This is a genomic window from Micromonospora sp. A202, from assembly GCF_006715105.1.
Classification (GTDB): domain Bacteria; phylum Actinomycetota; class Actinomycetes; order Mycobacteriales; family Micromonosporaceae; genus Micromonospora; species Micromonospora zamorensis.
The window spans coordinates 4946891-5170891 of sequence record NZ_VFMP01000001.1; the positions used below are offsets into that span (position 1 = coordinate 4946891).

212 protein-coding genes, 3 tRNA genes, 1 other RNA gene, 6 pseudogenes and 1 riboswitch (2 of these 223 only partly in view) are annotated in these 224001 nt (G+C 71.1%); of the genes and pseudogenes, 92 read left to right on the top strand and 130 right to left on the bottom strand.

Translation table 11 applies throughout. From position 1 onward, the window contains the following. Nucleotides 1-770: the end of a 2-oxoglutarate dehydrogenase, E2 component, dihydrolipoamide succinyltransferase gene (sucB, locus tag FBZ33_RS22705; RefSeq protein ID WP_141910594.1), read on the top strand. Its footprint begins 1075 nt before the window's first position; the window shows 770 of its 1845 coding nt (coding positions 1076-1845); its start codon lies off the left edge, out of view; the stop codon is at nucleotides 768-770. Between the two features lie 62 nt (nucleotides 771-832). Here the strand turns inward: sucB and FBZ33_RS22710 are convergent, their stop codons facing one another. After that, nucleotides 833-1768 (bottom strand): SDR family NAD(P)-dependent oxidoreductase, encoded by a 936-nt coding sequence (locus FBZ33_RS22710; RefSeq protein WP_141910595.1) that lies wholly within the window; start codon nucleotides 1766-1768, stop codon nucleotides 833-835. Between the two features lie 155 nt (nucleotides 1769-1923). On the opposite strand from FBZ33_RS22710, the gene FBZ33_RS22715 reads away from it, so the two are divergent. Both FBZ33_RS22715 and FBZ33_RS22720 read left to right on the top strand, forming a co-directional pair. Then, nucleotides 1924-3261: a low temperature requirement protein A gene (locus tag FBZ33_RS22715; RefSeq protein WP_141910596.1), complete on the top strand. Its 1338-nt coding sequence runs from the start codon at nucleotides 1924-1926 to the stop codon at nucleotides 3259-3261. 92 nt (nucleotides 3262-3353) lie between these two features. Continuing rightward, nucleotides 3354-3842 (top strand): hemerythrin domain-containing protein, encoded by a 489-nt coding sequence (locus tag FBZ33_RS22720; RefSeq protein ID WP_255509017.1) that lies wholly within the window; start codon nucleotides 3354-3356, stop codon nucleotides 3840-3842. Here the strand turns inward: FBZ33_RS22720 and FBZ33_RS22725 are convergent. Further along, on the bottom strand, nucleotides 3832-4251 hold the full coding sequence (locus FBZ33_RS22725) for a MerR family transcriptional regulator (RefSeq protein ID WP_141910597.1): 420 nt from the start codon (nucleotides 4249-4251) through the stop codon (nucleotides 3832-3834). The two genes, FBZ33_RS22720 and FBZ33_RS22725, sit on opposite strands and share 11 nt — an antisense overlap. Before the next feature lie 54 nt (nucleotides 4252-4305). Here FBZ33_RS22725 and FBZ33_RS22730 point away from each other — a divergent pair, with 54 nt between their 5' ends. After that, the gene (locus FBZ33_RS22730) at nucleotides 4306-5304 is read left to right on the top strand and encodes an aldo/keto reductase (RefSeq protein ID WP_141910598.1); all 999 of its coding nucleotides are present in this window, start codon (nucleotides 4306-4308) and stop codon (nucleotides 5302-5304) included. Nucleotides 5305-5331: 27 nt separating this feature from the next. Here FBZ33_RS22730 and FBZ33_RS22735 read toward each other — a convergent pair whose 3' ends face one another. Then, nucleotides 5332-6183, bottom strand: a complete 852-nt coding sequence (locus FBZ33_RS22735; protein WP_141910599.1) for an NAD(P)H-binding protein — start codon at nucleotides 6181-6183, stop codon at nucleotides 5332-5334. A gap of 312 nt (nucleotides 6184-6495) precedes the next feature. Between FBZ33_RS22735 and FBZ33_RS22740 the strand changes: the two genes are divergently transcribed. Next, nucleotides 6496-7395, top strand: a complete 900-nt coding sequence (locus FBZ33_RS22740; RefSeq protein WP_141910600.1) for a TIGR01777 family oxidoreductase — start codon at nucleotides 6496-6498, stop codon at nucleotides 7393-7395. A gap of 126 nt (nucleotides 7396-7521) precedes the next feature. Here the strand turns inward: FBZ33_RS22740 and FBZ33_RS22745 are convergent, their stop codons facing one another. Continuing rightward, the gene (locus tag FBZ33_RS22745) at nucleotides 7522-8769 is read right to left on the bottom strand and encodes a PHB depolymerase family esterase (RefSeq protein ID WP_141910601.1); all 1248 of its coding nucleotides are present in this window, start codon (nucleotides 8767-8769) and stop codon (nucleotides 7522-7524) included. 218 nt (nucleotides 8770-8987) lie between these two features. Here FBZ33_RS22745 and FBZ33_RS22750 point away from each other — a divergent pair, with 218 nt between their 5' ends. From FBZ33_RS22750 to lipB, 3 genes are all read left to right on the top strand, one after another. After that, nucleotides 8988-10820 carry a DUF2079 domain-containing protein gene (locus tag FBZ33_RS22750; RefSeq protein WP_141910602.1) on the top strand — a complete coding sequence of 611 codons (1833 nt, stop codon included), beginning with the start codon at nucleotides 8988-8990 and terminating at the stop codon, nucleotides 10818-10820. A 56-nt stretch (nucleotides 10821-10876) separates the two neighbouring features. Beyond that, a complete protein-coding gene (locus tag FBZ33_RS22755) occupies nucleotides 10877-12115 on the top strand; it encodes a hypothetical protein (protein WP_141910603.1) in 1239 nt (412 codons plus the stop codon). 81 nt (nucleotides 12116-12196) lie between these two features. After that, entirely contained in the window at nucleotides 12197-12838 is a 642-nt protein-coding gene (gene lipB / locus FBZ33_RS22760) for a lipoyl(octanoyl) transferase LipB (RefSeq protein WP_088949487.1), read from the top strand. Between the two features lie 21 nt (nucleotides 12839-12859). Here lipB and aspS read toward each other — a convergent pair whose 3' ends face one another. Further along, nucleotides 12860-14146: an aspartate--tRNA(Asn) ligase gene (aspS, locus tag FBZ33_RS22765; protein WP_141910604.1), complete on the bottom strand. Its 1287-nt coding sequence runs from the start codon at nucleotides 14144-14146 to the stop codon at nucleotides 12860-12862. A gap of 455 nt (nucleotides 14147-14601) precedes the next feature. On the opposite strand from aspS, the gene lipA reads away from it, so the two are divergent. After that, complete coding sequence (gene lipA, locus FBZ33_RS22770) at nucleotides 14602-15597, top strand: lipoyl synthase (protein WP_099856184.1); 996 nt, start codon at nucleotides 14602-14604, stop codon at nucleotides 15595-15597. Nucleotides 15598-15650: 53 nt separating this feature from the next. Next, nucleotides 15651-17399 (top strand): hypothetical protein, encoded by a 1749-nt coding sequence (locus tag FBZ33_RS22775; protein ID WP_141910605.1) that lies wholly within the window; start codon nucleotides 15651-15653, stop codon nucleotides 17397-17399. A gap of 39 nt (nucleotides 17400-17438) precedes the next feature. On the opposite strand, the gene FBZ33_RS33645 is transcribed toward FBZ33_RS22775, so the two are convergent. Both FBZ33_RS33645 and FBZ33_RS32895 read right to left on the bottom strand, forming a co-directional pair. Further along, nucleotides 17439-20336 carry a helix-turn-helix transcriptional regulator gene (locus FBZ33_RS33645; protein ID WP_305069549.1) on the bottom strand — a complete coding sequence of 966 codons (2898 nt, stop codon included), beginning with the start codon at nucleotides 20334-20336 and terminating at the stop codon, nucleotides 17439-17441. A 125-nt stretch (nucleotides 20337-20461) separates the two neighbouring features. Continuing rightward, the gene (locus FBZ33_RS32895) at nucleotides 20462-20632 is read right to left on the bottom strand and encodes a hypothetical protein (protein ID WP_185755379.1); all 171 of its coding nucleotides are present in this window, start codon (nucleotides 20630-20632) and stop codon (nucleotides 20462-20464) included. Between the two features lie 207 nt (nucleotides 20633-20839). Here FBZ33_RS32895 and FBZ33_RS22785 point away from each other — a divergent pair, with 207 nt between their 5' ends. Next, on the top strand, nucleotides 20840-21526 hold the full coding sequence (locus tag FBZ33_RS22785) for a DUF4191 domain-containing protein (protein ID WP_088949492.1): 687 nt from the start codon (nucleotides 20840-20842) through the stop codon (nucleotides 21524-21526). Between the two features lie 69 nt (nucleotides 21527-21595). On the opposite strand, the gene FBZ33_RS22790 is transcribed toward FBZ33_RS22785, so the two are convergent. Continuing rightward, the gene (locus FBZ33_RS22790) at nucleotides 21596-21994 is read right to left on the bottom strand and encodes an RDD family protein (RefSeq protein ID WP_088949493.1); all 399 of its coding nucleotides are present in this window, start codon (nucleotides 21992-21994) and stop codon (nucleotides 21596-21598) included. 263 nt (nucleotides 21995-22257) lie between these two features. Here FBZ33_RS22790 and glnA (FBZ33_RS22795) point away from each other — a divergent pair, with 263 nt between their 5' ends. Continuing rightward, nucleotides 22258-23682: a type I glutamate--ammonia ligase gene (glnA, locus tag FBZ33_RS22795; RefSeq protein ID WP_088949494.1), complete on the top strand. Its 1425-nt coding sequence runs from the start codon at nucleotides 22258-22260 to the stop codon at nucleotides 23680-23682. A 489-nt stretch (nucleotides 23683-24171) separates the two neighbouring features. On the opposite strand, the gene mptB (FBZ33_RS32900) is transcribed toward glnA (FBZ33_RS22795), so the two are convergent. The 5 genes from mptB (FBZ33_RS32900) to FBZ33_RS22825 all read right to left on the bottom strand — a co-directional run bounded on the left by mptB (FBZ33_RS32900) (nucleotide 24172) and on the right by FBZ33_RS22825 (nucleotide 32683). Beyond that, nucleotides 24172-25761: a polyprenol phosphomannose-dependent alpha 1,6 mannosyltransferase MptB gene (gene mptB, locus FBZ33_RS32900; protein ID WP_255509152.1), complete on the bottom strand. Its 1590-nt coding sequence runs from the start codon at nucleotides 25759-25761 to the stop codon at nucleotides 24172-24174. Between the two features lie 71 nt (nucleotides 25762-25832). Next, nucleotides 25833-27233 carry a polyprenol phosphomannose-dependent alpha 1,6 mannosyltransferase MptB gene (gene mptB, locus FBZ33_RS22810; RefSeq protein WP_185755380.1) on the bottom strand — a complete coding sequence of 467 codons (1401 nt, stop codon included), beginning with the start codon at nucleotides 27231-27233 and terminating at the stop codon, nucleotides 25833-25835. A 47-nt stretch (nucleotides 27234-27280) separates the two neighbouring features. Beyond that, nucleotides 27281-28903, bottom strand: coding sequence for a hypothetical protein (locus FBZ33_RS22815; RefSeq protein WP_255509018.1), 1623 nt, complete (start codon nucleotides 28901-28903; stop codon nucleotides 27281-27283). Next, entirely contained in the window at nucleotides 28896-31916 is a 3021-nt protein-coding gene (locus FBZ33_RS22820; RefSeq protein WP_141910608.1) for a bifunctional [glutamine synthetase] adenylyltransferase/[glutamine synthetase]-adenylyl-L-tyrosine phosphorylase, read from the bottom strand. Before FBZ33_RS22820 ends, FBZ33_RS22815 begins: the two co-directional genes overlap by 8 nt. Then, the gene (locus FBZ33_RS22825) at nucleotides 31916-32683 is read right to left on the bottom strand and encodes a type 1 glutamine amidotransferase (protein WP_088949497.1); all 768 of its coding nucleotides are present in this window, start codon (nucleotides 32681-32683) and stop codon (nucleotides 31916-31918) included. The genes FBZ33_RS22820 and FBZ33_RS22825 overlap by 1 nt, the downstream gene beginning before the upstream one ends. Nucleotides 32684-32797: 114 nt before the next feature. Here FBZ33_RS22825 and FBZ33_RS22830 point away from each other — a divergent pair, with 114 nt between their 5' ends. Beyond that, complete coding sequence (locus tag FBZ33_RS22830; protein WP_141910609.1) at nucleotides 32798-33733, top strand: LD-carboxypeptidase; 936 nt, start codon at nucleotides 32798-32800, stop codon at nucleotides 33731-33733. A 159-nt stretch (nucleotides 33734-33892) separates the two neighbouring features. Here FBZ33_RS22830 and FBZ33_RS22835 read toward each other — a convergent pair whose 3' ends face one another. Further along, nucleotides 33893-34774 carry a virginiamycin B lyase gene (locus tag FBZ33_RS22835; protein ID WP_141910610.1) on the bottom strand — a complete coding sequence of 294 codons (882 nt, stop codon included), beginning with the start codon at nucleotides 34772-34774 and terminating at the stop codon, nucleotides 33893-33895. Between the two features lie 184 nt (nucleotides 34775-34958). Here FBZ33_RS22835 and FBZ33_RS22840 point away from each other — a divergent pair, with 184 nt between their 5' ends. Next, nucleotides 34959-35441: a hypothetical protein gene (locus tag FBZ33_RS22840; protein WP_141910611.1), complete on the top strand. Its 483-nt coding sequence runs from the start codon at nucleotides 34959-34961 to the stop codon at nucleotides 35439-35441. 211 nt (nucleotides 35442-35652) lie between these two features. On the opposite strand, the gene FBZ33_RS22845 is transcribed toward FBZ33_RS22840, so the two are convergent. The 4 genes from FBZ33_RS22845 to glnA (FBZ33_RS22860) all read right to left on the bottom strand — a co-directional run bounded on the left by FBZ33_RS22845 (nucleotide 35653) and on the right by glnA (FBZ33_RS22860) (nucleotide 38825). Continuing rightward, nucleotides 35653-36030: a VOC family protein gene (locus tag FBZ33_RS22845; RefSeq protein ID WP_141910612.1), complete on the bottom strand. Its 378-nt coding sequence runs from the start codon at nucleotides 36028-36030 to the stop codon at nucleotides 35653-35655. Nucleotides 36031-36155: 125 nt separating this feature from the next. Continuing rightward, nucleotides 36156-36848: a YafY family protein gene (locus FBZ33_RS22850; protein ID WP_088949502.1), complete on the bottom strand. Its 693-nt coding sequence runs from the start codon at nucleotides 36846-36848 to the stop codon at nucleotides 36156-36158. A gap of 113 nt (nucleotides 36849-36961) precedes the next feature. Continuing rightward, nucleotides 36962-37387 (bottom strand): DUF350 domain-containing protein, encoded by a 426-nt coding sequence (locus FBZ33_RS22855; protein WP_099856198.1) that lies wholly within the window; start codon nucleotides 37385-37387, stop codon nucleotides 36962-36964. Between the two features lie 88 nt (nucleotides 37388-37475). After that, on the bottom strand, nucleotides 37476-38825 hold the full coding sequence (glnA, locus tag FBZ33_RS22860) for a type I glutamate--ammonia ligase (protein ID WP_088949504.1): 1350 nt from the start codon (nucleotides 38823-38825) through the stop codon (nucleotides 37476-37478). A gap of 261 nt (nucleotides 38826-39086) precedes the next feature. On the opposite strand from glnA (FBZ33_RS22860), the gene FBZ33_RS22865 reads away from it, so the two are divergent. Together FBZ33_RS22865 and panB are read left to right on the top strand one after the other, a co-directional pair. Next, on the top strand, nucleotides 39087-40844 hold the full coding sequence (locus tag FBZ33_RS22865) for an NAD+ synthase (RefSeq protein ID WP_141910613.1): 1758 nt from the start codon (nucleotides 39087-39089) through the stop codon (nucleotides 40842-40844). A 192-nt stretch (nucleotides 40845-41036) separates the two neighbouring features. Then, entirely contained in the window at nucleotides 41037-41882 is an 846-nt protein-coding gene (panB, locus tag FBZ33_RS22870; protein WP_088949506.1) for a 3-methyl-2-oxobutanoate hydroxymethyltransferase, read from the top strand. A 108-nt stretch (nucleotides 41883-41990) separates the two neighbouring features. Here panB and npdG read toward each other — a convergent pair whose 3' ends face one another. The 4 genes from npdG to FBZ33_RS22890 form a co-directional block, all read right to left on the bottom strand. Next, entirely contained in the window at nucleotides 41991-42689 is a 699-nt protein-coding gene (gene npdG, locus FBZ33_RS22875; protein WP_088949507.1) for an NADPH-dependent F420 reductase, read from the bottom strand. Between the two features lie 79 nt (nucleotides 42690-42768). After that, nucleotides 42769-44199, bottom strand: coding sequence for an RNB domain-containing ribonuclease (locus tag FBZ33_RS22880; RefSeq protein ID WP_141910614.1), 1431 nt, complete (start codon nucleotides 44197-44199; stop codon nucleotides 42769-42771). Between the two features lie 87 nt (nucleotides 44200-44286). Next, nucleotides 44287-45126, bottom strand: coding sequence for a histone (locus FBZ33_RS33650; RefSeq protein WP_305069550.1), 840 nt, complete (start codon nucleotides 45124-45126; stop codon nucleotides 44287-44289). 82 nt (nucleotides 45127-45208) lie between these two features. Further along, on the bottom strand, nucleotides 45209-45412 hold the full coding sequence (locus tag FBZ33_RS22890; protein WP_088949509.1) for a hypothetical protein: 204 nt from the start codon (nucleotides 45410-45412) through the stop codon (nucleotides 45209-45211). Between the two features lie 174 nt (nucleotides 45413-45586). Here FBZ33_RS22890 and FBZ33_RS22895 point away from each other — a divergent pair, with 174 nt between their 5' ends. Beyond that, nucleotides 45587-46084, top strand: a complete 498-nt coding sequence (locus FBZ33_RS22895) for an NUDIX domain-containing protein (protein WP_099856209.1) — start codon at nucleotides 45587-45589, stop codon at nucleotides 46082-46084. 6 nt (nucleotides 46085-46090) lie between these two features. Here the strand turns inward: FBZ33_RS22895 and FBZ33_RS22900 are convergent, their stop codons facing one another. From FBZ33_RS22900 to FBZ33_RS22910, 3 genes are read right to left on the bottom strand one after another with little or no spacing between them, the layout of a single operon-like run. After that, nucleotides 46091-47053, bottom strand: a complete 963-nt coding sequence (locus tag FBZ33_RS22900) for a hypothetical protein (protein WP_255509020.1) — start codon at nucleotides 47051-47053, stop codon at nucleotides 46091-46093. Next, nucleotides 47047-47379, bottom strand: coding sequence for a PadR family transcriptional regulator (locus FBZ33_RS22905; RefSeq protein WP_141910615.1), 333 nt, complete (start codon nucleotides 47377-47379; stop codon nucleotides 47047-47049). Before FBZ33_RS22905 ends, FBZ33_RS22900 begins: the two co-directional genes overlap by 7 nt. A 20-nt stretch (nucleotides 47380-47399) precedes the next feature. After that, nucleotides 47400-48272: an AraC family transcriptional regulator gene (locus FBZ33_RS22910; protein ID WP_141910616.1), complete on the bottom strand. Its 873-nt coding sequence runs from the start codon at nucleotides 48270-48272 to the stop codon at nucleotides 47400-47402. A 143-nt stretch (nucleotides 48273-48415) separates the two neighbouring features. Between FBZ33_RS22910 and FBZ33_RS22915 the strand changes: the two genes are divergently transcribed. Continuing rightward, on the top strand, nucleotides 48416-49006 hold the full coding sequence (locus FBZ33_RS22915; protein ID WP_185755381.1) for a GrpB family protein: 591 nt from the start codon (nucleotides 48416-48418) through the stop codon (nucleotides 49004-49006). 45 nt (nucleotides 49007-49051) lie between these two features. Here the strand turns inward: FBZ33_RS22915 and FBZ33_RS22920 are convergent, their stop codons facing one another. After that, nucleotides 49052-49618, bottom strand: coding sequence for an N-acetyltransferase (locus FBZ33_RS22920; RefSeq protein ID WP_185755382.1), 567 nt, complete (start codon nucleotides 49616-49618; stop codon nucleotides 49052-49054). Nucleotides 49619-49683: 65 nt separating this feature from the next. On the opposite strand from FBZ33_RS22920, the gene FBZ33_RS22925 reads away from it, so the two are divergent. Continuing rightward, nucleotides 49684-50568, top strand: a complete 885-nt coding sequence (locus tag FBZ33_RS22925) for a transglutaminase domain-containing protein (RefSeq protein ID WP_141910619.1) — start codon at nucleotides 49684-49686, stop codon at nucleotides 50566-50568. On the opposite strand, the gene FBZ33_RS22930 is transcribed toward FBZ33_RS22925, so the two are convergent. The 3 genes from FBZ33_RS22930 to FBZ33_RS22940 all read right to left on the bottom strand — a co-directional run bounded on the left by FBZ33_RS22930 (nucleotide 50555) and on the right by FBZ33_RS22940 (nucleotide 53723). Continuing rightward, complete coding sequence (locus tag FBZ33_RS22930; protein ID WP_141910620.1) at nucleotides 50555-51496, bottom strand: redoxin family protein; 942 nt, start codon at nucleotides 51494-51496, stop codon at nucleotides 50555-50557. The two genes, FBZ33_RS22925 and FBZ33_RS22930, sit on opposite strands and share 14 nt — an antisense overlap. Next, nucleotides 51497-52720 (bottom strand): epoxide hydrolase family protein, encoded by a 1224-nt coding sequence (locus FBZ33_RS22935; RefSeq protein WP_141910621.1) that lies wholly within the window; start codon nucleotides 52718-52720, stop codon nucleotides 51497-51499. A gap of 166 nt (nucleotides 52721-52886) precedes the next feature. Next, nucleotides 52887-53723 (bottom strand): SDR family oxidoreductase, encoded by an 837-nt coding sequence (locus FBZ33_RS22940; protein WP_141910622.1) that lies wholly within the window; start codon nucleotides 53721-53723, stop codon nucleotides 52887-52889. Nucleotides 53724-53846: 123 nt separating this feature from the next. Here FBZ33_RS22940 and FBZ33_RS22945 point away from each other — a divergent pair, with 123 nt between their 5' ends. Further along, the gene (locus FBZ33_RS22945) at nucleotides 53847-54446 is read left to right on the top strand and encodes a TetR/AcrR family transcriptional regulator (RefSeq protein ID WP_141910623.1); all 600 of its coding nucleotides are present in this window, start codon (nucleotides 53847-53849) and stop codon (nucleotides 54444-54446) included. Between the two features lie 168 nt (nucleotides 54447-54614). Beyond that, on the top strand, nucleotides 54615-55523 hold the full coding sequence (locus FBZ33_RS22950) for an expansin EXLX1 family cellulose-binding protein (protein ID WP_141910624.1): 909 nt from the start codon (nucleotides 54615-54617) through the stop codon (nucleotides 55521-55523). Between the two features lie 620 nt (nucleotides 55524-56143). Here FBZ33_RS22950 and FBZ33_RS22960 read toward each other — a convergent pair. From FBZ33_RS22960 to FBZ33_RS22980, 5 genes are all read right to left on the bottom strand, one after another. Beyond that, complete coding sequence (locus tag FBZ33_RS22960) at nucleotides 56144-56386, bottom strand: hypothetical protein (RefSeq protein ID WP_141910626.1); 243 nt, start codon at nucleotides 56384-56386, stop codon at nucleotides 56144-56146. Between the two features lie 62 nt (nucleotides 56387-56448). Continuing rightward, nucleotides 56449-56958, bottom strand: coding sequence for a hypothetical protein (locus tag FBZ33_RS22965; RefSeq protein ID WP_141910627.1), 510 nt, complete (start codon nucleotides 56956-56958; stop codon nucleotides 56449-56451). Nucleotides 56959-57209: 251 nt separating this feature from the next. Further along, entirely contained in the window at nucleotides 57210-57659 is a 450-nt protein-coding gene (locus tag FBZ33_RS22970; protein ID WP_141910628.1) for a MerR family transcriptional regulator, read from the bottom strand. Then, nucleotides 57656-58012 carry a hypothetical protein gene (locus FBZ33_RS22975; protein ID WP_141910629.1) on the bottom strand — a complete coding sequence of 119 codons (357 nt, stop codon included), beginning with the start codon at nucleotides 58010-58012 and terminating at the stop codon, nucleotides 57656-57658. The genes FBZ33_RS22970 and FBZ33_RS22975 overlap by 4 nt, the downstream gene beginning before the upstream one ends. 220 nt (nucleotides 58013-58232) lie before the next feature. Next, nucleotides 58233-59108, bottom strand: a complete 876-nt coding sequence (locus tag FBZ33_RS22980; RefSeq protein ID WP_141910630.1) for an SDR family NAD(P)-dependent oxidoreductase — start codon at nucleotides 59106-59108, stop codon at nucleotides 58233-58235. 51 nt (nucleotides 59109-59159) lie between these two features. On the opposite strand from FBZ33_RS22980, the gene FBZ33_RS22985 reads away from it, so the two are divergent. From FBZ33_RS22985 to FBZ33_RS32905, 3 genes and pseudogenes are all read left to right on the top strand, one after another. Beyond that, nucleotides 59160-59807 carry a TetR/AcrR family transcriptional regulator gene (locus FBZ33_RS22985; protein WP_185755383.1) on the top strand — a complete coding sequence of 216 codons (648 nt, stop codon included), beginning with the start codon at nucleotides 59160-59162 and terminating at the stop codon, nucleotides 59805-59807. A gap of 893 nt (nucleotides 59808-60700) precedes the next feature. Further along, nucleotides 60701-60934: pseudogene (locus FBZ33_RS33790) on the top strand (glyoxalase superfamily protein); the annotation flags it as partial. A 63-nt stretch (nucleotides 60935-60997) separates the two neighbouring features. After that, nucleotides 60998-61309 carry a hypothetical protein gene (locus FBZ33_RS32905; protein ID WP_185755384.1) on the top strand — a complete coding sequence of 104 codons (312 nt, stop codon included), beginning with the start codon at nucleotides 60998-61000 and terminating at the stop codon, nucleotides 61307-61309. A gap of 126 nt (nucleotides 61310-61435) precedes the next feature. On the opposite strand, the gene FBZ33_RS23000 is transcribed toward FBZ33_RS32905, so the two are convergent. From FBZ33_RS23000 to FBZ33_RS33110, 3 genes are all read right to left on the bottom strand, one after another. After that, nucleotides 61436-63184, bottom strand: coding sequence for a hypothetical protein (locus FBZ33_RS23000; protein WP_141910632.1), 1749 nt, complete (start codon nucleotides 63182-63184; stop codon nucleotides 61436-61438). Between the two features lie 102 nt (nucleotides 63185-63286). Beyond that, nucleotides 63287-63631, bottom strand: coding sequence for a tyrosine-type recombinase/integrase (locus FBZ33_RS23005; protein WP_255509022.1), 345 nt, complete (start codon nucleotides 63629-63631; stop codon nucleotides 63287-63289). 12 nt (nucleotides 63632-63643) lie between these two features. After that, nucleotides 63644-63856 carry a hypothetical protein gene (locus tag FBZ33_RS33110; protein ID WP_221629503.1) on the bottom strand — a complete coding sequence of 71 codons (213 nt, stop codon included), beginning with the start codon at nucleotides 63854-63856 and terminating at the stop codon, nucleotides 63644-63646. Nucleotides 63857-63972: 116 nt separating this feature from the next. On the opposite strand from FBZ33_RS33110, the gene FBZ33_RS23010 reads away from it, so the two are divergent. Together FBZ33_RS23010 and FBZ33_RS23015 are read left to right on the top strand one after the other, a co-directional pair. After that, nucleotides 63973-64815, top strand: coding sequence for a GntR family transcriptional regulator (locus tag FBZ33_RS23010; RefSeq protein ID WP_141910633.1), 843 nt, complete (start codon nucleotides 63973-63975; stop codon nucleotides 64813-64815). After that, nucleotides 64812-65501: an HAD family hydrolase gene (locus FBZ33_RS23015; RefSeq protein ID WP_141910634.1), complete on the top strand. Its 690-nt coding sequence runs from the start codon at nucleotides 64812-64814 to the stop codon at nucleotides 65499-65501. The genes FBZ33_RS23010 and FBZ33_RS23015 overlap by 4 nt, the downstream gene beginning before the upstream one ends. Nucleotides 65502-65513: 12 nt before the next feature. On the opposite strand, the gene FBZ33_RS23020 is transcribed toward FBZ33_RS23015, so the two are convergent. Then, a complete protein-coding gene (locus FBZ33_RS23020; RefSeq protein ID WP_141910635.1) occupies nucleotides 65514-65765 on the bottom strand; it encodes a GntR family transcriptional regulator in 252 nt (83 codons plus the stop codon). Nucleotides 65766-66091: 326 nt separating this feature from the next. Between FBZ33_RS23020 and FBZ33_RS32910 the strand changes: the two genes are divergently transcribed. From FBZ33_RS32910 to FBZ33_RS23030, 3 genes are all read left to right on the top strand, one after another. After that, nucleotides 66092-66268 carry a hypothetical protein gene (locus FBZ33_RS32910; protein WP_185755550.1) on the top strand — a complete coding sequence of 59 codons (177 nt, stop codon included), beginning with the start codon at nucleotides 66092-66094 and terminating at the stop codon, nucleotides 66266-66268. Continuing rightward, nucleotides 66265-66531: a hypothetical protein gene (locus FBZ33_RS23025; protein ID WP_370453038.1), complete on the top strand. Its 267-nt coding sequence runs from the start codon at nucleotides 66265-66267 to the stop codon at nucleotides 66529-66531. Before FBZ33_RS32910 ends, FBZ33_RS23025 begins: the two co-directional genes overlap by 4 nt. 131 nt (nucleotides 66532-66662) lie before the next feature. Further along, entirely contained in the window at nucleotides 66663-67856 is a 1194-nt protein-coding gene (locus FBZ33_RS23030; protein ID WP_141910636.1) for a hypothetical protein, read from the top strand. Between the two features lie 187 nt (nucleotides 67857-68043). Here the strand turns inward: FBZ33_RS23030 and FBZ33_RS23035 are convergent, their stop codons facing one another. Next, entirely contained in the window at nucleotides 68044-69762 is a 1719-nt protein-coding gene (locus FBZ33_RS23035) for an IS481 family transposase (protein ID WP_255509023.1), read from the bottom strand. A gap of 29 nt (nucleotides 69763-69791) precedes the next feature. After that, nucleotides 69792-69869: pseudogene (locus FBZ33_RS33795) on the bottom strand (hypothetical protein); the annotation flags it as partial. A 287-nt stretch (nucleotides 69870-70156) separates the two neighbouring features. Here FBZ33_RS33795 and FBZ33_RS23040 point away from each other — a divergent pair. After that, a complete protein-coding gene (locus FBZ33_RS23040) occupies nucleotides 70157-70426 on the top strand; it encodes a hypothetical protein (protein ID WP_141910637.1) in 270 nt (89 codons plus the stop codon). Here the strand turns inward: FBZ33_RS23040 and FBZ33_RS23045 are convergent. The 4 genes from FBZ33_RS23045 to rnpB all read right to left on the bottom strand — a co-directional run bounded on the left by FBZ33_RS23045 (nucleotide 70404) and on the right by rnpB (nucleotide 75309). Further along, entirely contained in the window at nucleotides 70404-72182 is a 1779-nt protein-coding gene (locus FBZ33_RS23045) for an IS481 family transposase (protein WP_370453099.1), read from the bottom strand. The genes FBZ33_RS23040 and FBZ33_RS23045 overlap by 23 nt on opposite strands. Nucleotides 72183-72655: 473 nt before the next feature. Continuing rightward, nucleotides 72656-73168 (bottom strand): hypothetical protein, encoded by a 513-nt coding sequence (locus FBZ33_RS23050; RefSeq protein ID WP_141910639.1) that lies wholly within the window; start codon nucleotides 73166-73168, stop codon nucleotides 72656-72658. Further along, entirely contained in the window at nucleotides 73158-74141 is a 984-nt protein-coding gene (locus FBZ33_RS23055; RefSeq protein ID WP_141910640.1) for a hypothetical protein, read from the bottom strand. The genes FBZ33_RS23050 and FBZ33_RS23055 overlap by 11 nt, the downstream gene beginning before the upstream one ends. Nucleotides 74142-74893: 752 nt before the next feature. Continuing rightward, nucleotides 74894-75309, bottom strand: an RNA gene (gene rnpB / locus FBZ33_RS23060) — RNase P RNA component class A. Between the two features lie 130 nt (nucleotides 75310-75439). Here rnpB and FBZ33_RS23065 point away from each other — a divergent pair. Next, complete coding sequence (locus FBZ33_RS23065; RefSeq protein WP_099856260.1) at nucleotides 75440-76201, top strand: sulfite exporter TauE/SafE family protein; 762 nt, start codon at nucleotides 75440-75442, stop codon at nucleotides 76199-76201. A gap of 88 nt (nucleotides 76202-76289) precedes the next feature. Here FBZ33_RS23065 and FBZ33_RS23070 read toward each other — a convergent pair whose 3' ends face one another. Then, a complete protein-coding gene (locus FBZ33_RS23070; RefSeq protein WP_099856262.1) occupies nucleotides 76290-77513 on the bottom strand; it encodes an MFS transporter in 1224 nt (407 codons plus the stop codon). A 54-nt stretch (nucleotides 77514-77567) separates the two neighbouring features. Here FBZ33_RS23070 and FBZ33_RS23075 point away from each other — a divergent pair, with 54 nt between their 5' ends. After that, nucleotides 77568-78026: a MarR family winged helix-turn-helix transcriptional regulator gene (locus FBZ33_RS23075; protein WP_141910641.1), complete on the top strand. Its 459-nt coding sequence runs from the start codon at nucleotides 77568-77570 to the stop codon at nucleotides 78024-78026. 182 nt (nucleotides 78027-78208) lie between these two features. On the opposite strand, the gene mctP is transcribed toward FBZ33_RS23075, so the two are convergent. The 9 genes from mctP to FBZ33_RS23115 all read right to left on the bottom strand — a co-directional run bounded on the left by mctP (nucleotide 78209) and on the right by FBZ33_RS23115 (nucleotide 87727). Next, on the bottom strand, nucleotides 78209-79858 hold the full coding sequence (mctP, locus tag FBZ33_RS23080) for a monocarboxylate uptake permease MctP (RefSeq protein ID WP_088949529.1): 1650 nt from the start codon (nucleotides 79856-79858) through the stop codon (nucleotides 78209-78211). After that, nucleotides 79858-80100, bottom strand: a complete 243-nt coding sequence (locus FBZ33_RS23085) for a DUF3311 domain-containing protein (RefSeq protein ID WP_099856267.1) — start codon at nucleotides 80098-80100, stop codon at nucleotides 79858-79860. The genes mctP and FBZ33_RS23085 overlap by 1 nt, the downstream gene beginning before the upstream one ends. Nucleotides 80101-80341: 241 nt before the next feature. Further along, complete coding sequence (locus tag FBZ33_RS23090) at nucleotides 80342-82798, bottom strand: M14 family zinc carboxypeptidase (RefSeq protein ID WP_141910642.1); 2457 nt, start codon at nucleotides 82796-82798, stop codon at nucleotides 80342-80344. 106 nt (nucleotides 82799-82904) lie between these two features. Then, on the bottom strand, nucleotides 82905-83141 hold the full coding sequence (locus FBZ33_RS33800; RefSeq protein WP_370453039.1) for a putative leader peptide: 237 nt from the start codon (nucleotides 83139-83141) through the stop codon (nucleotides 82905-82907). After that, nucleotides 83075-84220 (bottom strand): bifunctional RNase H/acid phosphatase, encoded by a 1146-nt coding sequence (locus FBZ33_RS23095; RefSeq protein ID WP_141910643.1) that lies wholly within the window; start codon nucleotides 84218-84220, stop codon nucleotides 83075-83077. The genes FBZ33_RS33800 and FBZ33_RS23095 overlap by 67 nt, the downstream gene beginning before the upstream one ends. A 3-nt stretch (nucleotides 84221-84223) precedes the next feature. After that, entirely contained in the window at nucleotides 84224-84961 is a 738-nt protein-coding gene (locus FBZ33_RS23100; protein WP_099856270.1) for a zinc ribbon domain-containing protein, read from the bottom strand. Beyond that, nucleotides 84951-85823 (bottom strand): Nif3-like dinuclear metal center hexameric protein, encoded by an 873-nt coding sequence (locus tag FBZ33_RS23105; protein ID WP_141910644.1) that lies wholly within the window; start codon nucleotides 85821-85823, stop codon nucleotides 84951-84953. The genes FBZ33_RS23100 and FBZ33_RS23105 overlap by 11 nt, the downstream gene beginning before the upstream one ends. 82 nt (nucleotides 85824-85905) lie before the next feature. Beyond that, nucleotides 85906-86478, bottom strand: a complete 573-nt coding sequence (locus FBZ33_RS23110; RefSeq protein WP_141910645.1) for a flavoprotein — start codon at nucleotides 86476-86478, stop codon at nucleotides 85906-85908. 16 nt (nucleotides 86479-86494) lie between these two features. Continuing rightward, the gene (locus FBZ33_RS23115) at nucleotides 86495-87727 is read right to left on the bottom strand and encodes a helix-turn-helix domain-containing protein (RefSeq protein WP_141910646.1); all 1233 of its coding nucleotides are present in this window, start codon (nucleotides 87725-87727) and stop codon (nucleotides 86495-86497) included. Between the two features lie 248 nt (nucleotides 87728-87975). On the opposite strand from FBZ33_RS23115, the gene FBZ33_RS23120 reads away from it, so the two are divergent. Further along, the gene (locus FBZ33_RS23120; protein WP_141912889.1) at nucleotides 87976-88647 is read left to right on the top strand and encodes a bifunctional DNA primase/polymerase; all 672 of its coding nucleotides are present in this window, start codon (nucleotides 87976-87978) and stop codon (nucleotides 88645-88647) included. A 276-nt stretch (nucleotides 88648-88923) separates the two neighbouring features. On the opposite strand, the gene FBZ33_RS23125 is transcribed toward FBZ33_RS23120, so the two are convergent. The 5 genes from FBZ33_RS23125 to FBZ33_RS23145 are packed head-to-tail and all read right to left on the bottom strand — an operon-like array spanning nucleotide 88924 to nucleotide 95234. Continuing rightward, a complete protein-coding gene (locus FBZ33_RS23125; RefSeq protein ID WP_141912891.1) occupies nucleotides 88924-89649 on the bottom strand; it encodes an FAD:protein FMN transferase in 726 nt (241 codons plus the stop codon). Between the two features lie 49 nt (nucleotides 89650-89698). Next, entirely contained in the window at nucleotides 89699-90316 is a 618-nt protein-coding gene (locus tag FBZ33_RS23130) for an FMN-binding protein (RefSeq protein WP_141910647.1), read from the bottom strand. A gap of 12 nt (nucleotides 90317-90328) precedes the next feature. Continuing rightward, nucleotides 90329-91747, bottom strand: coding sequence for a ferric reductase-like transmembrane domain-containing protein (locus FBZ33_RS23135; protein WP_141910648.1), 1419 nt, complete (start codon nucleotides 91745-91747; stop codon nucleotides 90329-90331). Next, nucleotides 91744-93126, bottom strand: a complete 1383-nt coding sequence (locus FBZ33_RS23140) for a DUF1501 domain-containing protein (RefSeq protein ID WP_088949540.1) — start codon at nucleotides 93124-93126, stop codon at nucleotides 91744-91746. The genes FBZ33_RS23135 and FBZ33_RS23140 overlap by 4 nt, the downstream gene beginning before the upstream one ends. An 8-nt stretch (nucleotides 93127-93134) precedes the next feature. Further along, entirely contained in the window at nucleotides 93135-95234 is a 2100-nt protein-coding gene (locus FBZ33_RS23145) for a DUF1800 domain-containing protein (protein ID WP_141910649.1), read from the bottom strand. A 431-nt stretch (nucleotides 95235-95665) separates the two neighbouring features. On the opposite strand from FBZ33_RS23145, the gene FBZ33_RS23150 reads away from it, so the two are divergent. Next, nucleotides 95666-95923: a DUF3040 domain-containing protein gene (locus FBZ33_RS23150; protein ID WP_088949542.1), complete on the top strand. Its 258-nt coding sequence runs from the start codon at nucleotides 95666-95668 to the stop codon at nucleotides 95921-95923. A gap of 4 nt (nucleotides 95924-95927) precedes the next feature. Here the strand turns inward: FBZ33_RS23150 and FBZ33_RS23155 are convergent, their stop codons facing one another. The 4 genes and pseudogenes from FBZ33_RS23155 to FBZ33_RS23165 form a co-directional block, all read right to left on the bottom strand. After that, entirely contained in the window at nucleotides 95928-96836 is a 909-nt protein-coding gene (locus FBZ33_RS23155; RefSeq protein WP_185755385.1) for an SWIM zinc finger family protein, read from the bottom strand. A gap of 20 nt (nucleotides 96837-96856) precedes the next feature. Next, nucleotides 96857-99022: pseudogene (locus FBZ33_RS23160) on the bottom strand (DEAD/DEAH box helicase); the annotation flags it as partial. A 71-nt stretch (nucleotides 99023-99093) separates the two neighbouring features. Continuing rightward, a pseudogene (locus FBZ33_RS33805) lies at nucleotides 99094-100045 on the bottom strand (ATP-dependent helicase); the annotation flags it as partial. 113 nt (nucleotides 100046-100158) lie between these two features. After that, nucleotides 100159-100260: pseudogene (locus FBZ33_RS23165) on the bottom strand (DUF664 domain-containing protein); the annotation flags it as partial. A 166-nt stretch (nucleotides 100261-100426) separates the two neighbouring features. Here FBZ33_RS23165 and FBZ33_RS23170 point away from each other — a divergent pair. Then, nucleotides 100427-100633 carry a hypothetical protein gene (locus FBZ33_RS23170; protein ID WP_088949546.1) on the top strand — a complete coding sequence of 69 codons (207 nt, stop codon included), beginning with the start codon at nucleotides 100427-100429 and terminating at the stop codon, nucleotides 100631-100633. Between the two features lie 9 nt (nucleotides 100634-100642). On the opposite strand, the gene FBZ33_RS23175 is transcribed toward FBZ33_RS23170, so the two are convergent. Continuing rightward, entirely contained in the window at nucleotides 100643-101785 is a 1143-nt protein-coding gene (locus FBZ33_RS23175; protein ID WP_088949547.1) for a polysaccharide pyruvyl transferase family protein, read from the bottom strand. Between the two features lie 94 nt (nucleotides 101786-101879). Beyond that, the gene (locus FBZ33_RS23180) at nucleotides 101880-102338 is read right to left on the bottom strand and encodes an N-acetyltransferase (protein WP_185755386.1); all 459 of its coding nucleotides are present in this window, start codon (nucleotides 102336-102338) and stop codon (nucleotides 101880-101882) included. Nucleotides 102339-102570: 232 nt separating this feature from the next. Here FBZ33_RS23180 and FBZ33_RS23185 point away from each other — a divergent pair, with 232 nt between their 5' ends. Further along, complete coding sequence (locus tag FBZ33_RS23185; protein WP_141910653.1) at nucleotides 102571-103506, top strand: phosphotransferase; 936 nt, start codon at nucleotides 102571-102573, stop codon at nucleotides 103504-103506. A gap of 13 nt (nucleotides 103507-103519) precedes the next feature. Here FBZ33_RS23185 and FBZ33_RS23190 read toward each other — a convergent pair whose 3' ends face one another. Next, nucleotides 103520-104149: an HAD-IA family hydrolase gene (locus tag FBZ33_RS23190; RefSeq protein WP_141910654.1), complete on the bottom strand. Its 630-nt coding sequence runs from the start codon at nucleotides 104147-104149 to the stop codon at nucleotides 103520-103522. Between the two features lie 214 nt (nucleotides 104150-104363). Here FBZ33_RS23190 and FBZ33_RS23195 point away from each other — a divergent pair, with 214 nt between their 5' ends. Next, nucleotides 104364-104867: a SigE family RNA polymerase sigma factor gene (locus FBZ33_RS23195; protein WP_141910655.1), complete on the top strand. Its 504-nt coding sequence runs from the start codon at nucleotides 104364-104366 to the stop codon at nucleotides 104865-104867. Next, nucleotides 104864-106249: a hypothetical protein gene (locus FBZ33_RS23200; protein WP_141910656.1), complete on the top strand. Its 1386-nt coding sequence runs from the start codon at nucleotides 104864-104866 to the stop codon at nucleotides 106247-106249. Before FBZ33_RS23195 ends, FBZ33_RS23200 begins: the two co-directional genes overlap by 4 nt. Before the next feature lie 22 nt (nucleotides 106250-106271). Here the strand turns inward: FBZ33_RS23200 and FBZ33_RS32915 are convergent, their stop codons facing one another. From FBZ33_RS32915 to FBZ33_RS23235, 8 genes are all read right to left on the bottom strand, one after another. Then, a complete protein-coding gene (locus tag FBZ33_RS32915; RefSeq protein ID WP_185755387.1) occupies nucleotides 106272-106412 on the bottom strand; it encodes a hypothetical protein in 141 nt (46 codons plus the stop codon). 274 nt (nucleotides 106413-106686) lie between these two features. Continuing rightward, a tRNA-Val gene (locus FBZ33_RS23205) sits at nucleotides 106687-106758 on the bottom strand. A gap of 77 nt (nucleotides 106759-106835) precedes the next feature. Then, nucleotides 106836-107300 (bottom strand): peroxiredoxin, encoded by a 465-nt coding sequence (locus FBZ33_RS23210; protein ID WP_141910657.1) that lies wholly within the window; start codon nucleotides 107298-107300, stop codon nucleotides 106836-106838. 86 nt (nucleotides 107301-107386) lie between these two features. Continuing rightward, the gene (locus FBZ33_RS23215) at nucleotides 107387-107824 is read right to left on the bottom strand and encodes a DUF3052 domain-containing protein (RefSeq protein ID WP_007463483.1); all 438 of its coding nucleotides are present in this window, start codon (nucleotides 107822-107824) and stop codon (nucleotides 107387-107389) included. Nucleotides 107825-107936: 112 nt separating this feature from the next. Continuing rightward, a complete protein-coding gene (locus FBZ33_RS23220; RefSeq protein ID WP_141910658.1) occupies nucleotides 107937-110456 on the bottom strand; it encodes a thiamine pyrophosphate-dependent enzyme in 2520 nt (839 codons plus the stop codon). A 51-nt stretch (nucleotides 110457-110507) separates the two neighbouring features. Next, entirely contained in the window at nucleotides 110508-110912 is a 405-nt protein-coding gene (locus FBZ33_RS23225) for a MarR family winged helix-turn-helix transcriptional regulator (protein WP_141912892.1), read from the bottom strand. 212 nt (nucleotides 110913-111124) lie between these two features. After that, nucleotides 111125-111529, bottom strand: coding sequence for a secondary thiamine-phosphate synthase enzyme YjbQ (locus tag FBZ33_RS23230; protein ID WP_185755388.1), 405 nt, complete (start codon nucleotides 111527-111529; stop codon nucleotides 111125-111127). 23 nt (nucleotides 111530-111552) lie between these two features. Next, nucleotides 111553-111900, bottom strand: coding sequence for a hypothetical protein (locus FBZ33_RS23235; protein WP_141910659.1), 348 nt, complete (start codon nucleotides 111898-111900; stop codon nucleotides 111553-111555). A gap of 171 nt (nucleotides 111901-112071) precedes the next feature. On the opposite strand from FBZ33_RS23235, the gene aceE reads away from it, so the two are divergent. Beyond that, nucleotides 112072-114810 (top strand): pyruvate dehydrogenase (acetyl-transferring), homodimeric type, encoded by a 2739-nt coding sequence (aceE, locus tag FBZ33_RS23240; protein WP_088949557.1) that lies wholly within the window; start codon nucleotides 112072-112074, stop codon nucleotides 114808-114810. Between the two features lie 272 nt (nucleotides 114811-115082). Here aceE and FBZ33_RS23245 read toward each other — a convergent pair whose 3' ends face one another. Next, on the bottom strand, nucleotides 115083-115529 hold the full coding sequence (locus FBZ33_RS23245) for an SRPBCC domain-containing protein (protein WP_088949558.1): 447 nt from the start codon (nucleotides 115527-115529) through the stop codon (nucleotides 115083-115085). 187 nt (nucleotides 115530-115716) lie between these two features. On the opposite strand from FBZ33_RS23245, the gene FBZ33_RS23250 reads away from it, so the two are divergent. Genes FBZ33_RS23250 through gltX form a run of 3 tightly spaced genes read left to right on the top strand, consistent with a single transcriptional unit; the run spans nucleotide 115717 to nucleotide 119800 of the window. Then, nucleotides 115717-117066: a GH1 family beta-glucosidase gene (locus FBZ33_RS23250; protein WP_141910660.1), complete on the top strand. Its 1350-nt coding sequence runs from the start codon at nucleotides 115717-115719 to the stop codon at nucleotides 117064-117066. Then, nucleotides 117063-118340, top strand: coding sequence for an MFS transporter (locus FBZ33_RS23255; RefSeq protein WP_141910661.1), 1278 nt, complete (start codon nucleotides 117063-117065; stop codon nucleotides 118338-118340). The genes FBZ33_RS23250 and FBZ33_RS23255 overlap by 4 nt, the downstream gene beginning before the upstream one ends. Nucleotides 118341-118390: 50 nt before the next feature. Then, nucleotides 118391-119800: a glutamate--tRNA ligase gene (gltX, locus tag FBZ33_RS23260; RefSeq protein ID WP_141910662.1), complete on the top strand. Its 1410-nt coding sequence runs from the start codon at nucleotides 118391-118393 to the stop codon at nucleotides 119798-119800. A gap of 63 nt (nucleotides 119801-119863) precedes the next feature. Here gltX and FBZ33_RS23265 read toward each other — a convergent pair whose 3' ends face one another. After that, entirely contained in the window at nucleotides 119864-120487 is a 624-nt protein-coding gene (locus FBZ33_RS23265) for a copper resistance CopC family protein (RefSeq protein WP_255509025.1), read from the bottom strand. Nucleotides 120488-120727: 240 nt separating this feature from the next. Here FBZ33_RS23265 and FBZ33_RS23270 point away from each other — a divergent pair, with 240 nt between their 5' ends. Next, nucleotides 120728-121378 (top strand): hypothetical protein, encoded by a 651-nt coding sequence (locus FBZ33_RS23270; protein WP_141910664.1) that lies wholly within the window; start codon nucleotides 120728-120730, stop codon nucleotides 121376-121378. A gap of 18 nt (nucleotides 121379-121396) precedes the next feature. On the opposite strand, the gene FBZ33_RS23275 is transcribed toward FBZ33_RS23270, so the two are convergent. Both FBZ33_RS23275 and FBZ33_RS23280 read right to left on the bottom strand, forming a co-directional pair. Further along, a complete protein-coding gene (locus FBZ33_RS23275; RefSeq protein WP_088949564.1) occupies nucleotides 121397-121726 on the bottom strand; it encodes a hypothetical protein in 330 nt (109 codons plus the stop codon). Nucleotides 121727-121939: 213 nt separating this feature from the next. Continuing rightward, nucleotides 121940-122482, bottom strand: a complete 543-nt coding sequence (locus tag FBZ33_RS23280) for an orotate phosphoribosyltransferase (protein ID WP_141910665.1) — start codon at nucleotides 122480-122482, stop codon at nucleotides 121940-121942. Between the two features lie 119 nt (nucleotides 122483-122601). Here FBZ33_RS23280 and FBZ33_RS23285 point away from each other — a divergent pair, with 119 nt between their 5' ends. From FBZ33_RS23285 to fabF, 8 genes and pseudogenes are all read left to right on the top strand, one after another. After that, complete coding sequence (locus FBZ33_RS23285; protein ID WP_141910666.1) at nucleotides 122602-123807, top strand: sensor histidine kinase; 1206 nt, start codon at nucleotides 122602-122604, stop codon at nucleotides 123805-123807. Next, on the top strand, nucleotides 123804-124496 hold the full coding sequence (locus FBZ33_RS23290; protein WP_141910667.1) for a response regulator transcription factor: 693 nt from the start codon (nucleotides 123804-123806) through the stop codon (nucleotides 124494-124496). Before FBZ33_RS23285 ends, FBZ33_RS23290 begins: the two co-directional genes overlap by 4 nt. Before the next feature lie 96 nt (nucleotides 124497-124592). After that, on the top strand, nucleotides 124593-125444 hold the full coding sequence (locus FBZ33_RS23295) for a septum formation family protein (protein WP_185755389.1): 852 nt from the start codon (nucleotides 124593-124595) through the stop codon (nucleotides 125442-125444). Between the two features lie 11 nt (nucleotides 125445-125455). Continuing rightward, on the top strand, nucleotides 125456-126757 hold the full coding sequence (locus FBZ33_RS23300) for a CdaR family transcriptional regulator (protein WP_305069558.1): 1302 nt from the start codon (nucleotides 125456-125458) through the stop codon (nucleotides 126755-126757). A 78-nt stretch (nucleotides 126758-126835) separates the two neighbouring features. Continuing rightward, nucleotides 126836-127753, top strand: a pseudogene (locus tag FBZ33_RS23305) (ACP S-malonyltransferase); the annotation flags it as partial. Between the two features lie 5 nt (nucleotides 127754-127758). Next, nucleotides 127759-128703 carry a beta-ketoacyl-ACP synthase III gene (locus FBZ33_RS23310; protein ID WP_088949570.1) on the top strand — a complete coding sequence of 315 codons (945 nt, stop codon included), beginning with the start codon at nucleotides 127759-127761 and terminating at the stop codon, nucleotides 128701-128703. An 83-nt stretch (nucleotides 128704-128786) separates the two neighbouring features. After that, on the top strand, nucleotides 128787-129026 hold the full coding sequence (locus FBZ33_RS23315; RefSeq protein ID WP_030330276.1) for an acyl carrier protein: 240 nt from the start codon (nucleotides 128787-128789) through the stop codon (nucleotides 129024-129026). A gap of 2 nt (nucleotides 129027-129028) precedes the next feature. Then, nucleotides 129029-130255, top strand: a complete 1227-nt coding sequence (fabF, locus tag FBZ33_RS23320; RefSeq protein ID WP_088949571.1) for a beta-ketoacyl-ACP synthase II — start codon at nucleotides 129029-129031, stop codon at nucleotides 130253-130255. Nucleotides 130256-130303: 48 nt separating this feature from the next. Here the strand turns inward: fabF and FBZ33_RS23325 are convergent, their stop codons facing one another. The 3 genes from FBZ33_RS23325 to FBZ33_RS23335 all read right to left on the bottom strand — a co-directional run bounded on the left by FBZ33_RS23325 (nucleotide 130304) and on the right by FBZ33_RS23335 (nucleotide 132899). Next, entirely contained in the window at nucleotides 130304-130522 is a 219-nt protein-coding gene (locus FBZ33_RS23325) for a hypothetical protein (RefSeq protein WP_030488757.1), read from the bottom strand. A gap of 62 nt (nucleotides 130523-130584) precedes the next feature. Further along, entirely contained in the window at nucleotides 130585-132321 is a 1737-nt protein-coding gene (locus FBZ33_RS23330) for a glycoside hydrolase family 3 protein (RefSeq protein WP_141910670.1), read from the bottom strand. Nucleotides 132322-132407: 86 nt separating this feature from the next. Further along, nucleotides 132408-132899 carry a DUF3145 domain-containing protein gene (locus FBZ33_RS23335; protein ID WP_088949573.1) on the bottom strand — a complete coding sequence of 164 codons (492 nt, stop codon included), beginning with the start codon at nucleotides 132897-132899 and terminating at the stop codon, nucleotides 132408-132410. Nucleotides 132900-133207: 308 nt separating this feature from the next. On the opposite strand from FBZ33_RS23335, the gene FBZ33_RS23340 reads away from it, so the two are divergent. After that, entirely contained in the window at nucleotides 133208-133537 is a 330-nt protein-coding gene (locus FBZ33_RS23340) for a hypothetical protein (protein WP_099856326.1), read from the top strand. Nucleotides 133538-133644: 107 nt separating this feature from the next. On the opposite strand, the gene FBZ33_RS23345 is transcribed toward FBZ33_RS23340, so the two are convergent. Then, on the bottom strand, nucleotides 133645-134289 hold the full coding sequence (locus tag FBZ33_RS23345) for a carbonic anhydrase (RefSeq protein WP_255509026.1): 645 nt from the start codon (nucleotides 134287-134289) through the stop codon (nucleotides 133645-133647). A 148-nt stretch (nucleotides 134290-134437) separates the two neighbouring features. Here FBZ33_RS23345 and FBZ33_RS23350 point away from each other — a divergent pair, with 148 nt between their 5' ends. The 5 genes from FBZ33_RS23350 (at nucleotide 134438) to FBZ33_RS23370 (ending at nucleotide 140605) form a co-directional block, all read left to right on the top strand. Continuing rightward, on the top strand, nucleotides 134438-135376 hold the full coding sequence (locus tag FBZ33_RS23350; RefSeq protein ID WP_141910671.1) for an alpha/beta fold hydrolase: 939 nt from the start codon (nucleotides 134438-134440) through the stop codon (nucleotides 135374-135376). Between the two features lie 108 nt (nucleotides 135377-135484). Further along, nucleotides 135485-137599 (top strand): AAA family ATPase, encoded by a 2115-nt coding sequence (locus FBZ33_RS23355; RefSeq protein ID WP_141910672.1) that lies wholly within the window; start codon nucleotides 135485-135487, stop codon nucleotides 137597-137599. A gap of 107 nt (nucleotides 137600-137706) precedes the next feature. Then, a complete protein-coding gene (locus FBZ33_RS23360) occupies nucleotides 137707-138624 on the top strand; it encodes a cation diffusion facilitator family transporter (protein WP_141910673.1) in 918 nt (305 codons plus the stop codon). 113 nt (nucleotides 138625-138737) lie between these two features. After that, nucleotides 138738-138869: riboswitch (cyclic di-AMP (ydaO/yuaA leader) on the top strand. 5 nt (nucleotides 138870-138874) lie between these two features. Continuing rightward, complete coding sequence (locus tag FBZ33_RS23365) at nucleotides 138875-139939, top strand: coiled-coil domain-containing protein (RefSeq protein ID WP_370453040.1); 1065 nt, start codon at nucleotides 138875-138877, stop codon at nucleotides 139937-139939. A 165-nt stretch (nucleotides 139940-140104) separates the two neighbouring features. Continuing rightward, nucleotides 140105-140605, top strand: coding sequence for a hypothetical protein (locus FBZ33_RS23370; protein ID WP_141910674.1), 501 nt, complete (start codon nucleotides 140105-140107; stop codon nucleotides 140603-140605). A gap of 24 nt (nucleotides 140606-140629) precedes the next feature. Here the strand turns inward: FBZ33_RS23370 and FBZ33_RS23375 are convergent, their stop codons facing one another. Further along, nucleotides 140630-141097: an SRPBCC family protein gene (locus FBZ33_RS23375; protein ID WP_141910675.1), complete on the bottom strand. Its 468-nt coding sequence runs from the start codon at nucleotides 141095-141097 to the stop codon at nucleotides 140630-140632. 195 nt (nucleotides 141098-141292) lie between these two features. Here FBZ33_RS23375 and FBZ33_RS23380 point away from each other — a divergent pair, with 195 nt between their 5' ends. Both FBZ33_RS23380 and surE read left to right on the top strand, forming a co-directional pair. Further along, nucleotides 141293-142255 (top strand): PfkB family carbohydrate kinase, encoded by a 963-nt coding sequence (locus FBZ33_RS23380; RefSeq protein WP_141912897.1) that lies wholly within the window; start codon nucleotides 141293-141295, stop codon nucleotides 142253-142255. Further along, nucleotides 142252-143079, top strand: a complete 828-nt coding sequence (surE, locus tag FBZ33_RS23385) for a 5'/3'-nucleotidase SurE (protein WP_099856335.1) — start codon at nucleotides 142252-142254, stop codon at nucleotides 143077-143079. Before FBZ33_RS23380 ends, surE begins: the two co-directional genes overlap by 4 nt. Before the next feature lie 18 nt (nucleotides 143080-143097). Here the strand turns inward: surE and FBZ33_RS23390 are convergent, their stop codons facing one another. After that, a complete protein-coding gene (locus FBZ33_RS23390; protein WP_088949581.1) occupies nucleotides 143098-143460 on the bottom strand; it encodes an STAS domain-containing protein in 363 nt (120 codons plus the stop codon). A 387-nt stretch (nucleotides 143461-143847) separates the two neighbouring features. On the opposite strand from FBZ33_RS23390, the gene FBZ33_RS32920 reads away from it, so the two are divergent. The 5 genes from FBZ33_RS32920 (at nucleotide 143848) to FBZ33_RS23410 (ending at nucleotide 146962) form a co-directional block, all read left to right on the top strand. Further along, nucleotides 143848-143991 (top strand): hypothetical protein, encoded by a 144-nt coding sequence (locus FBZ33_RS32920; RefSeq protein ID WP_185755390.1) that lies wholly within the window; start codon nucleotides 143848-143850, stop codon nucleotides 143989-143991. A gap of 136 nt (nucleotides 143992-144127) precedes the next feature. Then, nucleotides 144128-144526: a hypothetical protein gene (locus tag FBZ33_RS23395; protein ID WP_088949582.1), complete on the top strand. Its 399-nt coding sequence runs from the start codon at nucleotides 144128-144130 to the stop codon at nucleotides 144524-144526. A 604-nt stretch (nucleotides 144527-145130) separates the two neighbouring features. After that, nucleotides 145131-145823, top strand: a complete 693-nt coding sequence (locus FBZ33_RS23400) for a BON domain-containing protein (protein WP_141910676.1) — start codon at nucleotides 145131-145133, stop codon at nucleotides 145821-145823. 96 nt (nucleotides 145824-145919) lie between these two features. Beyond that, entirely contained in the window at nucleotides 145920-146417 is a 498-nt protein-coding gene (locus FBZ33_RS23405; protein ID WP_141910677.1) for a redoxin domain-containing protein, read from the top strand. After that, nucleotides 146414-146962, top strand: coding sequence for a DsbA family protein (locus FBZ33_RS23410; RefSeq protein WP_088949584.1), 549 nt, complete (start codon nucleotides 146414-146416; stop codon nucleotides 146960-146962). The genes FBZ33_RS23405 and FBZ33_RS23410 overlap by 4 nt, the downstream gene beginning before the upstream one ends. Before the next feature lie 29 nt (nucleotides 146963-146991). Here the strand turns inward: FBZ33_RS23410 and FBZ33_RS23415 are convergent, their stop codons facing one another. Continuing rightward, entirely contained in the window at nucleotides 146992-149877 is a 2886-nt protein-coding gene (locus tag FBZ33_RS23415; protein WP_141910678.1) for a LuxR C-terminal-related transcriptional regulator, read from the bottom strand. A 145-nt stretch (nucleotides 149878-150022) separates the two neighbouring features. Between FBZ33_RS23415 and FBZ33_RS23420 the strand changes: the two genes are divergently transcribed. The 5 genes from FBZ33_RS23420 (at nucleotide 150023) to serS (ending at nucleotide 155328) form a co-directional block, all read left to right on the top strand. After that, nucleotides 150023-150463: a hypothetical protein gene (locus FBZ33_RS23420; RefSeq protein WP_141912899.1), complete on the top strand. Its 441-nt coding sequence runs from the start codon at nucleotides 150023-150025 to the stop codon at nucleotides 150461-150463. Further along, nucleotides 150460-151593, top strand: coding sequence for an alcohol dehydrogenase catalytic domain-containing protein (locus tag FBZ33_RS23425; RefSeq protein ID WP_141910679.1), 1134 nt, complete (start codon nucleotides 150460-150462; stop codon nucleotides 151591-151593). Before FBZ33_RS23420 ends, FBZ33_RS23425 begins: the two co-directional genes overlap by 4 nt. 49 nt (nucleotides 151594-151642) lie before the next feature. Beyond that, on the top strand, nucleotides 151643-152839 hold the full coding sequence (locus FBZ33_RS23430) for a trans-acting enoyl reductase family protein (protein WP_141910680.1): 1197 nt from the start codon (nucleotides 151643-151645) through the stop codon (nucleotides 152837-152839). A gap of 43 nt (nucleotides 152840-152882) precedes the next feature. After that, the gene (locus FBZ33_RS23435; protein ID WP_370453100.1) at nucleotides 152883-153947 is read left to right on the top strand and encodes a MerR family transcriptional regulator; all 1065 of its coding nucleotides are present in this window, start codon (nucleotides 152883-152885) and stop codon (nucleotides 153945-153947) included. 97 nt (nucleotides 153948-154044) lie between these two features. Beyond that, nucleotides 154045-155328 carry a serine--tRNA ligase gene (gene serS, locus FBZ33_RS23440; protein ID WP_141910682.1) on the top strand — a complete coding sequence of 428 codons (1284 nt, stop codon included), beginning with the start codon at nucleotides 154045-154047 and terminating at the stop codon, nucleotides 155326-155328. Here serS and FBZ33_RS23445 read toward each other — a convergent pair. The 4 genes from FBZ33_RS23445 to FBZ33_RS23460 all read right to left on the bottom strand — a co-directional run bounded on the left by FBZ33_RS23445 (nucleotide 155325) and on the right by FBZ33_RS23460 (nucleotide 159945). Beyond that, a complete protein-coding gene (locus FBZ33_RS23445) occupies nucleotides 155325-156188 on the bottom strand; it encodes a cytochrome c biogenesis CcdA family protein (RefSeq protein ID WP_141910683.1) in 864 nt (287 codons plus the stop codon). The two genes, serS and FBZ33_RS23445, sit on opposite strands and share 4 nt — an antisense overlap. Further along, the gene (locus FBZ33_RS23450; protein WP_255509027.1) at nucleotides 156185-156802 is read right to left on the bottom strand and encodes a redoxin domain-containing protein; all 618 of its coding nucleotides are present in this window, start codon (nucleotides 156800-156802) and stop codon (nucleotides 156185-156187) included. The genes FBZ33_RS23445 and FBZ33_RS23450 overlap by 4 nt, the downstream gene beginning before the upstream one ends. Before the next feature lie 69 nt (nucleotides 156803-156871). Next, nucleotides 156872-158335: an NADH-quinone oxidoreductase subunit NuoF family protein gene (locus tag FBZ33_RS23455; RefSeq protein WP_185755391.1), complete on the bottom strand. Its 1464-nt coding sequence runs from the start codon at nucleotides 158333-158335 to the stop codon at nucleotides 156872-156874. Further along, nucleotides 158335-159945: a ferric reductase-like transmembrane domain-containing protein gene (locus tag FBZ33_RS23460; RefSeq protein WP_255509028.1), complete on the bottom strand. Its 1611-nt coding sequence runs from the start codon at nucleotides 159943-159945 to the stop codon at nucleotides 158335-158337. The genes FBZ33_RS23455 and FBZ33_RS23460 overlap by 1 nt, the downstream gene beginning before the upstream one ends. 282 nt (nucleotides 159946-160227) lie before the next feature. Here FBZ33_RS23460 and FBZ33_RS23465 point away from each other — a divergent pair, with 282 nt between their 5' ends. Continuing rightward, nucleotides 160228-161673, top strand: coding sequence for an alpha-amylase family protein (locus tag FBZ33_RS23465; protein WP_141910685.1), 1446 nt, complete (start codon nucleotides 160228-160230; stop codon nucleotides 161671-161673). 85 nt (nucleotides 161674-161758) lie between these two features. After that, on the top strand, nucleotides 161759-162667 hold the full coding sequence (locus tag FBZ33_RS23470) for a L,D-transpeptidase (RefSeq protein WP_141910686.1): 909 nt from the start codon (nucleotides 161759-161761) through the stop codon (nucleotides 162665-162667). 25 nt (nucleotides 162668-162692) lie between these two features. Here the strand turns inward: FBZ33_RS23470 and FBZ33_RS23475 are convergent, their stop codons facing one another. The 4 genes from FBZ33_RS23475 to FBZ33_RS23490 are packed head-to-tail and all read right to left on the bottom strand — an operon-like array spanning nucleotide 162693 to nucleotide 166181. Further along, nucleotides 162693-163325: a response regulator gene (locus tag FBZ33_RS23475; RefSeq protein WP_185755392.1), complete on the bottom strand. Its 633-nt coding sequence runs from the start codon at nucleotides 163323-163325 to the stop codon at nucleotides 162693-162695. Next, nucleotides 163322-164452, bottom strand: coding sequence for a sensor histidine kinase (locus FBZ33_RS23480; protein ID WP_141910687.1), 1131 nt, complete (start codon nucleotides 164450-164452; stop codon nucleotides 163322-163324). Before FBZ33_RS23480 ends, FBZ33_RS23475 begins: the two co-directional genes overlap by 4 nt. Nucleotides 164453-164478: 26 nt before the next feature. After that, nucleotides 164479-165279 (bottom strand): ABC transporter permease, encoded by an 801-nt coding sequence (locus FBZ33_RS23485; protein ID WP_088949597.1) that lies wholly within the window; start codon nucleotides 165277-165279, stop codon nucleotides 164479-164481. After that, on the bottom strand, nucleotides 165276-166181 hold the full coding sequence (locus FBZ33_RS23490; RefSeq protein ID WP_141910688.1) for an ABC transporter ATP-binding protein: 906 nt from the start codon (nucleotides 166179-166181) through the stop codon (nucleotides 165276-165278). Before FBZ33_RS23490 ends, FBZ33_RS23485 begins: the two co-directional genes overlap by 4 nt. Nucleotides 166182-166384: 203 nt before the next feature. On the opposite strand from FBZ33_RS23490, the gene FBZ33_RS23495 reads away from it, so the two are divergent. Both FBZ33_RS23495 and FBZ33_RS23500 read left to right on the top strand, forming a co-directional pair. Beyond that, complete coding sequence (locus tag FBZ33_RS23495) at nucleotides 166385-167239, top strand: alpha/beta hydrolase (protein WP_141910689.1); 855 nt, start codon at nucleotides 166385-166387, stop codon at nucleotides 167237-167239. A gap of 149 nt (nucleotides 167240-167388) precedes the next feature. Further along, complete coding sequence (locus tag FBZ33_RS23500) at nucleotides 167389-168528, top strand: site-2 protease family protein (protein WP_141910690.1); 1140 nt, start codon at nucleotides 167389-167391, stop codon at nucleotides 168526-168528. Nucleotides 168529-168619: 91 nt separating this feature from the next. Here the strand turns inward: FBZ33_RS23500 and FBZ33_RS23505 are convergent, their stop codons facing one another. Next, nucleotides 168620-169897 carry an FAD-binding protein gene (locus FBZ33_RS23505; protein ID WP_141910691.1) on the bottom strand — a complete coding sequence of 426 codons (1278 nt, stop codon included), beginning with the start codon at nucleotides 169895-169897 and terminating at the stop codon, nucleotides 168620-168622. Next, complete coding sequence (locus FBZ33_RS23510; protein ID WP_141910692.1) at nucleotides 169894-170664, bottom strand: hypothetical protein; 771 nt, start codon at nucleotides 170662-170664, stop codon at nucleotides 169894-169896. The genes FBZ33_RS23505 and FBZ33_RS23510 overlap by 4 nt, the downstream gene beginning before the upstream one ends. 101 nt (nucleotides 170665-170765) lie before the next feature. On the opposite strand from FBZ33_RS23510, the gene FBZ33_RS23515 reads away from it, so the two are divergent. Further along, nucleotides 170766-171194 carry a hypothetical protein gene (locus tag FBZ33_RS23515; RefSeq protein ID WP_141910693.1) on the top strand — a complete coding sequence of 143 codons (429 nt, stop codon included), beginning with the start codon at nucleotides 170766-170768 and terminating at the stop codon, nucleotides 171192-171194. An 85-nt stretch (nucleotides 171195-171279) separates the two neighbouring features. Here FBZ33_RS23515 and FBZ33_RS23520 read toward each other — a convergent pair whose 3' ends face one another. Then, the gene (locus FBZ33_RS23520) at nucleotides 171280-172209 is read right to left on the bottom strand and encodes an LLM class F420-dependent oxidoreductase (protein WP_099856367.1); all 930 of its coding nucleotides are present in this window, start codon (nucleotides 172207-172209) and stop codon (nucleotides 171280-171282) included. 95 nt (nucleotides 172210-172304) lie between these two features. Between FBZ33_RS23520 and FBZ33_RS23525 the strand changes: the two genes are divergently transcribed. Together FBZ33_RS23525 and FBZ33_RS23530 are read left to right on the top strand one after the other, a co-directional pair. After that, the gene (locus tag FBZ33_RS23525; RefSeq protein ID WP_141910694.1) at nucleotides 172305-172619 is read left to right on the top strand and encodes a helix-turn-helix transcriptional regulator; all 315 of its coding nucleotides are present in this window, start codon (nucleotides 172305-172307) and stop codon (nucleotides 172617-172619) included. Continuing rightward, the gene (locus tag FBZ33_RS23530; protein ID WP_141910695.1) at nucleotides 172620-173150 is read left to right on the top strand and encodes an SRPBCC family protein; all 531 of its coding nucleotides are present in this window, start codon (nucleotides 172620-172622) and stop codon (nucleotides 173148-173150) included. A gap of 46 nt (nucleotides 173151-173196) precedes the next feature. Here FBZ33_RS23530 and FBZ33_RS23535 read toward each other — a convergent pair whose 3' ends face one another. Then, nucleotides 173197-174234: a hypothetical protein gene (locus FBZ33_RS23535; protein WP_141910696.1), complete on the bottom strand. Its 1038-nt coding sequence runs from the start codon at nucleotides 174232-174234 to the stop codon at nucleotides 173197-173199. After that, nucleotides 174234-174503 carry a hypothetical protein gene (locus tag FBZ33_RS23540; RefSeq protein WP_088949608.1) on the bottom strand — a complete coding sequence of 90 codons (270 nt, stop codon included), beginning with the start codon at nucleotides 174501-174503 and terminating at the stop codon, nucleotides 174234-174236. The genes FBZ33_RS23535 and FBZ33_RS23540 overlap by 1 nt, the downstream gene beginning before the upstream one ends. 664 nt (nucleotides 174504-175167) lie before the next feature. Between FBZ33_RS23540 and FBZ33_RS23545 the strand changes: the two genes are divergently transcribed. Next, a complete protein-coding gene (locus tag FBZ33_RS23545; protein ID WP_141910697.1) occupies nucleotides 175168-175647 on the top strand; it encodes a hypothetical protein in 480 nt (159 codons plus the stop codon). A gap of 76 nt (nucleotides 175648-175723) precedes the next feature. Next, the gene (locus tag FBZ33_RS23550; protein WP_141910698.1) at nucleotides 175724-176920 is read left to right on the top strand and encodes an MFS transporter; all 1197 of its coding nucleotides are present in this window, start codon (nucleotides 175724-175726) and stop codon (nucleotides 176918-176920) included. An 11-nt stretch (nucleotides 176921-176931) separates the two neighbouring features. On the opposite strand, the gene FBZ33_RS33510 is transcribed toward FBZ33_RS23550, so the two are convergent. Beyond that, entirely contained in the window at nucleotides 176932-178341 is a 1410-nt protein-coding gene (locus tag FBZ33_RS33510; RefSeq protein ID WP_141910699.1) for a helix-turn-helix domain-containing protein, read from the bottom strand. Between the two features lie 63 nt (nucleotides 178342-178404). Between FBZ33_RS33510 and FBZ33_RS23560 the strand changes: the two genes are divergently transcribed. From FBZ33_RS23560 to FBZ33_RS23570, 3 genes are all read left to right on the top strand, one after another. Next, complete coding sequence (locus tag FBZ33_RS23560; RefSeq protein WP_141910700.1) at nucleotides 178405-179238, top strand: SDR family NAD(P)-dependent oxidoreductase; 834 nt, start codon at nucleotides 178405-178407, stop codon at nucleotides 179236-179238. A 111-nt stretch (nucleotides 179239-179349) separates the two neighbouring features. Continuing rightward, a complete protein-coding gene (locus FBZ33_RS23565) occupies nucleotides 179350-180294 on the top strand; it encodes an RNA polymerase sigma-70 factor (RefSeq protein ID WP_099856400.1) in 945 nt (314 codons plus the stop codon). 82 nt (nucleotides 180295-180376) lie between these two features. Further along, nucleotides 180377-181564 (top strand): NAD(P)/FAD-dependent oxidoreductase, encoded by a 1188-nt coding sequence (locus FBZ33_RS23570; protein ID WP_141910701.1) that lies wholly within the window; start codon nucleotides 180377-180379, stop codon nucleotides 181562-181564. Between the two features lie 4 nt (nucleotides 181565-181568). On the opposite strand, the gene FBZ33_RS23575 is transcribed toward FBZ33_RS23570, so the two are convergent. Next, nucleotides 181569-182459 (bottom strand): NmrA/HSCARG family protein, encoded by an 891-nt coding sequence (locus FBZ33_RS23575; RefSeq protein ID WP_141910702.1) that lies wholly within the window; start codon nucleotides 182457-182459, stop codon nucleotides 181569-181571. 86 nt (nucleotides 182460-182545) lie between these two features. On the opposite strand from FBZ33_RS23575, the gene FBZ33_RS23580 reads away from it, so the two are divergent. Beyond that, on the top strand, nucleotides 182546-183085 hold the full coding sequence (locus FBZ33_RS23580) for a TetR/AcrR family transcriptional regulator (RefSeq protein WP_141910703.1): 540 nt from the start codon (nucleotides 182546-182548) through the stop codon (nucleotides 183083-183085). Between the two features lie 92 nt (nucleotides 183086-183177). On the opposite strand, the gene FBZ33_RS23585 is transcribed toward FBZ33_RS23580, so the two are convergent. Together FBZ33_RS23585 and FBZ33_RS23590 are read right to left on the bottom strand one after the other, a co-directional pair. Then, nucleotides 183178-184374: a serine hydrolase gene (locus FBZ33_RS23585; protein WP_141910704.1), complete on the bottom strand. Its 1197-nt coding sequence runs from the start codon at nucleotides 184372-184374 to the stop codon at nucleotides 183178-183180. Nucleotides 184375-184494: 120 nt separating this feature from the next. Then, entirely contained in the window at nucleotides 184495-185571 is a 1077-nt protein-coding gene (locus FBZ33_RS23590) for an aldo/keto reductase (protein WP_141910705.1), read from the bottom strand. A 91-nt stretch (nucleotides 185572-185662) separates the two neighbouring features. Between FBZ33_RS23590 and FBZ33_RS23595 the strand changes: the two genes are divergently transcribed. Beyond that, complete coding sequence (locus FBZ33_RS23595) at nucleotides 185663-186544, top strand: AraC family transcriptional regulator (protein WP_141910706.1); 882 nt, start codon at nucleotides 185663-185665, stop codon at nucleotides 186542-186544. A gap of 190 nt (nucleotides 186545-186734) precedes the next feature. On the opposite strand, the gene FBZ33_RS23600 is transcribed toward FBZ33_RS23595, so the two are convergent. The 3 genes from FBZ33_RS23600 to FBZ33_RS23610 form a co-directional block, all read right to left on the bottom strand. Continuing rightward, nucleotides 186735-187622, bottom strand: a complete 888-nt coding sequence (locus tag FBZ33_RS23600) for a hypothetical protein (protein ID WP_141910707.1) — start codon at nucleotides 187620-187622, stop codon at nucleotides 186735-186737. A 43-nt stretch (nucleotides 187623-187665) separates the two neighbouring features. Further along, entirely contained in the window at nucleotides 187666-188385 is a 720-nt protein-coding gene (locus tag FBZ33_RS23605; RefSeq protein WP_141910708.1) for a hypothetical protein, read from the bottom strand. Between the two features lie 92 nt (nucleotides 188386-188477). Continuing rightward, nucleotides 188478-191255, bottom strand: coding sequence for a BTAD domain-containing putative transcriptional regulator (locus tag FBZ33_RS23610; RefSeq protein WP_255509155.1), 2778 nt, complete (start codon nucleotides 191253-191255; stop codon nucleotides 188478-188480). Between the two features lie 124 nt (nucleotides 191256-191379). Between FBZ33_RS23610 and FBZ33_RS23615 the strand changes: the two genes are divergently transcribed. After that, on the top strand, nucleotides 191380-191811 hold the full coding sequence (locus FBZ33_RS23615) for a hypothetical protein (protein ID WP_141910710.1): 432 nt from the start codon (nucleotides 191380-191382) through the stop codon (nucleotides 191809-191811). A gap of 30 nt (nucleotides 191812-191841) precedes the next feature. Here FBZ33_RS23615 and FBZ33_RS33810 read toward each other — a convergent pair whose 3' ends face one another. After that, nucleotides 191842-192234 carry a type II toxin-antitoxin system YoeB family toxin gene (locus FBZ33_RS33810; protein ID WP_370453041.1) on the bottom strand — a complete coding sequence of 131 codons (393 nt, stop codon included), beginning with the start codon at nucleotides 192232-192234 and terminating at the stop codon, nucleotides 191842-191844. Between FBZ33_RS33810 and FBZ33_RS23625 the strand changes: the two genes are divergently transcribed. Beyond that, a complete protein-coding gene (locus tag FBZ33_RS23625; protein ID WP_141910711.1) occupies nucleotides 192200-193027 on the top strand; it encodes a M55 family metallopeptidase in 828 nt (275 codons plus the stop codon). The two genes, FBZ33_RS33810 and FBZ33_RS23625, sit on opposite strands and share 35 nt — an antisense overlap. 46 nt (nucleotides 193028-193073) lie before the next feature. Here the strand turns inward: FBZ33_RS23625 and FBZ33_RS23630 are convergent, their stop codons facing one another. Next, nucleotides 193074-193262, bottom strand: a complete 189-nt coding sequence (locus FBZ33_RS23630; protein ID WP_141910712.1) for a DUF397 domain-containing protein — start codon at nucleotides 193260-193262, stop codon at nucleotides 193074-193076. Then, nucleotides 193252-194115, bottom strand: coding sequence for a helix-turn-helix transcriptional regulator (locus tag FBZ33_RS23635; RefSeq protein ID WP_141910713.1), 864 nt, complete (start codon nucleotides 194113-194115; stop codon nucleotides 193252-193254). The genes FBZ33_RS23630 and FBZ33_RS23635 overlap by 11 nt, the downstream gene beginning before the upstream one ends. A gap of 182 nt (nucleotides 194116-194297) precedes the next feature. Here FBZ33_RS23635 and FBZ33_RS32930 point away from each other — a divergent pair, with 182 nt between their 5' ends. From FBZ33_RS32930 to FBZ33_RS23645, 3 genes are read left to right on the top strand one after another with little or no spacing between them, the layout of a single operon-like run. Beyond that, complete coding sequence (locus FBZ33_RS32930) at nucleotides 194298-194447, top strand: hypothetical protein (RefSeq protein WP_185755394.1); 150 nt, start codon at nucleotides 194298-194300, stop codon at nucleotides 194445-194447. Next, entirely contained in the window at nucleotides 194444-194833 is a 390-nt protein-coding gene (locus FBZ33_RS33815; protein ID WP_141910714.1) for a helix-turn-helix domain-containing protein, read from the top strand. Before FBZ33_RS32930 ends, FBZ33_RS33815 begins: the two co-directional genes overlap by 4 nt. Further along, complete coding sequence (locus FBZ33_RS23645; RefSeq protein WP_141910715.1) at nucleotides 194775-195083, top strand: hypothetical protein; 309 nt, start codon at nucleotides 194775-194777, stop codon at nucleotides 195081-195083. The genes FBZ33_RS33815 and FBZ33_RS23645 overlap by 59 nt, the downstream gene beginning before the upstream one ends. Before the next feature lie 55 nt (nucleotides 195084-195138). Here FBZ33_RS23645 and FBZ33_RS32935 read toward each other — a convergent pair whose 3' ends face one another. Continuing rightward, a complete protein-coding gene (locus tag FBZ33_RS32935; protein WP_185755395.1) occupies nucleotides 195139-195294 on the bottom strand; it encodes a hypothetical protein in 156 nt (51 codons plus the stop codon). A gap of 274 nt (nucleotides 195295-195568) precedes the next feature. Between FBZ33_RS32935 and FBZ33_RS23650 the strand changes: the two genes are divergently transcribed. The 3 genes from FBZ33_RS23650 (at nucleotide 195569) to FBZ33_RS33520 (ending at nucleotide 197139) form a co-directional block, all read left to right on the top strand. Further along, on the top strand, nucleotides 195569-195823 hold the full coding sequence (locus FBZ33_RS23650) for a type II toxin-antitoxin system Phd/YefM family antitoxin (protein WP_141910716.1): 255 nt from the start codon (nucleotides 195569-195571) through the stop codon (nucleotides 195821-195823). After that, nucleotides 195820-196194 carry a type II toxin-antitoxin system VapC family toxin gene (locus FBZ33_RS23655; RefSeq protein ID WP_141910717.1) on the top strand — a complete coding sequence of 125 codons (375 nt, stop codon included), beginning with the start codon at nucleotides 195820-195822 and terminating at the stop codon, nucleotides 196192-196194. The genes FBZ33_RS23650 and FBZ33_RS23655 overlap by 4 nt, the downstream gene beginning before the upstream one ends. Before the next feature lie 546 nt (nucleotides 196195-196740). Then, nucleotides 196741-197139, top strand: a complete 399-nt coding sequence (locus FBZ33_RS33520; RefSeq protein ID WP_255509031.1) for a tyrosine-type recombinase/integrase — start codon at nucleotides 196741-196743, stop codon at nucleotides 197137-197139. A 14-nt stretch (nucleotides 197140-197153) separates the two neighbouring features. Here FBZ33_RS33520 and FBZ33_RS23665 read toward each other — a convergent pair. The 4 genes from FBZ33_RS23665 to FBZ33_RS23680 all read right to left on the bottom strand — a co-directional run bounded on the left by FBZ33_RS23665 (nucleotide 197154) and on the right by FBZ33_RS23680 (nucleotide 201026). After that, nucleotides 197154-197230 (bottom strand) — tRNA-Ile (locus tag FBZ33_RS23665). 121 nt (nucleotides 197231-197351) lie between these two features. Continuing rightward, nucleotides 197352-198590: an NAD(P)/FAD-dependent oxidoreductase gene (locus tag FBZ33_RS23670; RefSeq protein ID WP_141910718.1), complete on the bottom strand. Its 1239-nt coding sequence runs from the start codon at nucleotides 198588-198590 to the stop codon at nucleotides 197352-197354. Then, nucleotides 198580-200697, bottom strand: a complete 2118-nt coding sequence (locus FBZ33_RS23675; RefSeq protein WP_141910719.1) for an MMPL family transporter — start codon at nucleotides 200695-200697, stop codon at nucleotides 198580-198582. The genes FBZ33_RS23670 and FBZ33_RS23675 overlap by 11 nt, the downstream gene beginning before the upstream one ends. A 256-nt stretch (nucleotides 200698-200953) precedes the next feature. Further along, nucleotides 200954-201026: transfer RNA gene (locus tag FBZ33_RS23680), tRNA-Asn, on the bottom strand. 295 nt (nucleotides 201027-201321) lie between these two features. Between FBZ33_RS23680 and FBZ33_RS23685 the strand changes: the two genes are divergently transcribed. Next, nucleotides 201322-201735 carry a hypothetical protein gene (locus FBZ33_RS23685; protein ID WP_141910720.1) on the top strand — a complete coding sequence of 138 codons (414 nt, stop codon included), beginning with the start codon at nucleotides 201322-201324 and terminating at the stop codon, nucleotides 201733-201735. Between the two features lie 64 nt (nucleotides 201736-201799). On the opposite strand, the gene FBZ33_RS23690 is transcribed toward FBZ33_RS23685, so the two are convergent. The 17 genes from FBZ33_RS23690 to FBZ33_RS23770 all read right to left on the bottom strand — a co-directional run. Beyond that, on the bottom strand, nucleotides 201800-202807 hold the full coding sequence (locus FBZ33_RS23690; RefSeq protein ID WP_088949630.1) for a sugar phosphate isomerase/epimerase: 1008 nt from the start codon (nucleotides 202805-202807) through the stop codon (nucleotides 201800-201802). A gap of 211 nt (nucleotides 202808-203018) precedes the next feature. Next, complete coding sequence (locus FBZ33_RS23695) at nucleotides 203019-203522, bottom strand: sensor histidine kinase (protein WP_185755396.1); 504 nt, start codon at nucleotides 203520-203522, stop codon at nucleotides 203019-203021. A 251-nt stretch (nucleotides 203523-203773) separates the two neighbouring features. Then, on the bottom strand, nucleotides 203774-205882 hold the full coding sequence (locus FBZ33_RS23700; RefSeq protein ID WP_141910722.1) for a ThuA domain-containing protein: 2109 nt from the start codon (nucleotides 205880-205882) through the stop codon (nucleotides 203774-203776). 75 nt (nucleotides 205883-205957) lie between these two features. Further along, nucleotides 205958-208816: a PQQ-dependent sugar dehydrogenase gene (locus FBZ33_RS23705; RefSeq protein ID WP_185755397.1), complete on the bottom strand. Its 2859-nt coding sequence runs from the start codon at nucleotides 208814-208816 to the stop codon at nucleotides 205958-205960. Between the two features lie 219 nt (nucleotides 208817-209035). Continuing rightward, on the bottom strand, nucleotides 209036-210103 hold the full coding sequence (locus tag FBZ33_RS23710) for a polyprenyl synthetase family protein (protein ID WP_141910723.1): 1068 nt from the start codon (nucleotides 210101-210103) through the stop codon (nucleotides 209036-209038). After that, a complete protein-coding gene (locus tag FBZ33_RS23715) occupies nucleotides 210100-211515 on the bottom strand; it encodes an alkaline phosphatase family protein (RefSeq protein ID WP_141910724.1) in 1416 nt (471 codons plus the stop codon). The genes FBZ33_RS23710 and FBZ33_RS23715 overlap by 4 nt, the downstream gene beginning before the upstream one ends. Further along, nucleotides 211512-212711 carry a metabolite traffic protein EboE gene (gene eboE, locus FBZ33_RS23720; protein ID WP_141910725.1) on the bottom strand — a complete coding sequence of 400 codons (1200 nt, stop codon included), beginning with the start codon at nucleotides 212709-212711 and terminating at the stop codon, nucleotides 211512-211514. The genes FBZ33_RS23715 and eboE overlap by 4 nt, the downstream gene beginning before the upstream one ends. Then, complete coding sequence (locus FBZ33_RS23725) at nucleotides 212711-213565, bottom strand: TatD family hydrolase (RefSeq protein WP_141910726.1); 855 nt, start codon at nucleotides 213563-213565, stop codon at nucleotides 212711-212713. The genes eboE and FBZ33_RS23725 overlap by 1 nt, the downstream gene beginning before the upstream one ends. Further along, nucleotides 213566-214174 (bottom strand): EboA domain-containing protein, encoded by a 609-nt coding sequence (locus FBZ33_RS23730; RefSeq protein WP_141910727.1) that lies wholly within the window; start codon nucleotides 214172-214174, stop codon nucleotides 213566-213568. It abuts the gene before it with no gap. A gap of 51 nt (nucleotides 214175-214225) precedes the next feature. Next, a complete protein-coding gene (locus tag FBZ33_RS23735) occupies nucleotides 214226-215194 on the bottom strand; it encodes a sugar phosphate isomerase/epimerase (protein WP_141910728.1) in 969 nt (322 codons plus the stop codon). Beyond that, nucleotides 215191-216045 carry an SCO3242 family prenyltransferase gene (locus FBZ33_RS23740; protein WP_141910729.1) on the bottom strand — a complete coding sequence of 285 codons (855 nt, stop codon included), beginning with the start codon at nucleotides 216043-216045 and terminating at the stop codon, nucleotides 215191-215193. The genes FBZ33_RS23735 and FBZ33_RS23740 overlap by 4 nt, the downstream gene beginning before the upstream one ends. Beyond that, nucleotides 216029-217195, bottom strand: coding sequence for an inositol-3-phosphate synthase (locus tag FBZ33_RS23745; RefSeq protein ID WP_141910730.1), 1167 nt, complete (start codon nucleotides 217193-217195; stop codon nucleotides 216029-216031). Before FBZ33_RS23745 ends, FBZ33_RS23740 begins: the two co-directional genes overlap by 17 nt. 624 nt (nucleotides 217196-217819) lie before the next feature. Next, nucleotides 217820-218995 (bottom strand): Gfo/Idh/MocA family protein, encoded by a 1176-nt coding sequence (locus FBZ33_RS23750; RefSeq protein WP_370453101.1) that lies wholly within the window; start codon nucleotides 218993-218995, stop codon nucleotides 217820-217822. Nucleotides 218996-219049: 54 nt separating this feature from the next. Beyond that, nucleotides 219050-220102 (bottom strand): substrate-binding domain-containing protein, encoded by a 1053-nt coding sequence (locus FBZ33_RS23755; RefSeq protein WP_141910731.1) that lies wholly within the window; start codon nucleotides 220100-220102, stop codon nucleotides 219050-219052. 98 nt (nucleotides 220103-220200) lie between these two features. Then, a complete protein-coding gene (locus tag FBZ33_RS23760; RefSeq protein ID WP_088949644.1) occupies nucleotides 220201-221328 on the bottom strand; it encodes an ABC transporter permease in 1128 nt (375 codons plus the stop codon). Continuing rightward, nucleotides 221325-222833, bottom strand: a complete 1509-nt coding sequence (locus tag FBZ33_RS23765; protein ID WP_185755517.1) for a sugar ABC transporter ATP-binding protein — start codon at nucleotides 222831-222833, stop codon at nucleotides 221325-221327. The genes FBZ33_RS23760 and FBZ33_RS23765 overlap by 4 nt, the downstream gene beginning before the upstream one ends. A gap of 193 nt (nucleotides 222834-223026) precedes the next feature. Further along, nucleotides 223027-224001, bottom strand: partial view of an ROK family protein gene (locus tag FBZ33_RS23770; protein ID WP_255509032.1) — the 3' portion only. It continues 222 nt past the right edge of the window; only the last 975 of its 1197 coding nucleotides appear in the window; its start codon lies off the right edge, out of view — the gene reads right to left on this strand; the stop codon is at nucleotides 223027-223029.

Consider the following 224001-nt stretch of genomic DNA (forward strand, 5'->3'; position numbering starts at 1 on the left):
CGGCGGCTGCGGCCAAGCCGGCCGCGAAGCCGCAGCCGAGCGGCAAGCGGGGCACCACCGAGAAGCTCCCCCGGATCCGCAAGGCCATCGCCAAGCGGCTGCACGAGTCGTTGCACGAGATGGCGCAGCTGACCACTGTGGTCGAGGTGGACGTCACCCGGATCGCCAAGCTGCGGGCGCAGGCGAAGGACTCCTTCGTGCAGCGGCACGGCGTGAAGCTGTCCTTCCTGCCGTTCTTCGCGCTCGCCGCCATCGAGGCGCTCCAGACGCACCCGATCGTCCAGGCCAGCATGGACCTGGAAGGTGGCACGATCACCTACCCGGCGGCCGAGCACCTGGGCATCGCCGTGGACACCGAGCGTGGTCTGCTGACGCCGGTCATCCACAACGCCGGCGACCTCAACCTCGGCGGCATCGCCAAGCGGGTCGCCGACCTGGCCGAGCGGACCCGGACCAACAAGATCAGCCCGGACGAGCTGGCCGGTGCGACCTTCACCCTGACCAACACGGGCAGCCGGGGCGCGCTCTTCGACACCCCGATCGTGCCGTCGCCGCAGTCGGCGATGCTCGGCACGGGTGCCGTGGTCAAGCGGCCGGTCGTGGTCAACGACCCGGAGCTGGGCGAGGTCGTCGCGGTCCGGTCGATGGTCTACCTGGCCATGTCCTACGACCACCGCCTGATCGACGGCGCCGACGCCGCTCGCTTCCTGACCACGGTCAAGGAGCGGCTGGAGGCCGGCAACTTCGAGTCGGAGCTGGGCCTGGCCTGATCTGCCCGCAACGCCGAGAGGGCGCCCCGGTCGTCGACCGGGGCGCCCTCTCGTGTGCGTCCTCAGGCCTTGAGCAGCGCGGTCGACACCTTCCAGAGCCGCTCGGCGGCCTCCGGGTCCAGCGCGTACGCGGCGACTCCCGTCCGCCCGCCGGGCTGGGCGGGGGCGGCCTCCTGGCAGTCCTCGAAGTAGCGCCCGCCCACACCGTCGAGCAGTGGCGACGTGGCGACCAGCACCGAGGTGGCGGCGCCCTGTTCGACGGTCTTCCAGGCCGCCGCGTTGCCCGCGCGCAGCCGGTCCAGTTCCTCCTCGCTGACGTAGCGCTGGAGGTTGGTCCGGATCGCGCCGGGCATCAGCGAGTTGGCCGTGATGCCGTCGTCGGCCCAGAGCCGGGACGCCTCGACGGCGAACAGCACGTTGGCCGTCTTGGACTGCCCGTACGCCTGCCACGGCTCGTACTCCCGCTGGTCGTACTGGATGTCCTCGAAGACCACCGGTGAGCGCAGGTGGGCGGCGGAGCTGACCGAGACGATCCTGGCCCCGTCGCCGGACGCGAGTGCCGGGCGCAGCCCGGTGGCGAGCGCGAAGTGGCCCAGGTGGTTCGTGGCGAACTGCATCTCCCAGCCCTGCGGGGTGCGGGACAGGGGCGCGGCCATGATGCCGGCGTTGTTGACCAGGATGTGCAGCGGTCCGTCCCAGTTGGCGACGAAGTCGGCGATCGAACCCTGGTCGGCGAGGTCGAGCGGGGCGACCAGGACGCGGTCGTTGCCGGTGGTGCCGGTGATGTCGTCGGCGGCCTTGTGGCCGGCGTCGGGGTTGCGGACGGCCAGGGTGACCTCCGCGCCGGCGCTGGCCAGGGCGCGGGCGGTTTCCACGCCGATGCCGGACGACCCGCCGGTGACGATCGCCCGCCGACGGACGAGGTCCACACCCCGGATCACGTCCATGGCCGTGGAGGTATGGGCGAACGAGGTGGTGATCGGGTTGTTCGTCGTCATTGATCCATCCTTGTCCAGGGTGGGTCGGACCGACCGGCCCGCTGCCGGAGGCGGTAGTCCCGGTGTTTTCCCGAGCCGGACCGGAGGTAACGCCGGACACCGTCGCCATCGCTGTTCAGGCCTCCGAGCAGGCCAGACGCTGCCAGAGTGGGATCGTGGGCGGCTACCGGCGGGGTGGACAGCTGGGACCGGCCGTCCCGATTGCTCCCGGTGCCCGCGTGGACAAGTTCGAGGTCTTCTTCGACCTGGTCTTCGTCTTCTCGTTCTTCATCATCACGCGGGCGACCGCCGCCAACATCTCCGGCCGGCAGCTGTTGCACGCCGCTCTGGTGCTCGCCGTGCTCTGGTGGATCTGGGTGGTGCACAGCCTGGTGGCCACCCGGGTCCGGCTCGGCGAGGGCTACGTCCCGGTGCTCATGGTGATCGCGATGGTCGCCCTGTTCGCGTTCGCGCTGGCGCTGCCGCAGGCCTTCAACGACCCGAAGGGGAGCGCCGCCGGCCCGATGCTGGTGGCCACCAGCTACGTCGTGGTCCGCGGCATCCACTGGATCCTCTATCAGCATGTGGTGCGGGACAGCCCGCAGGAGCGGCGGCAACTGCGGCGCTTCGCCCCGGAGCTGGCGGTGAGCATCGTGCTGCTGCTGGCCGCCGCGCTGATTCCGCCGCAGATCACCAACCCCGACCAGGCCGCCATGGTCCGCGACGGGCTGTGGATCACCGTGGTGGTGGTGCAGTACGCCACCGGCTTCATCGTCGGCACCTGGGGCTGGGGAGTGACCAGCGCCGAGCACTGGACGGAGCGCTACGACCTCATCCTGATCATCGCGCTGGGCGAGTCCATCATCTCCACCGGGGTGGGCGGCAATCTGCTCGGCAAGCCGGTGACCTGGCCGGCGGTGGCTGCCGCAGCGCTCGGCATCGTGGTCACCGCCGCCCTGTGGTGGGCGCACTTCGACTTCATCGGGCCGGCCACCCGGATCGCCCTGCACGCCGCGGAGGGTGCCCCCCGGGTGGCCATGGCCCGCGACGCGTACGCGTACCTCTACCTGCCGATGATCGCCGGGGTGATCCTCTTTTCCATCGGCAACGAGGAGGTTCTGCACAAGATCACTGACCCGGCCGGCGGGATCGCCGAGAAGGTCGAGGGACCGGCCGTGCCGATGCTCTTCGGCGGGTTGATCTGCTACTTCGCCGTCAACCTGTTGTTCCAGCTGCGCACTCTGCACACCGTCAGCTGGACCCGCGTCGGCGTCATCGTGGTGCTCACCGCGGCCCTCCCGGTCGGTCAGCACCTGCCGGCGCTGGGCGCGCTCACCCTCGCGACCGTGATCTGCGTGGCGCTGGTGGCCGTGGAGGTGATGGTGATGTCGGATTCCCGGCACGCGTTGCGCTCCGCCGTCTTCCAGGAGCGGACCAGCCACGAGGCCCACGAGGCCGCCTGGCGGGCGCGCTGGCACGACGTCCGGGAGACCGACGAGCCAACCACTCCATGATCGGTTCGGGATAGACTCCGGCGCAGCGTCGCGGTGTACCCGGCACAAAGGCCGCCGTGGGCATGGAGGCGCGGGGACAGCATGGGACAAACGTGCACCCGACCGGTTCACCGGCCGACCGGCTCGCCGCCGTCGGCAATCAAATGATCGAGATCCACCTCTGGCTCAGGGCGGAACTGACCCGTCTCCGGGCAAACCTCGACGCCCCGTCCCGCGACCTGCGGGCGCACTGCCTGACCTTCTGCGCCGCACTGGGCCGACACCACACGGGCGAGGACGCGGGCGCGTTCCGGCTGCTGGCCGAGCAGGTCCCCGAACTACGCCCGGTCATCGCGAACCTGATCACCGATCACGAGGTGGTATCGGGGATCCTGGAGCGGGTCGAGGCGCTGCTCGCCGGCGACACGGCGGTGCCCCTCGCCCAGGTGCGCGGCGAGCTGGACGGGTTAGCCGCCCTGCTGGAGTCGCACTTCCGTTACGAGGAGAAGCGGTTGGTCTCCGCGCTGAACGCGCTCACCGGCCGACCCGGGACGGCCGAGGAACTCCTCGGTCTGACCGTGCCTCCGCAGGTCACCGACTGACGGCCGGGACGGTCCGGTTGGCGGTGGGCCGCTCGGCCTCCGACGCCGGCCCGGGCAGCCGCTCGTAGAAGCGGATCTTCTCCCGCAGGTGCTCGTACTGGCGGCTCAGCAGGAGCATCTGCTCCTCGACCCGAACAGCGTGCTGTTTCAGCAGCTCCCGCCGCTCGTCGAGGGTGTGCTCGCCCTCGCGGGCGAGCTCGGCGAAGCGGCACATCTGGGCGATCGGCATCCCGGTGTCGCGCAGACAGCGGAACAGCACCAGCCAGCCGAGGTCGTCGTCGGTGAAGACCCGCTGACCGCCAGTCGTCCGGCCCACGTCTGCGAGCAGGCCGATCTTCTCGTAGTAGCGCAGGGTGTCGAGGCTGAAGCCGCTGCGGCGGGCAGCCTCCGCGGGTGCGTAACCGCTCATGTCGAGATCCTAGTGCTTGACCTGGAGCGCACTCCAGGTTGGACGCTGGTGACCATGACGACGACACGAACGCTGGGACGCAGCGGCATCGAGGTGAGCGCGATCGGGATGGGGTGCTGGGCGATCGGGGGCACGCTCTGGGGTGACGGTGGGCAGCCGTTCGGCTGGGGCGAGGTCGACGACGACGAGTCGATCCGCACCATCCACAGGGCAATCGAGCTTGGGGTGACCCTGTTCGACACGGCCAGCAACTACGGCGCCGGGCACAGCGAGCGGATCCTCGGCCGGGCCCTGGCCGGCCGGCGCGACAGCGCGGTGATCGCCACCAAGTTCGGCAACGTCAGTGAGGAGGCCACCCGGCGGGCGCTCGGCACCGACGCCAGCCCGGCCTTCGCGGTACGCAGCCTGGAGGACTCGCTGCGCCGCCTCGGCACCGACCACGTCGACCTCTACCAACTGCACCTCAACGACCTGCCGGTGCCCGCCGCACTCGATCTGGTCGACACCCTGGAGGCCCTGGTCGACCAGGGCAAGATCCGGGCGTACGGGTGGAGCACCGACAACCCCGCCTCGGCGGAGGCGTTCGCGGCGGCCGGCCCGCACTGCGCCGCCATCCAGCACGACGAGTCGGTGCTGCGCGACAACGCCGCGGTGCTGGCGGTCTGCGACAGTCACAACCTGGCCAGCCTCAACCGCGGGCCGCTGGCGATGGGGCTGCTCACCGGGTCGACCCGGGCCGTCGGGGCGGACGACGTGCGCGGACGGGCGCCGGAGTGGCTGGAGTGGTTCACCGACGGCCGGCCGACACCGCGCTGGGCGGCCCGGGTGGAGCAGGTCCGCGCGGCGCTCACCGCCGACGGGCGGACCCTCGCACAGGGCGCGCTGGGCTGGCTGCTGGCGCGCAGCCCGCGTACCGTGCCGATCCCCGGCCTGCGCACGGTGGCCCAGGCCGAGGAGAACCTGGCGACCCTGACGCTCGGCCCGCTGAGCGCCGAGACGTACGCCGAGGTGGAGCGACTGCTCGCCGACCTGCGCCCGGCCCACGCGGCCTGACCGCCGCGGCCCTCGCCCCGGGCGCCGTCACCGGAAGTCGTCCGCGTGCTCGGCGGCCCACTGCCGGAACGTGCGCCCGGGGCGTCCGGTTACCTGCTCCACGTCCGGGGCGACCCAGGCATTGCCGTCGGGACAGCGCCCCATCTCCAGGAACCACTCGATCACCTCGGTCGGGTAGTGGTCCTTCCAGTACTCGCGGGCCTGCTCCGGGGTCAGCTCGTCGAAGCGCACCGGACGGCCGATCGCCTCGCCGATCATCCGGACCGCGTCGCGGCGGCGAACCGGCTCCGGCCCGGTCGGCTGGTACACCCGGCCGGCGTGGCCGTCCTCGGTCAGCGCGGCCACGATGACCGCGGCGATGTCCGCCTCGTGGACCAGCGCACTGTTCCAGTCCCCGAACGGCGCGCGCACCACCCCCTCGGCGCGGATTCCTGCCGCCCACTCGCTGGTGTTCGCCATGAACTCGCCGGGAAAGACGTGCGTCCACTCCAGGCCCGAGTTCTCGACGGCCCGGTGCAGCGGCCGGTGGGGCGCCTCGATCGGGTCGTCGTCCGCCCGGCTCGGATCGTTGTGGCCGAGATGGGTGACCCGGCGGACGCCGGCCTGTCGGGCCAGCTCCAGGATCTCCGCACCGGTGGTCAGCGGCCCGTACCCGTCCATCGCGACCAGGTGCATCCGCGTCACGCCGCGCAGCGCCGCGACCAACGTGTGGGGCCTGGCGAAGTCACCCGCCACCACCTCCACCCGGTCGGGCAGCGCGGTGGCCGCCGGCGACGCGGGATCGCGGGTCAGTGCGCGTACGTCGTGGCCGGCGCTGACCAGTTGCCGGACCACGCTGCCTCCGACGGTCCCGGTCGCTCCGGTCACCAGGATCGGCATGGTTCCTCCTCAGGGGATCGCCCGACGGCGGGCACGGCGAGCCGACCCCGCCATCCGGGGGCGCTCTCGGATGACTCATGCTCAGCCAGATCGATGCCGGAAGCAATCGCGAACACCGCATTCATGTTTGCTCTGACCTGCGGAAACGCGCTGACCACCGAATGCGCGCGGCAGCCTTTTTCGGCCCCGGGACCATTCGTTGACCTGCGCTTTCACACCGCACGAGGGTTCCGCGGAAATTCGTTCACCGGAACGCCCCGCCACCGGCGGCCCCACGCATCTCCCGGTGGCGTTCTGGACGAAGATGGGGGTATGCGCATCCTTCTGGCCGGCGCGTCCGGCTTCCTCGGCACGCGGCTGGCCGACCGGCTCACGGCGGACGGGCACCAGATCACCCGGCTGGTCCGTCGGCCGCCGCGCGACCCGCAGGAGCGGCGGTGGGACCCCGCCGCCGGGCAGCTCGACCCGGCCGTGGTCGCCGAGGCGGACGCGGTGATCAACCTGGCTGGCGCGGGCGTCGGCGACAAGCGCTGGAACGACGACTACCGGCGGTTGATCCGGACCAGCCGGGTGGACAGCACCACCACACTGGCGACAACCATCGCCGGGCTTCCCGCCGCCGACCGACCACGGGTGTTGCTCAACTCCTCGGCCGTGGGGTGGTATGGCAACACCGGTGACCGGGCCGTCGAGGAGGACGCGCCGGCCGGCGAGGGTTTCCTGGCCGACGTCTGCCGGGTGTGGGAGGCCGCGACCCGGCCAGCCGAGGACGCCGGGGTACGCGTCATCCGGATGCGCACCGGCCTGCCACTGGACCGCGACGGCGGGCTGCTCAAGCCGCAGCTGTTGCCATTCAAGCTGGGCATCGCCGGCCGGCTGGGCAGCGGTCGGCAGTGGCTGCCGTGGATCTCGTTGGCCGACTGGCTGGGCGCGACTCTCTTCCTGCTGGACCACGACGAGGTCGCCGGCCCGGTCAACGTGGTGGGGCCGAATCCGGTGACGAACGCCGAGTTCACCCGCGAGCTGGCCCGACAGCTGCACCGTCCGGCGATCATCCCGATCCCCGCACTGGCGCTCAAGGTGGCCCTCGGCGGCTTCTCCCACGAGGCCCTGACCAGCACCCGCGTCCTCCCCGGCGTCCTGACGAGAGCCGCCTACCGCTACCAGCACCCCACCCTCCCCGAAGCCCTCCAAAAAGCCCTGACCGCCTGACCCGCGCCCCGCCCGACGCCCGACGCCCGACGCCGCCGCCCCAACGCGGTTGATCAAGAGGTTTGCGTCATCCGGGAGCCGGAATCTGACGCAAACCTCTTGATCAACAGGGCCTGGGGCGCGTGGTCAGCAGCCGATCACCCAGTAGTTGGGGGCGGTCTGCTTGAGGGCGCTGGTGTAGAAGGTGTTGTAGAGGCCCATCCGCTGGTTGGAGCCGTTCGCGTAGGCGTAGCCACCGGACTGGTATGCCCGACCGGCCACCACGTGCGCGTAGTTGCTGACGGTCACGCAGGTCGCCGGCGTGGTCGGGGTCGGCGTCGGAGTCGGAGTCGGGGTCGGCGTGGCCGTGGGGGTGGGGGTCGGCGTGGCCGTCGGGGTGGGGGTCGGGTTGGTGCCGCCGCCGTTCAGGCCGAAGAAGAGCGCGTCACGGTACGTCGAGCAGATGGTGTCCAGGAAGTACGCGCCGGCGGTGCCACACTGCTCCGCTGCGGAGCCCGGGTCGACCGGAGTGCCGTGGCCCACCCCGGAGACCCGGTAGAGGCGTACGTCGTCGTTGCCGTACACCTCCAGGCTGGTGTTGCCGGGCAGCGACGAGGTGCTGCTCGGGGTCTGCGAGACCCCCCGCACGTTGGTCCACTGGTCGCGGGACTCGGTGCTGTTGAGCGGGGTGACGGTGGTGTCCGAGGTGCCGTGCCAGATGGCCACCCGGGGCCGCGGGCCGGTGTAGCCGGAGTACGCGCCGCGGACCAGGTCGCCCCAGGCTGCCGGGGTCTTGTCCGCGCCCGGGTTCATGCAGCTGAACGCGTTGACCATGCTGGTGGCGCAGCGGTAGGGAATTCCCGCGATGATCGATCCGGCGGCGAAGACGTCCGGGTAGGTGGCGAGCATGACCGCGCTCATCGCCCCGCCCGCGGAGAGGCCGCTGACGAAGACCCGCGAGCCGTTCACCCCGAAGTTCGACTTGGCGTGGTCGACCATCTGCTTGATCGACAGCGCCTCGCCCTGACCGCGGGTGGTGTCGCCCGACTCGAAGAAGTTGAAGCAGGAGTTGGCGTTGTTGCCGGACGGCTGCTGGGCGACGATCAGCGAGAACTTCCACTGGTCGGCGTACTTCTGCCAACCGGAGTTGGCGAAGTAGCCGGACGCGTTCTGGGTGCACCCGTGCAGGAGGACGACCGCCGGGGAGTTGGCCGGCAGGTTGTCCGGCCGATAGGCGTACATGGAGAGGTTGCCCGGGTTGGAGCCGAACCCGGTGACCTGGGTGAGGGTGGCTGCCTGGGCGGGGGCGGCGATAGCGACCGCTCCGGCCAGGGCGAGGGCGAGCCCGGCGAGCCCGCCGATCAGGCGGGTGATGGTGGACGAGGAGCGGCGCACGGCGGCCTCCAGAGGGGGCGGACTGTGAACTGGGTCACGGTCGAATTGCCGTGACGTTACGACGATGTGTCGCCGCGATGACATAGGGCACGCTCACACATTCACGACGGACACTGTGTACGCCAGACCGTCGACGTGGCGGGCCGAATCCGTCCCCAACGGTCCTGTCCTTGCAGGTCTGACCGGCCCGTCCAGGTCCGGTTGGTAACGTCCGCTGCGTGCCGTCCTCCCCGTCGCTGGCCACCGGGCCCGCACCAGCGTCACCGCCGCGCGTCGTCCCGGACCGCCGGGCCGACCTGATCGTCGTGCTGGTGGCGCTCGCGCTCGCCGTCTGGGTGACCAGTGGGCTGTGGCGGGACCCGAACACCCGGACCATCACCGTCAACTCCAGCGACCAGGCGCTCTTCGAGTGGCTGCTGGCCTTCGGCGGGCACGCGGTCACCCACGGCGACAACCCGCTCTTCACGTACCTGATCAACGTCCCGGACGGCGTGAACCTCGCGGTCAACACCTCGATCACGGTGTACGCGGTGGTCTTCGCCCCCCTCACGTACCTGATCGGGCCACCGGCGACGTTCCTGGTGATCCTGACCCTGAACCTGCTCGCCACCGCGCTGGTCTGGTACTGGTTGCTCTCCCGGCACCTGGTCCGCAGCCAGCTGGCCGCCGGGATCGGCGCCCTGTTCATCGCCTACTCCCCCGGCATGGTCTCGCACGCCAACGCGCACCTGAACTGGACCGCTGGCTGGCTGGTGCCGTTGCTGATCTGGCGGCTGTTCGCGCTGCGCCGAGCCGGGCACTGGCTCCGCGACGGGGTGATCCTCGGCGTGCTGGTCGCGGTGGCCTTCTCGATCGCCGCCGAGGGGCTGTTCTTCACCGCGCTGGCGCTCGGGGTGTTCGTCGCCGTCTGGGCGCTGCACCCGGCCAACCGGGCCGAGGCGCGCGCCGCGCTGCCCAATTTCCTGCGGGGGCTCGGGGTGACCGCCGTGGTCGCCGGCGTGCTGCTGTCGTACCCGCTGTGGCTGCACTTCGCCGGGCCGCAACGGTTCCACGGCACCGGCTTCGACCCGGTGATCCACTCCGAGGACATCGCGGCGTTCGCCGCATTCCCGCGCCGCTCGCTGGCCGGCGAGGCAGGGCTGGGCACCTCGCTGGCACCGAACCCGACCGAGGAGAACTCCTTCTTCGGCATCCCGCTGCTGGTGCTCACGGTGATCTGCTTCGTCGCGCTCTGGCGGTGGGCCGACGCCGGCCGCCGGGCCACCCTCTGGGCACTGGGCGTCGTCGCGCTGATCTTCTCGGTGCTGTCCTTCGGCCCGGTCGCCAAGGTCGACGGGCGACGCACCGACCTCCCCATGCCGTTCGACCTGCTCGGGCAACTGCCGGTGGTGAACGCCGCGCTGCCCGCCCGGCTGGCGCTGGTGGTCGCGCCGGTGATCGGCTTACTGATGGCGTACGCCGTCGACCAGTTGCGCGCCGCGCCACCCCGGTACCGCCCCACGGAGCTGGCCTGGGTGCTCGGGTTCGCGGCGGCCCTGGTGCCGCTGCTGCCCACCCCGCTGCTGACCGACGAGCGGGAACCGATCCCGCGGTTCATCACCTCCGGCACCTGGCGCCAGTACGTCTCACCGGACGGAGTGCTCACCCCGGTGCCGCTTACCGTGGACATCTACCCCGACGGCCAGCGCTGGCAGGCGTACGCGTTGTCGCACCGGCAGGGCGAGTTCGAGATCCCGGGCGGGTTCTTCCTCGGCCCGGGCGGGCCGGACGGGCGCGGCCGGATCGGCCCGGTGCCGCGCACCCTGAGCGCGTTGATGGATCAGGCCGGCCGTACCGGGCTGGTGCCGATCGTGACCGACGGGACCATCCGGGAGGTCCAGTCGGACCTGCGGCACTGGCGGATCGAGACGGTGGTGCTCGCCGACCAGGTGCACGGCGCGAAGTTCGAGGTCGACGAGGAGGCGCTGCTGCGTACCGGCACCGCCCTGTTCGGCGAGCCGCAACGGGTCGACGACGTCTGGCTCTGGCGCATCCCGCCCGCCGACCGGTAGACCACGACGCGGCCAGCCGGGCATCACGACCGGCCTGCGTCGCGTCTAATGGGCCGATGAGATTGACCGGCGGGCGATTGCGGCGTGCTGCCGTGGTCGCGCTCGTGCTGGGGCTCGTCGCGCTCAACACATCAGCCGCAACGGCCGCCGGGAGCGCGGCAGGGGTGGTGCCGACCCGGGTGCACGATCCCTGGCTGTGGCAGGCCACCGTGGGGCAACGCCCGGCCGGTCCGGCCGCGCTGCTGTTCTTCACCGACCGCACCCGCTATTTCGAGTCGACAGGTGTGCTGGTCGACCGGGACGGCGCGTACCGGCTGATCCCGATCCGCATCGGCGAGGGGCACGGACTGCTCTCCCCGGATGGGCGGCACTACCTGCGGCCGGACTCCGGCGAGCTGCTGGACCTCACCACCGGACGGCAGCGCCGCACGATGAGCACCGGCGTCTACCCGATGGCCTGGTCTTCGGACGGGCAGCAGGTGCTGGGCACACGCAGCAACGATGACAGTGTGATCAGTTACGGACCGGACAACCAGCAGCTCAACGATCCGGAGAAGCCCGACGACCTGCTCGTCGTCGACCCGTTCCGGGGCACCGAGCGGACGCTCGACGTGGGCACTTTCGCCACGCACGCCGCAGCGGCCTGGTCACGCGGTGGCGACCTGGTGGCGGTCACCGGCTCGCCGGACGTGCCAGCCCAGCTCGCCGAGCGCCAGCGACTGGTGGTCGTGGACCCGGCCAGCGGCGGCACTCGTTGGCAGGTCGACCTCGGCGACCGGCGGATACTGGCCGGCCCCGCCGCCTGGCATCCCGACGGCCGGCGGCTCGCGCTGCTCGCCTTCGACGGCTGCGCCGGGCTCAGGTGCACGTCCGAGCAGGCGGCGCGCACCTGGCGGATCGAGTTCCTGGACACTGCCACCGGCCAAGCCGTCGGCCAGGCCCTGCCGGCCGGCACCTCGGTCAGCGGGATCATCGGCTGGCGCGGAGACGACCCGATCCTGCGGTATGTCAGCGAAACGGAGGCGGACACAGACCGGCAAGCCTTTCTCGCCGCGCTGTCGCCCGACGGCGGTCGCGAGGTGCTGGTGAGCACGCCGGTCGGGTCGACCGACCTGATGGTGCCGGGCGACCTGCTGACCCGGGCCGCGTTCGGTGGGCCAGAGCCCCGGCCGTCACCGTTCGCCGCCCCGCTCTGGGTCTACCTGGCGCTGGCCGTCCCACTGCTGCTCGCCGTCGCCCTCCTCACCCGCCGTCTGCGGCGCCGCCGCTCGGCCGCCCCGACACCCAGCGCCTGAGCCCGGCCGAGTCGCGGCAGGGGTGCCCGGTGAGGCGGCTCACCAGGGAAGATCGCTCGTTGCGGGACTAGGCTGGACGCCGTGACGACGACGACCCCCGGCCTGACGGCCGTCCGCGGCGGCCTGCTCGACTACCAGGCCGCCTGGGACGAGCAGCGACGCCTGCACGAGTCGGTGGTGGCTGGCGAGCGCGGCGACACCGTGCTGCTGCTGGAGCACCCGAGCGTCTACACCGCGGGCAAGCGCACCGAGCCGTGGGACCGGCCCATGGACGGCACTCCGGTCGTCGACGTGGACCGCGGTGGCAAGATCACCTGGCATGGGCCGGGGCAGCTCGTCGGTTACCCGATCCTGCGCCTGCCCGACCCGGTGGACGTGGTCGCCTACGTGCGCCGGACCGAAGAGCTGCTCATCGACGTGTGCGCCGAGTTCGGGCTGACCGCCGGCCGGGTCGAAGGTCGCAGCGGGGTCTGGGTGCCCGAGGATGACCGGGGGCCGGCCCGCAAGGTGGCGGCCATCGGCATCCGGGTGGCCCGGGGCGTCACCCTGCACGGCTTCTCGATCAACTGTGACTGCGACCTGACGTACTTCGACCGGATCGTGCCGTGCGGCATCCGCGACGCCGGCGTCACCTCGCTCACCGCCGAGCTGGGCCGCCCGATCAGCGTCGCCGACGTGCTGCCGGTGGTCGAGCGCCGGCTGTCCACCCTGACCGAGGTCTGAGCGCACAGCCGGCGCACGGCCCTACGGGGTCAGGCGGTGCAGGTCACGCGGGAACGCGGTGACCTCCCGGATGTTTGCCGCGCCGACCAGCCGGGCCACGAACCGTTCCAGGCCGATGGCGAAGCCACCGTGCGGCGGCATGCCGTGCCGGAACGCGTCCAGATAGCCGGCGTACGGCTCGACCGGCTCACCCCGGGCCGCCAACGCCGCCAGGTAGTCGGCGTGCCGGTGCAGCCGCTGCCCGCCGGTGACCAGCTCCAGACCACGGAAGAGCAGGTCAAAACCGTTCGAGTACGCGGGCCGCTCCGGGTCCGGGTGGGTGTAGAACGGTCGCTTCGCCATCGGGTAGCCGGTGACGAAGAGGAAGTCGGAGCCGTGTTCGCGGCGGGCCCACTCGCCCAGCGCCCGTTCGTGGGCCGGCGCGAGGTCCGGCTCGTCGGCGGGCGCGCCGGCGATCGTCAGCGCCTCGGTGAAGTGCACCTCCGGGATCTCCGTGGGCACCTCCGGGGGCGTGACGCCGAGCGTCGCCAGGGCGCCACCGGCCCGCTCCCCCACAGTGCCCAGCATCCCGGCCACCGTGTCGCGCAGCACCCGCATCACGTCGTGGTGGTCGGCGACGAAGCCCAGCTCCGCGTCGAGCGACGTGTACTGCGCGAGGTGCCGGACGGTGTCGTGCGGCTCGGCCCGGAAGACCGGCCCCACCTCGTAGACCCGTTCGAAGACGCCGACCATCAATTGCTTGTAGAACTGCGGCGACTGGGCCAGGTACGCGGGCCCACCGAACCAGTCCAGCGCGAACACGTTCGCCCCGCTCTCGGTGGAGGAGCTGACCACCTTCGGGGTGTGGATCTCCACGAAGTCCCGGGTGTCCAGGGCGGCCCGGAAGCCGGCCACCGCCGCCGCCGAGATCCGCAGCGCCGCCGACCGGGTGGGGTGCCGCAGCGCGGTGGGCGCGTTGTCGAGCTGGGTGGGCAGGCTCGCGGTCAGCGCCGGCCGGTACAGATCGAACGGTGGCGGCACGGCGGGCGGCCCCAGTGGACGTACCGTCGGGTCGGTCAGCTCGACCCCGGCGGGCGCCGTCTCGTTCGCGGTGACCGTCGCCGTGACCTCGACGACCGTCTCCTCGGGGAGTTTCTCCAGCTCGGCGCGGACGGTCGGGTCGGTGACGACCACCTGGGCGAGGCCGGTGGCGTCGCGCACGATCAGGAAGGCCACCGACTTGAGCAGGCGGCGGCGGTGCACCCAACCGGCGATCCGCACTGTCGTGCCGATCCGGGTGGGCAGGTGGTGGGACAGGGTTCGTTGCATGGCGGGCTGCTCCTCGGTCGATCGCCACGCCTTCGCCGCCCTGGGGGGAAGCGATGCGTCGCATCAGCCCCAGGGAGGTGTGGGCGAGCGGGAACCTCGCGGTGCCACCACACCTTCACCCCCGCCGAAGCGGGGGCCTCGTTCGTCGCCTGATGACCGGGGCCAGCCGGGCGGGCTCTACTGGGCACGGGTGACCCGCAACCGTTCTTCCCGCAGCTCGGGAGGGTCTTCGCACACCGGTGCCAGACCGCCTCTCAGCACCGGCGGCTCTCTGCACTGGCGGGTCGGCGCGCTACTCGGCTCCGTCGTCGCTGTTGGCGGTGACCGTAGCACCCGAATCCCTCTCGTGTGACGCACATTTTCGACACTCCGGTGTCCGGCGTCACAACGTTCGGGGCGTGACGCCGGTCGCCCGACGCACATAGACACCCGCCGTCCGGCGTAGGCTCGTTTTCGTGACGATCGAGCACTCCGCGCCGACGACCGGCCAGGCAGCGCGCACCGCAACGGCGGCCCCCGAGGGGCGGCGTCTGCTGCGCATCGAGGCGCGCAACGCCGAGACGCCGATCGAGCGCAAACCTCCATGGATCAAGGTCAAGGCCAAGATGGGCCCGGAGTACACCCAGCTGCGCGGGCTCGTCTCGCGCGAAGGGCTGCACACCGTCTGCCAGGAGGCCGGCTGCCCCAACATCTACGAGTGTTGGGAAGACCGGGAGGCCACCTTCCTCATCGGTGGCGACCAGTGCACCCGGCGCTGCGACTTCTGCCAGATCGACACCGGCAAGCCGGCCGAGTTCGACGCCGACGAGCCGCGTCGTGTCGCCGAGTCGGTGGTCTCGATGGGGCTGCGGTACGCCACCATCACCGGCGTCGCCCGTGACGACCTGCCCGACGGCGGCGCCTGGCTGTACGCCGAGACCGTCCGACAGATCCACGCCCTTCAGCCGGGTTGCGGCGTCGAGCTGCTGATCCCCGACTTCAACGCCGTTCCCGAGCAGTTGGCCGAGGTCTTCGGTTCCCGTCCGGAGGTGCTGGCCCACAACGTGGAGACCGTGCCGCGCATCTTCAAGCGCATCCGGCCGGCGTTCCGCTACGACCGCTCGCTGGACGTGATCCGGCAGGCCCGCGCCGACGGCCTGGTCACCAAGAGCAACCTCATCCTGGGCATGGGCGAGGAGCGGGCCGAGGTTTCGCAGGCGCTGCGCGACCTGCACGAGGCCGGCTGCGAGCTGATCACCATCACCCAGTACCTGCGGCCGACCCCCCGGCACCACCCGGTGACCCGGTGGGTCAAGCCGGAGGAGTTCGTGGAGCTGCGCGAGGAGGCCGAGGAGATCGGCTTCGCCGGGGTGATGAGCGGGCCGCTGGTGCGCTCGTCGTACCGGGCCGGCCGGCTCTACAAGCAGGCGCTCGACGCCCGCGCCGGGGTGGCCGTCACCACCGCCGGCTGATCCGCCGGCAGCGCCGCACGGGCCGTGCGGCGTCCGAATGCCATGATCGTGCGATGACCGCCGGCGTACGCGAACAGCCGCGCGGCGCGGACTCCCCGCGCCCGCGGCCCGGTACGCGCTTGCGCCTGGTCGGCTGGCTCACCGCGGTGGCCGTGCTCGCCGGAGTGGGTTACCGGCTCTGGCTGCTGGTCAACGCGGCGCCGCCGACGAACAGCGACGAGGCCACCATGGGGTTGGCCGCGCTGCACATCGCCCGAGGCGAGGGCTTCCCGGTCTGGTTCTACGGCCAGCAGTACATGGGCACGCTGGAGGCGTACCTGGCCGCGCCGGTGTTCGCCCTGGCTGGCGGGCCGTCACTGCTCGGCCTACGGCTGCCGACCCTGGCGCTGTACCTGCTGTTCCTGCTGCTGTCCTGGCGGCTGACGCTGCGGCTGACCGGGGACCGGTGGTTCGGGCTCCTGGTGGTGGCGTTGCTGGCGCTCGGCTCGGACCGGATCGTCAAGAACCAGCTCATTGCTGGCGGTGGCTACCCCGAGATGAACGCCGCCGGGGTGGCGCTGGCCGTCCTCGCCGTGGATCTGGCCGCCGGCCGATCGGGATGGCGGCTGGCGCGGTGGGCCGCGTGGGGGTTCCTGGCCGGCCTGATGCTCTGGGTCGACCCACTCGTGCTGCCGTACGTGGTGGCGACCGGGGCGGTGCTCGTCGGGTTCTGCCGCCGGGAGCTGTGGGGTGCCGCCGGGGCGCTGCTCGGGGCGGCCGCCGTGCTGGGGGCGGCCCCGCTGCTGCTGCACAGCCTGCTGAACGGGCGGAACCCGCTGCACGCGGTGCTCGCCGCCAGCGGCGCGAACGCCACCGCCGGCTGGGCGGACCGGCTGCACGGCGGCCTGCTGCTCGGCCCGTCGCTGGGCATGGGCTTCTGCGCTCCGGGGCGGTGCGACACCTGGCAACTCTGGTGGGCGCTCGCCCTGCCGCTGCTGCTGGCCCTCGGTGCCGTCACCGCCTGGCGGGCACTACGCCGACCGCCCACCGAAGCCGGCCCGACCTCGCCAGCCGATGCCGCCTCGCCGGCGGACCTTGCGCCGCCAGCCGGTCCTGCCCTGCCAGCCAGTCCTGCCTCGCTGGTCGATCCCGCTGATGCTGGTGACCCGGTGCTCGTTGCACCCCGGGTGGCGGCGGCGGTCCGGCTGGCACTCGTGCTGGCCGCCGTGGTCACCCTCGGGGCGTACACCGTGAGCAGTTCCGCCGGCCTCACCCCGGTGGAGAGTTCCCGCTACCTGTCCTGCCTGCTCATCTCCCTGCCGGCGCTGCTCTGGCCGGTGTGGACGGTGGCCCGGCGCGGCCCGCGCCCGTCGGCGACCGGCCGGCGCGGCCTCGGGCGGACGCTGGCCCGGCCGGTCGCCCTGGCGTTGCTCGCGGCCACGCTGGGCACCGCCGCCCAGGCCACCTGGCGGTCAGCGCAGACCGCGCCGGCCACCCGGGCCGCCGAGGCCCGGCACGCCGAGTTGGTCAGCACCCTGCGGCAGCTCGGCGTACGGCAGGTGCGCGCCGGCTACTGGACCTGCAACCGACTCACCTTCGCCTCCGCGGAGCAGGTGGTCTGCGCGGTCGTCGACGATGCGCTGCGTCCCGGGTTCGACCGCTACCCCACGTACCGGCGGGAGGTGGACAGGGCGGCGGCGCCAGCCTGGGTCGCAACGGTCGGCTCACCGCTGGCGAACGCGCTCGACGAGCGGCAGCGCGCCAACCCGGGCGACCTCGACCTGGTCACGATCGACGGCTGGCGGATCTACCTGCCGCGGTGACCTCGCCGGGTGAGCGTCAGTGCGACAACAGGGTGCGCGTCAGTGCGACGCCGCCGGCTCGGTGAGCAGGCCGAGGCGGTGCGCCACGGCGGCGGCCTCCACCCGGTTGGTCACGTCCAGCTTCGCGATGATCCGGGAAACGTGCACGCTGGCCGTCTTCGGGGAGATGAACAGCTGCTCGGCGATCCGGCTGTTGCTGTGCCCCTCGGCGACCAGTCGCAGCACCTCCCGCTCCCGCGCGGTGAGCAGATCGGCGCCGGCACCGCCCTGGCCCGTGGTACGCAGGCCGACCCGCCGCGCCAGCGTGGCAGCCGCCTCGACCAGCGGCACCGCACCCAGCCGTCGGCCGATCTCGGCGGCCTCGGTGACCGCCGCCGCCGTCTCGTCGCGCTCCCCAGCAGCGGCAGCCGACTCGGCGAGCGCCAGCAACCCGCGACCCAACGGGTACGGCTGCCCGTCGGCCCGCCACGCGTCGACCGCCTTCCGCCAGGCCGGCAGCGCCTGGTCGCCGACCGCGAGCAGGGCGGCGACCTGAGCGGCATGTGCCCGCGCCGCCGGGTGCCGGACCGGCAGGTCGGCGGCGAGCGCCGCCACCGCGACCGACAGGTCCCGGTCGCCCACCCGGGCGGCGGTACGCGCGACGGCGCTGAGCACCGGCCAACCCTCGCGGGGCAGTTGCGGCAGGCTCTCGTCGACCGCCGCGACCCGCGCCGCCCGGACCGCCTCCACCTTGTCGTCGGCGGCCAACGCTGCCTCGATCGCCAACTCGTGCAGGGGCAGCCGGTGGCTCGGCCACAGGTAGGGCCGGCCGAGGAAGGTGAGCGCCCGGTCGACCACTTCGTCGGCCGCCGGGTGGGCGCGGGCCAGCCGTAGCCCGGCACTCAGTTGGAGCCAGTGCAGGCCGGTGACGCCGGACAGGTCGATCCGCGCGGCCTCCGCGCACACCGCCTCGGCCTCGTCCCAGCGACCCAGCGCGATCAGCGCCTCGGCCCGGTTGGACAACAGGTACGCCCCGGTGGAGCGACTGATCCCCACCCGACGCGCCTCGGCGACGCCAGCCTCGGCAGCCTGCGCGGACTCGGCGTAGCGGCCCAACTCGCACAGCACGTCAGACTGGTACACCCGGGCGAGCACCAGCCCCGACGCGTCCCCGGACGCACGGACGACGGCCTCGGCCTGGGTCAGCTCGGCCAGCCCTCGCTCCAGGTCCCGCTCGCCGTGGCAGAGCAGGGCGATCCGCGCGTGCAGCAGGGCGACGTCCTCGCCGAACGCCTCGGCGTCAACGGCGGCCTCGGCGGCCACCCGGGCCGCCTGCTTGGGGTCGATCTTGACCAGGTGCGCGGCGATGTCGGCGAGCAGCCGGACCCGCTCCGCTCCCCGGGGGCCGCCAGCGGCCAGCCGGTACGCCTCATCCAGCTCCCGGCGCCCGTCACTCTTGCCGAGCAGGGCCATCAGCCGACCCCGCTGGTTGAGCAGGCGGGCGGCGCGCAGCGGTGCGGCGTCGGCGTCCACCTCGGCCAGGCCGGCCCGGGTCAGCGTGATGGCCCGGCTGAAGTCGCCGGCCGTGACCGACGCGGCCAGCGTCTGCTCCAGCAACGCCAGGTGGTCCATGCCGAGCAGGTCGGCGGCGTCGGGCACCAGCTCCCACAACTCCAGCGCCCGCTCCAGCAGTCGGCGCTGCTCGGCGTACGCGTACCGGTCGCCGGCGGCGACCGCTGCGGCCCGTGCCGCGACGAGGGCCCGCGGGTGGTCGTGCGCGGCGTACCAGTGGTGGGCGATCTCCGCTGGGGCCCGGCCGGCGGCGACCAGGTGCGGCTGGGCCTCGATGGCGGCGGCGAAGCGGGCGTGCAGCCGGGCGTGTTCGCCGGGCAGCAACTCGTCGTGCACGGCCTCGCGGACCAGCGCGTGCCGGAACTCGTAGTCACCGTCGCGGTCGGCCACCACCAGCTGGGCGGCGACGGCGACACGTAGCGCGTCCTCCAGCTCGGCCTCGGGCAGCCCGGCGACCTCGGCGAGCAGGTCGTGGGCGAAGCGGGTGCCGCCGGCAGCCGCGATGCGCAGCACCCGCTGGGTCGGCTCGGGGAGTCGGTCCACCCGGGCCAGCAGCAGGTCGCGCAGTGTCTCGGGGAGCGCGGCGCAGCCGAGCGGGGAGCCGGCGACGGCCAGCTCCTCGATGAAGAAGGGGTTGCCCTGGGTGCGGCCGTGGACATCGTCGACGGCCCGGGCGGGTGGCTCGGCGCCGAGCAGGTCGGCGAGGATCGCAGCGGTGCCGTCCCGATCCAGTCGGCCCAACTCCACCCGCTCCACGCCGCGGGCGCGGTCCAGTTCGGCGAGGAACGGGCGCAGCGGGTGCCCGCGCTGCAACTCGTCGGTGCGGTAGGTGCAGACCAGCAGCAGGCGACCCGGCCGCGCCGCCCGGACCAGGAAGCCGATCAGGTCCCGGGTGGAGCGGTCGGCCCAGTGCAGGTCCTCGATGAGCAGCACCAGCGGGCGGGCGTCGGCGAGTCGTTGGAACAGCTCGGCGACCAGGTCGAACAGGTAACCGCGCGGGGCGTCACTGAGCGGGACGGGACGAGGGCCGGCCAGCGCCGCGGACGCCCGTCCCAGCTCCGGCAGCAGCGGGGCGAACTCCGCCTCGTAGCCGGCGAAGACCTCGGGGCCGTCGGCGCGCAGCACCGCGCGCAGCGCGGCGGCGAACGGCGCGAACGGCAGGCCAGCCTCGCCCAGCTCCAGGCACTGGCCGACCAGCACCCGCGCCCCGCCGCCGGTGGCCCAGCCCCCGAACTCCTCCAGCAGCCGGGTCTTTCCCACGCCGGCCTCGCCACCGACCAGCACTGTGGTCGGCTCCCCCACCCGGGCGCGACCCAGGGCGTCGCGCAGCGCCGCGATCTCACGATGGCGGCCGACGAGGACGGAACTGGCGGCACGTACGGTCACAGGTTCGAGCATGCCATGACGGCCCCCGCCGACAGCCCCGCCGATCGGCCGGTGGCCGGGCGGCGGGGCTGGGTCGTGCCGGCCGGCCGGCACGGCGGGCGCCGTGGCAGCCGAGGCGGGCGCGGTCACCGGCGGGCGTCGCCGGTGCGGGCGGCGTGCCTGCGCCGACCCAGCCAATCGCGGCCGGCCGGACGCGGCAGCGACCGGGCGAGCCGGTCCGCGGCCGCCTCGGCGCGCAGCTCGGCGGTGTGCGTACGGTGCAGGGAGAGCAGGAAGTCTGCGTCGTTGCCGAACATGTCGGGCTCCTTCGTGGCGTCGTCGTCTTCTGCTGACGACTCTTCGCGCGAAGGCCCCACCCGGGCATGGGCACACCGCCTCATCTTCCCGGCCGGCACCCTCCTTACCCGTCCGTTCTGCGGCGGTGAGGAGACGTAAGGTACTCAGCTGCCCCGGCACCCGGACGCGGATCAACGGGGCAGGCGGCGACCACTAGACTCTGCGGCATGGCAAAGCCCCAGGAGAAGGTCTCGTTCGGCCAGCGGCTGAAGCAGATCGGGATGGTGTTCAAGTTCACCGCCAAGCAGGACCGGTGGTTCGCGCCGTTGGTCGCCGCCGCGGTGCTCATCCCGCTCGCCCTCACCGTGGTCGCGGTCATCCTCTGGAGCTGGATCTGGCTGCCGATCGGCATCCTGTTCGTCCTGCTCGCGGTGCTGATCGTGCTCAACCTCCGGTCCAACAAGGCGATGATGAACGCCGCCGAGGGCCAGCCCGGCGCGGCGGCGCAGATCATGGAGAACATGCGCGGCGACTGGCGGGTGACCCCGGCGGTCAGCTCGACCACCCAGATGGACATGGTCCACCTGGTGATCGGCCGCCCGGGCGTGATCCTGCTGGCCGAGGGCAACCCGCAGCGGGTGCGCGGCCTGCTCGGGCAGGAGAAGCGGCGGCTGTCCAAGGTGATCGGCTCCGCTCCCCTGCACGACTACGTGATCGGGCAGGAGGAGGGCGAGCTGCCGATCCGCAAGCTGCGGACGACGCTGCTGCGCCTGCCCCGCGCGCTCTCCGGCAAGGACGTCAACTCGCTGGACAAGCGACTCAAGGCGCTGACCGCCCGGCCCCAGATGCCCAAGGGCGCGATCCCGAAGAACATGCGGCCGCCGGGCGCCTTCCGCCAGTCGCGGGGCCGCTGACCCCTCTGGCGTACGCCTGAAAAGAGCCGGACCCGTGTGGGTCCGGCTCTTTCTCGTTGTTCGGCGGGCTCAGCCGCGCGGCGCGTCGACGATGACCGAGTCGGCGAGCCTGTCGTGCAGGCCGCGACGGTGCCCATCCATGATCAGCGCGGGGACGACGAGGGCCAGCAACAGGCCCCGGATCAGTCCTCGGAGCACCCCGATCCGACCGCCGTCGTGCCAGTTCACGCAGCGGATCTTCGTGACGTACATGCCCGGCGTCTGGGCGAACAGGCCGAGGAAGATGCCGTACACCAGGACCAGCACCAGCACCGGCGCCCAGCCGTCGCGTACCGGGTCGGCGAAGATGTTGGACACCAGCAGGCAGAGCACCCAGTCGATGATCAGCGCCCCGAAGCGGCGTCCGAGGGTCGGCGGGGTGAAGGTGGGGTCGGTGGCCGGCGCTGCCGGGACGTGCGGATTGGTCACAGCGATCAAGGGTATCCGCGTCGCGACGAGGGCTCGCCGAGTGCCGCCACCACTGTGTGCCGATTCAGGCCAAAGGCATCAGATGTCACTACACTGGCACAGTCGGTACGACGTTCGCGGCGGGCCGAAGGCGTGGACAGGAGCGCCGCTGACGCTCCGCGAGGGACGTAACACGGCAGAAACAACGGAGACACGGCCGGGCAACCCCCCGGCCATAGCGTCGCCAGAAGCCTAGCCACCCCGTGGACGTGCCAGGAGGATGTGTGTTCGCCAACCCCGAGGAACTGCTGCGATACCTCAAGAACGAGGACGTGAAGTTCGTCGACGTTCGTTTCTGTGACCTGCCCGGCGTGATGCAGCACTTCAACCTGCCGGTCGAGTCCGTCAACGACGATCTCTTCACCGACGGCCTCGCGTTCGACGGTTCGTCGATCCGCGGTTTCCAGGCGATCCACGAGTCGGACATGCTCCTGCTCCCGGATGTCGCCACCGCGTTCATCGACCCATTCCGCGCGCAGAAGACTCTCGCGCTGAACTTCTTCATCCACGACCCGTTCACCCGCGAGGCCTACAGCCGCGACCCGCGCAACGTGGCGAAGAAGGCCGAGGCGTACCTGGCGGCCAGCGGCATCGCCGACACCGCCTACTTCGGCGCCGAGGCGGAGTTCTACATCTTCGACTCGATCCGCCACGAGACCTCGGCGCACCAGTCGTTCTACTACATCGACTCGATCGAGGGCGCCTGGAACACCGGCCGCGAAGAGCCGGGCGGCAACCGTGGATACAAGACCGCGTACAAGGGCGGCTACTTCCCGGTGCCGCCGGTCGACCACTACGCCGACCTGCGCGACTCCATCGTGCGCCGCCTCGTCGACACCGGCTTCAACGTGGAGCGCTCGCACCACGAGGTGGGCACGGCCGGCCAGTCCGAGATCAACTACCGGTTCTCCACCCTGCTGCACGCCGGTGACCAGCTCCAGCTCTTCAAGTACATCGTGAAGAACGAGGCCTGGGCCAACGGCAAGACCGCGACGTTCATGCCCAAGCCGCTCTTCGGCGACAACGGCTCCGGCATGCACACCCACCAGAGCCTCTGGCTCAACGGTGAGCCGCTGTTCTACGACGAGACCGGCTACGCCGGCCTGTCCGACATGGCCCGCTGGTACATCGGTGGCCTGCTGCACCACGCGCCGTCGCTGCTGGCCTTCACCAACCCGACGATCAACTCGTACCGTCGTCTGGTGCCGGGCTTCGAGGCGCCAGTCAACCTGGTCTACTCGCAGCGCAACCGCTCCGCCTGCACCCGCATCCCGGTCACCGGCAGCAACCCGAAGGCCAAGCGCGTTGAGTTCCGCGTCCCGGACCCGTCGGCCAACGTCTACCTGGCCTTCTCCGCCATGATGATGGCCGGCCTCGACGGCATCAAGAGCAAGATCGAGCCGCCGACCCCGATCGACAAGGACCTCTACGACCTCCCGCCGGAGGAGTGGGGCGACGTCAAGCAGGTGCCGGGCTCGCTGTCGGCCGTGCTCGACTCGCTCGAGGCCGATCACGACTACCTGCTCGACGGCGGCGTCTTCACGCCCGACCTGATCTCCACCTGGGTCGACTGGAAGCGCGCCAACGAGGTCGACCCGGTGCGCCTGCGCCCGACCCCGCACGAGTTCGCCATGTACTACGACTGCTGAGCAGTCTGGGCACGACGACTGCTGAGCAGTCACCGCACCACCGGCCGGGCCGGCTCCGCGATCGCGGAGTCGGCCCGGCCCCGTTACACGCCCACCCCCGCGCCCCGCAGGCCCCGCGCCCCACAGGACCCGCGTCCCGCGCCCCGCAGGCCCCGCACCCCGCGCCCCACAGGCCGCGCGTCCCGCGCCCCGCGCCCCGCGCCCCGCGCCCCGCGCCCCGCGCCCCGCGCCCCGCGCCCCGCGCCCCGCGCCCCGCGCCCCGCGCAACTTCAGGGATGTTGCTGCCTCCCAGGCACCGTAGGCAGCACTTTCCCTGAAGTTGCGCGGATCTTGGACTGGGCCGGGACGGGGATCGTGCTCGATCATGGTTGTAGTGGCCACCAGGGCGGCTCGAAGCCCTTAAATCCATGATCGAGCACGATCTTGACCGCCCAGACACGTCGATCATGAGGTTGGCCGGGCGTTCCGTCCGAATTGTCCCCGCCAACCTCATGATCGACGGGTTGGACCCGGGCGGTGGGTGGTGCGCAGGACCAGTAGGACCACGGTCAGGAGCAGGGCGGTCATCGCCAGGGCGCCGGGGGCCTTGGTGAAGCGGGCCAGGTTGGTGCCGTCGGGCAGGGCCAGGAAGGCCGCCACCGCCACTGGCAGCACAAACCACGTCGTTCGGGCGGCGGTGAGTGCGAGCAGCGCCAACGGCCAGGTCGCGTACCAGGGGTGGAAGACCGGGGACAGGACTACGGTGGCGACCAGCGCCAGCGCCGCGCCGTGCAGCACGACCCGAGGGCACGCAACCTCGACCCGCGCCCCCTCGACCCACGCCCCGTCGACCCGCGCAACCTCGACCCGCGCCCCGTCGACCCGCGCGCCCTCGACCCGCGCCCCATCCACCCGCGCGCCCTCGACCCGCGCCCCATCCACCCGCGCGCCCTCGACCCGTGCCACCCGCCAGGCATCGCTGAAGCCGCGCAGCGCCCGCCAGGCCCGCCACCAGAGCACCACCAGCACCCCGGCCAGCAGCAGCAGGGCGACCGCCCGCAGCACCGGCACCGCCTGCGGGTCCCGGCCGACCAGCGCGCCGGCGTAGTCCACCACGAACCCGACGGCGGTGGGTGGCGACGTCCACTGCTCCGAGTCGCCGCTGTGGGTCAGCCCGCCCACCCAGCCGAACCCGAGCCCGGACACCGCCGAGGTGACCAGCACTGCGCCGAGCAGCCCAGCGGTCAGCCAGCCGCCGTCGCGCAGCAACGCCCGTACGGTGTGACGACCACGGACTGCGGCCAGTGCGGCGAACGGCACCACCACGACCGCGCTGGCCTTCACGGTCACCGCCAGCCCGAGCAGCGCCCCGGCCAGGAGCAGTGCCGGAGGCCAACCCGGTCGCCGGATCGCCACCAGCATCCCGCCGAGCAGCAGACCCAGCATCACGGCGTCGTTGTGCGCGCCGGCGATGAGGTGCACCCCGACCAGTGGGGCGGCCAACGCCAGCCACGCGGCCCGCCGGGTCGGCACCCCGGCTGCCCGTGCCAGGCCGGGCAGGCAGATCGCGGCCAGCACCAGCCCCGCCACGGCGATCACCCGCAGCAGCACCACAGTGCCGGTGAGCCCGCCGCCGAGCGTGACCGCCAGCGCCGCGAGCAGGACGAACACCGGCCCGTACGGTGCCGGAGTGTCCCGCCAGATCGGTGCAACCGTGTCCAGCCACGGGCAGCCGGCCGCCGCCACCCCCACCGCGTACGGGTCGACGCCGTGCGCGTACGTCCAGCCCTGGCAGGCGTACGAGTAGACGTCCCGGCTGCCCAGTGGTGGCGCGACGAGCAGCGGCAGCGCCCACAGCCCGGCCGTGACGTACGCCCACCGGGTCGACGGTGCGCCCCCGCGCAGCGACCACCACGCACCGACCAGCAGCGTGGTGCCGGCCAGCCAGCCGATCAGCGTCGCCGGGCCGTCCGGGGTTCGCCAGATCGATGCCGGTGTCGCGCCGAGCGGGGCGTCGGGCAGTGCCCCGCCGAGGTAGCCGGCCACGGTGAGCAGGACCGCGCCGGCCAGGCCCGCGTACCGGGCGAGGCGTGCCGACAGAGGACCAGGCGGCGACGGAACACGCGAGGGCGGAACAGGCGGGCCGGGAGCGGTCACCGGCGCACCTTCCCTCAGTCGGCGGCGACCGGCTGACGGGCCGCCCGAGCCGACCGTACCAACCGGACGACCACCACGATCACCAACAGCGTCATCAGCGGCGCCCCGACCGTCTTGGTGAACCGGGGCAGCCCGGTGCCGTCGGGCAGCACCAGGAACGACGCGACGAGGGCGACCACTGTGAACCAGCCGGTACGGCGGGCGGTGGCGGCCAGCACGAACAACGGCCACGTCCAGTACCAGGGGTGCACCACGGGAGAGAGCGCGACGGTGACGGCGAGCGCGAGGCCGGCGTAGTACAGGGGGTCGCGGGTGCGGGCCCGCCACCAGAGCCAGACGAGGAGGACGGCCAGGACCACCACGGCTATCCCGCGTGTCACCGGCAACGCGTCGATGTGAGCGCCGAACAGCGCGGCGATGTAACCGACGGTCTGACCGACGGCGGTCGGCGGGGACGTCCAGGCGACGGCGGCGCCGCCCTGGGACAGCCCGCCGACCCAGCCGAAGTCCAGCCCGCCGACGATTGTCACTCCCAGCACGGCGGCGACCGTGCCGCCGACCACCCAGCCGCCGTCGCGGATCAGCGTCCGGAGCCGGTACGGGCCGGCGGTGGCCGCCAGCGCGGCGAACGGGACCACCACCACGGCGGTGACCTTGATCGACACGGCGACTCCGAGGAGGAGCCCGCCGACCAGCAGCATGCCGCGTCGGCGCGGGTGTGCGGCCACCACGGCCAGCCCACCGACCAGCGCGGCGAGCATCAGTATGTCGTTGTGTGGGCCACCGATGAGGTGCGCGGCGACCAGCGGGGAGCCCAGCGCCAGCCAGACCGCCCGCTTGGCCGGCACCCCGGCCCGGCGCGCCAGCACCGGCAGCGCCCACGCGCTCAACACCACGCCGAGCAATGCCAGCGCCCGGAACAGCACGATGCTGGCGGTCAGCGAGCCGGCGACCTTGACCACCGCAGCCGCGACGAGCACGAAGAGCGGCCCGTACGGCGCGGGGGTGTCCCGCCAGATGTAGGAGACCGAGTCCAGCCAGGGGCAGGGGAGCGCGGAGACGCCCTGCTCGTACGGGCTGATGCCACCGGCGAAACTGGCGCCCTGACACGCGTACGCGTACACGTCGCGGCTGCCGAAGGGCGGTGCGATCAGCAGCGGCAGCAGCCACAGCCCCACGGTGAGCAGCGCCCAGCGAGTCGACGGGCCGCCGTCGCGCAGCGCCCACCACGCGTACGCCATCAGGCCGGTGCCGACCGCCCAGGCGGCCAGGATCAGCGGGCCGTTGGTGCCCTGCCAGATGCTGACCGGGGTGCTGCGCAGGGGGCCGCTGGGAAACGCGCCGCCGAGGAACGCGGACAGCGCGAGCAGCATCGAGCCGGCCAGGCCGGTCCAGCGCGCGAGGTGGGGAGGCACGCCCGACATGCTGCCAGCACGCCGGTGGGTGACCGACGGCAGGACCGTCAGCAGTGGTTGGCCGGTGCCAGGCTGCTGGAGATCGAGTAGTCGCCGGCCGCGCGTACCCGCACCTCGGTCCACCCGTCCGCGCCGGGTCGCAGGCAGCCGTCCGGGCCATCGAGCGACAGCCACCGTGACCACCGCACCTTGACCGGCACGTCGCCGGGCGTGGCCGTCAGCCGGACCGCGCCCCGGTCGGCGGTGACGAGCCGGCCGGGGGCCCCGACCAGCGGCGTCGGATCGACCACCTCGTACAGGCGCCAGGTCGGATCGCGCCAGACCTCCCGCAGGTACGGCAGGTCGCCGCGGATCAACGCGGCCTCGTCGCGGCCCCACCGATCGGCGGGAGCGTCCGGGGCGACCACCACGTAGGTGACCGCCTGGTCGCGGAGCCACTGCTCGTAGGTCTGGGCGCTCAGGGTGCCGTCGTAGAACAGCGCGTTGCGGTCGCTGTCGACCTGGCGCTCCCAGCCACGGGCCAGCGGCACGGTCGGTGGCAGGTACGCGGACTCCCAGTGGTCGCGCAGCGGCACCACCTCGACCCGCCCGACGGGCTGCCGTCGGTCGAGTTCCGCGACGAGCGGGCGGTAGAACGCCGGGGCGCTCTCGGCGGCGCCGGCCCGGGTGACGTCACTCAGCATCACCGGGGACTGCCACCAGACCGTCGCGGCGAGCAGCCCGGCAAGCCACGGGCCGGGCAGCGGCGCGTACCCGGCCAGCACGGGCAGCGCGAAGAGCAGCGGCAGGCGCAGCGCGTTGGAACCGATCGGGCTGGGCACGTAGTACGCGCCGACCAGGAGCAGCACGGTGAGCAGCGCGCCGACGCGCAGCACCCGGCGGCGACGCGGCAGCACGACCGCCACCAGCACCGCGAGCGCGACGTTGATCCGCATCGACTCGGCCGAGTACGGCTGGGTGCCCCCGTTGCCGAAGAGCAACGCGATCGGCGCCAGGGTGACGGCGGGCGCCACGGCCAGCACGAACCCCTCCGCCAGTGGCCGCTCCGAGCGCCACCCACCGGGCAATGCACGGCCGGGTCCGTCGCCTCGGCGCAGGGCGGCCAGCAGCAACGCCGCGCCGGCCAGACCGGTGAACAGGCCGGCGACCGGGCTAGCGGCCGTCGCCAGGGCGGCGCAACCGGCGGCGAGTGCCAGGCGAACCGGGCGTGGCGGGCGTTCCGCGCTGACCGCGCAGAGCGCCAGCAGCCCGAACGCCAGCCCGACGGCGAAGGTGACCCGACCGCTCGCCAGGTTGCCGACGAGGACCACGGCACCGAGGACGCCGGCCAGCAGCGGCCGGCGGGCCCGGCCCCGGACGAACAGCCAGCCCAGCGCCGCCGCGCCGAGCACGGCGGCGACGGCCCCCAGTGGACGCATTCCGATCAGCGCGCCCAACCTGGCCGTGAACAGGCTGTAGCCGTACTGGTTGACGCCGCCGTACCAGCCGAGGTCGATCGGCGCGGCACCGTACCGGTCGGCGAACTCGGCGCGGGCCACCTGGGCTGCGAGGTCCGTGCCCATCCGCGGCGCGAGCAGGAACGCGGCGGCGAGCACGACCGCGGCCCCGGTCGCCGCCGCCCAGATCACCTGCGGGGACCGCGTGGCCAGGCGGGTCGACGCGTCAGGCATTCAGGACCCGTTCCGTCGCGGCACGGGAGCGGCGGCCGACGCGCAGGTACTCGTCGAGGAACTCCCCCGGGTCGTCCCGCCCGAGGAGTCGGACCACGCCGGCCAACTCCACCCCGTGCCGGGGCAACTGGTCGCCGGCCCGGCCCCGGACCAGCATCAACGCGTTGCGGACCTGCGCGGCCAGGGACCAACCGGCGGCCATCTCCGCGGCGTCCGTCGGGTCGATCAGGCCGGCCCGCTCGGCGGCCGCGAGGGCATCGAGGGTACGCGTGCCGCGCAGCGACGGGACCCTGCCCGCGTGCCGGAGCTGGACGAGTTGCACGGCCCACTCCACGTCGGCCAGCCCGCCGCGCCCCAGCTTGGTGTGGGTGGCCGGGTCGGCGCCCCGGGGCAGCCGCTCGGTCTCCACCCGGGCCTTGATCCGCCGGATCTCGACGACCTGCTCGCGGGTCAGCCCCTCGGCCGGGTAACGCACCGGGTCGATCATGGCCTCGAACTCGGCCCCCAGCTCGGCGTCGCCGCAGACGAACCGGGCGCGCAGCAGGGCCTGCGCCTCCCACACCCGCGACCAGCGGGCGTAGTACGCCGCGTATGCGGCGAGGCTGCGGACCAGCGGGCCCTGCCGGCCCTCCGGGCGCAGGTCGGCGTCGACGCCCAGCGGCGGGTCGGGGGCGGGCACGCCGAGCAGTCGGCGCAGTTCCTCGGCAATCGCGTGGGCGGCGGCACTGGCGGCGCTCTCGCTGGACCCGGCGGGCGGGTCGTAGACGAAGAGCACGTCGGCGTCGGAGAGGTAGTTCGACTCGTACCCGCCGAGCCGTCCCATGCCGATCACCGCGAACCGCAGCCCTTCCGGGGCCGGCTGGCTGGCCTGGGCGGCGCGCAGCGCGGCGGCCAGCGTGGCGTCGGTGACGTCGGCGAGGGCCGTGCCGACCTGGGTGATGTCGGCCAGCCCCGGTGCCGGCCGGTTCGCGCCGTCCGGCCGGGTGGGTGTGGGTGCGAGCGCGCCCGCCCGGCAGAGCACGTCGGCGCAGGCCACCCGGACCAGCTCCCGGCGCCGCAGTGCGCGTACCGCGCGGGTGGCCTCGACCGGGTCGGCGTGCCGGGCCGCTGCGGCGAGGAACCCCTCCCGGAGCACCTCGGGGGAGCGGGGCGCCAGCTCGTTCTCCTCGGCCAGCAGCCGCAGTGCCTCCGGGTCGCGGGCGAGCAGGTCGGCGACGTACCGGGACAGGGCCAGGACCCGGGCCAGCCGACGGGCGACCGGGCCACCGTCGCGCAGCAGCCGCAGATACCAGGGGGTGCTGCCCAGCTTGTCGGAGACCTTCCGGTAGTTGAGCAGCCCCCGGTCCGGCTCCGGCGCGTCGGCGAATTCGCTGAGCAGCACCGGCAGCAGGGTGCGCTGGATGGCCGCCGTGCGGCTCACCCCGCCGGTGAGCGCCTGGAGGTGCCGCAGCGCCCCGGCCGGGTCGGCGAACCCGAGGATCTCCAGCCGGTGCCTGGCCGCCTCCGGGGTGAGGCGCAGCCCGTCGGCCGGCACCCGGGCCACCGACTCCAGCAGCGGCCGGTAGAGCAGCTTGGCGTGCAGCCGGCGTACCTCGGTGGCGTGGGTGACCCACTCGGCCCGGAAGCTCTCCACGGCGCTGCGCCCCGGCGCCGCCGTGAAACCCAGCGCGGCGGCGAGCCACCGCAGCGCGCCCGGCTCGGTGGGAACGGTGTGCGTACGACGCAGGGCCTGTAGTTGCAGCCGGTGCTCGACGCTGCGCAGGAAACGGTAGCCGCGCAGCAGCGCCTCGCCGTCGGCCCGGCCGACGTAGCCACCGGCGACCAGCGCGCGCAATGCCGGGATGGTGCCCGGGGCCCGCAGCGTCTCGTCCCCGCGACCGTGTACGAGTTGCAGCAACTGGACGGCGAACTCGATGTCGCGCAGCCCGCCGGGGCCGCGCTTGATCTCGCGCTCCAACTCCTTCGGCGGGATGTGGTCGATGATCCTGCGCCGCATGGCGCGGACGTCCTCGACCGCCTCGGGTCGCTCGGCCGCCCGCCAGACCAGCGGCGCGAGCTGGTCGATCCACTCCTGGGCCAGCGGGAGGTCCCCGGCGGCCGGGCGGGCCTTGAGCAGCGCCTGGAACTCCCAGGTGCGCGCCCACCGCTGGTAGTAGGCCAGGTGGCTGGCGAGGGTCCGCACCAACGGGCCCCGGTTGCCCTCGGGGCGCAGGGCGGCGTCCACCGGCCAGGCGACCAGCCCGCAGATGTGGATCAGCCGGGTCGCCACCAGGGTCGCGGCGGCCAGGTCGGCGTCCTCGGCGGCCACGAAGATGACGTCCACGTCGGAGACGTAGTTCAGCTCGCCGCCGCCGCACTTGCCCATCGCCACCACCGCGAGCCGAGGCCGCTCGGTGCCCTCCGCCAGTTCCGCGACGGCCACCTCGTAGGCGGCGGCCAACGTCGCGTCGGCCAACGCGGAGAGCGCGGCCATCGTCTGCTCCAGGCCGCGCCCGCCGGTCAGGTCGGCCGCCGCGATCCGCAGCAGCGCCAACCGGTACGCGGTCCGCAGCACCGCCACCGGGTTGCCACCGGCGGCCGGCTCCAACCGCCCCTCGGCGATCGGCGCGAGCCCGTCCGGGGCGGTCCGCAGCGCGGTGCAGTGGTCGGGATGGGCCACCAGGTGATCGCCGAGCGCGGACGAGGCACCCAGCACCGCGATCAGCCGCCGCCGCAGCCCCGGGTCGGCGTGCAGCTCCGCGAGCAGCGGCGATTCGGCGGCGCCGTTGGTCGTGCGACGTTCGGCCTCGACGATGCGGTGCAGTTGGCGCAGCGCCAGGTCCGGGTCGGCGGCCCGGGACATCGCGGCCAGCAGCTCACCGGCCGGCTCGTCGGCCGGCTCCTGCTCCTCCGGCCGCCACAGCCGCAGCCCGTCCGGGCCGAGCAGGTCGGCGGCACGGGCGCCGCCGTCGCCCTCGGCGGTGCCGAAGCCGTACCGGGCGAGCCGGCCCGTTGCCCTGGTCGGCCGGCTCATCAGTGCCCGAGCAGCGGCAGGCCACGCCGCATCGTGCTGTCGTCCAACTCACCGAGGGCCAGCGCGGCGAACCGGGCGGCGAACGGCTGCCAGACCTCCTCGATGTCGGGCAGCACCGAGGCGCAGGCCGCGACCACCAGCTCCGGGTCGTAGCCCAGCTCGGCGAGTTGGGCCGAGTCGGTGGCCCAGTCGGCGATCATCGCGGCGTCGCACTCAATGTGGAACTGCAGACCCCAGGCCCGGTCACCGAGCCGGAACGCCTGGTGCGGGTAGCGGGTGGACGCGGCCAGCAGGGTGGCACCCCGGGGCAGCTCGGTGATCTCGTCGGCGTGCCACTGGAGCACGTCCGGGATCAACGGCACGTACCGGAACAGCGGGTCGTTCTCGGCGGCGTCGCGCCGGCCGACCACGCCCGGGCCGATCTCCGGCCCCGATGGACTCCGCTCGACCAGGCCGGCATGCGCGGTGGCGAGCAGTTGCGCGCCCAGGCAGACGGCCAGGGTCGGCACCCGGTAGCGGACCGCCTTGCGCAGCAGGCCCTCCACCGCCGGAAACCACTGTGCGCCGGGCGAGCCGTCCGGCAGCGGGTACGCCTGCTGGTCGCCGCCGAGCACCACCAGCGCCGCGTACCCCTCCAGGTCGGCGGGGAGCTCGTCGCCGGCGTGCGGGCGAACCACCCACAGCTCCAGCCCAGCCTCGGTCAGCCACTCGCCCAGCCGGCGTGCGTCGTCGGTCGGGTCGTTCTCGATCACCAGCGCGGTTGCCACCCGTCGAGGCTAGCCGGTGCGCCGCGCGGCGCAGCGCCCCGCCACAGGCCCACGCTTCCGGTGGTGTCCCTCTGCGGCGGCCGGGACCCGGCGTGGTCGTTAGGCTCAGCGGTTGTGATCAGCGACGACACCGCAACCGTCCGCCCGCCCGTGCTGCTCCCGGGCGACGCGGTGCTGCTGGTGTCGCCGTCCGGCCCGACCTCGCCGGAGCGGGTGGCCCGGGGCATGGAGCTGCTCACCGGGTGGGGCCTGCGCCCGGTGCCGGCGCCGAACGCGTACGCCCGCCACGGCTACCTCGCCGGCACCGACGACCTACGGGCCGCCGACCTGAACGCGGCCTTCACCGACCCGGAGATCCGCGGGGTGATCTGCACCCGGGGCGGGTACGGCGTCCAGCGGGTCGTGGACGCCATCGACATGGCCGCCGTCCGCCGCGACCCGAAGGTGGTGGCCGGATTCTCGGACATCACCGCGTTGCAGTTCGCACTGTGGCGGGGTGCCCGGCTGGCCGGGGTGCACGGTCCGGGAGCGGCCTGGCGCGACGAGCGGACCCCGCTGCGCTCCGCCGAGTCCCTGCACGCGGCGCTCATGACGACCGAGCCGGTGTCGATCACCGCGGTGCCCACCGAGGAGACCTTCGGCGTACGCGTCCCGGGCCTCGCCACCGGCACCCTGCTCGGCGGCAACCTGTGCATGATCGCCGCCTCGATCGGCACACCGGACCTGCCCGACCTGACCGGGGCGGTGCTGTTGATCGAGGACGTGCAGGAGCCCCCGTACAAGGTCGACCGGATGCTCACCCAGCTGCGCCGGGCCGGCGCGCTGGACGGGCTGGCCGGGGTGGCGGTCGGGCAGTTCACCGACTGCGGTGACGGCTGGGACACCACGATCGTCGACGTGCTCACCGAACGCCTCGGCGACCTGGGCGTACCGGTCCTCGGCGGCCTCCCCATCGGCCACGGCCCCAACCAGCTGACCGTCCCGGTAGGCACCCAAGCGACCCTCAATGCCGAAAACGGCACCCTGACCGCATCCCCCGCAGTCCAGTAACGCACCCCCACCCCCCTGCCCTCCCCCTCCCCGCGCTCCCCCGCCCCTCCTCGCCCCGGTGATCAAGAGGTTTGCGTCAACTTCGGGCGGGATTCTGACGCAAACCTCTTGATCAACCAGGCGGGGCGGGGAGGGCGGGGCCGGGGTGGGGTCAGGGGGTCAGGGGGTCAGGTGGGCTACTGCTCCTATTTCCAGGGCTGCCCAGACACCCTGGGGGGTCAGGGTGATGCCATGGGGTTCGGCGTTGGGGGTGGGCAGGTCGTGGCCGTCGATCCGGCCCGTGCCGTCGATGTGGCCGATCCGGTTGGCACCCCACTCGGTGAACCAGGCGCCGCCGTCCGGGTCGGCCACGATCGCGTGTGGGCGGGCCGCCCGGTCCGGCAGCGGGAACTCGGTCATCTCGCCATCCGGGGTGATCCGGCCGAGCTGACCGGCGGCGATCTCCACGAACCAGATCGCGCCGTCACCGCCGAGGGTGATGCCTACCGGGCCGGCGTTCGCAGTGGGCACCGGATGCAGCGTCACCCGGCCGTCGAGGTCGATCCGGCCGATCGCGTTCGCCTGGTTGAGGGTGAACCAGAGCGCCTGGTCCGGGCCAGCGGTGATCATCGAGGCGAACCCGCCGGTCACCGGCAGCGGGAACACCTCGACGGTGCCGTCGGTGCCCACCCGGCCGATCGTGTCGGAGTTCATTCCGGCGTACCAGAGTGCGCCGTCGGGGCCGGCCGCGATGCCGCACGGCCCAGTGTCGGTTGGCAGGACGACCACGCGCTGCTCGCCGTCGACGCTGATCCGGCCGATCCGGTCATCCCCGGAGCGGGTGAACCAGAGGGCGCCGTCCGGGCCGGTGGTGATGATCAGCGGCCGGCCACCGGCCGGGTCCAACGGGTAGGTCCGGATCCCGCCGTCGGGGGCCAACCGGGCGATCGCACCGGCGTGGACCAGCGTCAGCCAGAGCGCGCCGTCCGGGCCGGCAGTGATGCCGTACGGGCCGGCGCCCGGCGCGGCGAGTGGGATCTCACGAATCTCGGCGGTCGTCACGAGGCGTGGTCCTTTCGTCGGGGTTTTCCCACCCTGATCGCAGGGACGTCGACGTTGCAACCGGTTTGTCCGGCCGCTGGTCGCAGATTGTCAGCCCGCTGACAGGTTCGCCATGGGCCGCGCCCAGACTTTCCGGTCACTGTCGGTGACGTCATCGCAGCATCAACGACGACCTGGAGGACTGATGTTCCGCACGATGTCGAAGAAGCACCTGCTGGCCAGCGTGGCCGCCGCCGGTGTGCTCGGCGTGGGGATCGCCGCCCCCACGATGGCGTTCGCCGCTGACGGCAGCACCCCGACGCCAAGCGCCAGCAGCAGTGAGCAGCCGCAGCAGCAGGACCGGCAGGGCGACAAGAAGGGCGAGCGGCAGAGCGAGTTCGCCGAGAAGCTCGCCACCGAGCTGGGCGTCCCCACCGACAAGGTGACCGCCGCGCTGGAGAAGCTGCGCGAGCAGCACAAGCCGGCCGACCGGCCGGAGCGCCCGTCCGCCGAGGACCGGCAGGCGGCGCTCAAGGAGCGGCTGGACCAGGCGGTCAAGGACGGCAAGCTCACCCAGGAGCAGGCCGACGCCATCACCAAGGCCGTCGAGGCCGGCGTCTTCCCCGGCCCCGGCGGCCACCGCGGTCCGGGCGGTCACGGCGGTCCCGCGGGCACGCCGGGCAAGTAACCCCGGCAGCCCTCTGGTCGAACCGGGCCCACCCCGGCTTGATCCACTCGGGTTTCGTGAAGTGGCGGTGTCCGGCGCACCCGGACACCGCCATTTCCTTGAGCCGGAGTTGATCATCACTGCCGAGCGCCAGGGAGGCCGGTACCCCAGCCCTCAGCCGCACCGGCACCCGACCCAAGGGGTCAGCCCCGAAGCGCCGGCCGGGAGCGCATCAGCCCTTGGCGGGCGGAGGGCTGAACACACCCAGGTGGTTTCCGGCCGGGTCGAGCAGGTGGGCGAGGGTGAGGCCGCTCGGTGCCGTACGGGCCGCCACCAGCACCTTGCCACCGGCCGCCTCCGCTCGCCGGCAGGTTTCCGACACGTCGGTGACCTCGGCGTAGAACACCGCGTAGTTCGGTGACGTCCCGTCGGTGGCCCGAATCGCCCCGCCGATCCCGGTGTCGCCACCAGCGCCGGTCACCCGGTAGGACCCGCCGCTGCCTGCGCCCTGCTCCTCAAAGGTCCAGCCGAACAGCTCTCCGTAGAAGCGCTCCGCCTCCTCCGGCCGGTCGGTGCCGATCTCGAACCAGGTGATGGGCGTCGTGGACATCTGCTGCCTCCAGAGTTTCCGTGCCGGCCGTTCGGCCGTCGTCTGGAGCAGTCTCTGGGTCGTCCGCGACACCGTCCTGTCGGTGTTTCCGGATCACCCAACGGAGACCCGCTCTCGAAAACCCGTCAGACCAGGCTCAATGAGCGGACCCGCTCGCGCGGAATGTCCAGGTCGGTCGGGCGCAGCTCGCGGGACACCACGTCGGGCAGCGCCTGGACGCTTTCGATCCGGTCGGTGCGGAAGCAGCGCAGCTCGTCGCGCAGTCGGCACCAGGCCAGCAGATACCAGTGTCGTGGGTTACCGAGGTAGCCCAGGGGCTCGACGTCACGGACCGAGCCGGCGCCGGCCCGGTCCGCGTACCTGATGCGCAGCACCCGCCGCGCGGCGACCGCGTCGGCGACGAGGGCCGGGACGGGCGTGGCCGGCCCGTCGCCGACCAGGTGCACGCGGCCGGCGAGGCGGTGCGCCTCGACGGCGTCGGCGGCTGGCAGCACCGCCATCAACTTGCGCAGCGCGGTGCCACCCGGCCCGGCGAACGGCGTGCCGGCGAGCCGGCGTAGCGCGACGGCCATCGCGACCGCCTCGGCCGCGGTCAGGTTGACCGGCGGCAGAGTGCGGGCGCGATCCACCACGTAACCGCCGGTGCGCCCGGGCTCGGCCCAGATCGGCACCCCGGCCTCCTGTAGCGCGCCGATGTCCCGTTCGATGGTGCGGCTGCTCACCTCGAAACGCGCGGCCAGCCAGCGGGCGCTGCGCGGCCTTGGCGACACCGCCCGCAGCTCCTCGACCAGCGCGTAGAGACGGTCCGTACGGTTCATGCCCGGCACGCTACGGCCCGGGTACGACGCCCGTCGGCGACCGCCCGCACTGCGACGCGGACGGCCGCCACAGCAAGACGCGGGCGGCCGCCACAGCGAAGCGGACAGCCGCCTCAGGCGATGCAGGCGCAGACGATCAGCGCGGCGCCGAAGTGGGTGGCGGCGCTGACCCAGGCCGCCGGGTGCGGCTCGTCCGAGCAGATGACCTCGCCGAGCTTGCCCGGGGTGAGCAGGTCGAGCACGAAGAAGGCCAACGCCATGATGGCCAGCCCGACGATGCCGAAGATCACCGTGGAGGCGAGCCCCCTGCCGAAGTCGCTGTAGCTGGTCAGGATCGCGGTGAACACGATCCCGGCGATGCCGAGCTGGTTGGCGGCCAGCAGCAACCCCGCGTTGGAGTTGCGCTGCACCCAGATCAGGTCGCGCAACCGACCGGGCGTGAGCAGGTCGACCAGCACGAAGCCAGCCGCCATGAGCCCCACGCCGACGATCCCGAACACGACGCTCTGCCAAGCACCGCTGAGCAGATCCTCCAGCACCGACTGCCTCCCGACTCTCCGCCCGGAGGGGGTACCGGCGCGGTGATCGAGACGATAGCGGCAGCGCGCAACCGCGTCAGCCCCGCGGTTACAGCGCCAGGTAGCGCTGCCGCTCGTACGGGGTGACCTCGCGCCGGTACTGCTCCCACTCGGCCCGCTTGTTGCGCAGGAAGAAGTCGAAGACGTGCTCGCCGAGCACCTCGGCGACCAGTTCGGAACCGGCCATCACGTCGATCGCCTCGGCGAGGTTCTCCGGCAGCGCCTCGTATCCCATGGCACGCCGCTCGGCGCTGGTCAGCGACCAGACGTCGTCCTCGGCGCCCGGCGGCAGCTCGTAGCCCTCCTCGATGCCCTTCAGGCCGGCGCCGAGCAGCACCGCGAAGGCCAGGTAGGGGTTGGCCGCCGAATCGGGTGAGCGGACCTCGACGCGGGCCGAGTTGGGCTTGCCGTACGCGGGAACCCGGACCAGCGCGGACCGGTTGAGGTGACCCCAGCAGACGTACGCGGGGCTCTCGGTGATCCGGTCCGGCAGGGCCTGCGGGAAGAGCCGCTTGTACGAGTTGACCCACTGGTTGGTGACTGCTGTGTATTCCCGGGCGTGCACCAGGAGGCCGGCGATGAACGACTTGGCCACCTTGGAGAGCTTCATCGGGTCACCGCTGTCGTGGAAGGCGTTGCGCTCCCCCTCGAACAGCGACAGGTGGGTGTGCATCCCGCTGCCCGGCTGGTCGGTGAACGGCTTCGGCATGAAGCTGGCCTGCACTCCGGTGGAGAGCGCCACCTCCTTGACGACGTGCCGGAAGGTCATGATGTTGTCGGCGGTGGTCAGCGCGTCGGCGTAGCGCAGGTCGATCTCCTGCTGGCCGGGCGCGACCTCGTGGTGGCTGAACTCCACTGAGATGCCGATGCGCTCCAGCGCCAGCACACCCTGGCGGCGGAAGTCGCGAGCCACGGCGTGCGTGGTGTGCTCGAAGTAGCCGCCGGTGTCGACCGGGGTGGGCACCGAGCCGTCCTGCGGGCCGTTCTCCAGGAGGAAGAACTCGATCTCGGGGTGGGTGTAGAAGGTGAAGCCCTTCTCGGCGGCCTTGGACAGCGCCCGGCGCAGCACGTGCCGGGGGTCGGCCCAGGACGGACCGCCGTCGGGCAGCAGGATGTCGCAGAACATCCGGGCGCTCTCGCCGCTGACCCCGCCCTCGAACGGGAAGACCTGGAAGGTGGTCGGGTCGGGCATGGCCACCATGTCCGATTCGAAGACCCGGGCGAAGCCCTCGATCGCCGAACCGTCGAAGCCGATGCCCTCCTCGAAGGCCGCCTCCAACTCCGCCGGCGCCACCGAGACGCTCTTGAGCGTGCCCAGCACGTCGGTGAACCACAGCCGGACGAACCGGATGTCCCGCTCTTCCAGCGTGCGGAGGACGAACTCCTGCTGACGGTCCACTTCCCCAACCCCTCGCGACGCTCTGCTGTCCGCCTTGGTCGGGCTGCGCGCCCGACCTGATCGCCCAGTCTTACCGGGCCTGGTTACGCAGACGTTACGCGAACTGCCGCCCGTCGTCCCCTCGCCTCCCGCTCGGCGGGCGGGGGCCCGGCCGTGGACGAGCCCGTGCCCGGCCGGACGGCGGGCGTCGTCGCCGCAGCGTGGCGGCCATCTCGTCGGAGGGTGGGGATTGTCCCGTTGGGGCTGGGGCAAGATGAGGACATGCCCACCCTGCGTCTCGCCCTGTCCCAGGTCAACCCGAGCGTCGGCGACCTCGCCGGAAACGCCGACCTGGTCCGCAGCTGGACTCGCCAGGCCGCCGATGCCGGTGCCCAGCTGGTGCTCTTCCCGGAAATGATGCTCACCGGTTACCCGGTCGAGGACCTGGTCTTCCGGCGCTCCTTCGTGGCCGCGTCCCGGGCAGCCGTGGAACGGCTCGCGGCCGACCTCGCCACGGACGGCCTCGGTGAGGTGCCGGTGGTGGTCGGCTACCTGGACGCCGACGGGCCGCCGCAGGTCAGCGGCGACGCCGAGCCGGGCCGGGGTGCCCGCAACGCCGCCGCGCTGCTGCACCGGGGGGTCGTCGCCGCCCGCTACTTCAAGCACCACCTGCCCAACTACGGGGTCTTCGACGAGGACCGCTACTTCCTCCCCGGCGACACGCTGACGGTGGTGCGGATCGGTGGCGTGGACGTCGCGCTGACCATCTGCGAGGACCTGTGGCAGGCCGGCGGCCCGTTCGCCGCCGCCCGGCAGGCCGGCGTCGGCCTCGTGGTCAACATCAACGGCTCGCCGTACGAGCTGAACAAGGACGACATCCGGCTGCCGCTGGTCCGCCGCCGGGCCGCCGAGGCGGGCGCCGCCATCGCGTACGTCAACATGATCGGCGGACAGGACGAGCTGGTCTTCGAGGGCGACTCGATGATCGTGACCGCCGGCGGTGAGCTGCTCACCCGCGCCCCGCAGTTCGTCGAGCACCTGCTCGTGCACGACATCGAGCTGCCGGCCGCCACCGCCACGACGACCACGGAGGCCGTCGCGGACGGCATGCGCATCGTGCACAGCACGCTGGACGGCATTCCGGCCGCGCCGACCGGCCCGGGCGCCACCGGCGGTCTGATCGAGCCGGTGGCCGACGAGGCCGAGGTGTGGCAGGCCCTGGTGTTGGGCCTGCGCGACTACGTCAACAAGAACCGGTTCCCGTCGGTGGTGCTCGGCCTCTCCGGCGGCATCGACTCGGCGGTGGTGGCCGCGTTGGCCGTCGACGCCCTCGGGCCGGACCGGGTGGTCGGGGTGTCGCTGCCCAGCCAGCACTCCTCCGAGCACTCCCGGGAGGACGCCGCCGACCTGGCCAAGCGCACCGGCCTGGACTACCGCGTCGAGCCGATCCAGCCGATGGTGGACGGCTTCCTGGCCAACCTGTCGCTGTCCGGTGTGGCCGTGGAGAACCTCCAGGCCCGGGTCCGTGGCGTGATCCTGATGGCGCTGTCGAACCAGGAGGGCCACCTGGTGCTGACCACCGGCAACAAGAGTGAGCTGGCGGTCGGCTACTCCACGCTGTACGGCGACTCGGTGGGCGGCTTCAACCCGGTCAAGGACGTCTGGAAGACCCTGATCTGGCGGCTCGCGAAGTGGCGCAACCGGGACGCGGCCCGGCGCGGCGAGACCGCCCCGATCCCGGAGAACTCGATCGGCAAGCCGCCGAGCGCCGAGTTGAGCCCGGGCCAACTGGACAGCGACAGCCTGCCCGACTACGACGTACTGGACCCGATCCTGATCGGCTACGTCGACGGCGACCTCGGCCGCGACGGGCTGGTCGAGTCGGGTCACGACCCGGCGATCGTGGACAAGGTGCTGCGGCTGGTGGATACCGCCGAGTACAAGCGGCGGCAGTCGGCGCCGGGCACGAAGATCTCCATGAAGGCGTTCGGTCGGGACCGCCGTCTGCCGATCACCAACCGGTGGCGCGAGCACGGCTGAGGCGTACCCCCGGGGATGTCGGGTCGGTGGCGGGACCCGGCGCCGCCTCGCGGGGGCCGCGCGGCGCGGACCTCGCGGTTTCGCTGTGGAGTGACATCTTGCACTGGGCCCTGCCGTCACCCCGTCTCACGGTGCGACGATCGCGACGGAACCCGGGGACCGCGCAGGCGGCCTCGAGGAAGGGAGACAGAGATGGTGGAGTCCACTCCGAACGAGGTGACCGCGCTGTACGGCGGCCCGGCCACCCGACGGGTCCGCACCCGGGACCTGATCGCCGCGAAGGAGCGCGGTGAGCGGTGGCCGATGCTGACGTCGTACGACCAGTACACGGCGTCGATCTTCGACCAGGCCGGTGTGCCGGTGCTGCTGGTCGGCGACTCGGCCGCGAACAACGTGTTCGGCTACGAGACGACTCTGCCGGTCACGGCCGACGAGTTGCTTCCGCTGGTGCGGGCCGTGGTGCGGGCGACCCGGCAGGCGCTAATCGTCGGTGACCTGCCGTTCGGCTCGTACGAGGAGGGGCCGGCGCAGGCGCTGCGCACCGCCGTCCGGTTCATGAAGGAGGGTGGCTGCCACGCGGTGAAGCTGGAGGGTGGCCGCCGCTGCGCCGAGCAGATCGCCGCGATCGTCGGCGCCGGCATTCCGGTGATGGCGCACATCGGTTTCACCCCGCAGAGCGAGCACACGCTGGGCGGCTACCGGGTGCAGGGCCGGGGCGACGCCGCCGACGAGGTGCTCGCCGACGCGCGGGCGGTCACGGAGGCGGGGGCGTTCGCTGTGGTGCTGGAGATGGTGCCCGGCGAGGTGGCCAAGCGGATCACCCACGAGCTGCCGATCCCGACGGTGGGCATCGGCGCCGGCCCGGACACCGACGCGCAGGTACTGGTCTGGCAGGACATGGCGGGGCTGCGGACCGGAAAGGCGCCCCGCTTCGTCAAGCGGTACGCGGACCTGGCCGGCGTGCTCACCGACGCCACCCGGCGTTTCGCCGACGAGGTCCGGGGCGGCGAGTTCCCGGCCGCCGAGCACACCTTCTAGGAATGCGCCCGGCGTGACCCACTCGGGTTTGCCGAAAACGCGGTGTCCCTGACCTCGGGACACCGCGTTTTCACGAAACCGGAGCGGATCACGCCGCCAGAGAACGACTCAGATGTCGGTGACGCGAATGCCCGCGTGCGCCTTGTAACGCTTGTTGATCGCGATCAGGTTCGCGGTGAACGCCTCGATCTGGTGGGCGTTTCGCAACCGCCCGGCGTAGATGCCGCGCATCCCCGGGATCCGGGCGGCGAGCGCGCCGACCACGTCGACCAGCTCGCGGTCCTCGGTGCAGATCAGCACGTCCAGGTCGATCCGGTCGACCTCCGGGTCGGCCAGCAGCGGGGCGCTGACGTGGTTGAACGCCGAGCAGACCCGGGAGTCGGGCAGCAACGCGGCGGCCTGCTGCACGGCGCTGCCCTCGGCGACGGTCAGCGCGTACGGGCCCTGCTTGTCGAAGCCGAGCGGGTTGACGCAGTCGACGACGATCTTGCCGGCGAGTGGCTCGGCCAGGGCGGCGACGGTGGCGGCGTGCCCGTCCCACGGCACCGCGATGATCACCACGTCGCTGCGTCGGGCCACCTCGTCGTTGGCCGCGCCCGTGACACTGCCGGTGGCCGGCACACCGGGCAGGGCGGCGATCTCGGCTGCGGACTCGGCGGCCCGCTCAGCGTTGCGGGAGCCGATCAACACCGTCTGCCCGGCCCGCGCGAACCGGTAGGCGAGACCTCGCCCCTGGTCGCCGGTGCCACCGATGATGCCGACCGTCAGCCCGGACACGTCGGGGAGCGTGCTCGCGTCGTATGCCATGGGGTCATCCTCGCAAACCGACCGGTCCAGCAGCAGCGCGGAGCCCTGTGACGATCCCCGCTGCCCCGCGCCCGCAGGGTCAGGCCAGCTCGAACAGGACCGTGCGGGCTGTCGGGTCCGCGGTGACCAGCCGGACGCGGACTCGTTCGCCGAGCGGCAGGTCGCCGAGGCATCGGCTGCGCACCGGCGGGGCGTCCAACGCGACAGTGCCGCCGGGCGGTCGGGTGCGGGCCCGACCGTTGGGCGGCGCGTCGACGTCCAGCACTGCCGCGTCGAAGGTCTCACCCACCCGGTGCTCCAGCAGCACCGCCTCGGCCAGCTCGACGGCGCCCCGGGTGGCCGTCGAGGCGATCCGGTCGGTGCTGGCCATCACCTCGGGCAACCGGGGCAGCGCGGCGCGAGCCCAGTCGGGCACCGGCTGGCCCGCGTGCAGGGCCAGGCAGACCTCCGTGGCGTACCGGTCGGCCAGACGCCGCAACGGCGCCGTGACGTGGGCGTACGTGGCTGCCACGCCACCATGCTCCGGTTGCTCCGGCACCGTCCCGTCGAAGGCGGTGTACGCGGCGCCGCGCATCAGCTCGGCCGCCTGGTCGATGAACGCGGCGGCGCGCGGCTGGGAGGCGTCCAGACCGGCGATCACCTGACCCGGCCCCATGTCGTCCGGCCAGTGCACGCCCAGCGGCGCGGCGGCGGCCCGCAGCCGCTGCACGGCCTCCGGTTTCGGCGCGGGCATCGTCCGCAGCAACCCGACCCGGCCGGCCAGCATGATGTCGGCGGCGGCCATCCCGGTCAGCAGGGAGATCTGGGCGTTGTGCTCCTCCATCGGCACCGGCGCGCGCAGCACCAGTTGCCAGCCGTCGCCGTCGGGCTCCAGATCCTGCTCAGGCAACGGCAGGTTGATGGCACCCCGGCGCAACCCGCGGGCCGTCAGCCGGTCGCCGATCTCGGGCAGCAGTGCGATCGGCTCGGGCAGCCGACCGGCGTCGGCTGCCGCCTGCACCCCGGTGTAGTCGAGTTTGGCCCGGCTGCGAACCAGGGCACGTTCCAGCTCCACGGCCACGGTGCCGCCGTCGGCGTCTAGGTCGATGGTCCAGACCACAGCGGCCCGGTCGTCGTCGGGCAGCAGGCTGGCCGCACCCTCGCTGAGCGTGTGTGGGTGCAGCGGCACGTTCCCGTCGGGCAGGTAGATGGTCTGCCCGCGCCGCCAGGTCTCCGCCTCCAGCGCGCCGCCCGGGGCGACGTGGGCGGCGACGTCGGCGATCGCGTACCGCACCCGGTAGCCGCCACCTGGACGGCGGGCGAGGTGCATCGCCTGGTCCAGGTCGCGGGAGGTGGCCGGGTCGACAGTGACGAACGGTACGTCGGTGCGGTCGACGGGCGGGCGCGGCGGCGCGCCGGCCGCCTCGTCGGCCTCACGTTGGGCGTCGGCCGGGAACTCCCCGGGCAGGCCGAGTTCGCGGCGCAGTGCGCCGAAGTCGATGCGGGGCGCGAGTACGCGTCGGATGACCACGGGTCAATCCTGACAGCGCCGCCGGTGATCCGCTTCCGGTGACCGGCCGAGATATCTCTTGCCGGGCGAGCCGGGGTCGACCGGCGCTCAGCCGGTCGCCTTCCGGGCAGCGCTGCGCGGGCTCCGGGGCGCGGTGGCCCGTGCGGCGGCAGGGCGGGCCGGTGACTTGCGGGCGGTCACCTTGCGGGCCGGGGCCTTGGCCGCGACGGTCTTCTTCGCCGGGGCCTTCTTGGCCGCCGCCTTGCGCGCGGTGGTCGACGAGGTGCCCGTCGCCTTCGCGGCCGGGGCCTTCTTCGCCGGAGCCTTGCGAGCACCGCCGCTGGGGCCGGTCGACGCGGTCTTCTTCGCCGGCGCCTTCTTGGCGGCCGTCTTCGTCGCCGCCGTCCTCTTCGCCGCTGTCTTCTTGGCGGCGGACGCCTTGGTCGCGGTCTTACGCGCCGGCGCCTTCGCCGCGGCGGTGGTCTTCTTCGCCGCCGAGGTGGTGGTCTTCTTCGCGGCGCCCACGGTCTTCTTCGCGGCGCTGGTGGTCTTCTTCGCCGTGCCCGTGGTCTTCTTCGCCGTGCCCGTCGTCTTCTTCGCGGCTGCGGTGGTCTTGCGCGTCGCGGACGCCGGGGCCTGCTTCGCCGCGACAGTTGTCGAGCGGGTGGTGGTCTTCTTCGCGGGGGCCTTCTTGGCCGTCGTGGTGGCCTTGGTCGTGGTCTTCTTCGCGGGAGCCTTCGTGGCCGCCGTGGTGGTCTTCTTCGCCGGGGCACGTCCCGCGCCGCCGGCGGCCTTCCTCGCCGGGGCCTTCGCCGCCTTCGCACCCGCCGTGGACTTGCGGACGGGGGTGGTCCGGCTCGCGGCCGTGTTGCGCTCCGCCGCGGCGGTCTTCTTCGCGGTGGTGCGTCGGGCGGCCGGGCGGGTGGTGGCCTGCTGTGCTTCGGCCATCGTGGTTCCCTCCTTGGGGACGTGCTCTCGCGTGCGTCCTCGCGGAGCACGAAATGCCTCGGCGCGGGCCGTCCCGCGCCGCCTACTTGTTCTCCCCGGCCCAACGAGCGTCCTCGGCATCCCACGCCTCGTTCCGCTCCTGCACGCGTTGCAGGGCGTTCTCCGCGTCGGCCGCCGAGTTGTACGGGCCGAGAACGTGCTTCGCCGGACACACGTCGGCGTCCGTCTCGACCCGGTGATGCCGGGTGCACCAGTAGAACTGCCCACCACGTTCGCTGTCGCTCATGGGAATCACTGTGCACCGCGAACCGTCAGGCCGCCACCGGATCGCACAAGTCGCCGACCCTCTCCACAGTAGATATGCGTGGGGCCCGTGGGGCCCGAACAGCGAAACGCGTGGGACTGGAGACCGAAAAGATGCGCAGGTCAGTCTCCCCGCGCAGCGGCCTATGATCGCCGGATGGGGACACCGGACTACATCGTGGGGATGCGCAAGCACGTCGGCCACGACCTGCTCTGGCTGCCCAGCGTCAGCGCGGTGGTCCGCAACGACGCCGGTGAGCTGCTGCTGGGCCAGCGTTCCGATGACGGGCGCTGGTCGGTGATCAGCGGGTTCGTCGAGCCGGGCGAACAGCCGGCCACCGCGCTGGTCCGTGAGGTGCGGGAGGAGACGGGCCTGGACGTCGCGCCGGTGCGGATGTCCAGCGCCGTGTCGCACCCGCACACGTACCCCAACGGGGACCAGTGCGAATACCTGAACCTGGGCTTCCTCTGCCGGGTGGTGGCCGGCACCGCCCGGGTCAACGACGACGAGTCGCTGGCCGTGCGGTGGTTCGGATTGGACCAGCTGCCCGAGCTGGACAAGCACGCCCTGCTGGTCATCGCCTACGCCCTGCGCGACAACCCGTCGGCCGGTTACCTGGAGCCGGGCGTGACGTGGGACGACGTGCCCGACTGAAGGGGTTCACGCCGGGGTGGACGCGAGCACGACCGGAGCGGTCGGCGCCGACCGCGCCGCCCTGATGGTGTACGCGAGCGCGTACGGCGTGCAGGCCAGGTAGAGCATGGGTTCCGTCGGCACCCGGTTGCTGATGATTCCAAAGATCTCCCATGGAATCGTGGGTCGGGGCAGGCCGATGTTCCAGTCTGTCCAGGCGGCGAGGAGCCACAGCGGCGCGGAGATCCGGTCGATGCTCTCCACCGGCGTCGGACCGATGACGGGGCCAGCGCGATAGCCCGCCGAGATGGCGTCGACAACGGCGAGAATCATCGCGAGGTCGGCGGCGGCGAGTGCGCCGAGGACGCCCACCCACCAGGCCGCGTGGAGGCGATGCCGAACGGCGAGGCTCGCCGCGGCCCAGAGGGCCAGCGTCAGACCGGCCAACCAGAGCAGCAGCCCGGGCAGGGTGGAAGCCAGGTCATCCGGGTAGAGGACGCACAGGAACACGACTGCGGCCACCCCGACGGGGAGCACCACCCCGAGCGCGATACGTAGCGGGCCGTCGAGTGCGGTGTGCCGGGCCCAGCGCGCGGCGAACACCGCCAGCAGCAGCGCCAACCCGACGGTGAACGCCGACCAGAGCGGCCTCTGCGCCCGCTCCGACCAGCTCTCGGCCAACACGCGCTCGATCGGGTACAGGGCGTACGCACTGACGAGCACGATCCCGACGCAGGCGATCGGGGACAGCAGCAACGCGGCCGCGGTGCGGCCGATCCGACCGCGCATCACTGTGCGGTCGATGATCGGGGCGCCGGCCCGGCTGACGGCCAGGCTCACCGCGAAGCCGAGCATCCTCGTCCGGTGACCGCTCTCGGCGAGCACGTGCAGCTCGGCGGCCCACTCGCGGCGCAGGTCGACGCGGACGTCGGCCGGCCAGCGGCGCGCGGCCATCTCCAGCAGCAGTTCGGCGGCCCGGCGGGTCACCACGCTGGCGCTCCGGTGGGCTCGGTGCCGCCCCACGAGGGACGAGCATCGGGGATCGCGGCGCGCAGATCGGCGAGCGCCTGGCGGGCCTGCGTCACCCCGACGGCGGTCAGCCGGTAGTAGCGACGGGCCGGCCGGCCGGCCGCGACGGGGTCGATCGCCTCCCAGTCGGCGGCCAGCCAGCCGGCCCCCTGCAACCGGTGCAGCACCGGGTACAGGGTGCCGCTGGGCAGGCCGGTCAATCGCATCAGGTCCAGCCCGTAGCGCTGCTCGTCGGGTTCGGCGAGCAGCGCCGCGAGCACCTTCGCGACCGGAATGGTCATCCGCATCCGACCACTGTATCGGAACTCTACATAGGGGTGGGTGCCCGTTCGACGGGAATCCACAGCTCGGCGTCCGCCTCGGTGCCGTCCGCGGACACCCGGACCCGGGAGATCTCAGGTCCAGGTCGGCTCCGGTACGGGTTGGACGGAAACCACTGGGTGAACACGTCACGCCACAGGTGCTGCACCGCCTGCGGGAACGCTCCGGAGGTGGTGAACACCGCCCACGTCCCCGCCTGCACCGGCAGCGCGTCCAGGTCCTCCGGTGGCACGGCACCGGTCACCACCCCGTGCCAGTAGTCCAGCTCGGTGCCCTCCTCCCGGCTGTCGGCGAGGTTGTCGCTGACGTTGACGATCCCGGCCGGCTCCTGATCGGAGAGCGCCTCGATCCGTGCGGTCGTCTCCTTGTCGATGCTCCGGATGAACGCGACGATCGCCGGGTTCATCCCCTCGTGCACCAGCGGGACCCGTGCCTTGCGCCCCACCAGCGCGAACACGTCCTTGCTGACGATTCGGTACTCCATGCTGCCGCTCCCTTCGACGGTGAGTCGGAAGGACATCCGGGGCTGGGCACGCAGCGCTGCCCCCGTACGCCGAGCCTCTCCGGGCCCCACGCCGTGCACGGCGTGGAACGCCCGGGCGAACGCCTCGGCGGACCCGTAGCCGTAGTGCACAGCGACGTCGAGCAGCGTCCGCTCCCCCGCGAGCACGTCCGCGCCGGCGACGGTGAGCCGACGCCGCCGGATGTACTCCGACAGCGGCATCCCGGCCAGTGCGGAGAACAGCCGCCGGAAGTGGTACTCCGACGTCAGCGCGATCCGCGCCAGGTCGGCCACCTCGATCTTCTGGTCGAGGTGACGCTCGATGTGAGCCATCGCCTCGTTGAGCCGATCCAGCACCCGGGCCTCCTTCCCTTTCGAACACTGACGCTAGATCGCGGGGTCGGTGGCCCACCCGATATCCGATGCCCGCATCGGTCGGGTGCGCCCGCACCGGTCGTCGTGTCGTAGCCTGGCGGACTTTGCTTCTCCAGGAGGTTGACGTGGCCGAGTATCCGCAGGACGTCGTGCAGCGCTTCCACGGCACCCCCGAACAGGTCGACGCCGGCCTGGTGGGCGACCCGCCGCGCACGTGGGGGTCCGTGGTCATCGAGGAGTACGACAGGGCCTGGGAGCAGCGGTTCACCGCAGTCCGGTCGTCGCTCACCGAGGCGTTGGGCGCTCTGATCATCGCGGTGGAACACGTCGGGTCCACGGCGGTGCCGGGGCTCGCTGCCAAACCCGTCATCGACATCGACCTGGTCATCGAGGACACCGCCGAGGAGTCCGGGTATCTCCCCGCCCTGGAACGGCTCGGTTACCGGCTCGTCCTGCGGGAGCCCTGGTGGCACGGGCACCGGATGCTGCTCAGCGCCGCCGAGGACGTCAACCTGCACGTCTGGCCGCAGGGTGCGCCCGAGCCGGTCCGGCACCGGCTGTTCCGCGACTGGCTGCGCTCGCATCCACACGACCGGGAGCTCTACGCCGCGACCAAACGACGCCTCGCGCAGGACACCGCGCACCGGCCCCGCGACTACAGCCTGGCGAAGAACGACGTCATCGACGAGATCTACGCGCGCATCTTCGCCGCCTGAGGCTGGTCAGCGATCCGGGGCCGAGCGCGCTGGCTCGGGTGGCTCTCAGCGCGGCGACTGCTGCATGACCCAGGTGGGCACGGGCTCCGACATTGAACCCACCACCTCCCAGCCGGCGCGGCGGTACAGCTCGACGTTGCCCGGTTTGCTGGTTTCCAGGATCGCCGGCAGCCCGTCGGCGGCGGCGCGCTCCAGCCCGGCCCGCATGACGGCGCGCCCCCAACCGCGTCCGGCGCTGTCGGGGTGGGTGCCCAGGACGCCGAGATACCAGAACGGGAACGCGGGCAGGGCTGCGTGCACGGCATCGTCGTAGCTCTGCACCCGAGCCTGCACGTCAGCGGGGTATCGAGCTGGCGTTGTGTGGCCGGCCGCCGGCTCGGCCGGTGGCTCCCAGATGGCGACCGATGCTCCCCCAGCGATCGTCCAGATCGACGACCGGTGCACCCGCTTGTCGAAGAGGTTCCCGAAGAAGGTGGCGGCGTACTCGGGATAGGTCTCATCGTCGGGGAACAGGTGCCGCAGCACGGGATCCTTGACGAACGCGGCGACCAGCGTGTCGACCACTGCTCGACGGTCCGCTGGGGTGGCGATGGTGATCTCGGGCGCTGTCACAGCAGTCGACACTATCCGGAGAAGCGCCTTGACCCTGACACCGTGGCGGACCGGAGACTGGCCCCATGGACCTCGATGACTACCGGAACCACTCTCCCTACAGCGACCCCGGTCGGCACGGCGGGCTTCTCGACGCCGTGGCGACCGACATCCCCACAGTGGCGGCGACGGCCCGCAACGTGATCGTCCACTACCGGGCCGGCGGCGTAGAGCTGCCCGACGATCGGCTGGACGAGGTGAACTGCCGCTGGGTGGACCGCATCCTGGACACGGACCAGTCCCGCTTTCCCCTGCCACTCACCGCTGAGCGCCCGGCCGTCGACCGGGTGGCCGGCTGCTGCCGGGACCACACGTTGCTCTCGGTGGCGGTGCTGCGCCAACACGGCATTCCCAGCCGCAGCCGAGTCGGGTTCGCCTCCTACTTCACGCCCGGCTGGCACCACGATCACGTGCTGCTGGAGTACTGGAACGGCGAACGATGGGTCTGGGCCGACCCGGAGATCGAACCGGCCGGCGACTGGCGGTTCGACGGCTACGACATCGACCCGACGGCAGGGCTCTTCGACTCGGCAGCACGGGTGTGGTCGGCGTACCGGGCCGGGGCGATCGACCCCGACGTCTACGGCGTGGCCCCGGAATCGCCGATCCGTGGTGCCTGGTTCATCCACGACTACGTCATCCAGGAGCTGGCTCACCGGCAGAAGGACGAGCTGTTGCTGTGGGACAGCTTCGGCGCGATGACCGACGACCTCACCGACGCCGACCTCACGCTCGCCGACGAGATCGCCGCCCTGCTGCTCGCCGCCGACGACGGCGACGAGGGCGCGGAGAAGGCGCTCGCCGACCGGTACGCGACGGACAGCCGCCTGCGTCCCGGCGCTCAGGTGCAGAGCTTTTCACCGGTCTCCAACACGGTGAGCACAGTCGATCTGCGCCTCAGCCGAACGTGAAGGCGTACGCCTGGGCGCCCGGCTCGCCGAACGTGATCTCCAGGGTCCGCTCCCGGACCGCGCCGGCCTGGCGGACGAGCTGGTAGAGGCGGCCGTCCTGGAGCACGCCTTTGCCGTCTTCGTCGACGTCGACGCCGTGTGAGGGGCCGGGAGCTTCGCCGTCGAGGAGCACCCGGAACGGGATCGACCGTCCCGCCTCGGGGGCCAGCACGAGATGCGCGTCGCGGCCGTGGAACCGGAAGGCGATGCTGCCGCCGGCCCGATCGGCCACGACGCTCTCCGACCCGATCGTCCACTCGCCCGCCAGTGCCCACTGGTTGAGGCCCAGGCTCGCCGGCAGCTCGTAGGCGCGGCGTTCGTCGAGTGCCGGGCCGTTCGGCGACGCGAAGTGTTCGCCACGACTGAATCCGAGGTACGTCTCGGGCGTCCGCAGTTCGCCCCAGTCGGCCTCCGCCTCCGGGCCAAGACCCTTCACGGGTACGGGGGCGCGCTCGATGCCGAGCAGTTGCTGGAGAACCCGCTCGGACTGCTCGTAGCGCCCCTCGCCGAAGTGCTCGTCGCGGATGACCCCGTCGGTGTCGACGAAGTACAGCGCCGGCCAGTACTGGTTGCCGAAGGCCCGCCAGATCGCGTAGTCGTTGTCGACCGCCACCGGATAGTCGATCGATCGCGCCGCGACCGCCCGCCGCACCCCGTCGACGTCGTGCTCGAACGAGAACTCCGGCGTGTGCACCCCGATGACGACCAGCCCGTCGTCGCGGTAGGCCTGCGACCAGGCACGCACGTACGGCTCCTGGCGCAGCCAGTTGATGCAGGTCAGCGTCCAGAAGTTCACCAGGACGACGCGCCCGCGCAGGTCGGCGGGGCCGAGTGGCTCGGAGTTGAGCCACTCGGCCGCCCCGTTCAGCGGGGGCAGATGCACGGCCATCTAGCGAAGCGGCCGGAAGGCGGCCCGCATCTCTTCCGAGAAGAGTTGCGGCTGTTCCCAGGCCGCGAAGTGCCCGCCCTTGTCCAGCTTGTTGTAGTGGATGAGATTGGGATACGCCTGCTCTGCCCAACTCTTGGGAGCCTGGTAGAGCTCGTCCGGGAACACGCTCACGGCAACCGGGATCGACACACCCTTGGCTGCGAAGAAGGAGAGCAGGTTCTCCGCATACAGACGAGCCGAGGAAACCCCGGTGTTCGTCAGCCAGTAGAGCGAGATGTTGTCGAGGAGGTCCTCCGGCGTGATGCCTCGGGGCTGCCCCGCGACGGACTCGGAAATCAGCTTCAGGCTGGCGGCGTCATGGTCGAGCATGTAGGTCGCCAGGGCGACGGGCGAGTCCGCCAGCCCGGTCAGTGTCTGCGCGCGTCCCATCTCAAGGGCGTAGCTGGAATGCTTCCAGAAGAAGTCTGCCTGCTCACAGGCGCGCCTCTCATCGTCCGAGAGATTGGACGGGAGTGACCCTAGAGGATTGTTCGCACCGGTGATACCGGACTGGAGCATTGCATCGATGTCGGGCGGATACACACCCGGCATGTTGGTGTGAATGCCGATCAGTTCCGGAGGCGCCTGCACGCCCATCAGTTCCGTGATGAGCGCCCCCCAGTCGCCGCCCTGCGCCACGAACCGCGTGTAGCCAAGGCGCCTCATCAACTCGATCCAGGCGTTTGCGATGTGCTGCGGGTCCCAGCCGGGCGTGCTCGGCTTGCCCGAGAAGCCGTAACCGGGCATCGACGGGATGACCAGATGGAAGGCGTCCGAGGCGCTCGCACCATGCGCGGTGGGGTTGGTGAGCGGGTCGATGATCTTCATCTGCTCGATCACCGAACCCGGCCACCCGTGCGTGACGATGAGCGGCAGGGCGTCCTCGTGCTTCGAACGGATGTGGAGGAAGTGGATGTCGAGACCGTCGATCTCGGTCATGAACTGCGGTAGGGCGTTCAGCCTCGCCTCGACCTTGCGCCAGTCGTAGTCTTTCTCCCAGAAACGCGCAAGGGCCTGCATCGTCGCAAGCTGCACGCCCTGCGACTGGTCCGGCACGGTTTCCTTTTCCGGCCAGCGTGTGGCGGCGATGCGCGCGCGCATCGCGTTCAGATCCTCCTCGGGGATTTCCACCTTGAACGGCCGAATTTCCGTGGTGCCGGGTCGCGTCATGGTCTTGACAGCCATGGGTGCTTCCTCTCCGTCTGAATTCGCGCCTCGCGAGGGGAATCATCAAATGAAGGTGGTGGCCACACGAGCAGTTGAGCGGTGTTTCCCACGCTGACCACGTTCAGGCACGGTCATGCGGGTCGGAATTGTGGCGAGACCACCGCGCGGGCAGTTTCCATGCTCATCAATGCGCATGTCCGGGATCCGCGACGGCATGCTCGGCGGCGCGGCTGACCTGCTCCCAGCCCGCCCAGGTGTCCATCCGCCGACGGGAGACGTCGAACGCCAGGTCGTACACCATGCTCCCGAGCAGGAGCCGCAGCGGCGGGTCGTCGCTGTCGACCAGGCGCAGCAACGCCTCGGCGGCCAGTCGGGGCTCGCTGTCGATCGAACCCTCCGCCCACTGTCGATCCAGTTCGGCGCGCAGCGGCGCGTACGGCTCCATCGGGCTGGTGGCGCTCAAACTGGTGTAAAGGTCGGTCCAGTAACCGCCCGGCTGCACGATGCTGAGCTTGACGTCGAAGGCCGCCGCCTCCATTGCCAACGCCTCACTCATGCCTTCCAGGGCGAATTTGCTCGCGCTGTACATGCCGGTGCTCGGAAAACCACCCAACGCGGCGATGCTGGACACCTGCACGATGTGGCCGGACCGTTGGGCGCGCAGATGCGGCAGCACCGCCTGACTGACCCACAGCGCGCCGAAGAGGTTGACCTCGAACTGGGCTCGCGCCTCCGCCTCGGTGAACTCTTCGACCATTCCCATGGAGAGGGTCCCGGCGTTGTTGACGACGATGTCGAGCCGTCCGAAGTGCTCGACGGCGGTGGCCACGGCGGCGAAGACCGCAGCCCGGTCGGTCACGTCGAGGGTCAGCGTCAGCAGCCGGTCACCGTGGCGCTCGTCGAAGTCGTCCCGGGCGATGGTCCGGGCGGCGGCGACCACCCGGTCCCCCCGGTCGAGCGCGGCGTCGGTGAAGGCGCGGCCCAGGCCGCGGCTGGCGCCGGTGATGAACCAGGTGCGCATGTCGGAACTCCATCCCCTTAGCGAGACGAGACGGTCCGTCTCGTCATGGAGGAGAGGTTAGGCCCCGCCACCCCGGCCGTCAAGACGAGACGGTTCGTCTCGTCGCTGATATCGTGGGGCCCCATGAGCCCCAACACGGCCCGCCGGAGAGAGACCTCCCGACGCGCCATCCTCACCGCGGCCTTCGACCTGCTCCAGGAGATCGGGTACGCGAAGGTCAGCATCGAGGGCATCGCCGCGCGGGCCGGCGTCGGCAAACAGACCATCTACCGCTGGTGGCCGTCCAAGGGCGCGGTCATCTTCGACGCGTTCCTCATGCTCAGCGAGGCCACCGAGGGCGGGCCGCCGACCCTGCCGGACACCGGCGACCTGGCCGCCGACCTGACCCTGGTGCTTCGCGCCACGGTCGAGGAGATGAACGATCCCCGGTACGAGCAACCGATGCGCGCCCTGGCCACCGAGATCGCGCTCGACCCCGAGCTGGCGGCGGCCTACGCCGAACGCCTGGACGGGCCGCTGAAGGACGCGAAACGGCAGCGCCTACGCAGCGCCCAGCAGGCCGGGCAACTCGCCGACGACATCGACCTCGACGTGGCGGTGGACCTGATCTGGGGACCGTTGTTCAGCCGATGGCTGCAACGCAGCGGACCGCTCACCGCCGAGTACGCCGACCTCGTCGTCACCACCGCCCTCGACGGGTTGCGCCCCCGCCGGCCGGCTTGATCCACTCGACTTCCGTGAAACCGGCCCATCCCCGGCCCCAGGAAACCCCGCTTTCCTTGAAGCCGAGTGGGCGCTCCCTGAACGGACTGCTATCCCACCGGTGCGACCAGTGACAGTTTGCTCGACGCTTTTGCGCTGCCGCAGCACGCTGCGGCAACATCAGGCGCCGTGACGGCACCAGGCTCGGCCCCCTTCAACGACACCCCGGTCGGCACACTCCGGTCGCGCCGGCGGGTCAGACACTGGTTGGCCGGCGCCGGGGTCACCGCCCTGGCCGCCGTACTCGGCATCACCCTCGCCGTACGCGGTGGTGCCACCCCGGCCTGCGCCGCGCCACCGACCGGAGACACCGTCCACAAAGCCAAGGCCAGCTTCTACGACGCCGGCCGCTCGGGCGGCAACTGCTCCTTCCCCGGCCCACCCGCGGACCGGCTCTACGTGGCCCTCGGCTCATCGGCGTACTCCGGGTCCGCGGCCTGCGGCAGCTACCTGGACGTGACCGGCCCGAAGGGCACCGTCCGCGTCATGGTCATGGACCAGTGCGGCGGGTGCGGATCCGGCAAGATCGACCTCTCCGATGAGGCGTACGCCGAGGTTGCCGACCAGGCGCAGGGCATCGCGCAGGTGACGTACCGGGCGGTGGTGAACCCGCCGCTCGACGGAGGCCTCACCTTCCGGATGAAGGGCGGCGCCTCGCGGTACTGGTTCGCGGTGCAGGTCGGCAACCACGGCAACCCACTCCGCTCGGTCGAGGCACAGGGGCCGGGCGGTGGCTTCCGCAAGGCGGCCCGCGAGAGCGACAACTACTGGACCGTCGAAGGCGGGATCGGCCCCGGGCCCTACAACATCAGGGTCACCGACCTGTACGGACGCCAGGCGACCGCCACCGCCATCCGGATGGTCACGAAGCAGGTCCAACGCAGCACGGCCACGCTCGCCTCCCCGCCCAGCAGTTCCCCGTCGGCTCCGCCGTTACCCAGCATCACGCCCTCGCCGACACCGTCCGAATCGGTCGCACCAACGGCGACCATCGAAGCGCTCGCCGGTGCCGCCCCGCTCAACGCCCCGCGCTGCTGACCACCCACCGACGGCGACTCGCCCCGCCGCTGGCGACTTGACCGCCTGAAGGCCCCCGTTACCTTGCCGCTCCTGGTCGGACCTGGTCAGAGGACACTCGATCTGGATGAAGGTGCAGCTCATGGGGGCCGTAGCAGTCCGCCATCAGCGTTGCCGCCTCGTCGCCACAGGCACAGACCTGGTTCGGGCCATTGTCGCCGATCAGGCCGCAGCATCCGGTCAGACGGAGGTTGTCCGGGTGTGGTTGAAGCGAGGGAGCGTCATCCGGGTTAACAACGACGGTGTTGCGGGGGCCAGCGGACTCGAAGTCGACGCCCTCAACGGTCAAGCCCACCTCCGGCATCGCTTGCGCAGAGCCATCCTGGTTTGTCGCTGGCACGAACGGGGCGCCGAAAGGCTCGGGGTCGATGGCGAACCACCCACGTGCCACTGTCGACGGCCCGGGGCCACGGTAGAGGTAGGGCGGACGAACCAACTCACCAGGCGAGAGCGTCAGGTCGGGCGTCAGCGCAAGGCCACACGAGGCGCACGTGAATACGGCCATGCGGGGAGTGTGCCAGGGCAACCCGTTCAGGTGGGGGCGGCACGAAGGGGTACGACCGCGTTCAGTTGACCTGCGGTCATCCATCCGGCCGTCGGTAGCCGCAGTCCAGGACGGTGCCTGACGCGCTGTCGACTACCTGCACCTCGTACGGGTCGCCTGCGTTTGCCCTGACGATCACATGATCAGCCATGACGCTGACCGAGAACTCCGGATCGACAGCGCCGCCGATCACCACGAAAGTCTCGTCCGGCTGCACCCAGAAGTCTTCGCCGAATGGTTCCACGAAGAGGCACACCAGCCCATCGCCAACATTCTTCACGGGGAGTCTGCGTCTCCCGTCCGGCCCTGACGCTCGGTAACGGCACTCGGATGAGCCGAAGATCATTGGCCGGCTGGCGGGCCCGGGACAGGAAACTCCACCTCGCTACGGATTTCCACGAACTCGTCGTCCGGGAGGCCCAGCCGCTTCTTCGGGCTGAGGAAGGTGACCATGCCGACGCTGATCCGATCGGCCCACGCACACATCGTGACGTAGTGCTGGTCGTTGCGTCCGCTGCCACAGCGGGCCACACCGCCCAGGAGGCCGGGGTCAACCGCTCGGACCTCACCCACTCGTGGGAACCACGAGAAGAGCTCGTCCAGCGTTGCTGCCTCGTCCCCCACCGTGCCGGAAGCCGCGCTGACCATCACCGCATAGTCGGCGTCGGTTGCACCGTTGTAGAGCTGTCCGGCTCTGTCCTTCGGCGCGTCCACCAGCCGACCGAGTTGCTCGACGTTGTCACCGACAGTGAGCAGCAGCGGCCGATGGAGGAATTGGGAGCGATTGCCCAGGCGCATCGGCAGCTCAAGGCGTGCGCGCACGTTGGACGGGCTCGCGGAGGGCTGGGCCACCGCAGAAGGTGAGGGCGGCGCCTGCCGGTCGGGCTGGGGCGAGCAGCCGAACGCCGCGCTCCCGACCACCAGCGCCAACATCCCCCGCGCAAACGTCTCTGCTCTGGCCTTCCGCATACGCGCGCTCCCCTGACGACCAATAGTCGGACGGGACGATACAACAGCTATCGGCTCAGTCCGCGATCGTGAGGAACGGGTGCGGGGCTAGCCAGGAGTGTCACGGCGGTTCTGATACCGATCTTGTCAGCGCTTCAGCAGGTGTCGGCACGGTCGTTCCTCTCCGCCAGTGCAGCAAAGGGCAGTGGGCAGCAGGAACTCTCGGCGCAGGCGGCCAGGTCATCACAACCAGCCGAGATGGCGTCTCGCAGGGTGTCACGGACGACGGCCAGGTCCGCCAGCCTGTGCTCGACCTCGGTGAGCTTCTCCCTGGCCCGCGCCTGGAGGCCATTGTCGGATCGGCCCCGGTGCTGGTGTCGTCCGGCGTCGAGCAGGTCGGCGACCTCGTTGAGGGTGAAGCCCAGGCGTTGCGCGGTCTTGATGACTCGCAGCAGGGTGACCGTCTCCGCCGGGTAGAGCCGGTGCCCGCCCGGCGACCGCTGAGGCGAGTCGAGCAGGCCCCGGCGCTCGTAGTAGCGCAGCGTCTGCTGGTTGACTCCTGCCGCGTCGGCCAGTTGACCGCTGCGCAGTCCCGACCCGGTCACCTCTGGTTCCGCAGAGACACGGCCCGCTCGGCGAGTGCGTCGAGCACGTCGACATGGGCCGCCGGCACCCGAACGTCCAGCAAGAGCGAGTCGGGGTCGGGTCGGGAAAGGCCGAAAGTGAAGAACGAGCAGCAGGACGACTCACGGGCCGTCAGGTCCCGCACCATCTCCTCGACCTGCGCACCACCATCGAGCCGCAACCGCAGGTGCTGCGCCGACACGCGGTCGAGGCCCCGCACCGCATCGGTGAAGAACTGGTCAAACTCGGCGAGCCGCAGCGGCTGTTCAGCCGTCGGAAGGGTGCAGGCGTCCGGCACCCAGGCGTCGTCCGTCGTGATGTGGCGATCACTCATATCGTCGACGGTAAGCCTGTACCCAGGTATCAGATGCAAGCCCGACGCCTGGCTGGGCTGGAATCCCCCGCCAGGCGTCGTGTGGTTACCAGGCTCGACCGGACCGGCGGGGCCGTCGGGCCAGGGACAACCACCCGAGGAACCGGGCGTGCATCGCCGGCAGGTTAGGACGCAGACCCAGACCGTGTACGTCGTCGATCGGAGCGGCTCGCGGAGTCCCTCATCGGCCGACGGCTCCCTTCGGGTAGTGGCGGCGCAGGTTGGCGGCGAGGACGCGGTCGAGCGTGCGGTCGGAGAGCATCGGGCCCAGGCGCATGATCAGGGCAGCATCCCGGCCGGCGGTGTAGCGGGTGCGCGGTCTACGCGTCGTCACAGCCCTCGCGATGACCCGGGCGGCGGCGTCGGCGGTCAGCCCTGAAGCAGTGCCCGAGGTCATCAACTTGTTGTTCGCCTGGACGAGGCTGCCGTAGCGCTCGTCCTGCTCCGGCGTCATTTGGGCAGCCAGGTGGTTCGCCGTCTCGACCCCGCGGGCCGCCATCTCCGTGCGGACGCCGCCGGGCTCGACCACCACCACCTGTACGCCAAGTGGAGCGACCTCCCGGCGGAGCGAGTCGCTGACCGCCTCCAGGGCGAACTTGGCGCCGGCGTACGCGCCGTATGTGGCCATGGCGAACTTGCCGCCCACCGAGCTGATGTTGATTACACGACCCTTGCTGCGTAGCAGCGCGGGCAGGAGCGCTTGAGTGACAGCGATGTGGCCGAACAGGTTGACTTCGAACGCCCGCCGCCACTCCGTCATCGGCAGGACTTCGACTGGGGCGTTCACCTGGACGCCGGCGTTGTTGACGAGCGCGTGCAGTGCACGCGGGTCATCGGCGACCCGCGCGGCGAGTGCCCCCACGTGCTCGGACTTGGTGATGTCGAGGATGACCGGCTCGATCCCTGTCGATCGGATGACGTCGGCGTCACTGTCGCGTCGCACGCCAGCCAGGACGTGAAATCCCTGGCGAGCCAGCTCGCGGGCGGCTGACGCGCCCACGCCCGTGGACGCTCCGGTTACGACGACCAGCTTTTGGATTTCAGATGACGTTGTCATCTTAGCTACCCTACTGTTTCAGATGACACTGTCAACCCTATGATGGGCGTCATGACCACCCGTGCGGAGTCCGCCGCCGCCACCCGTCGCGCTCTGCTCGACGCGGCCGCCGAACTCCTCGACCTCGGCGGCCCCGACGCGGTCACCTTGCGTGAGGTGGGCGCGCGGGCAGGCGTGACCCGGGGAGCGCCGTATCGGCACTTCACGGGCAAGGACAGCCTGCTGACCGTCGTCGCGGCCGAAAGCTGGGAACGGATCGGCGACCAGGTGCACGCCCTTCGGACCGACCCGGCCCTGCCTGCCTCCGAGAAGCTGCGCGGCGCTCTCCGCACCCTCATCGACGTCGGCCGGGAGCAGCCGCACCTGTACCAGGTGTTGTTCAGGCGGCGCGCAAACCTTCCTGGGCAACTCGGTGACGGGATGGATCGCATCCGGCGTCAGCTATGCGGGCCGGAAGGCGACCCGGCCGTGGCCGACCGCGCGGCCGAACGCTTCCAGGGCGAGTTCCTGAACATCGTCGCGGACCTCGTGGGAGAGCGAAACGCACGACGTCATGGCGCCCTGCTGCTGACCAGCGCCCACGGCATCGCGAGCATGGAGATCAGCGGCTACCTCGACACAGGCAAGTGGCACACCACCGCCGACGAACTCGTCGACACCCTCGTCCGCATGGTCACGGACGCCGGCGAAATGCCCTAGCAACGCCCCCGCCCCCTCGACGGCAGACGCCCCAAGCGGATCCGCGGCGAGCGACCCCCTTGTTGAGAGCCGGGTCCGCGAGTGTGATCCGACAACTGATGCGCGACACATCTCCGCCAGGTGATCTGCGACAGGCTCCCAGCAAGCTAAGGGCGGCAGGTTAGTCGCCGACGAAACGTCCCGTCATGTCGATGCGCATGCGTCCGATCGCCGTGCGAATGCAGCCGTTGTTGAAGATCCGGACATTCGCCTACGGCAGATCGCTTGCGCTGATGGGTCATGCTGAGGCAACCGGGGCAGCGGCCGATTGGAGTGGGACCATGACGATGTTCTGGCTCTGGACCGCAGCGGGCGGCGTAGCGCTGCTGCTTGCCGTTAAGTCGACCGTTTTCGTTGTGCGACGCCGCCGGGTGGCCCGCGCATCGTTGACCCGTGACCCCGTCATGCGGAACGCACAGCGAGCTATGGCCGAGATGCAAGACCAACGTCGGCGTTCCAAGAAGGGCACGATCCGGGGCAAAGGCGGCGGTGGGGACGCGAAGACAATGCATGACGCTGCATATGGCTCGGACACCTCCACCGGAGCCTAATCGGATCGACGCCACTCACGATCCGGCGCATCAATCTGCCGGGATCAGCTTGCTCAGGTGCCGCAGATCAGTTGGCGGAGGACCGTCGCACATCAGTCGACGGAGGACGCACCGGTCCGATGGCCGGCCGTTGCGATGCAGACGGAGGGCAGGTCCGATGACGGAGACCCTCTCATCGCAACTCGGTGCCAGACGGCCCGGATGACCGAACGCCTTGCGCCTGTCCTGCGGACCACGGACGCCAACGCCGCCGCGACCTGGTACTCCCGCCTCGGTTTCGTGAAGCAGTGAGAGCATCGGTTCGCCGCTGACTTGCCGCTCTACGTGTGCATCGCCCGCGGCAATGTTGAGATCCATCTGTCGGAGCACACCGGGGACGCGCGGCCAGACACCCTGTTGTATCTGTACGTCGACGCCATCGATGCGGCAGCGGCGGCCTGCGGCGTGTGTGCCGTCGGACAGAAGGACTGGGGACGTGAGTTAGAGGTGGTAGACCCTGACGGCAATCGGCTCCGCATCGGGGCACTCCAGCGGTGAGCCGAAGGTTGTCGATTCTGTTGCGGGCGCTGATCAGTAGGCTTGGTCTGGGATCCTGGCGGGATGGAGAGCGTGGATCCGGGCGGACCGCTGAGTGACGCGGAGGTCCGGGAGTTGACGCGGTTGCTAGCCCGGTTTGCGTCGCATGATCTGGACCAGTGGGAGAACTGGCTGATCGAGACCTCGTATGGTCCCGTGTTCATGTCGGTCAGCCGTAAGTTGCCGCCGGGCTGGCCGGAGGATGCGTTCACCAGGATCTGGCCGATGCCTGCGCATCTGGCCGAGGACTCGTCGCAGGAGTTGGACGGAGTGGCGGCAGGACGACCAGCAGCACCTGACGAAAAACCAGGTCAACCGCCATCTATTAGCGGCTGAGCTGGTTGGCGACGGACGAGTCGACCTGTACGCCGGATTATGAACGTGGAACGTGCCCTGAACAGGCGCTTCGTTCGCCAGGTACCCGCCTAGGGCGTCGCCAGGGCGTCCGGCGAGTGCCAGCAGTCAGTCGAAATCCGCGAAGAGATCATCTCCGTCGAAGATCCCTAGCACCTGCCTGTGACCAGTTCCCAAATTGGACCGCAACTTCTCACTACCACCGAAGCGAGCGATGTTGGAATCGGGAACCGTCACGACGATAGCCACACCAGCAGCCGGCCCAATCTCCGAGAGACGCTCGAACTTGCCGACCAGATGGGGCATCTGATCCACGACCAAATGCAGATCCTCCACCACTAGAAGGATTCCTGGAGTCTTTCGGGAGATGCCTTTGAAGACCCCGTTAACCCGCCGATCTTCCGCAATCGCCAGTGCCGCGCCAAGCATCAACAAAAGCTCGTGAGGGTTAACCGCAATCCAGTCAGCCAATATCCCCCAAACTCGCAGAATATTATGCCGATCAGTGACATCGGAAAGCCACGACACAAATAGGCCAGAGGCTGCAATACCCAGCACTGCAACTGAGAGGACATTGGTCTTTCCGGAACCCGTCGGACCCATGATCACGGCATGGCGAGGGTTGCCATCCTCATCCCAAACGTCCCAGTACACCTTACTTCCATCGAGGTCGAGTCCTACGGAGAATCGGCCCTCATCATGATCGAAGTCAGGATGATCGTAGCGAGCGTCAATTCCAGAAAGGAGACCGAACTCGGCCTCCCTCTCCTCGACAGTTTTGATCTCCCCAACCTCCTCCCCTAGTGAGACCTCGGGAGGCTTACGGACGGCCGGAGCGCGACGGCCGAATGAAAGTAGGGCCAGGTCTGCAACTTCACCGTCAGCCACGATCGCCTCAGCGTCTGTGAGCCGCAGGAGACTTGCGCGCCACTCGTTGATACGCTCCGCTCCAATTCCACGAAGTACCGGCCTTCTCGGCGCTGGCGGGGTGTCATGAAATATAAGATGACTTCTCGTTGCCAACTTCACTCGTCGAGAGAAAAGGCGAACGAGGCTGCCCTGACCAGTTAGGTGCACTCTGATCAGGCGGAATCCCGCATCCCGCATGATTCTCATCTCGGCCGTTGGCTCACCCGCCCGCCACTCATTTAGGACGCCATTGTAAGGCGGGTCGAAGTAAGCTATAAGACTATGCTCGACGAGCTTCACTGCAACTTTAGACGGACGACGATTAGGGCGATCCCAAAATACATTCTTCTTGTCTATGATACCAATTGGATTACCTCCTTCGGCATCATCAATGTGGTCGACATTCACTCGATCGCATCGCACAATCTCAAAGGCGGATACAAAAATATCCCAATCATCGCCAACGTGATCTTCGTAAATTCTCTGCAACTTTTCATGACGCCTTGTTCGAGCCCAAGCGTTTGACGAAGCGGCCTTCCCGTAAGCCATCCCGACATACATCACATCCTGATGAGAAAGCTCGTTTCCAGCCCTACTGCAAAGAGATCCAAGAGCCCACGAATCGCCATGCAGCAACGCTGCCCCCACGCGATACGAGAAGTACGATCCGTCTTGATAGGTCCGGAAGTCACACGCCTTCCGCAGATCCTTGCCGGCAATTTCGAGCGGGTAGGTTATCCATTCACCTTTACTGCCAACCTTACTAACCACCTCGAATTTAATTCTTTCCGGATGAAACCACACCGACCGCTCTTTAATTCGGACTTTCGGACGACGCGAGATGACATAGATATGCGACTCGGAAAGTGCCTCCGCCAAAGCATCCGAATCAAAGCGACGCTGAAATGTGTGGGCGAGGCCCAACTCGTACATCAAAGTCCCAGCCATACAGTCATGCTAATCAGCATCAAACCTGCAACGAAGATCAAGATCCGCCCTGCCGCCCGCGACTTATGTCTGCTTCCCGACAACGATCGACATCTCTTCCTGCTACCTGAGCAGGTCATCGATCGCGCGTCGGGTGCGTTCCTCACTGGCCGGCATCAGGTGCGTGTAGACCCGGAAGGTGAAGCCTGGGTCGGCATGCCCGAGGTACGACGCGAGCGCCTTGATACTCTCCCCCGCGTCGAGCAGCGACGAGGCGTAGAAATGGCGCAGCGCGTGCATCCCGGTGGCCCTGGTCGGCGTGATGCCGGCCGCCGCCACGGCGGGACGCCAACTCTTGTTGTCGAAGGTGCGCCGGTTGATTGCACTCCGGCGGGTGGTTGTGAAGAGCAGCGGCACCGTCACCCGCTCGTCGGCGGCCGGGTTCTCCCACGGCAGGGTGATGGTCACCGGGTCGCAGTCCTAGATGTGCTGCCGCAGCACCCGGCCGACGGAGTCGGGCAGCGGTATTCGGCGGTCACGGTCGTTCTTGGGCAGCCCGAAGACGAGTCGGGAGCGGACGAGCTTGACCTGACGGCAGACGTGTACCCAACCCGCGGCGAGGTCGATGTCGTCGGCACCGAGCCCCAGGATCTCCCCCTGGCGGAGTCCGCAGCCGGCGCCCAGGTCGGCCATCAAGCGGTACCGCTGGGCGAGGCCACTGCGGATCAAAGGTAGGCCGGCTTGGCTAGTCACGTCAATGCAGTCTGGAGAGCTTTCCTAGCCTGGCTAGTCAGCGGTAATCTCCGTGCATGAGTCTTGACCCCGACGACCCCCGCACCCCGTCACAACAGATCGCCGCCGCACTGCGCGCCGAGATCAAGACGGGCAAGTTCGCCCCCGGCGAGAAACTGCCCTCGCAACACGACCTCGTCGAACGCTTCAGCGTCGCCCGCGAGACGATCAAGGCAGCCCTGCGGAAGCTGCAAGAGGAGCGCCTGATCGTCACCCGCCAGGGCAGCGGCACCTTCGTCCGCGCCAACACCGAACGCCCCGTCGGACTACGCCCCCACGTCGAACGCGCCTTCGAGGCGCCCAACGTCACCATCGACTTCGCCGGCTTCTCCGGAGAGACGCTCTACAACGCGATCCAGGAGACGTTGGACAAGGTCCGCATCGGCCGGCTCACCCCCGAGTCGATCCGGCTACGGGTGCTGATCTCCGACATGACCGCACCGATGGCGATCCCCTGCCGCGCCGAGGACCAGGCCGACGACCCCGCCATTCGTGCCCGCGCCCGTCGGATCACCGACCGGTCCATCCACGCTGTCACCGACGCCGTCCAGGAACTAGCCGATCTGGGCTTGGTCAAGACCGCCACCGCCGAGGTACGCGTCCACAACGCCGCTCCCCTGTTCAAGCTGTTCATAATCAACGAACAGGAAGCCTTCTTCGGCTTCTACCCCGTGGTCGAGCACACCGTCTCCATCGAGGGCAAGCCGATGGCGATCTACGACGCGATGGGCAAGGACGCGATCCTCTTCCCGTTCACCCCCAGCGACGACGACAACTCCAACGACGCTCTCTACGTCGAGCAGGCCCGCGCCTGGTTCGACAGCATGTGGGGCACCATCTCCCGCGAGTACGCGTCGTGAGCCCCACCAACCTCGTCGAGGTCATCGGCCGCGCCCGCGTTGTCCTGCTCGACTTCGACGGCCCGGTGTGCAAGGTCTTCGCCCAGCACTCCGCATCCACCGTCGCCCACGAGCTGCGCCGGCTGCTCATCGACCAGGCCGTCACCCTGCCGCCGGACATCCTCGCCGAACGCGACCCGCTAGCTGTCCTACGCTTCACCGCCACGGTCGGCCGGCCCGCCGTCGTCCGCCTGGTCGACGAAGCGCTGTCCCGTGAGGAAATCACCGCCGCACGCACCGCCGAACCCACCCCGTACGGGCGTGAGGTCATCGTCGCCGCCCAGCAGACCGGCCGACGCGTCGCGGTGGTGTCAAACAACTCCGCTGCCTCAGTGCACACCTACCTGAACACGCGCCGACTGACGAGCTACGTGCACCCGGTCATCGGCCGTCCCATCGCCAACCCGGAGCGGATGAAGCCCGACCCGGCTTCAGTCCTGGACGCCATCCGGGAACTACGCGCCGAACCGGCCGCCTGTGTCCTAGTCGGAGACTCACTCAGCGACATCGAAGCCGCCCACGCCGCCGGGGTCGCCGCCATCGGATACGCCAACAAGCCCGGCAAACGCGAACGACTGGGCGCCGCAGACGTGGTCATCAACAGCATGGCCGACCTGGTGGCTGCCTTCGCCGTCAACGAGCTGTAGAGCAGGACGACGCTACGAACCGGTCCCGGTCACATCCTGGGCCCTGACGTAGGTACCGCGTTGAGGCATCGTCACGACCAATCCCCGCTCACGCAGTAGCGCCACCGCAGCGCGGACCGTGCCCCGACTGACCCCGAACTCCTGCCGGAGCTGAGTCTCACTCGGCAGGGTCTGACCAGACGCCAACTTGCCCGCCTCGATCCGTTTCGTCAGCAGGTCAGCGAGCTGCACATACAACGGCGTTGGCGACAACGGATTGACCACACCCCCAACTTAGAAACGGCCTATAAGCCCTGGTCGTACGGTACGTCCTGGACGTTCTGGACGTACGACCTACATCCGAGTTGGGGCGAGATCACGGAGGCCCTGATGTTCATCCGGCTCAGGAAATGGCTCGGACTGCCCACCCCGACACCTCAGCTCGATCGAACTGGACCAGCCACGGTCTACCCCGACCGAGCCGGAGCCGCACTGCCACCACGACAGGCACGCCAACCCGGCTGGAACGAACCCACCAGCCAGCACAGGAGCGTCGACCCGATGACGACCCTCGATGCCGGGTGGCGTTCGTCGGCAGACCGGAGGCCCCTGTGACCAACCGAGACGTACCCCTGCTCGTCCAGCAGGCCGCCCGCTGCCTCGACTACCACCGGCGCAACACGTGCTGGAGATGCACGGACACCGGCTTCTGCCCGATGGTTGTCATCGCACGCTCCCGCATCTGGGCGTGGCGCCGATACCGCGCGCTCAACGGACGATGGCTGTGACCCTGCCCAAGGCCGGGGATGTCGTGCATCTGACCCGAGCCGCAAGCGTCCAGTTCATCAACCCGATCATGTTTCGAGTCATCCGGGTACTCGACTGGGTCACCTACGACCACTGGGTATGGCTCGACGGCTACCAACTCGACCGCAAGGGAGACGCTGCCGTCCGCCGAACCGTCTTCGTGCAGAAGGACGGGTTGTCAATTAAGCGAATCGGCAGCACGGATAGCAATTCCCGTCACCCAAAAAACGAGCCTCCGCCATAACTCCGCCTTAACCGAGAACGTTGAAAGCCGCCGACTATGCGCCCGCATATGAGGCAATGCGCAAGAGTGTCAAGCCCTAGGAACCTATGTGGCACATATCCGACTCAAGGGTTCGCAAGATCCTGTCGGCAGTGTATACCACGACGGTGGAATGGTCCCGAATTGTGCTCGCCCTTTTGCTGCCCATCGGATTATGGCTGCTGACTTTAGCGTTACTTGCAGGTCAGATTCTATACCTTCTCTTCTTCGAGACGCGCATCGCATCCGGGATCATCGAGAGGAGGACCTCCGATCACCTGACTGCCACTTTGGGAATTGCAGTCCTATACTACTATGATATCTCAATATTCATACCCGTAATGACTGGCATTTACCCCAAGGGCGCTCAGATTGGCGCTCGCTACACATTCATCATTGTACTCGCCGGCATCAGTTTATTAAGCGCAGCCACCGCCTTTCACTACAGCATATCCCCCATTACCAAATTCAAAGGTCGAAGCCTGCTCGTCTTTCCGCCAGCCATATACGATAAGGACCCAATTTCCGTCAGAGGCGCATGGATCAAAATCTTCAACCTAATTGGATTAACGTCCATGGTTGTCGTCGCCATGATTCATGTTTGGGTCTACTTTATCGCTTGCATTCTCCCAAAGAGGGATCCCGCCCTAACCCTGCCATTCATAGCCGGACTCGGAGTTGTCGTCTTCCTTACTGGGCCTCTGCGCAACCTAATCCTCCGGTACCCATCCAGCCTTGTCGCGACATCCAAAATAAATCAAGTCGTCGCACAGAGTGCCAAGGCACCAGAGGTTCGCCGATCTTTGTCGCGCAGGAAGTCGGATCCGATCAGCTGGGCGAGAGGCGAACTGCTTCAGATCGCACGGATCCTGGAGCGGATGGCAAGGCAAGAAGATTCCCAATTTGGCGTTAACACCAACCACCCCGTTGCAGCGATTTACCGAGCTGTGGCAGACCACATCCGAATCTACTGCAATTCAGCTAAATCACTTGAGAGCTCCGTTCCCTCAAGCATGATCTTGACGCTTAAGGCGACCGAGGGCCTCATGATCACCGGGGATAGCGCATCGCGTAAACAGCTAATTAGGCGGCTTAACGTTTTTGAAGCTGACGGTACGCCGAGGGCCCTCGTCACTGCTCCCACGTCGGGAAGTGCAGCACGAACCGTTCGAACTGCTGCACGCTACGCCGATCTGAGCCTTGTGTGGCTACAAAGCAGATGGCAAGCAATAGCTATCGCGTTAGCCGTAGTCGCCTTCCTCCTAGGGCAACTGGATCTAAAGTCGCTTCTTGCGGTGGCTCAGTAACGCTGTCTAAGCCCAGCTCAGCTGACCACGTTGCACTCGGCGCCTCCGGCGAGCCAGCACACTTGCCCTACTCGACTGACGCGTAGCAGCTGATGTCGCCATGATCCTCACGAGACATGCGAGCCTCAGGAGCACGACAGCGGCGTGAATCCGTGAGTCCCAGGCATTTACTGAATCACGATATAGTTCAGCACTTTTCAAGACTTCCAACCACTTGTCTAGTCCCACCTGATGCTTGACACATCCGTCCCAGGTGTTGCTTGACGGTTGGTCTAGGTTTTGTTGCTGACCTTGCGGGGTCGGTGGGCTTGATGCTACGGACGGGTTGGTCGTTGGTGCGTTTGACGGTGCGGGGTCCTGAGTCGGTGTGGATGGTCAGGTCGGTGTCGGTGACCTCGATCGTGACGGTCTTGCTGGCGTGGGTCCGGCCGAGCGCGACTCTCTGCCCGACGACCATGACTACGCCGGAGTTCGACGCCCGGCGCTGAACGTGCACGGGTCCGGTTGCTGGTTGTGGTGGCGGGCCGGCTGGGCGGACACTCCGCAACCGGCTGATGTCAGCCGGGGTCAGCGGGTTTGGTCGGGTCCGCAGCAGCTGACGGGTGTCGAGGTCGAAGAAGCTCAGGGTCGCTGTGTCGATGCGGATCCCGACCCGGCGGCCGCCGAGGATTTCCGCGGCCAGGATCAGGTGCTGACCCAGCGACACGCTGCCGGTCCGATTCACGGTCCGGTCGACCTCGACCGCTTCACCCTGCTCGGCCGGCGGCAGCGGTGGCGGACCGGCCGGGCGGCCGTCCTGACGCAGCAGGGCAGCGAGGTCGGCGACCGATAGGTGCGAACGCACTGACTTGATCCGGGCGCCGGCGATCAGCAGGTGGATGACGTCGGTGTCGGCCCAGAACGTCACCGTGACTCCGGAGCGGACCGGGCCGAGCCAGAACTGTTTCCCGGCCACCTGCAGATTGCCTGACGGTGGAACGACCCGGTCGAACTCCACCGCTGACGGCGACCAGTGCTCCACCGGTTGCGGGGCGATGGCCGGCTTCGGCCAGGCCGGTGGTTCGACCGGTGTCGTCACCGAGGCGGGCAACTTGACCGGCACGACGCCGGGTTCGGCTGGTCGGAAGCGGCTGGCGGGAAACGCCATGTCGAGCGACTGATGCGGCCAGTCCGTCTTGTATTCGTGCCGGAACACCTCGATCGCCGCCTGAGCGGTGTCGATGTCTGGCCAGACCGGCACGTCATCGAGCAGTTCGCGTCGCAGGCTCTGGTGGAAACGTTCCACCTTGCCCGTGGTGGTTGGTGTCGCGGGCTGGGTGAGCCGGTGCGCGATGCCGTTCTCCCGGCAGATCCGGTCGAACATCATCTCACCGCCGTTGCCGAACCGGGCGGTGAATTGCTTGCCGTTGTCGGTCAGCACTTCCTCGGGCACCCCGAACCGCTGCAACGCCTCGGCGAACGCAAGGCAGACCGCACGGCCGGTGGCCCGGCGTACCACCGAGGCGATCACGCAATACCGGGAGTGGTCATCAATGCCGGTGACGACCTTGGCCTCCGAACCGTCGGGCAGGAAGATCCCGCCGACGATGTCCATCTGCCACAGCTCCATTGGTCGATCACGTTCCCAGCGCACGTAGTCGTTGCGGCCCCGACGGTGCTTGGACGGGGTCATCAGACCGTGACGAATCAAGATCCGATAGACCGTCATCCGCGACGGCACCGGCTCGGGACAGCCATGACGGCCCAGCTCGAACGCGATCCGCCGCGAGCCCCATTTCGGGTGGTGTCGGCGCAGCTCACACACCAACGCCTCCACCTCCGGCGACGCTTGATGAGCGCACCCGTCCGGGCGGTGAGACCGGTCCTGCAAGCCGACCAGGCCCCGTCGGCATAACGGCGCAGCCACCCATGCACGCTCTGCCGCGACACCCCGACCTTCTCGGCCACGTCCACGACCGGATCACCAGCCAGGACCGCCATCACGGCCTGATACCGCTGCTCCACGATCGACATCTCTACCAATGCCAATCCCGGCTCCCAGATCGAGTGCTACCGCAACAACACGCGATCAAGAAGCCAAACGGTGATCATGTCAAGCATCAGGTGGGACGCGAGTGTCAAGCATCAGCCGTGACGGGACAAGACCATCACCAGAATTGCTTGGTCCCGCATGATGGTTGACGGAACGGCGTCGGAGGACGCTTGACACCAGGCCATGATCGAATACTGGTCGTGTTCTGATTCGAAGCGATCGTAGAGGTTGCAGGCGCAGCCCTGTCCGCATGCGAGGATCTGTGGCCATGGGCCTAGCGGATGCTCTCGCTGAGTGGACGGACGTGGACGGCGCTCAGTACGAGTTGGGCCGAACGGTGGGCTTGTTTACGGATCGCACGTTTTTGCAGGTCAAGTGGGTGTTCTGGTCGAACAATCGGCTCGGTCAGGCGCTTTGCGACATGCTGCATGCGTTGGTGAAGGCTGGCGTACTGGAGTACCGCGACGAGCCCGACCACCAGTTCCGATGGAAAACGGCAGTACCGCTCGATGGCCTCACGGCTGAGCGTCCGTGGTGATCTGGTGTTTGGCCTTGGTGCGGTTCAGGTCGGTGGTGCTGCGCCGGGGCACGGCCTTGATCGGGGTGTCGGCGTCGTAGACGGTCACGGTGTGTTCGTCTAGGACGACGGTGACGAGCTTGCGGCCGTGCACAACGCCGACCTGGATGCGTTGCCCGGCGACTTGGATGCTTCCGGTGACCGATACGACCCGCTCGACCGCAGGCGTGGTGGCGGGTGGCGGGATCGGGGAGGCGGGTCGGGCGTCGCGGATGCGACCGCAAGCGGTGGGCGGGAGTGGGCAGCGCAGGGTGCGGCGCAGCTGCCCGGCGTCGTCGATGACGTGCAGGAGGATGCCGTCGAGGCGGATCCGGACGCGCTGGCCGGCAAGGGGCATGCCGACGCTGATCTGCCGGCCGGCGATGCTGATCCCGCCGCAGGGGTTGACGACCCGATCGACCTCGACGGCGGCGGTCTGCGGTTCGGGCTGCGGTAGTGGAGGCGGGCCGGCGGGGGTGCCGCCGTCGGCCAGGAGCCGGGCCAGGTCGCGTTGGGACAGCCTGGATGGGGTGGACTTGATGCGGGCGCCGTCGGCGGTCAACACGTGCAGCCGGTCGGTGTCGAGCCAGATCGTGACCGGAGTGCCGGCGAGGGCGGGGCCGAGCCACACCTGTTGCTGGGCGACGGTCAGGTTCCCCGACGGTGGCACGACCCGAACGAGCTGCACCGGCTCCGGACGGCCGGTGGACACGGTCACCGATCCGGTATCGGCCTCGACGGCCGGTGGCGTCCTCGGGGCCGGTGGCGCGGTGGGCAGTAGCCCGGACGGCAGGCGAAGCTTCGGCGCGTGCACCTCGACCTGGTTCCGACCGGGGGTCGGGCGGTGGAACCGGTCGGCGGGGAAGGCGTCGTCGATACCCTGGTGCGGCCGGTCATAGTTGTATTCGGCGACGAACCCGTCCACCGCGGCTTGGGCCTGCTCGATGGTGGAGAACAACGGTCCGTCCAGGCATTCGCCCTGCAGGCTCTGGTGGAACCGTTCTACCTTTCCGGTCGTCGTCGGGGAGCGGGGTTTGGTGTTGCGAGCCACAATGCCGTTCTCCCGGCAGATCCGCTCGAACAGCACCTCCCCAGGGCGGGGCGTGGTGAACCGGCCGGTGAACTGCTTGCCGTTGTCGGTCAGCACCTCACCCGGCATCCCGAAGCGGGTCAGGGCGGCGGCGAACGCGGCGCAGACGGCCCGGCCGGTGGCCCGGCGAACCACGGTGGCGATCACGCAGTAGCGGGAGTGGTCGTCCAGGCCGGTGACCACCTTCGCCTCGGTGCCGTCAGCGAGCAGCACCCCGCCGACGATGTCCATCTGCCACAGCTCCATCGGCTCCGGCCGTTCCCACCGCTGGTAGTCCTCCCGCCGGCGTTTACGCAGCACGGCCGGGACGAGGTTGTTACGACGCAGGATCCGATAGACCGTGGCCCGAGCCGGCGGTGGGGTGACACCGCGACGGCCTGCCTCGAACCGCAGTCGACGCGGACCCCACCGAGGATGATCACGGCGCAGCTCACACACCAATGCCTCCGTCGAGGCGTCAACCCGATGCGGGCAGACATGGGGCCGATGGGATCGATCCTCCAAACCCTTGATGCCCTCGGCGGCATACCGTCCCAGCCAGTTGTGGATCGTCTGCCGCGACACCCCATACCGGGCGGCGACCTCCGTCTTCGGCGTGCCGCCGAGGCATTCCATGACGGCGTGAAATCGCTGTTCCATGACGCTCAACTCCGCGAGTCCCACCCGGTCTCCTCCCGCCTGAGTTACAGACGCAACGAGGCAGGCCGACCAGGTGTCAAACATCAACCGAGGCCGCCGTGTCAACCATCAACCGGCGCAGGACAGCCGGCTGCCGGCGGAGTGGTTCAAAGTTTCTGTACGTCTTCAAGGCGGCCCTGAACGGGCCGCACGCGCCGCCGCCTGGGCGCGCGTCCGACGCTCCGCTACCGCTCCACGTCGGCCACGCAGAACGCCCGTCGGCTGGCGCGGAGAGCGGGAGGCCCGGGGCCGCCGCAGATGGTAGCGCCGATAGTGGTTAAGGCTCGTGGGCCGGCAGCCGGCTGCGGGGCGGGGGCCTGCCCGTGATGCTCGCGCCGCATCCCCACCCCGACCTCGTTGCTGGGCCTGCCAGGTGCGCACCTGGCCGCTCAGCGTCAAGACCAGATTGACAAGGTGAGGACAGAGCGCAGCATCTAAATCCGTTAAAGGCGAAATTGCTCGTATGCAGCTTGAGTGCGCTTAAGAGCCATTAGCATGATCATGAGAAGGTGGCAGATGCTAAATACGGTGATCGCGCTGATTGGTACACCCAGGGCATGATCCTTGAGAGTCGTGCTTACTCCCACGATAAGTACCGTGGTGGTAAAGAGTCCCACCAGCACAGCGTAAGCGACGTTACCTTGGAGCTGATCCACTAATTGCGCTGTCTTTCCGCTCTTCGAAATCCGGGGATCATCAGTGATCCGGAGCCCGAGCGTAAAGACGTGAACCAGCAGTCCGAATAGGAGTGCCGTGAAAATCGCGACACCTCCCAATAGCCCCTCTATGCCACGGAGGCGGAATTCTGCAAAAAATGCGGCAATGGCAAGAATCAGCGGAATTCCAAAAAGGCCGAGATAGTCGCCTAATCTTGGTCGCTGCTTTGGATCATTCTGGTCGACGAGCGTACTCAGCTGTTTCTTGATGATTGGTGCCACCGACCACTTAGCACTCACGGACGGCTCCCATCTTCACTGTAAGCTGGGCCTTCTGCCATTCGGCGGAGTCCCAATCCCCCGGGAGCTCAAGTGCAAGCTGCTTCGCTAGGACCGGGATAATGCTATGCATCTCGTTGTAGACGACAGAATCCTTCGCGCGTTCCTTTCCATCGTGATCAACTGCGTACACGAGCGCCGGCAAGTCCTCCCGACCTAGGATTACCTGGCGTTCCTGGTCGCCGTCACTGAGCGTTAGGCGCGTCTCGTCGCCATCGTGCACGTCAGCCAGGCCAAGAAGCTGATGCGCGTTAAGCTCACCGCCTAGCAAGCCATCCTTAACCTTATTTCCGAGACCCACAATCCCCCATCGAGGCTTTGCCTCGTAGACAATCTTACCAATAACTTCACGATTAACCCCATCGGCAGGGTCATGTGAAATGTTATAACGGACGACCTTCACGCTAGTAAGTTTGGCCCTTTCGCGGAAGATGCGCCACTGCTCATTGTCGATAAAACTTTCTGAGTGAAGGATGAGGTCGGAGAATTTTGCCCTGAACGCGGCCTGTAGTTGCCGAAGGAAGATGCTACCTACTCCACGGTTGCCGTAGCGCTCGGTCAAGAACACTGCGGTCTTCGACCGCGATAGACAAAGAATCATATTCCGAATTGGAACTGTGGCGGATTCGTCGGTCCCGTACGTATGAGTAGTTTCATGACTGCGAGTGTGCCGGATTCCACCCTCAAGACCGAACTTCCCGTATTCAGCGTTGAAGTGTATCCGGGCACCCAAGGGGTCGACTTCATCAATATAAAGGTAGTCTTCGGCCTTTTCTTCCCGCAGAGGCTCATTCTTCAGGTCCTGTAGAAGGCCGTGAACGAGCGACAAGAGGCTGGCCTTTGTGCCGCCGATGTCGTCGAGCGAAAGTCGCTCATTCGGGCGGTAGCGTGGCGATACGTGCAGGCCATAGGCGGCGAAGGCGTGCCTACTCATCGAGATCCTCGCGTCAGGGAACGTTGGGACGAATGTGTAGGGTATCCGGCCGGACACTGTCCGCGATATGACGTGTCGCTTGTATGACTAGGGCTTGCGCACGTTCACACCCAGGCCGCGAGGGCCTGGCGGAGGGGATTCCCCACGTCGCTTGGCGCTTTCATAAACCTCAATTGCTGCACCTCCGGTCAGAACTGGGTGAGTCATAAGATATCGGTCAAGCTCGTAGGTGCACACCCACCCGTAGAACGGCTTGTCCGTACGGCAACCTGCGCCGCACCGCTCGCACGGCCGGATCGCCGCGTCGGCGGCGCGGTGCCCTAACCCGGCCCACTAGCTTGCTTGTGTGCCCGAGATCTCTCCGCTCGCGCTGGCGTCGACGCTTCGTGGAAGCCATGTGGTCCCCTCCAAGTGGTAAGGCCGCATCAATGCTGGCAGATGGGTGTGACATCGCTGGGGAGGGAGCGGGGCTCTGCGGGTCGGTCCTGACCCAACCAAGCGAGGCCAAGCCGCCAGGCGGCAGCGACAGCAACGATCGAGAGGCGAGGACACGCTCGACGTCAAAGACGTGCGCAGACGAAGCCAGACGGAGCGCCCAGCACTTAGAAGCGAGGAGTCGACGGGGCCGTCCATGGGCCGTCCGGGCCGTCGCTGGGCCGTCAAGCGCCGACCAAAGTTGACCGTGGTCGACCGCGGCACCCAAAGAAGCAGCAGGTTAGCCGCCACATGAAGGCGGCTGAGCTGGTGGGCGACGGACGAGTCGACCTGTACGCCGGATTCTGTGCCCGGCGCGTACCCCGAAGGGTTTGCGCCGGCGGCGGCCATCCATCTCGGCCTGCCGTTGCCGGCAGGCTCCAGCGGCCTACCCGCAGACATCGGGCGGGCAGCCCTCAAGCGTCTGCGCCGGGTCGTCATCTTGCGGTGACGGCCCTTGCTTGGCCTTGCTCCGGGTGGGGTTTACCTAGCCACCCCGGTCACCCGGGGTGCTGGTGGGCTCTTACCCCACCGTTTCACCCTTACCGTCCCCGTTGGGGTCGGCGGTCTGTTTTCTGTGGCACTGTCCCGCGGGTCGCCCCGGGTTGCCGTTAACAACCACCCTGCCCTGTGGAGTCCGGACGTTCCTCGGCGGCGGGCCTGAGCCCGCCGACGCGACCGCCCGGTCGACTCGTCCGTCGCGCCCTCATCCTAACGACGTGCCAGCTCCCGGTATTGCCGCCCCACCTGGGCAAGATCGCGCAGCTCAAGGGCGGTGGTCCGGCGGATCCGGCCTACGAGGTGGGGGCTAGCCTCGTGGGGCTATGGATCTCTCCCACGCCGCGCTGCTGCTCGCCGCCGGTCTCGCCGCTGGCACGGTCAACGCGGTGGCCGGTGGTGGCTCCCTGATCACCTTCCCGGCGATGATCGCGGTCGGGTTGCCCCCGGTGCCGGCGAACGTCAGCAACTCGGTGGCGGTGTTCCCCGGCTACCTGGCCAGCGTGGCGGGTAGCCGGCAGGACCTGCCGCGTCCCCGCGCGTTGGCCACGCTGGTGCCCACCACGATCGTCGGCACGATCCTCGGGGCGCTGTTGCTGCTGGCCACTCCGGCCCGCGCGTTCGAGCTGGTCGTACCGTTTCTGGTCCTCGGCGCGACAGCGGTCCTGGCCTTCCAGGACCCGCTGCGCCGGCTGGTCGGTCACCCCCGGGACATGTCGCCCCGCCAGCGGACGGTCGCGGTGCAGACGATGGTCGGGCTCGGTGCGGTGTACGGCGGGTACTTCGGTGCGGCGCTCGGGGTGATGCTGGTCGCCGGCCTGGCCCTGGTGTTGGACGCGACCCTGGCGCGGGTGAGCGCTATCAAGAATCTGCTGTCCGCGGTGGTGGGGTTCACGACGCTGGTGGTGTTCGCCCTGTTCGGCCCGGTGAACTGGGCGGCCGTCGCGGTGGTCGCGCCGGCCACGTTGATCGGGGGGTACGCGGGTGCCCGACTGGTCCGCCGGCTGCCGCCGGTGCTGCTGAAGACGCTGATCGTGGTGTTCGGTACGACGATCGGCCTCTACCTGCTCTGGCGCGCGTTGAGCTGACGTCAGGAGCCGCGCAACTTCGGGGAAACTGCTGCCTCAGCGCGCGTCGAGACAGCAGTTTCCCCGAAAGTGCGGGCCTTGAAGCAGGTCAGCCTACCGGCTCCTCGGCGGCCTTCTCCGTGTCGGCGGCGGCTCGGTTCCAGCGGGACCAGAGCACACGCTCGCCGTAGCCGGCGGCCATCAGGTGCGCGAAGGCCAGGTAGACCAGCACACCGACGGCGAGCACCCCGAAGCCGACCCAGAACGGCAGCGACAGTGAGTGCTCGGCGAGCTTGCCGGAGATGATCGGCGCTGGCGCGGCGGCACCCCAACGGACCAGGTTGAAGGCGCCGGTGGCGACGCGCCGGTCGCTGGAGCCGAGGCCGAGCGCCAGGTCGGTGAGGTTGGCGTTGGCCAGGCCCATGCAGAGTCCGGCGAGCACCAGCACCACGAGCGCTTCGGCGGTGCTGCTGGAGGTGGCGAAGAGGACCATGCAGACCAGCAGCCCGGCGATGGCGACGCCGACGGTCTGCACGGCGCCGATCCGGTGGGCCAGCCGGTGGCCGATCACCATGATGCCGGCGGCCAGGCCGAGCCCCCAGCCGGTGAAGGCGAGCCCCAGCGGGATGACGTCCAGGCCGAGGAAGAGCGGCGTGTAGCCGAGCACCACGAAGAACACGAAGTTGTACGCGCCGGTCACCACGCAGAGGGCGATGAACGCCGGCCGGCGGTAGGTGGCGAAGATCTGGCCGACGCGTACCGGTGCCTGGCGGTTGGTGGGCTCGCGCAGCTTGCGGGAGGCCACGCCGAGGGCGAGGACCATGAAGACGCCGCAGACGAAGAACGGCAGCCGCCAGCTGATCTCACCGAGCAGGCCGCCGATCAGCGGGCCGACGGCGAAGCCCATGCCCAGGGCGGTCTCGAAGAGGCCGACCACCCATTCCCGGTCGACGGCCAGGTTGACCAGCACCACCATGGCGGTGGCGAAGAACATCGCGTTGCCCAGACCCCAGACGCCGCGCAGCACGGAGAGCTGCACGATGTTGTCGCTGAACGAGGCGAGGATCGCGGCGAGGCCGACCACGGAGACGCCGGTGATGAGCACCGGCTTGAAGCCGAAGCGGCCGCTGGCCAGGGTCGCCGGGATCATGCCCAGGGCCATGACCGCGATGTACGCGGTGAACAGCAGCTCGACCTGCCAGGCGGTGACGCCGATCGCCTCGCCGATGGCGGGCAGGATCGGGTCGACGACGGCGATGCCGGCGATGGCGAGGAAGGCCACCAGCGTGGTGGCGTAGATGGCACTGCGGTTCGGTTCGGAACGCCGATCCACTCCGACTCCTCAGATAGCTGTATGGTACAGGTACTTATCCTGTATCATACAGCTATGAGTGACGACGACGAGATCACCCTCGGCCGCATCGAGACCGAGGTTGCCCTGCTGATGCGCTTCGGCGAGGCGACCCGGCGGGCCACCGGCACCGCCGAGCACCGGGTGCTCGACCGGGCGGCGTACGTGATCCTGCGTCACCTGGACACCGCCGGCTCGCAGAACGTCTCCGCGCTCGCCGCCCGGCTCAACCTGGACGGCTCGACCGTCACCCGGCAGGTGTCCGCGCTGCAACGCGACGGCCTGATCGTGCGCGCCCCCGACCCGACGGACGGCCGCGGCACGGTCATCTCTCCCACCCCGGCCGGGCTCCAGCGAATGGCCGCCGTGCAGAACGCCCGCACCCGGCTCTACGGCGACATGCTGGCCGACTGGAGCGCCGAGGACCGCACCGCCCTGGCAACCCTGCTGGGCCGCCTCAACCAGGCCCTGGTCTCCCGCAGCCGCCCCCGTTGAGTGCCGAAACGCGCCTGAGCCGAACGCGCCTGAGCGGCGGGAAACGCCCCTGATTCGTTTACGACATCAGCTCCACAGCGTCCGAGCAACACCCGCAGCGCCCGGACGCCACCCCACCCGATCGCGGCGGAAAAGGTGCGCCCGGGCACCGACCACGTCGGCACCCGGGCGCATACCCGATCTCAGGCGACCGGCTCCCGGGCGGAGTCGGCGTCGCGGTCGGTGCCGGGGGTGACGCGGGGGTCGCCCTCGTCGGCGAAGTAGTCGTCCGGCTCGGTGCCGTCGACTCCCTCGTCCACCTTCGCGGCCCGCAGCGCCAGCGTCACCAGTGCCGCGACGGCCAGGTTGACCGCCACCGCCACGATGCCGACGTAGATCGTCCTGGTCGTGTCGAACCCGAACTCCGACAGCGGGAACGCCGAGCCACCGAAGTGCTTCCGGGTCGGGCTGGCCACCTGGTAGAGCATCCACATGCCCAACCCCATGCCGACCGCCCAGCCGACGATCAGGCCGGTGCGGTGGAACCAACGGGTGTAGAGACCCAGCGCCACCGCCGGCAGCGTCTGAAGGATGATCACGCCACCGATCAGCTGGAGGTCGATGGAGAACTGCGGGTCGAGGAAGACGATGCAGGCCACCGCACCGACCTTCACCACCAGCGAGGTGATTTTCGAGACGTTGGCCTCCTGGGCCGGGGAGGCGTCCCGCTTCAGGTACTCCTTGTAGATGTTGCGGGTGAACAGGTTCGCCGCCGCGATCGACATGATCGCCGCGGGCACCAGCGCCCCGATGCCGATCGCCGCGTACGCGACACCGGCGAACCAGTCCGGGAACTGCTGGTCGAACAGCAGCGGCACGACGGTGTTGCTGTCGACCGTGCCCTCCTTCGAGCCGGGCAACGGCTTCACCCCGGCCGCGATGGCCATGTAGCCGAGCAGCGCGATCAGCCCGAGCAGCAGGCTGTACGCCGGCAGCGCCGACATGTTCCGCTTGATCACGTCGCGGTTCCGGCTGGCCAGCACACCGGTGATGCTGTGCGGATAGAGGAAGAGCGCCAACGCCGAACCGAGCGCCAACGTCACGTACTGAAGCTGGTTGTTGCCGTTGAGCAGGATGCCGTCGTTCGGATTGGGCGAGGCGTCGAACTTCGCGTCCGCGGCGGCGAAGATGTCACCCCAGCCGCCCAGCTTGTAGGGCAGGTAGACGACCGCCACCAGGATCACGATGTAGATCAGGCTGTCCTTGACGAACGCGATCAGCGCCGGCGCGCGCAGCCCCGACTGGTAGGTGTACGCGGCCAGGATGGCGAACGCGATGATGATCGGCAGATGCCGGGCCAGCGCGTTGTCGCCGGTGACCCCCATCGTCTTGAGCACCGCCTCGATGCCGACCAGCTGCAACGCGATGTACGGCATGGTGGCGACGATTCCGGTGATCGCGATCAGCAGCGCCAGCACCGGCGAGTCGAACCGGTTGCGGACGAAGTCGGCCGGCGTGACGAACCCGTGCCGGTGCGACACCGACCAGAGCCGGACCAGCACCAGGAAGACCAGCGGGTAGATGACGATGGTGTACGGAACTGCGAAGAACCCGGCCGCTCCGGCACCGAACATCAGCGCCGGCACCGCCACGAACGTGTACGCCGTGTAGAGGTCACCGCCGACGAGGAACCAGGTGATCCAGCCGCCGAAGCTGCGACCGCCCAACCCCCACTCGTCCAGGTGCGCCATGTCCTTCGGTGCCCGCCAGCGCGCGGCCACGAAGCCCATCACGCTCACCAGCAGGAAGAGGAACGAGAAGACGATGATCTCGGTGAGATGGTCACGCCACATCAGCGGTCACCCCGCTTCTTCGTCATCTGATAGACCAGCGTCGTGGTGCTGACGCCCAGCAGGATGAACGCCAGTTGCAGCCAGTAGAAGCGTGGGAAGCCGAAGACCCGGGGCGAGTCGCCATTGAAGAAGACCGGGATCAGCGGCACCACGATGGGAATGAAGAGCAACCAGTTCCAGGGACTGTGGTCCTTCGCCCTGGTTGGCGCCGCGGTCGGCGCCTCCGGTTCCGGTGCAGCCATCTGACACACCTCCGGGGAGTCGTGGCTCTCGATGTAACGGCCGGAGGCTACGACTCTGTGACGGCGGTCACCCGACCCGCCCGGAAGGTGCTGCGCCGAACGGCCGACCGGCTGCGCCGAACGGCGGCCCGGGTGATCTGACGGATGAGCGGGTGCACCTGGCCGACGACGGCGTGGGGCCCGGGTGCCGACGGCACCCGGGCCCCACACATCTGTCGATCGTCGGCTCACCCGGTCGGGGTCACCGCTGTGCCGCCCAGAGCACGGCCCGGCCGAGCTGCGACTGCAAACCCTTCGGGTGCAGGCGGAACGTCGGGTCGGTGCCGAACAGCACCACGCCGTTTCCGGCAGCGGAGACGCCCCGCACGATGCTGGCCTGGTTGGCCGCCGCCACCTGCCCGTTGGCGCCCTCGGTGGCCCACCAGCCAGAGAGCAGCGGGTCGGCTGCGTACGACTGCTCGACCTCGACGCCCGCGCCCAGGTCGGTGAACCAGACGGGTTGGCTGATGAACGCGTGCGGGATGGCGGAGGTGGTGACCGGTCCCCCGTTGTTGACGATGTTGGCCACCCCACTCGCCAGGCTCGGCGCCGCGGTGGCGGTCACGGTCAGCAGCCCTGCGGCGTTGCTGAGGGACGCCCCGGCGGTGCCCAGGCCGACCACGCCGCCGCCCCGGGCCAGGAACCGGTCCAGGGCCGCCCGGTTCTCGGCGGTCAGGGTCGCCAGGTTGACGTTGTTGGCGACCAGCAGCACGTCGACGTCGTCGGTCAGCGTGCCGACCAGCGTCGCTGCGGTCAGCTCCCGCCCCTCGAAACCGAGGTCGGCGAGGGTGTCCCGCTCCTCGACCGTACCGAGATAGCCGACCACGACCCGGTCCAGCGGGGTTCCCTGCCAACGGGCCGGCGCGCGTTCGAAGCTGACCGCGTGGGCGCGAACCTCGGCAGCGGCCAGCTTCCGGTTGGTTGGGGTGCCGGGGACGACCACCGACCCGTCCGCGAGCCGGTGAACCTCGACGCCCTTCGCGAGCAGCGAGTTCACGGCCAGCAGGTCCGCCGCGTCGCGCAGGTCCAGGCGCAGGTCGGACCGACCAGCGGGCAGAGTGCCCTTGGCCCGCCCGTCGTAGGTCCGCTCCAGGCGTACCCGGGGCAGGTTGTCCCACACGGTGTCCACAGTGGCGCCCCAGGTGAGCCCCTGGCTCCAGGCCGCCGGGCCCGCGTACAGGTCGTTCACCCGGTCGGTGATGTCGGCACCCGGTTCGAGCAGGGAGTTGACCAGGCCGCGCTTGGGTTGGTGCAGGTCGACGACGTACGAGCCGGCCTGGTAGCGGTTGCCGCCAGCGGTGAAGTCCGTCTTCGCCCGCCACACCCGGCCACCGCTGTCGATCAGCAGGTCGACCAGGCGGGCCGCGGCCGGCTCGGAGCGCTGCCCGGCGCCGCTCGGGATGACGTACGCCCGGGGGAAGGTGGTGTTGTAGTTGTCCTCCGGACCCCAGCCCGGCACATAACCGTCGGGGATGTCGCGCAGCGGCTCACCGGCCAGGCCCCGCCGGTAGACCTCGGCCTGGTCGTGCAGCACCTCGGCCCGGTGGTCCTGGATGTAGCGCAGCGAGGTGCGGATGGCCACCTCGTGCACGTCGGTGTTGATACCGGAGCGACGGACCCGTTCGGCGGGGGTGAGCGTGCTGCCGCGCGGGTTCAGCGGGGCTTCGATCGTGTACGGGATGCTGCTCTGCAACATGGCGAAGGACGGCACGTAGATCGGTGGGAAGTCGTCCCAGACGCCCGGTTCGTCGTCGCGGAAGGGGATCCGGGCCCGCTGGGTCTCGGCGTACCCGAGACCGCGCAGGTCCTCCTCGATCGCCAACGCGTTGGGCAGGCCGTGCTTGATGTACAGGTCGTACTCGTTGTTGACGTTGTGCGGCGGGGTGCTGGGGTGCAGCAGGGTCGGGTTGACGTACCCGTGCAGGTCCAGCGTGATGATCGGCTTGGTGTCGATGATCAGGTCACGGATGAGGTTGGTCTCGGGCTGCGCGACGATGGTCAGGTCGCGGTTGAGGTCGTAGCCGGCCGAGTTGGCCCGGGTGCCGGCAACCCGACCGTCCGGGTTCGACGTGATGTTGAAGACCAGCCGGTTGCGCCGCAGCAGGTCGGCGACCTCCGGGCTGCGGTCGGTGGCGAACTCCTCGATGACCCGCAGCGCCGCGTCGGTGCCCTCCCACTCGTTGCCGTGGATGTTGGCGTTGACGAAGAGCGGGGTCTTGTAGCCGGCGAGCAGCCTGCGGTCCCGCTGCGCCCGGGAGGGTTCGTCCTCGATGAGCCGTTTCCAGGTCTCCTGCTGCCGCGCCTCGGCGCGACTCTCCGGCGCGGTCACGGTGACCGCGTACAGGTCGTAACCGCCAGCGGACTTCCCCGCGACCCGGGCGGAGACCCGGTCGCTGGCCCGCTGGAGCGCGTTCAGCTTCGGTGCGATCTCGTCGTACGGAATCACACCGATCGGAATGGAAGCGTCGGCCGGGTTGTCCGGCCAGACCGGGAGGGTGCTCTGCCGGGGATAGCCCCGGACGTCGGAGAGGTCGACGGGGACCGACGGCACCGTGGGCAGCGCGCTGGCGGACACCGGCCCGGTCAGGGCAATCGTCGCGAGCAGCGCGGTGCTCACCGCGGTCGCGGTGAGGCGGGCGAGAGGTCTTGCGGACAGCATGACGGATCTCCTGTCGGAGGGTACGCGCAGGCGAACGCGCCGCCGGGCCGGAGACCAGCGGGGATGGGAAACGCCTGCAGCGTGCGAGGGAGGGAGGAACCCGGCGTCAGAGGGAGCGTCGACAGGCCGCGCTGGCGACGCGCAGGAGGTCGATGTGACCCCGCTTCGTCAGATGAACGCTTCGCAGGAACCGATCTTGAAGCGGGGTCCATCCACTGTCAACAGGTTCCCCACAGGTTCGGGCCCTCGACCCGAAACCCTCCCGACAGATGGGAACTAATCGATCTTCGCGAGGTGGGCGGTGTCGTTGACCGTACGGACGGCGACGCCGCCGTCGGGCCACATGTCGAGCACCGAGATGCCGGCCGCGTCCAGGAAGAGCCGGTGCAGGAACCCGTCGCCGGCGGCGAGCGCGTCGCGCAGCATCAGCTTGATCGGCGAGACGTGCGAGACGACCACCACGGTCTCCCCGGGGTACGCGGTGAGCAGCCCGGTGACGACGCGGTGCGCGCGTTCGGCGACGTGGGTGAACGACTCCCCGCCCGGCGGGGCGATCCGGGGTGAGGCGAGCCAGGCGTCCATCTCCCCCGGCCACCGCTCGCGGACCTCGGTGAAGGTGCGACCCTCCCACTGGCCGAAGTCGCACTCGATCAGGTCGTCCTCGGTGCGCACCGGCACGTCGCCGCCGAGCGCTTCGGCGATCGACGCCGCGGTGGCCGTACACCGGGACAGCGGTGAGCTGAGCACGGCCCCGACGGACGGGGCCAGCTCGGCCACCCGGGCGCCGGTGGCGCGCACCTGGGCGCGGCCCTTCTCGGAGAGCGGCACGTCGCCGCGGCCGGAGTAGCGCCGCTGCTCGGTGTACTCGGTCTCGCCGTGCCGGACCAGGATGAGCCGGGTGGCCGTGAAGCTCGGCCGGGGCTCCCAGGACGCCGGCGCTGTGGCCGGGTCACTGCCGGTCGCGGGCGTCGCCGGCGGTTGGCCCGTCTTCGGGGCCGACGGGGGTCGGCCGGCGGCGGCGTCCATGGCGGCGTTGGCGAGCGCGTCGGCATGCCGGTTCTGCTCTCGGGGGATCCAGGCGAACCGGACCGCGGCGAAGCGGCCCACCAGCCCGGCCGCCTTGGCGGCGAGGGGTCGCAGGCCGGGGTGCTTGATCTGCCACCGGCCGCACATCTGCTCGACCACCAGCTTGGAGTCCATCCGGACGTCCACCTCGGCGGCGCCCAGCTCGGCAGCGGCGGTCAGCCCGGCGATCAGCCCCTGGTACTCGGCGACGTTGTTGGTCGCCGTGCCGAGCGACTCGGAGCGCTCGGCGAGCACCTCGCCGGTCTCCGCGTCACGCACCACCGCGCCGTAGCCGGCGGGGCCGGGATTGCCCCGGGACCCGCCGTCGGCCTCGACGCTGACCACCCGCGGTGCCACGACCTACAGACCCGACTCGTTGGTGCGGACCATGATCCGCCGGCAGTCCTCGCAGCGGACCACGTCGTCCGGAGCGGCCTTGCGGATCCGGGCCAGGTCGGCACCGGAGAGATCCAACCGGCACCCGCCGCAGCGACCCGCGGTGAGCAGGGCGGCACCCAGCCCGGTGTCCGCGCGGATCTTGTCGTAGAGGTTGACCAGGTCGCTCGGGAGGTCAGCGGCGAGTGGCTGACGGGCCCCGCGCTTGAACTCCTCCTCCTTCGCGATCTCGGCCATCGCCTCGTCGCGGCGCTGCTCGGTGGCGGCCCGCTTGTCGCGGGTGTCGGCCAGCCGCTGCTCCACGCCGTCCAGTACGCCCTGCGCGGTTTCCCGCTGCTCCATCAGCTCCAGCTCGGCGTCCTCCAGGTCACCCTGGCGCCGGTTCAGCGAGACCAGCTCGTGCTGGAGGGCCTCAAGCTCCCGGGCCGGACCGGTGCCGGCGGCCAGCCGGTTCTCGTCCTTCTCCTTACGGACCCGGACCTGCTCGACGTCCTTCTCCAACCGGGCGATGTCCCGGTCGAGGTCGTCGACCGCCACCTGGGCGCGGACCCGCTCGTCCTCCAGCGACGACAACTCCCGGGCCAGCGACTCCAGCTCGGCCCGCTCGGGCAGCGTCCGCCGGCGGTGGGCGAGCTGGGCGAGGTTGGTGTCGATCGCCTGGAGGTCGAGCAGGCGGCGCTGCACCTGAGGGTCAGCCTTCACGGTCGGGCTCCTTGTCGTCCACAACGGGTGCGGCGGCGTGCACGGTCCACGGGTCGGTGTCCAGGTCGGACACCAGCGTCTCGACGCCCAGCGCCTCCCGGAGGAGGGCGGCCAGGTCGTCCAGCCACGGTCGTTCGGTCGCCCAGTGGGCGGCGTCGATCAGGGCGGGACCATCGGCGGCGAGGTGCTCGCCGGCCGGGTGGTGCCGCAGGTCGGCGGTGAGGAAGGCGTCCACCCCGGCGGCGGTCGCGGCGCCGAGGAAGCTGTCCCCCGACCCGCCGCTGACGGCGAGGGTACGAACCATACGCCCGGGATCCCCCGCGGCGCGAACTCCCCAGGACGTGACGGGAAGCACGGCGGCGGCGTGCCGGGTCAGCTCGGCGAGGTTCATCGGGTGGGGCAGCTCGCCGATCCGCCCGAAGCCCCGATCGTCGCCGTGGGCGGGCGAGCCGGGCGCGGACCGCAGCAGCGGGCGCAGCCCGGTCAGCCCGAACCGGGCAGCGAGGGCGTCCGAGACGCCCGGGGAGGCGACGTCGGCGTTGGTATGCGCCGCGTACAGCGCCACCCCGGCCCGGATCAGCTGGTGGATGATCCGCCCCTTGAAGGTCGTCGGGGCGACCGACGAGACCCCGCGCAGCAGCAGGGGGTGATGCGCGATGATCATGTCGGCGTCGGCGGCCAGCGCCTCGGCGACCGTCTCGGGCACCACGTCGACGACGCAGAGCACCCGGCGCACCGGGGCGGACGGCTCACCGAGCACCAGGCCCACCCGGTCCCACTCTTCGGCCCAGACCGGCGGAAAGCGCCGTTCCAGCTCGGCCACGACGTCGGTCACCGTCGGCGCGGATCCGCTTGTGCTCACGGCGGCCCAGCTTACCGGCGCGGGGACCGTGGGGCGGCGACGCCCGGCCCGGCCGCGCCGAGTGGGAGCCCTGCCGGGAGCGCTAGGCGGCGGTCACCGAGACGGCGCGCAGCGCGGCCAGCGGCTTCGTCCACGGGAAGGCGGGCAGGTGCTGCTCCCCAGTTCCCGGCGGGTGCAGGGCGATCACGTGATCACCGAAGAGCACCGTGACACCCCACTCGGCCAGCCGGGCCACCCCGGCCCGAAATGCCGGGTGGGAGGCCATCGCCGCATTGGTGTAGGGCACCGCCACGATGGGGACGCCCTTGCCCTGCGCCTCGATCAGCAGCCCGAGCGCGAGGGTGTCGGTGATCCCGGCCGCCCACTTGTTGACCGTGTTGACGGTGGCCGGGCAGACGATCATGGCGTCGGCGGGCGGCAGCACGTCCGGGTCACCGGGATTCTTGTAGTGCGTCCGCACCGGGTGGCCGGTCTGCCGAACCAGTGCCGACTGGTCGACGAACTTCGCGCCGTCCGGCGTGGTGACCACGCAGACGTCCCAACCATCCTGCTGGGCAAGGTCGACCAGACGGCCGACGTGCCGTGCCAACGGCGAACCGCAGGCGATGACGTAGAGCACCTCGCGGTGCCCGCTGGTGCACGGTGGGCCGGCCATCAAGCCGGCTCCGCGCTCATACCCCTACTCCCATGTGCTCAGCCAACTCCGCTACCGGAGAAGGCGGCGCACCACGTGTGCGACGCAGGATGTCCGACATCACCTCGTGCGCGATCGGACGGCAACGGATCTCGGACGGAGCGAGTCGATCACCGAGCAGCAGCATCTCGCCGGCGTTCGCCACGTCGCCGATCTGGGCGTACCCGCGGGCGATGTCGAGCAGGTGGTGGGCGCGACGTTCGGGCAGCAGCGCGTTGAAGGAGGGCTCGGCGATGCGCAGCTGGTGCACCTCCACGGCCCGACCGCCGTCGCCCAGCTCCACAGCGGCGGCGGCCCGGTGCAGCTCGACATTCGTCGGGCCGAACGACGTCCAGTAGTGGTTGTGGTCGCCGCCGAGCAGGATGGCGGCCTCCTGCGCGCAGTTGATCAGGTCGTCGACGCTGGCCGTGTCACCGATGCGGGAGGCGGCCATCGCACCCTGGAGCAGCAGCATCCCGTAGACGGACAGCCGGGCCGGGGAGACCTCGTTGCTGCCGCCCGGTGCCAGCCGGTTGGCGATCTGGACGTTCAACTCCAGCGCGGGACGAGCCCGGCCCATCGCGACCAGGGCGGCGCACACGCGGGTGGTGGCGATCCCTGCCAGCAGCGGGTCGTTGGCCCGCTGGGCCACCGCCATCGACCGGTCGGCGGCCAGCCAGGCCAGCTCACACTCGCCGAGCTTGCGCAGCACCGACGAGGCGATCTGGTAGACCTGCCCGAGCAGGTGGGCCGCCTCGGGGGCCCGCTCACCGCCGTACGCGGCGTCGGCCGCCTGTGCGTCGCGCAGCAGCTTGGGCAGCGCCCGGGTGAGCATCCCGTAGCGGCCGTACTGGTAGGTGAGCCACGCGTGGTTGACGGCCTTGCGCATGTCGTCCAGCGGCGGCGGGCAGGAGGGCGCCGCGTCGAAGTAGGCGCTCATCGAGTCGTAGCGTTCCAGCGCCGCCCGGATCTCCTGCACCTCAATCTGGTCGATGCAGTTCAGCGCGTCGGTGCGCCGCTCCGGGTCCTTGCCCATGAGCAGTTGGACGTCCACCTGGAGGATGTCGGCGATCTCGTACAGGACGGAGAACTTGTCCAGTCGACGGACGCCGCGTTCGACCTTGTCCACCCAGCTCTTGGACTTGCCGAGCCGGTCGGCGAAGACCTGCTGCGACATCTTGCGTCGCCCCCGCCAGTACGCCACTCGCCGTCCTATGGGTAGCTCGTCCATCTGCCCATCCTCCCCTGCCGCCCAGGACCCATTGAGTCGAGGCGATGTCCGCGGGTGCGGCGACTGTCGTTCACTTTCAGGTTTTCGCTGGTCGCACACGATGTACGTCAGCCGTACAGCCAGTCCTCGTACTTTTCGTGCAAGTTGCACGAGCCGTTCGTCAACCTCAACGATCGTGGGTTACGGCAGTGACGGTGCTCGACATGCGACCTGGCGACCGCCGGGCCAGAAGAGGGGAGATGGCACACATGTGGGGAAATGTCGCACCGCGCGTGGCCGAACTGTCGCCGCTGGAACGGGTCCGGCTGCGCCGGGTCGCCATGCGGTACGCCGCACACGGCTGGGAGGTGACCCCGGGTGCCTGCCTGGCCCGCAGTCGCTTCGTCTGCGGCCGGGCCGGCTGTCCCACAGTGGGCTGCCACCCCGCCCTGGAGAACTGGGAGCTGGCCGCCAGCGCCGACCCGGCCCGGGTGGCGACCTGGTGGCGCAGCCGCCCGCACGGGGTGCTGCTGCCCACCGGCCGGGCCTTCGACGTGCTGGAGGTGCCCGCCCACCTCGGCCGGCACGTGCTCGACGCGGTGCAGATCCACCCCGCCGGCACCGGCGTACGCGGGCCGGTGCTGGTCACTCCCACCGGGCGGTGGATGTTCCTGGTCCGCCCCGGCGACCCGCTCCGACCGGAGCTGGAGCACTGCTTCCACGTGGTCCGGCACGGCCCCGGCTCGTGGATCCCCGCGCCGCCGACCCGGCTGCCCGAGGGCGCTGTGCGCTGGGCGGTCGCCCCCGAGCAGGCCCGCTGGCAACTCCCGGATTCGTACCTCGTGCAGAACACGTTGATCGGGGCGCTGCGTGCCACCGGGGTGACGCTCACCCCCGACCTGCTCCCCGGTCACCTGCCCCTGCCCCGACGAGGCATGTGAAACAGGCCGGGTCGACGATTCCATCCGGTGCCCGACAGCGTCGCCGGAGCGCCGGTCCTCGTTGACAGGGGGACGGCGCGAACGCGCGCCACGAACGGGGGAACGATGTCCACGGACGACAGAGCCTCTCATCCCGGCGGCACCGAGCCGCCCCGGCGCAACCACCCACGACACCGCTGGGCCGGCACCCGACCGTCCGGATCGCGCCCCGGCCGCCCACGCCCCACCGGGTCCCGCCCGGCCGGCACCCACCGCCCGGTCCGCTAGGGCCCGCGTCTAGTCGGTCAGCGGGATGGCGGCGGAGTAGTACTGGCGGCCGTCGTCGGTGACGACGGCGTGGGTGTGGTCGTCGTCCAGACGGTCCAGCCAGCCCAGACCGGTGGTCCCCATGGCCAGGGCAGCGGTGGCGTACGCGTCGGCCACCCCCAGGTCGGTGCCGACCACTGTCACCGAGCGCAACCCGCTGGCCGGCGCGCCCCGACGCGGGTCCAGCACGTGCCGGCCCCTCTCGTAGACGCCGGACGTGGCCACGGCCAGGTCGGTCCCGGTGAGCACCAGGCAGGTCGACATCGCGTCCCACGGGTGCCGGATGCCGATCCGCCAGGGCTCCCCCGACGGCGAGAGACCGCGTACGCGCACGTCACCGCCGGCGTTCACGCAGTGGTTCCCGGCACCGGCGGCGAGCAGGCGATCCGAGGCGACCTGGGCCGCCCAGCCCTTGACGAAGCCGGACGGGTCGAGCCGCCCAGTGGCGTACGCGTCGAAGAACCCGTCGGTGGCGCCCCACAGGTCGGCGCAGGCCTCCAGCACGAACCGCAGATCCGCGGACGCCTCGGAGAGCAGCACCTCACCCCGGTCGAAGCGGCACACCTCGCTGTCCGGCTTGTAGGTGCTGAACCGGGCGTCCACCTCACGCATCCAGGCGAAGACCTGGTCCGCCAGCTCGCGGAGGGTCGCCGGTGGCAGGTCGTCGGCGAGATCCAGGGTGATCGCCGTACCCATGATCTGTTCGACCCGGCACAGCCCGGGTCGGGTCAGCGCGGCCGGCACGTCAGAATGCCTGCTCGATGGCGGACCGCAGGGACTGCTTGTAGGCGTTGCTGGTCTCGGTGGCGCCGGAGACGGTGTTGAGGTTGGCGCTCTGCTTCTGCACCACCTCGCCGCCGGTGCCGTCGTAGCGGTTGCTGACGTCGCCGCTGTGGATGTCGGACTCACCCCCGGTGGGCAGCGACAGTGCGACGGCCTCGACGATCCGGTTACCGGAGACCACGATCTGCACCTGCACGTACCCGTAGTTCTCGCTGCCGTCCTTCGCGTCGAAGCCGGCGCCGGTGACCCGGCGGGTGGTCGACTGGGGCGCCTTGGTGGTGGTCCGCGGAGCGCTGGGGGCCTTCGTCGTCTTGGTGGCAGACGGGCGGGCGGTGGTCTTGCCGGGTTTGGGCGACGTCGACGGCCCCGCGCTGGCTGATGACGTCGGCGCTACGCCCGCCGGGTCGGCACCCGGTGCGTCCGGGGCGGCGCTCGGATCGGTGCCTGGCCCGGCGGGGTTGACCGGCTGGGCGGTCGGCAGGTTCTGGGCGACCGGGGTGGCGCTCGTCGAGCCCTTGAACACCACCAGCGCGGTGGTGCTGGCGGCCAGACCGGTGATCGCGAGGAACGCGCGACGCATGGGATGCCTCTCCTACAACTCGAACGTGGCCAGGTGGATCTGCCGTCGGGGCACGCCGGCTCGGCGCAGTGCGCGCACCGACTGTTCCACCAGCCCGGGTGGCCCGCACAGGTAGACGTCGCGCCGGGCCACGTCGGGCACCAGCTGACGCAACCCGTCCGGGCTCATCAACTGACGGGGGCCGGGGTCGTCGCGGGAGCCGATGACGTACCAGACGGAGGTATCGCGCTCCTGGGCCAGCCAGTCCAGCTCACGGCTGAGCAGCACGTCCGCCGGGGTACTCGCGCGGTAGATCAGGGCCGCACCCGGGGGCAACTCCTCCAGCATCGCCCGGATGGGGGTGATACCGCTGCCGCCGGCGATCAGCAGGGCCCGTTCGCGGACCCGGTGCGCGGCGGTGAAGGTGCCCGACGGACCTTCGGCCCAGACCCGGGTGCCCGGCTCCAGGTCGCGCAGGTCGGCGGTGTGGGTGCCGACCACCTTGACGGTGACCCGCAGCCAGCGGCCGTTGGTGGCGGCCGAGACGGAGAACGGGTGCGACTGCCACCAGCAGCCCCGGGTGAGGAACCGCCACCGGAAGTGCTGGCCGCCGAGCATCGCCAGCCGGCCGAGCCGCTCCCCGGTGAGGTAGACGGAAATGGTGTCCGGGCTCTCGGCGACCACGTCGGCGACCCGCAGCTTGTAGCGCAGGTTGAACGCCAGCGGCGCGATCACGCGACCCCAGAGCAGGGCGGCGACCACCAGCAGGTAGAGCGCGATCCAGCCGGTGCGCACCGGGCCGGGCCGGTACAGCTGCGCGCCGTGGGTGAACTGGTGGCCGAAGCCGAGCAGCAGCACCAGATAGCTGGACAGGTGCAGCAGGTGCCACATCTCGTAGGGCAACGCCCGCCGGATCGCCCGGATGCTGCTGAACCCGACCAGCATCATGATGCCGGCGGCGACGAACGCCGAGACCATGTCCTCGTACTCGCCGAGCAACGTGCCGACCTCGGCGAAGACCGACTGCTTACGCAGGTCGGCGTAGCCGACGAGGATCAGCGACACGTGCGCCAGCACGGTGACCAGCAGGGTGGCACCGATGTCCCGGTGCCAGCGGGCCGTCTGCTCGCCGCCGATCCACCGTTCCAGCACCGGCAGTCGGCTCATCATCAGCACCTGCACCAGCAGCAGGTAACCGGCGATCAGACCGGAGATCCGACCCGCCGCCGTGACGGTCGCCGCGGTGGTCTTCAACGAGCCGGCGGACGTGCCCAGCCACCACGGCAGCACGCTGGCGACCAGGCCGACCAGGAGCAGCACGCCCAGCAGCCGCCGGCCGCCGGGTCCGCGCCGGTCCGGGATCTGCGGGGGTACGGGCGCAGCCGACCGGCCGCCGTGCCGGGACGAGGTCCCGGTACGACGGCCGGCGGCGTGGGTGTGCGGGTACGTCACGCGTACAGCTTCATCGGGGCGTACTTCTGGCGGGGGAAGACCTTCTCGACCTCCGCGTTCGTGAGCCCGAACCGGCCCTGAGCCACAGCGCCGTAGACGTTGAACATGTTGTTGTACTCCGGCACGTCACCGGAATCCAGCTTGTCCAGGCCGTTCCAGGTGCCGAGCAGCGAGCCGGCCAGCTTCTTGCCGGAGAGCACTGTGACAACCCCGCCGTGCCCGTGGTCGGTGCCGCCGGTGTTGGAGCCGACCCGACGGCCGAACTCGCTGGACACCATGATCGTCACGTCGGCGGCCTGCGGGCCGAGGTCGGTGAAGAACGCGGCCATGGCACTGGCCAGGTCGTTCAACCGGCGGTGCAGTTGGCCGCCCGCACTGGTGCCCTGGTTCTCGTGGGTGTCGTAGCCACCCATGCCGACGGTGGCGACCCGGACGTTGGCGCCGCCCTTGATCAGCTGGGCGAGCTGCTTGAACGCGTTGCCGACGCCCTCGTACGTGACGCCCTCGACGGGCTGGTACGGCTTGGCGGCGAGCTTCTGGGCGGTGGCCAGCGCGCCCATGCCCTCCTGCACGGCTTCCTCGACCGGGTGGTTGATCCCGGTGAACAGCCCCTTGATGGCCTTCTCGGTGGCGGCCCGGAACCGCTCGTCACCGTTGAGCCGCAACGATCCGATGCTGTTCAGCGAGATCGCGCCGTTGTTGCCGACCAGCGAGCGGGGCAGGGTGCTGCCGATGCCGACGCTGCGGAACGCGGTGCCCTTGCCCAGGTTGTCGACCAGACCGTCCAGCCAACCGCGACCGCCGGTCTCGTTGGGCAGCCCGCCCAGGTTGCAGGCGTCCGCGGCCTGGAAGTGGCTGCGCGACAGCCGCTCGTCCGAGACCGCCGGGATGAAGCCCAACTGGCCGGCGCCGAGCCACTTCTCCAACGGCTTGAACGCGCTGGTCAGCTTGAAGCCGCGGCCCAGGGCCAGCGAATCGTTGCCGAGCAGCAGGTCGGGGCGGGCCTTGGCGAGCACCGGGTCGTTGTCCGGTGCGATCAGGCTCAGCCCGTCCAGCCCGCCGTAGAGGAAGACGTGGATCAGGGTGCCCGTCTTGGTCGCCGCGAACGACGCCGATGTGGTGACGAACTGGGCGGTGGCCAGGGCGGTGGCGGTGGCCGCGGCACCGGCGACGAAGGTACGCCGGGTGACGCCACGACCGTCCTGCTGGGCCTCCTCCAGGTTCTCCAGCGTGCGGTAGCGGTCGAGCTCCGCGGCGTTCTCGGCGGCGACGATGTCCGCCTCCGCGCGCAGCAACGCCTCGGCCGGGTTGTCGGCCAGCCGGCGCACGTCGGGGCATTCGGGGTGCAGGGGGAAAGAGTTGTACACAGTCTTCTCCATCGGGTGCCTCACCGGAGGTGGTGCTGGGGGGAAGCGAGGATCGCCCGCGCGACGGCGGTGATGGCCCCGTTGAACGTGGCGTCGACCTTGGCGGTCGCCGGCACGCCGGCCACGCCGAGGATCAGATTCTTTTCCCGCGTGCTCAGCTTCTGACCCACCAGCCGCTGGGAGAGCGCGTCCACGTACGCCCCGGCGGTGGCCGGCGGCTTGGCGACCAGCTTCTCCGGCGCCGTGTACGTGAAGGTGGTGCGGTAGCCGGCGAGGACCTCGCCCGCCTCGTTCCAGCCGTTGACCATGGTGCCGGCCGACGTCCAGGCGACGTAGACGTCCGGGTAGCCGTCCGGGGTGGGATGACCCATCGGGTAGTGACCCAGCTCGCGCAGCTTGTCGTGGATCTGCCGCAGGCCGCGGGCGTACGGGGTGCGCTTGCTGTCACCGTTGTTGTGCTTCGGCGACGCGTCCGGCGAGACGCCCAGGGTGCGGTACGTGGCGACCAGGTACTCCATCGGCCGGCGCACCTTCTGGCCCACGCCGGCCCAGAACTCGGAGGAGCAGAACATCGCCATCAGCACGGGCTTGATCAGGCCGTTGTTGGTGATGTAGATCTTGGCCAGCCGGTCCACCAGGGACTTCGGCGGGGTGTCCGAGACGAAGCGGGTCGCCAGGCTCTGCGCGACGTACTTCGCGGTCGACGGGTGCAGCGCGATGTACGTGATGTACGCGTCGATCGCCGCGTCGGCCTTCTTCGGGTCCGTCGAGTTGTTCGCGTGGGTGAAGCCGAGGATCTTCACCTTGCCGACGTAGTGCTGCTCGGGCTTGAAGACGTACTTGCCGTCCTTGTCGATGCCGCGGCCGGTCTGGAGCATGGCCGCCTGGCGCACGTCCGGCTCCTTGTAGCCGCCGTCGACGCCCACGGAGTAGAGCTCGAGGTTCTCCCGGGCGAGGTTCTCGTTGATCGCGTCCTTGCGGGAGTCCTTCTGGTTCAGGTAGATCAGCAGCGCGGGGTGCTTGTTCGCGGCGACCAGCATCTCCGGGTAGCTGCCCAGCGCGTGCTTGCGCACCACGTCCTGGTCGAACGAGTTGCGGTACACCTCGCCACCGTCGAAGTCGGCGGCGACGTGCAGGAAGTCGTTCCAGAAGTCGACCATCACCTCGAACAGCTGGCGCTTCGACCAGATCTGCCGGGCGATGGTGGCGTCGATCATCTCCCGTTCCGGCTGGGCGCCCTGCTCGTTGAGCTGGTCCCGCTGGGCGCGCAACTGCTGCACGTTGAGCTTCTGGGTCGGCAGCTCGGCGAGCTTCAGCTCGGCCTTGCTCGGCGCGATCTTCTCCGGGTCCATCTGGGTGCGGATCCAGGCGTCGATGCCCTGGTTCTTGATGTCGGCGATCACCGCGGGCGTCGGCCCGAAGGTGGTCCGCCGGGCCAGGTGCAGGATCGGGTCCTTGGCCAGCACCGTCTTCACTGTCACCTGGGTCGCCGCGGCGGCGGCGGCCGGCCCGGAGAAGCTCCGTCCACCGGCCGGCGCGTTCTTCTTCAGCGCCTCGCCGGCCCGGGAGCCCATGTAGCTTTCGTTCTGCTCGGTGTAGGTACGCACCGTGCTGGGCTGCTGGCCACTGGGCCGCGCCGCGGTGCCGTCGGTCACCGTGCTGCCGGTGGCGTCACCGGCCGCCGCCTCGTCACCGAAGAGGCCGCGGATCTGCGGGGTCATGGCGAGCGCCGCGCCACCGGCGACGACGGCGGCGGTGCCGCCGAGAGCCACCATGGCCTTGCGCCGGCCGACCTTGCGGCCCGGCTCGTCGTCATCGTCCAGGGTGGGCAGTCCGCTGCCGGCGGGCCGCGCCGGGGCCGGGCGTCCGAGCCCTTCCGGGCCGACCCACTGCGGCCCGCGCGGGGCGGGGGCGGGGTGCCCGGCGGGCGGGTAAGCCTCGCCGTACTGCTCGCGCGGGTCGGCCTGCGCCGGGTAGCCGCCCTGGTAGGGGTGGGGCGAGTCGTACCCGTAGGGCGCGGGCGTGTTGGGGTCGCCGTAACCGTCCGCGTTGTGGTGCTGGCGTCCGTCCCAACCGCGGTCGTCCCGCGGTCGACGTGGTGGCACATTCTGGTCGGCCATGTACCAATCCCGATTTCTGATGAGCGCCGGAAGCTGCGACCGGACAGGTGCGGCAGGTGCGGCGACTGTTGCCTGAGGGGGTTGCTACGGCAAGGTAACCAAGGCCCCATGTGCCTTCAAGGTGGGCCGATCACCCCCGTGAGGGCACTTAAGACAGCGCTCAGTACGACGTCGGCGACCAATGTCTGACCGGGCACCGGCGCGGACCTCCCCAGCAGGGCGTACGCGCGGCAGCCGGGCACGGAACGGACCACACGGCAGTACGCGACACTTTCCGCGCCGTTCGCCACCACAGACAAACTTAAGGTTCAGATAAGCCGTACATGAGGTGCCCTCACGTGGAGGAAAAGTAGCAGCGGCGGTCGAGCGTGAGCCGCCACCGCAGCGGGTATGCCGCCGAACCGCTGAACGCGTGAGGGGAAGGCAGCGCCATGCTCAGCAAAGAGGATCAGCGCAGGTTCGACCAGATCACCCGTCAGCTCCGGGAGAGTGACCCGGCCTTCTTCGCCCGGCTGGACCACCGGGTCCGGGCCCGCAGGGGCCGCTATCTGATGTTGTTGACCATCGTGCTGTGGGCGTCGCTGCCGGCGATCGCCGTGTTCGCCGGTCGGATGACCGGTGCGATCTGCGCGGTGGTGCTCGTGGTCAACGCCGCGATCATGTGGCGGTTCCGCCGCCGCTGGACGTGACGGCTCACCGCTCGCCCGGGCCGAACGCCCGGTACGCGCGGCGTAGCCGTTCGAGCAGTCCCGGCCCGCCGATGGCCGGGGCTGGCGCCCCGAGCTGGCGTAGCAGCAGGTCGGGACCGGTCGCCAGTCGCGGCGGCCGATCGGGCAACGGCACCGGCGGCAGCCAGAACCGGTCTGCCGCATCCGGTAGCGGCGTCGTCGACAGCCCGGCGAGCGCGCGGGCCGCGCCGACCGGGGCCGGGACGTCCACTGTCGACTGGTCGGTGTCCGGTTCGGACACCGCGAGGACCGGCTGGGGCTGTGGGACGGCGCCGGTGGCCTGCACCCGACGGGCGCGCAGCTCGGCGAGCAGCTCGGCGCGGGACCGTCCGCGCCAGTGCAGCAGCTCGAACGGGTCCGCGTCGAAGGCCTCGGCCAGCAGGTAGAACGTCGCCGCGAGGTGCTTGCACGGCACCGCGAAGTCGGGGCAGTTGCACCGCTGGGTCAGCTCGTCCACGGCGGCCGGGAAGAGCGGCGCGCCGGCGGCGACGAACAGCTCCTCCAGCTCGTCGGGGAGGTCCCCGGCGAGCAGCCGGGCGCTGAAGAACGCCTGCCCGGCCAACTCCTCCTCGATCCGGGACCAGAGCGCCGCCGGGAACGGCCGCAGCGCGATGGACACCTGGTACGGCTGCGGCCGGGAGCCCTGCACCACCGCGCTGACCAGCCCGGGTGTGATGTCGAGCGAGAGCACCTGACCGGCCCGCGCGTACGAACGGCCGCGGGTCAACCGGGTGCCGAGCGCGAACGACTCCAGCACCTCCAGGAAACGCCGGGACCACCAGGACCGGCCGATCGCGCCCCGGGCGCTGCGCGCCCGCAGACCCCCGTCGACCTTGCGAGGGCGGCCGTAGTCGGCGAACCGGTCGGTGCTCACGCCAGAGCTTCCCTCGCTCACTACTCCACCACCGCCCCGGCCTCCAGGGCGAACAGCTCGCGCAACTGGCCGGTGGACAGCTCGGTGATCCACTGCTCCCCGGTGCCCACCACCCGCTGGGCGAGGGCACGCTTGTCGGCGATCATCGCGGCGACCTTCTCCTCCACAGTGCCGGCGCAGACGAACTTGCGGACCTGCACCCGTCGGCGCTGCCCGATCCGGAACGCCCGGTCGGTGGCCTGGTCCTCCACCGCCGGGTTCCACCACCGGTCCACGTGCACCACGTGGTTGGCGGCGGTCAGGGTGAGCCCGGTGCCACCGGCCTTGAGGGAGAGGACGAACAGCGGTGGACCGTCCGCCGACTGGAAGCGCTGCACCATGGCGTCCCGCTCCGCCTTACCGAGGCCGCCGTGCAGGAACAGCACCTCCCGGCCGAAGCGCGCCGACAGGTGACCGCGCAGCATCGCCCCGAACTCGGCGTACTGCGTGAACAGCAACGCCCGCTCCCCCGCCGCCAGCACCTCCTCCACGATCTCGGTCAGCCGGGAAAGCTTGCCGGAGCGGCCCTCCAGCGCCGAACCGTCGCGGAGCAACTGCGCCGGGTGGTTGCAGACCTGCTTGAGCCGGGTCATGGTGGCCAGCACCAGGCCACGTCGCTCGATGCCGTCGCTGGTCTCGATCCGGGTGAGCATGTCGTCGACCACCACCCGGTACAGGGCGGCCTGCTCGGCGGTGAGGTTGCAGAGAACCTCCATCTCCAGCTTCTCCGGCAGGTCCGAGATGATCGACGAGTCGGTCTTGAGTCGGCGCAACACGAACGGGCCGGTGATCCGGCGCAGCCGCTCGGCGGCCTCGGCGTCGCCGTGCCGCTCGATCGGCTCGGCGAACCGCTTGCGGAACGTCGCCGCCGGCCCGAGCAGCCCCGGGTTGGCGAACTGCATGATCGACCACAGGTCGGCGAGCCGGTTCTCCACCGGCGTACCGGTCACCGCCACCCGCTGCCGGGCCGGCAGCGCGCGGACCGCCTCGGCCTGCCGGGTCGACGCGTTCTTGATGGCCTGCGCCTCGTCCACCACCACCCGGTGCCAGTCGATGCCGGCCAGGTCGACGGCGTCGCGGGCCGCCACCGAGTAGGTGGTGAGAACCAGGTCCGCGCCGTGCGCTGCCGCGGTGAACTCCGCCCCCCGCGCCCGCTCCGCCCCATGGTGTACGTGCACACGCAGCGTCGGCGTGAACCGTGCCGCCTCCCGCTGCCAGTTGCCGACCAGCGACATCGGACAGACCAGCAGGGTCGGGCCGGCCTCCGGCGGGTCCCCGGCGAGCAACGCGAGCAGTTGGACGGTCTTGCCCAGCCCCATGTCGTCGGCGAGCACACCACCCAGCCCGAGCGAGCGCAGGAAGGCCAGCCACGCCAACCCACGCTGCTGGTACGGCCGCAGCGTTCCCACGAAGCTCGGCGGCGGATCCAACGGGGTGAGCCGGCGCTCGACCGCACCGGCGAGCAGGTCGCCGAGCGCCCCGTCGGCGCTCACCTCCAGCACCGGTAGCGCCCCGGTGGCCTCGCCGTCGGCCAGCCCGAGGCGGAGCAGGTCGGCGACGGTCAACTCACCCGCGGAACGGAGCAGGCGCAGACCGGCGGCGAGCCGCCCCGGGTCCAGCTCCACCCACCGGCCGCGCAGCCGCACCAGCGGGGTCTTCAACTCGGCCAGCGTCGCCAACTCGTCGGCGGACAGCGGATGGTCACCGAGGGCGACCTCCCAGCGGTAGTCGACCAGGGCGTCCAGACCGACGCCGGCTTCGGTGCCACCCACAGTGCCGGGCGCGGTGCGACTGCGGGCACGCAACCGGGCGCCGAGCCGCGCCGACGGGCGCTGCCACCAGGACGGCAGCAGCACCCCGAAACCGGCCGCGTGCAGCACCGGAGCGCCCTCGCTGAGGAACCGGTGCGCCCCCTCGACGTCGAGGTCCATCGCCTCCGGGGCGGCGGTCCGCAGCGCGGCGTCCAGATCCGGCCAGAGCCGGCTGGCCCGGCCCAGCTCGGCGAGCAGCGTCTCCTGCGGGCTGGTCGTCCGGCCGGCCAGGCCGCCGAGCGTCTGCGGTGCCCGCCAGACCTGCCCGGCGTCGACGTGCAGGCCGGGTTCGTCGGCGGCCTGCAACCCGAACTCCAACCGCCAGCGCCCGCCGCCGGTCGGCTCGACCGACGCCGGGACGACGTCGGTCGGCGCCGGGCGGGTGGCCAGGATCGGTTCGGTGACCTCGTCGGGGGCCGGTTCCACCAGCCGGAAACTGGCTCGCACCGGGCCGCCCGCGGCGTCGCGCTGCCAGTTGTCCAGCTCGTCGCGCAGGGTGGCCAACGCGGTCGGGTCGACGGTGAAGTCGCGCCGGGGGCCGGCGAGCGCGGCCAACCACGCCGGTGCCGGGCCACCCGGCCGCAGCCCACGCGCCAGGGTGGTGGTCGCCAGAGCGGCCCGCGCGGCGGCGTCGGTCAGCGCGTCCAGCGCATCCGCGACCACGTCGGCAGCGGTCAGCTCACCATCACCCGGGCCGGTGGTCCCGGTGGTGGTGACGGCTCGGGCGGCTGGTGGCAGGGCCAGCGCCAGCGAACGGGCCCATGCGGCGTCGGTGCCGGTCAGCAGGGGACGCCAGACCGCCAGCGCCGGCACCTGCGCCCCGGCTTCCAACGGCGTTTCGGCGGCCGACCGCGTTTCGGCGGCTGACGGTGTGCTCGGCTTCGTCGTGCGGACGCCGGGGAGGACACGGCCACGGGTCACCAGGTCGGCGGCGAAGTCGGCCAGCTCGGCGAGGTGACGCAGGGTGGCCCCGGACACCGCCGGGAGTTCGTCCAGGGCGCGCAGGAGCGGCAGCGCGTCGTCCGGGGCGTACACCAGCACGGGGACCCGCCACCCGGCCAGGGTGAGCCGGCCGCGGGTCGGGGGTGCGACGGCGGTCCGGATCAGCTCGGGTGAGTCCGTCGGCGCGCCGGCCCGGGTGGGCAGGGTGAGCAGCGCGGTGTCCGGGCGGGCGGGCTCGGCGGCGTCGGCGAGGACGGCGACCAGGTCGGTGTGCCCGGCGGCAAAGGGGTGCGGGCGTTCCCGGGGTGACCGACCGGAACGGGTCGGTGCGGAAGGCACGGCGCTGTCCTCGGCCCAGACGGCGAGACCGCCGGTTGGGCTGTCGCCGGGCAGCCACAGCCCGTGGATGACCAGCACCTGCTCCCCCTCGTCGCCGCCCGCGCCCAGGATAGGCGGCCCCCTGCGGGTCCGGCGCATCCCACCCAGGGCTCACCGCGTCGCCGTCAAAGGCCGCCCGGGGTGATCGAAGATCAGATCGCGCCGGACTCGCCGTCGGTCAGCTCGCGCAGGATGTCGGCGTGACCCGCGTGCCGGGCCGTCTCCTCGATCATGTGCACCAGCACCCAGCGCAGCCGAGGAACGAGTCCAGGACGGCGCGTTCGTCGGCGGTGCGGGCGAGCACCGGACCGAGCGTCGGATCGATCGTCTGCTCCATCCACCGACCCTAGTGACGAAGCGGGCCTCCCCGCTGCCCCGCTATCCGCTGCGGGCGGGCGGCACTACGGGCAGGATGGGCGCATGGCTTCATCCGTGCAGATCCTTCTCGTCGGCGGCACGGCGGACGGGCAGACCATCACCGTCGAACTGGACAGCAACGGCCGTCCGCCGCTGACCCACCACCACATCGGCTCGGGTGGGCTGGCCGACGCGCAGATCTACGAGTTGGAGACAGCCCGGGAAGAGGCCCGCGAGTGGCGCTACCGGTGGACCGGCCCGGCGGTGTGACAGCCCAGGTCAGACCCGGGTGAGGGCCTGACTGCGCAGGCTCTCCAACACGCCACGGGTGACCTCCGAGGTGCCCCGCGCCTGCTCGCACACCTCCGCCACCCGGCGGGCGGTGGCCTCGGCACGTTGCTCCCGCTCGTCCCACAATCGGTCGACCTCGGCCAGCAGCGGCCCCTCGACCTCCCGCTCGACACCGCGCAGGGCCGGCACGCCGAGTCGCTGGGCCAGGTCGAAGACCTTGCCGGCGTACGGCAGGGGCAGGAACGGTGTGCCGACCATCGCCGCGAAGATCAGGAAGTGCAGGCGCATGCCGACGGCCAGGTCGAAGTGGCGCATCAGCCCGAGCACCTGCTGCGGCGAATAGGTGCCGTGCAGGATCCGGCCCCGCTCGGCGGCGACCATGTGGGACAGGACGCCGTGGGCGTGCCGGATGTCGTCGCGTTCCATCGGCACGAACAGCACGTACGCGTCGATCCGGTGCACCAGGAAGTCACCGATCTGGGCCAGCAGCCGGTGGTAGCCGTCCACGTCCAGCCGTTCGGCGGCCCGCCCCGGCTCCCGCACGCTGATCCCGACCAGGCGCTTGCCGACCGGCACACCCTCCTCGGCCAGCAGGTGCGCCGGGAACTCCTCCGGTTGCAACAGGAAGGCCGGGTCCGCGGTGACCGTGATCGGGTTGAGCAGGCCAGCCTCCTCCAGCACCATCCGGGACTCCTGGTCACGAACGGTCACCTGAGTCGCGCCGGAGAGCGTCTCCCGGACCATGCCGGTGTCCACCCCGTCGCTGAGCGGCCCGACCCCCACCGCGTACGTGATCAGCGGCAGGCCCCGCTCCTGGGCGACCCGGACCACCCGCAGGTAACGGCGAGCCTCCCGGTCGTAGAGGATGCCACCGCCGCCCAGGATGAGCAGGTCGAGCTGGGCCAGGACCAGGGCGGAGTCGGTGCGGCTGACGCCCTCCCAGGGCACCGCCTCGACGTCCGGATGGGCGGCCCGGGTGTGCTCCGGGTTACGGGAGAAAACGATGATCCGGGCATTCGGTTCCTGCGTACGCAGATCGGTGAGCAGGCCGGTGAGGATCGCCTCATCGCCGAGGTTTCGCCCACCGTACGAGCCCAGCACACCGATGGTCAGTCCGGCACCGTGCGTCATCCGTCGCTCCTCCCCAGGTGCGGTCCGCGCCGGTTTCCCGCTGGGCAGGTGAACAGTCCTGCTCAGGGGACCGTCCTGGGCCTCGCTTCCGACCTCAGCCCGCCGGGTCGATCCGCTTCGCCATCTGCTGTGAGGTGACCTCGAAGCCCAGACTGCGGTAGAGCCCGATCGCCACGGTGTTCGTCCCGAACACGTTCAGACCCAGCTCGGGCACCTTGAGCTGGGCGAGTTCGACCTCGATGAGCTGGATCATCCGGCGTGCGTACCCGTGTCCCCGGTGCTCCTCGTGCACCTCGATGTTGTGGATCCACGCCTGGTCCGGGGCGGCGGCCGTCGGCAGTGTCACCCAGATCCAACCGACCTCGGTGTCACCGACCCGGCCCATCCGCAGCAGGGCCCCCTCGGTGGCCGCGCCCGCCGGCAGCGACTCCCGGATCTGACTGCTCGACCGATCAAGGGCCGCCTCCGGGGTCATCCCCCGGTGCGCCACCAGGTCATCGGCGTACCCCTGCTCCAGCGACACCAGCAGCCGGGCCAGCTCCTGCGCAGTCATCGGCGTCAACGTCAATTCCACAGTCGCTCCGCTTCGTCGTTGCCAGCGGGTAGTGCAGCAGAACCCGCCCGGACACGCCACCGGGTTGCCCACGGCGGGACGGCCAGGCGTGCGCGACCCGGCCATGATGACGAGCTCACGTCAGCGACGGCCACCTCGACAATCCGGAAGGGGTGGCCACCGGAGGGGAAATGGGTTGTCCGGCGGCGTGGACGGGGCGCACGGTGAGTAGGTGACGCAGCAGACCACCAACCGGATCGGCTGGACGGACCTGCCCGAGCGGGTCCGGACGTCGGTGCAGGAGATCATCGGCGATCGGGTGGTCGAGGCGGTGTCCCAACCGGGCGGCTACTCGCCGGGCACCGCGGACCGGGTCCGCACCGCGACCGGTCGGCGGGCGTTCGTCAAGGCGATCATCCCGGTGCAGAACCCGGACAGCCCCGGGATGCACCGGGCGGAGGCCCGTACGGCCGCCGCCCTGCCGGCCTCGGCACCGACGCCCCGGCTGTTGGGCTGCCACGACGACGGCGAGTGGGTGGCGCTGGTCTTCTCCGACGTGGACGGTCGACACCCGGCCACCCCGTGGCGGGCCGACGAGCTGACCCGCGTCCTGAAGGCCCTGGAGGTGATGGCCGCCGTGCTCACCCCGAGCCCGGTGACGCACGTGCCGACCGCCGCCGACCGGCTGGCCGGGGACTTCGCCGGGTGGCACCGGATCGCCGCCGACCCACCGGCTGTGCTGGACCCGTGGGCCCGGGAGCACCTGGACCAGCTGCGCGCCGCCGCCGACCACGGCATCGCCGCGCTGACCGGTGACACGCTCTGCCACGTGGACGTACGGGCCGACAACCTGCTGCTCGACGCGACCGGCACGGTCACCGTCGTCGACTGGCCGTGGGCCTGCCGGGGGCCTGCCTGGCTGGACACCGCGCTGCTGCTGGTCAACGTCCGGCTGCACGGCGGGCACGACACCGAGTCCCTGCTGCGCCGGCTGCCCATCACCGCCGAGGTCGACCCGATGACGCTCACCGGCGTATACGCCGGGTTGGCCGGGTTCTTCGCCGACGGCGCTCGTCGTCCGCCACCGCAGGGCATCCCCACCGTCCGCGCGTTTCAGCAGGCCCAGGCCGACGCCCTGCTCCCGTGGCTGGCCACCCGCCTCCGGTGACCCGGCGGGCGGGTCAGGGCGCCGTCGGCGTCGACTGCAGGTGGCGTGCCAGTTGCGCCAGGTCGGCAAGGCGCAGATCGCCGTCGAGGCCCTTCAGCGCGGCGGTCATCGCACCGGCCGCCCGCCCGGCCCGCAGCCCCACCTCGGCGTCCTCGACCACCAGGCACCGCGCCACGGGCACGCCCAGCAGAGCGGCGGCCCGCAGATAGCCCTCCGGGTCCGGCTTGCCCACCCGCACGTCCTCCACGGTGACCAGCACCGGCGCGACGATGCCGGCAGCACCGAGCCGAGCCTCGGCCAGTCGCGCGTCCGCGCTGGTCACCACCGCCCAGGGCAACCCCAAACGGGCCAGCGCGCTCAGCAGGTCGTGCGCCCCGACGGTGGCCGTCACGTCGGACAGGTCGTCGTACTGCAACGCGAGCTGCCGGGCCGCAGCCGCGGCGACCGCGCTGTCGTCGAGCGCGGGCAGCAGCCGGCGGATGGTCCGGTCGGCGGGGCTGCCGTGCGCGATCGCCAGCGCCGCAGCGGGGTCGACGGTGTATTCGACGGCCCACCGCTCCCAGGCCCGCTCGACGGCGGCGTCGGAGTCGACCAAAGTGCCATCCATGTCGAACAGCACCGCGCCAATGCCTGCCAGTGTCACGCCCACGCTCCCCCTGATGCTCGTCAGACGACATTAGCCGCCCGCTCCCCCGCCCCAAGATCCGCGCAACTTCGGGGATCCTGCTGCCTCACCGACTGCTGAGGCAGCAACAACACTGAAGTTGCGCGAATCTTGGCGGGTGGTGTCCTCAGCTCGGCAGGGGGCCTCAACCATCCGCCGCACGGGAGGCGTTCTTCTCACCGAGGGGGTGGACATGACCGAGACGTTCCACGAGTTCGTGGTGCAGCGTTCGCCGGCCCTGTCCCGGACCGCCTACCTCCTCACCGGTGACCATCAACTCGCCGAAGACCTCGTGCAGACCGCCCTGGCGCGCACCTACCGCCACTGGCGACGCATCCGCGACGGCGATCCCGAGGCATACGTCCGCCGGGTGATGTACCACCAACAGGTCTCCTGGTGGCGACGCCGACGCGTCGCCGAACGCCTCGAAGCCGAACCCACCGAACGGGCCGGCGGCGACCACACCGACACCACCGCCCTACGACTGACCCTCACCGCCGCGCTGCGCCACCTCACCCCCCGCCAACGGGCCGTCATCGTGCTGCGCTACTACGAGGACCGCACCGAAGCGCAGGTCGCCGACCTGCTCGGCTGCTCTCTCGGCACCGTCAAACGCCACGCCCACGACGCACTGCGCCGACTCCGAGCGGTCGCTCCCCACCTGCTGGACGCCGCCGCGGAGAGGAGCACCCGATGACCGCCCGGCTCCGCGACGCACTGCGTGTCACCGCCGAGGACGTGCCCACCTACCCGGTGTACGAGCGCGCTCTCGCCACCGCCCGCCGCGACCGTCTGCGCCGCGTGGGCGTCGGCGCCGCAGCGTTGTTGCTGCTCGCGTTGGCCGGCGTCGTGGTGCCGCTGACGCGTACCCCCGGCCTCGACCCGGCCGCCGCCGCGAACGCCGCGCTGCCCGACCACATCGCCCTGCCGCCGATCGGCACGCTGCATGTCACCGACCGTCCCCGGCTCGGTCCGGCGTCGGTCATCTTCGACGGGCCGGCGCCGCGTCTGCACGGTTGGAACGACGTGAACGTGGTCGGCGTGGTCGACGCGGACTCCGACCGCTACCGGATCATGCGGATGGGCGGGGAGTCACTGGCGGGCGTGTCGGTCCACCTCTCCCCCGACGGCCGGTACGTGGCCCGGCCGGACGGGGTCCAGGACGATCCGGGCGTCGAGGTCATCGACCTGATCACCGGCCGGACCCAGCGACTCACGTCGCCCGTCGACCGCAGTGTCTGGAGCACACCTGTCGGCTGGTCCGCTGACGGCGGGTCGCTGGTGGTCAGTGACGACGTGCCGGTCGCGTTCGAAGGGGCCACGTACACCACCGTGCTGAGTGCGGTGACCCTCGGCGGGGAGCGTTGGACCAGGCTGGCCGCCGGCGCCCAGGAGGCCCGCTTCGGCTCGACTGTCGCCGCCGCCCCGGGTCGGCTCGCCTACCAGTACGGCCGCACCGTCGCGGTGACCGATCTGGCTGGCCGCGAGCTCTCCTCGTTCGCCCTGCCCGACGAGACATGGCTGGCCGGCAAGGGCGCATGGCGTCCGGACGGCACGAACCTGACGCTGGCTGTCCGCCGGGCGGACAGCGAGTGGACCCTGCGCCAGGTCGACCCCGCCAGCGGCCAGGACGTCGGTCCACTACGCCTGCCCGCTGTGTCCGGGGTCGTCGCCATCCGGCTGCTCGGCTGGGCGCCGGACGGGTCGGCGCTGGTGGCGGCCTATCAGCCGGACCCCCTCGCCCCCGACCTGCCGCTCGAGGAGCAGACGGCCCCGCCCACGAGCGACCAGCGCGTGCGCACCGTACGGGTGCTGGCGCTCACGCCCGGAGCCACCGCACCGCGAACCGTGTTGACCGCGCCGGACCAGGTCATTGCCGTCGACGTCGCCGACCAGGTGATCCGCAGCGGACGCGTCCGCGACGCGCAGCCGCCGGGCGGAGTGGGTGGTCGGTTCTGGCTCTGGACGGGTCTCGTCACCATGCTGATCACGGTCGGAGTTTTATACGTGAGCCGCCAACGGATCGCGCTGTGGCGCGACGATCGACGCATCAGGCGAGCGCGCCGGGCTGGTGGGTGAAGAACGGCAGCAGCACGCGGCGTCACCCGTCCCGATCCAGCACCGGGCGAACGGCATCGACGAACGAGATCCGGCGATTCGTGCGTGCCTCGATCGCGACCAGCCAGCGCTCCCGATGGCGCTCACGCAAAGGCGCCGTCGCGCCGCCCGGCTCCTCGCCCAACCGACGCTGGTCGGCGTGCTCCGCATCGATGCTGGTCAGGGCAGCGAACGGCCAACGTGGACAGTGAGGTGATCAGCGCGACGGCGACGGTGTCCTGCACCCGCCCATCATGGCGGCGCGCGCAGTGGGCGTCGTCACCCGGGCGCGGGTCGACTCCGGGTCAGCACGCGGTCGATGGTTGGCAGTCGGGCAGTTCGACACGCCGAGCGCCGCGCTGCTGAGCTGCCAGGGATCACTCGCGGGCACGTACTGCTGCCGTTTTCATGATGAGGGGTGGGCGCGGCAGGTTTCGAACCTGCGACCCCCCGCTTGTAAGGCGGGTGCTCTCCCACTGAGCTACGCGCCCGGATCGCCCGTGCGGCGGGCCGGTGGTGGGCAAGCTTACCTTGCCCGCCACCGGTCCGGGCGCACGGCGTACCCCGGTCAGACGGTCGCTGCGGCGATGGCCTTGCGCCAGCCCTGCTGGTCGCGGGCCTCGCCCGGGCCGTTCATCTCGGCGAAGCGAACCACGCCGGCCTTGTCGATGACGAAGGTGCCCCGGTTGGCGAACCCGGCGACGTCGTTGAAGACCCCGTATGCCTGGGCGACACCGCCGTGCGGCCAGAAGTCGGCCAGCATGGGGAACTGGTAGCCCTCGCGGTCAGCCCAGATTTTGTGGCTGTAGGCCGAGTCGACGCTGACGGTCAGCACCTGGACGTCGTCGTTCACGTACTCGTCGAGGTTGTCCCGTATGTCGGACAGCTCACCCTGGCAGGTGCCGGTGAAGGCGAGCGGGTAGAAGACCAGCAGGACGACGCGCCTGCCCCGGAAGCCCGAGAGCCGGACCTCCTGGTTGTTCTGGTCCTTCAGCACGAAGTCCGGTGCCTCGGCACCAACCTCGATGGGCATGCGAACTCTCCTCGGGTCGGGTCACGAAAACGGCACCGGCTTGCCACCCGGCGGTGCGGACCGCCGGGTGCGCGAAGCGGCACGGGCTACTTCTTGGCCTTTGCCCCTCGGCGCAGCACCAGACGTGCGCCGCTCCAGTCCCGGCCGGCGTTGACGGTCGAGGTCTGCTGAAGGCCAGCGGTGGGTGCGGACTCCGCGACCTCACTCGGCTCGACGTGCCCGTCACGCCCCGCCTTCGGGGTGAGGAGCCACACGACCCCGTTGTCGGCCAGCGGGCCGAGGGCATCGACGAGAAGCTCGAAAAGGTCACCGTCGCCGTCGCGGTACCAAACCAGCACGGCGTCGACCACCTCGTCGGTGTCCTCGTCGACCAGATCTCCACAGCGGTCGGTCAGGGCGTCTCGGAGATCCTGGTCGACGTCGTCGTCGTACCCCATCTCCATGACGACCATCCCCGGTTCGATTCCGAACCGGTCCGCCAGGCTGCGTACCCCGTCGGCGGCCTGACCAGCGGTCGCGCTCACTGTCGCGTGCCTCCTCATCTCGTCCCTGCTCGCGGCGTCGGTGCGACGCCGTCAGGCAAAGTCCACACAGTTGTGCGTCCGCGCGCAAGTGGCGCACCGGGTGGAACGGAATTTACCGTGCCAGCAGCGTACGGGCACCGTCGGTAATGGCTTCCGCGGAGACCAGTACGTGACGTGCTGCCGGACCTAATGGTACAAACGAGTCAACTGCCGCTACTCGTCGCGCGGCACCGACATATCCGGCGTCGACCAGCGCGGCGATCACTCCCTCGCCGACCCCGCCGGAGCGGCGTGTCTCGTCCACCACCAGCACCCGACCGGTCGCCGAGGACTCCCGGATGATGTCGGCCACCGGCAGGGGGGCCAACCAGCGCAGGTCCACCACCCGGGTGCCGACCCCCTCCTCGGCGAGGACGGCCGCTGCCCGCAGCGACATCCGCACCCCGTTACCGAAGGTGATGATGGTCAGGTCGTCCGCCGAACCGACCCGGTAGACCCGGGCCCGCCCGATCGGCACGTGCCCGGCCACCCACGCCCCCGGCTCCGGGTATCCGGCCAGCCACTCGCCGTCGCCATCGGCGTAGAGATCGCGGGTGTGGTAGAGCGCGATCGGCTCCAGGAACACGCAGACACTGCCGTCCACCGCCGCGCTGGCCAGGCAGGTCCGCAGCATGGGCGCGGCGTCGTCCGGCCGCGCCGGCACCGCGACCACCAGACCAGGCACATCCCGGAGTACGGCCACCGAGTTGTCGTTGTGGAAGTGCCCGCCGAACCCCTCCTGGTACGCCAGCCCGGCCACCCGCACCACCATCGGGTTGCGGAACGCCCCCTGGGAGAAGAACCGCATGGTGGCTGCCTCACCGCGCAGCTGGTCTTCGGCGTTGTGCAGGTACGCCAGGTACTGGATCTCCGGCACCGGCAGCATCCCGGCCAGCCCCGCGCCGAGGCCCAACCCCAGCACCGACGTCTCGTCCAACAGGGTGTCGAAGACCCGGGCCGCCCCGAAACGGTCGCGCAGCCCCTTCGTCACCCCGTACACGCCGCCCTTGGCAGCCACGTCCTCACCGAAGATCGCCATCTGCGGGTGGTCGAGCATCCCGTCGGCGAGCGCCGCGTTGATGCTCTGCGCCAGGGTCATCGGCCCGCTCAGCTCCGGCGGCTTGCCACCGAACGCCTCCGCCCGGGCACCCGCGCCCGGGCCGCTGGCCCGCGCCGCGGCGTCGGCCACCGCCCGCGCCACCCGCACTGGGCGGCGGGGCGCCAACGCCGACACCACGTCGGCCGCGGAGGCAAGCTTCGGCTCGCCCAGCACCTCCTCGGCCAGCCGGCGTACCTGCCAGCCGGTCTCGTCGTACCGGGCCAGCAGCTCCTCGCCGGTCGCCACACCGGCGTCGACGAGCAGCCGCGCGGTGGCGGCCACCGGGTCCCGGTCCAGGTCCTCGGCCAGCTCGGCCGGGCTGCGGTACGCCGACTCGGCGTCCGCCCCGGCGTGCCCCATCAGCCGTACGGTGCGCAGGTGCAGCACGGCCGGCCGCCGGGTACGGCGCACCCAGGCCGCGGCCTCCGCCGCCACCGCGTACGTCTGCACCGGGTCGGCCCCGTCCGCGCTGAAGTAGCGGATGCCCGGCTTGGCCCGCAGGGTCGCCTCGACCCAGCCCTCCGGTGAACGGACGCTGATGCCCAGCCCGTTGTCCTCGCAGACGAAGAGCACCGGGATGCGCAGCTTGCCGTGGTCGTACCACCCGGCGGTGTTGAAGGCGGCGGTGGCGCTGGCGTGGTTGACCGAGGCGTCGCCGAACGAGCAGACCACGATCGCGTCCGGTGGCCAGGGCGCGTGCGCGGCGCCCGCGCCGCTGCCGACCCGTGCCCCCGCCCCGGTACGCCGCCCGGCGCTGTCCAGCCGGCGCAGCCGTTCCACGGCCAGTCCCATGCCGACCGCGCGCGGCAGGTGCGAGGCGATGGTGGAGGTGGTCGGCACGATGGCCAGGTCGGCTCGGCCGAACACCTTGTGCCGACCGCCGGCGATCGGCTCCTGGCTGGAGGCGACCATGCCGCGCAGCACGTCCCGGGCCGCGTCCGCGTACGTCGCGAACCCGCCGGTGGGCGGCTCGGTCCCGGACGGCTCGGACGGCTCGGACTGGTCGGCTGCCTTGGGCTCGGCGGCGGGCCCCGGGTCCACGACGGGCTGCGGATCCACGGCGGGTTGCGTGCCGGTGCCTGGTTGCGTGCCGGCGGGTCGTTGCGTGTCGGCGGCCGGCTGTGCCTGGTCCGCCGGCGTCGCCTCGGCGGCGGCCTGCGCGGCGCGCTGGCAGTAGAACGCGCCGGAGCGGTAGTGCAGCAGCGCCGGGTCGGTGGGACGTAGCGCGGCGGCGACCGCGGCGTTGGCCTCGTGCCCGGCCGAGCCGATCGTGTAGAAGCCCTCCCCGAAGCTGCGCAGCCAGCGGCCGGCCAGGTCGAGCTGCCGGCTGGTCACCTGTGCGTCGAACAGGTCCAGCACCTGCGCGCCGGTCAGTGGGGCGTCGTCGGTGACCGGGTCAGCGGGATCACGCCGTTGCTGCGCGGCGGGCAGCGCCGCCAGCGTCTCCCGGAATCGGTCGTCGAGGTCTTGCGGGGTGGTCACGTCGGACAGCATTACCGACGGGAGGCCGCCTCGCCCAGTGGGACACGGCTGGGGCGGGTCGGCTCACTCCGGCCCGCAGGGCTCCGGGCAGCCACCGTCGGACACCTTCCACACCAGGTCACGAAGGGTGCTCAGCTCCTGGTCGGTCAGCCCCGACAGGAGTCGGGAGTCAGACATCACCTCGGTCACCCGGTCCCGTTCGACGCGCCCCTTCTCGGTCACCACCAACGTCTTCTGCCGCCGGTCCGCCGGGTCGGTGCGGCGCTCGACCAACCCGGCCTGCTCCAGCTTGTCGACCAGCACCGTCACGTTCGACCGGTCGCAGCCCAGTTGGCCGGCGAGGTCACGGGCGGGCAGCGGGTGGTCCGGGTCCAGTTCACGCAACGCCCGGGCCGCGGCCGGGGTGAGTCCCAACTCGGCGAACGCGGAGCCCTGCCGGTGCCGCAGGGCGTCACTCACGTGGGCCATCCGGCGTAGCACATCGGCGGCGAGACCGGCCCGATCCACCGGCCCACCTGCTGCGGAACCCACCTCCTGCGTCACGGCCACATCGTACGCACGGGGCCGGTCACCGAGGCCGCCGACCGAAGCCTCTAGATCCGCGCACCATCGCGCGTTGAGGCAGCACTTTCAGGGAAGTTGCGCGGATCTTGAGGGCGTGACGGCGGCGCGAGGCGCGGTCAGCCGGGGAGGAAGGAGAAGCGGACCTGGCGGGTGGGGTTGTCACCGTTGGTGTCGACCAGGCAGACGGACTGCCAGGTGCCGAGGGCCAGCCGGCCGCCGAGCACCGGCAGTGTGGCGTACGGCGGAATGAACGCCGGCAGCACGTGGTCCCGGCCGTGGCCGGGCGAGCCGTGCCGGTGCCGCCAGCGGTCGTCGGTGGGCAGCAGCGCGTCGATGGCGGTCAGCAGGTCGTCGTCGGAGCCGGAGCCCGTCTCGATGATCGCGAGGCCGGCGGTGGCGTGTGGCACGAAGACGTGCAGCAGGCCGTCACCCTCACTGGAGACGAACTGCTGGGCCTCTGCGGTGATGTCGTGGACGCTCGGGCGGGACCCGGTCCGGACGGTGATGACGTCGCTGCGCATACGTCGCATTCTGCCCGAGCGGGTCAGGACCCGCCGCCACCACCACCGGAGTCCCCACCACCCCCACCGCCGGAGTCGCCACCGCCGCCGGACCAGTCCCAGCCGCCCGGGTCGCTCCCGTAGTAGGTCGCCGGGATACCTGTGTCCGCGTGCCTGCGGCGCTGGCCGGGCACGGGCCGCGCCCTCCGGTCAGCAGGTGCCCGCAGGCCGCCGCGCAACCGGGCCGCGCCGAAGACGGCTGCGGCCAGGCCGAGGGCGATGATCGGGAGCACGGCGGGATCACCCGACAGGAGCACCCAGGTCGCTGGGATCGCCACGAGCACCCCGACCGCCAGGAGTGCACCGCCGACAACTACTCGTCGCCCGTTCATGTCACCACGGTAGAAAACTGGAACAAGGGCCGAAAGCTCGTCGTCGCGCTAAGTTACCGACGGGTACCTGTGTTGAGCGTCGCGTCAGGGGCCCCTAGACGTGACGACAGGTGCCACCAGGGGGCAGGATGGCGCTAGAGACCTATCCCACACACAACCGAGGGAACGCCTGTGGCTACGGAACGCAAGCGCCCGGTGATCAGCGACGGCCTACCGAGCCAGCTTCCGGACATCGACCCTGACGAGACAAGCGAATGGGTCGAGTCGCTTGACGGTGTCATCGACGAACGCGGCGCCAAACGCGCCCGCTACGTCATGCTGCGCCTGCTGGAGCGGGCCCGTGAGCGCCAGGTCGGGGTTCCGCCCCTGACCACCACCGACTACATCAACACCATCCCGTCGGAACGCGAACCGTGGTTCCCGGGTGACGAGCACGTCGAGCGGCGGATCCGGGCGTACGTCCGGTGGAACGCCGCGATGCTGGTGCACCGGGCGCAGCGCCCGGAGATCGGCGTCGGCGGGCACATCTCGACCTTCGCCAGCTCGGCTTCGCTCTACGAGGTGGGCTTCAACCACTTCTTCCGGGGCAAGAACCACCCGGGCGGCGGCGACCACATCTTCTACCAGGGCCACGCCTCCCCCGGCATGTACGCGCGGGCGTTCCTGGAAGGGCGGCTCAGCGAGCACCAGCTCGACGGGTTCCGCCAGGAGTTGTCGCACCCCGGCGGCGGGCTGCCGTCGTACCCGCACCCGCGGCTGATGCCGGACTTCTGGGAGTTCCCCACCGTCTCGATGGGTCTCGGCGGTCTGAACGCGATCTACCAGGCCCGGTTCAACCGGTACCTGCAGCACCGCGGCATCAAGGACACCTCGCAGCAGCACGTGTGGGCGTTCCTGGGCGACGGTGAGATGGACGAGCCGGAGACGCTGGGCGCCATCGGCGTGGCCGCCCGCGAGGAGCTGGACAACCTCACCTTCGTGATCAACTGCAACCTCCAGCGGCTGGACGGCCCGGTCCGGGGCAACGGCAAGGTCATGCAGGAGCTGGAATCGTTCTTCCGGGGTGCCGGCTGGAACGTGATCAAGGTCGTCTGGGGCCGCGAGTGGGACCCGCTGCTCGCAGCGGACACCGACGGCGCGCTGGTCAACCTCATGAACACCACGACCGACGGCGACTACCAGACCTACAAGGCGGAGTCGGGCGCGTACGTGCGGGAGCACTTCTTCGGGCGCGACGCGCGGACCCGCAAGATGGTCGACCCGCTCAGCGACGACGAGATCTGGAACCTCAAGCGGGGTGGGCACGACTACCGCAAGCTCTACGCGGCCTACAAGGCAGCCACCGAGCACACCGGTCAGCCCACCGTCATCCTGGCCAAGACGATCAAGGGTTGGACGCTCGGCTCGCACTTCGAGGGCCGCAACGCGACCCACCAGATGAAGAAGCTGACGCTGGAGGACCTGAAGACCTTCCGCGACCGGCTCTACCTGGACATCCCGGACAAGGCGCTGGAGGACAACCCCTACCTGCCGCCGTACTACAACCCGGGTGAGAAGTCCGAGGAGATCCAGTACCTCAAGGAGCGTCGCGAGCAGCTCGGCGGCTACCTGCCGTCCCGGCGGACCAGCACCAAGCGGCTGACCATCCCCGGTCCGGAGCGGTTCGCCGACGTCAAGCGCGGCTCGGGCAAGCAGAAGGTGGCCACCACGATGGCCTTCGTCCGCCTGCTCAAGGACATCATGAAGGACAAGGAGTTCGGCAAGCGCTGGGTGCCGATCATCCCGGACGAGGCCCGCACCTTCGGTCTCGACTCGATCTTCCCCACCGCGAAGATCTACTCGCCGCACGGTCAGCGCTACACCTCGGTCGACCGGGAGCTGTTCCTGTCGTACAAGGAGTCGACGACCGGGCAGATCCTGCACGAGGGGATCAACGAGGCCGGCTCGGTGGCCTCGTTCACCGCGGCCGGTTCGGCGTACGCCACGCACGACGAGCCGATGATCCCGATGTACATCTTCTACTCGATGTTCGGGTTCCAGCGGACCGCCGACGGGCTGTGGGCGGCGGCCGACCAGATGGCCCGGGGCTTCCTGCTCGGCGCCACCGCCGGTCGCACCACGCTCAACGGTGAGGGCCTCCAGCACGAGGACGGCCACTCGATGCTGATCGCCGCCACCAACCCGGCGGTGGTCGCGTACGACCCGGCGTTCTCGTTCGAGATCGCGCACATCATGGAGCACGGCCTGCACCGGATGTACGGGGACGCGCAGGAGAACGTCTTCTACTACCTGACGGTCTACAACGAGCCGATCCTTCAGCCGGCCGAGCCGGCCGGGGTGGACGTGGAGGGCCTACTCAAGGGCATCTACCGCTACTCCCCCGCACCGGAGGTCGACGGCCCGAAGGCCAACGTGCTCGCCTCGGGCACCGGCATGCAGTGGGCGCTCAAGGCCCAGCAGTTGCTCGCCCAGGACTGGGGGGTGGCCGCCGACGTCTGGTCCGTGACCTCCTGGACGGAGCTGCGCCGCGACGCGGTGGAGACCGAGGAATACAACCTCCTCAACCCGGGCGCCGAGGCGAAGGTTCCGTACATCCAGCAGAAGCTGGCCGACGCTGACGGGCCGAAGGTCGCGGTCAGCGACTGGATGCGTGCGGTGCCGGATCTGATCGCCCGCTGGGTGCCCGGCGACTACACGTCGCTCGGCACCGACGGCTTCGGCATGTCGGACACCCGGCACGCGCTGCGTCGGCACTTCCACGTCGACGCGGAGTCGATCGTGGTGGCCACGCTGCGGCAGCTTGCCCGCAGCGGCGCGGTGGCGGCCACCGTGCCGGCCGAGGCCGCCAAGAAGTACGCGATCGACGACGTCAACGCCGCCCCGGTCGGCGAGACCGGCGGCGACAGCTGATCCAGCACGACCGAAGGAAGGGCCCGGCGCGCAAGCGCCGGGCCCTTCCTTGGGTACGACCCACCCCCACTCGGGTCGATCATGGAGTTGTGGTGGGGGACGAAGCTGTCAAGTCACCTCGCAACGGGCACCACAACTCCATGATCGTCCGCAGCGGACGGCCCAGCGGAGGGCCCAGCGGGGTTCGGAGCCGGTAGCGGCGGCGGTCCGGGGTCCCTGGCGGGGATCCGGACCACCGCCGTCGCGGGTGACGCCGGGAGGATGTGCGCTCGTCAGCCGACGGCGGCCAGGTCGGTGAGCCGGGCCAGCGAGTCCTCCAGGTCGGCGCCGACCCGACGTAGTCCGAGGCGCAGCAGGGCCGCCTTGACCGGACCGGCCGGCCAGCGGACGACGATGAGCCGCACGACGGTCCCGCCCTCCTCCTCGTCGGTGGTGAGCTGGACGTAGATCTCGGTGCGCGCCTCCGCACGAGCACCGGCACCCTTGGCCCGTTCCCGCCAGCCGATCAGCGTCGGCTCCTGGTAGGCGATCACCTCGGCCTCATGCGCCGAGCCGCGCCCCGCCTGGACCAGTTGTCGCCTGCCGAAGCCCTCTCCCGAGAGCACTTCGGCCGCGCGGACACCCGCCAACCAGGCCGGCAACTGCTCGGCCCGCTGGACAACATCCCAGACCACTTCAATCGGCGCCGCCACGTGCGCACTGCGTTCAACGAGGATCATTTCCGTCTTCCTCCGGTGAGGACATCCCACGATATCGGCACTCTATGCGTTAAATCGGACTTACCTGGACGGGTTCGGAAAAAGACACGCCGATCAACCATTGCGGATTGCGCCAAGCCGGCCTATGGCGCATTCATCGAGAGCGCCCTAAAGTCCCGAGCACGTTTCACGTTGACCGGGAGGGCGCATGTCGACCGCACCGATGCCCCAGTTCCCCACCGGCTTCCGTTGGGGTGTCTCCACATCGGCCCATCAGATCGAGGGCGCCACAGCGGTCGACGGGCGTGGTCCGTCCATCTGGGACACGTTCGCGCGCTCCCCCGGCCGGATCGGCGACGGCAGCACCGGCGAGGTGGCCTGCGACCACTACCACCGGCACACCGAGGACGTCGCGTTGCTGGCCGGGCTGGGCGTTTCCGCGTACCGGTTCTCGATCGCCTGGCCCCGGGTGCAGCCCACCGGCACCGGCCCGGCCAACCCGGCCGGCCTGGACTTCTACGACCGGCTGGTCGACGAGCTGCTGGCCGCCGGCGTCGACCCCGTGGCGACCCTCTACCACTGGGACCTGCCCCAACCCCTGGAAGACGCCGGCGGCTGGCTGCACCGCGACACCGCCGCCCGGTTCGCCGAGTACGCCGACCTGACCGCCGCCCGGCTCGGCGACCGGGTCCGGCTCTGGATCACCCTGAACGAACCATTCATCCACATGAGCCTCGGGTACGGCATGGGAGTGCACGCACCCGGTCGGATGATGCTCTTCGACGCCTTTCCGGTCGCCCACCACCAACTGCTCGGGCACGGGCTCGCGGTCGCCGCGCTGCGGGCCCGCACCACCAGCCCGGTGGCGATCGCCAACAACTACTCGCCCGTGCGGGTGCTCGGCGACAGCGACGCCGACCGGGCCGCCGGGGCCGCCTACGAGGCGCTGCACAACCGGCTCTTCACCGACCCGCTGCTCGGTCGCGGCTACCCGGAGCTGCCCGGCTTCGACCCGGGCGTCATCCACCCCGGCGACCTCGACACGATCGCCGCGCCGATCGACGTGCTCGGGGTCAACTACTACAACCCCACCGGCGTACGGGCCGCCGACGAGGGTTCACCGCTCCCGTTCGACCTGGTGCCGCTGGACGGCTACCCGCGTACCGCCTTCGACTGGCCGGTGGCCCCCGACGGGCTGCACGAGCTGCTCGGCTGGCTGCACGACACCTACGGCGACGCGCTGCCACCCATCGAGATCACCGAGAGCGGCTGCGCGTACGACGACGCGCCGGACGCCGACGGGCAGGTGGCCGACCCGGAGCGGATCGCGTACCTCGACGGGCACCTGCGCGCCGTCCGGGCCGCCATCGACGACGGAGTCGACGTGCGTGGGTACTTCGTCTGGTCGCTGCTGGACAACTGGGAGTGGGCCGAGGGGTTCACCAAGCGCTTCGGCCTGGTGCACGTCGACTACGCCAGCCAGAGGCGTACGCCGAAGTCGTCGTACACCTGGCTGCGGGACGTGATCGCGGCCTCCCGGCCGGGGTCGGCGCGGTGACCACCCTCGACCCGACGCCGGCGTCGCTGCCGGCGGCGCTCGCCGAGCCGACCGTGCCGGTGCGACGCGGCTGGATCGGGTTGATCTTCGCCGCCAACCTCGGCGTCTGGATGGCGTTCTTCACGCCCATCCAGGTGCTGCTGCCTCAGCAGATCGAGCAGATCGCACCCGGCGACAAGGAGAACATGCTGGCCGTGGTCACCGGCCTCGGTGCCCTGGCCGCGGTGCTCGCCAACCCCCTCGCCGGCGCGCTCTCCGACCGCACCTGCCTGCGGGTGGCCGGCCGCGAGTTCGGTCGCCGGCACGTCTGGACGGCGGGCGGGGCCCTGCTGGGCGCGGCGGCCCTGGTGCTGTTGGCCCAGCAGCGGACCATCCTCGGGGTCGCGCTCGGCTGGGTGGCCGCGCAGGTCTGCTTCAACGCGATGCTGGCCAGCCTCAGCGCCGCCGTCCCGGACCGGGTCCCGGTGACCCAGCGCGGTGGCGTCTCGGGCTGGGTGGGCATCCCGCAGGCGCTCGGGCTGGTGCTCGGCGCGGTGCTGGTGACCGCAGTGGTCACCGGCAACGCCGCCGGCTATCTGGCCATCGCCGTGGCGATCCTGCTGCTGTCGCTGCCGTTCGCGCTGTTCACCCCCGACGAGCCGCTGCCACGTACGCACCGGCCCGTGGTGCGCACCAGGGCGCTGCTGGCCTCGATGTGGATCAGCCCGCGTCAGCACCCGGACTTCGCCTGGGCCTGGATCACCCGGTTCCTGGTGCAGCTCGGCAACGCCCTGGGCACCCTCTACCTGCTGTACTTCCTCACCGACGGGGTGGGCCACCCCGATCCTGAGGGTGGGCTGCTGGTGCTGATCCTGCTCTACACGCTCGGCATGATGCTGACCGCTGTGGTCGCCGGACGGCTGTCGGACCGTTCCGGACGCCGGAAGATCTACGTCATCGCGTCCGGGGTGATCATGGCGGTGGCGGCGCTGCTGCTGGCGGTGGCGCCGGTCTGGCCGATGGCGATCGTCGCCGCGCTGCTGCTCGGCGCCGGCTACGGCGTCTACCTCGCCGTGGACGCCGCGTTGATCACGCAGGTGCTGCCCCGGGCGACCGACCGGGCCAAGGACCTGGGCGTCATCAACATCGCGAACTCCGCGCCGCAGGTGCTCGGCCCTGCCCTCTCCGCCCCGCTCGTCGTGTACCTGGGTGGCTATCCCACGCTCTACGCCGTCACCGCCGTGGTCACCCTGATCGGCAGCGCGCTGGTCGTCAAGATCCGCTCGGTTCCCTGAGTCGAGGCCCCTGGCGGAATGCGCTCGACCGTCGCCGTAGGCTGGGGGACGTGACAGTACGTGTGCGCTTCGCCCCCTCCCCGACCGGCATGTTCCACGTCGGCGGCGCCCGCTCGGCGCTGCAGAACTGGATCTACGCCAAGCAGCAGGGCGGGGTGTTCGTGCTGCGTATCGAGGACACCGACGCGGCGCGCAACAAGCCCGAGTGGACCGAGGGGATCCTCTCCGCGCTGGACTGGATCGGCATCTCGCGGGGCAGCTACGAGGGCCCGCACTTCCAGTCGGAGAACGCCGGCGAGCACCGGGCCGCCGCCGCCCGGCTCTACGAGTCGGGTCGCGCCTACTACTGCGACTGCACCCGCGAGGACGTGCAGGCCCGCACCGGCTCGCAGTACCAGGGCTACGACGGCTACCACCGCGACCGTGGCCTCGGCCCGGGCCCGGGGCACGCGCTGCGCTTCCGCACGCCGGACGAGGGCGCGACAGTGGTCGTCGACCTGATCCGCGGTGAGCCCACCTTCGAGAACAAGCTCATCGAGGACTTCGTCATCGCCCGGGGCGACGGCTCGCCGGTCTTCCTGCTGGCCAACGTCGTGGACGACATGACCATGGGGATCACCCACGTGATCCGGGCCGAGGAGCACCTGCCCAACACCCCCAAGCAGCAGCTGCTCTGGGACGCCCTCGGGGTCAAGCCGCCGATCTGGGCCCACGTGCCGGTGGTGGTCAACGAGAAGCGGCAGAAGCTCTCCAAGCGCCGGGACAAGGTCGCCCTGGAGGCGTACCGCGAGGAGGGCTACCTCCCCGGCGCCATGCGCAACTACCTGATGCTGCTCGGCTGGGCGCCGTCGGGCGACCGGGAGATCGTTCCCTGGTCGGTCATCGAGGAGGAGTTCCGGCTCGAAGAGGTCAACCCCTCCCCCGCGTTCTTCGACGAGAAGAAGCTCCGCGCGTTCAACGGCGATTACATTCGCGCGCTGCCGGTGGACGAGTTCATCGACGCCTGCCAGCCGTGGCTGACCGGCACCGGCACCATCGCGCCGCCGCCGTGGCAGCCCGAGGAGTTCGACGCCGACGCGTTCGCCGCAGTCGCCCCGCTGGCCCAGACCCGGATCACGGTGCTCAGCGAGATCGTGCCGAACGTCGACTTCCTCTTCCTGGCCTCGCCACTGATCGACGAGGCCGCGTGGGCCAAGACGATGAAGGACGGCTCCGCCGAGCTGCTCGACGAAGCCGTCGCGGCGTTCGAGGCGCTGGAGTCCTGGGATGCCGAGTCGCTGAAGTCGACGCTGGAGGCGGTCGGCGCCGAGCGTGGCCTCAAGCTCGGCAAGACGCAGGCGCCGGTACGCGTCGCGGTCACCGGCCGCACAGTGGGCCTGCCGCTGTTCGAGTCGCTGGAGGTGCTCGGTCGTGAGCGCGCCCTGACCCGGATGCGCGCCGCCCGGCTCCGACTGGTCTGACCTCCGAGCTCCGGCGTCGTCTCCGCCGCCGGTCGCCAGCCAATCGGGCTGGTGCCCGGCCGCTCAGCGGCGTCGGGCTCGGAGCCACCGCTGCAACCCGACGACGAGCGCGCCCACCAGCAGGGCCGCCGCGATCGTCCACAGCCAGCCGCGCATCTGGCTGCTCTCCTGCGCGGCCGGCACCGGGCTGCCCGCCGCGGTCGCACCGGCCGTCGCGGTGACGGCCGGGGCCGCCGACGACGCCCCGCCGGCGGTCGAACCCGCCGCAGCGGTCGGGGCGGAGCCGCCAGCGGTCGCCGGCGAAGCGGACGGGTCAGCAGCGGTGCCGGTCGTGAGGGTGAACCGCACCTCGCCCTTCACCGGGTGTCCGTCCGAGGACGCGAGCTGGTAACCGACGATGTAGAGCCCGGCCGCCGCCGGCTTGAACGGCACCCGCACCCGGCTGCCGTCGAAGGCCGGCGGGCCGCCAGAGGCCACATTGTCCGGCCCGGTTATTGTGATCTTCGTCGTAGCCGGTGCCGGCTTGGCCAAGAACCGCAGCTCGATCTGGGCGGGTGCCGTCGCCACCCGGGCACCGTCGCGCGGGTCGCTTCCGGTCAGCGAGTTGTGCGCGGCGGCTGGCGTTGCCGGTGCCAGGAACGACACACCGAACGCCACGCCGAGCACCACTGGCACGACCCGTGCCATACGTGTAACCCTGCCCCCCATGAACCCCTCCGTAAGGGTACGATCCGCCCGCTGATCTAACCGCTCCTCATTAGTCGAGCAGAGATCGCAGATAGTTCCAAATACTGTTCCACAAGCTGCAACTCATCGACGTTTTCCGGAGTCTGTAAGGGTGAGCCCGACCATCTGGTCGGTGCCGCATCGGCAGACCGATCCAGACGTCACAACGATGCCATCCATCGAACGGGGCGAGGAGGCGGGATGGTCCGTCACATGAGGTGGTTGGCAACCGCGCTGGCGGGCGCGCTGGCCACGGCGTTGCTGTCACTCGGCACTGGCGGCCCGGCCTCGGCGGCGCCGAAGCCGCCACCCGCCGGAGTGGACATCGCCGGCGAGGGCCTCTCCGCGCCGCTGCGGTTGCGCGCCGACACCCAGCCCACCCACGTGGGCGCGGTCATCGACCAGGTCAACTTCCTGGCCCACATCGGCATGCCGAAGGGCCCGAAGCCGGCCGACCTCGGTCCGAAGTACACGGTCGTGGTGCTCGCCGGCGAGACGCCGAAGCAGACCTACGATCTCTATCCCAAGGCGGTCGGCGGCCCCCGCGTCTACCGGCCGGCGAAGCAGCCGGACGGCCGCAGGATCAGCGCCGGTTGGTTCCTGGGTCGGCTCAGCATGTCCGAGACCCTGCGCACCGCCGGCGTCCCGCTGGAGCGGCAGTTCGACACGGTCAGCGGCGGCGTGGGCGGCGGCGAACGGGCGCTCCCGGAGAACACGCTCGACCCCGCGAAGGACCTTGACAAGGCGCTCGGCGACCTGCAACGCCTGCTGCTGCTCAACGTCGGGGTGATGCTCACGATCACGGTCGGCCTCGCCGGGATCGCCCTGCTGATCCGTCGCCGCACCCGCTGAGCTACCCCCGCCCGGTGGTCAGCACCAGCGGCGCGGTGGGCGTTGCCGGCGGGTGGCCCGCGGCCGAGGTCGGACCGGGCCGTGCCGATGCGCCCCGGCCCAGCCGGGAAGTTCGCTGAGGCAACCAGCGGGAACGTCCGAGTCGGGTTCGGCGAGGATGTTGGGCTCCCCGGAGCGCTGGCGCGGCAGGGCGGCATCGTCGTCGGCCCGACCGGCGAGCGGCTCCACCGGGTGCGACGGCGCGCCGCCGACCGGCCGGCGGTGCTTGCCAGCCGCCTGCGGGTCGTGGTGCCCCGGTCGGCAGGGCTCGCCCTGGGCGCAGCCGTGCTCGGCCTCCCCGTGCGCCATCCCCGGTCTCCTCACACTCGTCACAACCTCGGGTGCTCCCCCCGACGTGCCCTGTCACCGTACTGGCCGGGACCGGCGGGCCGCGCGCCGCGTACCCCGGGGTCAGGACCGGGCGGTTCATCCGGACGACGGGGAGCGCGGGACCCGGTTACGCAGTTCACAGCTTCTTTTCGTGCCGTTCACCCTGGGAGCGCGGCCGGGGCGGCGCGGTGCTCAGCGGGTGCGGTGAGCCTCCAGGTCGGCGCGGGTGAAGAGCGCTCGCAACGCCACGCCGTGGCCGGCGAGCGCCTGCGCTCCACCCTCGGCCCGGTCGATGACGCAGAGGGCGTGCTCCACCCGGGCGCCCAGGTCGCGCAGTTGTCCGGTGGAGATGACCACCTGGCCGCCGGAGGTGACCACGTCCTCGACCACCAGCACCCGTCGACCGACCAGCTCCGCCCCCTCGGCCAGCCGGGCCGTCCCGTACGGCTTGGCGCTCTTGCGGACGAAGGCGCAGGGCAGCCCGGTGTGCCGGCCGAGCGTGGTCACCACCGGAATGCCGCCCATCTCCAAACCAGCCAGCACCTCGGTGTCCGTCGGGACCAGGAGCGCCAGCTGGGAGGCCACCCGGTCCAGCAGACGGGGGTCGGCCTCGAAGCGGTACTTGTCGAAGTACTCGTCGGCGGTCCGCCCGGAGCGGAGCACGAACGTGCCGGTCAGCCGGCAGGTGGTGTCGATCTCACGAGCCAGCGCGGCCAGGGTTCCCACATCGGTCATGATGATCATTATCGCGTCGGCGGCTCGGGGTCCGCGTACCCCTTTCGGCGCATGTCGGCGCCGTCGGGCTCCTCCTGCCGACGGTGTCCGAGGGTCGGCGGCTGTGGTGGGATCGGGGCATGCGTCCGCCACCGTGGCTTGGCTCCGGCACCCTGGCCCGCGACGTCGCGCTCGCCGGCGCGTCGCTCGTCGGCGGCCTCGTGCTGTACGCCCTGGGATGGCAACCGCAGGTCCGCCCGAACACGGGCGTACCGTCGGTGCTGTTCCTGCCGCCGCTGCTGACGATGTGCGTGGCCGTGGGCCTGCGCCGGGTCGCCCCCCGCGCCAGCCTGGCCGTAGGCACCGGGGCGCTGGTCGTGGACACCGCGCTCGGCAACTCGCTCGGGACGATCCTGATCTACACCCAGGTGCTCTACGACGCCTGCGTGTACGGCCCGCCCCGCCTGTGGCGATGGTTGCTGCGGGTGACCATCGCGCTGAGCCTGATCGGTGCGGTCCTCGGCGTCCTCCTCCTCGGCCATTGGCGCGGGGTCACCGTCGGGGTGCTGGTGGTGCTCGCCGGGTTGTTGCCGGTCCTGACCGGGATCAGCGTGCGGCAGTACCGCGACCAGGCCGCCGCCGAGCGGGCGCGGGCCGAGCAGACCGCCCGGCTGGTCGAGATGGACCGCCGGCAGGCGGTCAGCGCCGAGCGCGCCCGAATGGCCCGGGAGCTGCACGACGTCGTCGCCAACCACCTCAGCGCGGTGGCCATCCACGCCACCGCCGTGCTGTCCGTACCCGGGCTGGACCGCGGCCAGGTCGAGTCGGCGTTGCGGGTGATCCGGGAGAGCAGCGTGCAGGGGCTCGCGGAGATGCGTCAGATGATCGAGGTGTTGCGCGAGCCGGGGACCACCGGTGTGCCGGCCCCGGTGGGAGACGACCCGGCCGTGCCGGAGATGGTCAGCGCGCGGCTGGCCGAGGCGGACGGATTGGTCGAGCGGATCCGCGCCGCCGGCCTGGCGGTCCGGGTCCGCACCGACGGCACGCCGGGGCCGCTGCCGGTGGCGGTGGACCTGGCCGCGTACCGGATCGTGCAGGAGTCGCTGACCAACGCGCTCAAGCACGGCACGGGTGAGGCCGACCTGACGATCGCGTACGGCTCGGCGGAGGTGGTGCTGACGGTGGAGAACCCGGTGCGCCGGAACGCGATCGGTCTGCCCGGCGCCGGGGCCGGGCTGATCGGGATGCGGGAGCGGACCACACTGCTGGCCGGTCGACTCACCGCCGGGCCGCAGGACGGTCGCTGGCTGGTCCGGGCCGCCCTGCCCACCGGGGAGGGCGGGTGACCGGGCCGTCGGGAGACGCGGGCGCGGCAACGGTACGGGTGGTGCTCGCCGACGATCAGCCAGCGGTACGGGCGGGGCTGGCCCTGATCCTGGGTGGCTCACCGGGCATCGAGGTGGTCGGCGAGGCGGCCGACGGCGACGAGGCGGTGCGGTTGTGTCGGGAGTCGCGCCCGGACGTGGCGGTACTGGACGTCCGCATGCCCGGCCGGGACGGGATCTCCGCGACCCGGGCCATCGTCGCCGACGGGCTCGCCGACGTGCTGGTGCTCACCACCTTCGACCTCGACGAGTACGTCTTCGGCGCATTGCGTGCCGGCGCGGCCGGGTTCCTGCTGAAGGACACCGATGCTGACGGCCTGGTGACCGCGGTGCGTACGGTGGCGCGCGGCGACGGCTTCATCGCCCCCGCGGTGACCCGCCGGTTGATCACCGCTTTCGCGGCCACCACGCCGGGCGCGTCCGCCGCCACCCGGGCCGCGCTGGGCACCCTCACCCCGCGCGAGCGGGACGTGCTGGCCTGCCTCGGCCTGGGCCTGTCCAACCAGCAGATCGCCGCTCGGCTGGTGCTGGCCGAGAGCACCACCAAGACACATGTGAGCCGGATCCTCGCGAAGCTGGATCTGCGTAGCCGGGTGCAGGCCGCGATCCTGGCCCAGGAGCTGGGGCTGACCGCTCCCCCACAATCGTGAACCGGGTCCGGTCCACTCCGGACGGTGCTGGATCGCTTGCCTGCCGTACGCTGCGCGCCACCGGCGTCGATGCCGGCCGCTCAGAACGGAGCACACGTGCGACGGTGGTGGGGACCGACGGTCCTGCTGGTGCTGATCATGGGAACGGGTGGTTGTGACGCCATCCTCGCCGAAGACTCAGCCTCGTTCTTCGCACCCGAGGCAGGGGTGTGTCACGCCACCGCCTCCGACGAGCGCAGCCCTGAGGCGTACACGCCGATCCCCTGCTCGTCGAAGCACGAGACGGAGACCTTCCTGGTCGGCCGGTTCGGCGGCGCGGACGCCGCCGCGGAGGCGCCACCGGTGGCCGACAGCGAGGGTCGTGGGCGGGTGTACAAGTCGTGCGACGCCGAGGCCGACCTCTTCCTGGGTGGCGAATGGCGCGAGTCACGGCTGGCGATGCGGGTGCTGATCCCGTCGGCGGCGCGCTGGGGGGCGGGTGAACGGTGGTACCGCTGCGACCTGCTGGAGATGCATGCGGCGGACCGGTGGTTCCCGAACCCCCGGGCAAACAGCCTGAGCGGCGCCCTGACCGGTGACTCGCCGCTGCGGCTGAGCTGCTTTACCGAGCCGGAGGAGACCTCCCAGGGCCTTGTCAATCTGCCGCCAGCCTCCTGCACCGGGCCGCACGCCACCGAGTTCGCCGGCATCTGGCGGGCCGGGCCGGACGTCGAGGAGTTGACCGACGAGATCGTGGACGCGGGGTGCCTGTCGACCATCGCCGGTCATGTCGGATTGCCGGAGGGGACTCTGGGGCAACGTTTCGAGCCGTTGGCGCTCGTGCCCGAGGGCGAGCCTGAGTGGCAGGCGGGCACTCTCAGCGTGTGGTGTTTCCTCCACAGCCCTCAGCGGGTGCTCAACGCGTCGGTCAAGGGTGCCGGCCGCACCGTCCTAGCGGCGGCCCGCTGACCGGTGCCGACGTGGATGGCCTGCTCACCACGTGTCAGGCTAGTGCGGTGAGTACGCCGGGCGGTGGAGACCTGTCGGCCACGCTGCGCCGGATCGAACGTTCGGCGGGGGCGTTGGCCACCTCCAGCGTGGCCCGGATGGACGACACGCTGCCGTGGTTCCGGACCCTGCCGGCCGACCAGCGCTCCTGGGTGATGCTGGTGGCGCAGGCGGGCGCCCGGTCGCTGGTGCAGTGGCTGCGTGACGGCGGCGGCACGGCGGACAGCACCCAGGAGGTCTCGGACGAGGTCTTCGCCGCCGCCCCGCAGGCGCTGGCCCGGTCGATCACCCTCCAGCAGACCGTGGCGTTGATCAAGGTGACCATCGACGTGGTCGAGGAGCAGGTGTCGCACCTGGCTGCCGAGGGTGAGGAGCAGCAGCTCCGCGAGGCGGTGCTGCGCTTCTCCCGGGAGATCGCGTTCGCCGCTGCCCGGGTGTACGCGCGGGCGGCCGAGTCGCGCGGCGCGTGGGACGCCCGGTTGCAGGCTCTGCTGGTCGACGCGCTGCTGCGCGGTGACTCGCCGGACGTGCTGGCCAGTCGGGCCGCCGCGCTCGGCTGGGCGGACGCGCCGCCGGTGGCGGTCGCGGTCGGTCGGTCGCCCGGCGGCGAGGTGTCTGCGGTGCTGCACGTGGTCTACCGGCAGGCCCGCCGGATCGGGGTGGAGGTCATCGGCGGGGTGCACGGCGACCGGCTGGTGATCGTGCTGGGTGGCGCACCTGACCCGTTGACGGCGACCGCCAAGTTGTTGAGCGCGTTCGGGGACGGCCCGGTCGTGGTGGGTCCGGCCGTGCCGAGCCTGGACGAGGCGACCGAGTCGGCGCGGGCGGCGTTGTCCGGTTTCCGGGCGGCACCGGCATGGCCCAGCGCCCCCCGGCCGGTGCCGGCCGCGGACCTGTTGCCGGAGCGGGCCCTCGCGGGCGATGCGGAGGCCCGTCGGCGGCTGCGGCACGACGTGTACGCGACGCTGGTACGCGCCGGTGGCGAGCTGCTGGCGACCTTGGACGCGTTCCTGGCCGCCGGCGGCACACTGGAGAGCGCCGCGCGGGCGCTGTTCGTCCATCCGAACACCGTGCGTTACCGGTTGCGCCGGATCGCCGAGGTGACCGGCTTCTCGCCGCTGTCACCGCGGGACGCTTTCGCTCTCCAGGTCGCGCTGACAGTGGGTCGGTTGGATCCGGTCGCACCGCTCATCTCGCCTGTCCCGACTCAGACAATGACCCCGGCCACCCGGAAAACCACCCAAAACGAGGATGATCCCCGCCGATCTTTGTAGGAAACCTCCAAAGGCGCTAGTGCGGTTTGGTCGAAGGCGGCACAGCGTTACCCGCGCGTATCCGGGAGAGTCATAGGCGTGCTCGCCGTACTTAGTCCCGGCCAGGGTTCCCAGAAACCCGGCTTCCTGACCCCCTGGCTCGACCTGACCGGCACCGAGGCGCGTCTGCGCGAGTGGTCGGCGTTGGCCGGGGTCGACCTGATGCATCTGGGCACCACCGCCGACGCCGACGAGATCAAGGACACCGCCCGCACCCAGCCCCTGCTGGTCGCCGCGGCGTTGCTCGCCGGCGAGCACCTGCCGCTGGACGACGTGACGCTCACCGCCGGGCACAGCATCGGCGAGCTGGGCGCTGCCGCCCTGGCCGGCGTGCTGTCAGCCGAAACGGCGATCACCCTCGCTGGCGTCCGCGGCCGGGAGATGGCGGCCGCGTGCGCGCTGGAGCCGACCGGCATGGCCGCGGTGCTCGGCGGCGACCCCGACGAGGTGCTCGCCGCGATCGAGGCGCACGGGCTCTACCCGGGCAACCGCAACGGCGCCGGGCAGATCGTCGCCGCCGGCTCGCTGGACGGGCTCGACAAACTCGCCGCCGAGCCGCCCGCCCGGGCCCGGATCATCCGGCTCAAGGTGGCCGGAGCGTTCCACACCCCGTACATGGCCCCGGCCGAGACCGCGCTCGCCGCGGTCGCCGCCGAGATCACCCCCGCCGACCCGGTCCGCCTCCTGCTGTCGAACCTCGACGGCACCACTGTCGACACCGGCGCGGACATGGTGCAACGCCTCGTGCGCCAGGTGACCGCACCGGTGCGCTGGGATCTGTGCATGCGTACGCTGGCTGGCCTCGGTGTCACCGGCGTGATCGAGCTACCACCGGCCGGCACCCTCGCCGGGCTGGTCAAACGGGACCTCAAGGGCGACGGAGCCCCGGAGATCGTCACCCTGAACACCCCGGACGACCTGCCGGCCGCACGGGACCTGATCGCCCGCACCGGAGGTCGCTCATGACTGGCAGTCGCATCGTCTCGATGGGGCACTACCAGCCCTCCCGGGTGGTGACCAACGACGACATCGCCCAGCTCGTCGACACCAACGACGAGTGGATCCGCGACCGGGTCGGCATCGTCAGCCGGCGGATCGCCGACAGTGAGACGGTGGCCGACATGGCTGCCGCCGCCGCCGGCAAGGCGCTGGCCAACTCGGGCCTGACCGCTGCCGACATCGACCTGGTCGTCGTCGCCACCTGCACCTCCATCGACCGCAGCCCCAACGTGGCCTGCCGGGTCGCCGCCAAGCTGGGCATCACCGCGCCGGGCGCGTTCGACGTCAACACCGCCTGCTCGGGCTTCGCGTACGCGTTGGGCACCGTCGACCACGCCATCCGGGCCGGCGCGTCGCGCAACGCGCTCGTCATCGGCGCCGAGAAGCTCTCCGACTTCACCGACTGGACCGACCGCTCCACCTGCATCATCTTCGCGGACGGCGCCGGCGCCGCGGTGGTCAGCGCCACCGCCGACGACGAGCCGGCCGGGATCGGGCCGGTGGTCTGGGGTTCGGCGCCGGAGAAGAGCGACGCGGTCCGCATCGAGGGCTGGCGCCCGTACGTCCAGCAGGAGGGGCAGGCGGTCTTCCGCTGGGCCACCACCGCGATCGCGCCACTCGCGCTGCAGGCCTGCGAGCGGGCCGGGGTCGATCCGTCGGAGCTGGCCGCGTTCGTGCCGCACCAGGCCAACGCCCGGATCATCGACGGCATCGCCAAGCGGCTCAACATCCCCAACGCGATCATCGCGAAGGACATCGTCGAGTCCGGCAACACCTCCGCCGCGAGCGTGCCGCTGGCCCTGTCCAAGCTGGTCGAGCGCCGGGAGGTGCCCTCGGGCGCACCGGTGCTGCTGTTCGGCTTCGGCGGTGGTCTGACCTACGCCGGTCAGGTCATCCGCTGCCCCTGATGACCCCCTCGGCGCGTACGCGTCCAGGAGCGGCGGTCGGCGACGCCGTCCGCCGGAAACCCCGATGAAAGGAACCAACCGTAATGACCCGTGACGAGATCACCACCGGCCTCGCCGAGATCCTCGAAGAGGTTGCCGGGGTGAACCCGGACGACGTGGCCGAGGGGAAGTCCTTCACCGACGACCTCGACGTCGACTCGCTCTCCATGGTGGAGGTCGTTGTCGCCGCCGAGGAGAAGTTCGGCGTCAAGATCCCGGACAACGAGGTGCAGAACCTCAAGACCGTCGGTGACGCCGTCAGCTACATCGCGGCGCAGTCCTGATCATGAGTCGTCCCGACGTCGTCGTCACCGGGCTCGGCGCGACGACCCCGCTTGGCGGGGACGTCGCGTCGACCTGGGACGCCATGCTCGCCGGCCGCTCCGGGGTGAGTGCCCTCACCCAGGAGTGGGCCGCGCAACTGCCGGTCCGGATCGCCGCCCAGCTGGCCGTGGAGCCGTCCGAGGTGCTGGACCGGGTCCGGCTGCGCCGACTGGACCGTTCCGAGGCGATCGCCATCATCGCGGCGCAGCAGGCCTGGGCGGACGCCGGCCTCGCCGGCTCCGACCTCGACGGGGAGCGGCTGGCCGTCAGCGTCGGCTCCGGCATCGGTGGCGCCACCACCCTGCTCGCCCAGGACGACATCCTGGAAGCCTCCGGGCCACGGCGGGTCTCCCCGCACACCATCCCGATGCTGATGCCGAACGGTCCGGCCGCCTGGGTCGGGCTGGAGCTGGGCGCCAAGGCCGGCGTGCACTCGGTGGCCAGCGCCTGCGCCACCGGCGCCGAGGCCATCGCCCTCGGGCTGGACATCATCCGCGCCGGTCGTGCCGACGTGGTGGTGGCCGGCGGCACCGAGGCGGTCATCCACCCGCTGCCGATCGCCGGCTTCAGCTCGATGCGGGCCATGTCGACCCGCAACGACGACCCCGAGCGCGCCTCCCGCCCGTGGGACCGGGGCCGGGACGGCTTCGTCCTCGGCGAGGGCGCCGGCATCGTGGTGCTGGAGCGGGCCGAGCACGCGGCGGCCCGGGGCGCCCGGGTGTACGCACGCCTCGCCGGTGCCGGCATCACCTCCGACGCGTACGACATCGTGCAGCCGCACGCCGAGGGTGAGGGCGCCATCCGGGCCATCGCCAAGGCGATCGCGGACGCGGACGTGGCGAAGCGGGACATCGTGCACGTCAACGCGCACGCCACCTCGACCCCGGTCGGGGACATGCTGGAGATCAGCGGGCTGCACAAGGCGCTCGGCGACCACCCGGTGCTGTCCGCGACGAAGTCGATGACGGGTCACCTGCTCGGTGCGGCCGGAGCGCTGGAGTCGATCGCCACCATCCTGGCGATCCGCGACAGTGTCGTCCCTCCGACCATCAACCTCGACGACCCGGAGCCAGGCCTCACCCTGGATGTCGCCGCGCACAAGGCCCGCCACATGGAGATCCCGGCCGCGTTGAACAACGCGTTCGGCTTCGGCGGCCACAACGTGGCGCTCGTCTTCGCCCGGCCCTGAGGTCCCGCAGAAGGGCCCCTCCTCGTCGAGGAGGGGCCCTTCTGTCGTTCAGCCCCGGTTGCGGGGGTGCTGTTTCGCGGTGCGCTCGTTGCCGTGGCGATAGTTGCCGGTCCAGCGGGCCATCACCAACTGCGGGTCGTCGTCGACCTCGGCGAGGAACTCCGCGGCCCGAGCGCCGCGCAGCGTGCCGGCGACCCGTCCGTGGTGTGTGATCACCACAGTGCCGTCCGCCCGTTGCACGTGCCGGAATCCTTCTGCCGCTCCCATGCCTGGAAGGTTGTCAGGCCGACCGAACCGAGGCGACCCGATTTTCGGCCCGTGAACGGCGGTCAGCTACTGGCGCAGGTCGTCGCCGGCAGGCCCGGCACGGTCACCGGGGACCGCCCGCCCGGCCGGGCCTTGCCGGCCAGCACGGCGGCCAGCCCGGTCATGGACGCCCGGCTGGAGGAGTACGTGGCCAGCAGCGTCGGCGACTTCGCGCCGCTCAGCACGTACGGGGTGTCCATCGCGACAGTGACCGCCGCGTCGGCGCGCAGGTCGTTGGCGCCGTCGCCGTAGCCCACCAGGTGCACGATCGTGCCGCCGCTGGGCTTGACCTGCACCCCGGCGGCGGTCAGTGCGGCGGTGAGCACCGCCCGGGTGCCGTCGCGGCCACCGGAGGAGGTGACGGTGACCGGCCCGCGTACGGCACCGCCGCAGGTGCCGCGCAGCACGGTGACGGCGGCGGTGGCCAGCGCGTCGGCCGCCGCGCGGTGGGCCGGGGCGTTGAGCGTGGACATCTGCCCGGCCGGGGTCTCCGCGAGCCGGAACTTCATGGTCAGCACCCGGGTGACCGCCTCGACGAGCCGGGCGCGTGGCAGTGAACCGCCGCGCAGCGCGGCGAGCAGCCCGTCGTACGCCTGGCCGACGTTCGGGGTCATCAGGATGAGGTCGTTTCCGGCGTTCAGCGCGCGGACGGCCGCCTCACCGGGAGCCCAGCGCTTCGCGGGCGGCATGTTCATCCCGTCGGTGATCACCACGCCCTTGAAACCGAGCTGACCCCGCAGGACGTCGGTGAGCAGCTTGTGCGAGAACGTCGCCGGGGTCCCCGGGTCGATCGCGCGGGCGTCCAGGTGACCGGACATGACCGCCATCGCCCCGGCGTCCATCCCGGCGGTGAACGGCGGCCACGCGCCGCTCCGCAACGCCTCGGCGGACTGGGTTAGCACCGGCAGGTCCTGGTGGGAGTCGTCGGCGCTGTGGCCGTGCCCCGGGAAGTGCTTCAGGGTGGCCGCGACCCCGGCCGCCTGGAGGCCACGGACGGCGCCGCCCACCTGCACCGCGGCCTGCTTCGGGTCCGAGCCGTACGACCGGGAGCCGATCACGGTGCTGCGGGTGGCCAGCACGTCGGCCACCGGGGCGAAGTCGACGTTGATCCCCATCGCCGCCAGCTCGGCGCCGGCGGCCTGCCAGGCCGCCTCGGTCAGCTTCGGGTCGCCGGCCGCGCCCGCCGCGAGGGCGCTGGGCAGCACGGTGACGCCGTCGGTCACGCGGGTGACGACGCCGTATTCCTGGTCGGTGCCGATCAGCAGCGGCGCGGGGCCGGCGGCGAGCCGACCGGCGGCGGTACGCAGCCCGCTGGTGAGCTCGTGCACCTGCTTCGGGTTGTCGACGTTCGTGGTCTCCTGGTTGCCCTTGGTCGGGTCGTCGGCGCTGAAGCCGACCAGGATCAGGCCACCCAGCCGATATTTGCTGATCATGTCGGCGGGGGTGTCGACCCCAGCGAGGGCCTGGTTGCCGGCGGCCGAGCCGGCCGAGACCTTGGTCGCGGAGTCGCCGTAGGCGTACGGCATCAGCACCTGACCGACCAGGTCCTCGTCGGACAGCGTGGCGACCAGCGCGGCGGCCCGGGCGGCCGGGTCGGTGGCCGGCGACGCGGCGGCGGCGCTCGGGGCGGCGGATGTGCCGGCCGGGCTGGGTGTCGGCGCGGGGCGCTCGGGGTCGCTTGAGCAGCCGGAGACGAGCAGGGCGGTCAGGGCGGCGACTGCGACGGTGGCGCGCCACGGGCGATTCGACACGCCGCCCATCCCACCAGCTTCCCCCTTATCGGGGCAACTTGACCTTACCGGTCGCACCACCCCGGGGGCGTACGGCCAGCGGATCGACCGTCGGGTCAGCCGACCCGGGTGAGCAAGGTCACCGGGGCGCCGTCGCCGGCGTACCGGTAGGGCTCCAGGTCGGCGTCCCAAGCGGTGCCGAGCGCCTTGTCGAGGGCGTGCGCCAGCGCCTCCGGGGCCCGCGAGGAGACCATCAGCGCCCGTAGCCGGTCCTCGCCGAGCTGGATGTCGCCGGCCACGCCGACGGTGGCCCGGAACAGGCCACGAGCCGGCACGTACATGAAGCGTTCACCGTCGACGCCGGCGCTCGGCTCCTCGGTGACCTCGAAACGGATCATGGGCCACTGCCGTAGGGCAGCAGCCAGCTCGGCGCCCGTTCCCGGACGACCGGTCCACCCGCACTCGGCCCGGCGTGCGCCGGGGTCGACGGGCTGAGCCGTCCACTGCAGGTTGACCGGCGCGGCTAGGACGCGCGCGATCGCCCACTCGACGTGTGAGCACACGGCGAGCGGGGTCGAGTGGACGTATACGACGCCACGCGTTGGCACGGTGACCTCCCGGAGAGCGAGGTGCGTCTTCCCCTACGACCTCGTCCACCCAGGTGGTTCCTGCAACACATGATTACTCCTGTGACGGGTGGTGCGCCAGGGAATCGGAAAAATCGCCGGGTGGAATAGCCGGACGGGTGGTCGCCGTTGCCTCTCAGGACACCGCGACAACCAGCGTGATGTCGTGGTCATGTACAGTTCCACCGGCGGCTTATGCCGCGTTACACCTACGCGAGCCGAGTCAAGTGCGGCCCGCACACAGCCCCCGGACGTCCAGTCCTCCCGTACGTCTTGCAAGGAGTACCTCCGTGGCGAGCAACACCTCTAAGACCGCGCGCGCGTCCGTCCGGGCCGGCCAGGCTGGCCAGGGTGGCGCCCTCAGCGTGCTGGGCGAGTTCAAGTACCTCATCCCGCTCAACGGCGGCAAGCACGCCTACGTGCGGAACCTGACCAACGGCAAGACCGCGCACCTGCGTACGGACTCCGACGCCTTCGTCGAGGAGATCCGCGTGCTGGCCGCCGCCGGTCACGCCACCAAGATCCGGGCGGAGATCAACAACCTGGCTGCCACCCACCCGGGTGACGGCTGGGAGGCCACCGAGAAGCGCCTGGTCGCGGCCGGCGTCTTCGAGGGCTGAGCTCTCCCCCACCGCAACACGTAAAGCGCCCGCCGGGAGTCCCGGCGGGCGCTTTCGCGTGTCCGGCGTGAGATCGAAAAGGCCACGTCGAGCGCGTCGGGGCGGGCTCAGCCCGGATCGAGCAGAGCGACCTCACCGGTGGCCAGGTCGTAGAGGCCACCGACCACGGCCACCCTTCCGGCGGCGATTGGCCCGGCCAGCAGGTAATCAGCGCGCAGCGTGCCCACCGTTCGCCGGACATGCCGGCGGATCGCCAGCGGATGCACCGCCGGGTCGTCGATCCCCACCTCGGTCACCGCCGGGGCGATCTCGTCCACCAGGTGCGCCAGCGACCCCCCGGGACGTTGCCCGCTGCGCAGCGCGTCCACCGCCGCGCCCACCGCGCCGCACCGCTCGTGGCCGAGAACCATCACCAGCGGTACGCCGAGCTGGCCGACCACGTACTCGATCGAGCCGCACACCGCGCGGTCGAGGACATGCCCACCGGTACGGATCACGCAGATCGCGCCGAAGGTCTGGTCGAAGATCGCCTCCAGCGGCACCCGGGAGTCGATGCAGCCGAGCACCACCGCGTACGGCTGCTGATCGCCGGAGGCGGCCGCGGCGGCGGTGACGTCGTGTCCGTGGATCGGCTCGCCGCTGACGAACCGCCGGTTGCCGGAGAGCAGGTCGGCCAGCGCGGCGCGGGGCGTACCCCCGGCCTGCCGTCCCTGCCCCGCCGCCCCGCCCATGGACGCCCCCGACGACCCCATGCCGTACAGCTTGGTCCCCCGCCGACGACCACGGGCGCGGTCGGGAATGTTAGCCCCGGCGCGATTGACGTGGTCTGATGGCGGGTAGCCCGTGTTACCGCCGGGTATCCCCGGTGCTGGTGATGCTGGGCGGCCCTGGGAGGCGGCGATGCCGGAGCGGTTCGAGGTGGGTCTGCCGGACGGTGTGCGGCTCAACGTCGAGGTCACGGGGCCGACGGACGCCCCGGTGACCGCCATCCTGCTGCACGGTTGGACGCTGGACGGGCGCGCCTGGCACCGACAGGTCGATGCGCTCACCGCGGCGCCGCTCGGCGGGGCGGTGCGGGTGGTCACCTACGACGCGCGGGGGCACGGCCGCTCCAGCTGCATGGCGCTGCCCACGGCCACAGTGGCCCAACTGGGTGACGACCTGGCCGCGGTCATCGACGCGGTGGCGCCTCCCGGGCCGGTGCTCCTGGTCGGGCACTCGATGGGCGGCATGACGATCATGGAGTACGCCCACCGCCACCCCACGCACTTCGCCGCCCGTACGGCCGGGCTGGTCTTCGTCTCGACCACCGCCGAGGGGCACACGCACACCGTCTACGGGCTCTCGCCGCGGATCGCCCGGTTGATCCGGCTCGCCGAGACGACCGGAGCCGGAGTGCTCGCCCGGTGCGGGTCGTGGCGAGCGCCCCGGGCCTTGCTGAACGCGCTGCAACCGAGCATCCGGTGGATGCTCTTCGGCGACCGCTGCGAGCCCTCCGACATCCGCCTGGTGACCTCCGCGGTGGCTCGTGCCTCGCTGCGCTCGATCGGCGGGTTCCGCGCCTCCATCGGCACCCAGCACCGACTGGACACCCTCGCCGCGTTGGCCCACCTGCCGGCCGCCGCCCTGGTCGGCGACCGGGACCGGCTGACCCCACCGCCCTGTGCCGAGTCGATCGCGGCGGCGCTGCCGGCCACCGAGCTGACCGTCTGCCCGGGTGCCGGGCACATGCTGATGATGGAGCGCCCGGACGAGGTCAACGCCGCCCTCACCGGCGTACTGCGCCGGGTGCTCGCCGCACCGCAGCGCGGGGTGACGCCCGCCGGGACGGGCGCCTGAGCGCGTTCCCGCACCTCGGGCGCGGCGGGCCGGGCCGGGGGCCGTACCCTTCTGCGGTTGGCTTGCGCGGTTTCCGACGCCTGCCGGCGACCTTCGAAGGAGCGTGCGTTGACCGACCAGACCGGCCTGGAGCAGGAGATCGCCGTCGAGCAACGCCACCTCGACAGGGTGTACGCCCGACTCGCCGAACTACGGCAGTCGGCGGTCCGCGCCGAGCGTGACGGCTACCGGATGGCTCGGGTGGGCACGCACGGGGCGCTGGTCGAGCGCGACGCGATGGTCTTCCACGCGGCGCAGCGGCGACACACCCTGGACGCCGAGCACGAGGGGCTGGTCTTCGGCCGGCTGGACCTGCGCGACAGTCAGGTGCTGCACGTCGGGCGCCTCGGCATCCGCGACGAGGACGCCCGCACGCTGGTCGTCGACTGGCGGGCGCCGGCCGCCGCCGCCTTCTACCAGGCCACCCCGGCGCAGCCGCTGGACGTGGTGCGCCGCCGCACGATCCAGTCCCGCGCCGAGCGGGTCACCCGCATCGAGGACGACCTGCTCGACCCGAACGCCGCGCCGGAGGGCATGACGGTCGTCGGTGACGGCGCGCTGCTGGCCACCCTGTCCAAGGCCACCGGCCGGGGCATGCGGGACATCGTGGCGACCATTCAGCGGGAACAGGACGAGGCGATCCGCTCCCCCGGCTCCGGGGTCACGATCGTCGCGGGCGGCCCCGGCACCGGTAAGACCGCTGTCGCCCTGCACCGGGCCGCCTTCCTGCTCTACTCCGACCGCAGCCGGTACGCGGGCGGCGGCATCCTGGTGGTCGGCCCGTCGTCGGTCTTCGTGGAGTACATCGGCTCGGTGCTGCCGTCGCTGGGCGAGGACACCGCGACCCTGCACTCGCTGGGCACCCTGTTCCCGGGCATGAGCGCCACTCGCACCGACCCGCCCGAGGTGGCGGCGGTGAAGGGCTCGCTGCGGATGCGTCGGGTGCTGGAGCGGGCTGCCCGCGACGCGGTGCCGGGCGGCCCGGGTGAGCTGCGTCTGCTCTACCGGGGCACGCTGCTGCGGCTGGACCGGACGGCACTGGACCGGATCCGGGACCGCGCGCTGCAACGGGGTGCCCGCCGCAACGAGGTGCGCCGGGCCGGCTTCGACGGGGTGTTCGCAGCGCTCTGGGCGCAGGCCCGTGAGGTGGGCATTCGACTGCCGGACCAGCGGACCTTCGAGGCGGAGATCGCCGAGCGGTCGGAGTTCCGGGAGTTCCTCAAGGCGTGGTGGCCCCGGCTGCACCCTCGACACGTTCTGGGCTGGCTGGCGCAGCCGGACCGGCTGCGCCGGTATGCCGGGGGGATCCTCTCCTCGGCGGAGATCCGGCTGCTCAGCGCCGCATACCGGCACCTGGACACGACCGGGCTGACCATCGCCGACATCGCGCTGCTGGACGAGTTGGACTCCCTGCTCGGCAAGCCGGCGCAGTCGGCCAAGGCCCGGCGCGACCCGTTCCAGCTGGCTGGCGGCGTACGCGAGTTGAGCACCCTCGGCGAGCGGCAACGGGCCGCCCGCGCGGCGGCCCGCGAGCGCCCGGAGGACTACCGGGACTACGCGCACGTGGTCGTGGACGAGGCGCAGGACGTCTCACCGATGCAGTGGCGGATGGTCGGTCGACGTGGCCGTCTGGCCTCCTGGACGGTGGTCGGCGACCCCGCCCAGACCGCGTGGACCGGCGACCCCGACGAGCTGGACCGGGCCCGGGACCAGGCGCTGGGTCGGCGCAAGCGGCACGATTTCACGCTCACCACCAACTACCGCAACTCCTCGGAGATCTTCGCGGTGGCGGCGGCGGAGATCCGCCGGCTCTACCCTGACCTGCCGCTGCCGACCGCGGTCCGCTCCACCGGGGTCGACCCGGTCGAGCTGGTGGTGCCCTCGACCGGGTTGGAGACCGCGACAGTGGAGGCGGCCGCCGGCCTGCTGGCCGAGGTGGAGGGCACCGTCGGCGTGATCACGCCGGTCCCCCGCCGCGACGAGGTCGCCGGCTGGGTCGCCGCACTCGGCGCGCCGAGGCTCCAGGTGGTCACCAGCCTGGAGGCCAAGGGCATGGAGTACGACGGTGTCGTGCTGGTCGCCCCGAGCGAGATCCGGGCGGATCCGGGTGCCGGGGTGCGCACCCTGTACGTGGCGCTCTCCCGGGCCACGCAGCGCCTCACCACCATCGACCCGACCGGCTGATCGGTGCTGGCGAGCCGCCAGCGAGAGTCGCCGCCCCTACACTTGCATACATAGCGATGTGAACATACATTTGACCGGGTCCCGGCTGGCGGCGGAGGGTGGTTCTCGTGGGCGCAGGTCATGACCACCACCACGGGTCCGTCGCCAATGCCGCACACCAGCACCGGGGCCGCCTCTGGGCGGCATTCGGGCTGCTCGCCACCCTGATGGTGGTCGAGGCGGTGGCCGCCCTGCACACCGGCTCGCTCGCACTGCTCTCCGACGCCGGGCACATGTTCACCGACGTGCTCGGCATCGGGATGGCGCTCGCCGCGATCACCGCGACCCGGCGGGCCACCGGAGACCCGCAGCGCACCTTCGGGCTCTACCGACTCGAGGTGCTCGCCGCGCTGGCCAACGCCGTCCTGCTCTCCGGCGTCGCGATCTACGTGGTGATCGAGGCGATCCGCCGCTTCGGCGACCCGCACGAGGTCATCGCCGGCCCGATGCTCGCGGTGGCCGTGCTCGGCCTGCTCGCCAACATCGCCGCCTTCGCCCTGCTCCGCGCCGGAGCCCGGGAGAGCCTCAACCTTCAGGGTGCGTACCTGGAGGTGCTCGGCGACCTGCTCGGGTCGGTCGGCGTGATCGGCGCCGCACTGCTCATCACCGTCACCGACTGGTGGTGGGCCGACCCGCTGGTCGCCGTCGCCATCGGCGTGTTCATCCTCCCGCGCACCTGGCGGTTGGCACGGGCCGCCGTCCGCATCCTGGTGCAGGCCGCCCCGGAGCACCTCCAGGTGACCGCCGTGCACGACCGGCTGGCCGCGGTCCCCGGTGTGGTCGAGGTGCACGACCTGCACGTCTGGACGCTCACCTCCGGCATGGACGTGGCCTCCGCACACCTGACGATGGCACCCGGGGCGGAGGTCGGCGCGGTGCTCACCGCCGCGCGTACGGCCCTGCACGACGACTTCCGGATCGAGCACGCGACGTTGCAGATCGAGCCGGGCGCCGCCTCCGGAGCGTGTGGCTCGATCGAGTGGTGACAGCAGCTTCTCGTGACGACGCAGGCACCGTCCGTCACATACGCTGCAGCCACCCCACCGGCACCGGTAGGCTCGGTCCCGGCCTCCACCAGGCGGCGCCCTCCCGGCGCCGGTGGTGGTCGCCGCCTAATCGCCCGCGAGGGCGAACCGGGGAACCACGTACCTGGGGTGCATCCGCGTCAGCGGTAGGGATCTTCCGTCCCGAACCCGTCAGCTAACCCGGTCGGCGGCTGACGGAAGGACATGCACAGTGGCACCAGCACGACCACCCGCCGCCCGACTGGCGGCCCTGATCGTCGCGATGTTCGCCCTCGGCGTCGCGCTCCCGGCCGGCACCGCCTCGGCCGCTCCCCCGAGCGGCCTGCGGGCCGCCGCCCCCGACTCCGACGAGGAGGGTGGCACCCCCGCGCTGCGAGCCCAACTCGAGGCGGCCAGCAAGGGCTACCTGGACGCGAAGCGCGCCCTGGACGCCTCGGTGCAGCGGCAGCAGCAGCTCACCACCCAACTGAAGACCATCGAGGTCGAGCTCAACCAGCGCAGCGGCAAGGTCGGAGAGATCGCCGGCGTCGCGTACCGCACCGGCCGGCTCAGCGCGATGTCGGCGCTGCTCAACAGCGACAGCCCGGAAGGCTTCATGGACCGGGCAGCCGCACTGGACGCGGTGGCCGCCAACGAGGACCGGGTGCTGCGCGACCTGCTCAGCAGCAAGGACCAGGCCAACCGCACCCAGGTCGCCCTGAACGGTGAGATCAACGAGCAGCGCAAGCAGGTCGCGGTGATGGCCAAGCGCAAGGAGCAGGCCGAACGGGCCCTGACGGTGGCCACCACCCCCAAGCCGCAACCCGCCGCCGACACCGACTCCAACCGGGGCACCTCCGCCGCCAACGCGAAGGCCGCGCCGCGCAACTCCGACGGCTCCTGGCCGTCGGAGACGTGCAGCGTCAACGACCCCACGCCGGCCAGCGGCTGCATCACCCCGCGCACCCTGCACGCCCTCAACCAGGCCAAGGCGGCCGGCTTCACCCGGTACGTCTCCTGCCACCGCCCCAGCGGCTCCGGCGAACACCCGAAGGGCCGGGCCTGCGACTTCGCGGCCCAGACGGGCGGCTTCGGCGGCGACGCCACCGGCGGCGACAAGACCTACGGCAGCAACCTCGCGGCGTACTTCATCCGCAACGCCGACCGGCTCGCCGTGCTGTACGTGATCTGGTACAGGCAGATCTGGCTGCCCAGCAGCGGATGGAAGTCCTACAGCGGGGCGGGTGGCGACCCGTCCAGCGACCACACCAACCACGTGCACCTGTCGGTCTACTGATCCGGCCGTTCCCCAAAGTGTGTGATGCCTGTGAGTCATCAAGATGACTCACAGGCATCACGTTCGTCCGGGCAGCGCTGTCCGACCGGGCTACGTCGCCGGGCGTACCCCTGATGTCGTCGCTCGTCGGACGACCCGGCGGCGGCCGGCGGGCAGCATCGCGGTATGCCTCGGATCCCACCCAGCGCCCGCAAGGGGCTGCTCACCCTGCACCTGGTCACCTCGCTGGGCTGGCTCGGCGCCGACCTGGTGCTGCTCACCCTCGGCATCGCCGTGCAGCGTGGCGCCGACCCTGCGGTGCTCTACCCGGTCGGCGCGCTGGTCGGCACCGTCCTGTTCGCGCCGCTGAGCGTCCTGGTCTGGCTCATCGGTGTCGCCACCTCGCTGCTCACCCCGTGGGGCCTGCTGCGCTACCGGTGGGTGGTGGTCAAGCTGGTGCTCACCACGGTGATGGTCGGGCTGGTGCTGTTCCTGCTCACCCCGAATCTGCGGCACGCCGGAGCGGTGGGCGCCGCCCTGCCCACACGGGACCGTGCCGACCTGGTGATCGCCCCCGCGGTGTCGACCAGCCTGATGATCATTGCGACGGTGCTGTCCACGTACAAGCCGTGGGGACGGCGTCCCGCCGCCCGGCCCGCCCTGGCGGGCCGCGCCCGCAACCGGTGACCCCACTGCCGTCCCGCGCTCGGGTCAGGCTGGGGGCGGCGGGTCGCCGGTGCGGTCGAGGGCAGCGCCGAGGCGGGTGGCCAGGGCGAGGTGGGCGGCCCGGGCCTGACGGAACGCGTACCGGAACAGCGGGGTCGGCGCGGTCAGGGTGATGTCGACGTCGATCCGGGTCAGGCCGTCCGGCTCGGGGCGCAGCCGGGTTTGGTTACGCACCGTGGTGGCGGGCCACTGGCGGGCCACCATGACGATCTCGTCGTCCTCGCTGATCAGGACGTCCGCGTGGTAGGTGGTCCGGAAGCGCAGCGGGCCGGCAGCCAGCCGGTCGTTGATCGTGTAGCTGGCCTGCGCACCGGGTCGGGGCGGCAGTCGGCGGACCCGGACGATCAACGGGTGCAGCTCACCCTGCCGGGTCAGGTCGCTGAGCAGCGCCGCCGCCTCGGCCGGCGAACACCGGGCCTGCACGGTGTAGCTGAAGGTATCGCTGCTGAGCACACCGTCTCCCGCCGTCGATGGTCGCACGATCGTCCCGTACCGATGTCTGGCTGGCAATGTCCGAGGGCCGGCCCGGGCCGGCCCGATGACACGCCCAGTCACCGTTTGGCGCATTAGGGTCGTTCAGTGAGGAATCACCCGACCGTGCTGGAGGCGGACATCATGAACGGCGACGATCCGGTGAGCGGGCACGTGATGGTCTTCGCGCCCACTCCACAGCTGACGGTGACCGTCGACCAGCCGAACGACCACCCCGAGCTGCACCTGCACCCCGGCGGGCAGGGCGTCTGGCAGGCACGGATGGTGATGTCGCTCGGTGTCGAGGTGGTGCTCTGCGCCGCCCTCGGCGGCGAGATCGGCCAGGTGCTGGAGCCGCTGCTGGTCAGTGAGGGCGTGGACCTCAAGGCGGTGGCCCGTGATTCCGGCAGCGGCGGGTACGTGCACGACCGCCGGGACGGCTCCCGGCAGGAGATCGCCGACGTGCCCGGTCAGCCGTTGAGCCGACACGAACTCGACGAGCTGTACAACCTGGCCCTCGGCGAGGGCCTGTCGGCCGCGGTGAGCATCCTCAGCGGGCCGAACGAGCCGTGGCTCGTGCCTGCCGACCTGTACCGACGCTTCGCCGCCGACCTCAGCGCCAACGGCGGTCGAGTGGTGGTCGACCTCTCCGGCGATCACCTCGGCTCGGCGCTGGAGGGCGGCGTCTTCTTCCTCAAGGTGAGCCACGAGGAGCTGATCCGCGACGGCCGCGCCCGCACCGACGACATCGTGGAACTGACCCGGGCCATGTACGAGCTGCACGCGGCCGGCGCCGAGACGGTGGTGGTGAGCCGGGCCGACCAGCCGGCGCTCGCGCTCATCGACGGGGAGCTGTTCGAGGTCGAGATGCCCCGGTTGGAAGCCGCCGACCCGCGCGGCGCGGGCGACTCGATGACCGCCGGGGTGGCAGCCGTCGTGGCTGGCGGCGGGGACATCCGGACCGCCATCCGGACCGGGGCCGCGGCCGGCGCGCTGAACGTCACCCGGCACGGCCTGGGCACCGGACGACTGGACTCGATCACCGGCCTGGTGGACCGGGTCCGACTGGTGCCGGCGGACAGCCGACAGCAGGAGCGGACCACCCCGGACGAGCTGGCCGACCGGGTGGTCGACCGATGACCCTGCGGGTGTTGATCACGAATGACGACGGGATCGCCGCGCCGGGCATCCAGGCACTGGCCTGGGCTGCCCGCCAGCGGGGCCTGGACGTGGTGGTCGCCGCACCGCTGGAGGAGGCGAGCGGCACCAGCGCCGCGATGAGCGCCATGGAACGGGACGGACGTGTCGTCGTGAACGACCACCCGCTGCCCGACCTGGAGGGCGTGCCAGCGTACGGGGTTGGCGGCTCACCCGGCTTCATCACGCTGATCGCCCTGCACGGCGCGTTCGGCCCGCCGCCATCGGTGGTGCTCTCCGGCATCAACCGTGGTGCCAACGCCGGCCGGGCCGTGCTGCACTCAGGGACGGTGGGGGCGGCGTTCACCGCCGCCACGAACGGGTGCCGGGCGATGGCGGTCTCCCTGGATGTGCTCTCCGCGGGCGAGGCGACGGCGGCGAGCGGTGGCGCGGCGGTGGACGCGGCCGCCCGGGTACGCGACGCCGAGCGGCACTGGAGCACCGCGGCGCGGGTCGCCCTGGACCTGCTCCCCCGGTTGACGTCCGCACCGATGGAGAGCGTGCTCAACGTGAACGCCCCGGACCTGCCGCACGGACGACTGCGCGGGGTGCGGCGAGGCACGCTGGCCAGCTTCGGTCAGGTGCAGATGACGGTGGCCGAATCCGGCCACGGCTTCGTCCGCACCTCACTGGAGGAGCCGGGGCAGGCCGCCCAGCCGGGCACCGACGTGGCGTTGCTGGCCGCCGGGTATGCGTCGGTGACGGCCATCCGGGCGGTCACCGAAGCAACCGACATCGACCTGACCGGGCTGGACGAGCAGCCCTGACCGGAATGCCCGGTGCGCTCAGGCGCCGGGCAGCACTTCGGGGGTGGCGGCACCGGCGAAGTAGGGCTCCGGGGCGCCGAACAGGCCGAGCAGACCGGTCACCCAGAGCTGTCGGTGCACGAACCGGCTCGGCTGCGTGACCACCAGCTTGACGTCGCTGACCTCGGCCGTCTGGAAGCCGGCGACCATGGCGCTGATGCCGACGGAGTCGATGAAGGTGACCAGCCTCATGTTCAGCTCGATGCGGAGTGGGCGGCCCTTGGCCAGCACCTCCGCGATCGCCTCGCGCACCTCGTACGCGGTGTCCACGTCGATCTCGCCCCGCGGGGCGATCTCCACCACACCACCGGACAGAACCGACTTCACGATCGACAGGCTCACGCGAGCACCTCCACCCGCCCGTCCCCCGGGCGCCTCATCAGTACGCGGGCCGCGACCGAGAGTATTCCTCCGACGGCCTCGGTCGCCACCCCTCGGGATGAGTAATTCGCGGATCCGGACCCACAAAGCCGCCCATATCCGTACTTTTCAGTATCTGATTACTCAACACTTTTCGTTATCTGACCCTCGGCGATCAGTCGGGACCGACGCGCCGCGGACAAGGGTAGCCGCCCGGACCCGACAGGCCCGACAACCGGACCACCACCTACGCCCGCCCCGTGTGCCACCGGCGTGTCGCCCGCGAACGCCCGCCCTGATCGGCACCCGTGGTTGCCGACGCGCCCTAGCATCGGGCCGGGACACCCACCGTGACGGAGAGGACCTTCGATGATCAAGCGACTTGCGGGGCTGGCTGGCGTCGGCGTCTTGCTCGCCCTCGTACTGGCCTGCGGTTTCGGCGGTGGAGGCGACGATGACGACGACGATGACGACGACTTCGCCCGGGGCGTCGCCGTGACAGTGGTGCGCTGAGTTCCTCCGAGCCAGGGCCGGCCGGGTTTGCGCTCGGGCGGCCCTGGGCACTGCGGGGTAGGCGAACCGTGACGCGCTGAACAGACGCCGAAGTCCGAAGTGGCCGGCGGCTTCGGCACCCGAGGAGGTAACCACGATGTTCGGAACCAACCTGCTGGACCGCCGCAGCAAGCCGGAGCGGATCGCGGACCAGGCCTGGGAGCACCTGCTCTCGGCCGTGAGCTCCGCCGGAGACAGTGTGCGGGACACCGCCCGGTCGGCCCGTCGCAACAGCGGCGACCTTGCCGATGGCGCGGGCGACCTGGTGGGCTCCGCCGCCGAGGAGGCACGTCGGCGTGCCTCTCTGGCCTTCGACGCGCTCGCCGGCCGCCAGCCGGCACTACCCTGGACGCTGCTGATCGGTGCCGCGCTCGTGGGCGCGGCGGTCGGCTGGGCCGTCGGGTCCGCCGCGCGGGCCGCCGGCAGCCACGACGACCGTGCCGTCGACGACGTGGAGTTCGTCGACGTCGACCGCCCCAACTCCCCCGCGGTCTGATCAACCGCTCTCCCCGCACCACCAGGGCCCCACTCGACCACTGTCGAGCGGGGCCCAAGCCATCACCCCACCCCCCACCCCATTGCGTCGATCATGGAGTTGTGGTGGCGGACAAAGGTGGCGAGAAGCAGCACTTCGCCCACCACAAGTCCATGATCGACGCCGATGGGCGGGCGGGGGCCGGTCCGCCGGGTGCCGGACCCCTCAGGCCGCCGGCGGACCGGTGCTCGGGTGGTGGGCGCATGGGGGCTGCTGGGTGGGTGCTGTTCCTCTCGGGCGGAGCCCCGGGGGACGGGGTCGACCGGACGGGAACGCCGTGCCCGGGGGACGGGCACAGCGACGGGGACGGGAAGAGCTGCCCTGGCTCCACCACCCGACGCGAACGGCTCCCGCAATCGAGGAACGCCACTACCGTAACTGAAGGTGGCTCGCTTTGGAAGCGCTCCCATGGCGGAAATCCGGCCGTCCCGGAACAGCGCGGCCGGGCCGTCACCCCTTCCGGGCGAGGATGGTTCACCCGGAGCAGCGGCAGGATCGGACGACGGCGGACCTCCCGGCCGCGACCGCCGCCCGGTCCGCCGACAAAGCACGGGAGGAGGGGCAGATGGCCATCGCGGAGATCAGCCGAACCGACCAGGACATCCAGTCCGCCGTACTCGACGAGCTGACCTGGGAACCGCGGGTGCAGCCGCACGAGATCGGCGTGATCGTCGCCGAGGGCGTCGTCACGCTGACCGGACGAGTGGACAGCTACGCCAAGAAGTGGGCCGCCGAGCGAGCCACGCACCGGGTCGCCCGGGTCCGAGCGGTCGCCAACGACGTGGCCGTGCAACTGGACAGCGGCTACGGCTCCGAGCGCGCCGATCCCGACCTGGCCGCCGCCGCGAGCCACGCGCTGGAATGGGACGCCTTCGTGCCCATCGAGAAGCTCCAGGTCACCGTCTCGGCCGGCTGGGTCACGCTGCACGGCGACGTCGAGTGGGAGTACCAGCGCCGGGCCTCCGAACGGGCGGTCAGCCGGCTGACCGGCGTACGCGGGGTGAGCAACGGCATCACCGTCCGTCCGGCCACCCCACCCGACGGCCGGGACCTGGCCGAGCGGATCGTCGACGCCCTCGCCCGGGCCGGCGCGACCGAGGCCGAACGGATCAGCGTCCGGGTGCACGGCGACACGGCGGTGCTCGCCGGTCTGGTCCACTCGATGCCCGAGCGGGCCGAGGTGGAGCAGCTGGCCTGGTCCGCGCCGGGCATCCGCGAGGTGCAGAACCACATCGCGGTCGCCCCGGGGCTGCGCTGAACGGACGCGGGCGCCCGCTCACCGGGCGCTGAACGGGCGTGGAACCACCCGGGGTGGGTGAGTCCGTCTCACCCACCCCGGGAGCAGGCTGGAGGCATGAGTGATCCGAACGGGCTGATCCAACCGGGCCGCCCCGCGCCCGGTTTCACCCTCCCGGCCACCCCGGACGGGGCCCTCGTCGGCCCTGAGCAGTTCCGAGGCCGGCCGGTCGTGCTCGCCTTCTACCCCGCTGACTGGAGCCCGGTCTGCGGTGACCAGATGTCCCTCTACCAGTCGGCGGCGCCTGTCTTCGCCCAGTACCGGGCAGCGGTGCTCGGCATCTCAGTGGACAGCATCTGGTCGCACCGGGCGTTCGCCGAGAGCCGGGGCATCGAGTTCCCGCTGCTGGCCGACTTCGAACCCAAGGGCGAGGTGGCCCGCCGCTACGGCTCGTACATGTCGAACGGTGAGGCGGCCCGCGCGCTCGTGGTGCTGGACCCGGTGGGGACGGTGACCTGGAGCTACCTCTCCCCGCCCGACGTCAACCCGGGCGCGGACGGCATCTTCGACGCGCTGGACCAACTCGCCGCCGATCGGAAGGTGATGGCCGGATGACCACGCCACTTCAGGTCACCGCCCGGCTTCGGGATCCGGTGACGACCGATGACCACATCCGGGGCCCGGCCGACGCGTCGGTGACCATCGTCGAGTACGGCGACTTCCAGTGCCAGTTCTGCGGTGCCGCGTACCCGAACCTGCACGAGTTGCTGCGGCAGAGGGCCGACACCGTGCGGTTGGTCTACCGGTACTTCCCGATCGCCAACATGCACCCGTACGCGGAACGCGCCGCCGAGACGGCCGAGGCCGCCGGGGTCCGGGGCCGATTCTGGGAGATGCACGACTGGCTCTACGAGCACCAGGACCAACTCGACCCGGTGCACCTCTCGCTCGGTGTCGAGCAGGTCGGGTTGCCGCCGGACGAGTTGAACGCCGAGGTGGAGGGCCGCAGTCACGCGGACCGGGTGCGTCGGGACTTCGTCGGCGGCATCCGCAGCGGGGTGAACGGCACCCCCACGCTGTTCGTCAACGGCGTTCGGCACGACGGTGGTTACGACCTGCCCGACCTGCTGGCGGCAGTCGACGCCGCCGGCAACGCCTGACCGCCGACAACGCCTGACCGCCGACCCGCTCAGATCAGCCGCAACTCGCGCGCCCGCCGGACCGCCTCGCGCCGGCGGGTCGCGTCGAGTTTGCGGTAGATGTTGCGGACGTGGGTCTTCACCGTGTTGACCGACAGCGACAGTTCGCTGGCGATCTCCACGTTGGACAGGATGCTCTGCAGGTAGCGCAGGATGGTCAGCTCCCGCTCGGTGAGCGGCTCGTCGAGCGTGTCCCTCGGCTCGACGGCGGGCCGAGCGGTGCTCCTGCCGGCTCCCCGCACCAGGTCGCTGACCAGCGCGAAGTGCGCGGTGCCGGCGTCCAGGTGGGCGGCCAGCAGGTCCCGCACGGGTGGTTCGGCGCGGGTGAAGACCCGTCGACAGCCCTGCGGCCCGGCCAGGTCCAGCACCTGCTCCAGGATCCGGCCCGCCCGCCGCCCGTCGCCGGCCCGCTCGGCCAGCAGGGCGTCCAGCAGCCCCGCGTCGAGGCGTACCGGCAGGGGCCAGGAGGTGGCCGCTGGCGACTGCCAGCCCGGCAGGGCGCGCCCTGCGGCAGCGGCGTCACCGGCCAGCAGCTCCACCTTCGCCGCCGCGACCGCGAGGACGGGTTCGCTCGCGCCGACCAACAGGTCGCGCGCGGCGTCCAGGTCACCCCGCTCGGCGCGCAGTTCGGCCTCGGCGGCCCGCAGCAGGCCGGCCAGCTCGGTCGCGGACGGCCGGTCGGCCAGCGCCTCCCGGGCCCGGACGAGCAGTCGTTGCCCGGCTGCCGGGTCGCCGGAGTCGCGGTGCAGCTTTGCCCGGCACAGCGCGGCCACCGTCGCCGCTACCGGTTCGTCGGCAGCGGCGGCCGGCCAGTCGTCACCCGCATCCGTCTCGAGGCCGGCGATCCAGCCGCCGACGATGCCGAGGGCCGGGCCGGCGAGAGCGAGGTTGGCGGCAGCCTCCTCGGGCTGGTCGCGGAGCTGCGCCACCAGGGCCAACGCCAGGTACGAGTAGGCGCAGTCGAGCCGACAGGACCAGCCCCGACAGGGTGGCATGCCCAGCGCGTCCCGAGCCGCCTGCTCGGCCGCCCGCAGCTCGCCCCGCACCGCGAGCAGCAGCGCGGCACGGCTGGCGCCGACCAACTCGGTACGCGGACGGCCGGCCTCGCGCGCCGCCGCCCGGGCCCGGACGAACCGGGGGGCCGGGAGTGCGCCGTCGGCCAACTCGACCAGCCCGAGGGCGGTGCCGGTGAACGCTCTCAGGTCCGCGTCGTCGGTCGCGCCTCCCCCACCGGTCGTCGGGGCGGAGCTGGCCGCTCCGCTCGGCGCGGAGTCCGGCATTCGGGTCGGCGTGGCGCCCGCCGGGCGGGTCCGCAGCAGTCGGGCGGCGGCGGCCCGGACCTCCGCCGGGTCGCCGGAAAGGCGTGCCACGCTCACTTCCAGCGCGGTGACCAGGCGTAGGAACCGGTCCCGCCGCGGCACGGGCAGGCCAGCGGCATGGTCGGCGGCCGAGCGCAGGTGGCTGCTGGCGGCCGGCAGATCACCGGCGTACGCGCGCTCGGCGGCGCAGGCCAACGCCACCTCCGGGTCGGCCCGGATCACCTCCGCCGGCGGGGTCATGGGGGCGGGGGCGTGCACCGGGTCCCGGTCGTACCGGGTCAGTTCCGGCCAGTGCGCGACGAACAGGTCACCGGCCAGGTCCCACCGGCCGGCGGCCAGCGCGTGCCGCAGACCGTCGGCCGGCCGCCCGTCCTCGGCGTACCAGTCGGCGGCCCGTCCGTGCAGGTCATGGAGTTCGTCGGGGGGCAACCGGGCCAGGTCGGCGCGGAGCAGGTCGGCGAGCAGGGGCTCGCAGCGGTACCAGGGTGGGCGGGTGTCCTCGCGGTGCAGCAGGCCACCGGTCCCGGCCAGGGCGGCCAGCGCCGGCCCGGCGTCGGCGCGGCCAGTCAGCGCCTCGGCCAGGTCGGCGCAGACGGTGTCGACGATGGCAGTACGGCGCAGCAGGTCCTCCTCGGCCGGGTCGAGTGCGGGGAGCACCTCCTCGTGCAGGTAGCCGGCGATCTCCGGCTGGTCACCGCCGAACTGCCCCACCCAGCGCTCCGGGTCGGGCTGCCCGCGCACCGCCAGCGCGGCGATGCGCAGCGCGGCCGGCCAGCCGCCGGTCCGGTCGCGCAGCTGGTGCACGGCGGCTGCCGGTAGCGCGGCGGCGTGCGCGGTGAGCAGGTCGGCCACCTCGTCGTCGGTGAACGCCAGCTCGTCCGGGCCGATCTCGGTCAGCTCGCCGGCGAGGCGTAGCCGGTGCAGGGGCAGGTGCAACCCGGCCCGCGCGCCGATCACCAGGCGCAGCCGCTGCTCGGCATGTCGCAGCAAAAACTCCAGGCCGGTCAGCGCCGCTGGGTCGGCGACCCGGTGCAGGTCGTCCAGGACCAGCAGCACCGGCCGATCCGCGGCGGCGAGCGTGGCGGCCAGCACCTCCAGCTGCTCCGGGCGCGGCGGCCGGTCCGGCAGCGGGCCGTCCTCCGCCGACCCGGTCGCCGACCGCAGCGCCGCCGCGAGGTACGCCCAGAGCCGGTCGCCGTCGTCGCCCACCTCCACAGACAGCCACGCCGGGACCGGGCGGGCCTCGGGCGGCACCGACAGGTCGCCGGAGTCGGGCACGACCGCTCCCGGCTCCACGTCGGGCGCAGCACCGCCCAGCCGTACCCAGGAGGCGAGCAGCGTGGTCTTGCCCCAGCCGGCGGGAGCGGCGATCAGGGTGACCGGCCCGGCACTGCCCTCGTCCAACCGGCGCAGCAGTCGGGGCCGGGCCACCACCGGCTCCGGCGGCACGGCCGGAGTCAGCCGGGACGCCAGCAGCGGAGACTCCGCCGGACGCCCCGGTGCCGTATCGACCTGTCGTGCGGTTTCGACCCGTACGCGATTCCGCTGTTCCGGCACCCAGCCCCACCCCCACCACGCGCTCCGCCCCCGGTCGGCGAGCGGTTACCCGGCGGGGGCCGGTTCACCCCTTCCGGGCGAGCACGCTTCACCCGGCCGGGACCGACGATCGGGGGACGTGGACCGCGAGGACGGGTGGGGACGAATGGGACGGCTGGTGCGGGCGGGACCCGCCCTCGGCACCGCGGCGCTGACCGGGGCGGCGCGGTTGCTGCGCGTACCCCGGCGGCGCGGCCGGACCGGCGCGGACGGCGACCCTGGCCCGCCGGTCCGGTGGCAGGTGGTGACTGTCGACCGGCCTCCGGAGCAGGTGCTCCCCGATGGTCGCTGGCCCGAACCGCTGCGCCGCCTGGGCGGCGCGGTCGAGGTGCGGGTGCGGCCGGCGCCCGGCGACCGGGGCACGGAGCTGGCGGCCCGGCCGCTGCCCGGCGGCACCCCGCCCCCCGGGCTGGCCGCGCACCTGGTCGGTGACGACCCGGGCCTGCTGGTGCGCCGCACCCTGCGCCAGGTCAAGCAACGGGTGGAGGCCGGCGAGGTGCTGCGTGCGGACCGGTCGCCGCTGGACCGCCGCGAGGTGCACGGGTGAGGGCGCTGTGCTGGGTCGCCGCCGACGAGGTGGCGGTACGCGAGGTGAGCGACCCGGAGCTGCGCAACGAGCGTGACGTGATCGTCCGGGTTCGTCGGAGCACCACCTGCGGCGGTGACCTGCCGCTGCTGGCCGGGCGGGATCCGCTGCTGCGGGCCGGTGACGTGCTCGGGGCCGAGTTCCTGGGCGAGGTGGTCGAGGTCGGGCCCGCCGTCCGCCGGCACCGTACCGGCGACCGGGTGGTCGTCGGCGCGAGTGTCGCCTGCGGCGGCTGCTGGTACTGCCGTCAGGGCCTGCACTCCTGCTGCGACAACAGCAGCGTCGACCTGGCGAGTGCCGACCCCGACCAGGGACGGGACGCCGGCGGTTTCGGCCGGCCCAGGGCGGCGGGCGGCTTCGCTGGCGGTCACGCCGAGTACGTGCGGGTGCCGTACGCCGACGTGGGCGCGTTTCCGGTGCCGGACGCTGTCGACGACGACCGGGCGTTGTTCGCCGCCGACGCGGCACCGGCCGGCTGGTCGGCGGCTGAGCTGGGTGCGGTGCGCCCCGGCGACGTGGTGGCGATCTGGGGCGCCGGAGCGGTGGGCCAGTTGACCGCCTGGGCGGCGGTGCGGCGCGGTGCCGCCCAGGTTTTGGTGGTGGACCGCTACGAGGAGCGGTTGCGGATGGCGGAGCGGCACTGTGGCGCGGAGCCGCTGGACTATCGCCACACCGACGTCGCGGCGGAGCTGCGTGACCGCAGCGGCGGACGCGGGGCGGACGTATGCGTGGTGGCGGTCGGCTGGTCGGCGGCCGGTCGCTTCGGTGGCCGCACCGCCGACCACCCGGACGCCCTGCGGGAGGCCGTGTACGCCTGCCGCAAGGGCGGTGTGGTGGTGGTGCTCGGCGAGGTGGCCGGTTTCGTCGACGCGTTTCCGCTGGGCACGGTGACCGACCGGCGGCTCACGCTGCGCGGGGCCCGGCGGCCGGACCTGCGGGACGTGCCGATGCTGCTGGACCGGATGGCCCGCGACGAGCTGCGCACCGAGCAGTTGGCCACCCACCGGCTGCCGCTGGAGCAGGGCCCGCAGGGGTACGCGCTGTTCCGGGACCGGGCCGACGGATGCGTACGGGCCGTGTTCACCCCGTGACGGCCTTTCGTGATCTGCCATCGGGTACCGCGAATGGCAGACTCTGGGGATGGCTGGGGAGCGAACGTACGACGTGGTGCTGTTCGGGGCGACCGGGTTCACCGGGGGCCTGACCGCTGAATACCTGGCCCGGCACGCGCCGCCGGGGCTGCGCTGGGCGCTGGCCGGGCGCGACCCGGGCCGCCTCGCCGCCGTCCGGGACCGGCTGGCCGCGATCGACCCGACGTTGACCGACCTGCCGCTGCTCACCGCCGACGTGACCGACGCGGCCTCGCTGCGCGCCGTCGCGGAGAGCGCCCGGGTGGTGGCCAGCACTGTCGGCCCGTACGTCCACCACGGCGAGCCGCTGGTCGCCGCCTGCGCCAGGGCTGGCACCGACTATCTGGACATCACCGGTGAGCCGGAGTTCGTCGACCTGATGTATGTGCGCCACCACGCCGAGGCGGCCCGCACCGGCGCGCGGCTGGTGCACGCCTGCGGGTTCGACTCCATCCCGCACGACCTGGGCGTCTGGTTCACCGTCAAGCAACTCCCGGCCGACGTGCCGATCACCGTGGACGGTTACGTGCGCGCCGGTGGCCGGTTCTCCGCCGGCACCTACCATTCGGCGCTCACCGCGTTCTCCCGTACGGGGCAGGCCAGCCAGGCCGCCCGGGACCGCCGGGCGGTCGAGCCGCGCCCCACCGACCGTCGGGTGCGGGCGGTGCCCGGCCGGCTGGGCCGCTCGGCGGAGCTGGGCATCTGGACCGTGCCGCTGCCGACCATCGACCCGCAGGTGGTCCGCCGCTCGGCGGCGGCCCGCCCGGAGTACGGCCCGGACTTCCGTTACCGGCACTTCGCGGCCGTGAAGCGGCTGCCCACAGTGCTGGCTGGCGCGGTCGGGCTCGGAGCGGTGGTCGGGCTGGTGAAGCTGCCGCCCAGCCGACGGTGGCTGCTCGGCCGGCTCGCGTCCGGGCAGGGGCCCACCGCCGAGCAACGGGCGGCTTCCTGGTTCCGGGTCCGGTTCGTGGGCACCGGCGGCGGGCAGCGGGTGGTCACCGAGGTGGCTGGCGGCGACCCCGGTTACGACGAGACGGCGAAGATGCTCGGCGAGTCGGCGCTGTGCCTGGCGCTCGACGAGCTGCCGCCGACTGCCGGTCAGGTCACCCCGGTCACCGCGATGGGTGACGCGCTGCTCGACCGGCTCGTCCGGGCCGGGCTCAGCTTCCGGGTGCTCAAGCAGGACACGGCGGAGCACTCGGCTTGACCCTCGACCGGGTCGAGGGGGCAGGATGCCCGGCGTGAGCGACCTGCACAGCATCGGTGAGCTGGCGAGGGCCAGTGGCCTGACCGTCAGCGCCCTGCGTTTCTACGACTCGGCGGGGGTGCTGGAACCGGCCCTGGTCGACCCGGTGACCGGCTACCGCTGGTACACCGACGAGCAGATCGCCCCGGCCCGGCTGGTGGCCGGGCTGCGCCGGATCGGCATGCCGGTGCCGGAGATCGCCGCCGCGGTCCGCGCCGAGCCGGCGGCGGTGCACCGGTTGCTCGACACGCACCTGCGCCGGTTGGTCGACGGGCTGGCCGACGCCCGTCGGGAGGTGACCCGGCTCCGGGCGCTGGTCGACCCGGCCCAGCCGAGCACCACCACGCTGCTGCTCTCCCCCGCCGACCTGGCCGCCGCGCTCGACGCGGTGCGCTTCGCCGTCGGCGCGGACCCGGAGATGCCGATGCTCTGCGGCGTGCTGCTCGACGTGGAGCCCGACGGTGTCCGGCTCGTCGCCACCGACCGGTACCGGCTCGCGTTGGCCCGCTCCCAGGCCGACGTCGACGGTCCGCCGGTGCGGGTGTTCGTCCCCGTGTCCCTCGTCGACCAGCTCCGGCCGCTGCTCGACGCCGCCGACGCCTGGCCGGTGTCGTTGACAGTGGCGGGCGCGGACCTGCGGGTGCTGGTGGCCGACCGGACGCTGACCGGCACCGCCCTGCCGTACGACTTCCCGGACTACCGCCGGTTGCTGCGCAAGGCCGTCGGCGAGCGGCCCACCGCGCGCCGGATCACTGTCGACGTGGCCACGCTGCGCGCCGCGTTGGCCGACCCGGCGGCCCCCACCGTCGCCCGCGACGACGACGGCACGGCCCGGGAGGTCACCGTGCTCGGCGTCGACGACCAGGGCGGTCTTCGGCTGCTCCCCGCCGCCGACCTGGACAGCGAAGCGCTGCGGGTCGGGGTGGACGGTCGCTACCTGCTGGACGCGTTGAACGCGGCCGGCGCGCCGCAACTGGTGCTGGAGCTGGACGGGCCGATCTCCCCGCTGGCCCTACGCCGACCGGACGACGCGGACACCTACTCGGTGCTGATGCCGATCCGGCTCTGAGCCGGCGGCCAGCAATCCCCGTCCCGCGAGGAAAAGCCCGCGACGGTAACATCTGGTGGTTCACCTGTGAACCCCGGACGGAGGCGTACAGAGCAGCATGCTCGACATGGAGTTGATCCGGAAGGATCGCGAGGCGGTGGCGACCGCGCTGGCGAAGCGTCTGGATCCCGCCGAGGTCACCAGTGCCCTGGACGAGATTCAGCGGCTCGACCAGGAACGACGCGCCCTGATCACGGAGATCGACGCCGAGCGGCAACGCCGCAAGGCGGAGGCCCGGGCGTACGCGCAGGCCAAGCGCGCCGGCGAGGAGCCGCAGGCCGCCGCGCCGGAGGCCGAGCGTAAGCAGCTCGCCGAGCTGGAGTCCCAGCTGGACGAGGTGCAGGCCCGGCTGCGCGACGCGATGAGTGAGCTGCCCAACCTGCCCAGCGACGACGTCGTGGCCGGCGGCAAGGAAGCCAACCGGGTCGTGAAGACCTTCGGCGAGCCGCCGGTGATCGAGAAGGTCCGCGACCACGTCGAGCTGAGCCGCGCGCTGGGCCTGGTCGACTACGAGCGCGGGGTCAAGCTCGGTGGGTCCGGTTTCTGGATCTACACCGGCGTCGGTGCCCGGCTGGAGTGGGCGCTGCTCAACTACTTCGTCGACCAGCACATCAAGGCCGGTTACGAGTTCCTGCTCCCGCCGCACCTCCTGCTGGACTCGGCCGGCTTCGCCGCCGGCCAGTTCCCCAAGTTCTACGACGACGTCTACCACCTGGACTCGGCGTCCGCCCCGCGCGGGCAGTTCCTGCTGCCCACGTCGGAGACGGCGATCCTCGGTGCGTACCAGGACGAGATCCTGGAGACCCCGAAGCTGCCGCTGAAGGCCTTCGCGTACACGCCGTGCTACCGGCGGGAGTCGGCCGGCTCGCACTCCGACGAGCGCGGCACGGTGCGCGGGCACCAGTTCAACAAGGTGGAGATCTTCCAGTTCACGCTGCCGGAGCAGGCCGACGCCGCTCTGGAGGAGATGCTCGCGCACGCCGAGAGCCTGGTCGAGGGGCTGGGTCTGCACTACCAGCGCACCCTGCTCTCGGCCGGCGACGCCAGCGCCTCGATGAAGAAGACCCTCGACATCGAGGTGTGGATGCCGAGCACCGGCAAGTACAAGGAGGTGTCGTCGGTTTCCTGGGCCGGCGACTACCAGGCCCGTCGGGCGGCCATCCGCTACCGGGAGCCGGGCGGCAAGCAGACGCGCTTCGTGCACACCCTCAACGGCTCGGCGCTGGCCACGAGCCGGCTCTTCCCGGCCATCCTGGAGCAGAACCAGCAGGCCGACGGCTCGGTGCTGATCCCGAAGGTCCTCCAGGACCGCCTGGGCACCGACCGTCTGACCCCGCGCTAGCCGGTCCGTTCGACGGGGGCCGGGTCCGCCCCGCGCCCCCGTCGACGCATCCAGGCGCCCAGCGCGGCGAGCAGGACGAGAGCGGCCAGCAGCACTGGTGGGCCGACGGCGTCGAGCGCGTCGGCCAGGGCGTGCTGCACCTCCGACGCCACCCGGATCACCGGGTCCCGCAGGGCGTCGCGGCGGCCGGCCGCCAGCCGTAGCTCGTACCAGCCGTACCAGGCGACGTAACCACCGGCGAGCAGCAGCATCAGGCCACTGAGCCGGGGCACGAGCGCGCCGGCGACGCGCAGCCGCGCCACCAGGCCGTCGCGGACCAGCGCCACGCCGAGCGCGGCGACCGCGACGACCAGACCCATCCCGAGGGCGTACGCGCCGAAGAGCGCCACCCCCTGGCCGGTCGAGCCGGCCTGGAGGCTGGTCACCACGATGGCCAGGAACGGCGCGATGGCGCAGCCGAGCGAAGCGAGGGCGTACGCCGCACCGAACAGGACCATCGACGGCCAGGAACGGGTCAGCCGGGGCGCTCGGGTCGTCCAGCCCGGGGTGGGCAGTCGCCGGCCGGCGAGCAGCCAGCAGCCCGCCACCGCCAGCAGCACGCCGAGCGTCACTGTCAGCCAGGGCAGCCGGGGTCGCAGCCAGCCGGCCAGTGGTGCGAGCGCCAGCCCGAACGCGCCGAAGACCAGCACGTACCCCACTGTCAGCCCGGCCGCCGCGGTGAGCGCGCGGCCGACCGCGCCGCGGGCGTCCGACGCACCGGCGACCAACAGCGAGAGGTACGCGGGCAGCAACGCGAAGCCGCACGGGTTGACCGCGCCGAGCATGCCGGCGGTCAGCGCGAGCAGCAGTGCGGCGGTCACGCCCCGGCCAGGGCGGCGACGCGGGCGGTGAGCGCCTCACCGTCGAGGAAGCCCTGGTGGACCACTGTGCCCTTCCGGTCGATGATCACGAAGATGCTCTGTTCGGTCACCTTGAACCGCTTCCAGAGCGCGCCCTTGCGGTCCTCGATCTGCGGCGTCCCGGCGAGGTCGAACTCGGTGACGAACTCCTTCATGGCGCGTTGCTCGCCCAGCCCGGCGACGCCGATGATCGGCACGGTGTCCCGGTATCGGGGCGCGACCTCGGCGACCGTCCAGGCCTGGCTGGCGCAGGTTGCGCACCACGGCGCCCAGAACCACAGGACCACCGGCTTGCCGGCGAGCTGCGCGGCGTCGAACGCGGCGCCGGTGAGGGTGGTGCCGGTGAAGCGCAGGATGTCCGGGACCTGCGCCGGGGCTGCGGGTGGCGCGCCGGCCGGCGTAGCGGTCGGTGTGGTCGCCGTACCGGTCGAGGCCGGGGCCGATCCAGCGACGGCGGGCCCACCCGGCGCGGTGCCGGTGCAGGCAGCAGCGCCGGACAGGGCCACGACGAGCGTCCCGGCGGTGGCGGCGCGGCGTAGATGCCCGGCCGCCGTCCATGCCATGCCACTGGGCATCCGCTTCTCCGTTCCGGTCGGGAAGGGACCCTTCCCGACGCTCATCAAGCGTTGACTGGGTGCCCTTCCCTACTCGGCCTTGGCGAGGCGCAGAGCCAGCTCCGGGCACACCTTGACGGCCTTCAGCGCGCCCTCCCGCAGCCAGGTCGGCACGGGGGTGGGCGGGAAGGCGGGGTATCCGTTCGCGTCGAGCCGGATGAAGTCCGGTACGACGTGCGCGCAGAGGCCGTGCCCGTCGCAACGCGACCAGTCCAGGGTGAGCTTCTGCGGGTTCTCGTCGGGTGCGCCCGGCAGCCCCATCACGCCCTTGACCCGCCGCCCACAGCCGTCGCCGGTGCTGTGCAGCCGCAGGTCCTCGGCGAAGACCTCGATCGCGGAGAGCGCGAACCGGGCGGTGCCGTCCGGGTGGCTGCACGCGCCCCGGCCCTTCACCTCGCCGGCGGCGGCTCGCACCACGTCCGCCGGTTGGCTGCCGGCCACGGCCAGGTCCACGGCGCGGGCCAGGTCCGGCAGGCCCATCTTGCACGGCCCGCACTGGCCGGCGGACTCCCCGGCCAGGTAGCGCACCACCTGGGCGGCCTCACCGAGCGGGCAGGTGTCGACGCCGAGCGGGATGATGATGCCCGCCCCGAGGGTGCCGCCTACCGCGGCCAGGCCCTTGCGGGAGACCTCGGCCGTGTCCGCCGCCTCCGGGGTGATCCACTTGCCGTGGTAGCCGCCCATCAGGATGCCCTGGATTTCCGGCACCTCGCACAGGTCGAGGACGTCGCGCAGCGGCATACCGGCGGTGCACTCGACCACTGCCGGCCGGCCCGCCGCGCCGGTCACGGTGAGCAGCACGGTGCCCGGCTCGTCGTCGGTGCCGAGGGCCGCGTACTCGTACGGGCCGAGTCGGGCGCCGACGGCGAGTTGGGCGTACGTCTCGGCGTTGGAGAGCAGGGTGGGCAGGCCGCTGACCCCGGAGTCGCTGGAGCGCTTCTTGGTGCCGGGCGGGATGTGGGGCAGCCCGTTGATCCCGTTGACCAGTGCGCCACCCTCACCGGAGATGAACCGGTGCGGCACTGTGACGATCGTCGTCTGCACCGGCATCCGGCGCTCTTCGAGCGCATCCATCAGCGAGTCCCGGCCGACCCCGTCGTCCGCCACGCCGATCACGATCTCGTCGGCGTCCAGCGCGTACGCGGCCAGCGCCGCCCCGTCGAGGATCAGGTGCGGCGCGCGGGTCAGCAGCACCTTGTCCTTCCAGCTGGCCGGCTCCCCCTCGGTGGCGTTGACCACCACCACGGCGGCGAGGTCCTGCCGCTCGCAGGACTCCAGCACCGCGCGCAGTTTGCGGGCGAACGGAAAACCCGCTCCGCCCTTGCCCTTGAGCTGCATGCCCTCGGCAAGCCGGAGCAGCTGCGCCGGCTCCATCGGGCCGATCGGTCCGTGCACCTCCTCGTGCGCGAGCAGGTCGAGTCGGCCGTACTCGGCGAAGCCGGCGGTGAGCCGGGGCTCGCCCACGCAGGCGACCGGTGGAACGGCGGTACGCATCACTTCGCCTCACCTCGCAGCCCGGCCCAGTACGCCCCGTCCACCGCGTCGGCGCTGGCCTTGCGGCGCTTGGCGGACCGGCCCTCGCCGGCCGTCCGGCGCGCGCGCCGGGAGGCCAGGTCGACCAGGGTCGGGGTGTCGTCGACCGGCGGCGGTACCTCGTCCGGTACGTACCGGGCCGGCGGGCGCCAGTAGTCCGGCTCGTCCGCCAGGTCCTCGTCAGCGCTGTGCCAGCCGCTGTCACTGCGCGGCGTCGCGGAGATCGGGCTGCTGGAGATCGGGCCGGCGGAGATCGGCTCGGCGGCCTGCCACCGGCGCGGGCTGTCCCACGGCTCCTCGGGCTCGACCGTCGGCGGGGCCGAGTACCGGCTGCCGTCGTCCTCGCTGCGGGACCGGCGGCTGGACCGTTCGACGACCGGGTCCTCGGCGCGTCGCCGACCGGTCGGAACGTCCTCGTCCCGGGTACGCGAGCCGCGACGCCGGGCCACCGGCGCCAGCTCTTCCTCGTCGCGCCGGCGGGTGTCGGTCTCCTCGACGCCGCGGCGGGTCGACCGGCGGGTCGTGGGCTCCACCTCGTCGCGCCGGGCGCGGGAGAGTTCGGTGTCGCGGCGGGCCGCCGGCTCCTCCTCCCGTCGACGTCGGCTCGGCCGGGTCGGCTCGACGAGGGAACCGGGCTCGGGCACCACGGGGACGGTGAACCGTTCGGGGTCACGTCGCGCGGCCGGCGCGGCCCAGGTGGCGGTGGTGGTCTCCGCCCAGGCGGGACGCTTGTCGGCGGCCTTGCTGCGCCGACCCAACCCGGCCAGCAGCGATCGGGCGGTCTTCGCCTCCTCGGCCCGGCCCACCATCACCGCGTTGCGCACCGCGGCCTGGTGCTGTTCGCGGCTGCGCCGACCGATAGTGACCGAGAACCGGACCAGCAGGGCAAGCACCACCAGCAAAATGCAGCCGAGGTAGCTGAACATCACCCAGGGCGCTGCGGCCCGACCGGCGTTGAGGCCGTGAAAGACAGCGAACGGCCAGGCCAGGTACGCGGTGGAGTGCAGCGTGCGCCACAGCCACTTCGGACCGACGCCCGCGAAGCGGGCCCGGATGATCCCGGTCCAGATCACGCTGACCATGAGCAGGGCGGCCACCGTGCCGAGCCCGACGTAGAGCCCTCTGCCGCCGACGAACGGCACCATGGCGTCGGTCGCCGCCGCCCGGCCCGTGGCGATCTTGGTGAGGACGTGGAAGCCGAGCCCGGCCACGCCCAGCACACCGGTGGCCCGGTGCGCCGACTGCATCAGCACCCGGTGCGAGATGCGCAGCACCAAGCGGTCGGTGGCGAGCAGACCGAGCATCACGGTGAGGCTCAACGCCACCAGGGAGATCACCCCGGCGAAGAACTCGGTGAAGAAGAAGCCGTAGGCGTACGCCTTCTGGCCGGCGCCGGTCAGCATGACCGCAGCCCAGAGCGCGGCGAGCACCGACGCGATCAGCATGGCTGTCGCCGACCGCGACCGGGTCCGTACCCCCCGACTGCTGGCGCTGGTCCGGACGGTCGCCGCCTTCTTGTCCTGCTGTGCCCGGGCCATCTGCTCCTCGATCGTCTCGCGGCGGCGTACCACCGGCCGACCCCTGCTCCCCCATCCAGTACGGACGGTGGGGGCGCGCGGATCACCCGCTGCCAAAAATTTCTGGGGCGGGATCGAACCAACTGCCGCCGACGTGCGTTGCGCACGCTCACACGCGCGGGTCGTTGCAGTGACGATCGTCCATGCATTGACAGTCGCTGCAACAGGCTTGTAATCTTTCGGAAATTTTCAGTCTGGGTTGCAAGATTCCGACAACCCAGCGTTTCCCGCCGCGCCACCACCCCCACCCCGCCCTGCGTTCGTCAGGAGTCCTCGATGCACCGACGTCGACGCGGCTCGGCGATCCTCGCCCTCGGCCTGGTCGCCAGCCTGCTTCTTCCCGCCACCGCGCCGGCATCACCGGCCGTCGCCGCCCCGTCCGGCTCCAAGAAGGTCATCGTCCAGCTCTTCGAGTGGAACTGGCCCTCGGTGGCCAGCGAGTGCCAGAGCACGCTCGGCCCGAAGGGCTACGGCTACGTGCAGGTCTCGCCCCCACAGGAACACGTACGGGGCAACCAGTGGTGGCTGGCGTACCAGCCGGTCAGCTACCGGATCGAGTCCCGCAAGGGCACCCGGGCCCAGTTCCAGTCGATGGTGAACACCTGCCACGCGGCCGGGGTCAAGGTGCTCGTCGACGCGGTGATCAACCACATGTCCGGTCAGGACAACGGGGGCACCGGCTGGGCCGGCTCGTCCTTCTCGCACTACGACTACCCGGGCATCTACCAGACCCAGGACTTCCACCACTGCGGTCGCAACGGCGGCGACGACATCACCAACTACAACGACCGGTACGAGGTGCAGAACTGCGAGCTGGTCAACCTGTCGGACCTCAAGACCGAGTCGGACTACGTGCGCACGAAGATCGCCTCGTACCTCAACGACCTGCTCTCCCTCGGTGTGGACGGATTCCGACTGGACGCCAGCAAGCACATGCCGGCCGCCGACATCGCCGCGATCAGGGGCAAGCTCTCCCGCTCGGCGTACATCGTGCAGGAGGTCATCTACGGTGCCGGCGAGCCGGTCCAGCCGACCGAGTACACCGGCAACGGTGACGTGCACGAGTTCCGCTACGGCAAGGACCTGGCCCGGGTGTTCCGCTCGGAGCGGTTGGCGTACCTGCGCAACTTCGGCGAGGGCTGGGGGCACCTGCCCACCGGAAAGGCCTCGGTGTTCGTCGACAACCACGACACCCAGCGCGACTCGGGTGGGGTGCTGACCTACAAGGATCGGGGCATCTACTCCCTGGCGAACGCGTTCATGCTGGCCTGGCCGTACGGCTCGCCGACCGTGATGTCCAGCTACACCTTCAGCAACCGGGACGCCGGCCCACCCTCGAACGGCGCCAACAAGACGCTCAACGCCACCTGCTACTCGGGCTGGGAGTGTGAGCACCGCTGGCCGGTGATCGCCAACATGGTGGGCTTCCGCAACGCCACCGAGGGCGCCAGCGTGGCCAACTGGTACGACAACGGCAACAACCACATCGCGTTCAGCCGCAGCGGCAAGGGCTTCATCACCGTCAACGACGAGGACTCCGCTGTGAACGGCCGCTCCTACTCCACCGGGCTGCCCGCCGGTCGGTACTGCGACGTCATCCACGGCACGTACGCGGGCGGCACGTGCAGCGGACCGGTGATCACGGTGGACGGTAGCGGCTGGTTCGCGGCCAACGTGCCGGCACACGACGCCGTGGCGATCCACATCGGCGCACGGGTCTGACGCACCGCCGGGAAGAGCCCCTGTTATCGCATTTTGTCTGGCAAGGGGCTCTTCCTGGCGAACCTGCGTCCTATACAGTCATTTGGTGGAGTTTGCCGGAAAGTCCCCGTACCGCCGCCGTGGCGTCTGGGTGGCCGCCGCCATCGCCGTGCCCGTGCTGCTGGTGAGCGCGCTGCTGATCGGCCAGGCCCTCACCCCGAGCCCGACGGCCCCCGAGAAGGTCGTCGCGGCGGCCGACCCGACGCCGAGCAGTGTCGAGCAGAACGCCGAGGAGCTGATCCCCCCGGCCGCGCCCGCCCCGGCCGGGCTACCGGTGGTCGACTACGACCCCGCCCCCAGAGGGTTCCCCGCCGACCCGGCCACCATGGACACCACACCGCTGACCGAGGGCGCGCACCCGACCACGCGGATCGCCGCGTACGACGCTCCCGGCGGTCGTCCGCGAGCGTTCCTCGAACCGACGATCCGCGGCGTCGAGCTGACCATGCCGATCGCCGAGCGGCACGCCGGCTGGACGGCAGTGCTGCTGCCCTCGGCCAACCGGCGGCTCGCCTGGCTGCCCCCCGGCGGGTTCGACACCGTGCCACTGCGCGACCAGATCGTGGTGGAACGCAAGGTCCACCGTCTCACCTGGTACCGGGCCGGCAAGGCGGTGCGCTCCTGGGAGGTCAGCCTCGGCCAGTCGGGGCAGGAGACTCCCCTCGGGCGCACCTTCGTCCTGGGTCGCACCCCACCGCCGGAGTCGGTCTACGGCGGGGTGGACATCTACGCCCTCGGTTCGGTGCCCGACGACCCGGAGTCGGTGCCGGCCGGGCTGCGCGGCGCGCACATCGGGGTGCACACCTGGCACAACGACGACGAGCTGGGCGAGAACACCACCAACGGCTGCATCCGGCTGACCCGCTCCGGCCAGCGGGAGCTGCTCGCCGAGGTCCGCCCCGGCAGCAGCGTGCTGGTGGTCGACCGGTTGCCCGCCCCGCCGCCGACCGCCTGAGCGGAGGCACGCCGGGACCCGGGTGTCACTCGCCGAGCAGCCAGCCGTTCTGCTCGGCGACCCGGATCGCGTCGGCGCGGTTGCGGGCACCGGTCTTGCCGATCGCCGCCGAGAGGTGGTTGCGCACCGTCCCCTCGGACAGGTGCAGTGCCCGGGCCAGGTCGGCGACCGTTCCACCGCCACGGGCCGTACGCAGCACCTCGGTCTCCCGCTCGGTCAGCGGACTCACACCGGTGGCCAGCGTCTCCGCGGCCAACGTCGGGTCGACGACCCGCAGGCCGGCGTGCACCCGGCGGACCGCGTCGGCGAGTTGCCGGGCCGGGGTGTCCTTGACCACGAAGCCGCTCGCGCCGGCCTCCATCGCCCGGCGCAGATAACCGGGCCGGCCGAAGGTGGTCACCACCAGCACCCGGCAGGTCGGCAGCGCGGCGCGCAACGCGGTCGTGGCGGCAATCCCGTCCAGGCCGGGCATCTCCACGTCCAGCAGGGCCACGTCGGGGTCGGTCCGCCGGGCCTCGGGCACCACCTCGTCGCCCCGGCCGACCTCGGCCACCACTGTCAGGTCTTCCTCCAACGAGAGCAGCGCGGCCAGCGCACCCCGGACCAACGCCTGATCGTCGGCGAGCAGCAGCCGGATCCGCGCGGACCCGCCGCTCACCGGGCCTCCGCCGGCGAGTGCACCCGCAGCAGGAAACCGCTGCCCTCCGGCCGGCGACCGACGGTCACCACGGCGTCCAGCCGTCGCGCCCGCTCCCGCAGACCGACGAGCCCGTGGCCGGTGGTGTCGGGAGTGGACGGACCACGGCCGTCGTCGCTCACCTCGACCCGGTCGCTGTGGACCCGGACCGTGCAGCACCGCGCCCCGCTGTGCCGGACCACGTTGGTCACCCCTTCCCGTACCGCCCAGCCGAACAACCGGTCCCACTCCTCCGGCAGGTCCGGCACCTCGGCCGGCAGATCCGCCGCGATGCCCGCCGAGGCCAGCGCGGAGCGGGCGCCAGCCAGCTCCGCGGCAAGAGTGACCTCGCGGTACGCCCCAACCGTCTGTCGTACGTCGGCCAGCGCCGCCCGGGCCAACGCTTCCACCTCGGCGATCTCGACGGCGGCCCGGTCCCGGTCGACGTCGATCAGCCGCCCGGCCAGCTCGGCCTTGATCGCCACCACGGTCAGCGAGTGCCCGAGGATGTCGTGCAGGTCGCGGGCGGCGCGGGCCCGTTCCTCGGCGACCGCGAGCCGACCGATCTCCTGCTGGGCGGCCTGGAGCTGACTGTTGCGCTGGGCCAACTGGGACACCCCGAACATGGCGAACGAGGCGAGCAGCACCGCGAAGACGATGCCGCTCTCGGCCTGCCATCCGGGCACCAGCCAGGACGCCAGCGCGGGGGTCACGGCGCAGACCACCACCACCGCCAACGCCTCCCAGGGCGGCAGCAGGAACACCGCCGCGGCCGCCACGTAGACCAGAGTGGCCAGCCAGTCCCCGCCGGTGCCCGGGATGCTGGCCAGGCCCACCAGGAGCAGCAGTGCCAGCCCGGCCCATGCCCGGCCCGCCGGGATCGGCGCCAGCAACTGGCGCAGCCGGCGGGCCCACTGGAACAGCAGCACGTAACCGATACCGAAGGCGATCAGTGCCGTCACGCCGAGCACCCGCCGCCACAGCTCCGGCTGGTGCAGCGCGGTGGCGAGCGGCACGTTGAGGAAGAACAGCCAGACGGCGGCCAGCAACCAGCCGGTGACCCGCCAGTGGCGGTTCGCCGGCCGGGGCTGTCCCGTCGAGAGGTCCATCGGGTTCAAGCTAGCCGTCGGTGCGCTCAGACCCGCGCGGTGTCCCGGCGGAACAGCCGCGCCGCACCGACGCCGAAGACCAGCGCCCAGCCGACGAGGTTGACCACCGCCGCCGCGCTCACCCCGTCGCCGGTCAGCGGGGCGCGGGCCAGGACGCCCATCCCGTACACCGGGGTGAACTTCGCGACCTGCTGGAGCACCTCCGGCAGCACCTCGACCGGGACGAACAGGCCGCCGAACATGGCCAGCACGGCCAGGATCGGGCCGATGAACTGCATGACGTTCTCGGCCGGCACCAGATAGCCGATGAACAGACCGAACGCCGCGAAGACCAGCGAACCGAGCCAGGCGGCGAGCCCGGACAGCAGCCAGACGTACGCCGGGATGCGGACGCCGGCTGCCGCGCCCACCAGGAACTCGACGACCACTGCGAGCAGGCCGAGGGTCATCGCGGTGACCAGCTTGGTGGCCACGTACGCGCTCGGGCGCAGTGGGGTGAGCCGCAACTGACGGCTCCAGCCCAGCGCCCGCTCGGTGGCGACCGCGCCACCGGCGCTGGTGGTCGCCACCATGGCCGCGTACACGGCCAGGCTGATCATGACGTACGCCGTCACCGGGCGGCCGTTGTCCAGGTTCTGCCCGCCCTGCGGCAGGCCGAAGATGAGGAAGAAGACGCCGGGCATGATCAGCGTGAAGGCGAGGGTGCGGCGGTTGCGCAGCACCCGGCGCAGCTCGATGCGCAGCACCCCGGGGGCGAACCCGCCCAGGGCGGGCAACCGACGGTCCGGCTCGACGGTACGGGTGGGGGTGGCCGGCAGGGTTGTCATCTCAAGGCTCCGGTCTGCGCGGTGGTCAGGGCGAGGAAGGCGTCTTCGAGATTGCGGGAGGTGATTTCCACGTCCCGGGCGGCGGTCCGGGTGAGCAGGTGCCGGGCGATGGCGTCCGAGTCGCTGGTGCGCACCAGCACGCTGTCGCCGCGTACCTCCACGGCGTCCACCCCGGGCAGCGCGGCGAGGGCGGCCTGGTCGGCGCCGGGCAGGGTGGCCCGCACGGTACGGCCCGCGGCCAGATTCTTGATCTCCGCGGTGGTGCCGTCGGCCACGATGCGCCCCTGCCGGACCAGCACGATCCGGTCGGCGTACGCGTCCGCCTCGTCCAGGTAGTGGGTGGCGAAGATGACGGTCCGTCCGGCCCGCGCGTCGCGGCGCAGCGCCTGCCAGAAGTCCCGGCGGCCCTCGACGTCCATGCCGGTGGTGGGCTCGTCGAGCACCATCAGGTCCGGGTCGGGCAGCAGGGCCAGCGCGAAACGCAGTCGCTGCTGCTGGCCGCCGGAGCAGCGCCCGACCACCCGACCGGCGATGTCGGCGATGCCGGCCCGCTCCAGCACCTCGGCGGCCGGGCGGGTGTGCCGGTAGAAGTGCGCGGACATCTCGACCGTCTCGCCGACGGTGAGGTCCTTGAGCAGCCCGCCGGTCTGGAGTACGGCGGCGACCCGGCCCCGGGCCACCGCGTCGTCCGGGGTGCCGCCGAGGATGCGGACGGTGCCCGCGTCCGGGCGGGCCAGCCCGAGCAGCATGTCGATGGTGGTGGTCTTGCCCGCGCCGTTCGGGCCGAGGAAGGCCACCACCTCGCCGGGCTGGACCCGCAGGCTCAACCCGTCGACAGCGGTGACCGCGCCGAAGGTCTTGGTGAGGCCGTCCAACTCGACGGCCGGATGCGTACTTGTCATGGCACTGATGCTCCGCCGGCGCGGACCTCGACTCCCGGAGCGGCCGTCACGTCCCGGCCGTGACATTTGTCAGGGGCCGTCGCCAACGGCCGGCGTCATCGCCTGGTGACACGAAGGTCAGCAGCCAGTCCTGGCGGCGAGGAATTCCGCGCACGGCAACGGGTACCCGCCGGGCCGGGACGCCGCGACACCGGGAGGACGCGATGGGTGCCACACCGCAGGGCCAGGTCGACACTGTCGTGCTGGTCCACGGGCTCTGGATGACCCCGCGGAGCTGGGAGGGGTGGGCCGACCGGTACGCCGCGCGGGGTCTGCGGATCCTCGCCCCGGCCTGGCCAGGGATGGATCGGGAGGTCGAGCGGCTGCGCGACGATCCGACCCCGATCGCGCAGCAGAGCATCGCCACGATCGTCGCGCACTACGACCGGATCATCCGGACGCTGGTCCGACCGCCGATCATCATGGGGCACTCGTTCGGTGGGCTGATCACCCAACTCCTGGTCGACCGGGGTCTCGGCGCGGCGGCCGTCGGCGTGGCTCCTGCCCCGATCAAGGGTGTGCTGAAGCTGCCACTGAGCACGCTCCGCTCGGCCTTCTCGATCCTGCGCAACCCCGCCAACCGCAACCGGGCCGTACCGTTCACCGCGGAGGATTTCCACTACGCCTTCGGCAACACGATGAGCCGGGCCGACTCCGACCGCGCCTGGCAGCGCTACGCCGTCCCGGGCGCCGGGCGGGTGCTCTTCGAGGGCGCGTTCGCCAACCTCGACCCGACCTCGCCAGCGAAGGTGGACACCGGGCGCAACAACCGGGCTCCGCTCCTGCTGATGGCCGGCGAACTCGATCATGTGGTGCCGCCGTCCGTGGCGCGCTCCAACGCGGGGCTCTACCAGAAGTCCCGGGCACTCACCGCGTACCAGGAGTTTCCCGGCCGCTCGCACTTCACAATGGGGCAGGACGGCTGGGAGGAGATCGCCGACTACGCGCTGGACTGGGCGCTGCGCGCGGCGGCACTCCCCCGCGAGGTGACCATCGCCAGCGAGTCCCCGCGCCGCTGAACCGGGCGAGCGCACGATCCACTCGGCTTTCCGGAAGTCGGGGTGTCGACGGGTCGTGGATACCCCGGTTTCCGTGAACCCGAGTCGATCACCAGTCCTTCGGGCGCCAGGGCCGGCATGGGCGGGTCTGTCCGGGGTATCTCACCGGGATGAGGGCCAGTTTCCGGCTTGGCCGGGTCGCGGGAGTGCCGGTCGGCGTCAACTGGAGCGTTCTGTTCATCTTCGCGCTGATCGCGTGGGGGTTGGCCGCCAACCAGTTCCCCCGCTCGTACCCGGACCGCTCGCCCGTCGCGTACGCGATTGCCGGGCTTGCCGCCGCGGTGGTGTTCTTCGTCGGCCTGCTCGCCCACGAGGTGTCGCACGCGGTGGTGGCCAAGCGCAACGGGCTGGAGGTCGACGGCATCACGCTGTGGCTGTTCGGCGGCGTGGCCGAGTTGCGGGGCGAGCCACGCGACCCCGGTGCGGAGCTGCGGATCGCTGGCGTCGGCCCGTTGGTCAGCCTGCTGCTCGGGGCGTTCTTCGGTGTCGTCGCCGCGCTGCTCGCGCTGGCCGGTCAGGGCGGGCTGCTGCTCGGGTCGGTGGCCTGGCTGGCGGGCATCAATGTGCTGCTGGCCATCTTCAACGTGCTGCCGGCCGCGCCCCTGGACGGCGGCCGGTTGTTGCGCGCCGCGGTCTGGAAGGCAACCGGCGACCGGACCCGGGCATCCGTGGTGGCCGCCCGCGCCGGCTGGGTGCTGGGTGTGCTGCTGATCGGCCTGGGGCTGTGGCAGTTCCTGTCCGGTGTCGGTTTCGGCGGGCTGTGGCTGGCCCTGATCGGCTGGTTCCTGATCGGGGCCGCCGGGATGGAGGAGCGGCAGGCTCGCACCGGCAGCGCACTGCGCGGCATCCGGGTCGGCGACGTCATGACCTCGCAGCCGCAGACCGCCTCGGCGGAGATGACGGTCGCCGACTTCGTCGACCACTACCTGTTCGCGTACCGGCATTCGGCGCTGCCGCTGACCGAGGACGGCCGGCCGATCGGCCTGGTCACCGTCGACCGGGTGCGCGGCGTACCGCCCGAGCGGCGGGCGTCGACCACGCTGGCCGAGGTGGCCTGCCGGGCCGAGGATCTGGTCCTGGCCCAGGCCGGTGAGCAACTCAACGACCTGCTCCCCCGCCTCAGCGCGTGCGCGGACGGCCGAGCCCTGGTGGTGACCGAAGACGGCCGCCTGACGGGCATAGTGTCCCCCAGCGACATCAGCCGAGCCGTCCAGAGCAGCACCCTCCGCACCCCCGCACCCTCCCGTTGATCATGAGGTTAGCGGCGCGACACGCCGACATCCACGCCGCTAACTTCATGATCAACGGAGTGAAGCGGGGGTCGGGGGCCAGCGGGAGGGGTCAGCGGGGGAAGTGGCGGTCCAGCAGTTCAGTGCGGAACGTGCCGGTCGGGTCCAGGTGACGCAGCAGGGCGGCGAAGTCGGCGTGCCTCGGATAGCGGGCGGCCAGCTCGGCCGGGTCGGTGACGAAGACCTTGCCCCAGTGCGGGCGGGGCGCGAACGGTGCCAGGCGCTCCTCCACCTGGGCCACTACCGGCAGCACGGCCGCGGTGTCGTCGATCCAGGTGAAGTGCAGTACGAAGCTGTCCCGCTGGTGGTTCGGGCTGAGCCACAGCTCGTCCGCCGCCACGGTACGCAGCTCGGACACCAGCAGCACCGGGGCGATCAGGTGCGCCACGTCGTCCAGGGCGGCGAGCGCGTCGGCTGCCGCTGTCCGTGGCACGTGGTACTCGGACTGGAGCTCGTCACCGCTGCTCGGGGTGAAGCCGAGCTTGAAGTGCGGCAGCCGCTCGTGCCACGGGCCCGGCTCGCCGAGCTGCGGGGTGCAGTTCTCCACCGGCATCCCGAGCACCGGGTGCCGGGGCGCGTCGGCCGCGGTGGTGCCCAGCCAGTCCGCCGGGGGTGGCGGCTGGTCCGCCACCTGCTTGCGCCACACCTCGCGCAGCCGGGGGGAACGGAAGTCGGTGAAGACACTCACGCTGTACGCGGAGCCGAGCGCCTCGTCCAGCGCCTCCCGGTCGAGGTCGAGCCGCACGTACTGGCGCAGCTCGAAGGTCGGCACCACGTCCAGGGTGACCCGGGTGACCAGGCCCAGCGCGCCGAGCCCGACCACCATGCCGGCGAACGTGTCGGCGTCGCGGTCGACCCGCAGCAGGTCGCCGTCGGCGGTAACCAACTCCAGGCCGGCGACCGCGCTGGCCAGGTTGCCGTGGGTCTGGCCGGAGCCGTGGGTGGCGGTGGCCACCGCCCCGGCCACCGAAATGTGCGGCAGCGACGCGAGGTTGGCCAGCGCGTACCCCTGGGTGTGCAGGTGCCGGGCAAGGTCGCCGTAGCGCATCGCGCCACTGACGGTGACCTCCCCGCGCTCGCGGTCAAGGTCGACGACCGGGGGCAACCCGGCGAGGGTGACCAGGTCGCCGTCGGTGTCGCCGAAGCGGTTGAAGGAGTGCCCGCTGCCCACCGCCCGGATCCGGCTGCTGCCGGCGACCAGCCGGCGCAGCTCGTCGACCGAGGTGGGGCGGTGGAACGCCCGAGCGGCGTACCGCACGTTGCCGGCCCAGTTGCGGCGCGGAACGTCGGCCGCGGTGGTCGACGTGGCGTGCTCTCCCTGGGCGGTCATGTGGCGGTCTCCCGATGGGTGGACTGGTGGTCGGCCAACGCGGCGACAAGGGCGTCCAGAACCGTATCCGTCTGGAACGTGCTGTAGCCACGCTGGGCGACCGGCAGGCCGGCCGCGCACACGCGTTCGATCTCGCCCCGGGCCGCCTGCCTCGTCTGCACGTCCCCGGAAACCAGGGCGTCCTGGCCGCGCCGGATCAGCTGGTCGACCCGGTCCATCCGGTAGCCACGCAGGCCGACCGGAAGGTCCGGGGTGGCGAAGGCGGCGCGGCGCAGCGCGGCCAGGTCGACGAAACGACCTCCGGCATAGCGGGTGAGCGCGGCCGACACCTGCTCGGGCTGCTCGCGAACCTGGTCGAGGACGAGCAACTCGATGGCCGGGCGGCCGTCGAGCGGGTGGCGGGCGGTCACCGGCTCAAGCGTCACACCCGGCACAGGCACCAGCAGCAGTCGCGGTGGTGCCGAGTAGCCGGCGCGTCGGGGCGGGTCGTCGAGGACCAGCGCGTCGACCTCGGCCCACGGGATCTCCCGGCGCAAGCCGGGCCGGCGGATGCTGACACCTTCGGCGTCGATCCGGAACCGGAACGGCCGCAGCGCGCTGACCAGCGCCAGGCAGCCGAGCACGACGGCTCCCACCGCGATGATCGTCCGTAGCAGGGCGCCGTCGCTGGGGTAGACCAACAAGAGCACTCCGCCGAGTACGCACACCAGGGCGAGCGCACGGGCTCCCCGATTCCGGCGCAGTTCCACGCTCGGACCCCCGTTCATGACCGTGGCGTCGGTCCCAGCATCTTCCGCCAAACCCGGCACCGGGGACACCGGTCGATCGGGCACGGTTGTTCTCGTCATCGTCGGGGAACCCTACGCCCATGAGCAGCTACCGTGATCCGGCCGCGCGAGGCGACGTCTTCCCCTCCGAGGAGGAGCTGGACCCCACCGGCACCGGGGTCGAGCAGGCCAGCGCGCCAGCGGCTGGGGGTTTGCCGAGTCACCCGGCGCCGACGCCCGGCCCTCGCCCCACACCGGCGCCCGCGCCGGCCCCGACGCCGGTGCCGGCACCGGGGCCGCCGCCGCGCACGCCCGGTGCCGGCCCGCAGTCGATCGTGACCCGACACCTGGACGGCTCGGTGGAGGTGGTCACCGACCTCGACGGCGACGGTGTCGCCGACGTCGTGCAGATCGACGTGGACGGCGACGGGATCCCCGACATCACCTATGTGGACAGTGATGGGGACGGGCGGCTGGACACCGTGCTGGGCGACCCGGACGCGGTCACGACGGGCGCCCACCGAGCCTGACCGGCAGCGCCGTCCCACGGCCACCCGGCCGAGCGCCGTCCCACGGCCACCCGGCCGAGCGCCGTCCCACGGCCACCCGGCCGACTCAGAGCTTCGCCATCACCTCGCTGGCGACGAACTCCAGGTGCTCCAGGTCGCCGAGGTCCAGCACCTGGAGGTAGATCCGCTCGCTGCCGATCTTTGCGTACCGGCCAATGGTGTCCAGGACCTCGGCGGGGGTCCCGGCCAGACCGTTGGCCCGCAGTTCGTCGGGGTCGCGCCCGATGGCGGCGGCCCGGCGGGCCACCTCGGCGTCGTCCCGCCCGCAGCACAGGACCAGGGCGTTGGACCAGACCATCCCGGCGGGGTCCCGGCCGATCTCGGCGCACGCCGCGCGGACCCGGTCGAACTGCGCCGCCGTGTCCGCCACCGAGGCGAACGGCAGGTTGAACTCGTCGGCGTAGCGGGCGGCCAGCCGAGGAGTGCGCTTCGGGCCCGTCCCGCCGAGCAGGATCGGTGGGCGCGGCTGCTGCACGGGCTTGGGCAACGCGGGCGAGTCCTGGACCGGGTAGTACCGACCGGCGTGATCGAACCGCTCGCCGGTCGGCGTTGACCACAGCCCGGTGATCACCGCGAGCTGTTCCTCCAGGCGGTCGAACCGCTCTGCCAGCGGCGGGAACGGGATGCCGTACGCGGTGTGCTCCTCGGCGTACCAACCGGTGCCGATGCCCAGCTCCACCCGGCCGCCGCTCATCTGGTCGACCTGCGCCACCGTGATCGCCAGCGGGCCGGGCAGCCGGAAGGTCGCGGCGGTCATCAACGTGCCGAGCCGGATGCGGCTGGTGTCGCGGGCCAGCCCGGCCAGCGTGGTCCACGCGTCGGTGGGGCCGGGCTCGCCGCTCGCCGCTCCCATCATCAGGTAGTGGTCGGACCGGAAGAACGCGCCGTAGCCAGCGTCCTCGGCGCAGCGGGCGACGGCGAGCAACTGGTCGTAGCTGGCGCCCTGCTGGGGTTCGGTGAAGATCCGCAGTTCCATGATCCGAGCATAGGGAGCTGATCGGCGACGCCACGTCGGGACGGAGACTCCTGTCATATGCTTTGACAGTCATATGAAGGACCAGGCATATTAGGATGGTGTCCACCGATGCCTTCACCGTCCTCGCCGAGCCCACCCGGCGCCGGATCCTCGATCAGCTCCGCGACGCCGAACGCAGCGTCGGCGAGCTGGTCGACGGGCTCGGGGTCAGCCAGCCGGCCGTCTCCAAGCACCTGCGGGTGCTCCGCGACGCCGGCTTCGTCACCTGCCGGACGGCCGCCCGCCAGCGGATCTACCGCCTCGACCCCGGCCCACTGCAGGCGGTCGACGGCTGGCTGGACCCGTACCGCCGACTCTGGGCCCGGCACCTGGACGCCCTGGAACGGCACCTCGACAGTCAGGAGCAGTGAATGGACCGCGACGCGTTCCGCCCGAGCCCGCCCGCCGAGGTGCGCGCCGAGCCCGCCGACGACGGCGCGACACTGGTCTTCGTCCGCGACCTGCGGCATCCGCCGGCCACCGTCTGGGCGGCCCTGACCGACCCGACCCAGCTCGCGCAGTGGGCGCCGTTCCTCGCCGACCGCGACCTCGGCCACGTCGGCACCGCCGTGCTCACCCTCGCCGACGGCGAGACCACCCAGGAGGACCCGGCGACGGTACGCCGGGCCGAGCCGCCACACCTGCTGGAGTACACCTGGGGCGACGACCTGCTGCGCTGGGAGCTGAGCCCGCTGGGCAGCGGCACCCGGCTCACCCTGCGGCACACCGTTGCCGACCGGGGCATGCTGCCGATGGTCGCAGCCGGCTGGCACCTCTGCCTCGACGTGGCCGACCGGCTGCTCGACGGCGACCCGGTCGGCCCGATCCGGGGCGCGGAGGCCAGGGACTTCGGTTGGCCCGAGCTGCGCGACGCGTACGCCGAACGGCTCAGTCCGGGCTGACCGGTCTGTCCCGGCGGCCCCGGAGCCCCGGAGCCGCCGGGACCGCTCAGACGTACGGCCGCTTGGCGTACGCCTCTCGCAGCGCGGCCAACCCGACCGCCTTCGGCGTCAGGGTGCCCCAACCGGAGTTGAAGTAGTTGGTCCGCGTGATCCGGGGTCCACGCTCGGCGTTGAGCTGAGCGATCGCCGCCGGCACTGTCGCGATCCAGGCGGCCTGGTTCGGGATCTCCGCCGACCGGACCCCCCACTCCGCGATGATCACGGGACGGGACAGGGCCACCGGGCCGAGATCGGCCACCGCCCAGTCCTTGGGGCGGCGGAACCGGGCCAACGCGGTGTGGCTGGCGTTGGTGGCGTACGCGTTCCACTGGAGATAGTCGAGGCGGGTCATCAGCGACTCCGGGTGCATACGCTGGAAGCAGGCCCGGTCGAAGCCGCCCAGCCCGACCGAGAAGGTCGTCCCGGCGGGCAGGGTCCGCGCCTTGAACCACGTCAGGATGTAGTTCACCGCCTGCACCGCCCGAGCGTCCGACTCGGCCCAGGTGTAGGCCTTGCCGTCCTCGGTGGTCCCGAACTCGTGGTCGGTGTCGAACTCCGAGGCGAGCTGGATGTTCACCCCGAAGCCGAGCGTCCGGTACTGCGACAGGGCTCGGGCGAACAACCCGTCGCACTGTCCCTTGATCACCTGGCCGTACCCGTACGCCCTCGGCCAGGTGGTGCCGGGACGCTGCTGGATGGTCATCGACGGTGCCGGCACCGTGTAGCTGACGCCGTCCACCGCGAAGCTCTGCGGCCCCTGGTTCGGGGCGCCGTAGTGCTTCAACTCCAGGACCATGTTCATCTGCACCCCGGCCTTGCCGAGGCTGGTCAGCCAGGGGCGGTTGTAGCCGGGGAACGTGTAGCCGTCGGCGAAGCTGCGGTACTGGGTCAGCGACCGGAAGTTGCCGCCGGCCATGTCGGCCGTCGGATCGGCGCCCCCGGACAGGTAGTAGCCCCCCAGCACCGGCTGGCTCAGGTTGTAGTCGGCGGTGGCCGTCGCGGTGTTCCCGGCGGCGTCGCGGACCTGGACGGTGACCCGGGGCATCACGCCACCGCCCGGTAGACGGCCACGGAACCGTTGTCGGACACCCGGGTCCAGGTACGCCCGGAGTTGTCGCTGACGGTCAGGGTGAGTGGGTCGATGACGGCGGTGACCTTCACCGGCGCGCTGCTGTTGCCCTGCGCGTCGGTGACCACGATGGTGACGGTCAGCGGTTTGGTGTCGGCGTCTGAGTAGGTGACGGTCAGCAGCATCTGGTCACCCGGCGCGAAGACGGATGCGTTCAAGGCTGCTGTCGCGGTGGGAGCGGCCATGTCGGGCCCTTTCTGGCTCGGTCGCCATGCCGGCGCGCGGTTTGGGCGACACCGGACCGGCGGGGTCCACAGTGCGAAAGGCCGGCGGGGCGCGGGGACGACAGGTACGGCCGGCGACAGGCGTCGCCTGACTGCCGACGGTGCTGACGTCCTCGTCCCGATGGGCGGAGGCACCGCTGCGGGCGCCCGCAGGGGTGTCGGTGGCAGCCACGGCCTGTGGTACGCGTGGCCGGGGCACGGCATCTGTGCCGTGACCGCCGCGGCGTCGGGGCCGGGCTGGGTGGGGACGGCACCGGTGCGGACGATGTTGTCCCCACCGGGCCGGAGGCTCTGGGTGTGGCCCGCCACCCGTCTACCTCCACCTGCCCCAAGGGTGCTCTACCAGGGGCTTTACCGTCTTGTCCGGTTTGTTACACCGCCGCCGACAGGGCTGCCCCAACAAAGGAGCGGAGCAGTCAACTGATCGACTCGCTTTCCTTGATGTCGCGGCATCCTCGACGCCTCGACACCCCGACATCAGCAAAACCGAGTCGATCACCGCTCCGGCGGAGCCGATACCTGGTGATCCTGGCGAACCGGGAGCTTGCTCAGAGTGGAGACCGAGGACCCGATCGACGTGTTCCTGGTGCGCGAGCCCAACCGCATGTCAATGTAACGTTGACACATGACGTCGGAGCTGGCCAGATTGGCCGAGGTTCGTGCCACCCGCGCCCACCTCGACGAGCAGGAGTTGGACCTCATCGACCGGGCGCGCCACGACGGCGCGACCTGGGCGCAGATCGCGACGGCACTGGGTCTCGGCAGCCGGCAGGCCGCGGAGCAGCGCCGGCAGCGACTGGTGGCCGCACGGTGGTCACGCCGCCAGCACCTCGACCTCCGGTTCGCACCACGGATCGTGGCGCTGCGAAACGCCGTTGCCGACCTCGGGCGGTGGATCGCCACCGATCGCCGCTGGGACGCCCGGTTCGATCGGGCGGGGCTCGTCCGGAGCACGGTGGAGGTTGCCCTGGATGCCGCCCCGGGTTCGCTGTACGCGTTGGCCGAGCATCTCGCCGCCGATCTCGCCGAGGCGGGCGAGCGCGTGCCGGCACCCGTGCGCGCTGCCGCAGCGAAGATCGACGCGGCGCTGTCAACGGTTAGTTGACAGAGCCCCGAGAGTCTTGCCCGCATGAGACTCAATATTCAGGATGTGAGTCATCTCGGCTCAACCTGGAGGGCTCATGCGGCGCAACGCGGGACTGTTCGTGGCGATCTCCCTGCTGTCCGGCTTCGGCAGCAGCGCCATGACCCTGGTGGCCGGGATCTGGATCCTCGACCTCACCGGCTCCACCGGCCTCGCCGCCCTCGCCGGACTCTGCGTGTACGCCCCGGTCCTCGCCGGCCCGTGGCTGGGCGGTCTGCTCGACCGGGCATCCCGGCGACCCCTGGTCATCGCCGTCAACCTCCTGTTGGCCGCCGCGCTGCTGGCGCTCCTCGCGGTGCGCGGGCCGGGACAGACCTGGCTCATCTTCGCCGTCTCGTGCGCCTACGGCGTCAGCTACGTGCTGATCGACGCGGGTGAGACCGCGCTGCTGCCGTCCGCGCTGTCACCGACGGAACTCGGCGACGTCAACGGCTGGCGCTCCAGCGCGCAGGAGGGCATGAAGCTCGTCGCTCCGCTGGCCGGGGCGGGCCTGTACGCATGGCACGGCGGTTACGCGGTCGTCGTGCTCAGCGCGGCCATGCCGGTCCTGGTCGCCACCCTGTACGCGGCGGTACGCCTGAACAGGACGTCGCACGACCGGCCCGGACCACGGCGAAACGGCCTGCGTACCGGATTGACGGTCCTGTTCGGACAGCGAGTGAACCGGGTGCCGGTCACGCTCGCCGCCGTGTCGATTGCCATGTCCGGCTTCACGACCGCGGCGATCTACGCGGTCGTGATCACGGAGCTGCGCCTACCGACGACGTTCCTGGGGGTGCTGGCCAGCGCGCAGGGCGCCGGTTCCATCATCGGCGGGCTGATCGTCGGCCGGCTGCTCGCCCGACGCGGTCCCATTGCCGTCGGCGTCGCCGGGACGGTGCTGTTCGCGCTCGGCCTTCTGGCGCGTTGCCTGCCATGGTGGCCGGTGACGATCGCAGGGGCGCTGGTCGCCGGCGTCGGCCTGCCCTGGACCCTGGTCGCGGCGGTGACCGCCGTGCAGACACACACGCCGTCGGCGCTGCTGGGCCGGGTCTCCGCGACGGCCAACACCGCGATGTTCGGGCCGCTCGTCGTCGCGATCCCGCTCGGCTCCGCAGCCGTCCACCTCGGCGCCCGCCCGCCGCTCGTCGCCGCCGTCGTGATCTGTCTGACGGCCGTGGCTGTCACGCACCCCCGCCCAGAGTCCCTCCGGAGCGCCCGTCGGACGGCTGGCCGGGATACCGCGACCCGATGACGGGCAGGGCCTCACCGCGCGCGTACCGGATGGGTTGCCTGGAAGGCCAGCCGGCGGTCCGCGTCGGCGGCGATGTGGTCGAGGATGTCGTCGAGGTCCAGGAACACCGACCACCGCTCGCGGCCGGTGGCCTCGGCCAGCCGGTCCACGAGCAACCCTTCCAGGTCGGTGACCCGCTTTCCCTTCCACACCTTGTCGGCCACGCTGACCAGCAGGTCGTCGACGCCGATGCCGTCCTGCTGCCAGGAAGCGTGGTCACGCGCGAACCGGGCCAGCGCCTCGGAGACACCATGCCCCAGCAGCAGCTCGTAGCCGGCGGGCTCGTGGGCGGATCCGGGCCCCGACAGCTCCTCCGGGTGCCGGACCTTGCCGATGTCGTGGGTGGCGGCCCCGAAGAGCACCGCATCACGATCGAACGGAAGCTGCGGGAACCTTTCCGCCATCGCATCGGTCAGCTGCGCGGCGACGTCGTGCACGGCCCGCAGGTGCGCGGCGAGACGCGGCGGCGCATGCAGGGTCTCCAACAGGGCGACGACCTGGTCGGGCAGGGACCGTAGCGGCGGGTCCGCGGGTGCGATGAGAGCGCGGCGCAGGGGGTCGGCGGTCACGGCAGCAAGGGTACGACCACCGTTCCTCAGAGCAGTCTGGCCAGGGCCTGCGCGGCGGGGGGTGTCCGGTGCCGCCTGGTAGGCGATGATCACCTGTCCCTCGGCACCGGCGATGGCGAGCGTCTCCCGTCGCAGCGTGAGCGGCCCGACGACGGGATGGTTGAAGCGCTTGACCTCGTCGCGTGTCGGCTGTACGTCGTGCAGCGTCCAGCTGTCGCGGAAAAAGCTGTCAGTCAGTAGCGAGGAGATGAGGTCGGCGGTCGCGGGATCGCGCGGGTCGGCTTCGGCGCGGAGCGCGGCGGCGCTCTGGGCGGCGATCTGCGCCCAGTCGGGAAACAGCGCACGCGCCGCGGGGTCGAGGAACATGCCGCGGATCAGGTTCTGACCGGGCGTGTAGAGCGGGGAGAGCGCCATGGCGGGCTTGTTGGCCGCCAGCACGTCGAACCGGCGGTCGCGGACGTACGCGGGTGTCTGGCTCCACGAGTCGATGAGCTGCTGCACCGCGTCGGAGACCGCCGTGTGCTCGCCCCCGTGCGGTGGAGCGTCGGCGAGCGCGGTGAGATGTGCCCTCTCGTCGGGATTCAACCGCAACGCGCTCGCCAGGGCGTTCAGCACCTGCGGGGAGGGGTTGCGGTCCTTGCCCTGCTCCAGGCGGGTCAGATAGTGCTGGCTCACGCCCGCCAGGTGGGCCAGCTCGTCACGGCGCAGTCCCGGCACGCGTCGGCGCCCGAACGACGTCAGCCCCGCCTCGTCCGGCCGGACCCGCCCGCGACGTGCCCTGAGGAAGTCGCCGAGCGCGTTCTCGCCTTTCATTCCCGCCAGCCTAACCCTGTCAGGGTGCTGGCAGCCTGGCGTCCGCCGCCGCATGGTCGAGTCATGAAGACATGGTTCATCACCGGCGCATCCCGCGGCTTCGGCCGCATCTGGGCCGAAGCCGCGCTCACACGCGGAGATCGGATCGCCGCGACCGCACGCGACCACAGGGCGCTTCAGGATCTGACCGAGGCGTACGGGGACCGGGTTCTGCCACTGACCCTCGACGTGACCGACCGCTCGGCCGTGTTCGACGCGGTGTCCCGGGCAGCGGAAACGTTCGGCCAGCTGGACGTCGTGGTCAACAACGCCGGCTACGGGCTGTTCGGCATGGTCGAGGAGGCGACCGAGGAGCAGGCCCGCGCGCAGCTGGAGACGAACTTCTTCGGCGCTCTCTGGGTGACCCAGGCCGCCCTGCCCGTGCTGCGCGCGCAGGGCAGCGGTCACATCCTCCAGGTTTCCAGCATCGGAGGGATCGGGGCCTTCCCCACCCTCGGGCTCTACAACGCGTCGAAGTGGGCACTGGAGGGACTCAGTGAGGCGTTGTCCGCCGAGCTCGCCCCACTCGGTCCGAAGGTGACGATCGTGGAGCCCGGACCGTTCGGCACCGACTGGTCCGGCGACTCGGCCGTGCACACGGAGCCGATCGGGGCCTACGAGCCCGTACGGCAGGCGCGCCGGGCCGGGGCGGCCGCCCGCACGCCGGACGATCCCGCGCTGACCGCCGGAGTCATCCTGCAACTTGTCGACTCCGAGGAGCCGCCGCTGCGCCTGTTCCTCGGGCCGTACCCGTACCTTCTCGCCGAAAAGTTGTATCGGAACCGGCTCGCCACCTGGAACGACTGGCGCTGGCTGGCGGAGCAGGCGGCACCGGGCCAGGAGGGTGACCCGATGTGAGTGCCGGTCGCCAGGCCCGGGTACGACCGCCCGGCGTGCTGCCACGCCGGCGTCGAGTGGGGTTGCCGACGGGAGCGAGTGCCCGTCGCGACAGGTGGATACTGTCGCACCATGCGGCTGAGTCCGGACGAGGTCGAGCTGTTCGAGCACTCCAGGGCCCGCCTGGAGGCGATCGCCTATCGCCTGCTGGGCTCGGCCAGCGACGCCGAGGACGCCGTCCAGGACACGTTCCTGCGCTGGCAGGCCGCCGACCGGGAACGGGTCGAGACACCCCAGGCGTGGCTGACGAAAGTGCTCACCAACCTGTGCCTCAACCAGCTCACCTCGGCACGGGCCAGGCGGGAAACCTATGTGGGCACGTGGCTGCCCGAGCCGGTTCTCGCCGGGGACCGGATGCTCGGCCCGCTCGACACCGCCGAACAGCGCGAATCGGTCTCGATGGCGGTGCTCACCCTCCTGGAGCGGCTGTCCGCCAACGAGCGTGTGGTGTACGTGCTGCGGGAGGCCTTCGGCTACTCGCACGGTGAGATCGGCGAGATCCTCGGCCTCAGCGAGTCGAACTGCCAGCAGATCTACCGGCGCGCCAAGCAGCACGTCGCCGCCGAGCGGGCCCGCGCGGAGGTCGACCAGGCCACCGCGCGGAAGATCGTCGCGGAGTTCCTCACGGCGGCCCAGCACGGCGAGATCCAGCGGCTGGTCGAGTTGCTCACCGACGACGTGACGAGCACCGGTGACGGTGGCGGCAAGATCCCGGCCCGGACCACGCCGTTCTCCGGGGCACTGGCGGTGGCGAAGTTCCTGCGCGGCCTGTTCAAGCCCGCCGACGTCAAGCGGGACCTGATCGGCGGCAGCCCCGCCCTGTACGTCGCGGTCGTCAACGGCAGCCCGGCGGCGGTGGTCGTGATGGACGACCGCGTCATCGGTGTCATGTCCCTGGAGGTGACGCCCGAGGGGGTCGCGGCCATCCACACCCAGGTCAACCCCGACAAGCTCGTTCGCGCCACCCGTCAGTGGTCCGCCGCCGACCACGGCGAACCCCTCATGCACGTGTGGTGACCCAGGTCATAGCCGGTGCCTGTCAGGAATCACGTCGCTGTCCGGTTCAGGAAGCGACCACCGCCGAGACAGGAGTGACACCATGAAGCACCGCATCGTCGTCCTCGGAGCCGGCTACACGGGAGCCGTCGCCGCCGGGCGTCTCGCCAAGCGACTGCACCCCGACGACACCGAGATCACCGTCGTCAACGCCGACCCCGATTTCGTCGAGCGGGTCCGCATGCACCAGGTCGCCACCGGGCAGGACCCCGAGCGCCGCCCGCTGAGCAAGGTCTACGCCGGCACCGGCGTCACGCTGCGACTGGCGCGGGTCACCGCCGTCGACGCCGACCGCAGGACCGTCGCGCTCGCCGACGAGCACGGCACCGACGAGATCGCGTACGACACGCTCGTCTACGCCCTCGGCAGCACCGCCGCCGACCATGGCGTTCCCGGCGTCGCGGAGCACGCGTACGACATCGCCGGCAGGCCGTCGGCGCTGCGGTTGCGCGACCGCCTCGACCAGCTCGCGGCCGGCGGGACCGTGCTCGTCGTCGGCGGGGGTCTCACCGGCATCGAGGCGGTCACCGAGATCGCGGAGGCCCGGCCGGACCTCGACGTCGCGATCGCCGCCCGTGGCGTCCTCGGTGACTGGCTCAGCGAGAAAGCGCAGCAGCACCTGCGGAGGGTCTGCGACCGGCTCGGCATCACCGTGCACGAGCACGCGGACATCGCGCGGGTCGAGGCGACCGCTGCGGTCACGGCCGACGCCCGGGTGATCCCGGCCCAGGTGACGGTCTGGACGACCGGCTTCGCCGTCCACCCGATCGCCGCCGCCACGACCCTGACGGTCGCGGCGACCGGCCAGATCATCGTCGACGCCTCGATGCGCTCGGTCTCACACCCCGAGGTGTACGCGGTGGGCGACGCCGGACTCGCCGAAGGCGCTGGCGGCAAGCCATTGCGGATGTCCTGCGCCTCGGGCATCCCGATGGCCTGGCAGGCCGCCGACGCCATCGCCGCGCGGCTGGCCGGTCGGGAGAAGTTCCCCAAGGCCCCGCTGCGTTACTTCAACCAGTGCATCAGCCTCGGCCGCCGCGACGGCATCATCCAGTACGTGACCGCCGACGACAGGGCCAAGCCGTCCTTCCTCGCTGGAAGGCTGGCGGCCCGCTACAAGGAGGTCGTCTGCAAGGGCGCGGCCTGGCAGATCTCGCACCCGGTGCTCTACCCGGTGCGGCGCCGGCGCATCGCCGCGACCCGGACGGAGACCGTCACGACGATGTCGTGAGGCGTCAGGAGAACGCCCGACGCGCCCACGTACGGAAATCGGTGGTGGGCAGGCCGAGGGCGCGGGTCATCTCCGGTCGGGCGGGGCTGCCGTTCTCGTTGATCTGCTCCACCGCGTTGACCATGGCGGGCAGCAGGCCGCGCTCGACGGCCTGCTGCGGGGTGAGCACGGGCGCGGTGACCGCCCGGCCGGTGACCTCACTGAGGATGGCGGCGATCTCGGTCATGGTGAGCAGGTCGCCGGCGAGTTCGACGTCCAGGCCGTCGAACCTTCCCGGGTTGGTGAACGCGGTCGCCGCGGCCTCGCCGATGTCGTCGACGGCGATCCACGGAAGCCGCTTGTCCGCGGCGAAGCCGGTGATGATCGTACCGCTGGACCAGCCGCCGAAGAGGTAGGACCAGCCGACGAGGTTCTCCATGAAGGTCGAGGGCTTGAGGACTGTCCAGTGTGCGAAGCCACCCGAGCGCACCATCTCGTCGATTGCCGCCTTGCTCTCCCAGTAGTGCCTGTCCCACCGGCCCTCGGCCCATCCGGGCTGGTTGCGGTGGAAGTCGCCGGCACCGGAAACGCTGCTGTGCACCACGTGCGACACGCCGGCCCGGCGCGCCGCCTCGACGACGTTGCGACCGCGGGTCACCTCGGCGTCGCCAGACATGTTCGTCACGTCGGGATACGGGATGGAGAAGAGGCCGTCCATCCCGTCCGCCGCGGCGAGCAGCAACTCCGCGTCGTCCAGGTCGCCCTTGACCAGTTCGGCGCCCCGCTCCCGCAGAGCCTTGGCGCTGTCGCTGCCCGGGTCCCGGACCAGGGCACGGACCGCGACGCCCCGGGCCAGCAGCGCGCGTGCCGTGGCCCCGCCCTGCTTGCCCGTCGCGCCGATGACGAGAACAGCCATGATGCCTCCCCAGAACCAAGTGGGGTGGCCCCCCACTTCTCGTCGGCTACGATATGGGGGACCACCCCACTTTGGCAAGGCGGACCATGAGAGCGGACGCACGACGCAACTACGACCTCATCGTCTCCGCGGCCTCCGAGGCGATCGCCCGCGACGGCGCGTACGCCTCGCTTGAGGAGATCGCCCGATCCGCCGGAGTGGGCTCCGCGACCCTGCACCGGCACTTCCCGTCCCGCTGGTCCCTGCTCCAGGCCGTCTTCCGCACCTGCGTCAGCAACCTGGCGGCCCGCGCCGGAGACCTGCTGACCGCGCCGAACGCCCTCGACGCGTTGACGACCTGGCTGCACGAGGTCACCGCGTACGCCACGACAACCCGCGGCCTCGCGGATTCGCTCCTGAACGAGCCCACCGAGGAGACCGACGCCTGCGGCGCTACGCTCGTCGCGGCCGGTGAACCGTTGCTGCGCCGAGCCACCGACGAGGGTTCGGTACGCCCCGACATCACCATGGCGGACCTGATGATGCTCGCCAACGGCATCTCACTCGCGGCGCAACCAGCGGGCGCGGCCAAGGCGGAACAACTGCTGACCCTCGCCCTGGAGGGGATCCAGTCACCCCGGCGGTGACGGGCCTCGGAGGCGGTGACAGGCCTCCGAAGCGGTGGCCGCCGGAGCGGCTGATCCACCTGAATCGCTCCGCGCCGGCATGCGCGTCCAGGTCAGCGGTCCGTGGCGCACAGCGCCGTCTCGACGCTCCGGTTCACCGCGCCGAGCATCTGCTCGCTGGTCGGCAGGCCGGTGACGGCGACGACAGCGCTCCGGCCGTCCCTGGTGGCGAGGTTGCGGGTCTCGAAGCCCTGGATGTCACCGCCGTGACCCCAGGCGTAGCCGCCGCAGGGCAGCTCGTACCGAGCGACACCAAGCCCGTACGCGTACTCCCCGGCCGGCTCGAACCCGGGCGCGGGCACGGTCGTCATCAGGGCCGTCTGCTGCGCGGGCTTGAGCAACCTGCCGCCGACCAGCGCGTCGAAGAAGGTCCGCAGCTCGTCCGGCGTCGACACCAGTTGGCCGGCGGCCCAGCCCAGGGACGGGTCCATCTCGGTGACGTCCACCCACGGCGCGCCAGGCGCCACCGCGACGTAGCCGTGCGGGTGGGTGCCACGGAGCCGCTGCTCCCCGACGCCCGGCCAGTAGGTGTCGCGCAGACCGAGCGGCCTGATGATGCGGTTGGTGATCTCCTCGCCGATCGGACGTTCGGTGACCTGCTCAACAACGAGCCCGGCGAGGACGTAGTTGGTGTTGCTGTACTCCCACTTCTCCCCCGGCGCGAAGTGCGGCGCGCCGGTGAGCGCCGCGTCCACCAGCCGACGCGGCTCGTAGTACGAGTGGCTCTTGTCGATCAGGTCCTGCGACCTGGTGAACAGCACGTCGTCGTAGTCCGGCAGACCGCTGGTCTGTTGCAGCAGCTGTCGTACGGTGATCCTGCCGCCGTCGTTGCCGTTGCCGCGCACGACCCCGGGCAGGTAGTGCTCGACTGTGGCGTCCAGGTCGATGCGGCCCTCGCCCACCAGTTGCAGGACGACCACCGCGGTGAAGCTCTTGGTGTTGCTGCCGACGCGGACCTGGCCGTCGCGGGGAACCGGGCGGCGGGTCTGGAGGTCACCGACACCGGCGGTGTAGTCCCGGACCCGCCCGTCGGCCCCCCGCACCGAGGCGAGTACGCCGGGGAAGCCGCTCTCGCTGACCAGGCCGTCCAGTTGTCGCTGCACGACGTCGCGCGGGCCGTCGCGCCGGGCGGTGTCGGCGAATGCCGAAGGGCCGGTCAGGGCGGCGCCGACGGTGACGGCGGCCAACGCGGCGGCGGCCATCCGCACGGTGCGACGGCGGCGGGAGGGATCGTTCGGTGTCACGGGCATGATGACTCCTCGGTATCGGAAACGCTTGACACCATCAATGGTTCAAGAAGTCCGATACCTGGACGATCCCCCCTGCTGCCCTCCTTCGGTACAGCCTGCGCTACCCCGGCCGGTCGGTGATCAGTACCTGACCTGACCCCCGGCAAAGGGTGACGCCTCGCTCGGCCGGCCGTCGACCGTCGCGCCCGCGAAGGCGAGACTCGGCGCGAGGTAACGGTTGTTGTCTGTCGGGAAGTTGAGCACCGGTGTCGACACCTCGTCGAGTCGTGCCGTCTGCTGTGGCGACAATCGCACGTCCACGGCGGCCAGGTTCATCTTGAGTTGATCGAGGCGTCGCGCCCCGATCAGCACGGAACTGACTCCCGGTCGGGCGCCGACCCAGGACAGTGCCGCTGCCGCCGGTGTCACCTCGGCATCCCTCGCGACCTCGTGGAGCGCGTCGATCACCTGCCAGTCACGCTCCGCGGGACTGCCCACCAGCCCGGCACGTGTCGTGTCGACGCTGCTGTTTCTACGGACGAACTTGCCGGAGAGCCAGCCGCTCTTGAGCGGGCTCCACGGCAGTACGCCGAGACCGTGCTCGGCCGCCATCGGGATGAGTTCCCCTTCGACCGTCCGTTCGAGCAACGAGTATTCGAGTTGCATCCCGATCGCTGGCGTCCACCCACGGAAGTGCGCGACGACCTGCGCCTCGGCCGCCTTCCACGCGGGCAGGTCGGACAGGCCCACGTACCGGATCTTGCCGGCCGTGACGAGGTCGTCGAGGGCTCGCAGCGTCTCCTCGACCGGGACGCCCCGGTCCCAGTTGTGCAGCCAGTAGATGTCCAGGTAGTCGGTGCGCAGCCGGCGCAGCGACTCCTCGGCCTGGGCGACCACGGCCTTGCGCCCGGCGCCGCCACCGTTGGGATCGCCGGCGAACAGGTTGCCGAAGAACTTGGAGCCGAGGACGACCCGGTCGCGTAGTCCAGGCCGAGCGGCCAGGTAGTCGCCGATGATCTTCTCGGAGTGCCCGTTGGTGTAAATGTTGGCGGTGTCGATGGAGTTGCCGCCACGTTCCAGGTACTCGGTGATCATCGCCTCGGACTCGTCTACCGGGGCACCCCAGCCATGGTCCTCGCCGAAGGTCATCGCACCCAGGGTGTAGGGGCTGATACGCAGGCCAGAGCGGCCCAGTGTGATGAAACTGTCGAGTGGCATGCCCCCAGTGCACACCTGCGGGCCTCCGACCGGGTAGATCAGAACTGGCAGCGCGTTGCCCGATCCTGCCAAAGTCGGCAGGATGAGCCTCATGAGCGCACTGCCCGAGATCCACGACCTGGTGCTGCGCCACGCCGGCCGACCAGCACCGGGCGGCCTCGTCCTGCACCGCAGCGACTCCCCCACCGAACCGATGCCGTCGCAGTCCGCGCCGGTCTTCGCTCTGATCGCACAGGGCGCGAAGTACGCGGTACTGGGCGAACGGGTCTTCTCGTACGGCGCCGGGCAGTTCGTCGTCGCGTCGACGGAGCTGCCGGTGATCGCCCACGTCAGCGAGGCCAGCCCCGCCACGCCATACCTGGTGCTGGGTCTCGCTCTGCGCCCGCCACTGATCGCGGAGCTTCTGCTGGAGACTCCACCGTCGCGCGGCGAGCCGGCGGCGGGCATAGCGGTCAGCACCGCGAGCGACGACCTGCTCGACGTGGTGGTGCGGCTGCTGCGACTGCTCGACCGCCCCGACGACCAGCGTGTGCTCTGGGCGGGGGTGGAACGCGAACTCGTCTGGCGGTTGCTGACCAGCGAGCAGGGTGGCACGGTCCGGCAGATCGGGCTGGGCGACGGCAACATCGTGCAGATCGAACGGGCGATCCGCTGGATCCGCGAGCATCACGCCGACCTGTTCCGCGTCGAGGACGTGGCGCGCGCCGCCGGGATGAGCGTGACGTCGCTGCACCGCCATTTCCGGGCCGTCACGACAATGACACCCATTCAGTTCCAGAAGTTGATTCGGCTCCAGGAGGCACGGGCCCGACTGCTGGCCGAGCCCGGTGACGTGGCGGGCGTCGGGTTCGCTGTCGGCTACGAGAGCGCATCGCAGTTCAGCCGCGAATACCGGCGACTGTTCGGGCTCCCGCCGGGGCAGGACGCGGCCCGCCTGTCCCGCGTCAATCCGGCGCAGCTCGCCGACGTGTGAGGATGCCACAGGGGGTGGCTGGCTGGTCCGGTGGCAACGGGGTGGTGCCGGCGTTCGACCCGTCGAGGGTGACCGTGGCCGGCGGCGCGGCCGGCCTCGCCCCGACGAGCGTGATGCCTGTGAGTCATCTAGATGACTCACAGGCATCACTCACTCAGGGGAACCATTGGGTCAGCAGCGTGCTCGGCCGCTAGAACCCGTCCCACTGGCGGGCCGAGCACTTCCAGGTCTTCCCGCCATCCTGCGAGATGCAGACCACCAGGAGCTTCCCGAGGAGGGGAAGGCTGACGGTGAAGATGTGGGCCCTGGTCTTCGCGTACACGACTCCGGAGTTCTCGGCGATGTCGGCCAACGCCCACCCCGGGTCCGGTCCCTTCACCGTCGCCACCCGGCGCAGCGAGTCGACGTCCTTGCCATCGAGGAGCATCTCGACGTCCTTCGCCGAGGGTTCGCCGTCACCGACCAGTGTCTCCACGGCGGACGGGCCATCCACTGTGACTCCGTTGGCCTTCTCGAAGGCCGCCTTCGTCCCGCCGATCGTGGTGTCGCCGCCGAGGGCGAGGGTGATGACCGGTTCGCCCGTCCGGCGCGACAGCAGACATTCCCAGACGGACTTGCCCGACGCCACGCACATGGTCAGGCACCAGTCCCGACCGCCGGGCACCGACGAGGCGAAGATCAGCGACGTGGTCCCTGTCGCGGTGTCACCCTTGCCGTCGTACGCGCCGTCGGCCAGGTCGGCCATGGTCGTGCCGAGGATGTCCCGGCCGCCCGGCATCGTGCCCACAACCTTGACGCCGTCGACCTTCTCGCCGGCGACGAGCGCCGCAAGCTGGTCGCTGGTGAGATCCCGGCCTCCGGCGTCGACGGCCAGCACCTTGTCCAGGTCGCCGACGGGCCGGCCGGTCAGGTCCTCGAACCGTTGGAGCATCGTCCCCGGCGCACCGGGGTGGTCGGTGACCGTCGTCCGGGCCTCACCCTCGGCGGCCTGCGACGGAGCGTACGAAGCTGTCATCCCCACGATCAGGGCCGTGGTGATGATGGTGGCGCGCCTGGTGATGTCCCGCAGAGTTGTCATCCTGTCCTCATCTCGGTGATCGGTGTCGGCGGAGTGGGACGGGCTACCAACGACACGTGACGATGTCGCCGAAATCGTTGGGGGACCCCACGTCGCAGTGGTCGTCGATCCACTCGCCGATGTCGCCGATCGTGTCCACGATCCACGCGAACACCGACTTGATCGCACCCCAGATGCTGAAGTAGACGACAGTCGACTCAGGGGTGCCGCCGGCCTCGTCGATGACGTCCTTCGTCGACATGGCGGCGTTCGGCTTCTCGATGATGTCCAGTACCCGTACGCCGGTGTCGTCCTTGCCGGCCAGCAGCGCCTCGATCTGCTCCGGGGTCCGCTCCTTGCCGTCGTCGACCGCCACGATCGCGCGGTCGATCAGCACCTCCCGGCTGCCGCTGACGGCCTGGGCGATGGTGGCGATCTCGCCCACCGTGAGGTCGTTGCCGAGCGCGGGACCGGTGAACCGCCGGGCCGACACCGCACCGGCCGGATCGATCTGGATCTCGCCAGCCCTGATCACGTCGTCCGCCCCGAACGGGTCCCACGCGAACGTCCACTGCCCGCCTTCGCAGCGGAACTGGCCGTGTTCCCGGCCCTCAGGTTCGGTCTCGGTGCGGACGATTCCGCCGCGCTCGTCGACGTGCTGGACCACACAGTCGGTGCCTTTTGTCGGCGGCTTGTCGGGCCGGGCCACGGCGGCGGAGGACATGGCCAGCACCGTCCCGCTGACCACCCCGATCACCGTGAGGCGGTGTGCCAAACGCTTCATCGAACGCTCCATCCCTCGGAAAGAAACTGGTGTCCGAAGAGTGGCGGGCCGCGCTGAAGCGGCCCGGAAACGGCGCTGAAAGCGGGGGTACGTCAGTGGAGTCGACTGGCGTCGAGCTGTGCCAGGTCGGCACGGATCGCGTCGGCGTCGGCGTCGCCGAGCTCGTCGAGGATGCTCAGGGCCCGACGCCACGCCGCCCGGGTGGCACCGAAATCGGCGAGGGCGCGGTGGCTGCCGCCGAGGTTGACGTACGTGCTGGCTTCCGCGTACCGGTCGTTGACCTGGGTGAAGAGGTCGAGTGCGTGCTCGTAGCAGGCGATGGCCCGCCGGTCGTCGCCGAGCTGGTGATGGGCGTGGCCGAGGCTGTCCCACGTGTCGGCCTGTCCCTGCACGTCGTCCACCTCCTGCAACTTTCTCAACGCCTCGCCGCACGACTCAAGGGCACGGCCGTAGTTGCCGAGCAGTCCTTCCTGCCAACCGACCGCGTTGAGGGTGTACCCCTGCCCGGCCTCGTTTCCGGCCCGCCGGAACAGGGTCAGCGCCCGTCGGGAATGGTCGAGTGCCTGGTGGTGCTGCCCCTGTCGCTCCGCCAGCTGACCAAGGTTCAGGCAGGTGTGTGCCCGCCCGGCGTCGTCGCCGACGTCGGTGAACAGGTCGAGCGCGCGGCGCAGGTGGTCGTCGGCCTCGTCGTACCGTCGAAGCCTTGAACAGGCGAGACCGAGGCTGCGGTGCGCGTGGCCCTGCCCGGTCTGATCGCCGATGCGGGACGCGGCGGCCAGAGCGATGCGTTGCGTGCCCAGCCAGTCCTGCCAGTGCCCCTGCCGGTGCAGGAAGCCGGCCATGGTCCAGGCGAGCCGCCAGGCGTGCCCCTCGAACCCGGCCCGTGCCGCCAGTGGCACCGCCGCGAGCAGAACGGGAACCTCGGCGGTGAACCACGCCGTGGCGGCCAACTTGTTCTTGGGCCGTTCCGGCGTCACGCCCGCTCGCGGTGGCGGGAGGCTGATGTCGCTGAAGTGCGGGTGCAGCGCCAGGTCGGCCGCGTGTGCGGTGTGCAGGCAGTGGTCGAGCAGTCGGTGGACGGCGGCATCACGCTCGGCCGGTGCCTCAGCCTCGTCGGCGAGGCCGGCGGCGTACGCGCGCAGCAGGTCGTGGAACGCGTAACGCCCGTACGTGTGCTCGGTCAGGAGGTTCGCCCGGGTCAGCTCGGTCAGCAGCGGACCGCCCGCCTGCGGGGTGATCCCGGCCAGGCTGGCCACGGCCGGGACGGAGACGTCCGGGCCGGGATGCAGGCTCAGCAGCCGGAACAGCCGGACCGCCGGTGGGCTGAGTGTCCGGCACGACCAGGAGAAGACCGCGCGGACGTCGGTGGCCTCGTCACCGCCGTGGAAGGCGCCCAGATCGCCCAGCTCACCGGCGACCGCCGCCAACGAGAAGTGCCTGTTGGTGGCGGCTCGGGCCGCGACGATGGCCAGGGCGATGGGCAGCCGCGCGCACCGTTCGGCGATGTCGTCGGCCGCACCGGGTTCGGCGGCGATCTGGCCCGCCCCGAGTCGGCGGGCCAGCATGTCGCGGGCTTCGCCGGGGCTCAGCAGGTCGAGGGGCACCGGTTGGGCGCTTTCGGTGACGACCAGCGGCAGAAGCTGGTCGCGGCTGGTGACGATGGCGAGGCAGTCCGGTGAGCCGGGCAGCAGCGGCCGGACCTGTTCGGCGTCGCGCGCGTTGTCCAGCACCACCAGCAGTCGCTTGCCGGCCACCGTCGTGCGGTACAGGCTCACCATCAGGTCCCTGTCGCTCGGCATGCGGGCCACCGGAACGCCGAGCGCCTCCAGCAACCCGTGCAGCGCTCGCGCCGGGTCGGTCGGGGTGGCCGCCGGGTCGAAGCCGCGCAGGTTGACGTAGAGCTGCCCGTCGGGGAAGCGCTCGGCCGCGCGGTGCGCCCAGTGCACGGCAAGCGCGGTCTTGCCGACGCCCGCGGTCCCGGACACCACCACGGCGCCGCCCCGGTCGACCAGCGCGTCAAGGGCGGCCAGCTCCGCGTCGCGCCCGGTGAACGTTGGTACGGGAGGAGGCAGTTGCGCCGCAACCGGCGGTTGTGCTGCCGCGGCCGGGGCGGGTGCGGCGATCGCGGTGTCCTGGCGCAGGATGGCGCACTCCAGATCCCGGAGCCGCGGGCTCGGGTCGATGCCGAGGTTTTCCCGGAGGGTGTCGCGCAGCCGCCGGTACGTGGCGACCGCCTCACCCTGTCGGCCGTCGCGGTACAGGGCGAGCATCAACTGTGCGTGCAGGTGCTCGTCGAGGGGGTGCTGCCGGACGAGCCGTTCCAACCCGGGGACGAGCCGGGCGTGCTCGCCGACGGACAGCCGAGCCTCGGCGAGCGCTCGTTCCGCCTCCAACCGCAGGCGGGCCAGGTGTTCCGCCTGCTCCTCAAGCCAGGCGGACCCGGCAACGTCGGCCAACGGCGGGCCCCGCCACAACGCCACCGCGGCCGTCAGGTGAGCCACCTGCTCATTGCGGTCCGATGACCGCCGGGCCAGTTCGAGGAGGCGCTCGGCGGCCTGGACATCCGTGGACTCCGGCCCGGTGTTGAGCACGTAACCGGGCTGACGCGCCACGATCGACCCGGGCTCGCCGAGCACCCCGCGTAGGTAGGAGACGTGGCGCTGCAACGTGTTCGCCGCAGTGGCCGGCAACTGCTCACCCCAGACCACGTCGATGAGCCGGTCCACGCTCACCACCCGGCCCACGTGCAACGCCAACGTCGCCAGTACCGCCTTGCGGCGCACGCCGTTCACCGCCTGCGCGCCGTCGGCGACGACCACCTCCACCGGCCCGAGCAGCCTGACGCGTACGCCCGTGCCAGCCATCGACATCACCGAATCAGGCTAAATCCGGAGCCGGGCAACCTCGATCTCTTCGTCGCGCAATGGACACGATCAACGGCTGAGCTGGTTCGTCAGCGGCGGGGCGGACATTGACCGTTGTAGGGTGCGCGGCGTGGGATACACGGTGGTGCCGTCAGGTCGTCTGAACCTCCCGGAGTCGGAGGACGGCGCTGCGGTCACCGCTGTCCAGACGGCCATGGCTGGACGAGGTGACTGGTACGAGCCGGATGCGTTCCCGGCGAACGGCACGCTGGTCGACCTGGCGGAGGTGGCCAGAGCCTCGATCATCCGCGAAGGAGACTGGATCGAGTTCGGGCACGACGACGAGGGCGATCCCAAATGGTCGAACCGGGCGACGGCCTTCTACGTCGCGATCGCGCCGTTCGTTCGCTCGGGAACCGTCCAGATCGAGGGTGAGGACGGGGCCCGCTGGTCATACACCTACGCCGACGGGCAGGTCACCCAGCAGGGTTGGAACGGTTGGGATGGATCCGTCGAGCCGTTCGGCGATTATGTGGACGTCCCTCCCCTGGACCGCTCATAGGTGCGGCTCCCTCTCAGCTGACGACGCGCGTCACGAGCGCCTGGACGACCGGTGGGGGTGCCGCTGTCGGTCACCATAGTGATACCTGCAGGCGATGATCTCGACGTCTTCCTTGGTGATCCGGTACACCAGCCGGTGTTCACGATCAATGCGACGGGACCAGAAGCCGGACAACTCGTACCCGTTGCGCATCACGTCGCGTGACCATCCTCCAGCTCTGCCATCGATCGACGAACGTCCGCATGACCACCTCCGGATAAGTACAGAAAATTGTGCCTCAGGCGGTAGATGTGTCCCATGATCAACACAGTTGAGGCGAGAAGCCTCGACCATCGCGCCTGGCCACGAGGTCGACCGTTGTGCCAGGAACGCGTAGGGTCCCAGCTTCATGAAGGCATTGATCTCGGTGGACCTGGAAGGCATCTCGGGGATCGTGCATCCCACCGAGACGAATCCGGATCGCTACGACTACGAGCGCGGCCGGGCCTTGATGACGGCCGAGGCGAACGCGGCGATTGCGGGTGTCTTCGACGCCGAACCCGACGCCGTGGTGTGGGTCGCCGACGCACACGGGACGTTTCGGAACCTGCTGCCGGAGGACCTCGACCGGCGTGCTCACCTCGTGCGAGGCAAACCCCGCCCGCTGGGCATGCTTGCGGGGCTGGACGAGCAGACCGATGCTGCCTTGTTCGTCGGCTACCACGCTCGGGCCGGTGCCGGGCCTGCCGTGCTGGCGCACACGATAAGTGACAGCATCCTCGACGTACGGGTGGGTGGACGCTCGCTGGGCGAGATCGGCCTCAACGCCGCGATGGCGGGACACTTGGACGTGCCCGTCGTTCTGCTCAGCGGAGACGACAGCGCGTGTGCGGAGTTCAGCGAGCTGGTGCCCTCGGCGATCACCATCGCCGTGAAGCAGTCCCTGGGTCAGGCCGCCGCGGTGGCCCTACACCCGCAGGAGGCACGCGAGCGGCTGCGCCGCGCCGCCGCCGATGCGATCACCCGGCGCGGATCGATTCCCCCACTGAAGATGGCCGGGCCGCTGGACGTCGAGGTCGATCTGTACGGCCCCTACATGGTCGACCTCGCAGTTCTGGTGCCGGGCGTGAGCCGCGTCGGCGGCGGCCGAACGGTCGCCTTCCAGGCCGCTGACTTCGGCGACGCCTACCGGCTGATTTCACTGCTCGTTCAACTCTCGAGCATCAAGCCCAGCTGAGGCGTGAAGCGGGCTTGCGAGCAGCCGTCAATGCGCTGCCCTCCACTCAGGGGCGGCAGGTGTCCGCCTTGATGCTGTCGACGAACGCGTCCCAGGCGGCGGGCTCGAAGCTGAGCATCCCGGTATCGGGCGACTTGGAGTCGCGCACGTCAACTGCCGCAGCCCGCTCGCGCACCTCCACGCACTGGCCGTTGCTGCCGGAACGGCTCGACTTGCGCCAGGCGTTACGTTCCATGCTCGCTCAGCTCCTTGACGAACTTGATCGACTCAGCGGGCGACATCGCCAGCGTCTTCAGATTGTCGTACGCCGCCGACAGCCGCGCCAGGTCACGGCTCGACTCAAGGAACAGCTCGCCTGCCAGGGTTTCGATGTAGCCCAGTGGCGGCTCGTCCCGCTCGAAGCTGAGCAGGGCGAAGCCGCTGCTGTCCGCCAAGTGGGCGCCGGCCTCGAAGCGCAGCACCTGGATCGTCACGTTCGGCAGCCGACTCAAGGTGACCAGGTGATCGAGCTGCTCACGCAGCACCTCCGGGCCGCCGACCTCGGTGCGAACCGACGCCTCGGAGAGGATGGCGTGCATCCGCAGCGGAGTCGGTTTCCGACGCAGCACCTCCTGCCGGGTCATCCGGGCAGAAACCCGCTGGTCGATCGTCGCCTGGTCAGTCTCCCGGCCGATGACGTTGACTTCGCGGGCATAGCTCTCGGTCTGGAGTAGACCGGGCACGAGCATCGGCTCGAAGTTCTTGAGCTCCACGGCCTCGATCTCGTACGCGATGTAGGTGGCGTACTTGCCACCGAGGCGCTGCCACCAGCCGTCCTCACGCAGACCGCGCGCCTGATCGAGCAGCGAGGTCCCTTGCTCCTCGTCAATCTTGACGCCGTATGCGACCAGCAACTCCATGACGTCGCCGACCCGAGGTCTGATCTCGCCCGACTCGATCCGACTGATCCGAGACGGTGAGCAGTCAACGATCGTCGCCGCGGCCTCGCCGGTCAGGTCCTTGGCTTCGCGGAGCTTGCGTAGCTCCCGGCCCAGTCGCCGAGAGCGCGGTGTCGCTGGCGTAAATCGAGGCATGTCGTGATTCTGCACCTCGTCTCGCCTTTTCACTTGCCTTGGATCACATGCTCGGAGTGTCGATCATGCTTGCTGCCTTGCTTTGCATCACATGATGCGCAACTCTGATGACTGTGGGCCACGGAGCTTCACCACAGCGTGAGCTGCGGGCATGACGACCTTCCGGTCTCCGGCTTCGTCAGAAAGCGAGCCTGCGCATGGCGTCTGAAGTCGTGTCGATCGTGTTCGGTGGCCTGGTGCCGGGCTTCCTGTTCGGGCTCCTCGCCTTCCGCGTCAAGTCGCGATGGTGCCCTCGCTGCGGCGAATCCACCGAAGCCATCGAGCCATCAGCGGAGCGGCACCCATGACCGCGCCCGGCCGACGCAACGGCAACGAGCCGCCGATCGGACGACGGATGGCGGAGCTGCGGGCACGCCGCGGAATGAGCCAGCAGGTCTTCGCCGACCGGATCCGCAGGTCGAAGAGCTGGGTGGACAAAGTCGAGCGAGGAGTGCGTGCCCTCGACCGGCTCTCGGTGATCGAGACGGTCGCCGCCGCCCTCGGCGTCGCCCCCGACGTCCTGCTCGCGGGCAAGGCCCCGCGCGACCCGGTCGCCGACACCGGCGGCGACGTGGACCGACTCCGCGCGGCGCTGGCCCGCTACGACGGTCGACCTCGCCCGCGCCCTGATCGCGATGTCGTTTGGCGACCACCAACTGGCCGTCGCCGTTCACCGACGGGCCATCAGCGGTAACGCCTGGCACGTACTTCCTGCCGAGCACCGGGCCGCGCACCTGATCGACATCACCCACGCCTACCTGAACCTCGGCGACGCCCCCGCTGCCGGTCAGGCGCTGGTCGCTGCCGACCACATCGCCCCTACCGAGACGAGGAACCGCCCCGCCGCCCGTGCGGCGCTGACCGCAGTGCTCCGCGCCGGCCCCACTGCTGCCGACGTGACCCGCCTGGCAGCAACCATCGGATTGACCCGGCAGCAGCGCTGACGAAACGCCGCGCACCGTATGTCGCGCGACTGCCTCGGCACATCACCATGCGCAGCTAGCGACGGAGCAGCGAGAACGCTCCCGCCGCAGTCAGCAGCAACAGCAGTGACACCGCGAATAGGGCGCGTCCAAGCGGAAGGGGCATGGAGATGAAGAACGGCGCCTGGTGGATCAGCAGGCCCGCACCGATCATGGCCTGGGCCATGCCCACCCGCACGGGCTGGGACCGCTCTCCCACTTTTAGGCGTGCAAGCCGGACCCATCCGGCGGGAAACCTTCGTGACACGACCACACGCACCCCTCGTCATACAGGCTCATGCGCCCATCATCGGAGGAGCGTCAAGCGCGCAATCGCATGACCGAAGCAGTTGCGTCTGACTCAATGAGCCGTTCCAACGTAATTGCGTGCTCCCACCAGCCGAACCGCTGGCGCATGGGGCCAAGCAGGGTAGACTAAGCCCCTAGCTAACCGAGGAGGTTGCGCCATGTCGGCTGAGGCAGTGCACTACAACATGCATGATGCCAAGACCCATCTGTCGCGCATCATCGAACGGGTGGAACACGGCGAGGAGATCATCATCGACCGGGCCGGTACGCCGGTGGCGAAGGTCGTGCCGCTGGTTCGACGGGCCAACCGCACCGCAGTCGGCTCCCTCGCCGGCCAACTGGACCTCTCCGGCGACTGGGACTCACCACAGACCAACGCCGAGATCGCCGCCGACTTCGGCGTCGGCGCATGACCCTGCTGCTGGACACCCACGTCGCGCTCTGGGCCATCACCGGCGACGCGACCCTCGGCACCGAGTTCCTCGACCGGCTACGCCACGAGCCGGACATCTTCCTCTCCCCGGTCACCCTGTGGGAGATCACCATCAAACAGAGTGCGGGGAAACTCCCCGGACCCCCTGACCTCGCCGAGCGGGTAAGAGACATGGGCTTCCGCGAACTCCCGGTGACCCACGCCCACGCCATCGCCGCCGGCCGCCTGCCACCGCATCACCGCGATCCGTTCGATCGCATGCTGGTGGCCCAGGCGATCACCGAGAGTCTGACCCTGGCCTCCCGCGACGCCTCGATAGCGCTGTACGACGTGGATGTCCTCAAGGTGTGATCGGACGGGCCCATCAACGTCTGATGTCGATGAGGGAGCTCCGACATACCGGCCGTGGCCTGCAACTTCGCGGGTCTTGAACCCTCCGTTTGGGTATCCGTTTCGGTGGGGCGGGCAGGACTCGAACCCGCAACCGAGGGATTATGAGATCAAGACGAGCGACCCGGCGAGCTGGGCGGTTGGGGCTACTAGCAGCGGAAACGGCTCTCGACATCTCTCACGCTCCCCGCCGTCCGTCGACGTCTTGCGGACCAGATGCGGACCGCCTGCCCCGCTGCACGTTCATGCCGGGCCGATCCTCGTGGCCGTTGCTGGCGGATCGCGCTCAATCGGCCCGGACCGCGGCTTCTGGCCCTCCCCTATCCTGAATCGCGCGCTGCCGTCGCCGCAGCAACACGGCTGACACCAGGTAGCCCACCCCGCCGGCCGTCCACAGTGCGGCAAATACCCAACGCCACGGCGTGGGGTCTCCGACGGCCACGACCACCCACCCGACGGCCAGGAAGAGCCAGACGCCTGCCCTGATGAAACCCTGCTTCGGCGTCTTTGCTGTCTGCCACCACGGGTTCCTGGTTGGCTTCATATAGGAGATCTTCGCATTCATCACGGGACCACACCGCCCTGACCGGCCTCCGCCGTCGGGTCTTCGATCGGGCTGCGGAGTCGATCGGTCTCGCCGGCCTGACTCCCCACGAGCTGCGGCACACGGCGGCCAGCCTGGCAGTGGCCGAGGGCGCCAATGCGAAGGCGGTGCAGCGGATGCTCGGGCACGCCTCGGCGGCCATGACGCTGGACGTGTACGCGGACCTGTTCGAGGACGACCTGGACCAGGTGGCCGACCGCCTCGACCGGGCGGCGGGTCGTGCGGCTGCGGACTCAGTGCGGACTGAGAGCGTTGGTCCGGACCTCGATGCGGTTCGCCCGGATCGTCGTCAGCATGGCTGACCAGGGAAAACGGTTGGTGGGGCGGGCGGGACTCGAACCCGCGACCGAGGGATTATGAGTCCCCTGCTCTAACCGGCTGAGCTACCGCCCCGAACACCGCGCCGGATCTTATCCCGCTCGGCGGTCAGCAGCCAGCACCGAGCCGGCCGGCGCCCACGCCTGCACCAGCACGATGGGCTACAGGAATATAACAGCGTGCTCGGGTACGCCCGTCAGCCGGCGCGCAGCTCCTCCAGCACCTCGCCAGCGGCGCGCCAGCCGCTGGCGAGAGCGCCCTGGATGGACGGGCTGTCGCGGTGGTCACCGGCCACGAACAGCCCCTCCCCCAACGACACGGGCTTGCGTAGCCGCCCCTGCGGTGGTGGCGCGGCGGGCAGCGCGTTCGGGACGGCCACTGTGGTGAGGTGGGTCCAGTCGGCGGTGGAACGGCCGTACAGCCGGGTCAACTCGGCCCGTACGGTCGGCTCGGGTGGGGCGCTCGGGCCGACCACCGACGTCGCGACGAGGTGCCGTCCGGTGGGCGCGTAGGTCGGGGCGGCGTTGCTGAGCACCACCGTGTTCGCCACGATCTCGCGCCGGTCGCCGTCGACGAGCAGGATCGGTTCGGTCAGCGGCGGCTCGGGCGCGCTGTGGTAGTAGGTGGTGTAGCTGTGCATCCGTACCGTGGCCAGTGTCGGCAGCAGCGCGGACGCGGCGGGTGGGTCGACGGCGACCACGACGGCCCGGCAGCGGATGTCGCCGGCCTGGGTGCGGACCCGACCGGGGGCGACTTCGGCGACCGGCATGTCGAGGTCGAGCAGGTCGGCGGGGAGCGGGTCGGCGATGGCCCGGGGCAGCGCGGCCATTCCCTCGGCGGGCAGGCCGATACGGCCGCGGGCGAACGACCGCAGCACCATCGCGAGGACGTGGCTGGACGTGGCCAGTTCCCGGTCGATGAACACACCGGACAGGAACGGTCGCAGCAGCTCCTCGATGATCGCGTCGGAGAGGCCCGCCCGGCGGAGCGCGGTCTCGGCGCTGGTCTCCGGTGCGGCGAGCAGCCGGGACGTGGGCAGAGTGGCGCAGCCGGTGGCGAGCGCGGCGAAGCGCAGCCGGTCGCGCAGGGAGCCGATGCCGGCGAGCGCGGTGCCGGGGGCGCCGGTCGGCTCCCGCAAGGGGTTGACCAGCCGCAGCAGGTCGTCGCCCTTGCGCACCAGCACGCCGGAGGTGAAGTACCCGAGGTCGAGCCGGTCGGTGTCGAGCAGCGTGCCGAGCCGGGGGTAGGCGGTGTTGAGCACCTGGAAGCCCCGGTCGATGAGGTGTCCGTCGACCACGTCGGTGGCGACCCGGCCGCCGAGTCGCCCGCTGGCCTCCAGCAGCCGCCAGGGCACACCGGCGCGGTGCAGCCGGCGGGCGGCGGCGAGGCCGGCCAGGCCGCCGCCGACGATGACCACGTCGGTCTCAGCCAGCATCGCGCGCCTCCCGCTCACCGTTCGCCCGGGACAGCCGGCCCGGCCACCAGATCTTCGGCCCGATGTCGTACGCGAGTGCGGGCACCAGCAGCGACCGGACGATGATCGTGTCGATCAGTACCCCGACCGCGACCGCCGTACCCAACTCGACGAGCACCACGAGGGGCAACACGGCGAGGGCGGAGAAGGTCGCGGCGAGCACGATGCCGGCGGAGGTGATCACCCCACCGGTGACGGCCAGGCCGGCGAGCACACCGGCGCGGGTGCCGCGCTTGACCGACTCCTCCCGGACCCGGCTCATCAGGAAGATGTTGTAGTCGATGCCGAGCGCGACCAGGAACACGAACGCGAACAGCGGGAACGACGAGTCCACGCCGGGAAAGTCGAAGACGTGGCGAAACAGGATCGCGCAGAGGCCGAGTGTCGCCCCGAAGCTGAGCAGCACGGTGGCGATCAGCAGCACCGGGGCGATCAGCGCGCGGAGCAGCAGGGCCAGGATGACCGCGATGACCACCAGCACCACCGGGATGATGACGTTCTGGTCGCGCTTCGCGGCGTCCGAGGTGTCCACGTTGATCGCGGTGAAGCCGCCGACCACGGCGTCCGCGCCGGGCACCTGGTGTACGGCCGCCCGCAGCTCGCGGATGGTCCGCTCGGCGCCGTCGCTGTCGGGTGGGTCGGCCAGGGTCGCCTCCAGCTGGACCCGCCCGTCGACGACCTTCGGGGTGGCGCTCGGATCGGGTGGGCCGGTCTGCGGGCCGGTGGAGAGCGGGCGGACGTCGGCCACGCCGGGCACGCCCTGCGCCACCTGGGTGACCTGCCGGGCGGTCTGTTCGGTGGTGAAGATGGTGGCTGGGCTGCCCGTGCCGGCCGGGTAGTGCCGCGCGATCACCTCCTCGCCGTCGACCGAGTCGGTGCGCTGGGTGAACAGGTCGGACTGGCCGAGGGTGGTGGCGCCGAGCTGGGTGAGCCCGAGCGTGAGGACGGCCAGTACGACCGCGGTGCTCAGCCAGATCGGTCGGGCGTGCCGGGCCACGAAGCCGGCGATGCGGCTCCAGATGCCGTGCTCGGCGCGTGGGTCGGCCTGATCCTCCCGGGGCCGTCGGGGCCAGAACGCCCAACGGCCGCCGAGCACCAGCAGCGCGGGCAGGAAGGTGAGCATCACCAGCAGGGTGGCGGCGATGCCGATGGCGGCGACCGGGCCGAGCGCCCGGTTGGAGTTGAGGCTGGACAGCAGCAGGCAGAGCAGGCTGACGATGACAGTGCCGCCGGACGCGATGATGGCCGGCGCGGCGCCCTTCCACGCGGTGCGCATGGCGGCCCAGGGACGGTCGTGGCGGTGCAGCTCCTCCCGGTAGCGGGCGATCAGCAGCAGCGCGTAGTCGGTGCCCGCGCCGAAGACCAGCACGGTGAGGATGCCCTGGGCCTGCCCGTTGAGCTTCACCACGTCGGCGTCGGCGAGCAGGTAGACGAACACCGAGGCGAGGGCGTACGACATGCCGGCGGCCAGCAGCGGAAAGATCCAGAGCACCGGGCTGCGGTAGACGACCAGCAGGATGATCAGCACCACGACCAGGGTGACCAGCAGCAGTGGCCCGTCGATGGCGGAGAACACCTTGATCAGGTCGGCGAGCAGGCCGGCCGGTCCGGAGACGTCCACGGTGAGGCCGTCCCGGTCCCCGCCGGTGATGTCGCGCAGCTGTTCGACGACAGTGCCGATCTCCTCGCCCTCGGCGTCGTCCACCGGTACGACGATCTGGAGTGCCTGGCCGTCCTCGCTGGGGATGGGTGGGGGCAGCGGGGCGACCACGCCGGGCACCTGGGCGAACCGGGCCGCGTCGGCGCTCACCCGCTGCCGGTCGGCGTCGGTGATCCCGGAGGGCCGTTCGTAGACGACCAGAGCCGGGATGGTCTGCCGGTCGACGAACTCACCGGCGAGGTCCTGGGCGCGGGTCGCCTCGGCGTCGGTGGGCAGGAATGCGGCGTTGTCGTTGGTGGCGACCTCGCTGAGGCGCCCGGCGTACGGGCCGGCCACGCCGCCGATCACCAGCCAGGCCAGCACGACCGCCACCGCGATCAGCGTGGCCCTGCCGCCTCGTCCGGACATCCGCACTCACCCCAAGGATCGACGCATGAATCGACGCAGCGGGAGCCTGAGCGTCGACATCGACCATCCTGCCGCTCAAGCAGGCGGCAAAGGACCAAAACCGGCATCCCCACCAGCGTCGATCATGCAGTTGTGGTGCTGGACGAAAGGTGCACCACCCCCTCAAACCGGCACCACAACTCCATGATCGACCGGGCTGGGATGGGCACACGGAAACGCCCGTCGGCCGGAGGCCGACGGGCGTTGGGTGGAGAAGCTCCCCCGATTGGACTCGAACCAATAACCTGCCGGTTAACAGCCGGCTGCTCTGCCAATTGAGCTACAGGGGATCGTGCACCGCTCGGAATCGGATCTCGCCGACGCCGTGCGACGGGACAAGAGTACAGGACATTCCCGGGTCGTGGTCCAGTGGGTTCCGCCCCACCGCCCGATGATCAAGACGCGCAGGTCACGATCCGCAGGGCATCGACAATCGGGGTAAATCGCCATCCGGGCACAAGCATGCTTGAGCGGAGAGCAGGATGGGTAGTTAGCTGCGGACAGAGGACGCAGGCGCGAATTGGTCGCCTTCCGACGGGGCAACTCGACGGGGCGACAGGCGCGTCAGGTACGGAAGGAGCCGCCATGCGCGGAAAGATCATGTTTCTTGGCGGGCTGGCTGCGGGATTCGTCCTGGGCGCCCGTGCCGGCCGGGAAAAGTACGAGGAGCTCGTTGTTCGGGGCCGCAAGGTGCTCGACCACCCGACCGTCCAGGAGGCGGCCGGGGTCGCGCAGGCCCAGGCCAACAAGTTCTACAGCGAGGGCAAGGACAAGCTCGGCCAGACCAAACTGGGCGAGAAGCTGGGCAGCGGCAACGGTAACGGCAGCTCCGACAAGCAGGAGCTGACCGCCGCCGACGACGCGTTCGCCGGCACGCCCGCAACCGTGGGCGCCAAGGCGGGCACCAGCACGGTCGGCACGACCTCCGGGTCGCCGTCGTCCACGAACAACCCCCGCACCAAGCCGTCCGGCTCGGGCACGAACGCCAGCACGCTCTGACCAACCGCACGTCGACGGGCCGGTCGCCGCAGGGCGACCGGCCCGTGGTCTGTCCGAGGTGCGGTCAGTCCTTGCTGCTGAACGCCGCGTCGAAGGCAGCGCTCGGGGCGTCGAAGGCCAGCCGGCGGACGAACTGCAACGCCTCCGGGGCACCGACGAGCCGGTCCATGCCGGCGTCCTCCCACTCGATCGAGATCGGGCCGGTGTAGCCGATCGCGTTCAACGCGCGGAAGCAGTCTTCCCACGGCACGTCGCCGTGCCCGGTGGAGACGAAGTCCCACCCGCGGCGCAGGTCGGCCCAGGGCAGGTGCGAGGCGAGCCGGCCACGCCGGCCGTCACCGGTGCGGACCTTGGCGTCCTTGCAGTCCACGTGGTAGATCCGGTCGGCGAAGTCGAAGATGAAGTTCACCGGGTCCAGCTCCTGCCACACGAAGTGCGACGGGTCCCAGTTCAGCCCGAACGCGGGCCGGTTGCCGATGGCCTCCAGCGTCCGCTTCGTCGTCCAGTAGTCGTACGCGATCTCGCTCGGGTGCACCTCGTGGGCGAACCGCACCCCCACCTCGTCGAACACGTCGAGGATCGGGTTCCACCGGTCGGCGAAGTCCTGGTAGCCGCGCTCGATCATCGACGGCGGCACCGGCGGGAACATCGCCAGGGTGTGCCAGATCGACGAGCCGGTGAAGCCGACGACGGTCTTCACCCCGAGCTTCGCCGCCGCCCGCGCGGTGTCCTTGATCTCCTCGGCGGCCCGCTGGCGGACCCCCTCGGGCTCTCCGTCACCCCAGATCCGACCGGGCAGGATGTCCTGGTGCCGCTCGTCGATCGGGTGGTCACAGACCGCCTGACCGACCAGGTGGTTGGAGATCGTGAAGACCTCAAGGTTGTGCTTCGCGAGAGTCTCCCGCTTGCGCTCGACGTAGGAGTCGTCGGCGAGCGCCTTGTCGACCTCGAAGTGGTCGCCCCAGCAGGCGATCTCCAGGCCGTCGTAGCCCCACTCGGAGGCGAGCCGGCAAACCTCCTCGAACGGAAGGTCGGCCCACTGGCCGGTGAAGAGCGTGATGGGTCGCGCCATTGTTCTTCTCCCCTGTTGTCATGGGGGATTCCAGGTGCGGACCGGGGCGAGGGTGACCGGACGTACGCGGCACCGGGCGGTCACCGGTGGGTGCGGAACACACCTGGGCCCAGCGGGTTGCGCCTCCCACCGGGTCACCGGCCACCAGCACGGTCGCCGCCCCCACCTTATTTCCGCAGCACCCCATCGGGGAAGCCCTGCGGTCGGCCGATCATCCGATCATTTCCTCGGGTGCGGGCAGCGCGGCCCGCACGGCGAAACCGCCACCGGCGCGTGGGCCTGCCGAGAACGTGCCGCCGAGCCGCTCCGCGCGCCTGCGTACGCCGAGCAGACCCCGCCCGGCGCCCTGGCCGCGCCCGCCTGACGGCGCGTCACCGGTGCCCTCGTCGCGTACCTCGATGGTGATGCCCGTGGCGTCGTAGCGCAGGCGGACCGCTACCGGTGCGCCCGGGGCGTGCCGGCACGCGTTGGTGAGCGACTCCTCGATGATCCGGTACGCCACGACGTCGACCGGCCCGGGCAGCGGCCGGGGTTGCCCGGCCAGGCTCCACCGCACCGGCTGACCGGCGGCGAAGCCCTCCACCAGCGCGTCGAGCCGATTCAGGCTCGGAGTCGGCCCGGTCGGGTCGTCCGGCTCGTCGGGCCGGCGCAGCGCGTCACCCAGTCGGTGCCCCTGCGCCAGCACCCTCCCGCGCCACTGCGCGAACCGCCCCATGCAGGTCAAGGTACGGCAGTCGGCTGTGAGCCGGTCCGCGGGCGTCCGCGGGGCGGCGGACGAATCAGTGCGAGCGTGATGCCTCTGAGTCATCTTGATGACTGATAGGCATCACGCTCGTGAGGGACACCGCTCCCGGCCCGGGCCGTCGCGACGGCCGCCGGGGCACGCCGGCCGGGCTTCGTCGGCGCTCGGGCCGGGTGCCTGAAGGGGCCGACGCCGTGAGCGGCGGCCCCTTCAGGCTCAGTCGGTCAGGGCAGGGCCCACTTCTGGTTGGCCGCGTTGAGGCAGGTCCAGAGGTGCACGACGGTGCTGTCCGCCGAGTTGTTGCCGGAGACGTCCAGGCACTTGCCCGACGACGGGTTGCGCAGGGTGCCGTCGGACGCCGCCGCCCAGTTCTGCGCGCCGCTGCCGTTGCAGGTCCAGAGCTGGATCTTGGTGCCGTCGGCGGTGCCGCTGCCGGAGACGTCCAGGCACTTGCCGAGGGCCTTGATCGTCGAGTTCGGCGTCACGGTCCAGGTCTGTGCCGCGCTGCTGTTGCAGGTGTAGATCTGGATCTGGGTGCCGTCGGCGGTGCCGCCGCTGCGCACGTCCAGGCACTTGCCGGCCAGACCCTTGATCGGGCCGACCCCGGTGCCGCCGCCGCTGCCCTTGACCAGGGTGAAGTCGTCCAGGTCGAAGAGCCCCGTGCCGTTACCGGTGAAGGTGAGGTAGAGGTTCTGGGTGCTGGACGGGACGTTGGTCAGCGCCGTGGAGACGTTGGCGAAGGTCGTCCAACTGCCGGTGTTCGGCACCGTGACAGTGCCGAGCACCGGGCCGGTGGCCGAACCGGTGCGCACCTGAATGGTGCCACCCGCGCCGCCGGAGACGACCCGGGCCGTGAACGAAGTGACCCCGGCCAGGTTGACCCCGTTGTACGCGGCCCAGTCACCCGGGTCGATGTAGCCGACGGTCTGCCCACCGTTGGCGCCCGCCTTGGTGAACGCGGAGACACCGTTGGCCGAGCTGAACGCCTCGGCCTGGATCGTGCCGGTGGGCGGTGGCGTGGTGCCCAGCTCCTTGACCCGGATGTTGCGGAACGAGGCGTCGTCACCGGTGCCGTGGTTCTGGATGCCGATGTGACCGGCCAACGAGCGGACCGGGTTGGTGTTGGTGAAGTCGTTGATCTTCACTCCGTTGAGGAAGATCTGCAACCGCTCGCCCTCGACCAACAGCTCGTAGGTGTTCCACTCCCCCGGCGCGTTGAGTGCCGCGTCACGGGCCGCCGTGTCAGCCGACTTGAAGGTGTAGACCGACCCGGTCGTGCGGTCGGCGGCGTCGGTGGCGTCGATCTGGATCTCATAGCCGTTGTCCACCGCGGACCACGGGTCACTGGACGGCGGGAAGCCGATGAAGATGCCGGAGTTGTCGTCCCCGGCCAGCTTCCAGTCCAGCTTGAGCGAGTAGTTGGTGAACTGCTTCGTGTTGTACCAGTACAACCCCATGCCGCCGACCGAGGTGAGGGTGGCGTCGGAGTTGGTGAAGTTGCCCGGACCGGCCTGCGACCAGCCGGCCGTCGAGCCGTTGAAGATCGGGGTGTAGCCGGTCTCGGGCCGGCAGTCGGCCTTGCTCCGGCCGGAGGCGTACCGGATGCCGCCGAGCAGGTGCGCCCGGAACCCCGACTCCGCGTACGACGCCTGGGTGTGCCCGGCACCGGTGTAGAACGACCGGCCACCGTTGTAGCTCTTGCACCAGCTCAGCGGGTGGTCGGAGCCCATGCCGCCGCCGGAGTACGACGACTCGTCCAGCGTGGCCAGCACGTGGGCGGTGGACCGGGCGTTGGTCCGGTAGTTGTACCACTCGTCGGTGCGGGTCCAGGTCTGCGGCAGGTGCGCGGTCGCCGCGTGGCCCCGGTCCTCCACCTTCATGTTGGCCTGCTGGATCGCCGGGTGCGAGGCGAACCACGCGCCCACGAGGTTGCCGTAGAACGGCCAGTCGTACTCGGTGTCGGCGGCCGCGTGCACACCCACGTACCCGCGGCCGGAGGCGATGTACGACTCGAAGGCGGTCTGCTGGCTGGCGTTGAGCACGTCGCCGGTGGTGTTGAGGAAGACCACGGCCTCGTACTGGGCGAGGTTGCTGGTGGTGAACGCGGCGGCGTCCTCGGTGGCGGTGACGGTGAAGTTGTTCGACCCACCCAGGTCGCGGATGGTCTGGATGCCGACCGGAATGGCGTCGTGGCGGAACCCGGCAGTCTTGGAGAACACCAGCACGTCGTACGGGGCGTCGGCGGCGCTGGCGGGGCTGGCCGGGGTGGTGCAGGCGATGACGGCAAGTGCGGCCATTGCCGCACCGAGGACGGGTCGCAGGAGTCTGCGCATATCGCTCTCCTAATTGCGGTTAGGAGGGGCCCCTCGCACCACACTAGGCGTTGACAAGAGGCCCCTCCGCTCAGCTCAGGGCAGGATCCACTTTTGGTTGGCGGCACCGCTGACGCAGGTCCACAGGTGGACCGCAGTGCTGTCGGCGGAGTTGTTGCCGGAGACGTCGAGGCACTTGCCGGACGACGGGTTACGCAGCGTGCCGTCGGCCTGGGCCGCCCAGTTCTGCGCAGCGGTCCCGTTGCAGGTCCAGAGCTGGATCTTGGTGCCGTCGGCGGTGCCACCACCCGAGATGTCCAGGCACTTGCCCAACGACCTGATCGTGGAGTTCGGCGTGACCGCCCAGGTCTGCGCGGCGCTGCCGTTGCAGGTGTAGATCTGGATCTGGGTGCCGTCGGCCGTGGCGGCGCTGCGCACGTCCAGACACTTGCCGCCGAGACCCTTGATCGGGCCGCTTCCGCCGGTCGGGGGCGTACCGGTGACGAAGGTGAAGGCGTCCAGGTCGTAGAGCGCCCCGGTGCCCGACCCGGCGAAGGTCAGGTAGAGCGTGGTCGTGCCGGTCGGCGGGCTGGTGATCGTCCCGGTCACCGTGGCGAAGGTTTCCCAGCCGCCGGTCACGGGGACCGTGGCCGAGCCGAGCACCGTGCCGGTGGCGGAGCCGGCCCGGACCTGGAGGGTGCCACCGGCACCCGCCGAGGAGACCCGGGCGTTGAACGAGGTCACGTTGCCGAGCCGGTACGGCTGGAACGCGATCCAGTCACCGTTGTTGATGTCGCCGACGGTCTTGCCACCCTCGGCCGTGGTCTTGCTGAACACGTTGATCCCGGACGAGGTGCCGTAGAACTCGGCCTGGCGGTGCCGCGGCGGCAGGGTGTGCTGGGTGTGCGTGGTCAGCCCGCCCGCGTCGGTGTACTCGGCGTCGAAGATCGCGAAGATGTTCGCCGCGTCGTCGTGCTCACCGTCGACCGGGATGGTGATCGAGCCGGAGCAGCCGGTCTGCGAGGTGATCTGGTGCCCGTGCTGGTCGTGCCCGAGCACGTAGGTCATCTTGACCTTCGTGCAGTCGATCGTGCCGTCCTCCGGGTCGGTGACCGTGATGCTGAACGGCACCGTGTCACCGAAGCTGAACAGCTGCCCGTTGCCGGGGTTGTTGATGGTCACCGTGGGCGCGGTGTTGCCAACGCTGATCCGGACGCTGCTGCTGCCGGTGGCGCCCTGCGGGTCCCGGACCGTCAGGGTGGCGGTGTAGCTGCCGTTGGCGGTGTAGGTCTTCGTCGGGTTGGCCGCGGTCGAGGTGGTCCCGTCACCGAACGCCCACGAGTACGTCAGCGCTCCGCCCTCGGGATCGGACGAGCCGGCCGAGGAGAAGGTCACCGCGAGCGGTGCCGCACCCGAGGTGCGGTTGGCGCTGGCCACGGCTGTGGGTGCCCGGTTGCCGCCACCGACGTAGTCGAAGCGGTAGAGCGCCGAGTTGGCGTCACCGTTGAAGTAGCCGGTGCCGTAGTCGAGCACGTAGTACGCGCCGTCCGGGCCGAACGCCGAGTCCATCACCTGCTTGCCGACCCAGGGGAAGGTGTCGATGGTGCCCCGGGAGCCGTCGGAGTTGACGTGGATCGGCTTGATCCAGCCACGGCCGAACTCGGTGGCGAAGAACTGCCCGTCGAAGGACTGCGGGAACTTGGTGGTGGAGGTCGACGAGGCGTTGTACCGGTAGACCGGGCCGCCCATCGGCGACTCGGAGCCGCCGCCGAACTCGGTCGGGGTGCCGGCGTCGCCGGCGTACCGGATCCAGGCCGGCTGGGCCGGCGGCAGGGTGGTCAGGCCGGTGTTGCGGAACGAGTTGTTGGTCGGCCCGCCGGTGCAGTTGTACTTCGCGCCGCTGGTGTTGGCGGCGAAGTCCCACTCGTTGTACGTCTCGGTGGAGGTGTTGGTGCCGGTGCAGTACGGCCAGCCGTAGTTGCCCGGCGCGGCGACCCGGTTGAACTCCACCTGGCCGGACGGCCCGCGGGTGGAGCTGGTGGTGCCGGCGTCCGGCCCGTAGTCACCGACGTAGACGACACCGGTGGCCTTGTCCACGCTGATCCGGAACGGGTTGCGGAACCCCATCGCGTAGATCTCCGGCCGCGTCCTGGCCGTGCCGGGCGCGAACAGGTTGCCCGACGGGATGGAGTAGGTGCCGTTGGCGTTCACCTTGATCCGCAGGATCTTGCCCCGCAGGTCGTTGGTGTTGCCGGCGCTGCGCTGCGCGTCGTACGCCGGGTTGCGGTTGGTGCGCTCGTCCAGCGGCGAGTAGCCGGCCGACTCGAACGGGTTGGTGTCGTCACCGGTCGACAGGAAGAGGTTGCCGGCCGCGTCGAAGTCGATGTCCCCGCCGACGTGGCAGCACACACCGCGGCTCGCTGGGACGTCGAGCACATCGACCTTGCTCGCCTGGTTGATCGTGAAGTCGGAGTTGAGGGTGAACCGGGAGAGCCGGTTGACACCGTTCCAGGCCGAGAAGTCGGTGCCGGTGGCCGGTGCGTCGCCGGCCGGCGTCGACAGCGGCGGGGCGTAGTACAGGAAGATCTGGCGGTTGCTGGCGAAGTTCGGGTCGACGCCGACGCCCTGCAACCCCTCCTCGTCGTGCTGGTAGACCGACAGGGTGCCGATCACGGAGGTGGTGCCGCTCGCATCGGTGCGGCGCAGGGTGCCGTTGCGGGCGGTGTGCAGCACGGAACGGTCCGGCAGCACCGCCAGCGACATCGGCTCACCCATGTCGCTCACCCCACGGGCGAGCTCGACCTGCTGGAAGTCGGTCGCGTTGATCGTGTGCGCCTGCGCGGGGGTCGAGTCGGCGCCGAGGGCGACCGTGCCGGCCGCGACCACCAGCAGCGCTGCCGATCCGGCGGAGAACCATCGTCGGGACCGTTGTCTTGGAGCGTCCTTCATGGACATGTGTGCTGCCCCTTCCTGACGAGTGACTGCCAGGCGGGCGCGCGCCGTCGCGCCGGATGCCGTAGCGGTGATGGTGGGGGTCGATGGGTTACCGCGCCGCCGGTTCACCTCGACGAAACATTGTCGTGTTGGTCACGACACTAAGTTGGACGTGTCGATGTGTCCATACCTTCCGGCGATTCAGCATTAACTTTCGTCGATCTGATCGAAAGTTGCCGGTCAGGCCCGGCGGTCGATCGCCTGCCCGGCCAGCGCTACCAGCGCCGAGCGAGCCTCGTCGGCCACCGTCGCGGCCCGCAGGGCGACGAGCGCCGCCTCCGTCCGCACCCGGATCATCTGCTCGATCCGCTCCCGGGCACCGGTCGCCTCGATGATCGCGCGCAGCTCCGCCGCGCCGTCGGCGTCCAACGCCGGATTGCCGAACAGCTCCCGCAGCCGGGCGGTCTGCGACCGGTCGGCGGCACTGCGGGCCAGCGCCATCATCACCGTGGGCTTGCCCTCGCGCAGGTCGTCCAGGACCGACTTGCCGGTGACCGCCGGGTCCCCGAAGACACCCAGCACGTCGTCGCGGAGCTGGAACGCGTCGCCCAGCGGGTCACCGAACTCGCCCAGCGCGGCGATCAACTCCTGGCCGGCGCCGGCCAGGGCCGCACCGATCTGGAGCGGCCGGGTGACCGTGTACCGGGCAGCCTTCATCCGTATCACGGTGAGCGCACTGGCCACCGAGCCGTCACCCACGCCCGAGACCAGGTCCAGGTACTCCCCTGCGATCACCTCGGTACGCATCAGCGCGAACACGCCGTACCCCCGGTGCACCTGTTCGGTGCTCAGCCCGCACTCGTGGAACATCTGATCCGACCAGGCCGCGCAGAGGTCCCCGCAGAGCAGCGCCGTGTTGCGGCCGTACGCCTCGGGGTCACCGCGCCAGGACGAGCGGGCGTGCAGGTCGGCGAAGAGCCGGTGCACCGACGGCTCACCCCGGCGGCGGTCGCTGCCGTCCAGGATGTCGTCGTGGATCAGCGCGAACGCGTGGAACAGCTCCAGGGCGGCGGCCGCCACCACGATCGGGGTGCCGTCAGCCGCGCCCGCCCCGCGCCAGCCCCAGTAGCAGAAGAGCGGGCGCAACCGCTTGCCACCGGCCAGCACGAACCGTTGCAGGGCGGTGAACACGCCACGCGGCGCGCCGTCGGGCCAGTCCGGGCCCTGCCGTTCGAGGAACCCGGCCAGCTCCGCGTCGAAGCGCGCCCGCAACCCACTCGCGTCGGTGGGCGCGACAGTGACCGTCATGCCCCCTCCCCCGACCCGCCCGTACCGCCGGCGCCCAACCCGGCCAACTCCAGCAGCAGCGCCTTGACCTCGGTGGCCGCGATCCGGTCCCGGGCGGCCGTCGGGTCGGAGCAGAGCAGCACCGGGGCGTCCGCCGGGTCGTCCGGCAGCCGCCCGTGCGAGCCCCGTACCGCCTGCGCGCCGGCGTCCAGGCCGACAGCGCTCATCAGGTACCGCATGCCGAGCTTCTTGCGGGCCAGGGCCACTCCGGCGCGGGCCTTCGCGGCACCGGGGTTGGCCGGGTCGAAGAACAGCTCCGCCGGGTCGTAACCGGGCTTCCGATGAATTTCCACGAGGCGGGCGAAGTCCGGCGCCCGGGCGTCGTCCAGCCAGTAGTAGTAGGTGAACCAGGCGTCCGGCTCGGCCACCAGCACCAGCTCACCGGCGCGCGGGTGGTCCAGACCGTGCGCGGCCTTGCCCTCGGCGTCGAGCACCTCGGCCACCCCGGGCAGGTTGGCGCAGAGCTTCGCCACCGCCGGCACGTCGGCCGGGTCCTTGACGTAGACGTGGGCAATCTGGTGGTCGGCGACCGCGAACGCCTTCGACGTCCACGGGTCGAGGTATTCCATGCCGGCCTGGGTGTGCACCCGCAGCAGCCCTTCGGCGCGCAGCAGCCGGTTGACGTCCACCGGCCGGGACACGTCGGTGATGCCGTACTCGGAGAGCACCACCACTGTGGCGTCGCGCGCCCGGGCGGCGTCCAGCAGTGGCCCGAGCACCGCGTCCAGCTCGGCTGCCGCCGCGGCGGCCTGGGCCGACGAGGGACCGAAGCGTTGCAGGTCGTAGTCCAGGTGCGGGACGTAGACCAGGGTCAGGTCGGGTGACACGTCGGCGAGGATCTGCTCGGCCGCCTGGCAGATCCACCGCGACGACGGCAACCCGGCCGTCGGCCCCCAGTAGGTGAACAGCGGGAAGGTGCCCAGCCGCCCGGTGAGTGCGTCGTGCAGCTCCGGCGGGTCTGTGTAGCAGTCCGGCTCCTTGCGCCCGTCGGCGTAGTAGACGGGGCGTGGCGTGACCGTCCAGTCGACGTCCGCACCCATGGCGTACCACCAGCAGACGTTGGCGACGGTGTAGCCCGGCTCGGCCTTACGGGCCGCCTGCCAGAGCTTCTCCCCGCCGACCAGCGCGTTGTGCTGCCGCCACAGCAGCACCTCGCCCAGATCCCGGAAATACCACCCGTTGCCGACGATCCCGTGCCCGCTGGGCGGCTCGCCGGTGAGGAAGGTGGACTGCACCGAGCAGGTCACGGCGGGCAGCACGGTGCCCAGCTCGGCCCGGAAGCCGCCGTCGGCGACCCCCCGCAGTCGAGGCATGTGCGCCAGTAGTCGGGGCGTCAACCCCACCACGTCGAGGACCACCAGTCGCCGGCTCATCGCGTCACCCCCATGCTCACGGATCGCTCTGCGGTCAGGCCGAGGCCGACCAGTTCGTCCCGGGCGAAGGCCAGCTCCGCGGCGATGCCCGCGGCCAGCTCCGCGTCGGTGCCGGGCCGTCGTGCGGCCGGCAGCACCCCCCAGGTGTACGTCTCGACGTCGAGGTGGTCGCAGCCAGCGGTCGGGCCGTCGAAGAGCGCTCTCAGGGCCGCGCGGAGAACCGGCACTGTCGAGCCGAGCGGTTCCTCGGGCGGGGCGTGCAGTGGCACGTGGTAGTGCACCCGCCACGGCCCTGGTAGCGCCCTGTCCAGTGCCTCGTCCAGGTCGTCGGCCGCGTGCGCCGGGGCGGCCGGGTCGGCCAGACCGGCGCAACCGGCGCCCCGGGTCTGGTGCAGGAAGCGTGGCTCCACCCAGCGGCGCAACGCCTCGGCCCCACCATCCGGGTCGGTGGCCTCGACGGCGGCGGAGACCTGCACCTTCACCACCGGCAGCCCGGCCGCCCGCAGTCGTTCCAGTGCCTCGGCCGGCTCCTCCCAGGCGCAGGCCAGGTGGGCCAGGTCGACGCAGACGCCCAGCCGGTCGGTGTCCATCCCGGACAGCAGGTCGGCGGCCTGGCCGGTGCTCTCCACGACACAGCCGGGCTCCGGCTCGAAGGCGACCCGCACCTCGCGGCCGGTGTCGCGCTGCACGGCGGCCAGGCCGGCGGCCAGCTGGTCGAGCCGGCGTCGGGCCGCGTCGGCCCGATCGGTGTCCCACGGTTGCCGCCAGGCCAGCGGCAGGGTGGAGATCGAGCCCCGAGCGGCGTCGTCGGGCAGCAGGTCCGCGAGCACCCGGGCCAGATTCAGCGTGTACGTCAGGCGCTGCTCGGTGGTCCAGTCCGGGTGGTACACGTCCTGCTTGACCACTGGGGCCTGGAAGGCCGCGTACGGGAAGCCGTTGAGGGTGACCACCTCCAGCCCACGCGCGTCCAGCTCGGCGCGCAACCGACGGCGTAGCGTCGGGTCGGCGGCCAGCTCGGCGGCGACCGGGGCGGCCAACCACAGGCCGAGCCCGAGCAGGTCACTGCCGAGCGCCTCGCGGACCGGCACGGCGTAGGTGTCCAGTTGACCGAGGATGCCGGCGAGGTCCTCGGCGGGGTGCACGTTGGTGCAGTAGCCGAGGTGGACGGTGTCGCCGCCGGCATGTCGCAGCCGCATCAGCTGCCGCCGCGCAGGATCGAGTTGCCGGTCTGCGGGTCCACGGCGCTGACCTCCAGGTCGGTGAGGTCGAGCCGGCCGGACTGCCCGTAGAACTCCACCGGGTTGCGCCACAGCACCTGGTCGACTTCGTCGTCGCTGAACCCGGCCAGCAGCATCGCCTCGCCGGTGGCCCGGGTCAGCAGCGGGTCGGAGCGCCCCCAGTCGGCGGCCGAGTTGACCAGCATCCGCTCCGTGCCGTACTCCCGCAGCAGCTCCACCATCCGCGACGGCGTCATCTTGGTGTCCGGGTAGATGGAGAAGCCCAACCAGCAGCCGCTGTCCCGGACCAGCTTGACGGTCACCTCGTTGAGGTGGTCGACCACCACGCGACCCGCCTCGATGCCGGATTCGGCGACCACGGCGAGGGTCCGTTCGCATCCGCGCGCCTTGTCCCGGTGCGGGGTGTGCACCAGCGCCGGCAGGTCGTACGCCACCGCGAGGGCGAGCTGCGCGGCGAACGCCTCGTCCTCCTCCGGCGTCATCGAGTCGTACCCGATCTCGCCGACCGCCACCACCGCGTCCTTGTCCAGGTAGCGGGGCAGCAGGTCGAGGACCGGGCGGCAGCGCGGGTCGTTGGCCTCCTTGGGGTTCAGGGCCACCGTGGCGAAGTGCCGCACCCCGAACTGACCGGCCCGGAACGGCTCCCACCCGATCAGCGAGTCGAAGTAGTCGGTGAACGAGGCGGCGCTGGTGCGCGGCTGACCCAGCCAGAACGAGGGCTCCACCACCGCGCGCACTCCGGCTGCGGCCATCCGTTCGTAGTCGTCGGTGGTGCGTGAGGTCATGTGGATGTGGGGGTCGAAGATGCGCATTCACGCCTCCCGGGGCAGTGCGGCGGTGAGCCGGTCGAGCAGGTCGGTGGCGTCGGCGGGCAGGTCCCGGCCGGCGGCGTGCCGTTCGGCGGCGAGCGCGGCCAGCATCGCGGCCAACTCCCCGTCGGCCCGGGTGTCCAGGTCGGCCACCGCGGCGAGGGGGACACCGCTGAACACGCACTTGAGCACCGCCTGCCGCCAGGCGGCCGGGTCGAGGTGCCGGGCGTACGGGCCGAGGGCCGCGGCGACCAGCCGGGTGTCGTTGGTGCGGATCGCGTCGTGCAGCAGCGGCACGCCGGCGGCACCGATCGGCAGCAGCGGCAGTGCCCGCAGCACGGCTCGCCGCTCGGCCGCGTCGCCGTGCCGGTAGAGGCTGTCGGCGTACGCCGCGTGGTCGCCGGGCAGCGCTGTGAGCAGCAGCACCCGGGCCGCGTCGTCGGCGGTCCAGCCGGGCGCTTCGGGCAACGCGCCCCGACCGCAACGCCGACCTGCGGCGGGGAAGAGCCGGGTGATCGCGGTGGGCTCGGTGGTGACCCGGCGCAGCGCCGTGTCCAACCAATCGGGATCGGGTACGCCTCGCAGCGCGGCCCGTAGTGAATCCGGTGTCATCCCGTCTCCTCCCCTTACTGCTACGCGGTGCCCGCCACCTTTGCTCTGCACCTACATATGCACCGGGGCCTCTTTGGCTGGTGTCGCCTCGGTGGGTGTCGCCTCGGTGGGTGCAGAGCAAAGGGTGCGGGCAGGGTGGTAATCGGTGGCGGCTGCGGCGCGCAGGAACTCGATCGACCGGGCGGCCACGGCGGGCGCGGCGTGCGAGTCCCGGGGCAGCTCGACGGCGACCAGGCCGCGGTAGCCGGCGTCGCGCAGCGCGGCCAGCACCGGCGGGAAGTCGATCTCGCCGACACCGAACTCCAGGTGCTCGTGCACGCCCCGGCGCATGTCGTCGATCTGCACGTTGACCAGGTGGTCGGCCACCTCGGCGACGCACTGCGGCACCGGCCAGGGCTCCAGGCACCGGCAGTGTCCGATGTCGAGGGTGATGCCGAAGCGGGCCGGGTTGTCGAGAGCGGCGTGCAGCCGACGCCAGTCGGCGATGTCCTGCACCAGCATGCCGGGCTCCGGTTCGAAGCCGAGGGTGACGCCGGCGGTGTCGGCCGCGTCGACCACTGTGGCGCAGCCAGCCACCAGTCGGTCCCAGGCGCACTGCGGTGACACCGCCTCGGGTCGGACACCGGCCCAGAACGAGACAGCCTCGGCGCCCAGGTCGGCGCCGATTCGCACGGCGCGGCGCAGGAACTCGATCCGCCGGGTTGGGTCGTCGTGCAGCAACGTCGGAGCGTGTTTGTGCCACGGGTCGAGCAGGTAGCGGGCCCCGGTCTCGATCACCACGGCCAGTCCGAGCGCCTCCAACCGTTTGCCGACGGCGGCGACCCGGCGGGTGAGGCCGGGCGCGAACGGGTCCAGGTGGTCGTGGTCCAGGGTGAGCGCCACCCCGTCGTATCCGAGGTCGGCGATGACGGCGAGCGCGTCGTCGAGCCGATGGTTGGCGAAGCCGTTGGTGCCGTACCCGAGGCGCAGCGTCGTGGCGTCGGCGGCCGGCGCACCGGGCCGGGGCTCGGGGATGCTCATGTCGGGGAGACCTTCCGGGCCAACCGTCGACCCAGCGGCGCGGCCGCCGCGACGGCCACCCCGAGCAGACCTGCTCCACCGCGCGCGGTGAGCGCCCCCTGGAGGGCGGGCAGCCCGGTGATCCCGGCGCCGACGGCGGCGCGGACCCGCCCGGCCGACGGGTCCCGGACCACCTCGGCCTGGGCCGCGCCGTAGCGGGCGGCGTACCAGCCGGCCAACACGGCGGGCAGCACCGCAACCCGCCGAGGGGCGGCGACCGCGGCACTGGCGGCGACCAACGCGGTGCCCGCGAGGGTGCGCATCGGCAGTTTCGCGTCGGCGCCGGTGACCTCCCGGCGGGACAGTGCGGTGACCGTCCAGGTGTGCGCGGCGACCGTCGCCGCCGCCGGCAACGCCCGGGTCACCCGTCCACCCGACGCGCCGAGCAGCACATCCAGCCCCCGGCAGGCGGCCATCACGGCCGGACCGGCGGAGGTGTTCTTGGCCAGCAGGTCGTACCCCCAGATGGTGGCTGCCAGCGGCACGGCGAGCGCGACGGCGCGGCGACCGCCCACGGCGGCGGCCAGGCCCACGCCGGCGGCCGTGAGACCCGCCGCGAGGCCCACCGCGGCGGCCGGGGTGACCCGACCGCTGGGGATCGGGCGCTCGGGGCGTTCCACCGCGTCCAGGCCCCGGTCGGCCCAGTCGTTGGCGGCCATGCCGGCCCAGTAGAGCAGCACCGACGCGCCGGCCAGGGCGGGCGTACGCGGGCTCAGCGCGCCGGCCGCCGCCGCACCGGCGATCACGTCACCGGGCACCGAGAGCGCGGCCGGTGCCCGGACCAACTCGGCGAGATCAGCCAACGTTGTCATGGACACCGTCCCCGCCGGCGTGCAGCTGCCGGGTGAAGTCGCTCAGGCGGGCCCACTGCTCGCCCAGCGAGTGGGTGGGCGAGCCGAGCGGGTCCTTGAAGAAGAAGCCCAGCTCGGCCAGCGGCCCCACCTGCCCGGCGGCGTGCGCGGCGGCGGTGAGCCGGGCCAGGTCGAGCACCAGCGGCGCGGCCAGCGCGGAGTCGCAGCCGTGCCAGGTGAACTCCATCCGCATGCCGGTGCCGAGGAAGCCGGCGAAGGTGATCAGATCCCAGGCGGTCTTGAAGTCGCCCAGATCCTCGACGTACTCGATGCGGGTGCCGCCCTGCGGGACGTAGCCCAGCGTCTCGCCGAGCACCCGCTGCTTGCTCTGCACCTTCGCCGCGTTGGCGGCCGGGTCGGCGAGGGTGGCGCCGTCGCCACCGCCCAGCAGGTTGACCCCGGACCAGGAGCGCACGGCCAGGTTGCGCATCGCGAACATCGGCGCGAGCACCGACTTGACGAGGGTCTCCCCGGTCTTGCCGTCATGCCCGGCGTACGGCAGTCGGGCCTCCTCGGCCAGCGCGGCCAGCGCGGGAAGCCGCAGCCCGGTGGACGGGGTGAAGTCGACGTACGGGCAGCCGGCCAGCACCGCCGCGTACGCGTAGAGGGAGCTGACCGGCAGCACCTCGTCCGGCCCGGCGAGAGCGGCGCGCAACGCGGCCGGGTCGGCGTGCCCGGGGTGCGGCTCCGGTGCCGGCTCGGTGGCGGAGACGTTGACCACCACCACCCGGTCCAGATGGTGCCGCTCACGGAAGCTGGTGAGGTCGCGGACCACGGCGTCGGCCCGGTCGGCCTGGGTGGCACCGACCGGTGCGGGGCGCAGCTCCTGCTCGACCGCGTTCAGCTCGTCAGGGAGCGCGGCGACCAGCCGCCAGGGGATGACACCGGCGTCGGCGAGGGCCTCGGCGCGCTTGGACAGCGGGGTGGTGGCCAGGTCGTGCCCGCCGAAGACGAGGTCGGCGAAGCTCGGCAGGGCGGGGCCACGCAGCTCGGGCAGCTCGGTGACGCAGCCGGTGGGCCCGGCCAGGCCAGCCCGCAGCGCGAGCCCCCCGACGATGCTGGTGGTCGCGACGGAACCACGCGCTCCTACCAGCCAGACACCTGTTCGCATGGTGCTCCTTCCCCGTTCACGAGGAACCGCGGTACCGCTAAATATAGGAATATCAGAATATGTTTCGGAAAGATACGCCCCGGTTTTGCGGGGCCCCGTCCGCCCGTCCCACACCGGTTTGGCACCGGGTTCCGACGTCGGCGTCGGCGGCGACGACGCCGGACCGGTTTCCGGTCAGGGCGCGGGCAGACGGGGCTTGGTAGACAGGGTCGGGTCGGCGTCTCGACCCTGTCTCCCCCGCACCCGACCGGCCGGGGCGCTGATGCGTCCCGACCGGGCGTCTCAGGCCGCCGTGCCCACCAGGTCACCGACGGCAGCACGACCCGCCGGACGTCGGCGAGTGGTTGCGGTACGGGTGGGGGCAGCGGCGGGCGGTGCCATCAGGTCCTCCGGATCTCCGGATTGGTGGCGGTCCTCCGGTGCGGCCGGGGAATCCCGGTCCGGTCGCACCGGACGACCGTCCTGCTCGTGCGCCACCGGGCCGTAGTGCCCGGCCGCACGCTCTCCGACGCCGACCTCGTCCCGGCCGCGGGGCGCAATCCGCGGCCGCTCCCTCGCCGGTCGGCTTCGGGAAGCTGGTAGGGCGATGGTGGTGCGATCACCACCATCGCGGATGGTCGATGGTCAGACGGCCGCCGCGATCAGCGCCGGCTCCACCTCGGTCCAGGAGGAACCGAGTTCCGCCGAGCGGGTCACCGCGTCCAGCACCAGCTGGACCTGCAACGCGTCGGCGAAGGACGGAGTCGGGTCGACGCCGGTGGCGACCGCCTCGATGAAATCGCGCATCTCGTGCGTGAACGAGTGCTCGTAGCCGATGATGTGGCCCGGAGGCCACCACGCCGACATATACGGGTGCTCGCCCTCGGTCACCAGGATGCGGCTGAAACCCTGCTCCACGCTCGGCCTGGTGGCGTCGTAGAACTCCAGCTCGTTGAGCCGCTCCAGGTCGAAGATCACGCTGCCCAGCGAGCCGTTGATCTCGACACGCAACGCGTTCTTGCGACCGGTGGCGAACCGGCTCGCCTCGTACGTGGCCAGGGCGCCGCCGTCGAGCCGTGCCACGAAGACCGCGGCGTCGTCGACGGTGACCGGCCCGGTGGGGGCGGTGTGGCCGTCCACAGTGGCCGCCAGACCACTCGACTCGGCCGGCAACGGCCGTTCCTTGACGAACGTCTCGGTGACCGCGCTGACCCCGCTGATCTTCTGGCCGGTGACGAACTGGGTCAGATCGATGATGTGCGCACCGATGTCACCGAGCGCGCCGGAGCCCGCCCTGTCTTTCTGCAACCGCCAGACCAGCGGGAACTGCGGGTCCACGATCCAGTCCTGCAGGTACGTCGCACGGACGTGTCGAATCACCCCGAGTCGTCCGTCGGCGACCAACTGGCGCATCATCGTGACCGCGGGGACCCGGCGGTAGTTGAACCCGCACATCGACCGCACCCCGGAGGCCCGGGCGAGTTCCGCCGCAGCGGTCATCGCCCGTGCCTCCGCCACCGTGTTGGCCAACGGCTTCTCGCACAGGACGTGCTTACCGGCAGCCAACGCGGCGAGCGCGATCTCGGCGTGACTGTCGCCCGGTGTGCAGACATCGATCACGTCGATGTCGTCCCGGTTGATCAAGTCACGCCAGTCCGTGGTGTACGCGTCCCAGCCGAGCCGGTCGGCGGCATCCGCCACCTTCGTTGTGTCTCGACCGCAGATCAGCGCCATCCGGGCCCGCGCCGGCAGGTCGAAGACGCGGTTCACGGTGCGCCACGCCTGTGAGTGCGCGGCGCCCATGAACGCGTAGCCGACCATGCCGACCCGCAGTTCTTTGTCTGTCGTGGACAAGGTGGGTCTCCCCCCGGTATGTCAGAACCCGAGCTTGTCGTAGCTGCTCGCGTTCTCCTTGGTGATCGTCTCGGAGGCCAGGGTTACTTCCTTGGGAACCTGCAGTTCCGTCAGGTCGCCCAGGCCCCGGCCCTGCGCGACGAGCCGCGCGAGGGAGACTGCCGACGAGGCCATCGACGGGTTGTACGTGACCGTCGCCTTGAGCACGGTGTTGTCGGCCTTGATCGCGTCGATCGCGAGCTTCGAGCCGGCGCCGCCGACCATGAAGAACTCCGACCGGTTGGCCTGCTTGATGGCGGCAAGCACACCGATGCCCTGGTCGTCGTCGTGGTTCCAGACCGCGTCGATCTTCGGCAGCGCCTGGAGCAGCTGGGCCGCCTCACGCTGGCCGCTGTCCGAGGTGAACTCGGCGGAACGACGGTTGTTCACCTTGAACCCGTAGGTCGCCAGGGCCGCCGCGAAGCCGGCGCTGCGCTCGACGGTCAGCGGGATCTCCAGGCCGGCGATCTCACCGATCACCGGGTTGGCGATGCCCTTGGCCTTGAGCTGCTTGCCGATGAAGTGCCCGGCCGAGACGCCCATGCCGTAGTTGTCGCCCTTGATGACCAGCCGCGAGGCCAGCGCGTCGGGGAACGCCCGGTCGAGGTTCACGATCGGGATGCCCGCCTGCATCGCCTGGAGGGCAACGGCGTTGACCTCCTTGCCGTCGTGCGGCAGCACGACGATGATGTCCGGCTTCTGGGCGATCAGGGTGCCGAGCGTGGAGCGCTGGGCCTCGGAGTTCGACCCACCGTCGACCTCCTGGAACTCCACGTCCGAGTAGGCCGCGGCCTGAGCCTTGGCGTTGGCGTGGATCGCACCCATCCAGCCGTGGTCGGCGGCCGGCGCCGAGAAGCCGATGACGACCTTCTTGCCCGGCGCGTTGTTGCCGGCGCTGTCTCCGGCGGCCTTGGTCTGGGTGCTGGCTGCCGGCGTCTCGTTGCTGGTGCAGGCGGTGAGAAGGGTGGCGGCGCCTACTGCGGCTCCACCGAAGAGCAACCGGCGGCGCGACAGGTCGCGACTGTGCTGGGTCATGAATGACCTCCTGGGAGCGGGATTTGAGTTGGTGAGGGTGTGCGAGGCCCGGCCACTGTCGAATTTCTCGACGTCGCCCGGGACAACGGTGCGGTGCGTCAGGTTGCGGTGGTGACCCTGTTCCGCGCGAGGAGCCGAGTGACGGACTTGAACTGGAACTGCTGGACCAGGACGGCGGCGACGATGATGCCGCCCTTGACCATGTTCTGCGCCTCGATGGAGAGGCCGTTGATGGCGAAGAGGTTGGTGATCGTGGCGAAGATGATGACGCCGAGCAGGGAGCCGACGATCGTGCCCCGACCACCGCTGAGCAGCGTTCCACCGATGATGGCCGCGGCGATCGCGTCCAACTCGTACAGGTTGGCCATCGCCGCCTGCGCCGAGGTGGCCTGCGAGGTGAGCATGATGGCGGCGATGCCGCAGCACAGACCGGAGAGCGCGTAGAGCAGCATGGTGTGGCGGCGGACGTTGATGCCGGCCAGCCGTGCCGCCTCCGGGTTACCGCCGACGGCGATGGTCCGCCGGCCGAAGGTCGTCCGGTTGAGCACTACCCAACCGGCCAGCACCACTGCGCCGAGGATGTAGACGAGGATCGGAATGCCGATCACCTTGCGCGCCGCGATGTCGTTGATGAAGGTGCTGCTCGACACCTGGGTCTGCTTGTTGGAGATCGACGCCGCGAGGCCCCGCGCGGCCACCAGCATCGCGAGCGTCGCGATGAACGGCACCAACCGCCCGTACGAGATGAGCACCCCGTTGACCAGACCGACACAGATGCCGACCGCGAGGGCCGCGAAGATCATCCCACCGGCGCCGTAGCTCTGGGTGGCCACCGTGGTGCACCAGACGCCGGCCAGCGCGACGATCGCCCCGACCGACAGGTCGATGCCACCGCCGATGATCACGAACGTCATACCGACCGTCACCACGCCGACGACCGAGGCGAGCTGAAGGATGGCCAGGACGTTGTTCCAGACCCAGTTCGGGTCACCGTAGAGATCCGGCTTGGTCACCGCGCCAACCACGATCAGTGCGGCCAACACACCGATCAGACCGAGGTTGCGCTTGGCGCCGTCGCCGCCGTCGCCCCGCCACCAGGAGAGCCGACCCGCGGATGCTGCTTTATCGCCGGCCACCGCCGTCTCCGCCGGGTCCACCGGCGGTGACTGCGCCGGAAGCTGCGGGCGCTCCGGTGTCGCGGTGGGAGTGGGAGTCGCGTCGCTCATGCCGGTGCGCCTTCCATCAAGGACCCCGCCATCACGAGGTCAAGCACAGTGTTCTCGTCGAGTTCGCCGGCCGCGGCTTCGCGGACGACCCGCCCTTCCCGCATCACCAGCACCCGGTCGGCCAGACCCAGCACCTCGGGCACCTCGCTGGAGACCAGCAGCACCCCAACGCCCTGAGCGGCCAATCCCCGGATGACCTGGTAGAGCTCAGCCCGGGCGCCCACGTCCACGCCCCGGGTGGGCTCGTCGAGCAGCAACAACTTCGTGCCGCCGAGCAGCCATCGCCCGACCACGACCTTCTGCTGGTTGCCGCCGGACAGCGTGCGTACCGGCCGGTCGACGTCCCGGGGCCGCAGCTCCAGGGTCTCGGCGATCCGGTCCGCCTCGGCGCGTTCCTTGGCGGCGTTGGTGAAGCCGAGCCGCGCGTACCGGCCGAAAGTGGCCAGCGTGACGTTGCGGTAGATCGGTTCACCGAGCAGCAGCGCCTGGCTCTTGCGTTCCTCCGGGGCCATCCCCATACCGGCCCGCACCGCCGCGCCCACGCCGGGACGCAGCACCTTGCCGTTCATCCGGACCGAGCCGGCCTCCGCTAAACGGGCGCCGTAGATGGTCTCCAGCAGCTCGGAACGGCCGGAGCCGACCAGCCCGGCGATGCCGACGATCTCCCCGGCACGCACGTTCAACGAGACGTCGGCGAACTCGCCGGGCCGGGTCAACCCCTGCACCTGGAGCAGGTCGGCACCCGCGGCGTCGTCGCTCGGTCGGTCCGGGAAGACGTACTCGATGGTCCGGCCGGTCATCCGGCTGACCAGGTCGCGGGTCGGGGTGTCGCGCGCCGGCAGGTTCGCCGCGGTGGTCCGACCGTCCTTGAGTACGGTGACCCGGTCGCCGATCTCGCGGATCTCCTCCAGACGGTGGGAGATGTAGATGACGGCGATGCCCTGCGCGGTCAGCTCCCGGATGATCCGGAAAAGGTTGCCGACCTCGTCATGGGCCAGCACGGCGCTCGGCTCGTCCATGATGATCAGTCGGGCCTCGTGCGACAGCGCCCGGGCCATGCTGACGATCTGCTTGCCCGCCGCCGGCAGCGACCGGACCATCCGCCCGGGCGGAATCTCACCGTGGCCGAGCCGACTGAGGATCTGCCGGGTGTGCCGGGCCATCCGGCCGCGCCGGACGAACCCGAAGTTGCGGTACTCGTGGCCGAGGAAGGCGTTCTCCGCCACCGACAGGTCCTCGACGAGGTCGAGCTCCTGGTAGATGGTGGCGATGCCGGCCTTCATCGCGGCCTGCGGGTTGGCGAACGTGACCGGCTCGCCGCGCCACTCCACCTGCCCGGAATCCGGTTGGTGCACCCCGGAGAGCACCTTGATCAGGGTGGACTTGCCGGCGCCGTTCTGACCGAGCAGACAGTGCACCTCGCCGGCACGCACCTCCAGCTGCACACCATCGAGCGCGCGTACGCCGGGGAAGGTCTTGACCACATCGGTGAGGCGCAGGACCACCTCGCCCGCGACGGTGTCAGCGGGAGCCTCGACCAGCGGTGCCTCGGCGACGGCCTCAGCCGACGCGGTGGCGGCGTCATCCTCGGGCAGAGCCACAGTCTCCTCCTCGCTCACGACAGGATCTCGGTCAACTTCACGGCACCGGCCGCTGGTCGCGACTGCGGGGCTCGCAAGCCCGGCTCACTGCTCGCGCTCATGACGCGTCCGCGAAGGCGACGTCACTCGCGAGCACCGCCGCCCCGGTGACACCGGCACGGCCACCGAGCTCGGACAGCACGACGGGCAGGTTGCCGGTGGCCAGCGGCAGCGACCGGCGATAGACCACGCTGCGGATCTCGGCGAGCAGGATGTGCCCGAGCTGGGCCAACCCGCCGCCGATCACGATCATCGACGGGTTGGTGAAGCTGACCAGGCCGGCGAGCACACCGCCGACCCGCCGCCCGCCGTCACGGATCAGCTGGATGCAGGCCACGTCTCCCTCGACGGCGCCCTCGGCGACGTCGAGAGCCGTCACCACGCCGCGCAGCGTCATCCGCTCGGCGAGCGCCGGCGAGACGCCACTGCGGGCGGCGGCGGTGGCTTCCTTGGCCAGCGCGGCACCGCTGAACAGCGCCTCCAGGCAACCGATGTTGCCGCAGGAACACATCGGACCGTGCGAGTCGACCTGGATGTGGCCGATGTCGCCGGCGCACCCGTCGGTGCCCCGGTAGACCTCGCCGGTGAGGTAGATGCCGCACCCGATCCCGGTGCCGATCTTCACGAAGAGGAAGTCATCTACCGAGTGGGCGACCCCACCGTGCCGCTCACCGATCGCCATGATGTTGACGTCGTTGTCGACCACCGCCGGGCAGCCGTGCTCCCGGCTGAGCAGCTCGCGCACCGGGAACCGGTCCCAGCCCGGCATGATCGGCGGTGAGACCGGAACGCCGTCGCGGAAGCTGACCGGGCCGGGTACGCCGATGCCGACCGCGTCCAACCGCTCGTACGCACCGTCGACCCGGGCCTTGTGCAGCAACTCGTTGACCCGTTGCAGGGTCACCTTCGGACCGTTGCGGATGTCGGCGGCCTCGCCGTAGTGGGCCACCGGTTCGAGGCGGCCGTTGACCACCTCGATGTCGATCGAGCTGGCACCGAGGTCGACGGCGGCGAAGCGGAGCTTCGGGTTCAG

Bases quoted from the DNA above. Each gene is read 5' to 3' on its own strand.
- FBZ33_RS22710 (WP_141910595.1), bottom strand. From the start codon at position 1,768: ATGACGACGAACAACCCGATCACCACCTCGTTCGCCCATACCTCCACG.
- FBZ33_RS22725 (WP_141910597.1), bottom strand. From the start codon at position 4,251: ATGAGCGGTTACGCACCCGCGGAGGCTGCCCGCCGCAGCGGCTTCAGC.
- FBZ33_RS22730 (WP_141910598.1), top strand. From the start codon at position 4,306: ATGACGACGACACGAACGCTGGGACGCAGCGGCATCGAGGTGAGCGCG.
- FBZ33_RS22735 (WP_141910599.1), bottom strand. From the start codon at position 6,183: ATGCCGATCCTGGTGACCGGAGCGACCGGGACCGTCGGAGGCAGCGTG.
- FBZ33_RS22740 (WP_141910600.1), top strand. From the start codon at position 6,496: ATGCGCATCCTTCTGGCCGGCGCGTCCGGCTTCCTCGGCACGCGGCTG.
- FBZ33_RS22755 (WP_141910603.1), top strand. From the start codon at position 10,877: ATGAGATTGACCGGCGGGCGATTGCGGCGTGCTGCCGTGGTCGCGCTC.
- aspS (WP_141910604.1), bottom strand. From the start codon at position 14,146: ATGCAACGAACCCTGTCCCACCACCTGCCCACCCGGATCGGCACGACA.
- FBZ33_RS22775 (WP_141910605.1), top strand. From the start codon at position 15,651: ATGACCGCCGGCGTACGCGAACAGCCGCGCGGCGCGGACTCCCCGCGC.
- FBZ33_RS32895 (WP_185755379.1), bottom strand. From the start codon at position 20,632: ATGTTCGGCAACGACGCAGACTTCCTGCTCTCCCTGCACCGTACGCAC.
- FBZ33_RS22785 (WP_088949492.1), top strand. From the start codon at position 20,840: ATGGCAAAGCCCCAGGAGAAGGTCTCGTTCGGCCAGCGGCTGAAGCAG.
- FBZ33_RS22815 (WP_255509018.1), bottom strand. From the start codon at position 28,903: ATGCCTGACGCGTCGACCCGCCTGGCCACGCGGTCCCCGCAGGTGATC.
- FBZ33_RS22820 (WP_141910608.1), bottom strand. From the start codon at position 31,916: ATGAGCCGGCCGACCAGGGCAACGGGCCGGCTCGCCCGGTACGGCTTC.
- FBZ33_RS22840 (WP_141910611.1), top strand. From the start codon at position 34,959: ATGTTCCGCACGATGTCGAAGAAGCACCTGCTGGCCAGCGTGGCCGCC.
- FBZ33_RS22845 (WP_141910612.1), bottom strand. From the start codon at position 36,030: ATGTCCACGACGCCCATCACCTGGTTCGAGATCGGCACCGACCGGCCG.
- FBZ33_RS22850 (WP_088949502.1), bottom strand. From the start codon at position 36,848: ATGAACCGTACGGACCGTCTCTACGCGCTGGTCGAGGAGCTGCGGGCG.
- FBZ33_RS22865 (WP_141910613.1), top strand. From the start codon at position 39,087: ATGCCCACCCTGCGTCTCGCCCTGTCCCAGGTCAACCCGAGCGTCGGC.
- panB (WP_088949506.1), top strand. From the start codon at position 41,037: ATGGTGGAGTCCACTCCGAACGAGGTGACCGCGCTGTACGGCGGCCCG.
- npdG (WP_088949507.1), bottom strand. From the start codon at position 42,689: ATGGCATACGACGCGAGCACGCTCCCCGACGTGTCCGGGCTGACGGTC.
- FBZ33_RS33650 (WP_305069550.1), bottom strand. From the start codon at position 45,126: ATGGCCGAAGCACAGCAGGCCACCACCCGCCCGGCCGCCCGACGCACC.
- FBZ33_RS22890 (WP_088949509.1), bottom strand. From the start codon at position 45,412: ATGAGCGACAGCGAACGTGGTGGGCAGTTCTACTGGTGCACCCGGCAT.
- FBZ33_RS22895 (WP_099856209.1), top strand. From the start codon at position 45,587: ATGGGGACACCGGACTACATCGTGGGGATGCGCAAGCACGTCGGCCAC.
- FBZ33_RS22905 (WP_141910615.1), bottom strand. From the start codon at position 47,379: ATGCGGATGACCATTCCGGTCGCGAAGGTGCTCGCGGCGCTGCTCGCC.
- FBZ33_RS22925 (WP_141910619.1), top strand. From the start codon at position 49,684: ATGGACCTCGATGACTACCGGAACCACTCTCCCTACAGCGACCCCGGT.
- FBZ33_RS22930 (WP_141910620.1), bottom strand. From the start codon at position 51,496: ATGGCCGTGCATCTGCCCCCGCTGAACGGGGCGGCCGAGTGGCTCAAC.
- FBZ33_RS22935 (WP_141910621.1), bottom strand. From the start codon at position 52,720: ATGGCTGTCAAGACCATGACGCGACCCGGCACCACGGAAATTCGGCCG.
- FBZ33_RS22940 (WP_141910622.1), bottom strand. From the start codon at position 53,723: ATGCGCACCTGGTTCATCACCGGCGCCAGCCGCGGCCTGGGCCGCGCC.
- FBZ33_RS22945 (WP_141910623.1), top strand. From the start codon at position 53,847: ATGAGCCCCAACACGGCCCGCCGGAGAGAGACCTCCCGACGCGCCATC.
- FBZ33_RS22975 (WP_141910629.1), bottom strand. From the start codon at position 58,012: ATGAGTGATCGCCACATCACGACGGACGACGCCTGGGTGCCGGACGCC.
- FBZ33_RS22980 (WP_141910630.1), bottom strand. From the start codon at position 59,108: ATGACAACGTCATCTGAAATCCAAAAGCTGGTCGTCGTAACCGGAGCG.
- FBZ33_RS22985 (WP_185755383.1), top strand. From the start codon at position 59,160: ATGACCACCCGTGCGGAGTCCGCCGCCGCCACCCGTCGCGCTCTGCTC.
- FBZ33_RS32905 (WP_185755384.1), top strand. From the start codon at position 60,998: ATGGAGAGCGTGGATCCGGGCGGACCGCTGAGTGACGCGGAGGTCCGG.
- FBZ33_RS23000 (WP_141910632.1), bottom strand. From the start codon at position 63,184: ATGGCTGGGACTTTGATGTACGAGTTGGGCCTCGCCCACACATTTCAG.
- FBZ33_RS33110 (WP_221629503.1), bottom strand. From the start codon at position 63,856: ATGGCCGACCTGGGCGCCGGCTGCGGACTCCGCCAGGGGGAGATCCTG.
- FBZ33_RS23010 (WP_141910633.1), top strand. From the start codon at position 63,973: ATGAGTCTTGACCCCGACGACCCCCGCACCCCGTCACAACAGATCGCC.
- FBZ33_RS23040 (WP_141910637.1), top strand. From the start codon at position 70,157: ATGGGCCTAGCGGATGCTCTCGCTGAGTGGACGGACGTGGACGGCGCT.
- FBZ33_RS23055 (WP_141910640.1), bottom strand. From the start codon at position 74,141: ATGAGTAGGCACGCCTTCGCCGCCTATGGCCTGCACGTATCGCCACGC.
- FBZ33_RS23065 (WP_099856260.1), top strand. From the start codon at position 75,440: ATGGATCTCTCCCACGCCGCGCTGCTGCTCGCCGCCGGTCTCGCCGCT.
- FBZ33_RS23075 (WP_141910641.1), top strand. From the start codon at position 77,568: ATGAGTGACGACGACGAGATCACCCTCGGCCGCATCGAGACCGAGGTT.
- mctP (WP_088949529.1), bottom strand. From the start codon at position 79,858: ATGTGGCGTGACCATCTCACCGAGATCATCGTCTTCTCGTTCCTCTTC.
- FBZ33_RS23085 (WP_099856267.1), bottom strand. From the start codon at position 80,100: ATGGCTGCACCGGAACCGGAGGCGCCGACCGCGGCGCCAACCAGGGCG.
- FBZ33_RS23090 (WP_141910642.1), bottom strand. From the start codon at position 82,798: ATGCTGTCCGCAAGACCTCTCGCCCGCCTCACCGCGACCGCGGTGAGC.
- FBZ33_RS23110 (WP_141910645.1), bottom strand. From the start codon at position 86,478: ATGGCCGGCCCACCGTGCACCAGCGGGCACCGCGAGGTGCTCTACGTC.
- FBZ33_RS23115 (WP_141910646.1), bottom strand. From the start codon at position 87,727: ATGGACGAGCTACCCATAGGACGGCGAGTGGCGTACTGGCGGGGGCGA.
- FBZ33_RS23120 (WP_141912889.1), top strand. From the start codon at position 87,976: ATGTGGGGAAATGTCGCACCGCGCGTGGCCGAACTGTCGCCGCTGGAA.
- FBZ33_RS23125 (WP_141912891.1), bottom strand. From the start codon at position 89,649: ATGGGTACGGCGATCACCCTGGATCTCGCCGACGACCTGCCACCGGCG.
- FBZ33_RS23130 (WP_141910647.1), bottom strand. From the start codon at position 90,316: ATGCGTCGCGCGTTCCTCGCGATCACCGGTCTGGCCGCCAGCACCACC.
- FBZ33_RS23140 (WP_088949540.1), bottom strand. From the start codon at position 93,126: ATGGAGAAGACTGTGTACAACTCTTTCCCCCTGCACCCCGAATGCCCC.
- FBZ33_RS23145 (WP_141910649.1), bottom strand. From the start codon at position 95,234: ATGGCCGACCAGAATGTGCCACCACGTCGACCGCGGGACGACCGCGGT.
- FBZ33_RS23150 (WP_088949542.1), top strand. From the start codon at position 95,666: ATGCTCAGCAAAGAGGATCAGCGCAGGTTCGACCAGATCACCCGTCAG.
- FBZ33_RS23170 (WP_088949546.1), top strand. From the start codon at position 100,427: ATGGCTTCATCCGTGCAGATCCTTCTCGTCGGCGGCACGGCGGACGGG.
- FBZ33_RS23175 (WP_088949547.1), bottom strand. From the start codon at position 101,785: ATGACGCACGGTGCCGGACTGACCATCGGTGTGCTGGGCTCGTACGGT.
- FBZ33_RS23180 (WP_185755386.1), bottom strand. From the start codon at position 102,338: ATGACTGCGCAGGAGCTGGCCCGGCTGCTGGTGTCGCTGGAGCAGGGG.
- FBZ33_RS23195 (WP_141910655.1), top strand. From the start codon at position 104,364: ATGACCGAGACGTTCCACGAGTTCGTGGTGCAGCGTTCGCCGGCCCTG.
- FBZ33_RS23200 (WP_141910656.1), top strand. From the start codon at position 104,864: ATGACCGCCCGGCTCCGCGACGCACTGCGTGTCACCGCCGAGGACGTG.
- FBZ33_RS23210 (WP_141910657.1), bottom strand. From the start codon at position 107,300: ATGCCCATCGAGGTTGGTGCCGAGGCACCGGACTTCGTGCTGAAGGAC.
- FBZ33_RS23220 (WP_141910658.1), bottom strand. From the start codon at position 110,456: ATGCTGTCCGACGTGACCACCCCGCAAGACCTCGACGACCGATTCCGG.
- FBZ33_RS23225 (WP_141912892.1), bottom strand. From the start codon at position 110,912: ATGGCCCACGTGAGTGACGCCCTGCGGCACCGGCAGGGCTCCGCGTTC.
- FBZ33_RS23230 (WP_185755388.1), bottom strand. From the start codon at position 111,529: ATGCGCAGCGACGTCATCACCGTCCGGACCGGGTCCCGCCCGAGCGTC.
- FBZ33_RS23235 (WP_141910659.1), bottom strand. From the start codon at position 111,900: ATGAACGGGCGACGAGTAGTTGTCGGCGGTGCACTCCTGGCGGTCGGG.
- FBZ33_RS23245 (WP_088949558.1), bottom strand. From the start codon at position 115,529: ATGATCCTCGTTGAACGCAGTGCGCACGTGGCGGCGCCGATTGAAGTG.
- FBZ33_RS23250 (WP_141910660.1), top strand. From the start codon at position 115,717: ATGTCGACCGCACCGATGCCCCAGTTCCCCACCGGCTTCCGTTGGGGT.
- FBZ33_RS23265 (WP_255509025.1), bottom strand. From the start codon at position 120,487: ATGGCACGGGTCGTGCCAGTGGTGCTCGGCGTGGCGTTCGGTGTGTCG.
- FBZ33_RS23270 (WP_141910664.1), top strand. From the start codon at position 120,728: ATGGTCCGTCACATGAGGTGGTTGGCAACCGCGCTGGCGGGCGCGCTG.
- FBZ33_RS23275 (WP_088949564.1), bottom strand. From the start codon at position 121,726: ATGGCGCACGGGGAGGCCGAGCACGGCTGCGCCCAGGGCGAGCCCTGC.
- FBZ33_RS23280 (WP_141910665.1), bottom strand. From the start codon at position 122,482: ATGACCGATGTGGGAACCCTGGCCGCGCTGGCTCGTGAGATCGACACC.
- FBZ33_RS23285 (WP_141910666.1), top strand. From the start codon at position 122,602: ATGCGTCCGCCACCGTGGCTTGGCTCCGGCACCCTGGCCCGCGACGTC.
- FBZ33_RS23310 (WP_088949570.1), top strand. From the start codon at position 127,759: ATGACTGGCAGTCGCATCGTCTCGATGGGGCACTACCAGCCCTCCCGG.
- FBZ33_RS23315 (WP_030330276.1), top strand. From the start codon at position 128,787: ATGACCCGTGACGAGATCACCACCGGCCTCGCCGAGATCCTCGAAGAG.
- fabF (WP_088949571.1), top strand. From the start codon at position 129,029: ATGAGTCGTCCCGACGTCGTCGTCACCGGGCTCGGCGCGACGACCCCG.
- FBZ33_RS23325 (WP_030488757.1), bottom strand. From the start codon at position 130,522: ATGGGAGCGGCAGAAGGATTCCGGCACGTGCAACGGGCGGACGGCACT.
- FBZ33_RS23330 (WP_141910670.1), bottom strand. From the start codon at position 132,321: ATGGGCGGCGTGTCGAATCGCCCGTGGCGCGCCACCGTCGCAGTCGCC.
- FBZ33_RS23345 (WP_255509026.1), bottom strand. From the start codon at position 134,289: ATGGGGTCGTCGGGGGCGTCCATGGGCGGGGCGGCGGGGCAGGGACGG.
- FBZ33_RS23350 (WP_141910671.1), top strand. From the start codon at position 134,438: ATGCCGGAGCGGTTCGAGGTGGGTCTGCCGGACGGTGTGCGGCTCAAC.
- FBZ33_RS23370 (WP_141910674.1), top strand. From the start codon at position 140,105: ATGCCTCGGATCCCACCCAGCGCCCGCAAGGGGCTGCTCACCCTGCAC.
- FBZ33_RS23380 (WP_141912897.1), top strand. From the start codon at position 141,293: ATGGTCTTCGCGCCCACTCCACAGCTGACGGTGACCGTCGACCAGCCG.
- surE (WP_099856335.1), top strand. From the start codon at position 142,252: ATGACCCTGCGGGTGTTGATCACGAATGACGACGGGATCGCCGCGCCG.
- FBZ33_RS32920 (WP_185755390.1), top strand. From the start codon at position 143,848: ATGATCAAGCGACTTGCGGGGCTGGCTGGCGTCGGCGTCTTGCTCGCC.
- FBZ33_RS23395 (WP_088949582.1), top strand. From the start codon at position 144,128: ATGTTCGGAACCAACCTGCTGGACCGCCGCAGCAAGCCGGAGCGGATC.
- FBZ33_RS23400 (WP_141910676.1), top strand. From the start codon at position 145,131: ATGGCCATCGCGGAGATCAGCCGAACCGACCAGGACATCCAGTCCGCC.
- FBZ33_RS23405 (WP_141910677.1), top strand. From the start codon at position 145,920: ATGAGTGATCCGAACGGGCTGATCCAACCGGGCCGCCCCGCGCCCGGT.
- FBZ33_RS23410 (WP_088949584.1), top strand. From the start codon at position 146,414: ATGACCACGCCACTTCAGGTCACCGCCCGGCTTCGGGATCCGGTGACG.
- FBZ33_RS23420 (WP_141912899.1), top strand. From the start codon at position 150,023: ATGGGACGGCTGGTGCGGGCGGGACCCGCCCTCGGCACCGCGGCGCTG.
- FBZ33_RS23430 (WP_141910680.1), top strand. From the start codon at position 151,643: ATGGCTGGGGAGCGAACGTACGACGTGGTGCTGTTCGGGGCGACCGGG.
- serS (WP_141910682.1), top strand. From the start codon at position 154,045: ATGCTCGACATGGAGTTGATCCGGAAGGATCGCGAGGCGGTGGCGACC.
- FBZ33_RS23450 (WP_255509027.1), bottom strand. From the start codon at position 156,802: ATGCCCAGTGGCATGGCATGGACGGCGGCCGGGCATCTACGCCGCGCC.
- FBZ33_RS23455 (WP_185755391.1), bottom strand. From the start codon at position 158,335: ATGCGTACCGCCGTTCCACCGGTCGCCTGCGTGGGCGAGCCCCGGCTC.
- FBZ33_RS23465 (WP_141910685.1), top strand. From the start codon at position 160,228: ATGCACCGACGTCGACGCGGCTCGGCGATCCTCGCCCTCGGCCTGGTC.
- FBZ33_RS23480 (WP_141910687.1), bottom strand. From the start codon at position 164,452: ATGGACCTCTCGACGGGACAGCCCCGGCCGGCGAACCGCCACTGGCGG.
- FBZ33_RS23485 (WP_088949597.1), bottom strand. From the start codon at position 165,279: ATGACAACCCTGCCGGCCACCCCCACCCGTACCGTCGAGCCGGACCGT.
- FBZ33_RS23490 (WP_141910688.1), bottom strand. From the start codon at position 166,181: ATGACAAGTACGCATCCGGCCGTCGAGTTGGACGGCCTCACCAAGACC.
- FBZ33_RS23495 (WP_141910689.1), top strand. From the start codon at position 166,385: ATGGGTGCCACACCGCAGGGCCAGGTCGACACTGTCGTGCTGGTCCAC.
- FBZ33_RS23500 (WP_141910690.1), top strand. From the start codon at position 167,389: ATGAGGGCCAGTTTCCGGCTTGGCCGGGTCGCGGGAGTGCCGGTCGGC.
- FBZ33_RS23505 (WP_141910691.1), bottom strand. From the start codon at position 169,897: ATGACCGCCCAGGGAGAGCACGCCACGTCGACCACCGCGGCCGACGTT.
- FBZ33_RS23510 (WP_141910692.1), bottom strand. From the start codon at position 170,664: ATGAACGGGGGTCCGAGCGTGGAACTGCGCCGGAATCGGGGAGCCCGT.
- FBZ33_RS23515 (WP_141910693.1), top strand. From the start codon at position 170,766: ATGAGCAGCTACCGTGATCCGGCCGCGCGAGGCGACGTCTTCCCCTCC.
- FBZ33_RS23520 (WP_099856367.1), bottom strand. From the start codon at position 172,209: ATGGAACTGCGGATCTTCACCGAACCCCAGCAGGGCGCCAGCTACGAC.
- FBZ33_RS23525 (WP_141910694.1), top strand. From the start codon at position 172,305: ATGGTGTCCACCGATGCCTTCACCGTCCTCGCCGAGCCCACCCGGCGC.
- FBZ33_RS23530 (WP_141910695.1), top strand. From the start codon at position 172,620: ATGGACCGCGACGCGTTCCGCCCGAGCCCGCCCGCCGAGGTGCGCGCC.
- FBZ33_RS23535 (WP_141910696.1), bottom strand. From the start codon at position 174,234: ATGCCCCGGGTCACCGTCCAGGTCCGCGACGCCGCCGGGAACACCGCG.
- FBZ33_RS23540 (WP_088949608.1), bottom strand. From the start codon at position 174,503: ATGGCCGCTCCCACCGCGACAGCAGCCTTGAACGCATCCGTCTTCGCG.
- FBZ33_RS23545 (WP_141910697.1), top strand. From the start codon at position 175,168: ATGACGTCGGAGCTGGCCAGATTGGCCGAGGTTCGTGCCACCCGCGCC.
- FBZ33_RS23550 (WP_141910698.1), top strand. From the start codon at position 175,724: ATGCGGCGCAACGCGGGACTGTTCGTGGCGATCTCCCTGCTGTCCGGC.
- FBZ33_RS33510 (WP_141910699.1), bottom strand. From the start codon at position 178,341: ATGAAAGGCGAGAACGCGCTCGGCGACTTCCTCAGGGCACGTCGCGGG.
- FBZ33_RS23560 (WP_141910700.1), top strand. From the start codon at position 178,405: ATGAAGACATGGTTCATCACCGGCGCATCCCGCGGCTTCGGCCGCATC.
- FBZ33_RS23565 (WP_099856400.1), top strand. From the start codon at position 179,350: ATGCGGCTGAGTCCGGACGAGGTCGAGCTGTTCGAGCACTCCAGGGCC.
- FBZ33_RS23570 (WP_141910701.1), top strand. From the start codon at position 180,377: ATGAAGCACCGCATCGTCGTCCTCGGAGCCGGCTACACGGGAGCCGTC.
- FBZ33_RS23575 (WP_141910702.1), bottom strand. From the start codon at position 182,459: ATGGCTGTTCTCGTCATCGGCGCGACGGGCAAGCAGGGCGGGGCCACG.
- FBZ33_RS23580 (WP_141910703.1), top strand. From the start codon at position 182,546: ATGAGAGCGGACGCACGACGCAACTACGACCTCATCGTCTCCGCGGCC.
- FBZ33_RS23585 (WP_141910704.1), bottom strand. From the start codon at position 184,374: ATGCCCGTGACACCGAACGATCCCTCCCGCCGCCGTCGCACCGTGCGG.
- FBZ33_RS23590 (WP_141910705.1), bottom strand. From the start codon at position 185,571: ATGCCACTCGACAGTTTCATCACACTGGGCCGCTCTGGCCTGCGTATC.
- FBZ33_RS23595 (WP_141910706.1), top strand. From the start codon at position 185,663: ATGAGCGCACTGCCCGAGATCCACGACCTGGTGCTGCGCCACGCCGGC.
- FBZ33_RS23600 (WP_141910707.1), bottom strand. From the start codon at position 187,622: ATGACAACTCTGCGGGACATCACCAGGCGCGCCACCATCATCACCACG.
- FBZ33_RS23605 (WP_141910708.1), bottom strand. From the start codon at position 188,385: ATGAAGCGTTTGGCACACCGCCTCACGGTGATCGGGGTGGTCAGCGGG.
- FBZ33_RS23610 (WP_255509155.1), bottom strand. From the start codon at position 191,255: ATGTCGATGGCTGGCACGGGCGTACGCGTCAGGCTGCTCGGGCCGGTG.
- FBZ33_RS23625 (WP_141910711.1), top strand. From the start codon at position 192,200: ATGAAGGCATTGATCTCGGTGGACCTGGAAGGCATCTCGGGGATCGTG.
- FBZ33_RS33810 (WP_370453041.1), bottom strand. From the start codon at position 192,234: ATGCCTTCCAGGTCCACCGAGATCAATGCCTTCATGAAGCTGGGACCC.
- FBZ33_RS23630 (WP_141910712.1), bottom strand. From the start codon at position 193,262: ATGGAACGTAACGCCTGGCGCAAGTCGAGCCGTTCCGGCAGCAACGGC.
- FBZ33_RS32930 (WP_185755394.1), top strand. From the start codon at position 194,298: ATGGCGTCTGAAGTCGTGTCGATCGTGTTCGGTGGCCTGGTGCCGGGC.
- FBZ33_RS33815 (WP_141910714.1), top strand. From the start codon at position 194,444: ATGACCGCGCCCGGCCGACGCAACGGCAACGAGCCGCCGATCGGACGA.
- FBZ33_RS23645 (WP_141910715.1), top strand. From the start codon at position 194,775: ATGTCGTTTGGCGACCACCAACTGGCCGTCGCCGTTCACCGACGGGCC.
- FBZ33_RS23650 (WP_141910716.1), top strand. From the start codon at position 195,569: ATGTCGGCTGAGGCAGTGCACTACAACATGCATGATGCCAAGACCCAT.
- FBZ33_RS23655 (WP_141910717.1), top strand. From the start codon at position 195,820: ATGACCCTGCTGCTGGACACCCACGTCGCGCTCTGGGCCATCACCGGC.
- FBZ33_RS23670 (WP_141910718.1), bottom strand. From the start codon at position 198,590: ATGCTGGCTGAGACCGACGTGGTCATCGTCGGCGGCGGCCTGGCCGGC.
- FBZ33_RS23675 (WP_141910719.1), bottom strand. From the start codon at position 200,697: ATGTCCGGACGAGGCGGCAGGGCCACGCTGATCGCGGTGGCGGTCGTG.
- FBZ33_RS23685 (WP_141910720.1), top strand. From the start codon at position 201,322: ATGCGCGGAAAGATCATGTTTCTTGGCGGGCTGGCTGCGGGATTCGTC.
- FBZ33_RS23690 (WP_088949630.1), bottom strand. From the start codon at position 202,807: ATGGCGCGACCCATCACGCTCTTCACCGGCCAGTGGGCCGACCTTCCG.
- FBZ33_RS23695 (WP_185755396.1), bottom strand. From the start codon at position 203,522: ATGGGGCGGTTCGCGCAGTGGCGCGGGAGGGTGCTGGCGCAGGGGCAC.
- FBZ33_RS23700 (WP_141910722.1), bottom strand. From the start codon at position 205,882: ATGCGCAGACTCCTGCGACCCGTCCTCGGTGCGGCAATGGCCGCACTT.
- FBZ33_RS23705 (WP_185755397.1), bottom strand. From the start codon at position 208,816: ATGTCCATGAAGGACGCTCCAAGACAACGGTCCCGACGATGGTTCTCC.
- FBZ33_RS23710 (WP_141910723.1), bottom strand. From the start codon at position 210,103: ATGACGGTCACTGTCGCGCCCACCGACGCGAGTGGGTTGCGGGCGCGC.
- FBZ33_RS23715 (WP_141910724.1), bottom strand. From the start codon at position 211,515: ATGAGCCGGCGACTGGTGGTCCTCGACGTGGTGGGGTTGACGCCCCGA.
- eboE (WP_141910725.1), bottom strand. From the start codon at position 212,711: ATGCGGCTGCGACATGCCGGCGGCGACACCGTCCACCTCGGCTACTGC.
- FBZ33_RS23725 (WP_141910726.1), bottom strand. From the start codon at position 213,565: ATGCGCATCTTCGACCCCCACATCCACATGACCTCACGCACCACCGAC.
- FBZ33_RS23730 (WP_141910727.1), bottom strand. From the start codon at position 214,174: ATGACACCGGATTCACTACGGGCCGCGCTGCGAGGCGTACCCGATCCC.
- FBZ33_RS23735 (WP_141910728.1), bottom strand. From the start codon at position 215,194: ATGAGCATCCCCGAGCCCCGGCCCGGTGCGCCGGCCGCCGACGCCACG.
- FBZ33_RS23740 (WP_141910729.1), bottom strand. From the start codon at position 216,045: ATGACAACGTTGGCTGATCTCGCCGAGTTGGTCCGGGCACCGGCCGCG.
- FBZ33_RS23745 (WP_141910730.1), bottom strand. From the start codon at position 217,195: ATGCGAACAGGTGTCTGGCTGGTAGGAGCGCGTGGTTCCGTCGCGACC.
- FBZ33_RS23750 (WP_370453101.1), bottom strand. From the start codon at position 218,995: ATGGTCGGCTACGCGTTCATGGGCGCCGCGCACTCACAGGCGTGGCGC.
- FBZ33_RS23755 (WP_141910731.1), bottom strand. From the start codon at position 220,102: ATGACCCAGCACAGTCGCGACCTGTCGCGCCGCCGGTTGCTCTTCGGT.
- FBZ33_RS23760 (WP_088949644.1), bottom strand. From the start codon at position 221,328: ATGAGCGACGCGACTCCCACTCCCACCGCGACACCGGAGCGCCCGCAG.